Source organism: Pseudomonas sp. TSO6 (assembly GCF_056098905.1).
In genome coordinates this window covers 1-168624 of record NZ_JBLZWV010000047.1, presented here as the reverse complement: position 1 = coordinate 168624, position 168624 = coordinate 1, and the positions used below count along the sequence as shown (strand labels likewise).

The window sequence follows — 168624 nt, the reverse complement described above, 5'->3', positions numbered from 1 at the left end:
GGGTTGCCGGGGCTGCTTTGCAGCCCTTTCGCGACGCAAGGCCGCTCCCACAAGGGCCCAAGCAAACCTGCGGGCAATAAAAACCCGGCGCAAGCGCCGGGTTGCAAAAAAATCGCCGATCAACCTTTGTGTACGCGTTCGACCCTGCTTTCTTCCAGGGCCTTGCAGGCCTGCTGGATCATCTGCTCGGTAATTGGCACTTCGCGCCCCTTGCCGTCGATGATCGAACCGCATGCCTCGGGTGGCTTGGTGGTCTGAGGCTTCTGGTTGTCACTGCCATGCTGCAAGCTCATGCACTGTCTCCTCTTCAGGTTCAAGTTCAGGGTAGCCCTGCGCCGTGACTGGCCTGTGACAGCTTCTGTGTCACGGCAGCAACAGTGCAACAGAAACCCTGTGAAAGCTCCATCATCTGTTTAGATCGATGCGTTATAGCACCCTGCATGCATTCCCCCTGCCCGGATGAGTGGTAGTCTGCGGTTTCCCTGCCATCGTAGCCGCCGCCATGCCCGATTCGGTTTCCCCTCGCCAACGCCGAGCCTTGCGCCTGGCTTGGCAGTTCGTTCGTCCGTACCGTCGACAGGTGCTGCTGGCCTTGTTGGCCCTGGTGGTCACTGCCGCCATCACGCTGTCCATGGGGCAGGGCATCCGCCTGCTGGTAGACCAGGGCTTCATGACCCGCTCGGCGCACCAGCTCAACCAGACCATCGGCCTGTTCCTGCTGCTGGTGCTGGCCCTGGCGGTGGGCACCTTCAGCCGTTTCTACCTGGTGTCGTGGATTGGCGAGCGTTGCGTGGCCGATATCCGTCGTGCCGTGTTCGACCACCTGATCGGCCTGCACCCCGGCTTTTTCGAAGACAACCGCAGTTCCGAGATCCAGTCGCGGCTGACCGCCGACACCACCTTGCTGCAATCGGTCATCGGCTCATCGCTGTCGATGTTCCTGCGCAACGCGCTGATGGTCATTGGTGGTGTGGTGCTGTTGTTCATCACCAACCCCAAGCTCACCAGCATCGTGGTGGTCGCCTTGCCGCTGGTGCTGGCACCGATCCTGCTGTTTGGTCGCAGGGTTCGCAGCCTGTCGCGCCAGAGCCTGGACCGGGTGGCCGATGTGGGCAGCTACGTGGCCGAGACCCTGGGGCAGATCAAGACGGTACAGGCCTACAACCACCAGGCGCATGACCGCGAACGGTTCGCCGACACGGTCGAAGCCGCCTTTGGCGTGGCCCGCAAGCGGATTGCCCAGCGTGCCTGGCTGATTACCCTGGTGATCGTGCTGGTGCTGGGGGCAGTGGGGGTGATGCTGTGGGTCGGCGGCATGGATGTGATCGCCGGGCGTATCTCCGCAGGCGAACTGGCGGCGTTCGTGTTCTACAGCCTGATCGTCGGTAGCGCGTTCGGCACCCTCAGTGAGGTGATCGGCGAGCTGCAACGTGCTGCCGGTGCGGCCGAACGTATTGCCGAGCTGTTGGCGGCGCGCAGTGCGATCCTGCCACCCACTGTGGCGCAGGCGCTACCGCAGCAGCGGGCCAGCGGGCATATCGAGCTGCAGCAGTTGGTGTTCGCCTACCCGTCACGGCCTTCGGTGGCGGCTGTCGATGGCCTGAGCCTGGTCATCGAGCCCGGGCAGACCGTGGCCTTGGTGGGCCCCTCGGGGGCGGGCAAGTCGACCCTGTTCGATTTGTTGCTGCGCTTCTACGACCCGCAGCAAGGGCGCATCCTGCTCGATGGCCAGCCGGTTACCGAGCTGGACCCCGACCAGTTGCGCCGGCAGTTCGCCCTGGTGGCGCAAAACCCCTCACTGTTTCGCGGCACGGTGGAGGCCAATATCCGTTATGGGCGGCCCGATGCTACCCAGGCCGAAGTCGAAGCCGCAGCGCATGGCGCCCATGCCGACGAATTCATCCGGCAGCTGCCGCAAGGCTACCAGACGCCCTTGGGCGAGGGCGGCATCGGCCTGTCCGGCGGGCAACGCCAGCGCCTGGCGATCGCCCGGGCGTTGCTGGTGGATGCACCGATCCTGTTGCTGGACGAGGCCACCAGCGCGCTCGACGCGCAGAGCGAACACCTGATCCAGCAGGCGTTGCCCAGCCTGATGGCCGGGCGTACCACGCTGGTGATCGCCCATCGGCTGGCCACGGTGCAGCATGCCGAGCGCATTGCGGTCATCGACAAGGGCCGGGTGGTGGCGGTGGGTACCCACCGCCAGCTGGTCGAGGAAAGCCCGCTGTATGCGCGGCTGGCGGCCTTGCAATTCGCCAGCGGCTAATGCGTCGCGAGTTTGTAACAATTTTGTAGCAATTGCCTGAGAGTATCTGGCTCAACTGTTGCGTAAGTGCTCGACCTGGCTGCCATTGCTTGATGGCAGCTTTTTTTTGGCCTGCCAACAAGGACATGGAATGTCTTACCTGGTGTTGCGGATGCGCGCCATTCCTTTCCTTCCGGTTTCGAGATCCACGATGTTGCGTAAATCCCTCAGAGTGCAAATTCTCTCGCTGCTCGGCGGCAGCCTGGTGGCGATGCTGTTGATCGCCCTGGTGTGTTTCCAGTTTTTGTCGTCCAGCGTGCGCGGTTATGCCGAGCTGGTGGACGGGCCGCTGCGGGCTTCGCAATTGATTGATGAAGCCAACCTGCAGTTCAAGATCCAGGTGCAGGAATGGAAGAACGTGCTGTTGCGCGGGCGCCAGCCGGCTGAGATGGACAAGTACTGGCAGCAGTTTCAGGCCCGCGAACAGCAGGTGCAACAATTGCTCGGGCAACTGATCGACAGCAGCGACGCCAGGCTCAAGGCGCCGTTGCAGCAACTGCGTGACAGCCACCGGCAGTTGGGCCAGGCCTATGCGCAGGGCCGTCAGGCCTTCCTCGCCGCTGGTGGCGACCCGGTAGCCGGCGACTTGGCGGTGAAGGGGGTAGACCGCGCCGCCAGTGAGCAGATGAGCGAACTGGTGGAGCAACTGCGTGCCGATGCCCGCCAGCGTGCGGCCAGCATCAACGCCAGTGCCGAACGCACGGTATGGCTGGGCTTGCTGGTGATGCTGGCCTCGGCGGTACTGGTGGGCCTGCTCAGCCTTTGGCTGGTCAACCGCAGCCTGATCGAGCCGATCCGCCAGTTGATCGAGTACGTCGCGCAGCTTAGCCAGGGCCGTTTTGCCGCCCGCGTGGACAGCCGACGCGAGGACGAACTGGGGCGCCTGGCGCGGGCGGCCAACACCTTGCGCGACTTTCTCGCCGACACCGTCGGCCGGCTGAAGGACAATGCCCAGGAGCTGGAAGGTGCCAGTGGCCAGTTGCGCAGCATTGCCGGCGACATGGCCCGCGGCACCCATGACCAGTTCCAGCGCACCGACCAGGTGGCCACGGCCATGCACGAGATGTCTGCCACCGCCCAGGAAGTGGCCCGCCATGCCGCTGAAGCTGCCCGCGCAGCGGATGACGCCGACCACAGTGCCCAGGCGGGTGAGCAGGTGATGCAGCAGACCATCGATATCATTGGCGTGGTCAACCGCGAAATCGCCGGCACGGCGGCGGTAATCCGCGACCTGGAACACGACAGCACGCGCATCGGCAAAGTGCTGGAAGTGATCCGCGGTATTGCCGAGCAAACCAACCTGCTGGCGCTGAACGCGGCCATCGAAGCGGCCCGTGCCGGCGAGGCCGGGCGTGGCTTTGCGGTGGTGGCCGATGAGGTGCGCAGCCTGGCCCAGCGCACGGCAGCCTCGATTGCCGAGATCCACCAGATCATCGAAGCGGTGCAGTCAGGTGCGGTTGAAGCGGTCAAGGCCATCGAAAGCGGCCAGCAACGAAGCGAAGAGGGGGCCGAGCAGGTGCAGCAGGCCGGGCAGATGCTGCAGCGCATCACCCAGGCGGTAGAGGCGATCCGCGACATGAACCGGCAGATCGCCACGGCGGCAGAAGAACAGACCAGCGTGGCCGAAGACATCTCGCGCAACCTGATCGAAATCACCCGCATTGCCACGGCCAACCAAGAGTCGGTGCAGCACACCGAGCAGGCGGGGCACCGCCTGCATGGGTTGTCCGGGCAGCTGGGCGAAGTAACCTCGCGCCTGAGCGCCTGACACTTTTTCAGGGGCAACAAAAAGCCCGCGCAATGCGGGCTTTTTGAAAAGGATCTGGTCGGAGAGACAGGATTCGAACCTGCGGCCTTCTCGTCCCGAACGAGACGCGCTACCTGGCTGCGCTACACTCCGATGAACAAAATCCTACTGCATCCCGTTTTTGCCCACAAGCCCTTGTTGTTATAAGGGCCTTTGCCATAACAGGTGCTTGATCAGAGCTCTTTGACGGTGCGGATCTGGTCTTTGTTCAGGCGCGTGCGCTTACCGTCGAGTTGCTCGAATTCGTAGAAACCGGAGTCTTCGTCGAAGGATGGTTTATCCGTTGCCTGGATCTCCCGGCCATCGTTCAGGGTGATGACGGTAGGGGTCGAGCAGCCAGCGAGGGCGCCCAGGCCCAAGGCGAGCAGGAAGGCGGGTAGGGTCCGTTTGATCATCGTGTTTCTCCAAGTGCGATGGTGCTAGATGACATTTATGACGCAGGACATTAGTGCAAGTTCACTCCAAGTGCAGCATAGCGACAAATCTGTCTTCTTGATCCAGGGCAAGGCTGATGGCGCAACGCCGGGCAAAGGTACGCTGTGATATAACTGCGGCCATCTCATCCTGTTGTGACGGACCTCCATGAAAGCCAAGGCAGATACCCCCTTCGTGGCGCTGAACATCGCCGTGCTGACGGTCAGCGACACCCGCACCTTCGACACCGACACCTCTGGCCAGCTGTTCGTCGACCGCCTGAGCGCAGCGGGCCACCGCCTGGCCGAGCGCGTGCTGCTGAAAGACGACCTGTACAAGATCCGCGCCCAGGTCGCCACCTGGATCGCCGATGACAGCGTGCAAGTGGTGCTGATTACTGGTGGTACCGGTTTTACCGGCCGCGACAGCACGCCCGAAGCGGTGGCCTGCCTGCTGGACAAGCAGGTGGACGGTTTTGGTGAGCTGTTCCGGCAGATTTCCGTGGCCGACATCGGCACCTCCACCGTGCAGTCGCGCGCCCTGGCCGGGCTGGCCAACGGCACCTTGGTGTGCTGCCTGCCGGGCTCGACCAATGCGGTGCGCACCGGCTGGGACGGCATCCTGGCCGAGCAGCTCGATGCACGCCATCGCCCCTGCAACTTCGTTGCGCACCTGAAGCAGGCAGCGGCCTGTGACAGCCGTGGCTGAAGCTAGCCAGGCCCGGCCACTGATGCCGGTGGAGCAAGTCCTGGAGCAACTGCTGGCGCTGGCCGAAGCGGCGCCGATCCGTGACACCGAGAACCTGCCGTTGGCCGAGGCCGAGGGCCGCGTGCTGGCCACCGACCTGGTGGCCTCGCTCGACCTGCCGCCCTGGCCGAACAGTGCCATGGACGGCTATGCCTTGCGCAAGGCCGACTGGCAGGGCGAGCCACTGCCGGTCAGCCAGCGGATCTTCGCCGGCCATGCGCCGCAGCCCCTGCAACCGGGCACCTGCGCGCGCATCTTCACCGGGGCGCCAGTGCCTGAAGGTGCCGATTGCGTCGAGATGCAGGAAAACACCGAAGTGGCCGAAGACGGTCGGGTGCGCTTTCTCGAACCCTTGCATGCCGATCAGAACATCCGCCCTCAAGGCCAGGAGACCCGCAAGGGCGAGCAGGTGATGAGCGCCGGCACCCGGCTGGGGCCGATCGAACTGGGCCTGGCGGCGACCCTGGGCCACGGCCGACTGGACGTGGTGCGCAAAGTGCGGGTGGCGGTACTGTCCACGGGTGACGAACTGGTCGAGCCCGGTTTGCCGCTGGGGCCGGGGCAAATCTACAACAGCAACCGCCGGCTGCTGGTCAGCTGGTTGCAGCGGCTGGGCTGCGACGTGGTCGATGCAGGCATCCTGCCGGATGATTTGGCGCTTACCCGCGCCTGCCTGGCCTCGCTGGGCGAAGTTGATCTGATCTTGTCGACCGGCGGTGTTTCGGTGGGCGAGGCCGACTACCTGGGAGCGGCCCTGCGCGAAGCCGGCGAGCTGGCTTTGTGGAAGCTGGCAATCAAGCCGGGCAAGCCACTCACCTTCGGCCACTTTCAGGGCGTACCAGTGATCGGCCTGCCGGGTAACCCGGCCTCTACCCTGGTTACCTTTGGCCTGCTGACCCGGCCCTATCTGTTACGTCGCCAGGGCGTGGGCGATGTCACGCCGCTGCGCTTCGACATGCCGGCAGGCTTTGACTGGCCCAAGGCCGGCACGCGGCGCGAGTACCTGCGTGCACGCATCGAGCAGGGCCAGGTGCGTATCTACAAGAACCAGAGCTCCGGCGTGCTGCGCAGCGCGGCGTGGGCCGAGGGTTTGGTGGAAGTGCGAGAGGGCAGTACGCCGAAACAGGGCGACAGCGTGCCGTTCATTCCCTTCAGCGAGCTACTTGGCTGAGCGGCCCAGCCAGGCACTGCCCCGTGGCGCGGCCTCGGCCGGTGCTGCCTGGGCCAGGCGCATGTGCACGTTCTCCAGTTGCTGGGCGGCCACGCTCCAGTCGTGGCGCTGGCGGGCGAACTGGCGGCCGGCAGCGCTCAACTGGCTCATGCGCCAGGGCTGGTTGAGCAGTTGGGTGATCAACAGGGCCAGCTGGTCGCCGTCATCACTGCCCAGATAGTGCTCGCCGTTGTTTGCGGTCAGGCCCGATACGCCTTTGCCGGTGGTGATCACCGGTAGGCCTGCGGCCATGGCCTCCAGGATTTTTACCTTGGAGCCCCCGGCATAGCGCAGCGGCGCGAAGAACAGTGCCGAACGCTTTTGCAGCTCACGCAGGTCAGGGCGGTAGCCGAACCATTCGATGCGCGGGTCGTTCCAGTGCAGTTTCCAGCTGGCCGGCAGGGCATGCCCGGCTATTGCCAGGCGCACAGCCGGGTTGCTCATCCACACCTGCGGCATGATGTCTTCCAGCGCCCACTCGATGGCCTCAAGGTTGGCGCCATATTCGAAGTTGCCGACGAACAGCAGGCGCTGGCTGTGTAACGCGGGCTCCACGTGCTGGTAGAAGTCACAATCCACACCGTTGACCACCACATTCACCGGTCGCCCGCTGATCTGCGCGATCAGCTCGGCGTCGTGGGCGCTGACTGCCACCAGCTCGGTGGGCTGGCACAGCACCCGCTGTTCCCAGCGCCGGTAGCGCCAGCGGTCGAAGGCGTTGAGTGGGCGCAGCCACAGGGGCAGCCGGTCGTGGCAGGCACCGCCCATCACCGACTCGAGCGTGTGTTCGCTGAGCATGTAGGGCAACCCGCGAGCCTGCAGGGCCTTCTCGAACGGTTGAAAACTGTAGCTGTGCTCGATCTGGATCACGTCCCAGGTTTCGTCCAGCAATTGCTCGAAACGGTGCCGCAGGCAAGGGGACAGGCCGTTGATGATGGCCCGCATGGGGTAGTCGATGATGGGCGAAGCCAATAAGTTCAGCGGGCTGTGCAGCGGCCGGCGGGGCATTACGATCAGGCGCTCGAGCAGCGGCTCCAGGGCTTCGCGGGCTGTATCGCTGAGGGGGATTTTCGACTGCGCCAACAGGGTAATGCGGTGGCCCTGCTGTGCCAGTGCGCGCATCAGGTGGTATTGCCGGGTCTTGCTGCCGCTGGTGGTCGGCCAGGGTAGGTAGGGCAGTGTCCAGAGAATGCGCATGACCCGGAATCCTCGTGAAAGGCCGCGGATGAAAAGACGCGCCCATCGGCAGTGTGCTGAACACCACTGCCGGGGCGCGTCCATGGCTAGGGTTTCGAGCCCGGCAAACAGAAGTCAAAAGGCTGACTTCCCAGGTAGCTTTGTTTGCCTAGGTCAAAAACTTGTCAAAAGTTCATTTTCTGAGCATAGCGCGCATTGTCGGGTGTGGGAAAAAGACCACGTTGGCTTGGGTATTTTTTTGTCGGCATGCAACGATCGGTGAGCGGGCATGGTCGAGATCTGGGTCGGTCAACTTCACGGAGAAGCGCGATGCAAGGGCGCAAGGCAATGCTGATCCTGCACGGCAAGCAGGCGATGAATGAAGCGCTGCGCAGCGCCGTTTGCGACCTGCGCGATACCGGCTGGGTGCTGGATGTGCGTGTCACCTGGGAGGCGGGTGACGCGCAGCGCCTGGTCGGCGAGGCGCTGGCGGCGGGCTACAGCCATATCGTCGCAGGCGGTGGCGACGGCACTTTACGGGATGTGGCCGAGGCCATGGGCCTGGCAGATGCCGAGGCCAGTCTGGCGCTGTTGCCGCTGGGCACGGCCAACGATTTCGCCAAAGCCGCCGGCATACCCCTGGAGCCTGCCGAGGCACTGGCGCTGCTGAATACGCCGGCGCAGGCTATCGACCTGGGCCAGGCCGGCGACCAGTTGTTCCTCAACATGGCCACGGGTGGGTTTGGTAGCCAGGTCACCGCCAACACCTCCGAAGACCTGAAGAAGGTGCTGGGTGCCGCGGCCTACCTATTCACCGGGTTGTCGCGCTTCAGCGAGCTGCAGGCAGCCACGGTGGAACTGCAAGGGCCTGACTTCCAGTGGCAAGGGAGCCTGCTGGCGCTGGGGATCGGCAATGGTCGCCAGGCGGGCGGCGGGCAAGTGCTGTGCCCTGAGGCGGTGGTGAATGACGGCTTGCTTGACATTGCCATCCTGCCAGCGCCGCAAGAGGTAGTCGGGGCACTGCGCGACCTGTTGGCCGGTGACGGGCTTTTCGTCCGCGCCAGGTTGCCCTGGGTCGAGATCAAGAGCGCGCAGGGCCTGGACATCAACCTCGATGGCGAGCCGTTGCAGGCCGGCAACCTGCGCTTTCAGGCCAGGCCTGGCGCGTTGCAGCTGCACCTGCCGGCCGGATCGCCGCTGCTTAGTCATCCAGGCTGATGATTTTCTCGCGTACAGCGAACAGCACCAGGCCGGCCACGTCATGAATCTGCAGGCGCTTCATGATTTGCGAGCGGTGGGTTTCCACGGTCTTGATCGACAGGCCCAGGCCCGCAGCGATTTCCCGGGTGGACTTGCCGCGCACGATCAGGCGCAGGATTTCCAGTTGTCGCGCAGTGAGGTTATGCCGCTCGCCAGCCGCTTGGTTGCCCTGCCTGGTGTGCCGTAGGGCCTGGTTGATGACGGTGTGGGCAATGGCCGGGCTGAGGTAGCGCTCGCCGCTGCGCACTGCGCTCAGGGCCTGCTCCAGCTCGGTGGCGCTGGTGTCCTTGAGCAGGTAGCCGTGGGCGCCGCTTTCCAGGGCCCGCATGATCAGGTCAGGGTCGGTATGCATCGACAGGATCAGCACCTTGCATGTACTTGCGCTTGCCCGCAGTTGGGTGAGGGCGTCCAGGCCGCTGGTCGACCGCATGGAGATGTCCAGCAAGACGATGTCGGGCGCCAGCGCGCGCACCTGTTCGAGCAGTTGGCTGCCGTCGTCGGCTTCACCGATCACGTCATAGCCGGGGATGTCGCAGACCAGTGCGCGCACACCGGCGCGGATCAGCGAGTGGTCGTCAACCAGCAGCAGTCTACAGGTCATGGGTGGCCTTGCTCCCGGCGCGTTGCTGGGTACGCGCAGGCCACGGGAATACCGCTTCGATACGCGTACCCATGCCGAGCTGGCTGGTGATGTCGAGGCTACCCTGCAAGGCGGTGACCCGCTCCTGCATGCCAGCCAGGCCGCGCTGGCCTGCGTCGGCCGGGTGCCGTGCCGGGACGAAACCACGGCCATCGTCGTGGATCGACAACGCCAGCCCCTCGGGGGTGCGCTGCAGCTGAATGATCAGGTTATCTGCCTGGGCGTGGCGCAGCATGTTGGTCACAGCCTCCTGGGTAATGCGAAACACCGCCATGGCCACAGCTTCGTCGATGCCGCCCAGGCGCTGGTTGCACGCCAGGCTCCAGTGCACGCTGCTGCTGGCCAGGGTACGCACCAGGTGCGCGCGCAGGCTGGCTTCCAGGCCCAGGCTGGCCAATTGCCGAGGGTTGAGCAGGGCGGACACGTCGCGTACGTTGCCCAAGGTGTCATCCAGCGTACTGCGCAGGGTGTTGCAGTGGCCTTGCAGCTCGTCGGGCATGCGCCTTTGCAGCCACTGCAGTTGCAGCTTGGCGGCGGTGAGCAGTTGGCCGATGTCGTCGTGCAGTTCCCGGCCCAAGTGCTGGCGCTCGTCTTCCTGGACCTTGAGCATGCGCTCGGCCAGTTCTGCCGGGCGCAGGCTGATCGACCTGGCGCTCAGCCCCAGGGAGACGACGGTGCCCAGCGTAGCGACCAGTTGAAGCACCAGCAGGCTGGCCGGGGCTGCCTGGTTGGCCAGGTACAGCATCAGGTTGGCGCCCAGCGAGGCCACGCATAACGCGGCCGTCACCCAACGCAGCAGGGCAACGCGGGAGCAGCAACGCAAAGAAGTCTTCAAGCGTGGAAGCATAGGTAGGGAAGCCACTGAAGTATTGCTGATGGAGGCCTTGCACAATGCTGCTCAGAGGCTTTGGCGCAGTACTTTCGATATTTTTTCGAACACGTGATCGTTCAACCATTATTCAGGTTGCAAGCGTTTGTGGGGGCGCATATTACCACTTCGCACTGTATCGGTCGCGGCTGGGTAACGCCTTGAAACGCCTGCAAGTCGGGCATTCGCAGGTAGCAAAGTGCCACCCCCTGGATCGCGCATTACGCACTTGTCGTGCAACTAGTGCGGCAATGATTCAACGTGGCCCCCGAAAACTTGCAGAACTTTCCAAGTTCGCTCTCGGCGGGGCGTGATTAAACGTGCTTAGTTGCACTTTGTGTCAGGTTAATACCGTGGATTCCACCGGCCGGTGCCTATGCCTGCCGCCACTGTGGTGTGCGAATGCAGGCACACGCTGCCGTGCTCGTCGCAGGAAGCACAGGTTGGCGCAAACGGTTGCTTCACGACCTTGGCCAGGTCGCTCAGCAGCACCAGTTGCTCGCCGATGTCCAGGTTCAGCCGCCCGGTACGGGTATCGACCAGCTCCAGTTGCCAGGCCAGCAAGGTAAGGCAGGCCCCTAGCGCGGGCAGGGCTTCACGTTGCAGGCAGCCGCGGTGACAGGCGGGTGCAAGCAACTGATGCAGGGCATTGGTGTAATGGGCGACTTCACGCAGGCCCAGGCGTGTAGCCTGCCTGGCAAGGCTCTCGAGGGTGTTGTCCAGGCAGCGGCAGGCATCTGGATCATTGTCGATCAGTTCCAGATGCTGCAGGCACTCCTGGGCCTGGGTCAGCAATACCTGGGCATCCAGCAGATAACCTTGCAGGGCGTCTTCGAACGATAAGGCAGTGTCCATGATCAGGTCCCCGCGCGTAGGGCAGGCGCAGGGGGCGGGCACGCCGAAACGATAGCTAGCAAAAGCCTGACTCCATTCATGCATTGAGAATGGCGTCACATTAATGGCTAAAGGATATCGCGAACATCAGGTTGCACCCGATTGCAGGTAGGGGTTTCCCTGATATCGAGCTCAGGTGGGGAACTTTTGTCGCACTGCTGATTTGCCGTGTAATGCCCGCAGTAAAGCATGATGGTAAAGTGATATCAATTGCCTTCACGGCATTTTCCCGCAAGGGTCAAGGTGCGCGTGAAGCCGCCGATACAGGGTGGATGCTTACACTTTTTTGACTCAAGCCTGGGGGTTTTCCAATGGCTGGCATTCTCGACACAGTAGACCAACGCACGCAACTGGTGGGTGAGAACCGCCTGGAAATTCTGATGTTTCGCCTGGCCGGCCGGCAGTTGTTCGCGATCAACGTGTTCAAGGTGCAGGAAGTGCTGCAGATGCCCAAGCTGACCTTGATGCCCCAGCGCCACGCCTTCGTCTGTGGCGTGGTCAACCTCCGCGGCCAGACGTTGCCGGTGATCGACCTGTCCCAGGCAATCGGCATGCGCCCGCTGCAGCCTGGGCCGGACAGCACCATCATTGTCACTGAGTACAACCGTTCGGTGCAGGCCTTCCTGGTGGGCGGTGTTGACCGCATCGTCAACATGAACTGGGAGTCGATCATGCCGCCGCCTGCCAGCGCCGGGCGCCAGCACTACCTGACGGCCATCACCAAGGTCGATGAAAAGCTGGTGGAAGTGATCGACGTGGAGAAGGTGCTGGCTGAGATCGTGCCGTACAACGCCCGGGTCTCTGGCGATAAACTCGCCGACCCGGTGCTGGCCCGTGCCCGTGGCCGCGAGGTGTTGCTGGTGGACGATTCCAGCGTGGCCCTGGCGCAGTTGCGTGACACCCTGTCCCAGCTGGGCATGAAGCTGCATGTGGCCAGTGATGGCCTGAAGGCGTTGCGCATGCTCAAGGGTTGGGCCGATGCGGGCGAGGACGTGTGCGAAAAGCTGCTGATGGTGTTCACCGACGCCGAAATGCCGGAAATGGACGGCTACCGGCTGACCACCGAAATTCGCAGCGATGCCCGTCTGCGCCAGCTCTACGTCGTGCTGCACACCTCGCTGTCGGGCAGCTTCAACGAATCCATGGTGAAGAAGGTGGGTTGCGACAACTTCCTGTCCAAGTTCCAGCCTGATCGCCTGGTCGATGTGGTCAAGCAACGCCTGCTGCTGGATACCGCCACTGCGTGATCGCTGGGCCAGCCAGGTATAAGCTTGGCATTTGGCATGACGCGAGGCGGCAGGGATGTTTCTCAGTGAGTTGTATCGATACCCGGTGAAGTCGGGCCAGGCGCAAAGCCTGCAGGCATCGAGGGTGGGGTTGTTGGGGTTGCAGGGCGACCGGCGCTGGATGGTGGTCGAGGAAGAAAATGGACGCTTCCTGACCCAGCGGGCCTGGCCGCAACTTGGCCAGCTGCAGGCGTGCGATGACGACAACGGCCAGTTGTTGCTGCAGGCGCCTGGGCGGGTGCCGTTGCGGGTGCCTGTGCCCGCTGCCGATGATGCGCTGCGCGGCGTGACGATCTGGCGCGACACCCTGCGTGTGCCCGACGCTGGCGACGCAGCAGCGGCCTGGTTGAGCGCGTTGCTGGGCAAGGCCGTGCGGCTGGTGCATTGCCCGGAGCAGCGCGCGCGTTACCTGCCCAATGGCTATGGCTACAACAGTGACCGGGCGGCGTTTCCCGATGGCTTCCCCTTGCTGCTTATTGGGCAGGGCTCGCTGGACGAGCTCAACCGGCGTATTGGCCGGCCCATGGAAATGCTGCGCTTTCGACCGAACCTGGTGGTGCAAGGAGCAGAGCCGTTTGCCGAGGATGGCTGGAAGCGGATTCGCATTGGCAGCCTGGAATTTCGCGTGCTCAAGCCCAGTGTGCGGTGCATCTTCACAACAATTGATCCAGCAACCGGGGAGCGCAGTGCCGACCGCGAGCCGATGGTCACGCTCAAGACCTTTCGCGAGAAGGAGGGGGATGTGCTGTTCGGGCAGAACCTGGCGGTGGATGGCAGTGGGTGGCTTGAACTAGGAATGCAGGTGGAAGTTCTGGAGTGAATGTGCTGCCTGAACCGGCCCTATCGCCGGCAAGCCAGCTCCCACAGGTTCATCACAGGTTCGAAGACTTGTGCGCTACCTGTGGGAGCTGGCTTGCCGGCGATAGGGCCGGTTCAGGTTCAGCAGGCCTTACATGTCATCGAAATACCGCTCATGCCAATCCACCAGCGGCTGCGGCGAATTCAGCTTCTGCCCGTAGATCACCGAGTATGACAGCACGTTCTGCACATACTGGCGTGTTTCGTCGAACGGGATCGATTCTACCCACACATCGAAGCTCAGGTGCTTGGCGCCTTTCAGCCACTGCCGCACGCGGCCGGGCCCGGCGTTGTAGGCCGCCGAGGCCAGCACCCGGTTGCCGTTGAACTGGCTGTGCACTTGGCTCAGGTAGGCAGCGCCCAGCTGGATGTTCTTGTCCGGGTTCAGTACCTGTGCCGGTGATGCCAGCGGGATGCTGAACTTGCGCGCGGTCTCTTTGGCCGTGGCCGGCATCAGCTGCATCAGGCCGCTGGCGCCCACCGGCGAGCGCGCATCCTCCATGAATGCACTTTCCTGGCGGGTGATGGCGAATACCCAGCTCGAATGCAGGCCGCGGACCTTGGCTTCGCGCACCAGGGTGTCGCGGTGGGCCATCGGGAAGCGGATGTCCAGGTCGTCCCAGTATTGCGCCTGGCTGATGGTGCGGATGGCCGGGAAGTACCAGCGCAGGTCGTAGCCCAGGCGTGCCTGGGCAACCATTTCGTCGCGGGTGAAGTGGCGGCTGACGTGGTACCACTCGCGGCGGCCCTCGACGATCTGGCCACGGGCGTGGAATTCCAGTGCACGCTGGATGCCAGGCGTGTTGCGCACCTTCTTGACCAGTTGCGGGCTTAGCAGCAGCGGCTTGTTGTTCAGCTGGTATGGCGTCTGCGCCCGGTCGGCGGCGAGGAAGCCATAGAAATCGCGCTCACGTGCCACGGTCTTGTACAGCAGCGGGATCTGCGGGTTGTTCGGCTGGGCCAGCTCCAGGCTGCGTGCCTGCCAGTACTTCCAACGGCTGCTGCTGGCCAGGTCCTGGGGCAGGCGCTTGGTCAGCTCGTAGGCGTCTTCCCAGCGGCCCAGGCGCAGCAGCAGGCGCAGGCGCCATTCGCTGACGGTGTTATCGCGCAGTTCGGGGTCGTAGCGGGTCATCAGGTCGAGCGCGCGCGGGTCGTAGCGGCGGGCCAGGGTCAGGCCGATTTCGCGGGCGATGGCCACCTTCTCGTCGCGAGAGAAGTGCATACGCTGGGCGTAATCGTCGAGCAGTGCCATGGCCCGCTCCGGGTCCTGCCGGGCCAGGCGGCGCAGGCCGAGGCTGACGACATCGGACATGGCTTCGTTGACCGAGGTAAAGCGCGACGGCTGGTTGAGCAGCTCTGGCTTTTGCGCCACGTCGACCAGAAGGCGCCCCTGAGGGCCGAGGGTGGTCAAGGTCTTGACCAGGTTGTTGGCCAAAGCGTAGTTGCGCGTCTGGGCCGCCAGCTTGGTGCGTTCCCAGCGCTTGGCCTCGGTCAGCTGGCCTTCGGCCGCCCACATGCCGAACAGTGTGTCGCAGGCGGCAGGTTGCGACTTTCCGACGTTCCACAATTTGTCAGCTGTGGCATAGCCCTCGGCGCGCAGGCCATGGCTGAGCTGATACTGGCCGTTGAGGCAGTCCAGTTCGGTGAAATTGAGCTTGGGGTCGTAGTATTTGACGAAGGTGTCCCATTCGCCGCGTTCGGCCAGCCAGCGTAGCCAGCGCAGTTTCATCCAGTTGGCCTGGGGCAGGTCGCCATGCTTGGCGAGAAAGCCTTCGATCTCCTGGTTGCTGGCGCTTTTGAGGCGGGCGGTAAGCTCGTCGTAGGCCAGGTACGGTGTCAGCGGGTAGTCGCTCAGGGCTTGCGCATAGCGCAAGTACGGGCCTTTGTCGCCTTTGGCCAGCGCACGCTTGGCCTCGTCGTAGTACTGGCGTTGCTGGGTGAGGTCGGTGGCCTGCGCCGCGCAGGTGGCAGCGGTGAGCAGCAGGCATGATGCAATGTGTAACAGGCGGCTGCGCATGATACGTCCGGGCAGTAGAACCATGGGGAAGTGACGGCGGAGCCAGCACTGTTGGAAGCAATTGCCTTAGCTTAGCTGTTTGCCGGCGGCGGGTGAAAGCACTGTGCTTGTATCGGGATATTAACTTCGACCAGATGTCGCAAAGCGCTCGTAGGGTGGCCAAGCGGATGCCGTCGAGGGCCAAGTCAGGTAGAATGCGCGCCCGATTTATGGAGACCAACATGACCCTGCTCAAATTCAGCGATGTGTCCCTCGCATTCGGCGCCATGCCGCTGCTGGACAAAGTGTCCTGGCAGATCGCTCGTGGTGAGCGGGTGTGCATCATCGGCCGCAACGGTACTGGCAAATCCAGCATGCTGCGCCTGGTCAAGGGCGAACAGAAGGGCGACGACGGTGAAGTCTGGCGTGCCCCGGGCCTGAAGATCGGCGAGCTGCCGCAGGAACTGCCGGTGGCCGACGATCGCACGGTGTTCGATGTGGTGGCCGCAGGCCTGGATGGCGTCGGTGAGTTGCTGGCACAGTTCCATCACCTGAGCATGAATATCCAGAACGACGAAGACCTGGAAAAGCTCATGCACGTCCAGCACGAGCTGGAAGCCCGTGATGGCTGGCGCCTGCAGCAAGTGGTGGAAAGCACCCTCAGCCGCCTGCAGTTGCCGGCCGACAAGACCCTGGCCGAGCTGTCCGGTGGCTGGCGCCGCCGTGTGCTGCTGGCCCAGGCGCTGGTGTCCGAGCCCGACCTGCTGCTGCTCGACGAGCCTACCAACCACCTGGACATCGGTGCCATTGCCTGGCTCGAAGAGGCCCTGCGCAGCTTTAACGGCGCGGTCCTGTTCATCACCCACGACCGGTCCTTCCTGCAGAACCTGGCCACCCGCATCCTTGAACTGGACCGTGGCGGCCTGATCGACTGGAACGGTGACTACGCCAGCTTCCTGGTGCACAAGGAGGCCGCACTGGCCGCCGAAGAAACCGCCAACGCGCTGTTCGACAAGCGCCTGGCCCAGGAAGAAGTGTGGATCCGCCAAGGCATCAAGGCCCGCCGCACCCGTAACGAAGGCCGGGTGCGTGCGCTGAAAGCCTTGCGCGTGGAGCGTGGTGAGCGCCGCGAACGCCAGGGCAAGGCCAACATCCAGATCGAGTCGGCCGAAAAATCCGGCAAGCAGGTGATGGTGCTGGAAAACGTCAGCTTCCATCACGCCGGCGGGCCAATGCTGGTCAAGGACTTTTCCATGGTCCTGCAGCGCCAGGACCGTATCGGCCTGCTGGGCGCCAACGGCACCGGCAAGACCACCTTGCTCAAGCTGATGCTCGGCGGCCTGGAACCCACTTCGGGCAAGGTCGAGAGCGGCACCAAGCTGGAAGTGGCCTACTTCGACCAGATGCGCCACCAGCTCGAGCTGGAAAAGACCGTGATCGACAACCTGGCCGAAGGCCGTGACTTCATCGAGATCGACGGCCAGAACCGTCACGTGCTGAGCTATCTGGGCGACTTCCTGTTCAGCCCGCAGCGTGCCCGCACGCCGGTCAAGGCATTGTCGGGTGGCGAGCGTGCGCGCCTGTTGCTGGCCAAGCTGTTCAGCAAGCCGGCCAACCTGCTGGTGCTCGACGAACCGACCAACGACCTGGACGTTGAAACCCTCGAACTGCTCGAAGAAGTGCTGTCCAACTACAAGGGCACCGTGCTGATGGTCAGCCACGACCGGGCCTTCCTCGACAACGTCGTCACCAGTACCCTGGTGTTCGAAGGCGAGGGCAAGGTGCGTGAGTACGTCGGCGGCTACGAGGACTGGATTCGCCAGGGTGGCTCTCCGAAGCTGCTGGGCGTGACCGAGAGCAAAGGCGGCAAGTCGGCGCTCAACAGTGCAGTGGTGGAGAAAGTCGAGGACAAGCCCGCGCCAGTTGCTGCGCCGGTGGCGGAAGAAGCTTCGAAGAAGAAGCTCAGCTACAAGCTGCAGCGTGAGCTGGAGATGCTGCCAGGGCAGATCGACCAGGTTGAGCAGCGCATGGCTGAGGCTCAGGAAGAAGTGAATGCGGCTGGCTTCTACCAGCGGCCGATTACTGAAACTTCCGCAGTGCTGGCCAAGATCGAGAAGCTCCAAGGTGAGCTGGATGCGTTGGTAGAGCGCTGGGCCGAGCTGGAAGGCTGATCGGCGTCAGCCTGAACTGGCCCTATCGCCGGCAAGCCAGCTCCCACAGGTACACCACAGGTTTCAAGCCTTGTGGTATTCCACAGGTACACCACAGGTTTCAAGCCTTGTGGTATTCCACAGGTACACCACAGGTTTCAAGCCTTGTGGTATTCCACAGGTACACCACAGGTTTCAAGCCTTGCGGTGTCCCACAGGTACACCACAGGTTTCAAGCTTTGTGGTATCCCTGTGGGAGCTGGCTTGCCGGCGATAGGGCCGGTACAGGTTAAGTCATTCCTTCTTCTGCAACCGCACCGCCAGTACATCGCACGGTGCACCGTGCAGCACGTCATTGGCCGTGGAACCCAGCAGCAACGCCAGGCCATGGCGGCCATGGCTGCCGACCACGATCAGGTCGCACTTCTGGTCCTTGGCCAGTTGGTGGATTTCCTGGCGCGGTTGGCCGTAGGTCAGGTGCGAATCGCCGCGCTGGATGTCGGGGTATTTGTTGAACAGGCGGTCCATGCGCTCCTTGGCCTGGTCGAACTGTTGCTGTTGCAGTTGCGACAGGTCCATGGGTACGTCACCGCCGAATGCCATGGCCATCGGCTCGACGATGTGCACCAGCGAAACCTTGGCATTCGAAGGTTTGGCCAGCGCCATGGCACGCTTGATCACCGGGTCGCATTCTTCGGTCAGGTCGACGGCGACCAACAAATGTTCATATTGCATGAGCGGTACTCCTGGCAATCGCGATAGAAGAAGTATGGTCGCTTTCGGGCGGGTCTTCCGTGAAAAATGGCTAACCAGCTCATTTGCAACGCTTTATGGGAACTACTGATATGACGGTATTGCTGGTGGTGTCAATCCTTGCGCTGATTCTCAGCCCGCTTTCCTGGCTGCGCGGCTCGCGCAAGCAGAGCGAGCAGATGAAGCTGCGCCTGGAGGCACGGCGAATGGGGTTGGCCATGCAGCTGGCGCCGCAGCAATGGCCGCACTGGCTCGAAAAGGAGCCGCCAAGCCCTTGCCCGCAATACCACCGGGCACGGCGCCGTGGGCATGAAGACGCTTTCAGCTTCTGGCAGGTCAGCCCCGGGGTGTGGTGTAACCAGTGGCGCGAGCCCTGCGAAGACCCACGCTTCAGGGAGGCCTTGGCGCGCTTGCCGGCGAGTGCCTACAAGGTTGAAGCCGACGCACGAATGATCGCCCTGTACTGGACTGAACGGGGTGATACAGCTGTATTGCAAGATGTTGCCTACGTCCTCGAAACCCTGGCTTGAACCCCGGGGCCACCTCATACCTGTAGGAGCAGCCTTGTGCTGCGAAGAGGCCGATACGCCCGGAACACCTCTATCAGGCATACCGGCCTCTTCGCAGCACAAGGCTGCTCCTACAGATACGGCGTAGGCGTCCAGGGCTTTAAACGACAAAGCGGCGGCTTGGCAGAACCCTGAAGGGGTGGGGTGCCAAGTCGCCGCTTTGCGTTCTGCTGCGCAGAAAAGGCCAGGCAGGCCGGGTATTCACTCAAGCAAGTGCCAGTGTAGCCGCCTTGGGTTGCCGCGCAAGCCGAAAGATGCAGCACTGTTCAATTGAGCGTGGTCAATCGCTGACATGAATGGTCGGCGATCACTGTCATCATGTTTTGTACCCAGACGATACAAAGTGACCGGAAAGTCGCGTTTTCGCCATGCTCGTGAGCATTTGACAACGCCGATCTTTTCGGAGAATGTGTGCACACCCAAATCAAACGGTCGTATGAATTGAGCGTTTGTATGTCATAACGCCAAGCCATACTTCCGACTAGCGCGCTGACGGGTGTGCCTGGGGCAGGGCAGCTAGGCCTGCTTCTGCTGCAGCGATCGGCGTGTACAGTTCAGCTTCCATATCGTGGAGATCAGTTGATGATTTACGAAGGTAAAGCCATCACGGTTAAGGCTCTTGAAAGTGGCATCGTCGAGCTCAAGTTCGACCTCAAGGGTGAGTCCGTCAACAAGTTCAACCGCCTGACCCTGAACGAGCTTCGCCAGGCCGTCGACGCCATCCAGGCCGATGCTTCGGTCAAGGGCGTGATCGTCAGCAGTGGCAAGGACGTGTTCATCGTCGGCGCCGACATCACCGAGTTCGTCGACAACTTCAAGCTGCCCGAGGCCGAACTGGTCGCCGGCAACCTGGAAGCCAACCGAATCTTCAGCGCCTTCGAAGACCTCGAAGTGCCGACCGTTGCTGCCATCAACGGCATCGCCCTGGGCGGCGGCCTGGAAATGTGCCTGGCCGCCGACTACCGGGTCATGTCCAGCAGCGCCAAGATCGGCCTGCCGGAAGTCAAGCTGGGCATCTACCCCGGCTTTGGCGGCACCGTACGCCTGCCGCGCCTGATCGGTTCGGACAACGCTATCGAGTGGATCGCCTCCGGCAAGGAAAACCGTGCCGAAGACGCCCTGAAAGTGGGTGCCGTCGACGCCGTGGTCGCCCCAGAGTTGCTGCAGGCCGGTGCCTTGGACCTGATCAAGCGCGCCATCAGTGGCGAGCTGGACTACAAGGCCAAGCGCCAGCCCAAGCTGGAAAAGCTCAAGCTCAATGCCATCGAGCAGATGATGGCCTTCGAGACCGCCAAGGGCTTCGTTGCCGGCCAGGCCGGCCCGAACTACCCGGCCCCGGTCGAAGCCATCAAGACCATCCAGAAAGCCGCCAACTTCGGCCGCGACAAGGCCTTGGAAGTCGAAGCCGCAGGCTTTGCCAAGCTGGCCAAGACGTCGGTTGCCGAAAGCCTGATCGGTCTGTTCCTGAACGACCAGGAACTCAAGCGCAAGGCCAAGGCGCATGACGAGATCGCCCATGACGTGAAGCAGGCCGCCGTGCTCGGTGCCGGCATCATGGGTGGCGGCATCGCTTACCAGTCGGCGGTCAAAGGCACCCCGATCCTGATGAAGGACATTCGCGAGGAAGCCATTCAGCTGGGCCTGAACGAAGCCTCCAAGCTGCTCGGCAACCGCGTCGACAAGGGTCGCCTGACCCCGGCCAAGATGGCCGAGGCGCTCAACGCCATTCGCCCGACCCTGTCCTATGGCGATTTCGCCAATGTCGACATCGTCGTCGAAGCCGTGGTCGAGAACCCGAAAGTGAAGCAGGCCGTGCTGGCCGAGGTGGAAGGTCAGGTGAAAGAGGATGCGATCCTTGCGTCCAACACCTCGACCATTTCCATCAACCTGCTGGCAAAAGCGCTCAAGCGCCCGGAAAACTTCGTCGGCATGCACTTCTTCAACCCGGTGCACATGATGCCGCTGGTGGAAGTGATCCGTGGCGAGAAGTCCAGTGAAGTGGCGGTCGCCACCACCGTGGCCTACGCCAAGAAAATGGGCAAGAACCCGATCGTGGTCAACGATTGCCCGGGCTTTTTGGTCAACCGCGTGCTGTTCCCGTATTTTGGCGGCTTTGCCAAGCTGGTCAGTGCCGGTGTCGACTTCGTGCGCATCGACAAGGTCATGGAAAAATTCGGCTGGCCGATGGGCCCAGCCTACCTGATGGACGTGGTCGGCATCGACACCGGCCACCACGGGCGTGACGTGATGGCCGAAGGCTTCCCGGACCGCATGAAGGACGAGCGCCGCTCGGCCGTCGACGCGCTATACGAGGCGAACCGCCTGGGCCAGAAGAACGGCAAGGGCTTCTATGCCTACGAAACCGACAAGCGCGGCAAGCCGAAGAAAGTCTTCGACGCCGCCGTACTGGACGTGCTCAAGCCAATCGTGTTCGAACAGCGCGAAGTCACCGACGAAGACATCATCAACTGGATGATGGTCCCGCTGTGCCTGGAGACCGTGCGCTGCCTGGAAGACGGCATTGTCGAAACCGCCGCCGAAGCCGACATGGGCCTGGTGTATGGCATTGGTTTCCCTCCCTTCCGCGGTGGTGCGCTGCGTTACATCGACTCGATCGGTGTGGCCGAATTCGTCGCCCTGGCCGATCAGTACGCCGATCTGGGGCCGCTGTACCACCCGACTGCGAAGCTGCGTGAAATGGCCAAGAACGGCCAGCGCTTCTTCAACTGAGCGGTCAACGAGCTAGAGCGAGAGATTTGATATGAGCCTGAATCCAAGAGACGTGGTGATTGTCGACTTCGGTCGCACGCCAATGGGCCGCTCCAAGGGTGGCATGCACCGCAATACCCGCGCCGAGGACATGTCGGCGCACCTGATCAGCAAGCTGCTGGAGCGTAACGACAAGGTCGACCCGAAGGAAGTCGAGGACGTGATCTGGGGCTGCGTCAACCAGACCCTGGAGCAGGGGTGGAACATCGCCCGCATGGCGTCGCTGATGACCCCGATCCCGCACACTTCTGCAGCGCAGACCGTCAGCCGCCTGTGCGGCTCGTCGATGAGCGCACTGCACACCGCTGCCCAGGCGATCATGACCGGTAACGGCGATGTGTTCGTGATTGGCGGGGTGGAGCACATGGGCCACGTCAGCATGATGCACGGCGTCGACCCCAACCCGCACCTGTCCTTGCATGCTGCCAAGGCTTCCGGGATGATGGGCCTGACTGCGGAAATGCTCGGCAAGATGCACGGCATCACCCGTGAGCAGCAGGACCTGTTCGGCGTGCGTTCGCACCAGTTGGCCCACAAGGCCACGGTCGAAGGCAAGTTCAAGGACGAGATCATCCCGATGCAGGGCTATGACGAGAACGGCTTCCTGAAGGTGTTCGATTTCGACGAAACCATTCGCCCGGAAACCACCCTCGAAGGCCTGGCGTCGCTCAAGCCCGCGTTCAACCCGAAAGGCGGTACCGTCACTGCCGGTACCTCGTCGCAAATCACCGACGGCGCTTCGTGCATGATCGTCATGTCCGGCCAGCGTGCGATGGACCTGGGTATCCAGCCATTGGCGGTGATCCGTTCGATGGCGGTGGCCGGTGTCGATCCGGCGATCATGGGTTATGGCCCGGTGCCGTCGACCCAAAAAGCCCTCAAGCGCGCCGGGCTGACCATGGCCGACATCGACTTCATCGAGCTCAACGAAGCCTTTGCTGCACAGGCCTTGCCAGTGCTGAAAGACTTGAAAGTGCTCGACAAGATGGATGAGAAGGTTAACCTGCACGGCGGCGCCATTGCTTTGGGCCACCCGTTCGGTTGCTCCGGGGCACGTATTTCGGGCACCCTGCTCAACGTCATGAAGCAGAATGGCGGTACCCTGGGGGTGGCGACCATGTGCGTCGGCCTCGGCCAAGGTATCACCACTGTCTTTGAACGCGTCTGATCGCGTTGCGGGACAGCAACCGGGGCCTTGTGCCCCGGTTTTGTTTTTACAGGATTAATTCAAGAGGGTGGGCAACATGCAGATACAACCAGGCGTATATCGGCATTACAAAGGGCCTGAGTACCGTGTCTTCAGCGTTGCGCGGCATTCCGAGAACGAAGAGTGGATGGTGTTCTACCAATGCCTGTATGGTGATTACAGCTTCTGGGTGCGCCCCCTTTTGATGTTCCAGGAGTCTGTCGAGGTTGACGGCGAGCAGGTGCCACGCTTTGCTTTGGTCAAGGCCGAAGACGGCCTGCCTGGGTTGCTGGGCAAGTCGCACGAGTGATCACCCGAGCTTGACCTCACACTTTTGCCACTATATATAGCGGTGCCGCGTTTGGTACCTGACGCGTTTTTCATTTTCAGATTCAGGAATACTCCGATCCATGGGCAAATCGCTGGTCATTGTGGAATCCCCGGCCAAGGCCAAGACCATCAACAAGTATTTGGGCAACCAGTACGTGGTGAAGTCGAGTATCGGCCATATCCGAGACCTCCCCACCAGCGGTTCGGCCAGCGCAAGCAAAGAGCCAGCCGCCAAGCGTGGCAAGGCCGCGGGTGAGGCTCCGGCGCTGTCGCCGAAAGAAAAGGCCCGCCGCCAGCTGGTGGCACGCATGGGCGTCGACCCGGATCACGGCTGGAAGGCCAAGTACGAGATCCTGCCTGGCAAGGAAAAGGTGATCGAAGAGCTGCGCCGCCTGGCCAAGGATGCCGACACCATCTATCTCGCAACCGACTTGGACCGCGAGGGGGAAGCCATTGCCTGGCACCTGCGCGAAGCCATCGGCGGTGACGACACCCGCTACAAGCGCGTGGTTTTCAACGAAATTACCAAGAAGGCCATCCAGGAGGCTTTCTCGCAGCCAGGCGAGCTGGACATCGACCGGGTCAATGCCCAGCAGGCGCGGCGGTTCCTCGACCGTGTGGTCGGTTACATGGTTTCGCCGCTGCTGTGGGCCAAGATTGCCCGCGGCCTGTCCGCTGGCCGTGTGCAGTCGGTAGCGGTGAAACTGGTGGTGGAGCGCGAGCGTGAAATCCGCGCATTCATCCCGGAAGAGTATTGGGAGATCCACGCCGACCTCGGTACCGCCAAGAACGCAAAGGTGCGTTTCGAGGTGGCGCGCGAGAAGGGCGAGGCCTTCAAACCGCTGAACGAAGCCCAGGCCATGGCTGCGCTGGAGAAGCTCAAGGCTTCCAGCTACAGCGTGGTCAAGCGTGAAGACCGCCCGACCAGCAGCAAGCCATCGGCGCCGTTCATTACCTCCACCCTGCAGCAGGCGGCCAGTAACCGCCTGGGCTTCGGGGTGAAGAAGACCATGATGATGGCCCAGCGCTTGTATGAAGCCGGCTACATCACTTACATGCGTACAGACTCGACCAACCTGTCGGTCGACGCCCTGGACATGGCGCGCAACTATATCGAGCGCGAGTTCGGCAAACAGTACCTGCCGGATGCACCGCTGGTATACGGCAGCAAGGAAGGGGCCCAGGAGGCGCACGAAGCAATTCGTCCTTCCGATGTGAACACCCACCCGACCAAGCTCAGTGGCATGGAGCGCGACGCCGAGCGCCTGTACGAGCTGATCTGGCGCCAGTTCCTGGCCTGCCAGATGCCGCCGGCGCAGTACCTGTCCACCAGCGTCACCGTGGCTGCTGGCGACTTCGAACTGCGTGCCAAGGGCCGTATCCTCAAGTTCGACGGTTATACCCGTGTGTTGCCGCAGCAGAGCAAGCCGGGCGAAGACGACGTGCTGCCGGAGATGGTCCAGGGCGAAGCGCTGAAGCTGATTCAGATCGACCCGAGCCAGCACTTCACCAAGCCACCGGCGCGCTTCACTGAAGCCAGCCTGGTCAAGGAAATGGAAAAGCGCGGTATTGGTCGCCCGTCGACCTACGCGGCGATCATCTCGACCATCCAGGACCGTGGCTATGTGACGTTGCACAACCGCCGTTTCTATTCCGAGAAAATGGGCGACATCGTCACCGAGCGCCTGTCGGAAAGCTTCTCCAACCTGATGGACTACGGTTTTACCGCCGACATGGAGGAGAACCTCGACGACGTGGCCCAGGGCGAACGTGACTGGAAGAACGTGCTCGACGAGTTCTACGGCGACTTCAGCAAGAAGCTGCAGACTGCCGAGTCCAGCGAAGGGGGGATGCGCGCCAACCAGCCGACCATGACCAACATTCCGTGCAAGGAATGTGGCCGGCCGATGATGATTCGCACCGCGTCCACGGGTGTGTTCCTGGGTTGCTCGGGTTACACCTTGCCGCCAAAAGAGCGCTGCAAGGCCACCGTCAACCTGGTGCCGGGTGACGAGATTGCCGCTGACGACGAGGGTGAATCGGAATCCCGCGTGCTGCTGGGCAAGCACCGTTGCCCGATCTGCGCCACGGCGATGGACGCCTACCTGCTGGATGAGAAGCACAAGCTGCACATTTGCGGTAACAACCCGGATTGCGTTGGCTACGAGATCGAAGAGGGCAGCTACCGCATCAAGGGTTACGAAGGGCCGAGCCTGGAGTGCGACAAGTGTGGCAGCGAGATGCAGTTGAAGACCGGCCGTTTTGGCAAGTTCTTCGGCTGCACCAATCCAACCTGCAAGAACACCCGCAAGCTGCTCAAGAGTGGCGAGGCGGCACCACCGAAGATGGACAAGGTGGACATGCCGGAGCTCAAGTGCGAGAAGGTCGACGACACTTACGTGCTTCGTGACGGCGCTTCGGGGTTGTTCCTGGCCGCCAGCCAGTTCCCGAAAAACCGCGAAACCCGTGCGCCGCTGGTGATGGAAATCGTGCCGCACAAGCACGAAATCGATCCGAAGTACCACTTCCTGTGCGATGCGCCGCAGAAAGACCCGGATGGCCGCCCGGCGGTAATCCGCTACAGCCGCAAGACCAAGGAGCAGTACGTGCAGTCCGAGGTCGATGGCAAGCCGACCGGCTGGAAGGCGTTCTACGACGGCAATGCCTGGAAGGTTGAAGACAAGCGCTGATCTGACAGCGTTGTAATTGGGGCTGCTTTGCGCCCCTTCGCGGCACAAGGCCGCTCCTACAAGAGAACGCGATTCTTTGTAGGAGCGGCCTTGTGCTGCGAAGGGGCGCAAAGCGGCCCTAATCATTTATGATGCATGTATCCGCCTTGCAGCCTGATGGGAGGGCACAGAAATGGCCCAGGAAACCTACACCCGCACCAACCAGAAACTGTTCTTCGCCGGTCTCGCCCTCGAGTCCATGGCCAAGGCTGAACAAAGCCAGGCCATGAACGCCCAAGGCCTGGTTCAGGCTGAGCGCGAGTCGGCGCTGTTTCACCTGTATGGCGCGCTGCTGGGCCTATGCCATGAAATCGGAGTCTTCTACCGACTGCCGGTTGTCGCAACGGTCGAGCAGGCGCTGGCCGACGATGCGCTTAATGGCATCGCCATACCGGAAGTGGCCGAGTTGCTGGAATTGGCCCGCCAGCGCGAAACTTGGCTGGCGCAGATGCTGAGTGCTTATGCCGATTTGTTCCGACCACCGGTCGCCAGGAAAGCGCCAAAAACCGACGTCACCCAGCCATTGATCCAGGCCGTCAATCTCGATGAGCCCGAGCATCCTGCGCTGTCGCGTGCTGAGCTGGAAAGCTGGCGCAACAACCTCAAGGGCCTGGTGAGACGTTTCCGCGATGCGTTGAGTGAGTGCTGATAGCCGTTACGGCTGGTACAATATTCGCCTTTCGCGGAGAACTGCCTTTTATGTCTACGTCTTTTCTGGAAATTGTCGAGTTGCCTGATGGCCGCATCGAACTGCGTCGCGCCGAGGATGAGGGCTCCCTGGTAACCTTGGATTTCTCGGAAGACGCCAAGGCGTTCCTGCAGGGCCAGCATGTAGAAGTGGCCAAGGCCATGCTCAGCGTGGGTGTGCAGATGGCAGGTCGCCTTATGGATGGCGAGCTTGAGCGTGATGAAGGGCCGCGCGTGCTGCACTGAAGGTGCAGCAGGGCATCAGGTTTGTTCAAATGACAGGCAAAGCCTGAACATCAGCCGAGGCGGATGTTCAGGCTTTGTGCGTTTCCGACACTGGCAGCGCGCAGCAATTGCTGGCGTGCAGTGGCGTTGACGTTGCCCAGCCAGCTGACCACGGTGTGGCTGAGGCCCAGGCGCAAGGCTTCGCAGGCCAGTTGCAGCGGGGTTTGGTTGCCGCGAGGCTGCAGCAGCAGGATGCGTTCACGGTTGAGGCCTGCATCGCGCAGCCAGGCCTGGGTCAGGCTCGACGGCGGGGCGATCAGGGTCAGCCAGCGGGCCTCGTCCTCTTCGCTCAACTCGCGCAATACCGGTGCCAGCAGGCTTTGGCAGTGCCCGGGGGCGCCGCGCAGCGACAATTCGCTGAACAGTTCTGGCTGGTTGCTCTTGCGCGCCAGTTCGCTGGCTTTCAGGCCCGGTAGTACGGGCTGGGCGAGAAATGCTTCGAACAGGGGCAACTGGGCTTGCTCGGGTGCGTGAATGAACTGCTGCATGACGCCTCCTGGATCAGCGGCGAATGACGCCGACGCTCAAGCCCTCAATCACCAGTTCCTGATCTTTCAGGTCGACTTCGATGGGGGCGAATTCGGGGTTTTCGGCAAGCAGCCAGACTTTGCTGCCTTCACGCTTGAAGCGCTTGACGGTCACTTCGTCACCGATGCGGGCCACGACAATCTGACCGTTGCGGGCTTCGCGGCAGGTGTGTACTGCCAGCAGGTCGCCGTCGAAGATGCCGACGTCCTTCATGCTCATGCCGTGGACGCGCAACAAATAATCAGCCTGGGGGTGGAAGAAGGCAGGGTTGATATTGCAGGATTGCTCAATGTGCTGTTCGGCAAGGATCGGCGCGCCGGCAGCCACCCGGCCGATGATTGGCAGGCCGGTTTCTTCTGCCTTGGTTTCCAGGCCGGGGATGCGGATGCCGCGGGAGGCGCCCGGGGTCATCTCGATCGCACCCTTGCGGGCGAGGGCCTTGAGGTGCTCCTCGGCGGCGTTGGGCGACTTGAAGCCCAGCTCCTGAGCGATCTCGGCACGTGTCGGCGGGAAGCCGTTGTCTTCGAGGCAGCGCTTGATGAACGCGAGAATTTCGGCTTGGCGTGGCGTCAGTTTCAACATGGTGAGCGCTCTGTCTTTTTGTACAGTGACTGGGATTATATACAGTACTGGATGCGCTGCAAGCCAAATGGCGCAATAAACCTGAGCGGTGGCGCTTGCAGCCCGCAGCCTGGCGCTTTTAAATGGCGACCGCCCGGTCACCGAGCCTTGACAGAAGCAGGCCTGAAACGTATGTTTCAAACACCTGTTTGTCTGGCGGAGCACGCGGAGTAGTCATGGCCCAATCGGAAACCGTTGAACGCATTCTCGATGCTGCCGAGCAGCTGTTCGCGGAAAGGGGGTTCGCTGAGACCTCGTTGCGGCTGATCACCAGCAAGGCCGGGGTCAACCTGGCGGCGGTCAACTATCACTTCGGCTCCAAGAAGGCACTTATCCAGGCCGTGTTCTCGCGCTTCCTCGGGCCGTTCTGCGCCAGCCTCGAGCGCGAGCTGGAGCGGCGCCAGGCCAAACCGGAGCACAAGCCCAGCCTCGAAGAGCTGCTGGAGATGCTGGTGGAACAGGCGTTGGCCGTGCAGCCTCGCAGCAATAACGATCTGTCGATCTTCATGCGCCTGCTGGGCCTGGCCTTCAGCCAGAGCCAGGGCCACCTGCGGCGTTACCTGGAAGACATGTACGGCAAAGTGTTCCGCCGCTACATGCTGCTGGTCAACGAGGCCGCGCCTCGTATTCCGCCACTGGAACTGTTCTGGCGCGTGCACTTCATGCTGGGTGCCGCCGCCTTCAGCATGTCCGGCATCAAGGCCCTGCGGGCAATTGCCGAGACCGACTTTGGCATCAACACCTCGATCGAGCAGGTGATGCGCCTGATGGTACCGTTCCTGGCCGCAGGCATGCGTGCCGACAGCGGCGTCACCGACGAGGCCATGGCCACGGCGCAGCTGCGACCACGCAGCAAGACTACCGCGATCACCGCCAAGGCCTGAAGGCTGGGCGGGGCAGGGCGCTTCGGCTAAGCTAGCGCCCATGCCCGATCTCGACCTGCTGCACATTTCCCTCGCCGACCAATGCCTGTATGGTTTTGCCCGTGACCAGCTGCGCGTGCGCCTGTCGGTTTCCACGGCGCGCAACGGTGCCGGCGAGCGCAATGGCTCGGGATGCACGCCGCGTGGCCTGCACCAGGTGCGGGCGAAGATCGGCGCGGGCCTGCCGCTTGATGCGGTGCTGGTCGGGCGGCGCTGGACGGGTGAGGTGTGGTCGCCGGCGTTGCACGCGCAATACCCCGGCCGCGACTGGATCCTGACTCGCATCCTCTGGCTAAGCGGCTGCGAACCTGGCGTCAATCGCCTGGGCGCGGTCGACACCTTCCGCCGCTTTATCTACCTGCACGGCACCCCGGATACGGAACCCATGGGCGTAGCGCTGTCCCATGGCTGCATACGCCTGCGCAACACTGACTTGCTTGGCCTGTTCGACCGTATCGGGGTGCATTGCCCGGTGCAGGTCGCAGAGGCCGCATGCCCTGATTGGGCTTCTCTCGTTCTGCAATGAAGGATTACCTATGACCGTCAGCCTGCAAGGCTCCCTGATGGTGGATATCGCCGGTAAATGGCTGACCGCCGAAGACCGTCACTTGCTGCGCCAACCCGAAGTGGCCGGCCTGATCATCTTTGCCCGCAACATCGACAGCCCACGTCAGGTGCGTGAGCTGTGCGCGTCGATCCGTGCCACCCGCCCCGACCTGATTCTGGCGGTGGACCAGGAAGGTGGTCGCGTGCAGCGCCTGCGTCAGGGTTTCGTGCGCCTGCCGGCCATGCGTGCGCTGGCCGACAATGACAACGCCGAATACCTGGCGGAGCAGTGCGGTTGGCTGATGGCGACCGAGGTGCTGGCGGTTGGCCTGGACCTCAGCTTTGCCCCGGTGCTCGACCTGGACCACCAGCGTAGCGCCGTGGTCGGCAGCCGTGCCTTCGAGGGTGACCCGCTGCGTGCCACGCAACTGGCGGGGGCGTTCATTCGCGGTATGAACGCCGCAGGCATGGCTGCCTGTGGCAAGCACTTCCCGGGGCATGGCTGGGCCGAGGCTGACTCGCATGTGGCCATTCCCACCGATGAGCGCAGCCTTGAGCAATTGCGCCAGGCCGACCTGGTGCCATTTTCGCGCCTGAGCGGGCAACTGGCGGCGGTGATGCCGGCGCATGTCATCTACCCGCAGGTCGACAACCAGCCAGCCGGTTTCTCCCGGCGTTGGCTGCAGGACATCCTGCGCGGTGAACTGGGCTTTGACGGGGTGATCTTCAGTGATGACCTGTCGATGGCCGGTGCGCATGTGGTGGGTGATGCGGCCAGCCGTATCGAGGCGGCGTTGAGCGCCGGCTGTGACATGGGCCTGGTGTGCAATGACCGGGCGGCAGCAGAGCTGGCACTGAGTGCTGCGCAGCGCATGAAGGTCAAGCCATCGCCGCGGATTGCGCGGATGCGCGGGCAAGGGTTTGCTCGCACCGATTATCGCCAGCAGCCCCGCTGGCTGGAGGCGTTGGGGGCGTTGAAGGAAGCTCAGCTGGTCGATTGAGCATGAAGCGCCTGTCGTGAGGGTTTTGTTCGCTGCGAGATCGAGCGCCGCCCGCGCGGCGCATCGCGAGCTGCGCTCGCTCCTACGTTTGTTTCGGGCCAGTCAAGCCTGTGACAGGCGCGCGCGACCCCCTTGTCCATACGACGCAATACCGAGACATGCGCCAAAGCGTTCGCGCGCAAATCCCCAAGGAATGATTGGCCCGAAACAAACGTAGGAGCGAGCGCAGCTCGCGATGCGCCGCGCGGGCGGCGCTCGATCTTGCAGGCGAAATCTCCCTAAAGGCTTGCACTCCGAATCAATTACCGCCCGCGCTTGCCTGGCAATGGCGCAAACAGTGCCTCGATTTCTTCATCGCCCATGCGCCATTGCCCAGCCTGCCCGCCATCCAGCAAGCTGGCCGCCAGCGCCGCTTTTTCCTGCTGCAACAACTGGATCTTCTCTTCCACCGTACCCCGGGTTATCAGCTTGAACACGAACACCGGCTTGTCCTGGCCAATGCGGTAGGCGCGGTCGGTGGCCTGGTTTTCGCTGGCCGGGTTCCACCAGGGGTCGAAGTGGATCACCGTGTCCGCGGCCGTCAGGTTCAAGCCCACGCCACCGGCCTTGAGGCTGATCAGGAACACTTCGCTGTCACCCTGCTGGAACTGCTGCACAGGCGTGCGACGGTCCCGGGTATCACCGGTCAGCAGGCTGTAGCGGATGCTGCGTTTTTCCAGCTCCTGCTGGATCAGCGCCAGCATCGAGGTGAACTGCGAGAACAGCAGCACCCGGCGCCCTTCGCTTAACAGCTCTTCGAGCATTTCCAGCAGTGCGCCCAGCTTGCCCTTGTCAGCCTGGTTGCCTTTGCTTTCCACGCCCTTGACCAGCCGCAGGTCGCAGCACACCTGGCGCAGTTTGAGCAGCGCGTCGAGGATGACGATCTGGCTGCGCGCCGCGCCATTGCGGGCGATTTCGTCGCGGACTTTCTTGTCCATGGCCACCCGCACGGCCTCGTAGGTATCGCGCTGGGCGTCGCTGAGCTCGACCCAGTGCACCATCTCGGTCTTGGCCGGCAACTCGGTGGCCACCTGCTCCTTGGTGCGGCGCAGCAGGAACGGGCGGATGCGCGTGACCAGATGGCCCAGCCGCTCAGCGTCGCCATGGCGTTCGATCGGGGTGCGGTAGTCTTGGTTGAAGCGTTTGACATCGCCCAGCCAGCCGGGCATGAGGAAGTGGAAGATCGACCACAGCTCGCCCAGGTTGTTTTCCATCGGCGTGCCGGTCAGGCACAGGCGCTGGCCGGCCTGTAGCTCGCAGACGGCGAGGGCGGCCTTGCTGGTGCTGCTCTTGATGTTCTGTGCCTCGTCCAGTACCAGCACGTGCCAGGCCTGGGCGCGCAGGTGTTCGAGGTCGCGTGGCACCAGGGCATAGGTGGTCAGGACCAGGTCGTATTCATGCAGCTTGGCAAAATGCTTGCTGCGACCCGGCCCATGCAGTGCCAGCACGCGCAGGTCGGGGGCAAAGCGCTGGGCTTCGTCCAGCCAGTTGGGTATCAGGCTGGTGGGCATGACCGCCAGGGCTGGTGCTTCCAGGCGCCCGGACTCTTTCTCCAGCAGCAGGTGTGCCAGGGCCTGCAGGGTCTTGCCCAGGCCCATGTCGTCACCGAGGATGCCCCCGGTGCCCATCTCCCGCAGTGCCTGCAGCCAGTTCAGGCCCTGCTGCTGATAGGGGCGCAAGCTGGCCTGCAGCCCGGCGGGTGGGGCCACTTGCAGGTCGCGGGCATCACGCAGGCGGCGGCCCAGATCGCGCACGTGCTGGCCCCCTTCCCAGTGCAGGTGCAGGCCGTCGATGTCGTTCAGGCGCGCGGCGTCGGCGCGCTCCATGCGCAGCGCCGGGCCCGCAGTGTCTTCGTGCAGGTACAGCTCGCCCAAGGTGCCCATCACGGCCTTGATGCGGCCGTAGGGCAGGGCGACGCGCAACGCCGGTGCATCCAGGCGGCCGCGGTTCAGGTCGATCAGCAGGTGTTCATCGTCACTGCGCCGGGCCAGTTCGTTGGGGCGCAGCAGCTCCGGGCTGCTGCGTAGCAGTTGCAGCACGATTGGCAGCAAGCTGTGACGCTGGCCGTCGACCACGATGCCCAGCTCCAGGTCGAACCATTCATGGCCGGGCGCTTCGTCGATGGTGGCGTACCAGTCGTCCACCTCCTGCAGGTTGAAGGCGAAGTCACGGTGGACGTCTATGTTCCAGCCGGCTTGGCGCAGGCGTGGCAGGCCCTCACGGGCGAAGCGCAGCCAGGCTTCGTCGTCGGGCAGTTGGAACATTTCGCCGGCACTGTCGGGCAGCGCCTTGCTCTGCCGGGTAGCGGCCTTGAAGCCCAGGTCGCGTAACACTTTGCGCAGGGCCTGCTCGGCTTGCGGCTGGCGGCGGATGCGCTGGCTGGTATTGCCGACCAGGCGGGTCAACGGCTTTTCGTCAGTGCCGCTGGCGCGCAGGTCGTCGTAGTCGAATGCCAGTGCGGCACGGTGTTGCATTTGCCGCTGCATACGCCCGGTCTTGGGCATATAGGCGCTGAATTCGAGGCTGCCCAGCGTCAATCGCCCTCTTGGCGTGATGTCTTCGATGTGCTCGGTGCTCACGGCAGTGGGCGTGGGGACGTGACGGTTCAAGGCGTTCAATCGATGACTCAAGGGGATGACCAGATGCTCGGGCACGATGGGCGCGCGTGCAAGCTGGCTGGCAATGAAGGGGTCGAGGTCGTGGCGCAGCTTGCCGGTCAGATGCTGCTGCCGGTCAACATAGTGCATGGGCTCGATGGGCACCGCATGCAACTGCTCGTGACCATTGTGATACCAGGCGCCACGGTAGCTGCCATTGTCCAGCCTGACCCAGCGGAACTCGGCATGTAGCTCCGGCCCCGGGGCCAGTGGCGCCAAGTCGTCTTCAAACAGCAGGCGGCCCGTGGCCAGGGCATAGCTGTAGAGCTCACCGCCCGGTTTGCCTTCCAGTTGCACCGTGGCCGCCATCGTTTCGCGGCGGGCATCGATCAGGCGCAACAGCCGCGCATCGTCTTCTGTGACGTAGCGAGGCGTGTAGTAGAGCATTTCGGGCATCGATGTGATGCGGCCGATCTTCAGGGTGTCGTCTGCCTGGCGGGTACCTTTGATTGGCTCAAGCCGCCAGAGCCCGTGATCCACCTGAATGCGGTAATAGATTGCCGGGCCCTTGCGCGCTGGCCCTTGAGGCGTTGGCTGCGAGGGGGACTCAAGGGCTTCAACCCATAGGTTGAGGTCCGGTGGCAGCGACAGGGCGGATTGTTCATGGGGGGCTGTGGCGTCGGGGCCGTCCTGCAATTGCAGCAGCGCCGCAACGCAGTGTTTGCAGTTGAGCCCGACTGGGCAGCTGCATTTGCCAAATACCCGCAGGTCCCCATGGTTGACGACCAGGCGGATTATCTGCTGGTAGGTCTCACCTGCCGAGCCCTTGCAGATGGCCTCCACCGTTGCGCCATCCTGCGACAGGAGGCGTGCCCGCGCTTGCGCAGCATAGCTGCGGCCTCGTGCCAGCGTGCCGGCCTCGATGAAGTCGACCCAGCCCGGATAGGCCCTGAGTAGCTGCTGCGCATCGCCCTCGCTCACATCACTGCTCCATCATCTCCGGGTCCATCACCGGCATTTTCGGCGTGCCCGGTGGTGTCACCTTCAACAGCACCGCCAGGTGACCGCCGTCGAGGAAGGTCAGCTGGCCGCCCTTGACGTTGCTGTTGCTCTGCTTGAACTGCTCGCTTTGCAGGACGCTGCCGTTGCCGTCCAGCTGGTTGACCCAGAAGTTGGCCTCGACCGCGATAAAGCGGCCTTCAGCGATGCTCAGGTTGCCTTCGATGGGGAAGTGGCCGAACTGTTCGGTGCCTTCACCCAGGGCGATGCGGCTGGGTTCGCTGCCCACCTGCTGCTGCCAGGCCTTGTGCATCAATACGGTGTAGTCGGCAGTGGCTTCCAGGCGGGTGGCTTCGTCTTCCAGCGCCAGGCGGCGCTCGGCGTCCTTCGCCAGGCGTGGGGCGCCGGCGCTCCAGTCTTCCGGGGCAAACGGGCTGGTGAAGGCAGGCACGCTGTTCTGCCGCACCAGAATCATTTCTACCTGATACAGGCCTTCGGCGAAGGCGGCTGGCGCGAACAGCGCCAGCAGCAGGGTCAGGCAACGGATGGCACGCATGGATCTTCCTTAGGCAGGCTGTGGTGTCAGGCGCTCGAACAGCGCCTCCAGGGTATTGAAGCGTTCGTCGGGGCGTTCCATCGGCACCAGGAAGCGGAACTGGGTGGCGCCTTCGAACTTGTAGCGTTTGGGCTGGCCCTGGATCAGCTTGATCAGGGTCAGCGGGTCGACCGGGGTTTCGGCCTCGAACTCCAGCTTGCCGCCATTGGGGCCGGCATCGACTTTCTTGATGCCGAGCTTTTCTGCGTGCAGCTTGAGCGAGGTCAGGCGCATCAGGTTCTTGGTCGGCTCTGGCAGCAGGCCGAAGCGGTCGATCATTTCCACTTGCAGGTCTTTGAGGCCTTCTTCGTCGGCGGCCGAGGCAATGCGCTTGTACAGGATCAGCCGCGCATGCACGTCGGGCAGGTAGCTCTCGGGGATCAGCGCTGGCAGGCGCAGGTTGATCTCCGGGCCGCCGCCCAGCGGCTGCTCCAGATTTGGCTGGGTACCCTTGCGGATCGCCTTGACCGCGCGCTCGAGCATTTCCATGTACAGGGTGAAGCCCACCGCCTGGATCTGCCCGCTCTGGCCTTCGCCCAGCAGCTCGCCGGCACCGCGGATTTCCAGGTCGTTGGTGGCCAGCACGAAGCCGGCGCCCAGGTCCTGGGTGTTGGCTATGGCCTCCAGGCGTTTTTCGGCGTCGGCGCTGACCTTTTGCCGGGTTGGGGTGAGCAGGTAGGCGTAGGCCTGGTGGTGGCTACGGCCGACCCGGCCACGCAGCTGGTGCAGCTGGGCCAGGCCGAACTTGTCGGCGCGCTCGATGACGATGGTGTTGGCGCTGGGCACGTCGATGCCGGTTTCGATGATGGTCGACGCCACCAGCACGTTGAAGCGCTTGTGGTAGAAATCGCTCATCACCTGTTCCAGCTCGCGCTCGCGCATTTGCCCGTGGCCGATGCCGATACGTGCCTCGGGCACCAGTTCGGCAAGGTCGGCGGCGCATTTTTCGATGGTTTTCACATCGTTGTGCAGGTAGTACACCTGGCCACCGCGCAGCAGCTCACGCAGCAGCGCCTCCTTGACCGTGCTCTTGTTCTGCTCCATGACAAAGGTGCGCACCGACAGGCGGCGCGCCGGCGGCGTGGCGATGATCGACAGGTCCCGCATGCCAGCCACTGCCATGTTCAGCGTGCGCGGAATCGGCGTGGCGGTCAGGGTGAGGATGTCGACCTCGCTGCGCAGGGCCTTCAGCTGCTCCTTCTGGCGCACGCCAAAGCGGTGCTCTTCGTCGATGATGGCCAGGCCCAGGTCCTTGAAGCGCACATCGTCCTGCAGCAGCTTGTGGGTGCCGATGAGGATGTCGATCTTGCCTTCGGCCAGGTCGGCGGCGGCGGCGGCCACCTCTTTGGCCGACTTGAAGCGGCTCATCACCTCCACGGTCACCGGCCAGTCGGCAAAGCGGTCGCGGAAGCTGTTGTAGTGTTGCTGGGCGAGCAGGGTAGTGGGCACCAGCACCGCTACCTGGCGGCCACTGTGCACGGCGATGAACGCGGCGCGCATGGCCACTTCGGTTTTGCCGAAGCCGACGTCGCCGCACACCAGGCGGTCCATCGGCTTGGGCGCCAGCATGTCGGCCCGCACGGCCTCGATGGCGGTTTGCTGGTCCGGGGTTTCTTCGAACGGGAAGCCGGCGCTGAAGGTGGCGTAGTCGGCGGACGGGTCGGCAAACGCATAACCCTTGCGCGCGGCGCGGCGGGCATAGATGTCGAGCAGTTCGGCGGCCACGTCGCGCACCTGTTCGGCGGCCTTGCGCTTGGCTTTCTGCCAGGCCTCGGAGCCCAGCCGGTGCAACGGTGCCAGGGCATCGTCGCTGCCGGTGTAGCGGGCAATCAGGTGCAGGTTGGCCACCGGCACGTACAGCTTGGCGTTCTCGGCGTATTCCAGGGTGAGGAACTCGGCAGCCTGGCCGTCGATCTCCAGGGTGGCCAGGCCCAGGTAGCGGCCCACGCCATGGTCGATGTGCACCACTGGCGCGCCTTCGCGCAGCTCGGTGAGGTTCTTGATGACCGCGTCGTTGGCGGTTTCGCCGCGCTTGTCGCGGCGGCGGCGCTGCATCACTCTCTGGCCGAACAACGGGCTTTCCGCGACCAGGGCCAGGCCTGGGTCGTCCAGCACCAGGCCGTCGTCCAGCGGGGCGATGGTGATCGCCAGGCGCTCGCTGCCAGTGATGAAGTCGGCCCAGCCGTCGACGGTGTGCGGGCGCAGTTTCAGCCGTTCCAGCAACTCCAGCAGCACTTCGCGGCGGCCGGCCGACTCGGCGGTGAACAGCACGCGGCCGGGGAACTGGTCGAGGAAGCTGGCCAGTTCGGCCAGCGGCTGGTTGGCCTTCGCCTCGATGGCCAGGTTGGGCAGGGCGCGGGCCGGGAAGCGCTCGCGACCCACGCCCGGTTCGATGTCCTCGCTGCTGACCACCACCCGCGGCCATTGCTTGAGCCGGGCGAAGCAGTCTTCCACCGGCATGAATAGCTCGGCGGGCGGCAGCAGCGGGCGGCTGAGGTCGCCGCGGCGGTCTTCATAACGCCCGCGCACGTCGTTCCAGAAGTGTTCGGCGGCCTGTTCCACACCGGGCAGCGAAAACACCTGGGTGTCGGCTGGCAGGTAGTCGAACAGGGTGGAAGTTTCTTCGAAGAACAGCGGCAGGTAGTACTCGATGCCGGCAGGGATGATACCGCTGGCCAGGTCCTGGAAGATTGCGCTGCGGCGGAAGTCGACGTCGAAGCGTTCACGGAAGCGTGCCTTGAAGCGGGTCACTTCCTCTTTCTGCATCGGAAATTCGCGTGCCGGCAGCAGGCGCACCGAATCCACCTTGTCGATCGAGCGCTGGGTCTCGGGGTCGAAGGTGCGCAGTGTCTCGATCTCATCGTCGAACAAGTCGATGCGGTAGGGCAGCTTGCTGCCCATCGGGAACAGGTCGATTAGCGCGCCGCGCACGGCGAACTCGCCATGTTCATAGACGGTGTCGACGCAACGATAGCCACTGGCCTCCAGACGCGTGCGCATCTGCTCCACGTCGATGGTCTGGCCCACGTCCAGCACCAGGCTGCTGCCCAGCAGGAAGCGCGTGGGCGCCAGGCGGTGCAGGGCGGTGGTGACCGGCACCACCAGGATGCCGTGGCTCAGCTCCGGCAGGCGGTACAGGCTGGCGATGCGCTGGGAAATGATGTCCTGGTGTGGCGAGAACAGGTCGTAGGGCAGGGTTTCCCAGTCGGGGAACGGCAGCACTGGCAGGTCGGGGGCGAAGAAGCGCAGCTCCTGCTCCAGACGGTCGGCGGCCTGGCTGTCGGCGGTCAGCAGCAGGGTGAAGCGGCCAGCGTTGCTGGCAGCCTCGGCGATGGCAAGGCTGAGGGCGGCACCGGGCAGGTTACCCCAGGTTTGTTTGCCGGCCGTGGCCGACATGTGCGGTAGGCGCAGAACTGACACGGGAGATTGCACTCCAAGCGTTGCGGCAAAGACACCGATTGTACCGGTGAGCGTGCCGGCTGTCAGGCTCGAAAGGGCGTGAACGCTGGCTTGCATCGCTACGACAGGCGCTCATTGCCGGTTCCGCGTCGGGGCGTCATAATGTAGCCCCTTTTTTCTGTCCCTACATGTGGAAGGTTCCCGTGACTCAGAAGCCCGACCAGTGTCTTGGTGAGTGGATTGATCGTGAAGCTCTGGCTGAAGCGATGATCCCGCTTATCGGTCAGCTCTACCGCAACAATAACGTGGTGAGCTCGATTTATGGCCGTAGCCTGATCAACCGTTCGGTTATCTCGATCCTCAAGGCGCACCGCTTTGCGCGTCATCGTCAAGCCGACGAAACCGAACTGTCCGTCCACGAGACATTCCCCCTGCTCAAGGCCATGAGCGAGCTGAAACTGGGCGCCGCTTCGGTCGACCTGGGCAAGCTGGCCAACAAGTTCAAGCAGGAAGGCAATGGCCGCACTGCCGAGCAGTTCGTCCGTGAAGAGCTGGCCGACGTGGTTGGCCAGCAGAATGCTTCGGCGCGCAAAGGCACCGACGTTGTCCTGTACGGCTTCGGCCGCATCGGCCGCCTGCTGGCGCGCATCCTGATCGAGAAGACCGGTGGCGGCGACGGCCTGCGCCTGCGTGCGATCGTCGTGCGCAAAGGCGCCGAGAACGACCTGGTCAAGCGTGCCAGCCTGCTGCGTCGTGACTCGGTGCACGGCCCGTTCGATGGCACCATCACCATCGACGAAGCCAACAACACCATCACCGCCAACGGCAACCTGATCCAGGTTATCTACGCCAAGAGCCCGAGCGAAGTCGACTACACCCAGTACGGCATCGACAACGCGCTGATCGTCGACAACACCGGCGTATGGCGTGATGCCGACGGCCTGGGCCAGCACCTGGCCTGCCCGGGCGCTGCCCGCGTGATCCTCACCGCACCTGGCAAGGGCGCGCTGAAGAACATCGTGCACGGCATCAACCACGGTGACATCGCTGCTGATGACAAGATCATCTCGGCGGCCTCCTGCACCACCAATGCCATCGTGCCGGTGCTGAAGGCGGTCAACGACAAGTACGGCATCATCAACGGCCACGTCGAAACCGTTCACTCGTTCACCAACGACCAGAACCTGATCGACAACTTCCACAAGGGCAGCCGCCGTGGTCGTGCCGCGCCGCTGAACATGGTCATCACCGAAACCGGCGCCGCCACTGCTGCTGCCAAGGCGCTGCCAGTGCTGAAGGGCAAGCTGACCGGCAACGCCATTCGTGTGCCGACGCCAAACGTTTCGATGGCCATCCTGAACCTGAACCTGGAAAAGGCCACCAACCGCGACGAGATCAACGAGTACCTGCGCCAGACGGCCATGCACTCGGAACTGCACAAGCAGATCGACTACGTCAGCTCGCAGGAAGTGGTTTCGACCGACTTCGTTGGCTCGCGCCACGCCGGTGTGGTTGATGCTGAAGCCACCATCGCCAACGACAACCGCGTTGTCCTGTACGTCTGGTACGACAACGAATTCGGTTACAGCTGCCAGGTGGTTCGCGTGATGGAAGACATGGCCGGTGTGAACCCGCCAGCGTTTCCACGCTGATTCGCTTGTAAGGCAATGAAAAAACGGGAACCTTCGGGTTCCCGTTTTTTTTGCCTGATGAACTGATCGGGCATCTACTGTGTCTGTACTGGCCTCATCGCCGGCAAGCCAGCTCCCACAGGTACTGCACAGTCGTCAGCCTCAGCTCAGTACTTGTGGGAGCTGGCTTGCCGGCGATGAGGCCAGTGCAGGCAACCGAGAGCCCGAACCTTGCGCACAGCCTTACTGTTCATCCTCCTACTGCTCACCGCCTGCAACCAGGGCCCCACCCTGGAGCGCCTGGGCGGCCCGACCATGGGTAGCAGCTACAGCATCCAATACGTCCGCGAGCCCGGTGGTCCGGCGCCGGCCCAGGTGCAGGCGGCGGTCGAAACCATCCTTGGCGACATCGACCGGCACTATTCGACCTACCGTGGCGATTCCACCGTCAGCCGTTTCAACCAGTTGCCCGCCAACCAGTGCCTGGCCCTGCCGCCCGACATGCTTGAACTGGTTGCCCTTGGCCAGCAACTGGCCGAGCAGAGTGATGGCGCCTTTGACCTCACCGTTGAACCCTTGCTTGACCTGTGGGGCTTCGGCCCCCAGGCCCGCCACGAGCAGGTGCCCGACCCGCAAGCCCTGGCTCAGGTTCGTCAGCGCGTGGGCTACCGGCACTTGCATGTGCAAGGCCAGGCCCTGTGCAAGGACGCCCCGGTGCAGCTCGACTTCAACAGTATCGCCGCCGGCCATGCCGTGGACTTGATCGCCGCGCGCCTGCTTGCCATGGGTGTCGCCAGTTTTGTCGCCGAGGCCACTGGCGAACTCAAGGCGGTTGGCCGCAAACCCGACGGCAGCCCCTGGCGGATCGCCCTGGAATTGCCCCGCGAAGACCGTCAGATCGCCCGGCAGATCATTGCGGTCAATGGCCTTTCGGTCTCAACCTCGGGTGACTATCGGCACTATTTCGAGGAGAATGGCCGGCGCTATTCGCACACCTTCGATGCCCGTCTCGGGCGCCCTGTGCAGCACGACCTGGCCGCAGCCACCGTGCTGGATGTCTCGGCGTTGCAGGCCGACGGCTACTCGACACTGCTGCTGATCCTTGGCCCTGAGCGTGGCTGGGATTATGCCGTGGCGCATGGCCTGGCCGCGGTATTGGTGACTCGGGCCGAGGGTGGCTTCGTCTCTCGAGCTACGCCCGCATTCGAACGGGCAGTGAAAGGCGATTGAAAGCGCAGGCAGGGATGATTGCCGCCAGGGAATGGGTGAACCATATGTAGTGCGGGCAAAATTGGCCTACGACGCGACCAAGGGTTAATGTGCGCGGCGTTCACGCTTGATTAGACTGCACCCGAATTTTCTCATGACGCCCCGGCGGCATGATCGCGCCCCGCGAGCGACCGTGGCTTGCGGGCAGTTCTGAAGGAGTACGCATGGCTGTCTACAACTACGACGTAGTGGTGCTGGGTTCTGGCCCGGCCGGTGAAGGCGCGGCAATGAACGCCGCCAAAGCAGGGCGCAAGGTAGCGATGGTTGATGACCGTCGCCAAGTCGGTGGCAACTGCACGCACCTGGGTACCATCCCGTCCAAGGCACTGCGTCACTCGGTGCGGCAGATCATGCAGTTCAACACCAACCCGATGTTCCGGGCCATCGGTGAGCCCCGCTGGTTCTCGTTTCCGGACGTGCTGAAAAGCGCCGAGAAGGTGATTTCCAAGCAAGTGGCATCGCGCACCGGCTACTACGCCCGCAACCGTGTCGATGTGTTCTTCGGCACCGGCAGCTTCGCCGACGAGCAAACCGTTGAAGTGGTGTGCCCGAACGGTGTGGTGGAAAAGCTCAACGCCAAGCACATCATCATTGCCACCGGCTCGCGCCCGTACCGCCCGGCCGATATCGACTTCCACCACCCGCGCGTCTACGACAGCGACACCATCCTCAGCCTCAGCCACACCCCGCGCAAGCTGATCGTGTACGGCGCTGGCGTGATCGGTTGCGAATATGCGTCGATCTTCAGCGGCCTGGGCGTGCTGGTAGAGCTGGTGGACAACCGTGGCCAGTTGTTGAGCTTCCTGGATTCGGAAATTTCCCAGGCACTGAGCTACCACTTCAGCAACAACAACATCACCGTGCGCCACAACGAAGAGTATGAGCGCGTCGAAGGCCTGGACAACGGGGTGATCCTGCACCTGAAATCGGGCAAGAAGATCAAGGCCGACGCCTTGCTGTGGTGCAACGGCCGTACCGGCAACACCGACAAGCTGGGCCTGGAAAACATCGGCATCAAGGTCAACAGTCGTGGCCAGATCGAGGTTGACCAGGCTTACCGCACCACCGTGCCGAACATCTACGGCGCCGGTGACGTGATCGGCTGGCCGAGCCTGGCCAGTGCCGCCCATGACCAGGGCCGCTCTGCGGCTGGCAGCATCGTCGACAACGGCAGCTGGCGCTTCGTCAACGACGTACCGACCGGCATCTACACCATTCCGGAAATCAGCTCGATCGGCAAGAACGAGCAGGAACTGACCCAGGCCAAGGTGCCGTATGAAGTGGGCAAGGCCTTCTTCAAGGGCATGGCGCGTGCGCAGATCGCCGGCGAGCCGCAGGGCATGCTGAAGATCCTGTTCCACCGTGAAACCCTGGAAATCCTCGGCGTACACTGCTTCGGCTACCAGGCTTCGGAAATCGTCCACATTGGCCAGGCGATCATGAATCAGCCGGGTGAGCTGAACAACCTGAAGTACTTCGTCAACACCACGTTCAACTACCCGACCATGGCCGAAGCCTACCGGGTAGCTGCCTACGACGGCCTGAACCGGCTTTTTTGAGCGGCTCCGACCGGTGGCCTGAGCCGGTCGGAGAGACCGATTTCAACCCTACCCGAGGGTGGTCTTGGCCAAACCGGGAAAGTCTGTAATCAGGCTGTCCACGCCAAAGTCAGCGAGCCGGCGCATAAGCGCCGGTTCGTTGACCGTCCACACCGACACGTGCAAACCCTGGCCCTGTGCTTTCAGCAGGCGCTCGGGGGTGCACAGTGTCCAGTTCAATGCCAGCAGCTCGCAACCGTAGTTCTGTGCCACCTTCAGCGGGTCGAGCCAGGCGTACTCGGCGACCAGCCCGCGTTTCACGTCCGGCACCAGCTCCACGGCCGCGCCCAGCACTTCGCGTGAGCTGGAGGTGATGGTGACCTTGTCCAGCAGGCCGTATTGCTGGGCCAGTTCGCGAATCGCCAGCACGGTAGTGGCGGCGCGGGTGCGCGAAGCGCTTTTCACTTCCAGCTGCCAGTGCTCGAACGGGCATTTCTCGAACAGCTCTTCCAGTTTCGGGATAGGGCAGGGCTGCACGTGGCCCGGGCCGCCGTTGCGCGCATCGATCTTCACCAAGTCGGCGGCAGGGTGATCGACCACCTTGCCGCGTCGGCCGGTGGTGCGCTTGAGGGTTGGGTCGTGGATCACCATCAGCTCGTTGTCGGCCGACAGGTGCAGGTCCAGTTCGCAGCGGGTGACGCCGTGGGACAGGCACTGGCGGAAGCTGTGCAGGGTGTTCTCGGGCGCTTCGCCCTTGGCGCCGCGATGGCCGTAGATCAGGGTCACGTTCGTTCCTTCAAATCAGAGAAAAACAGGGTCATGAGGCGGGATCGTTCTGTTCCAGCTGCTGGCGCCGTTGTTGTTGCTGGCGCTGCAGGATGTAGCGAGCCAGCAGTTGGCGCTGGGCGTCGGTCATGTCGATGAATTCGGTGCCGACCTCGAAGCCGCCCTCGGGGCAGGGGTCGCAATGGGTGACCTTGCCGCGCAGCAGCAAGCCATGGGCGCGCGGCATCAGCACCATCTTCACCTTTACCCGGGTGCCCGGGGCAATCTGCGTCGCCTGCGCGAATTCGATACCGCCTTCGGAGAGGACCACCGGCAGCGGCTGGCCTACTTCGCCGAGCAGGGTCTGGGCAACGACTGCGCTGAGCAGGTCGAGGCGTTTGTTCTGTGCCCGCAGGAAGGCCGCGAGGGTGCGGTCCTTGTCGCTCAACTGACGCAGCAGGTGCTGCGACTCGAAGTCGGACAAGTGCAGCTCGCTGAGCAGGTTGAACAGCGGGGAATCATCTTGCAATACATCTGGCTCAAGGGCTTCGGCCGCGCTGAGGGGGCTGATTTGAAGTGCGATCCGATCTTCGATGCGGTAGTATTCGCGGCGATCTTCTTCGTCTAATGTCGTCATGGCGAACCCAAGGTAGCGGCGGTGGTCCGAGTGTAAAGCCGCCGTAGGCGCCTCGCCACAAGGACGTTCCCTTTCATCCGAACAAGCCCCGACATGTTCAGACCTCTTTTCGCATTCATAGGCACGCGTTATACCCGTGCCAAACGCCGTAATCACTTCGTCTCGTTCATTTCCCTGACCTCGATGATCGGCCTCGCCCTGGGCGTGGTGGTGATGATCGTGGTGCTGTCGGTTATGAACGGTTTCGACCACGAAATGCGCACCCGCGTGCTGGGCATGATCCCCCATGCCACGCTGGAGAGCGGCCAGCCCATTGCCGACTGGCCTGCCCTTGCCCAACAAGTAAAGCAGAATCCGCAGGTGGTGGCGGTTGCGCCGTTCACCCAGATGCAGGGCCTGCTGACTCATGATGGCAAGGTGCAGAAGGTGCTGCTCAACGGCATCGACCCGGCCCGCGAGCGTGAGGTGTCGATCATCGACAACTTTGTCCTGCAAGGCCGCCTCGACCAGCTGGCGCCGGGTGAGTGGGGCATCATGATCGGCGACAAGGCTGCGGCCAAGCTGGGTGTGGCCATCGGCGACAAACTCACCTTCGTCGCCCCCGAGGTCAGCGTGACGCCGGCGGGCATGTTCCCGCGCATGAAGCGCTTCACCGTGGTTGGCACCTTCCACGTGGGCGCGGGCGAGATCGACGGTTATCTGGGGCTGACCAACATCAGCGACCTTTCCCGCCTGCACCGCTGGAAGCCCGACCAGGTGCAGGGCCTGCGCCTGAAGTTCGACGACCTGTTCCAGGCGCCGCGCGTGGCCTGGAGCATCGCCCAGCAGCTGGGTGACCAGGAATTCTACAGCCGTGACTGGACCCGCACCCACGGCAACCTGTACCAGGCCATCCGCATGGAAAAGGCCATGATCGGCCTGCTGTTGCTGCTGATCGTGGCGGTGGCGGCGTTCAACATCATTTCCACCCTGGTGATGGTGGTCAATGACAAGCGCGGCGACATTGCCATCTTGCGCACGCTGGGCGCCACCCCCGGGCAGATCATGCTCATCTTCATGGTCCAGGGCACGGTGATCGGGGTGATCGGTACCCTGATCGGCGCCGTGGTCGGGATCGTTGCCGCGCTGAACGTGAGTGCGGCGATCGCCGGCATCGAGAAGCTGATCGGGCACAAGTTCCTGAACGCCGACGTGTACTTCATCGATTACCTGCCGTCGCAGATCCAGTCCCAGGACGTGTACATGGTCTGCGGTGCGGCGCTGGTCCTGAGTTTCTTCGCCACCCTGTACCCGGCCTGGCGTGCGGCCCGCACCCAGCCTGCAGAGGCGCTACGTTATGAGTGAGTCGTGCATGAGTGATAAAGCCGTTCTGAGTTGCCGCAACCTGGGCAAGTCTTACGACGAAGGCCCGGAATCGGTGAAGGTGCTGTCCGGGCTCAACCTTGAGCTGCATGCCGGTGAGCGGGTGGCCATTGTCGGTAGCTCCGGCTCGGGCAAGAGTACCTTGCTCAACCTGCTGGGCGGCCTTGATCGGCCGACCCAGGGCAGTGTCTGGCTGGCTGGCGAAGAGCTGTCGGCGCTGGGTGAACGTGCCCGTGGCCTGCTGCGCAACCGTGAGCTGGGCTTTGTCTATCAGTTTCACCACCTGTTGCCGGAATTCACCGCCATCGAGAACGTGTGCATGCCGCTGCTGATCGGCCGCACGCCCATCCCCGAGGCCCGGGAGCGTGCCGAAGCGCTGCTTAAGCGCGTGGGCCTGGGCCACCGCCTGAGCCACAAGCCGGCCGAGCTGTCCGGCGGTGAGCGCCAGCGTGTGGCGATTGCCCGGGCACTGGTCAACCGCCCCGGCCTGGTGATGCTCGATGAGCCTACCGGCAACCTCGACCACCATACCGCCCAAGGCATCCAGGAACTTATGCAGGAGCTGTCCAGTTCGTCGCGCACGGCGTTCCTGGTGGTGACCCACGACCTCAACCTGGCGCGTCAGATGGACCGTGTATTGAAGCTCGACGACGGCCACCTGGTGGCGATCTGATCGACTGCTCGGGGTGGCAGGTGCCGCCCCGTTTTCCTGTTTTCATTGGGTGATTTCGTACATGTTCAGACCCTTGCCCATCTTCATCGGCGCGCGCTACACCCGAGCCAAGCGCCGCAACCACTTCATCTCGTTCATCTCGATGACCTCGATGATCGGCCTGTCGCTGGGCGTGCTGGCGATGATCGTGGTGCTGTCGGTGATGAACGGCTTCCAGCGCGAAATGAGCTCGCGCATTCTCGGATTGGTACCGCATGCCGCCATCCTCGGCGTGCAGCCGCTGGACGACTGGCGCAAAGTGGCCGACGCAGCCTTGCAGAACCCGGCGGTGATGGCGGCTGCGCCGATTACCGAAATGGAGGGCATGCTGTCGTACAAGGGTGCGATGCAGCCGATCCAGGTGGGCGGTATCGACCCGGCCGAAGAGGGCAAGGTCTCGATCGTTGGCCAGCACATTGTCCAGGGCCGCCTGCAGGACCTGCAGCCGGGTGAGTTCGGTGTGGTAATCGGTGAATTGACCGCGCGGCGCTTCCGCCTGAACACCGGCGACAAACTGACCCTGATCGTGCCGGAAATCAGTAAGGAACCGGGTGGTATCACCCCGCGCATGCAGCGCCTGACGGTGGTTGGTATCTTCAAGGTCGGCGCCGAGCTGGATGGTTCGCAGGCCTATATCCACGTGGCTGATGCCGGCGAGATGCAACGCTGGGCACCGGGCCAGGTGCAGGGCGTGCGCCTGAAGCTGCATGACCTGTATGCGGCGCCGCAGGTGTCCAAGGCGATTGCAGCCGGGCTGGGTGATGCCTACCGCGCCGATGACTGGTCGCACACCCAGGGCAGCCTGTTCAGCGCCATGAAGATGGAAAAAACCATGATCGGGCTGCTGCTGATGATGATCATCGCCGTGGCGGCCTTCAATATCATTGCCACCTTGGTGATGGTGGTGAACGACAAGGGGCCGGACATTGCCATTCTGCGTACTTTGGGCGCCACGCCCGCGCAGATCATGGGCACGTTCATGGTCCAGGGCAGCCTGATTGGTGTGGTCGGGACGTTGATCGGCGGCGTGCTGGGCGTGATTGCGGCGTTCAATGTCAGCCAGATCGTGGGTTGGCTGGAGCGGGTGAGCGGGCAGCACATCTTTACGTCGGACGTGTACTTCGTCAGCAGCTTGCCGTCGCAATTGCAGTGGGGCGATGTGGTGATGATCTGCACGGCCGGGTTGGTGATGAGCTTCCTGGCGACCATTTACCCGGCTTACCGGGCGTCGCAGGTACAGCCGGCGATTGGCCTGGCGGTTTGAGGTAGGTTCGAGGGCCTCATCGCCGGCAAGCCAGCTCCCACAGGTACCGCGCAGGCTCTTGGCTTGATGCGTACCTGTGGGGGTCGGCGGGCAGCACAGCAGCCCCAGCTCCCACAGGTACCGCGCAGGCTCTTGGCTTGATGCGTACCTGTGGGGGTCGGCGGGCAGCACAGCAGCCCCAGCTCCCACAGGTACCGCGCAGGCTCCGGGCTTGATGCAGTCCTGTGGGAGCTGGCTTGCCGGCGATGGGCTGCGAAGCAGCCCCAATTTCACCGGTCCTGAGGGAACTCGATCACAAACCGTGTCCACCCATTTTCACATTCCGCCCGAATGCCCCCGCCATGGGCCTGCACGATTGACCGGGTAATCGCCAAGCCCAACCCAGCATGCTCGCTACTGCCTTCGCGCCGTGCCGGGTCCACACGGTAAAAGCGGTCGAACAACCGCGGCAAAGCAGCTGGCTCGATGGCCGGCCCGGTGTTGGCCACGCTGATTCTCGGCCCAGGCGCCAGCGTTACCCTTATCTGCCCTCCCGCCGGGGTAAAGCGCATGGCGTTATCCAGCAGGTTGGACAGCGCCCGGCGCAGCATATGCCGGTCACCGTGCAACACGGCCTCCCCCTTGCGCAGCATCTGCACATTGTTGTCTTCGGCCAGCGGCGCGTAGTACTCCAGCAGCGCATCCACCTCGTCATGCAACGCCAAAGGCGCTTGCCCCGGTACCAGCAGGCCGTGGTCGGCCTTGGCCAGGAACAACATGTCGTTGATCATCTGCGCCATCCACTGCAGTTCTTCCAGGTTGCCATGCAGCGCTTCGCGGTACTCCTCAAGGCTGCGCGGGCGGGTGAGGGTAACCTGGGTATGAGTTAGCAGATTGGACAGCGGCGTGCGCAGCTCATGGGCAATGTCGGCAGAAAATGCCGACAGGCGCTGGAAGGCATCGTCCAGGCGCTGCAGCATGGCGTTCATGCTGGTGGCCAGTTCGGCCAGCTCTTCGGGCATTTGCGCCACCGGCAGGCGAGTGGTGAGCGAGCGTGCCGACACGCTGGCGGCCACCTGGCCCATCTGCCGTAACGGGCGCAGGCCGCTGCGTACCGCCCAGGCACCGAGCAGCGCGGTGGCCAGCGCTGAAAGGCCGACAGTCAGCCAGATCAGGCGTTGCATGCCCTGCAGGAAATGCTGGTGGTGGGTAATGTCGAGGTACAGGGCCAGTTGTGGCGACTGCACGGCGCCCTGCGCCAGGTGCACCGCCAGGCTGCGGTAGTCGGTGCCTTGTGCATGCAGGGTGGCCAGCCCGGCGGGCAGCGGTGCCTGCGGTAGCCCGGTGCGGCTTTCGAACCAGGTGGTGCCGTCGCTGCCGCTGATGCGCAGCGCCAGGTCGGCCTGGTGGCTCAGCTCATCGTGCAGGGCGGGCAGCCGTGCCTGCAGCTCGGTTGGGGTGGTGATGCCAGCCAGTTGCGTACGGAACAGTGACAGGCGCGAGTCCAGCAGTTGCTGGTCGAGTTCGACGAAGTGCTGCTCGCTGGCCCGGTTGAACAACACGCCGGCGCCCAGCGAAACGGCGGCGGTGCAGGCGGCGAACAACAGGGCCAGACGGCTGCCGAGGGAAACCCTGCGCATCATTCCGTGCGCTCTTCGAGCACATAGCCCATGCCGCGTACGGTGTGGATCAGCTTGTTGGGGTGCGGGTCGTCGATTTTCAGGCGCAGGCGGCGGATCGCCACTTCGATCACGTTGGTGTCGCTGTCGAAATTCATGTCCCACACCTGCGAGGCGATCAGCGATTTTGGCAATACCTCGCCCTGGCGGCGCAGCAGCAGTTCGAGCAGGGCGAACTCCTTGGCGGTCAGGTCGATGCGCTGGCCGGCGCGCTCGGCGCGGCGGCGGATCAGGTCCAGGCGCAGGTCGGCCAGGTTCAGGGTGGTGTCCTGGCTGGGGCTGGTGCCACGGCGCAGCAGGCTGCGCACCCGGGCCAGCAGTTCGGAAAAGGCGAACGGCTTGACCAGGTAGTCGTCGGCGCCCAGCTCCAGGCCATGCACGCGGTCCTCGACGGCATCGCGGGCGGTGAGGAACAGTACTGGCGTATCCAGGCCGGCCTGGCGCACGGCCTGGAGGATCTGCCAGCCGTCACGGCCAGGCAACATTACGTCGAGGATCAGCAGGTCGTGGTCGCCGGTCAGGGCCAGGAACTGGCCGGTTTCGCCATCGGTGGCCAGCTCGGTGGCGAAGCCGGCCTCGCTCAAGCCCTGGCTCAGGTACTGGCCGGTGCGGGCTTGGTCTTCGACGATCAGCAGTTTCATGCACTGTCCATAATCTGAAAGTTTGTTCCTGCCCTGTGGAAGCGGGCGGTGTAGTGGCTGAAATGATACGTGACGAAGCGCAGGCACGCCCAAGCTGACAAAGTTGTAATCTCCCTGTCAGGTAGCTGCCAGTCGCCCGTGACTAGGGTGGCCTCATCCTGTTGTACATTTCCGGAGTCATCATGAAACGCCTGTTCATCGCCGCCCTTGCCCTGGCCAGCCTGCCGACCTTTGCCGGCGAGGCGCAAACTTTCGCCTTTGGCGAGCCGGCCCCGGCGAACAAAGCCACCCGCACGGTCAACGTGGTGCTCAAGGACATCGCCTTCGAGCCCAAAAATTTGCAGGTAAAAGCCGGCGAGACGGTGCGCTTCGTACTGGTCAACGAGGGTAAGCTGCCGCATGAATTCAACCTGGGTGACAAGGCCATGCATGCCGAGCACCAGAAGGAAATGGTCGCCATGCAAGGCAAGATGTTCACCGAGGCCATGAACCACGAAGGCATGGACCACGGCCAGATGATGGAACACGGCGGCGGCCATGGCCACGGTGGCGGCAACACGGTGCTGGTCATGCCAGGCCAGCGCGCCGAGCTGACCTGGGCCTTCCGCAAGTCGGCGCCTATAGAGTTTGCCTGCAACGTGCCAGGGCATTATCAGGCTGGCATGGTCGGGGCGTTGACCATCGAGTGACTTGCGCTCCAAGGCAGGGTGCAAAACCGGTAGACTAGGGGCAATTTCGAACCTCTAGGTCAGTTTCCATGCATCCTGCTGCCGAACACTCGCCGCTGGGCAAGTCCAGCGAATACATCGCCACCTACTCCCCGGAGCAGCTGTTCCCGATCCCGCGTACTGCCAAGTGGGCCGAGCTGGGCGTCACCGCGCAGACATTGCCCTGGCATGGCGTGGATTACTGGAACTGCTTCGAACTGAGCTGGCTGCTGCCGTCGGGCAAACCGGTGGTGGCGATCGGCGAGTTCGCCATCCCGGCCGACTCGCCGAACATCATCGAGTCCAAGTCGTTCAAGCTGTACCTCAACTCGCTGAACCAGACGGTGTTTGCCTCGCTGGGCGAATTGCAGGCCTGCCTGGAGAAAGACCTGTCTGCCGCGGCTGGCAAGCCGGTGGGGGTGAAGGTTCGTACCTTGGCTGAAGTCGAGGCCCAAGGCGTGGAAGCCTTGCCGGGGCTGTGCATCGATGCGCTGGACGTTGCCATCAGCAACTACGAGCAGCCGCAGCCAGAGCTGCTGCGCTGCAACCCGGAGCACGTGGTGGAAGAAACCTTGCACAGCCACCTGCTGAAGTCCAACTGCCCGGTAACCGGCCAGCCGGACTGGGGCAGTGTGGTGGTCGAGTACAAGGGCAGGGCGCTGGACCACGCCAGCTTGCTGACCTACCTGATCAGCTTCCGCCAGCATGCCGACTTCCATGAGCAGTGCGTCGAGCGCATTTACCTGGACTTGAAAAACCTGCTGCAGCCGGAGCACCTGACGGTGTATGCGCGGTATGTGCGCCGGGGTGGGCTGGATATCAACCCGTACCGTAGCACTGGGGCGATCAGCCCGGATAACAAGCGGCTGGTTCGGCAGTAAGGCTCAAGTACGTTGGGGGCGCTCTGCGCCCCTTTCGCGACACAAGGCCGCTCCCACAGGTTCAGCGCATGATCAGGGTTTTGCGCTGAACCTGTGGGAGCAGCCTGGTGCTGCGAATGGGCTGCCGAGCAGCCCCAGCTGTTTCAGATCCCCATGCTGTGCAGCGAGTTGGCAATGCTGCGCAGGGTGGCGGTGAGGTCGGGATGATCGGCCTCGAAGCGTTCGATTGCCAGGTTCACGCCATCCACCAGATTGTTGTCCGGCGTGGCTTCTTCAAGTTTCAGTTGCGCCTCGATCTGGCGTGCTTCTTCGTGCAACGCGGCCAGTTCGTCTTCCGAAAGCGGTACGTTGCGGTCCAGTTGCTCGCGCAAGCTGTTCAGGCGCTCTTGCAATTCGCGGGCAGGCATTGGTAGTTCTCCATCAAGGGCTTGGCAAACCATGGACCTCAGCGAAGCGGCAAAGGTTCTGGCCTGTCTTCAGCGTAATCCACCTGCCGCCGCTTTGCATGATCCGCGTCAAAGGTGCTGTATCAGGGTTTTTCACCTTTGCGCCGGCGCTGGGCGATGTCCTGCAGGCAGGTGTCCAGCGCTTCCAGGTGGTCGATTACCGAGTGCACGCCCAGGCCGAACAGTTCCAGCGTTGCCTTGCCACGGGCCACGTCCTGTTGCTGCGAGGTCATTGCTTGCCATTGCCGCGAGCTGCGGTCGCAGAACGGGCTGCAGGCGGCCAGGCCCACCGTCCACAAGCCTGCGTTAAGCCCGGACTGCAGCAGGCGCGGGTCGCCGCTGACCAGCACGCAGCCATCCAGGCGTTCGCTGTCCAGGGTCATCAGTGCCTGCCAACAGGCGTTGGGCGCCGGCCAGCGTACGCCGTTTACCGAATGCCCCGGCAGCCAGTCGGGCAGTACGTGTGCCAGGCGCTTGCTTTGGGTGGCGCTGAGGTCATCCAGCCAGATGCACGGCACCTGGTGCTGGCGCAGGCTGGCGAGGGTAGCCAGGGCGCCGGGTGCGGGCGAGGGGGCGCCACCATTGGCGGCCTGCACCAGGCAGCCGCGCAAGCCGAACAGCACAGCAGTGAAGGCGGGTGCAGCGTCCATGGCAACTTCCCCCAAATAGTCCGCAGGCTATTCGGTGATTGTTACCGCCCTGTGACATCGGCGCCCCTGCAACAGTTGTTCACAAAATATTGAGCAAACATGTGTAAAGCTGTTTATCAGGCCGCAAGCCTCTATACTGCCGCCTTACCAGCAGCGCGACCCGTTGCGTTTGCGGCCGAGAAATTCGATGGAGAGACATCTATGCGTAGGATCGGTGCCAGTGTGATCGAACGAGTCACCCAGGCCTGTGTCTGCGCCAGCATGCTGCTGGCGCCCGTGGCAGCCACCCAGGCAGCCACCGAGGAAGATCCCTGGGAAGCGGTCAACCGGCCGATCTTCCGCTTCAACGATACCCTCGACACCTATGCCCTCAAGCCATTGGCCAAGGGCTACCAGGCGGTCACTCCGCAGTTCCTTGAAGATGGCATCCACAACATCTTCCGCAACCTGGGTGATGTGACCAACCTGGCCAACGACGTGTTGCAGCTCAAGCCTCATGCTGCGGGGGTGGATACGGCGCGGCTGATCGTCAACACCACCTTCGGCCTGGGCGGTTTCTTCGACGTGGGCACCAAGATGGGCCTGCAGCGCAATGACGAAGACTTTGGCCAGACCCTGGGCTACTGGGGTGTGCCGAGCGGCCCGTACGTGGTCATCCCGCTGCTGGGGCCAAGCACGGTGCGTGACGGCGTTGCCAAGTACCCGGACAGCTACACCAAGCCTTACCGCTACATCGACCATGTGCCGACGCGCAATTCGATCTTTGCCCTGGACGTGATCGACACGCGTGCCGACCTGCTCTCTGCCGAGAAGCTGATACAGGGTGACAAGTACATCTTCATTCGTAACGCCTACCTGCAGAACCGCGAGTTCAAGGTCAAGGATGGCGAAGTCGAAGACGACTTCTGATCTATGAACAGGGGCCGCTTCAGGCCCCTTTTCAATGCATGGCCAGCACGCGCAACCCGAATTTCTGCTGGCCACCCGGCTGGTCGGCAATCCATACCACTTCGGTGCTGGCATGCAGCCCTTTGAGCGCCGGGTGGTCGGACTCGATCCGCACCTCAATATGATCCCCCACCTGGAAGCGTTGCGGTGCCTGCACCTGCATGCCGCCGCTGGACAAGTCCAGGCACACGGCTGCGATCACCTGGCCTTCATGCAGCAGGTTGACCGCGGTGTCGATGCGCATGCGGATGAAATCGCGTTTTTCGCTGTGGCTGGAGGGCGTGTTGGGCATGCTGCATCCTTCCCATCGGGGTGCGCTGGTCGACTTTCTTATAACTCCCGGTGATTTGCCCTGTAAAGAGCGGCGAGGTCGACCCTTGCATGCTTGAAACGCCTGCCGGATGGGAGTACCGTCTGCGCCTTACAAGGTACCTCTGAACAGTTGCCGGGCAGGTGTTCTTGTCCTACAACTCAAGTAGAGTGTGACCACAAAAAATTCCCGTAGCTGGCCGTCTGCTTTGCCGACACCGCTGCACCCACCCAAATCGGCGCCGTTCGCCCACATGCAGAAAACCAGTGCAACGCTGCTGATTATCGATGACGACGACGTGGTCCGTGCGAGCCTCGCCGCCTATCTTGAAGACAGTGGCTTCAGCGTCCTCCAGGCCGGTAATGGCCAGCAGGGGCTTCAGGTCTTCGAAGAACACCAGCCCGACCTCGTGATCTGCGATCTGCGCATGCCGCAGATGGGCGGCCTCGAACTGATCCGTCAGGTCAGCGAGCGTGCGCCGCAGTTGCCGGTGATCGTGGTGTCTGGTGCCGGTGTCATGAGCGATGCGGTGGAAGCCTTGCGCCTGGGCGCCGCCGACTACCTGATCAAGCCGCTGGAAGATCTGGCCGTCCTTGAGCATTCAGTGCGCCGCGCCCTCGACCGCTCGCGCCTGGTGCTGGAAAACCAACGCTACCGCGACAAGCTCGAAACGGCCAACCGCGAACTGGAAGCCAGCCTGCACCTGCTGCAGGAGGACCAGACCGCTGGTCGCCAGGTACAGATGAACATGCTGCCGGAAAGCCCCTGGGTAGCTGGCGAGTTCGCCTTCGAGCACCAGATCATCCCGTCGTTGTACCTGTCGGGTGATTTTGTCGATTACTTCCGCGTCGACGAGCGGCGTATTGCCTTCTACCTCGCTGATGTCTCCGGGCATGGCGCGTCGTCGGCCTTTGTCACCGTGCTGTTGAAATTCATGACCACGCGGCTCATGTTTGAGCTAAAGCGCAGCAGGATGCGCGAGTTCAAACCGTCCGAAGTGCTCAGCCACATCAACCGCGGCCTGATCAATAGCAAGCTGGGCAAGCACGTGACCATGGTTGGCGGGGTGATCGACGAAGAGGCTGGTCTGTTGACCTACGCCGTGGGTGGCCACTTGCCGCTGCCCGTGCTGCATACCCCCGGGCATACCCGTTACCTGGAAGGCCGTGGCCTGCCGGTGGGGCTCTTCGACGAGGCTACCTACCAGGACTTGGTGGTGGAGCTGCCACCTCAGTTCAGCCTCAGCCTGATGTCCGATGGCATTCTGGACCTTTTGCCGGGTGACACGCTCAAAGATAAAGAGGCTGCCTTGCCGGAGATCGTCAAGGCAGCAGGTGGCAGCCTGGATGGGCTGCGTCAACGATTCGGATTAGCTACGCTTGGGGATATGCCGGATGATATCGCCCTATTGGTGTTGAGCAGGAACCTTCAATGAGTACCGGTAGAATCCAGTTCGCCGAGCAGAGTGGTACCTTCGTACTGAAGTTCGTCGGTGAAGTGCGCCTGACCCTGTGTTCGGCGCTGGATGCGACGATCGAGAAGATATTCACGGCGTTGAACTTCTCGGCGATTGTCATCGACCTGACCGAAACCGAGAGTATCGACAGCACCACCTTGGGCCTGCTGGCCAAGCTGTCGATCCTGTCGCGGCAGAAGGTCGGCCTGTTGCCGACCGTGGTCACCACCAACCCGGATATTTCCCGGTTGTTGCAGTCGATGGGTTTCGATCAGGTGTTCAACATCGTCGATCGCCCGATTCCGTGCCCCGAGTGCCTGACCGACCTGCCGTCGCAGGACCAGAACGAAGACGTGGTGCGCTCCAAGGTACTGGAGGCGCACAAGATCCTCATGGGCCTGAACGACTCCAACCGCGAAGCTTTCCATGACCTGGTCAATGCGCTGGAGCGGACCTGATCGTTAACCTGTGCCGGCCCTTTCGCGGGTAAACCCGCTCCCACACGGATCTGCACGGGTCTGAAAGGCCCACGATTCCTGTGGGAGCGGGTTTACCCGCGAAGAGGCCAGCACAGGCTGAAGACCAGACTCAGCCAGTAAACTCGGTAGCCTCACCCCCACCCGCATCGAGCTGATACACCCGCATCGGCCGCCCCTGCTCATCAAAGAACACCTGCCCCAGCCCCGCACCGTTCCACAAGCGCTCCCCGGCCTTGCTGTGACTGGGCGTACGCGGCACCACTTCCATCTCCCGGCGCTTGGTAAACCAGTTCAGCGGCGAGCGCGGTGCATACAGCCAGCGGTTGAGCCGGTCGAGTACATCCAGCAGGCGCCGGGGGAACTCGTTCTTGATCCCGCTGCTGGTCACCTGCCACAAATGCGGGCTGCGCTGGCGGTGGCGGATCAGCACTTCATAGACGAACGAGTAGTGCACATCCCCGGACAACACCACGTAGTGCCCCGGCGTGCGCGAGTGGCGGAAGATGTTGAGGATGACCTGCGCCGCACCCCGGTGGGCCATCCAGTTTTCGGCATCCACCAAAAGCGGGTAGCCCAGCCCGCTGAACACCTTCTGCACAGTCTCGATCAGCTTCACGCCAAAAATTGGCGCAGGCGAGACAATCACCGCTGACGGGTGGTCGAGCAGCGCCTGCTGCAACTCGCTCAGGGCTTCCCAGTCGAGCAGGCCGGACGGCTTGGCCAGGTTGCTTTCGCTGCGCCAGCGGCGGGTACGGGTGTCCAGTACCAGCAAGGGAGGGTTTGTTGGCAAGCTGAATTGCCAGCCCTGAAAGCGCAGCAGTTCGCCGATCAGTTCATCGCGGGCCCGGCTGCACAAGGCCTGGCATTGCCTGACCAGGGGCTTGCAGCTGTCCGGATCGTTGCCCCAGGCCTGACAGAGCAGGTAGCCAAGCAGTGCGTTGCCAATGATCCGCCGCGAGAAGGGGTGGCCGTAGGCGGTTTCTTCCCACTGTGCCGAGAGGTTCCAGTCGTCGGTGATGTCGTGGTCGTCGAAGATCATCAGGCAGGGCAGGTGGGCCATCACCCGCGCCACCTGGCCAAGGTTCCCGGCAAACCCCTGGATAAGCGGCAGCTCCTGTCGATAACGGGCCTGGCGCTGGTCGGTCAGCCCGCTGGGCATCGCCATGTCCACCAACTGCCAAGGCACGGGTGACCACACCAGCAGGTACATGGCCATGACCTCGGCGAAGGTCACCAGGTGGTTGTCGGCGTTGCTGGACGAAAAGATCGGCTTGCGCTTGCCGCCAAAAAAACGCTCGCGCAAGGTGTCGTTGGTTTCCTGCGCCGGCAGCAGGTCGGCGCGGTGGTAGTAGCTGGCCGGGTGCTGGTACAGCGCCTGGCTGTCGGCAACCACTGCGCCATCCAGCTGCTCGTCGAACAGACCCAGGCGCTCTATCAGGCTATGGATAGCACGCAGCATCGGGCCGGCGACATCGTCGGCGTACACCTGGTCGCCGGTCATCAGCAGCACGGCCGGGCGATCTTCAGGCTGCTCGCAGGCCTGCAGCAGGCGGTCAGCGCACAGCAAGCCATCGGCAGCGGGGTGGTGCGGCTTGCGGCAAGAACCGTGCAGCAAGTGGTCGAGACGGTCGCGCAGCACCAGGCTCGGGCGCTGGGTGCCGGGGTAGAGCAGGTGCGGCGCCCAGCCCGCGATGCCCTGGCCGTTGATGAGCAGGTCGTAGTCGAGCTGCTGGTTGCAGGGCAGGGGGTTGGCGAAGTGGATTTCCAGCAGGTGAATGAAAGCGTGCTGGCCGACCGGGACGACCTGGCAATCCACCTTGGCCTCGCTTGCCGGGAAGATGAATTCGGGTTGCAGCGGTTGGGTAGCGACCAGCCAGATGGCCAGGCGCTGGGGTTCCAGGCGGCGCAGTACCGGGCCGGCAAGTACGAGAGGTAAGGGGGTAGAGGAGGTCATCGACAGCTCGGGTGGCTTATCGGGCCCCTTCGCGGGTAAACCCGCTCCCACAAGTACAGCGCCAATTTCAGGCCTGTGGGTATGCGTGTGGGAGCGGGTTTACCCGCGAAGAGGCCCTGGAATTCAATTCACAACTAAAGCTTGGCAAAACAAAAACGGGCGGAAAATGCTGAACACTTCCCGCCCGTCCGGCAAACCGGATATGTATCAGGCTTTTTCAGCCATCAACTTCTCCAGCTTCTCCTGGTCCCTCGCAAACTGGCGAATACCCTCGGCCAGCTTCTCGGTGCCCATGGCATCTTCGTTCATCGCCCAGCGGAACTGGCTTTCATTCAGCTGCTGCTTGGCCTCACCAGCATTGCCGGGCTTGAGCACGCGCGGCAGCTCCCCCTGGTCGTCGCTCAGCTGCTGCAGCAGTTCGGGGCTGATGGTCAGGCGGTCGCAGCCGGCCAGTTGTTCGATCTGGCCGATATTGCGGAAGCTGGCGCCCATGACCACGGTGTCGTAGCCATTGGCCTTGTAGTAGTTGTAAATGCGCGTCACCGATTGCACGCCAGGGTCCTCGGCGCCCACGTAATCCGTGCCGGTGCTCTTTTTGTACCAGTCGTAGATACGGCCTACGAACGGCGAAATCAGGAACACACCGGCATCGGCGCAGGCCTGGGCCTGGGCGAAGGAGAACAGCAGGGTGAGGTTGGTCTGGATGCCTTCCTTCTCCAGCTGCTCGGCAGCACGGATCCCTTCCCATGTGGAGGCCAGCTTGATCAGCACGCGGTCTTTGGAGACCCCGGCTGCGTCATACAGCCCGATCAGCTGGCGGGCTTTGTTCAGCAGCGCCGGCTCATCGAACGACAGGCGAGCATCCACCTCGGTGGAGATACGCCCCGGAATGACCTTGAGAATGCCTGAACCCACGGCTACCGCGAACTTGTCGCACGCCAGGTCGACATCGCCCTTGGCATCGGCCTTCACCTGCTTGAGCAGGTCGGCGTAGCCCGGGATGGCGGCGGCCTTTAGCAGCAGGGACGGGTTGGTGGTGGCATCGACCGGCTTCAGCCGGGTGATGGCGTCCAGGTCCCCGGTGTCGGCGACCACGGTGGTGAACTGCTTCAGTTGTTCCAGCTTGGAAGTCATGGGCGTGCTCTGTCCTGTGCATTTACTCGACATTACCCGAGCCCCGACAGCCGCTCAAGGGCCTGTAGAAGCGGGCTTGCCCACGAAGGGCCGTACGTAAGGTGAAGATTCGAGTGCCCGGCTGCCTTGAGGTTCCACATACTGCAATTCTCAAGCTCGCACGATCGTCTGTAGGAGCCGCCGGGTTGCGTGCACGGGTAGTATCACCGGCCTTGCAGCAATTCCACCGCCTGGTCAAACACTGCCAGCGGCTGCGCCGCCTTGTGAATGTCCGCCGACAGCAACTGACGGAAGCGCCGCGCCCCTTTGAACCCTTGGGCCAGCCCCAGAATATGCCGGGTAACGTGGTGCATCGCGCCACCGCTTTCCATATGCGCCACGATATATGGCCGCAACTGCGCCAACGCCTCGCTACGGCTGACCACCGGCGCATCGCTGCCAAACAGCTGCTGGTCGACCTCGGCCAGCAGGTAAGGGTTGTGATACGCCTCACGCCCCAGCATCACACCATCGAAGTTTTCAAGGTGTGCCTGGCATTCTGCCAGGGTCTTGATCCCGCCATTGAGCACGATCTCCAGGTCCGGGAAGTCCGCCTTCAGCTGCGCCGCGACGTCATAGCGCAGGGGCGGAACCTCGCGGTTTTCCTTCGGCGACAGCCCCTCCAGAATCGCGATACGCGCATGCACGGTAAAACTCCGGCACCCAGCCTCACGTACCTGTCCGACGAAATCGCACAGTTCGGCGTAGCTGTCGCGGCCATTGATGCCGATACGGTGCTTGACCGTCACCGGTGTCGACACCGCATCCCGCATGGCCTTCACGCAATCGGCCACCAGCGCCGGGTGGGCCATCAGGCAGGCACCGATCATGTTGTTCTGCACCCGGTCGCTCGGGCAGCCGACATTGAGGTTGACCTCGTCATAGCCCGCGTCCTCGGCCAGGCGTGCGCAGGCTGCCAGATCGGCGGGCACGCTGCCGCCCAGTTGCAGGGCCAGCGGGTGCTCGGAGGCATCGTGGCGCAGGAAACGGTGGGCGTCGTTGTGCAGCAGGGCACCGGTAGTGACCATTTCGCTGTAGAGCAAGGTTTGACTGGAGAGCAGGCGCAGGAAGAAGCGGCAGTGGCGGTCTGTCCAGTCCATCATGGGTGCTACGGAAAATTTTCGATTCATAAAGCCCCGAATCTAAAGGCCTTCAGCGGTTTTTCATGCTATCTTTCGTGTACATTTTGGGGCCGAAATGGCAGTTTCGGTACACCTGGTGTACACGCCGTGTGCATAAAAGGTATGCCTCGGGTACAGGTAAATGAACAGTGAGTGAACACGAGCCATGGCATCAATTTCGAAGCTTCCGAGCGGCAGCTGGCGCGCTCTGATCCGAGTCAAGGGGCACAAAGCGATCAGCGCCACGTTCTCGAGCGAAAAGCTTGCCAAGACATTCGCAAAGGAGAAGGAGCGTCAGCTTGAAGAGATCAAGGCCACCGGTAGGGCGGCAGCTCCGAAAGGCTCAACTGTGGGTCATTATATCGACGCGTACCTAGATTACATACAGCCCGGACGAACGCTTCAGCGGAGCGCGCTCTTCATCTATAAAGCGCTGAAAGAGCGTTTCGGAAAAATCGGGATTGAGCGGCTGTCCAAAAGTCACCTTGATACCTTCATCGAGGAGCGAAAAAAGCAGGGTGTCCAAGGGCAGACCATTGCCGGAGATCTGTCTCTGCTTTCCAGTGTGCTCCGCTACTGCTATGACGTGAAGCATCTGGATATCGACCCGGACATGGCTGACAAAGCTCGGAAAAGCCTGAAGTCTTCTCATAAGCTACGGATCAAAAGCCGAGAGGTTGAGTGCGTGCCGACGCAGTCAGAGATTGACGCTATCATCGGTGTGTTCGCTAAAAAGAAACGGCAAGTGATAGACATTCCTCAACTGATCAGATTCGCTTTGTACACATCAATGCGTCAGGCTGAAATATGTAGAATCCGCATAGAAGATCTAGATTGGGAAAATAAGACCGTCATCATTCGTGACAGGAAGCACCCGGATGAGAAGATCGGCAATGATGAAACTGTGCCTCTTCTTCCTTCGGCCTGGGGTATTGTAGAGTCGGTGTTGAATGAGAGGAAACGTGGGCCGATATTTCCATACAATCCGAAATCCGTTTCGGTGGCTTTTTCTCGAGCCCGAACTGAATCAGAGGTAACTCGGCCAGTAAGATTTCACGACTTGAGGCATAAAGCGATAACTGATTTCTTTGCTATCGGTTTGAATGTGCCTCAAGTTGCATTAATGAGCGGGCATAGGGATTGGCAAACACTGAAGCGTTATACTCATGTCAAAGCTACCGATGTCCACACTGCTTATAATGCTTTGAGTATTCAGCAGCAGGATGCCAAGAGTCTTAACGATAAGGTTACTTGGCTGATGGAACGCATGGAAGCAATGGCTGGAAAATAGAAACGAGCAAAAAAGGGGCCGGCTGGCCCCTTTATTCATTTGATGCAGCGCATCATAAAGTCATCATTTGGCCCATCGCACAATGAGCTAATGAACTCAGTTACCGACGCTTTGGAGTAGAGAAACGCATTTCCGAAACGAATCGGTTGTGGGCCCTTTCCATGCTTACGCCAATACTCCAGAGTTTCAAGCTTGACCTTCGCTAGCTCGCTAAGATCCTCGGCTGTGAAACAGTTGATGTCGTCTGCCATTTTTCTACGCAGTTCTTCTGCAATCATGACTGCCGTTTCCTATGCAAGCGATTCGTAATGTCGTTGGAAAACTGCAGTCATGTTTGCTTCGACGAAACGCTCAACATCAGTACGCTTGTAGTAAACCTTGCGATTAACGTAGACATAGGGCGTAAGAGCGTCCAAATGCTTGCCGCTAAATCGCCAGTAGCGAAGTGTCTCAGCGGAGATCCCCAAAATTGCGGCGGCTTGGTTCGCAGGGACGTAATCGCTCATCTTTTGCATGTGCATACAAATACCTTTTAAATTTCAGTGTTGCACCTTGCTGCACATCCTGGGGCCGCCGGTGTCAATTTATGCTGATCATTCGCCAGGTCGCTGTCAACAAAAAAATCGACGTGCAGTATTGACTTTTTGTCAACTTTGGAGTTCTCGGTAAAGCAGTGCTATACCGGAACTTCAGGAAAGGGCAGTAAAATCGGGCATTTCCTGCACTGCATTCAACAAAGCGTTTAACCAGAAATTTTTTCAACTTTTGAATCTCGGTCAAGCAGCGCTATACCGTAAACGTCGGGTTGCGGGCAAAAAGAAGCCCCAGCGTGGGGGCTGGGGCGGGGTGGGGCGGGGTGGGTCAGATGAGGTGGATGTCGCCGATTTCGTTTTGAGCGGGGAACCCGTTCGTGCCGGGCTTGTGCTTGATGCGTGCCAGCATGGGAATGTCAGCGGCTTTGGTGATGTCGCTGATTGTTGGGATCTCCAGCTTTGTGGCTTTTGCGATTTTGACCTTGATCGAGTAGGAGATCTTAATAGCGACTTCGTGGCTCCCGGTGCCGTAGAGACGGTGCCAGAGATGGCGGCCAGCGTGCTCGCCCGACATTACCTGCAGCTCGAGCAGGACGGTTTCGGCGCCGGCCTTGGTTTTGCCGATCTTCGCTGATCGGATTTTGATCATGGCGTCGTGTGTTGGCATTGGCTCTTTCGAGTCTGCCTTTTTGTTCACGATTGTCGTATCGACGGGCTTTCTAGTCTTCCGCTTCAAGCTGTTGATGTGGGATTTCGTGAAAAGCTGGCACGATCTCCATGCCGCCGCCTCTGGCGACTCGCCGGCGCGCGGGCGGTTTCGCGGGTATTGTGGGTCGCGGAAGTATTCAGCTCCGGCGTGCAGCGAGTTGTCGATTTCAAAAAGGCGCTTGGCGATTTCGTCTTCTGTCGATGATGTGATCATGCCGCCAACGATGCGGTTGAGCTCGTAAGAACGTCCGCGCGCGCCTGTTTGACCTGTGGCCTGGCGCGGCGCGCCGGGTTTGTATTCCGTTTCGATGCCGTAGTTCGACTGATGGAGCTTGTATTCGTCAATGTCGGCTGGCGCGCCAGGGTTGTAAAAGCTGATGGCGAATTGCTTTCTGTCGGGATGGGTTGTATAGACGTAATAGCACTGGCTCAGCGTCTTCCAGCATTGGTCTATGACTTTAAGTAGGCGCCCGCCCAAGAATTCATCCAAATGCTCCAATATTGCCGCTCGGATGGTGATGTGCTCAGCCGGGAAGTACGGTCGGGACGCAGCAATAACAATCCTAAAGCGGGGCGCCTCGAGCGTGTGGCTGTGGCTCGTGTAAATAAAGTGCTCTAAGCCAAGGTCGAGCAGGGCGTCCTCGGCCTCCTCGAGTGCGATCATGTCATCGTCATAGCCATGACCGAGTTTTTGGTCTACGTCAAAGATCACCAGAGACGAGCTGTGGATGCTTTCGTCGTTGCGAGTCGGAACGCGAAATGAAGCCGGGATGAAAGTCGAAGCGCGGGATTTGTCGATCAATACGAGCGGCGATTCGAAGTGCGTTTCGAAAAGTGACTTAAACGAAGCGGCTTCTCGTGGATTAACTGAGTTGGTTGATGCGGTCGACTGAGTAGCGTACTTGATGGCCATTTGCACATATCTCTCTTTGATCGAAGTTCTTTTGCTTCGATAAATCAAGTATTAAAAATGAGCGAAGGGCGGTGCAACACTTTTTTGATGTATACCTGAAAATAAATTGTTGGCTAGAGCTTAGGAGCGTTGAGATGAGCTTGCAAGGGCTTACCTTGGCCTATATATGTGTGCATGGGCTTGAGCTGGCGATGATGAGCTTGCACGAGCTTATCTAAGCAGTGCTTGCGGCTAAAAGCAGTGTTCCTTAGCCAGATGTCATAATGCCACCCCCGATGCTACCTACCTTCTTCTTTCTTATATATAAAGAATAGAGAGTGAGGGCATGGGGGGTGACCTAGGCGGGTCGATAATTACCCCCATCCTGGCTAAGAAGGACTTAAATAGATGAGTAATTTGCCATCATCTAAGGTATGTCGGAGAAAAATATTTAGTCAAATCTGAAAATAGGTGTTGCAAGCTGTCTCACTCAAGTTCAATACTTAACTCAAGACGCAAGAGAGACGTCTTAAAATGCAAGTGAGTCAGCAAAATGCAAAAGATCACCACATACGCAGTCAACGCCACTATCGTCGGCCACGAAACCATCAGCTCCGACGACGTAATGAAAACCGTCGAAACTCTTCGCTCTGACTATCCTAAGGTTTCCCGTGTTATCAACATTGATGGCAATGTAATCCCTGCGATCAAAGCAGCATTGAAAACCGCATCGGGCATCGCATCGGGCGAAAAGGGCGTCATTGCAAAAAACGTATACGACTTGTCGAAAGTCGAGCTTGCAGTATTGATCGCGTCAAACGACTCCAGCGATGAGGCGTTTGATCGCGCGGCTTACGAGATCTCCCGCGACGCCTTCACATCTGGTGGAATTGACGAAAAAGCAAAAGCCCTCGCTGACGCATCTGGCCGCAGCCACGAAGCGTGCTTAAAGCTGATCAATGCAAAGCTGTCTCGGAAAAGCGCTGAGCTCATCTCGCATCTCAAAGCGCTCAGGGACGAGGGCCAGGCTCCACGCGACGCCGCTGAAGTGCGTGACTACATCTTGGGCAGCGAGGGCGCGACTCTCCTAGCTCTCCCAACGGCTTATGGCAAAACCAGCCAAATCATCGAACCAGTTCTCGCCGCCGAAATGGAAGCGGGCAAAAAAGTCCTGGTCATCAGCCATAGGCGCTCAATCAACAAAAACATCGCAAACCTGCCTGGCATCGTTAGCTACGACGAATGCGACACCCCCGACGTCCTGCAAAACGCCAACGGCTTGAAAATCGTTGTCAACTCGCTCTCAGCTCACAAATTCAAAGACTTCATCAAATCAGCTGACGTAGTAGTCATTGACGAAGCGTCACAAGTCATAAGCCACGTGCTGGGCGGCGAAGTGAAGCACCGCGAAGCCGTGTGGAACGCTCTGAGGTTTGCCATCAAAGCGACCCCAAAGGTAATTCTCGCTGACGCTGATATCAACACCCGTTGCGTCGAGATGCTTGATGGCCGCCCATCGAAGCTCTTTAAGATCGCGCAGACCCACAGCGACATCACTGTCAAAACCTCGGATTCGAGCTCAGTGCGCGGCCTAGCGGTTAAGGCCGCTACCGAAGGCAAGAAAATCCTTGTCTCGTGTGACGTTGCACGGGAAGCCACAGCGTTGGGTAAATACCTCGAAAAAAAGACTAAGCGACCGGTTCTCGTTGTAACGGCGGATAACGCAAAGTGGACTCAACAGGCTGAGTTCATTGCAAATCCCAATTCCACTCGGCATGAGATCGTAATTTACTCGCCGGTGATCACAAGCGCCCTTTCGATCACGACCAGTCACTTTGACGAGCACTTTGGGCTGTTCGGAGGGCAGATCGTCCCGTCGGACGCGATTCAGATGCTTCGTCGCGACCGCACCGCCAAGGTGTTTACCGTAGGCCTCAAAAATCCGGACTACCGCAAATCTGAAATCGTGGACATTACTTTCAAAAAGGCCATGGTTGCGACAGAGGAGCTCCTGCGCGGTTTGACGATCAGCGCGGATGCCAAAGCTAAGATCCGCGAAGCGATTGCGGCTGACAACGCCCCATCCGCTTTTGATGCGCTTCGGTACGACCACTCCTCAAGTGAAGCTTGGCTCAAGGACAACATCTCTAACACCCTGCCAGCACTCCTCCTGATGCAAGGCTTCAACGTCGAAGTCCTAGAACAGGATGATGACATGTCCACGACTGGCTTCGTCGCTGATTGCCAGGGGCGCAAGGCTGTCAAAAAAGAGACCGTCGCTAAACTTCTGAGAGCCTCGCCGGCCAGGGCAGAGGTCGTCCAGGTGGTGCAAGACTCTGGATCTGAAGACGAGACCGAATACATGTCCGTGATTCGAGCCCGAGCGCAGGAAGTGATAGGTCGTGCACACTTAACTACTGAAGATGCGAAGCTGTGGGGCGAGGGGGAGGGCGAGTCCAAGATCAAGCTCTTCCGAAAAATCCACAGCGTTAACGAAGTTAGCCCCGAAGAAGAACTCTCAGTGTTCTCCAAAGTACTGCCGGCAATCGCGGAAATGTCCCTGACTAAGGGCTGGAGAGCAGACGACTCAGCAGCATTGTTCGACAGCCTCAACGCCATCCGCTCAAAGGTAATCGGCCTCGGCATCAACATGCCGCGCGCCAACACCACGAAAGCAAAACAAGCGGCGATCACCAACGTCTTGAAGTGCTTCGGTCTGAAGACCCGTAAAGTAGATGGCGGCAAGTCCGGTGACTACTACATCATCGACAACGACTCGCTCGCTCTGATGTCTAGCTACATCAAAACCAGCACTCCGCTTTAAGCATCCTCAGGGCCACGGACGGCCCTCTCTATATACTCAGGAATTTTTCTTTGTCAAAGATCGAATTATTTTGACCTGAGCTATTGCGCGCTCGAAAGCTCATTTTTAATATGTACATATAAGAGCAATAACAACAATAAGAGCCTTATAAAATGAATATGCCAGTTAAGTGCCCACCTGTTATCGATATGGCCGAAGTTGACGATCTGCGTAGAGCGCTCAACAAGGGTTACGATAACGTCGATCTCGAAACGCTCAAGCTCATCACTGAAATGTGCTTGACGGCACTCAGAAAAGTCCACTGGAATGAGTATAACGAGCAACGCTTTGGTCGTAAGCCTGTGACTGTAGACGAGGTGATTTTCCTACCTTCATTGCCACCGCACCCAAAACCTTTTCGCTCCTGGCCGGAAGTCCACATCGGCCTGTTCGGCGGGCTCAAAGATCTTGAGTACGAGCCGAAGTCGCACAAAGTAAGTTATATCGTCGAGCATACCTATCAGCCCGATTGGGTCGACGCGAGTAACGACCGAATCTTTTATGAAGCCAAGGGCATCATCCCAACTCAAGCCGATGCCGCAAAGTATCGCTCAGTAGCTGACTGCAATGATGTCCACTTCGTATTTATCCTACAAGAGCGAAACATTATCTGCCCATTCGCCAGGCCACGCAAAGACGGCTCGCGAATGACGCATGAAGAATGGGTCAAGAATCAGAAGTTTGACTACTGCTATCAGGGCGAAGAAGCGGAATTCCTGAAGTCAGCTCGTTACAAATACCTCGTCGAAAACTTCGGTAAAGGTCTCCCGCGCTTAGAAGAGACTTTGCGCACAACCAAGAAGAAATAGATGTTACAATAATCGCATAACTATAATAAGAAAACTGTTATGCGAAAGATCCTTGGTATCGATCCTGGCCTCTCCGGGGGCCTATCTATCATCGACGAGCAACTCAACTTCATTGCTTGTCTCCAAATGCCAACTATTAAGGTCGACTCCGGTAAGCGTCGGGTAGACCCGCGTCCGGTTTTTGACTTTATTGCGGAGCATAGGCCAGAGCTGGCGGTGATTGAACAGGTCGGCGCGCGGCCAGGCCAGGGCGTGACTTCGATGTTCAGCTTCGGTGATGCCTTCGGGGTTGTACGGGCTGTCGCAGAGTGCCTGTGCCCTGAAGTGCGGTACAGCAGGCCACAGGAGTGGCGTGGCTATCAGGGAATTTCCGGGCTTTCGAAAGAACAGATTGCTGAAGTGGCCTTTGAGATTTTCCAGACTGAGCAGATCTACGGCAAGGCCCGTGGTGGCAAGCGTGCTGTGCGTGATGGTATATCGGACTCCTTGATGATCGCCAAGTACGGCGTGCGCTTCCTGGAGTGACGTATGAGCCGGACGCGAATGCTCGATAAAAAGCTCCTAAAAGAGATCGTGAAGGGCGTTGAACGAACGTCGACGGTCGAGCTCGCTTGCGCCATTGCAAACATATCAGAGGCGGCATTTTACAAGTGGCAGGCGCGTGGCCGTGAGCTCGTTGAAGCACTGGAAAACGGTGATCAGATCGAGACGGCTGATGAGATCTACGTCGAGTTTGTGGAGTCGGTTGAGCGTGCTCGGTACATCTCCTGTCTACCTGCCGTGGACACCATCCAGAAAGCCATCAAGATGGGCGACGTCAAGGCTGCGGAAAAATTCCTATCCCGCCGCATGCCAGGTCAATTCGGCGACTACGAGCGCAAAGAAGTCACCATCAAGAGTGACATAAATACAGATGATGGCACCGGCATCGCTCTCATCCCTTCGATGTCGGGCGACAATGACTTAGACCAGCTCCTCCAACAACAGCAGTCAGAAGCCTTGTTGCTCGCAAAAACCAAAACCAACGAACTCTCATAACAATAATAAGAAGGGTAGAGTGATGATCAAGCAAAGAAGTTGGGGCGATTGTGGTGTTGTAGCACTGCTCAATGCATTCCAGGACTGTGATATTAAAAAATACAGCGGCCCAGGTGGCTACGAGGCAATGGTCTCAAATCTTAATGGCAGAGATTACGGCATCACTATTCAAGAGCTTTCCAGCATTATTTTGGAGCATGGTCTCATTCCTGTGCATATCCCGCTTGAGGGTTTCGCCAAAGAATCGGGAATAGCCAATGCAAAGACAAGCACTATCGACCCGAAAGATGGGCTGTTCGAGAACTGGTCTAAAGCTATTTATCAAGTTAAGACTAAATCTGGTCTTCTTCATTTTGTCTATTTTGATGGTCACAATATTTGGGATGGCTCTCAACATAGTCCTGTATATCCAAAGTTTAGCGATTACGAATCAATTATCGATGCTGTCTTCCTGATTCCTGGCGCTAAATACCACGGGCGCTTAGGCTCGATTATCGCGCGAGACGGTGAAAAACCCATCCTGACCCGTAGTGATGCAAAAGTTAACAATACTGAAGATTGATTTGTGATCAAAAGCAATCAGGCGTTTGTGCGCAACCCTCGTTTCTCTGAGCCAGAGAAGGGGGGTTGCATGAGTTCGGCTGGAAGTCTCAAGCACATCAGCAAAGCCGTTCGGAATGTCGTTTGGCAGCCAATTCCTGGTGCTCAAGGCGGCCTGAGTTCGCAAGGAATGCTGCTCATTACCGGTCAACCGCACAACCTGATTCGGGAAGTCCTGTTCCATGGCTCGCGGGGCAACGGAAAGTCAGAGTGCCTGTTGATGTCGTTTGCGCAGCACGTCGGCAAAGGCTGGGGCAGCTACTGGCGTGGCGTGATCCTGCGTCGTCAGTTTTCCTCCTTGAAAGACCTGATCGTCAAGAGCCACAGGCTTTTCCCCAAGATGTTTCCTGGCGCCACTTTCAACAAAAGCCTCCGCGAGTGGACGTTTCCGACAGGCGAAGTCCTGATCTTTGAGTACATCGAGAAGAAAGAGCAGTACGAAGCCAAGTTCCACGGCCAGGAATACAGCTTCATCGGCTGGGACGAGCTGACCACGTGGGCGACAGACGAAATTTACGAATCCATGATGTCGACGCTCCGGACGTCGTACCAGCCAACAAAGACCCAGCCGCTCATGCCACCCCTGCAAGTCAGGAGCACAACGAACCCTTGGGGGGCCGGGAAAAGGTGGGTGAAAGCCAGGTTCATCGACGGCAAAATCAGCGGCCAGATTGAGTACAAAAATGGTCGTCGGGACAAGTGCGCGATCTTCGGCACCGTCTTCGAAAACCCGCACCTCGACGATGAATACAAGGCCTGGCTGCGCACGATCAGCGACCCTGCGAAGCGTGCATCATGGCTGCTTGGGGATTGGGAAGCTGTCGACGACACCGCCATGTTTGCGGCCTTGTGGAAAAAAGACGTGTTGCTCATGCAGCCATTCACCATCCCCCCGCATTGGAAAGTCGAGCGATCCTTCGACTATGGGCAGTCGACTCCCTTCTGCTGTCTCTGGACTGCCGAAGCCAACGGGGAATCAGTGATGGTCAATGGACGGCAGTTCTGTCCGCCCAAGGGCTCGATCATCGTCGTAGGTGAGGACTACGGTACTCCACTGAACGCAGACGGTACTCAGCAAAAGCGCGACCTTGGCCTTTTTCTCAGTGCTGGCAACATCGGTAAGCGCCTAAAGGTCAGGGAGCTCAAGCTGCAGGAAACCATCCTGAAAAACCACTCCAAGGTCACTCCAGGCCCAGCCGATAATCAAATTTTTAACGGGAGCAAGGTTGATCAAGGCACTGCACCGACCGTGGCCAAGGATCTTGCCGCCGAGGGAATGACTTTTGTAAACAGCGACAAATCGCCGGGTTCCAGGGTTACGAGTGCGCAGCTCATGTTCAACCGGCTGCAGGCGACGATTGAGCAGGATCCCAGCAAGCCGCACATCTATTTCTTCACGAATTGCAGGTTTCTGACTTCTTCGATTCCTGAGCTTCAGCGTGATGAAGATCAGCTTGATAGCGTGGCTAAGTGCGGCGATGACCATGCCTGGGACGCGCTTGCATACCGTTTGACTTGGAAGCGACCAGTTACATCAGTGCAGCAAGGCGTGCGGTGAATACAGGGCTCTTTTCATTGTAGTACCACTTGATGACCTCCATGTTCTGCAGCTTCGTTCGGAATGTGATGGATTCGATGTGGTTTGATGAGAATACTGTATATGCGTGGTTCCGTTCTCTAATCAATTCAAAGGTGCATATTTTGGTGCCAAACTCTTCACGGACTTTCACGTGCCCCCACATTTTCTGCTCTCGTAAAAGCTCACGGTTGGTGCCAGTAATTATGTCTGATGGGTTGCCTGGGCATTTTTCGTAAACGTGTAAGGTGATGTGGTTTTCAACGGAAAAGTCGACCATGACTACGGTTGCAGAGTTGTACTTGTTTCCTGGTCGCCATAGCCTGCGAATTCTTCTAGCCAACTTATCTTCAAAGATGGCGCGAGATATCTTCTGATGCTTCTTGTCCCTCTCCCAATAAACTACGCGCATCCACCTATAGAGATCTTCATGAGTGCCAATTCCACGAGTAGCCATTTGATCACTCCAAATCATTGGTGGAGACAAACCTACAGCCCGTTTGCGGACTTGTAAAGTATGTGTTTACGCTTACGAAATTAGGGAAGTTTCAAAATCTACCAAGTTTCGTGTCAAGCACTATTTGATAAATGATAGAATATTTACATAACAATAAGAGGCATTAGCAAGATGTCCGTATCGACTCGCACCCTGAGGTGCCAAAAATTTTACGATGATCGCGAGCTGATCCGTGCCGTTCGCGGCGGGACGCAGGCGCTCAGGGCTGCTGGAACAAAGTATCTTCCCCGAGAACCGGGTGAGTCTCAGGACTCATACCGCAGGCGCCTGGACAGGTCTTTCCTAACTAACTACTGCGACCGGACGGCAAAAAACCTTGCGGCCAAGCCATTTACACGCCCTTTGGTTTTGAAAAGTGAGAAGTATCAAGACCTGGCAGATGAGTACCACAAAGCGGTTGATGGCAAAGGCACGAGCCTTAGCGGCCTGGCGTCCACCACATTCGAAGATGCTCTGTGGAATGGCTCAAGCTTCATTGCTGTTGACTGTGCTGTCCACGGCGGCAGGCCATACGCTTACCACCTTTCCGGTGACCACATCCTTGGCTATCGCCTGGACGAAGACGACCGTCTGACCGAGATCCGCATCCAAGAGAAGGCCGTGGTTGCGGATGGCGAATGGGCGGAGAAAGAGGTGTCTCGCGTCAGGGTGTTCAGGCGCGAAGGGGAGGTTGTGACTTGGTCGCTCTACGAAGAGGACGGCACAGCGGTTGCGCTCGACCAGGCGTTTGCGCTCAAAGAGATTCCCGTTGCGCCGGTGCACTCGTCAGCGGTCGTGGCCAGTGGTGAGCTTTTTGCGCCGCCACCACTGAAAGATCTGGCATTCATGAACGTGCAGCACTATCAGGAGAGTTCGGATCAGTCCAATATTTTGCGGATTGCCAGGGTGCCGGTGCTTTTTGCGTCGGGGGTTGCTGATGACGCTGCTATCGCGATTGGCTCGGAGTACGCGATCAAGGGCGATGCCGGGGCTGATCTAAAGTACGTCGAGCACAGCGGAGCAGCCATCGGAGCTGGCCGAGACTCGCTAAAAGACTTAGAGGCTAAGATGCAGTCTTATGGCAGTGACATGCTCGAAAATTCGGGAGCTGTCGAAACTGCCACTGGAAGGGCATTGCGAGCAGGGGAGACGAACAACAAGATCGCGATGATTGCTCTCAACCTGGCTTCGGCAGTAGAGCGTGTACTGGGGTGGATTGCTTACTTTAATAAGGTCGCGGAGCCGGATTTTAACGTCGACATCAACACTGAGTACGGCATCAATAGCGCGCCCGAAGAGCTCACTGCCCTGGCTAATGCGAGGACGATGGGTGACCTCTCGCAGGAAGATTACCTCCAGGAACTGAAGCGCCGGGGTCTGCTGAGGAACGACTTTAGTATTTCCGACAACCAAGATCGCTTGACAACGGAGTTAACTTAACCGCCAATTGACTTTTGTGCTGTTGAGACTTAGATTGCATTCGTCATTTATTTTCATCCAAGGATACTTATGTCCCGTCTCGCAGAATTCCGCGCCCTAGAACAGCAACTGGCAGCCCAGCTGGCAGAACTCGAAGCTCTCAAAAACGACGATAGCCTGAAAAAAGAGATTGAGTTCGAGCAAAAACTGCGTGACCTGCTTGGCGAGTACGGCTACAGCTTGCGCAACGTAATCGCTATCCTCGACCCCCAGGCTGCCACCCGCCGCGCCCCAGCTGCTGTTGAGAAAGCCGCTCGCAAGCCGCGCCAGGTTAAGGTCTACAAAAACCCGCACACCGGAGAAACGATTGAGACCAAAGGTGGCAATCACAAGATCCTGAAAGAGTGGAAGGTCAAGTGGGGCGCCGACGAAGTCGAATCTTGGTTGGCTAAGTAAGACTTTTTGAGCGCAAAACTAAGGGCCCCAGCGGGGCCCTTTTTTAGTTCCTGTGGTTCATGATTTCATTCGGAAATTGTGGCCGGTTGACATCAAAACTTTGTGTTTGTTAGTGTGTATGGCACAACGACATCAAGGAGTAGATGAATTGGCAATACTATATCGAACGGGCTGGATCATTTTGATGATCTTAGTCGTTGCGCCTGGCTTCATCATGGCCGGCCAAGTCGATGGCATCACATACACGGAAGCCACCGCTGTCGTGATGGAAAATATTCATTATTGGTTCTCCATTCCTTGGGAAATAGCCGCTGTTTTAAGTCCGGTTGTGGCATTTGTGGCTCAGTTATTTCCCGCATCGAGTGCAGTTGCAGTAATGGCCGGAGAGATGGTGTGGGAGCACCTTGGGGTGATTCTCACGTTCTTGTTCTTCGCGACAATCAAGCCGCCGTTTTACGCAAAAATCCAAAAGAAATATGAACTGCAGGGGCAGGCAGCATGAAGTCACGTACTTTCAAGCAAGCAGCATGCATCCTTGCGGCATTTTGGGTTTTGGTTGAGGTTTACTGGGGTTTTAGCAGAAGCCCTATTGATGACCGCTGGACTGGTGATGTCAGCTTGGTCAACGTGTTTACCCCGGCAAAGGTCGACGCGACGATGACCATGGATTTGATCGTGCCAGGGCATGTCATGAACCGTCGACCAGACGTTGATAAGCCTGGGGCCCGCTTCAGCTTTGACGGCTCGCAGTCCGATGTCATCCGTAAGCTAGGCGTTCCAGCTGCGTTTTTCGAGAACCCCGAAAGCTGGAAGTTCAGCCAAGGCTTCTGCGCGCTGAAATTTGAGAAGCATCGTGGTTCGGGCGCATCGTGGATCAACGGCCATGAGGATGTACGAAAAGTGGCGGTCATGGATTACGAGTCAAACACCGCTGACTGCTTCAACTTTGAGCTTGGCGTTGTCGACTTTGATCATATCGAGTTTATGATCGTCAAGCCGGGACAATCAATCACAAATCGCGAAAGCCTGAAGAACGTCGTTTTTGTTGAGCTGAAGCGCGACAGTCGCGTGAGTTTCATCCAGCGGATGATCATGCGAGCTCGTTTCTCGTCTTGGATCGATAAACCATCTCTTATAGATGCATAATAATAAGGCCCTGCGGGGCCTTTTCTTTTATCCTTGGTTTGCGAGCAGAAGCATTGCAGCACCAACGGCCATCATCAAAATTCCCACAACTATCTTTTTAACACCGCTGCGCATACCCACTCCAACAATAATGGCAAAGGGCTTTCTTATACCGGAGGGGTGGGTTGCCGTCAAACTTTGGGACGCTCAGTGATTCGCGGGGCTTCTTGCACGACTTCTGCAAAAATTACTCCTGGGCCTGACGTGATACGTATAAGAGTCTGCTCAAACGGCTTCGCGAGTCCAAAATCTTCTAGGCGCTCGATCAGCAGCCAAGATTCGTCAGCTGTTTCGAACTTATTCATGCCGGCCACGATTTGATTCGCCACGGCCACCAGATCGAAGTCCTGCAGTGCAACCATGGGGCGATTTCGCTCGTCAAGGTCGTGCGTAAGGGTAAAGACCTCGTCTTTTTTGATCAGCATCGCATCTCTCTTGGTCGTAACCCATCCTGCCGTGGTGGCCATTTGGAGTCAAACGGCTTTGAAGGGGTTGAGCTGCGTGATACGTTGAGTCCATGAGCCAGCCTTTGTTTGACCTCGATCTCAGCCGCGTCAGTCGTGAGCACTACATCACCGGGAAAGCGGCCATCAACTTCCCGTTCCCTGGGGTGACGACCGGGGGGTGGCATTTTCTGTCGTACTGGGATCGAGCAGCAGGCGTTGCAAAGGTCTCGCTGGCTGGGATTCATTACCCTGACACTGCAGAGTTTTTCGGGGATGTTGGGATCGTTGAGTTCGGCCAAGTGCTGGGGAGGCTTGGGTGGCCTGTCGATGGAGTGGTGGTTTACATCGCTGATCACTACCGTGCTGCGGCGGATATGATCGTCCGTTGGGCGTTGAGTGAGTCGCAGCACTGCAATGTCGAAATCGAGGACTGGTTTCCTGACGATGATGACAAGCAGCGATTCGTCGATCTTCTGCTGGCCGCCAGGCCAAAGCTGCAGGAGCTGGGGCGGCTTGAGAAAGTGGATTCCTGGTTGCGTGATCAGCTGGGGTTTCGCGGAGCCGACTGAATGCAGTATCGGCCATCGTCGTCGTAAATAAAGTAAACGCGGGTCGGCGACCACAGGTGCTTTTTGTGCACTAACGCTTCGTTCAGATTCGACGAATACCCTAGCTCGTCGACATTGATTATCTGAGCCAGCTCGCTGCTGCTGAAGTCATGCACGCAATCTTCGAAAAAGACTTCGGGCTCTCTTTTAGATAGAGCTGTACTCAAGAAGTCGCGCAGGGGCATTTCGATTGTGCCGCTGTAGAGCCAAGCGTTGTATTCCGGGGAGTTGAAGCTCATGACGACCTCTTTATTGCTGTCAACTCAGGTGTTATAGCGCAGGATGGAAGAGTCGTCAAAGCTAAGAGAAAAAGGCCCTGGCGGGCCTGATCTGATGGGGCGCATTATTTTTTGAAGACGTCGTAGTGACTGTAATCGACACCACTAAACACTTTATCAACTTCATGTCGTATCTCATCCGGATGAAGAGAGTCACCGTCTTCGTTTACGATGCTGATGTCTTTAAGTTCTACGTTATTGTCCAGTCCTTCGTAATCTGCATCTACTTCTTCATCAGAGCCATCAATAAAGCTGAAACCCTCCAAAAGCTTTATTGATGCGTCGCCAAGGGTTAACTTGATGTGAGCGAAGCCCCAGTGCTTTCTCTCAAGAAGTTCGCCCTCACCGCCGAATTCGAGGGTATCCCACTGCCCGTAGAGCTCGGTATCCTGGGTGCGAATCCAGGCGTCGTTGTTCAAGCTGGTTTTAAATTGTTCGAGAGTAAGAGATTTCATTTCGGCTACCTTAATGCTTTGCTTGGAGGTCTTGTACCTCACCACTGAAATCAATATCTCACTCTGTAGATTGACGCGCAATACCCTAGACAACAGTTAGACAAAATAATTATGTCCAGTATATGAGCTGGCTTGAGCTTGCTTGCGTTGAATTCAGCTTGTGAAAGCTTAGCTGAGCTTATATGTGTGTGCATTAGCGTGAGTTAGCGTTGATGCGCTTGCCGGAGCTTGTATAAGCAGTAGTTACGACTAAAAGCAGTCTTACTGAGCCAAATGGCAATGCCACCCCTATGCCCCATGCTCTCTCTTCTTCATATATAAAGAGAGGAAATGGAAGCATCGGCGGTGGTCGGGGCGGGTCGATAATGCCTCTCCTGGCTAAGAAGGGCTCAATAGATGAGTGATTGGTCAACATCCAGAACATAGGATGATTAACAGCCTCAGTTAATTTCGACTTGGAGAAAAACTATTTTCAGGTATGCATAAAATAGTTCTAGACATCGATAAATCTGCCTAGCTATTATTTACTTAATAAGAAAAAGAATGTCTAAAAGGCATCGGTAATGACGCTAATCACATCAGTCACATCTGCGACCGTCGACATCTGCGCCATCTATCTGGTCGGCGGATACTGCGGTCATCGAGACAACGGTACGCGCAGCTACACTCCGCCACTGCACATCTTTCGTGCCGGGTACAAAGAGCGCTTTGCAAAGCTCTGCGCAGCTGCCGAAAAATTCGAACCCTACGCACTCAGAGCACTAAGGCGACTGGTCGAATCAGAACTCCGGCGCGCCAAGTGGCTTAGGTTTGATGGCAAAGAGTACACGTTTGAGATCAAGTCATTTGATCCGACTGCTATTGGCTTCTTGATGCGTGAAGTGATGGCACAAGTTAACCCGCTATAACAACAATAAGAAAAGGGTGAGAACAATGAGCAAAATCCTGAAAGACTTTATCGTTAGCTGTGTCATCGAGTCTGACTATGTCGCCCTCAGCAGTCTCAAAGAGCAGGAGGGTGGTGTGCTCGACAGTATCTATCTGCCGATGTCGCGAGAGCTGCGCGCGGCTGAGCTGATGCTGGGCCGGCACACGCTGGAGTACGTCTACACAGATGCGCAACGCAAGACTCTGCTTGAGCTGACCAGGGTTTTTGGCACTGTCCAGGTGCTCAAAGGCGTCACCAATTTCTCGCTGCCAAACGACCTAGTGCTGGTTGATCACTTCCTGCTCAGCGGAGAATTCGACAGGAACTGCTGCTACGAGCTCCGAAATTTCGCGACAGCTGCTGCAAGGCAGGGGCAGACCGAGGTCGTTCGAGCAATCGTAGGGTGGATGCTCGAAAATCTGAGAAAGGCAGACCTGCCAGAGCTGATTTATGAAATCTACGAAGTAGATAATGATCCATGGATATTCCGCAAGATGTACGAAACTGGGTTGCTCGTGACAGTGCTAAACGCCGCACGCATTGGACGATTTGGCATCCTCCCTGCGCTGCTTAATGACTTAAATGAAATGCAAGAGCTGGAGAAGTTGGAAGTGCTCACCGCGATCTTTAGAAAGAGAACAAGGCGGGCGTAAAAATATTTCGAAGTCAACCCCTTTTGATCTTTTTGTTGTTATAATGGACATATAACAATAAGAAGATCCTCGGGGGATCCATGCAGTATTCGCAAAATCTGGTTGTATTCCAAGCCTTTGGCGACGAAGAAGGTAGCAATGAGCCAGGGGCTCAAGTACCTATCACAGAAACTCCTGAGTTCCAGGAAACTCTCCGTGCTGAGCTTGCCAAAGCACTGGCTGCCGAGACCGGTGGTTTGAAGTCAAAGAACGCAGAGATCTTGGCTGAGAAGAAGAAAGTCCAGGATCAACTGAACTCCATCTTGGCGCAGGCGGAAGACGAGGCTGACCAGGCTGCTCTGAAGTCCGGGAAGATGGACTTCCAGGCATTGCTGGATAAGCGAGTCAATGCCGCTAACGCCACTTGGCAAGAGCGCCTGCAAGCTGAGCAGAGCGAAAAGGAAGAGCTGCGCAAAGCAGTTGAAGCCGAGAAAGGGCGGTTGAAACAGTTCCAGATTAAACAGTTGATTGGTAACGAAGCTCTGAAGAATGAGTTCTTCCAGCCCTCTGCTATCGATGACCTGATCAACCTTGCTGGTGGTTCCTGGGAGTTGACTGATGCTGGCGAACTGGTTAGTCGAGATCAACACGGCAACGTCGCGATGGGCAAGGCGGGTCGCGCACTGACGCCAAAAGAGTGGATCGAGAGCTTGACTCAAACTCGCCCTCACTATTTTAAGACGATGCCGGGATCTGGCGGTAAACAGGGTACTGGTGGTGCTGGTAAATCAGTTAGTCGCGAAGAGTGGCAGAGCATGATCATGCTTGCAGACAGTAAGACTCAGGCCGAGTTGTTTGCAAAAAGAACCAAGGGCGAAATTGTAGTAAGCTAAAGAATATGGATGTGTAGGTAAGCGGTCAAAGCCAGCTGACTGTAAATCAGCCGCAATGTCTTCGAAGGTTCGAATCCTTCCGCATCCACCACATACATCACCTGGGGCTTAGCCAAGCCCCAACTCAACAGCTGGTCGGGCCAGCGACTGTTTTGCTCTGTGAGCGACAGATACCTCAGAAATACCAAATAAAAATAATAATAAATAGGTATATACATGTCTCAAAGTAATTCACTCGTTGTCCTGCGCGCCTTCGGTAATGATTTCGAAGCGCTCATTAACGAAACCATCCTGCCAGTCGCTATGTCCCGCCTGCGCGGCCAGCTCACGATGCCAAGGCTAATCTCGGTCGACAAAGCAGACGAATCGAAGAAAGTTGGTGAGCTGATTCGCGTCAACAAGCCCATCGAGTTTGGCAGCGCTGACGAGCACGGAACTGGCGCCTCTGTTGCGACTGACTTGAGTGTCGAAAAAGTTGAGTTGCGACTGAATCGCCATCCGTATAAAGAGTTCAAGATGTCGGACAGGGAGTTTACCGGTATGAAGCCGGGTGCAATTCCTGATGCACTTGCTGCCGCTGTTGACGTCCTTGCTCGCGAAGTAAACAAGGCGATCTTTGACATGTACACCGAAGTCCCGTACTTCTCTGGTGCCCTAGCTTCGACAAACGCTCGCGACAAAAAAGACCTGATCCAAGCCCGCAAAGCCCTGAACAATCGCAAGGTGCTCGGGGACAAAAACCTGGTGCTGACTTCGGACACCGAAGCCGATCTGCTCGGCATCTTTACTGTTGGCAACGAACAGCCGGCAGAGAAAGAGGGCATCATTGGTCGCCGCTTTGGTTTTGACGTATACAGCGACGTTCAAGCCCCGATGCACTTCGCAGGTACTGCATCTGCTAGCAATGGAATCAAGACCTCGGTCGCCGGCAGCGTCGGTTCGAACCTGCTGGTTCTGTCGGGTGCAGGCGCAAACGCAACGTTTGTTAAGGGTGACATCCTGACCGTCGCCGGCACTGACCAGGTGTTCGCTGTGACTGCTGACATTGTCGCTGATGAGGATGGTGCTGTTGCTGTAGCTGTCACTCCAGAAATCACCACGGCCATCGCCTCGGGCACCTCGGTAGCCGTAGTTGGCGATCACCCGGTCGACCTAGCTTTCAGTAAGTCTGCGTTCCTGATCGCTTTCCGCCAGCTGGAAACCCCGGCTAATGCCCCAGGCGTAACCATGGGCAGCATGACCGATCCAGAAACCGGCATCACCCTCCGCTTGCTTAGCTGGTACAACGCTTCGACCGAGTCGACCCACTGGAAACTGGAAACGCTGTTCGGCACTAAAGCCGTTGCTCCAGAGCGTGCTAGCAGACTCGGCGGGCACTGATAGAGCTGGCTCGCAAGAGCCGCAGGCGTAACCAAGCCCTCGTTTGCTGCGCACCAGCTGCGGGGGCTTTTCACTTTCAGGAGCTCAGAATGAGTGAAGTAACAGCAACAACGGAACGCAACGGAGCAATCCTGCCAATCGTTTCGCCTGGTGTATCTCGCGGCAAATCAGCACTGACCCAGGGCACTGCATTTACAAGTCAGGTAATCCAGGGCGAGGCGCTCTACATCTTTTGTCAGTCGCTAATCCACCTCGCCGAGGGCTCGACAGTGACCGACAACGACGCACCAATCGATGCCCGTGGCGGCTGCTATTTGAATGCAAACCGGGGTAAGCCGATCAGCGTGCGCCTGCTGGCTGGTGAAGAGCCGGCGACAGTTTGGATTCACGAAGTGAGATGAACCGATGAATCTACCCGGTCGTAATCTCTTATCGCTCACTGTCTATCACCTTCGGCGTGTTGTGCGTCTGGTGATTGGCGCGCCGACAACTCCGGAACCGGGCGAGGTGAAGCCAGGCGAAGGGGGCGGCACTGTCGTGGGAGGTGGTGGAGCGACTCCTGGTGATGACGTCGAAGTTACGCTGCCAGGGGGCGAGACCGGTTCCGGCGAAGTGGGCGATGGCGGCGAATGGGAAGTCGAGTTTCCGGATGTGCCGTACAACCCAGACGTGGGGCCCGGCGACGTCGAGGTGGTGACTAAGCCAAAGCCTGGCGAGTCGGTGATCGAAGACATCACGCCTAACCCAGATGGCACGACTACCGTTGGTGGCGGTGGCGCAAAACCAGGTGAAGACGTGGAAGTCACTTTCCCCGACGGCTCAGTGGGCACCGGCACTGCAGATGACAACGGAAACTGGGCAGTAACGTCGCCAACTCCACAACCGCCTGACCTAGATTCAGATGATCTGACAGTCATATCAAAACCGAATCCGTGGCAAGAATCTGTCTCAGGCGCCGACGCCATTTGGATGGAAATTGGAAGCTATAGTTTCGTTGAGTGTGATGAAGGCGGTAATTACATTGTTTTCGAAACTATAGTTGAGCTAGATCCTGTGCTGTTAGTTGAAACAATGAACCCGGACGGATACGAAACAACAGAGGGTGGGAGGTACATAATTTTTGGCTAAGATAGACGCTTTACCAGGATTTGCGGGCGGCAGCGACGCTGTGGCGCATGCTTCGAAATTAGGCACATCGCAAAAAATAAAAGTCAGCCAGCTCGTCGATACTCTGGGCCATATCCTCACTGCCGGTGACATCATGATCCGCCCGACTAAAGCATATTTAGATGCACTCCCATGCAAGGGGGTGACGTACAACTCGGCAGATTATCCAGCTCTTGCAGCAAAGCTGGGTGGTGATGGAATATTTAAAGTTCCAAACATTCCGAGTAACGTCAGCAATATCAGTTACTATATAAAGACATAAAGCCCCGGTTTGCCATCAACAACATTGCAGACAACTAAAACAAGAGAGCGCAATGACTACTCCAATTAAGATCAGCGAACTCCCAGCGTGGAGTGGCGACACCAGCATGTGTTTGCATGTGAGCAATTCCGGACAATCTCAAAAGCTGGCTATTTCGGATCTAGCTAGTTTCGGGAGTGGTGGGTCTGGCTTGGTGACAGGGGATATTGTGCTCAGGCCTAACGGAGTCTATCCGGGTTTGTTAAAAGCTGATGGTGCTGTTTACGATGTTAGCGAGTATCCAGGGCTGTTTGATGTGCTTGCTGAGCGGCTTGATAGTAAATATCAGATTTATGGTTTGGAGTATTTGTCGCGTATCACTCTGCAGGGCTTTGATACGTCTCTATCAGTAGTTGATGCTTGTTTCTTCGGCGAGAAAATTGCTGCAGTTTCTGCTGATGGTACTGCTGGTGTATTTAATCTCGATGGAAGCTTGGCATCCAATACTGTCGATTTAGGAACGGGCGGCAGTTCGCTTGATAAGTTCTACAAAGTCTTTGCTACGGCTAATGCAGTGTATTTTAAAAATAACTCTACAAGCCAGTTGTACGTTTTCGACAAGATAGCTGGAGCTATTGTTGATGTCGGAAATATGGTTGTGAGTCGTGACTATGTTCCAGTTTCTGTTTCGCTGACAGAAGACGTGCTTTTAACTACGCCGGGCTCAGGTCGATTGGATGTTAGTGTTTTTAATGTAGATCAGCTGGCATTTACTCAGCTTAATAAAGTCACGGAAGACCTTGGCATCGGCGCCCTGTTTATTAAGTGGGATGGTGAAGTCTGGACACAGAAAGAAACTGGGAGTCGTGACATTTGCAAGGTTCTTGATCTGTTGACGACTCCGAGGCTTGCTGACGAAGTAGTCTTAAATCCTGTGCCGGGCGTTGGAGTTACGGCATATACGGGCGCTTCAGACTACTTCTATTTTCAGATTGAGATGAACGGGGTCAACTGGAAACTCGACACCACAAACAACAGGTTCGAGGCTGTATCGCAATTTCACGAATCATCTGGATATACCCGACTCACGCCCTATTTGAACGCGGCTGTCAGAAGTGATACATCTCTCGACGATCCTGATGCAGTAGCGTTGTCTCTGATTTCGTATGACTTTTGTGAGAGCTGGCAGCAGTTACCTGATTTCAGCGGCAGCAGGATTGTAAGCCTGAGCGATACGTATGCTTTGCAAGCAGGGAAGATGACAACTGCAGGCGCCCCTGACGGCTCATCTGGCAATGTTCAACTGTGCCGACTGCAACTAAACGACAGTCAAAGATTCCGCCTGCCAAATCTAACTTCGAACATTACTGGCTTCAGCTATTACATCAAAGCCTGATGTATAATAAAAACAAATAAAGGGCGAATTTGATGGCAACCAATAAAAAGAAAATCTCTGATCTGCCTGTTTGGGGCGGTGACAAAGAGATGAAGCTGCATGTGCACAAGCCTGGTACGTCGCAGGGGGTGTCGATTGCTGAGATTCTTGCTGCGGTTCAAGTTCCTGTAGCTCAAGAGGGCGGGGCACTTCCGGCTGGTGCCGTCGTTCTCATGCCGGTTGGGACGTATGAGGACTACTTGGAGTGCAACGGTGCAGTCATACCTGACGCTTCTGCTCCTGAGCTTGCCCAAGTTTTGAAGACTGACGGGCAGGGCCAAAAGTATGCGGGCTACATTGCCGACTCAGAAGTTAGGTCTACTGCTGGCACATCTGTTGAGATTTCACATGCAGTACGACATAAGGGCTACACATTTTATAAAACGCCTACTGCCGGTAATTTGATTGTCGCGATTGACGGCGCTGGAAATGTCGTGTTTACGGGTACTACAGCTGCTTCGGGTGACTTATATGCTACAGAGAACGCCGTTTACTTTGTGAGTAGCAATAGTCTTTATTCGATTACAGTCGTAGACGGGGTGTTCAAGAGCCAATATACGGGTGTGTCAGCTTCGTCTTTTGGCGGGTTTGCAACTGTTAGCGAGACCGAGGATCTTTACATCCAAGCCACTGGTTTAGCTCGACTATTTGACCCCGTTGCGAAGACGTCGCGCGCGGTCAGTCACGCGAATGGGGCGTCTCTGTCTGGTACTTACACTGCTCTGATCGGGTGCGCTGGCGGACGAATATTTGCTACATCCACTATCAATACTGTGCCTGGGTTGTACGAATTTAAGTATGATCCAGTGACTGGCTTGCTGTCTGCTGATTTGATGATGGTCGCAAGTCCTGCGTTTAATATTTTGGTCGGCGCAGTTGAAAGTGACTGTATCTATTTCGGCACAAATGGAATTCAGTTCCGACTTGATGCAGCGAGCGGCAATATTAGTCGAGTCTATGCTCCGGTGTTTGCTTCTTACAGTGCCAGTATTTTCAAGTCGTATGCTCTGGATAATTTCGTGTTCTTCACAATGAATAGCGGAGCCAATTTGGCATATATGTCCTTTGATGGCGGTAGGAATTGGGTTGGCGCGCCAGGCTTTAACACTAAACTCTCGCTTGCATTCATCGATGAAAGTACGGGTGAGTTAGTGGTTGCTGGAAGTTCTGGATCTCAAGGTTCGATCAACGGCGGAACTGGCAATATTCAAAGAAACTTGCTGAAAATACTAGCAGCCGATCAGTTTGTTCTTCCGAAAATTAATACGATTGCTGACGGATACAGATACTATGTCAAAAAATAAAGTTCATTACTCTCGCAATGGTTTTGTTATTGGGGTCGGGGAGATTCCTGGTAGTGACAGCTTTGTCGAGGTTGATGGTGATGAGGTGTTGATTGCTTTGAACGCCGGTAAGAATGCGTCTGTGATTGATGGGCAGGTTGTGATTACTGAAAGTCGAGCGGCTAAGTGGTCGGAAATCCGAGCGGCGCGCGACTTGTTGCTTATCGAGTCTGACGTTGAAATTCTGAAGATCAATGACGTAGAGGCTATCAGTGGATATGTTGACGTTGAACGTCGGCAGAGCCTGGCTCAGTACAGACAAGATCTCCGAGATTTAACCACTCAACCAAACCCATTCGACATTACCTGGCCAACATCGAGTTCGATATGACAAAAGAAACAATCACGCTGAGCAAAGACGAAGATTATGTAATCGTTGATCCCGGCTCTAGAGCTCATGAGCACTTCGTGTCCATGGGGTATCAAGAAAAAGAGGCAGTGGTAGAGAAGGCTAAGCAGAAGAGGAAAGTTAAAGAGTCGACTGGTACTGCTGCTTGAGGGTGTTAATGCAAGCTTCGTTACTATAGATTTTAGTGATGCCAGTTGTAAGCTTGTCGCGTGAGTAACTATCGAGTGTGTTGGGAGCTATCTGGCTGACGACGTAATCGATGACTATTTTGAAAAATACATCTCCATGCTCCTGGCGCTCCTTATCAAAAGTTCCGGTTTTGATATAGAAGTGATAAGGGGCTGGGTTATTCATATGTTTAGGTCTTCTTCGAAACGATATTTCAGCATCTGAATTTCGTCGCCGAAGATTTGCCGTGCGGTTTCGCGGATAGCAAGCAATACTAGGGCTGGCTTGTCAGATGCTTTGAATTCCTCTTGATGCATCTCAGTGGCGGCGAAAATTACACGACGACAGACATCGTATCCAAACTTTTCCTGCTCTTTCGAAAATTCTTCGAATCGCATCCTCAAACTCCTTTTTGATAGTGATACAATTATCACAAGGCTATAATAATAACAAGAAGTGCTTATGTCAACGATCCAAGAAGTGACGACTGAAGTTGTCAAGTCTGCGCCGCCACTGGCTGTAACCGGCGCAATGATTATGGGTATTTCAGTCAGTGACTGGGCCGCAATTGTCACAATTGTTTACGCCTCACTCCAAATATTCTTTTTGCTTCGAAAGCAGCTAAAGAAAGAGCCTAAAAAGCCGGTGGCTACAGATGCTAAGTAAACGCTTAGTAACTGCATCCCTGGCTGCGACTGTTGCTATCGCTTCAGCTGTAGTGACGCATTTCGAGGGCTTGCGCACGAAAGCATATATGGATCCTGTGGGCATACCGACCGTGTGCTTCGGACACACCTCGACTGCCGCCCTTGGCCAGGTGAAAACCACATCTGAATGCCAGCAGCTGCTTGAAGCCGATCTCGCGGTTGCCCTCAAATCAGTCGACGACCTGGTCAAAGTACAGCTTCCGGTTGAGCGACGCGCGGCCTTGGTGTCGTTTGTTTACAACGTTGGCGCAGGTCAGTTGGCCGGTTCGACGTTGTTGAGGAAGCTTAATGCTGGAGACGTGGCTGGGGCATGCGCGGAGCTGGATCGGTGGGTTTTCGCCGGGGGCGTGAAGCTCAATGGCTTGGTGGCGCGCCGAGCTGAAGAGAGGCAGTTGTGCGAGGTAGGGCTATGAACAGGTATCTGGTAATCGCCTTATCCGCCTTGGCGGCTGTGCTCTTCGTTGTGTTCTCGGCACATGACCGGGAGCGCCTGGCGGATGAGCTGAAGGCCTCGCGCGCGGAGGTTACCAAGCTGCAGGCAGACGCTGAGTTTGCTGCTCAAACCTTGACAGCAAGGGACGCGCTAGACCGTAAATTTTTCCAGGAGATGTCAGATGCTAAACGCGAAAACGAAAGCCTGCGCGCTGATGTTGCTGCTGGTACTAAGCGGGTGCTCGTCAAAGCAACCTGTCCTAAGCCAGTGTCATCCACTGCCGGAGCCACCGGCCTGGATGATGAAGGCAGCGCCGAGCTTAACGCCGATGTTAGAGAGGATTATTTCCGCCTCAGAGAACAAATAGTTGAGACGGAAAATCAGCTTGCCGGGCTGCAGCATTACGTTCGACAGGTCGTGCAGGTCGTGAAGCAATGACGAAGAAAACGAATAGGCACGCTGACAAAACGATCAAGCATCAAATTCAGCTGCGTGGTCAGTACACGCGTATCGCTAAGCAAGCCGTGGCTCATCTAGCGGCACTAAAGGGCTTGATCAAAGCTGAGCTTGATGAAGCATCGGTAGCGAAAAACTGGAACGCGGCAGCAAAGCTTAGGAAGACCCTCTACAACCTGGACAAGCTCGTTGAGGCGCAGTACTCGGTAATGTCTGATGAGCTCATAGCCGAGCTATCTGACCTGTTTTACTACCAATCGGAGTGGACGGATAAGCTGCTCGGCGCTGACGTTGGCTACTCAGTGCTCACTGAAAACGCAGTGCGCGCGCTGATTGAGAGTGATCCGTTTGATGGCAAAATCCTATCAGAGTGGATTGCGGAGCAGAGGCTCGGGACACAGACCAAAGTCAAGCAGGCAGTCAGGGTAGGGGTGATGAATGGCTTGCCGGCTAAGGATATCGTCGATGCGTTGATGAATGATCCCGCCAGCCCTTTTGTAGGTACCCGTCGCAATGCTGAGATTCTCGTACGCACGGCTGCAGCTCATGTTTCGTCCCAGGCCGATATCCGGTCGTTTAAGCAAGCAGGGTATCAGTCGTATCAGCTGTCAGCTGTACTCGATACACGCACGACGAAGCTGTGTGGGGCGCTCGACGGGAAGATCTACAAGCTGTCCGATACGGGGCGCAAGGTGCCTCCTTTTCACCCTGGGTGCCGAACCACAATGATTGCGATCTTTGACGAAGATGAGCCTTTCGGTGATGACTACGAAACGTGGCTTGGCAAGCAGAGCGAATCAGCGCAGCGCAAGGTTCTTGGTGCAGTCAGGTACAAGATGTGGAAAGCCGGAGCGCCGCTGGAGAGCTTTGTAGATCTCGACAGTGACCACGTGATCCCACTGTCCAACCTCAAATCCTCTGACAGTTTCCCTGAGCCAAAAGAACTACGGCCCATCTCCTAGCGGCACATCGCCACCCCCGATGCTCATCTTCCTCTCTCTATATATAAAGAAAAGAAGAGGGTGAGGGCATTGGGGGTGACGGGCGCAGGGATTATCTACTTAACAGTACTGGATAAGAAAAACTATGACTAGCACAGCTTACGCAACACCAGTCGACTACTTTAATGAGTTCAGCGGCGATACCGTGCACGACGACAGTGGCATTCGTATCCCGCGCACGCTTGACCGCGCATCTCGACTCGTAGACACGTATGTTCGCTCGACGGGGATCGCAGTACCTCTGACCGATCCAGCGACCCTGCGCGACGTCAAGGGCTCTGTTCTCGATCTAGCACGCTACTTCGCCTGGCCAGACAAGCCGAGTGAAGAAGTCCGCGCGCGATACGAAGATGCCATCAAATTCTTGGAGCTAGTCAGCACAGGCAAGATCAAACTCGTGGTCGAAGGTCAGGAGGTCGTTAAATCTGGCTTTACTAACATCAGACTTTTCCGAGCGTAGTCGTGCTGCCACTGATCGCGAGAGCCCTAGTCGCAGGCAACCAAAGCAACGGCCCTGATTTCGAATTGTCGGTTGATACAGCCCAGCTCCGCGCGCTAGCAGACAAAGTAAAACGGCTAGGCCCTCAGAACCCCCACATCCACCAAGGCCTCACAACCATCGGCCAAAACTGGGTCAACAAAATAAAGGCCAACTTCCGCCATTCGATCAACCCATACGGCGAAGCCTGGGCCCCGATCCACCACCGCGAAGGCCAACCTTTGCTCGACACCGGCGCGCTAAGAAACAGTATCAAAGCCGAAGTGCGGGGGTTGCAAATAGTCCTCGGTACTAACATGAAATACGGTCAAACCCACAACGAGGGCTTGTCCGTTAAAAAGCGTCAATTCCTCCCCGATTCCGAACGAAAACTTCCAAACAAATGGCAACAAGAATATGAGAGAATACTTGTAGAACAAATAGAAAAGGCTCTCCAGTGAACATAACTTCACATCTCGAAAACGTCAAATCACTGCTCGAGAGTTTGCCATCAAAGCCGGTTATTAAACTTTTTTCGGGAACCTTCGCTGACACAGATCTAAAAAATCTCCAGCTTGACGGCCAGCGACCGTATATCTTGCTTGCCTGTGCTGGCGGCCCGATTCCCGAGAAGTCCAAGCGCGTAAAACTCGAAGTAGATGCTGTTTTTGGTGCGTTCGTTATCGGTAAGACTGATCCGAGCACACGCGGCGTTTCTCGTGTTGCATCTGACACAGCAGTCGAAATTGCGAGACTCATTGAAAAATATAGAGCGGGCCCGGACTCAAATACGAAGCTCCCTGAGTTACAATCTATAGAAGAGCTTTTCTCCGGCGAGAAGAGTGGCAACAACTATTCCGCATGGAGCGTCCTGTGGACTCAAAGAATAGTCCTGGGATAAACCGAACTACCTATAATAATAAGAGGCTACAAAATGTCCCTAGGCTTTAACGCACCTGATACCACAATCGGCTGGATCGCAAACGGCGGCTTACTCATTTCCAAACTCGATGCTAACGACCAACCTGTCGGGGGCTTTTTTACTGTCGGCCAAGCTTCGTCCGCAGTGCTCGCCCTGAGCTCTGACAAAGTGGAAATGCAGGACATGGTCTACGGCACCCTGGGCGTGGCCAAATCAAAGATCATTAAAAACACTGCTGAAGCCACGATTAACCTCAAGTCTTTTAGTCCGGAAGTTATGGAGCTTGCGCTCTTTGGTCAGGTTACCGAGGACATCGCGGAGACCGGCGCTACTGCGACTGCAAAGGCGTACAAAGGTCGCAGCATCATTGTCGATGGGATTATCGCTGCAGTCACGAGCATCAAGGTGGCCGGGGACGTCGACCCGCTGATCCTAGGCGCTGACTACGTCGTCTCGAACGGATCGATCTACTTCCCCGCCACCTCGAGCATCACTGACGGTGACACCGTTGATGTTGTGTACGACAAAGCCGCCGTGCGCCGAATCGAGGGCATGATCAACTCTGGCGTGAACGTGATGATTGTCTTCGATGGCGTGAACTTGGCCGAGAGCGACACGCCGGTCAAAGTCACGTATCACAAAGTTGCTCTGTCGCCAGCGGCGCAGCGTCAGCTCTTGTCGAGTGACTACGCCGACCAGGAAATTAAAGGAACTCTCCAGGTCTCCAAAGCCGTGACCGGCAGCGGACTCAGCAAAATGTTCAAAGAAGAGCACGTCGTAGCTGTTTGACAGCAAACGTTGAGACTGCAATTGCGCATTTCCGAGCCTGGCTTACCAGTAGTGGCCCCTCGGAATCTGGCAGCAGTGAACTGGCACTCACTGACGTAGTGACAATCGATATGACGATTGGATTCTGACCCCACGGCTTTACGGCCAGGAGCTAAAGAATCGCTGCGACTACTCTCATCTCAACACCATATAGGGGCCAGCGGCCCCTTTTTTTATTCGTCAGCAACGATTACGCCCATCTTTTTGCTAGCGACCATGATTTCATCAATGTCCAGCAGAAGGTCATTCAGCAGTTCCTGGTCACCAACAATCGTTTTGATCATCGCTATGGTATCAGTTGGGCAAGCGCCCTTCTTGCCACATGTTTTCAGCATATTTCTTGCAGTTCTGTAACCGATAGAAACCCGACCATTGTGGCCATAACTGGCGTATTTTTCGATCATTCCGATTCCGGCAGTACGATTTTCATTGTAGGTGTAGGCAACTTGCTGACCGGCCACGACAGCTTCATCAAACAGCCCCATGAATTGCCTTGGGGTCAGGCTCTTAGCTTTCTTCCAGGCTGGCATCAAAGCAGTCTGGTAAGCAGGTGTTCCGTTTACATAGGCGTTCTTGGCGTGAAGTGTTTCATGAAACATTGTTCCACTATCATTAATCCAGCGGGGGTCTGTTATGACGATAGCGGTGATCTTTTGTCGATTTTCGTTTCCTGGAATATTTTTTCCGCTGACTGTATAAGCCCGTACCCCGGACTCTGCAGTGAGTTTTGTGGAAATTCTTGTTAGCAGATAGTCAATCGTTTTAGTGGAAAGTCCAGCGTTCAAGAATGCTTCGCCATCGATCTGCTTTAAAAATCGCCCACGGTCATCTTTTATGAGATAAACAATAGAGGCGTCTCTGGGGAGTACGTACTCCACAGCGTTAAACAGCGAATGAGCCTGTGTGCCTGGTTTGTATATGTTGTCTGCTAGAGCAGTGGTAGCTGTTAGTGCTATCGTTAAACTGAGTGCGGCTCGTGTACGTCGCATTGACTCTTCCGTGAATTGGTTCAATTTTCTGATTGTATGATGGCGGCCCATTAAGTCAATACAAATGTTATTATGAGACATAAAAACAATAATAAAGGCTCGACATGTCTCTGCTTGATCTGGTAGTTCCATCCAAAAAAGTAACAATCACTCAAGCCGTAGGCGAGCGGCCCGAAGTAGTGCTCGAGGTATTCGGCCTGACGACTGAAGACATCATTCACCTAGTCGACAGTCACAGTAAAGTCCTCGCCGCGATTTTTCTCAGGAACGCTAAAGAAGAATTGAGGAGCCTGGAGACTTCCAAAGAGATCATGATGGAATTCCCGGGGTTCGGAGCTGCTTGCATTGCGGCTGGTTGCAAACAGCGGGAAGCAGCTGAGCATGTCCAAAATTTGCCAGTCTTGACGCAGGTTGAACTCCTCTCAACGGTATTCGCGCTGACATTTCCCGAAGGTCTAAAAAAAAGCCTGGAAAAGCTCGCTCCGACAATCGTACAGCTGCTGAAAAAATAGCGGATTACGAGGCCCAACGGAAAAAACAAGAGTCGAGCACAGACGAGACTCTTGATGACTTTGTTAACAGCTTGCTGAGCACCTGCGAGTTTCTGATCTCGCGCGGACACAATACTGCCGACCTAAATCCATATCGATACTCGATTCGGAAATTATTCAAAGTGGCGGTTATCCAAAAAGATAACTATCGCAGCGAGCTCGTCGGCACTCTGTTTGCTCAGCATCTAAGTCGCATCTCGTGTGTGTCCGGCGATGTTAAGCCGTTTAATGACTTGATGACTAAATTGGCCGGAGAATAAAAATAATATGGCTGCCAACGCTGTAATTAATCTGGTCTTAAAAGCCAAAGACCAGGCTTCAAGCGTACTGACAGGTACTGCTGCGAAAGTAACCGCTCTCGTTGCATCTTTCGCGGGTGCAGTTGCTATCAAAGAGACTGTCCATAATTTAACTGAGCTCGATTTTGCGGCTAAGAGACTGGGCATCTCGATGCAAGATCTGACGGCTGCACAGTATGCTGCTTTCAATGGTGCTAATGTTTCTCCTGACCAGCTAATTGATGCGCTTGATGAGGTGCGCATTAAAGTCGAGGAATTTAGCTCTATTGGCTCTGGTGGTGCAGTCGACTTTTTCGAAGTACTTAATGTCGACGTCGAAAAGTTTAACAAGCTGAACCCATTGGAGCAGTTAGAGAAAATATCTGAGAGCCTAAAGGGCATGTCAGATAATTCGGCGTTCACTTTTTTAGATCAAATAGGTTCTGATCCGCTTCGTAATTTACTGCCTGTATTACGTGACGGTGGAAGTGAATTTAAGCGCCTCATGGAAGAGGCCAAGCGCTTTAACTTAACCCTTAGCGATACTGAGACCATTTCTGTTTCGCAGCTGGGGAAAGCGTTCTCGCAGCTGGGGAATGTTGGTAGTACTGCTTTCAGTAAAGTGTTCGCAGGGCTGTCTCCACAGATTACAGCTGCCGTGCAACTAATCACGGAAGCCATTGTTGGCATATCTAATGATATTGATAAGCCGGTAAAAAGCATTGGTGATAAGTTTGCTGATGTTTTTGCTGGGATTCTTGGTGGGGTGGTGTTTGCGGGGAAGATAAAAGACACATTTGACGTTGTTTTTAGTTTTCTCGGTGAGGGCTTCTTATTTGTAGTAGAACTGTTCATCCGTGGTTTGACTACGATTGATGAAGGCTTCGTCAAAGCTGCGAATGGGATGACCAACATCTTCCGCGCCGGGTTCTCAGTAATAGTTGGGTTGTTCAATACGCAAGTTGTACAGCCGATCAAAAATTTTACAGATGCATTTAATATGACCGGCGCGTCTGAAAAAATGGATCGATTTCAAAAAAAGGTGCTTGCTCTCCAGGCTAGCTCTAGGAAGCCTATCGTAGTTGCGAAGCGTGAGCAGATCGAGCCAGTAATTGAGGCTGTGGAAGGTCTTAGGAAAAAGCTTCACGAAGTCGGCAAAGAAAACTTCAATATCTTAAATAGTGATGCAGACCAAAAGGCCGCAGATGAGCTTTTAAATAAGTTCAAGACGCAGATAGTCAAAAATGAAGACGCGACACAAAAAGAACTTGATGCTCGGAGAGATAAGTCAAGTCAAAAGAATATCGCGAAATTACAAACAAAAAACGTCGAAGCGGCAGCGAACATAGCGGCAACGCAAGCTAAGTTGCAAGCAGACCTGGCGAAGAAAGAAATTGATATAACTATCTCGAAGCTTGAGACGAAAAAGCAGATTGAGCTATCTGCTTTGCAAGAGCGTGCTCGCTTGGAAAATTTGTCGGCGGTGCAGGTCGCTGATGAAAAGTACCGGATCGAGATGGAAGCCGCGAAAAAGCTCAGCGAGCAAAAGAGGCGTTCGCTGGATCTGGACATCAAAGCGCTACAAGGCAGTCTCGCGGGTCAGCAAAAACTCTTGGGCGTCACGCAGAACTTAAACGACCGGCCCGGCATCTTAGCGACTATCAGCCAGATCGAAGCTGACATCACTAGCAAGCGCGCGGATCAAGCAACCATTGGCGCTGAGCTGATTAACCAATCGGCTTTGCTCAAAGCTGAGCGAGCTGCTGAGCTGGGCGTGATCAAGCAGCAACTACAACAAATTAAGGACGATGCACAGATCGAGCTCCTGGCCATCGGCGGTGATCAGTTCAGCGCTGACATCAAAAAGATCGAGTCGGATTTTAAAGACACGATCAAGAATATGGAAAGCCTCGGCGACGACTCGACGGCTATTCAAAAGCTGATCAGCGCCAAAAAAGCTCAGGCAGAAATGCAAGAGATCGAGCGCCAGTACGCGGCTCTGAAGACAAAGCTTGAGAAGCATCAGATCTCGCCAATGGAGTACCTGACCAAGGCGAATGAGCTGGAAGAGAGAGGGACAAAGGCTGCTGAAGTCACTGGTAACCCGGCAGACCTGGAAAGGGTGAAGGATACGGCGAAGGCTGCCAGGGCCGAGGTGTTTGATCTCTCCACGCTGACGGACACAGTGGCTGACAGCTTACAGGGTGACCTGGAGGGCCTGTTTACCGATTTCATCTCGGGCACGAAATCAGCAAAAGAGGCGTTCTCCGACTTCGCGCAGGGTGTGCTGACTGAAGTCTCTAAAATCATTGCAAAGCTGCTCATACAGTTGGCGATTCAGTCCATGCTCAACGCATACACAGGAGGCGCTAGCAGCGGTGCCAGCGGGCTGATGAGCATGATCGGGATGAAGCACAGCGGCGGGCTGATCGGCGGTGCTAGTGGAATGAGCCGGTACGCATCTATGAGCCTTTTTGCCGGGGCGCCGCGCTATCACACAGGCGGGGAGATCGGGCTCAAGCCTAACGAAATTCCGATCATCGCGATGCGTGGCGAAGAAATGCTCACTGAGTCTGATCCACGCCATCGGAAAAACTTGGGTAAAGGCCGCTCATCGACTGCAAACCAACAGCCCAGAATCAGCATTCACAACGTCCTTGATGCCCCATCACTAGCGAGTGCGATGGAGGGCCCCGAAGGCGAGCGAATGGTTATGAATCATATTAGGGCTAACAGGGGCGAGCTGAAAAACCTGTAAGCCTAATATGATAGAATGATTAAAAAGCTAATAAGAATAACAACATGGCTTTCATCCATTCTAGCTACAACTCTGGAGCTGACTACATGTCGGCTCTTGCTGTTTCTATTTTGCCATCAAATGGTTGGGTTGCTGTCAAAAACAGCGACAGCGAGATTGTATTCGAACTGCCGCACGGGCATGGTCACGTAGCATTTATAATTGCTGGTGATATTTGTGAGATACAAGCGTTCCAAGACTATGATCCTTCTGTTTCAGCCAAGATGCAGGCGGGCGGATATAGTACTGCGTACTCTCCGTTTTTACCGCGCGTGAGCGTTCCTGCGGGGGCTGTTGAGGGTTGGACTGTTGTGAGCTCTCGTCGGGTTGCTGCTGTCATCAAGAGTGGGGATGCCTGGTATTCGTTTTATGCCGGGCTAATGCTGCCGTTCGGGTCGAACAGGGTTTATTCGTTCCCTTGCTTTATTGGTGGGTCAGGGCAAATCGGTAATGCTACTTACGAGTCGGCATATCCTTTCTTTTCGGGTGGTGATAGCTATTGTCCAAAGGTTGTACTGCCGGACGGTGGCTGGCAAAAAGTTGGGGGGAACGCAGGAGGTACGTCTTCATTTTTCAGCTTCCCGTATTCGTATGCTTATTCGTACATCTGGCCGTTTGATGGCAAATTTCAAAGGCTGGGGAGTAAGCTTGATGGAACGGCGATGTTGTACCAGGCGTTAGTGTGTAGCTCAGGTCGTGTTGATGCAGCTGATGCGTTGAATGCAGATGATGGTAAGTGGCTGGGCTATTTGGATGGCGTGTATGCGGTTTCTCAGGGACGCGCTGCGGGTAGTGTGATAGAAGTTGATGGTGTTGATTATTTGATTGTGCCGAATGTTTCTAAAGCTTCTGAAACTTACGCTCTGAGGCTGTCATGAGATATTACACATCGGTTTACTCGTCCGCTGAAGACTTAGTCGCTATTATTAACCAACGGCTGAAAGCCGAGGGGTGGGTTGAGCATAAATATGCTGATATGCCCGATCCGCGCATTGGCAAGCAGTTGCATATATCAAAGGGTGGTTTGCATTTTGGTCTTAGGAGTCTTGGAGCTTATGATCCTTATGTTGATTACTACGCGGAGCGAGGGCATGGGCAGCGGGGCGTAATCATAAATTTAAAGACTGGATTCGATGGCGGTGTTGGATATTCTTCTCAGCCAGGTTTTCAGTTTTCGCCCAAGTGCTATTTAGAAAGTGGTGATAAGGGCGTTTGTCACATTTTCACTGCTGTTGATTATGTGCTGGTAGTGACTAATTTCTCGTCTGATCAGTATTCGTGCTTGGCTTTTGGGAAGCTGCCCGTTCTTGTTGGTGACACGGGAGGGCAGTTTGTGGCTTCAACGAATGCATACGAAGCCTCGGGTAGAGAGTCGATATTTTCTAACGCTAGTAATTTCTTTGGCGTATATATAAAGAATTCCGAGTTTACTGGGTTTGATCGCGGCGAGCGAGCTGTTGGGACGCTTTCGACTACTTCGCGTGGTGCTGTTTACGGTCTGCCGCACATGCATGCCGGAAACTCGTCGTTTGGTAGTGTTGGGTCGGTAGTTAGATCCTCTAGTTTGTCTGGTGGGTATAGCGGGCTTATACCGGTGGGTTTGTTTACTTCGCATGCTGGGATGTATTCGCCTTATAGTCAGTTCGCTGATCTCTTTTATGTGTCTCTTGATGTTTTAGAGCCAGGTCAGACGTATGAGATCGGTAGTTCTAAATTCATGGTTTTCCCGCAGTTTAAAAAAGAGTATCCGCTCAATCGTAATGCACCGCACTTTAACTTGGGTTTAGCGATCCTGCTGGATGAATGATGAATCAGATATCTAAAAGCTTTGGCGATTTTTTCTTTGATAATGTCTTTTTGACTCCGGCAGTGATTGAGGCTGGAGTAGTTGCGCCGTCAGATGTGTTCGAGTTTGAGCTTTGGCATTCTTTTACTGCGGATCAACTTCTTACCGGAGTGAACGAGTCGGGGGGGAATGGCCTCTTACTTGACGGAGCTAAATCTGGCGTGCTGCCAAGCTTCGCATCGACTGAGTACCAAGTTTTTCTGAGCCAAAGTGGGGGCGGGATAATCACCTATGAGGCTGGCTTCGACTTCGGCGCGCGTGGCGTTTTCCCGTTTCGTCTGTCGGCAACTATGGCGACTATTATTGCTGATGGAATTGACTGGTCTACCCAGCCGGAAATGAATGTCCAGTATCTGACAGAGGTAATTGAAAGTTTCGATGGTACTGAGCAGCGCATCGCACTGAGAGATCAGTCGCGAATTTCACTAACTTATCAGTATCTGCTTGATGATAGCGCGCTGACTGAGTTTGACGTTAAGTACGGTAACTTCGGTGGTCAATTATTAGTACCGATGTGGCCGCAGGCTTGTGAGCTGACACACGATGTTGATCCTGGTGATCGCACTATCAATGTTGAGTTGAATCGGTACGTCGAGTGCTCAAATACATTAATGCTGACGGACGGAGTAAATTCGGAATTCGTTGGTGTGGCGGGCGTCGGGGCAGGGCAGGTGGTCTTATCATTTTTGGCTCAGAGACACTTCAAGATGGGCTCTCGGGTTGTACCAGTTCGCATTGGCTACAGTTCAGATGAAAGCGGTGCTGATATAAAAACAGACTCTATAGCAAGCCATAGCATCACCTTTGAGCTAGCAGAGACCTCCTTTACCAAACCGGTTCCAGCCGATAATTTCGAGAGATACAAAGGAAAGTACGTAATACCATTTAGGCCAGATCGTTCGAATGACATCACTGTTCAGTATCAGCGTCTGCGTGAGCATTTCGATCCGACAATCGGCGCGCGGAGTATCTATGAGCGAAGCCCAGGCGCTGTTCGCATATTCAGTCATAGTTTCCGGTTCTTCACTGAACAGGAGAGACAATGCTTCGAAGATTTCGCAGAGCTTCAGAACGGCGCACAGGGTGAGTTTTGGATGCAGTCAGCGGCTGTTGCAATGGAAATTGTCGAAGATATTTACGACGAAACATACAAGCTGAAAATAAAGCCGGTCGGTTACAGCAGGCTTGATAAATCAAAATCATTCCCGCCAGCGATAGCTATTCATCTGTATAATGGAGCTACGATCAAGCGATCTCTAGTGAGTGCGAAGTCCATAAGCGGTTTTGAAGAGATAACTCTCGACGAGCCGCTCAGCGACATCAAAATCGAAGACGTAGAGTCGATCAAGCCTTTGTACTTGTGTCGATTCGAGTCTGACGACTTTAGATATATCTTCGACACGACGCAAGACAGCACAATAACAAAAACAATAAGACAAATCTTGCATGCTGACACTACAAAAGATTGAAGCCGCACTATCTCTTTCTCGTCCGATTGAACTCTATCTTTTCGAACACGGGGAGAGTAAGTACGCCTATACCAGCGGCAGCAAAGCCCACATGCACGTCGACGGCCTTATCTACGCTCCTTTGGCACTGCGGCGCGGCAAGCTCCAGCGTACTAATGAAGACTACAAGAACCGACTATCTGTAGAGCTTCCAGGTGATTCGCCTATCCCGCTACTCTTCCGTTCCTCACTCCCGTCAAATCACGTAACGCTAAAAATATTCCGAACTCAACGCGACGCTAAAACACAGTTCATAAATATCTTTGCGGGTGAAGTCGTGGGCGTGACTTGGAATAACTCTGTAGCAACCTTGGATTGCTGCCCAGCAACCGCATTGCTCAGAAGGCAGATCATGCGTACCGGATATCAAAGCCAGTGCAATCACCACCTTTACGATCAACGTTGTTCACTCGAAATCCAGGACTGGCAAGAAGAAACTACAGTTAAGTCAATCTCAAATAGCGGCTACACAATCGAACTAACTAACAAAGCCCAGGAAGCCGAATATTACAAAGCCGGTTTGCTGTCAAAAGATGGATCTGACTTCAGGCAAGTCAATTCTGTCGACGGTAATTTCTTTGAGCTTATGTCACCAATTGACGGCTTGGCTGTTGGTGATGTAGTCCAGGTTGCTAAGGGGTGTGATCGATCTGCAGCTTCATGTCAGTCTTTTGGTAACTTTGATCATTTCCTCGGTTTCCTAACTATCCCGACCGATAACCCTTTCCAAGCCTAATAACAATAATAAGAGATCGATATGATTTGGCTGATGGCTGTGACGCTTCTTCTTTCGTTCGTGATGATGGCGACGATGAAGACAAAAGTTCCTTCGCCTTCGGCTGCTGGCCTTGAAGACTTCAGCTTTCCGTCAGCCGCTGAACGACCTGTACAGATTCTCGCCGGCACTAGGCGGCTAAGCGGGCCAAATGTCGTCTGGTACGGGGATCTCCGGACGTCAAAGATCGTTAAAAAAGTGAAGGGGCTTTTCTCTACGACCAAAACGACCGTTGGATATCGATACTACATGGGCGTTCAGCTTGGTATTTGCCATGGCCCTGACGTGGTCTTGCGAGAAGTTAAGTTCGGTGACCAAGTGGCTTGGAGCGGTGAGTCAACGGGCGGTGCTATCTCGATCAACAAACCGAGCTTGTTCGGTGGCGACGAGGATGGTTCAGGTGGCGTGTCGGGCACCCTGCGTTTTTACGGCGGCTCACTGGTTCAGACCGCAAACGAGTACTTGGTGCGCCTGCTTGGCGTCGACGTTGTGTCGCCAATCCGTGGGGTCGCATATGCCGTTCTCGAAGGTATGTATATCGGCAACGCCTCGACACCGGAAGCTGTCAGTTTTCTCTGCTCGAGGTTCCCGAAGTCGCCATCTACTGCCCCTGAGTCCCAGCTCTACGAGCGCATCGGCCTGGACGCTAACCCCGCTTACTTCCTGCACGAGATCATAACTCACCCATCGTTTGGCGCGGACATCGCGTTTACTACCGTCGACGTCGACTCATTCGTCCAAGCCGCGAAAACCCTTCACGCCGAAGGCCTCGGCATCTCTTGCGTGATCGACTCCGCTCGCACAGCTGCAGACGTCATTGAAGACATAAAGAAAATCATTCAGGGCTCACTCAACACCGATCCATCCAGCGGCTCGCTGAAGCTCCGGCTTATTCGCAACGATTACAACCTTGATGCGGTGCCGGAAGTCGGGCCATGGAACATCAAGAACCTGTCGGACTTTAGCCGGGGCTCGCTTGACACTGCAGTCAACGAAGTCAAGCTCAAGTACGTTAGCGCCTCGGATGACTACAACGAGCGGACGGTGATCGCTCAAAACAACGGGCTGAGAATCCACAAAGGGGACTCTGACGGCCAGACGATTTCCATGCCCATGGTTTCCAACCGAGAAACCGCTGCAAAAATCGCGCAGCGGGAGATTTCTGCGATTTCTGTCCCGCTTGCGTCATGCGTTGCTGAGTGCCATCGATCCATGGCTGATGCCGAAGTCGGGGATGTTGTGATGCTCACGTGGCCAGCGCAAAAAATCGAAAAAATCGTCATGCGTGTCACTGCGGTCGACCTTGGCGCGCCAACCGACGGAGCTGTCCGGCTTACCTTGATTCAAGACGTTTTCGGGGTTTTTGAGAGTTTTTACACAGACGGAAACGAGGCGAAGTGGCAGAAACCATCGTTCGAGCCACAGGATGTGACGCGCTACGACATCATCGAAGCACCGACAATCCTGACACCGAACCAGACAACCCGCAGCATCCTGGTTGTCGCCGAAAAACCGGGTGCTGGCCTGGACTATCGTCTGCAGACAAAGGGGGCGAGCGAAGGCGACTGGATCGATGTCGGGCTCCAGCAGTTCACCCCGCTGTGCTTCTTGACCAGTCCTTTGACAGCAAACCGCTTTGTTGAAGATCAGGTTGAGCTGGGCGGGGAGGTTGGGGAGCTCGATGTTTACACCGCCGATGAGGTGAGGCGTGGGCTCGGGTTGTTGTTGGTTTCCAGTGTCGCTGGTTTGGAGTGGGTGTCGTATGAGGCGGTTTCTGCGCACGGATCAGAGTCGGCAACTGTCGGGAAGGTGAATCGAGGGCTCTTCAACACCAAGCCGCTTGCTCACCCGGTCGGCGCGCGGGTATGGGCTGTGAGCGAGGGTTTTGCTGTCACGCCCTGGCAGTACGCTTTAGGTGAGACTGTGGGTGTGAAGATGCTTGTCGGTACACAGACGGGCCGGCAGGAGTTTGGTGATGCTGCAGAGAGATCGTTTGTAGTCGGCGCGCGGAATGATCAGCCGTGGACGCCTGGGCGGGTTCGGGTTAACGGCCAAGAGGGTGGGTTCATCAGCGGGGCGGCGACGGTGACGTGGCGGAAGAGGGATGGAGCTGTACCGGCTGTCGTGTTTGGTGGGGATGATGTGAGCTATGGCGACGCATTGGCGAGGATTGTCGTGAAGTCTGGCGGGCGGGTAGTTAAAGAAGTGGGCGGCATAGCGGGTGAGGCCTGGACGTTTGATGACGAGCCGGCGCTGAACGGCGGGGCTTGGTTTAATAATTTGGAGTTCGAGGTTCTTTCTCAAAAAATGGGGTTCTCTGACGCGGCACCCTCGTTGATTACTGTTGCGCGTTGAACGTTATGACGCTTAACCCCAAACTTTTATTGTATGCTAAATTGCCAGCCTACTGGCGCGGGCTGCCAGTAGGATAATTAGTGCTGTCAAGGCCGTTTTTACTTAGCATCGACATAGGATGAGTAATGAGAAATAGAATATTTGCAATCGTTGGTGCTGCTGCTCTAATAAGCGGTTGTGGTGGGATCTCTGATGAAGACAGGAAGATTGCTGAGGATGCCTGTGTCGATTTGATCAAGGAGCAGTTCAGGGTTGTAACTTATGACAAGGAAAATGCTCCGAAGATTTTTGATACTTATACCAAAAAAGGTAAGATTGTCGTCCAAGTGGGATATAAAATGGTTGAGTATGGGGCGGAGTCAAAGCCGTACTCTACTCGGCTGTGCGTAGTAGATATCAAAAATGGGACTGTAACCTCACCAAGCCCATTGAATGATAGTGAGTGGTCGGAATAGTACGCGACTTTCTTTGGTTGTTTGAGTTTTAGTGTTAGGCCACTATTCGTCAATAGTGGCTTATTCTGTTCGGCGAGAAATCTAATCCATTGCAGATTTCGAGTCATGCAGTTTGTGCAGTAATCCAGCCGTGGTTGGTTTTGTAAATAACCCCAAGCTCTTCGGCTTTTTTAAATGTTTGACACGCTTTGAGATTACCAACCCTGTTTTCTAGGGCAAAGTCCTTAACTTTTATCTGGCTGTGCGCAGGCAGTTCTGTAGCCTTTTTCAGTAGCACGTCTAAGAGATTGTTGTTCGACATCAGTTCATGATTCTGTTCGGTCTTTGGCACTGATTCCATGATGGGGGACGGAATTGCCACATCTCCACCTTGAACGACCTCGACCTTCGTTTTCCTCGGCAGGATTGAGAGAATCAGAGCCGGCACGAGCTCAAGAGACAATGCAAAACCAGCGCATAGCAGGGCCACCAGAAGTGCTGGAGCCGTGGAAGCCTTGACCGGAGTCGCTTGGATTTCGGCGATTTCCCGTGAATTTGCTTTGATTCGCTCCATGGCCACCTGGCGCTGAGTGTCTGTCCGTTCGTGCGCAGCAGACTCGAGTTCTTGAGCTTTTGTAACCATCCCTCTATCTCTCAAGACTGCCGATTCCGCACTTGCCTTTTTTTCAGCCTCGTCCAGACTTTTAAGGAAATTCGAGTCTTTCTTAATCAGAGTTGTGAGCTGTTCAGTCCGCGCGCCGTTCAGTGCACCGTGTAGAGCCTTACTTGCGTTGATCGATCCAGCTAACCGATCGTACGTCGCCCAGCCAGACACGGCCCCAAGTGTTACAGAGCAAAACAGCAAGCCGGCAGCAGCAAGCCGTGATTGTTCGTTTAACAATCGCATAGCTACAGGCCATGCCAGATATTTAAAGACATCTAGCAAAACAGCGGCTGCTGCAAAAATGCACCTAAGATATGGGTCATCAATTAGACTGAAAACAGTGATGGCAACAGATATTGCTGTAACTGACGAGAGTGAAAAAGCCAGGCAGCCGAGTACCGTAGACAGTCTTTTGTCCATGCTTCTTTTTCCTGCTATTCTACTGTTTTATATCTGGTAAGGCGATAAAGCCCATTAGGGTGTAATACAGCTCATCTACATGATCGATAATATTGAAATCTGCAGAAAAGCTCTCTACTTCCATAAGCTCGGTATAGCCAAATACTGTACAAACTAAATAGAGCTCGTCCCCAATAATGACGAATCCATCAAATTCGGACTTGATAGCGAATCTCTTTCTTTTGTACACATATCTGACTTCATACATGCCATCACCGATAAACCTGAAGCCTTGAAGTTTAATCGGCGAGATTCCCATCACTTCCCAGGCCCAGGCAGCCATAGCTCGCACAGCGTCTCATGCAAATGCCTATCACTTGTAGCCACTACATTTGCTATCACGTACCTGTAGCCGTCCAGTATCGCTACGAGTTCGCCCCTCTCGACATGCAAATCCATGACGAAACCACAGGCTTCTGTAACTGTCCCGTCCTGCAGCGCCGACTTTCCAGCCACATGGCCATTGGCACAAAAGCGCGCATCGCGAAGCACACGAGTCACCGGCTTCGGAAAAAGCAACCGGAAGTAGTACTTTGTAATCGTGTACGGAATCAGCACGACGTACCACGCGACGTACGCCCAATACCTAACCCTTCCCGCAAAGCCCTCGAACATTCCTAACCCTCCAGGGTAGCGCGCCGCGCTAGCTCCAGGCCACGACGACACGACGCCAACACATTACTCACGCCCTGCGGACTCGTCCCAACCCGGCGCGCGGCTTCAGTTGTAGACAACCCCTCGACGAGCACCAGGCGCGCGGCTTCCTGACTTGCTCCGCCGCGCATGCGCAGCAGTTCTGCAAGCGCGCTGAATTGATCTTCTGTCACTCGTACCCCCTATAGCCCTTTGTGGGCGGGGGAATCTTAACGCGCAAGAAGGCGTTTGCCTCTAGCTGAAGCGACAGTACACCTTTAAGGGTTACATGTGCAACCTTCATGTGTGCAAAAAACCCTGGATGATCTCTTCTCGCATCTGTCCGACTTGGTACGCGCACTCGTCGTATTCGAAATCGACGATGTGATACGTGGCGCCAGCCAGGTCTTCGACGTAGAGCTCACCGCCGTGCTCCCATAGCGCCTGTATCCGTTTCGTGTGTATGTAGTCATCGCCGTCGGGGAGAGTGAAGACGTAACCGGCTACGCATCGGCCTGTCTCGTCCTCACCGCTAACAAACTTGGCGTTATGAAGGCTGTGGATCATCGTTATCTCGCTTTAGATGTCACGTGCACTCATATTAACAGAGTGAGAGCTTGCTCTTTAGTTTGATGTCATTTTAATGGTTAATAAGAAATTAGTATTTGGTCTTGCATTTGGGTTTGCTCATAAATAATATAGAACTAATTGCGGTGCCACATAATAAGAGTGAAAGACATGAGAGATTTGGTGAGGCCGACCGTAAGTCGAGATTTCGAGATCGAAAAAATTATTGATGCGTTGGCAGAAAGGTGCAGTCAAGATCTAGAAGATCTGGTGGCTGAAAGGTTCCCAAACCGGCCAAAAGCTACTTCTTCGGAGCTGCGCAAAGATCGGGCGATCTTGAGTACATTCACTATTAATGCTGATGGCTCGATACGGCTTCACAGGTTACTGTAAAAATTAAATGTTAGCGCGATAATTGAACACCCCCGCAGGCACTCCTGCGGGGGTTTTTTATTACATCTCTAGACCAGGTTCATCGCTCTCCGGGAAGCGCAGCGGCTGGCCGGGAACGTACTCAACACACAGCCGCGATGGCCTATTTCTGCGACCTTTGTACGTCAGGCCAAATCCGAACATGGCGTCCAGAGCTTCCAGGATTATTTTAATGTCTCTGTCGAGTCTCCAGTTGTTCGATTTGACTTTGATGTGCACTGGCTTTTTGGCTCTTGTTTCGTAAACGAGGTAGAAGAATCTGAGTCGCTCAGCTCTTTGATATTCATCTTGATCTCGTCTTGCAATTTCGATCTGAAGCTCTGAAAGGGTTTCTTGGTCATACGATATTCCCTCTTGCGTTATCAGTTTCTGCCACGTAAGGCGCGAGCGTTTGAGCTGTCTACCGGAGATGTGTTTGCCGTCAAATTCGTAGCTGATGCCTTTCGGTTGGCCTTCGTCGTTGAGCGTGAGGTGGATGTAGACTTTTTGCTTTCTCAGCGCGCGGACGAAGTCGAACATGTCGCCGTTGACTGCCTTGGTGGCTTCGATTGCGCCTGCGATCTTCGCGATCATCCGGTGTTTGTGGGGCAGTTCGCCGTCTCGGATTGATGCTTTGACTTCGGCGTGAGTGAGCGCGACGCCCCAAGTGTCTTTGGGTTTTGGGGCTTTGAGTAGGCCGAAGCGGTCTTCGATTTCCGACACCGAACTCAGGCTGATTGAGCGCTCGTTGCTGTCCTTGACCATTGAGAACGTTTCGTCCAGGCGTATGCGGTTTGCGACGATGTGGACGTGCTCGTGGTCTTTGTCTCGGTGCATCACTGCGATGTACTGATTCGTCTCGTCGAAGCCCAAATCGCTCATGTACTTCTGGACTGCTGAGCGCCACTGTGGGGCCGTCAGGGACTCTCCAGGGCGGAGGGATAGCATGGCGTGGAAGACGGGCTTGATCTGTTTGTCGGAGTCGATAGACATCCTGCGCATGGCTTCTACGCTGTCGAACTCTCGAACCATCTCCAAGACGCTTGTTTCGTCTCCAGCGAGGATGCCGGGCAGGGGATCGGCACTCACACAGTTCGAATCAATCGTTCGGATACCGGTGATCTCGTGGTCGTGCTTCGTGCAGCCTAAAATGTATCTGATTCGATTTTTGAAGGAGCCTGAGGACTTGGGGAAGATTTTGCCGATCATGCGACACCCCCGACATTGATGCGAGCGATGTGCTTCACCTTTTCGAGCAGCTCACTTCCCGGTCGTTCAGCATTGATCATCGACGCCAAGTTCATGAGCTCGCGGGCGATTTGGACAACGTCTCCACTGATTTTTGGTTTGATGTTGTTGCTGATCACGAAGTCTCGGATAAATGCTCCGGCAGCTTGGTATCCCGCTTGGGCCATCTTTGATTCAAGAATTTCAAGCTCAGACTTCGAAAGCCTGATTGTGATCCTGGATTCTTTGTTCTGTTTGACCTGCTCTTTCATGCGCTCACCTTTTTATTGTTTTTATCTGAGCTTTGCTCTAACGCAACACCCGAAGGGATGTGAGTAGCCTTATTGTCTGACATAGACACAACTGGCTAGCTACTGATCTAAGCTCATTATGCAAATGGAGCTTTTAGTGTTTCAACAAGAAAATGAAAATATTTTTGTGTATGCCCGAACTTTGCAAGCAGTGTGTGCGGTTTCGTAGTAGTTGAGTGCGGTTTCACAGTGTGTCAGAGTGAATTCACAGTAGGGGAGTGTGAGTTTCGCAAGGTGTGAGAGTGAATTCGCAGTAAGTGAGTGCGTATTTGCAGTGCGTTTTGCGAGCTCTGACTAATGGCTGCTGAAATCCCTCCATGAGAGGGATTCAGAGTTTTTCGAATTTCTTTTGACCAGAAAGTTTCTGGTCGTGAGCTACGGCATTGTGAGCTTTTTCACCATGGGGCTGCCATTCCGAACAATCTGGACGTCAACCGTTTTCCCTCGTCGTGCTCGTACAAATTCAGCGGCATCTGGAATTTGGTCAACGGTCAGATTATCTGCTTTAAGAATTACATCGCCAGGAAGAAAGTCCGCCTGGTAAGCAGCTGAACCGCGCACTATCGCAGTGATCACAACAGCCCTTTGAGTGCCCAGAGCTTGAGCTTCCGCAGCAGTGGGTGCGCGGAAATGGAGCCCTAACGGCTGATTTGTCTTGACGTAGTATGTTGCAGTCTGAAAATAGGTATCACGGCTCACTGGAACCACAGTCCATTGCTGCCCTGAAATCGTTCCATAAGAAGAACCGTAAGCGGTAGCAGACCCTCCGGAATTGTTGTACGCGGTCGCTTGGCTATAACTACTTACGGTTTGTTGCGTCGGAAGTGAAAACGGTACAGCTGTTGTATCCGTGCGCTGATAAACGGGCTGATAATAGACAACCAAGTCAGCACCAACCGTCTGACCTTGTTGAACAGCTTTTTGCTGGTTCGATAATTTGTCGCTGAACATACTGAAGCCAAGTGCTTCATAGCCATTTTCATAGTATGTCTGAACATCTTGGACGGGATTTGAACCGTACGCCACTACCGGTAAGGCCGGAGCGGGAGCTGTTCGATTAGCGGCGATATATTCCGAATCAGAAAGAGATTTGTAGCTGGTGGCGTACGGATTTGCGCAGCCAGCTAGAACCAGGAGCCCACTCATGAGCAGTACGTTTCTAATCACGCCAGTTACCTTTTGAAAATGCTTGGTCGACAGCAGGTGGAGCGTAGAACGTTGCCCAGCTCAATGACAAGAAAATCCCTGCCTTAGCTGTCAGCTGGAGGCCTGCATAGGTTGGGATCTATGGGTAGTGCCAGTCGATAGTGCCAGGGCTGGGCCAGCTTTTGATCAGCGTTGAGTCCAGTCGATCAGTCCAGCCAATCCCAACGTGGGTACACGAGCGGTAGATTCAGGTGAACAGAAATTGCACATGATATCCGTTTTGATCAATGAATACGGGCTTTGTACGACCAATCCATCATCGGTGCAACGCTGAAGCGGCGTGACGGCTCAGGGCGCGTGGTTTCTGGCTTTGGGGCTAATTCTAGGGGCATTCTGGTCTACGCATTTTGGTACCATTTTTCGGGGTTTTGAGCGCTTTTTGGTTGCGCACTGGTACGATGTACCAATGCCAATCACGCTTGTACCACCGAAAACCATGGCAACTATCAGAGCAAGGAAAAAGGCTGCTGGGACGGTGAGCTATACCGTCCAGATCTGCCTCAAGAAAAAGGTGTAGTAGTCTACCAAGAAGCCCAGACGTTCGCCCGGGAGCAACTAGCTCAGGTTTGAACAAAACGACGAGAAGGGCCGGAGGGGGCTGGCCACAAACTGGCTAAAGCATGACGAGACTATCGACATCCGCCGCTAAGCGACGCGGCACTACAGCAATGAGGTCGCTCGCCTTCAGTATCCCGGAAAGCTCTGGGCCCTGATGCCGATAGTTTCCCGTAGCGATGAGGCTAGGCGAGATCGCCTTCAATGATGATCAGTTCGCGGCAGTAGGCGCGAAGCGCGAACTGTTTTGCGGCGGTGTAATCAGGATCGCTATAACAGTTCTTGGCTTGCGCGTAGCTAGGGAACTCGACCACCAGCACGCGCTGGCTGGATTGGGCCTCGACCAATGTCCCAGGCTTCAGAACCTTGACCTTGGCATTGTACTTCTCACTGATGGGTGCCCACAGTCGGCCATATTCCTGCTGTGCATCGGCGTCGTTTACCTCGGCACCGAAAATGATCCAATAGCCCTTCACGATGATTCTCCATTTGCAGCGCTATCAAAATTCTTGCTCGCAGACGCTTCGAAGGTCTGGCCAGCGCGGGGATTCCACTGGACGCCCGAACGGCAGGTATGCCTGGCTTGAGCTGTTGATGCTCGTCGTAATCCTGCCGTGGATGAAAGAACAGCGGTTGCATATCGCCCAGCCGTGACAGCCGCTCGGCATACTGCAGCAGATAATCCTCCCGTTGCTGTTGGCTGACCTGGGCGGGCATCCACGCGGCAAAGGGGGGGAGCACGGTAAAACCGGTGTACGCCAGTATGCCGTTGTGAATGGGCCAGAGAATGTGGTGGAGATCACCGTCAATGCCGTTGGGTGCGTACAAGGTGCTTGCGGTACCTGTGGTGAGGCTGAGCATTGCGCATTTGCCCTTGAGGTGTCCGGTATCGTATTTGCGTCCGGTGGAATAGGCGAAACCGCGGCTCAAGACACGATCAACCCAGCCCTTGAGCATGGCTGGCATGGAAAACCACCACATCGGAAACTGAAAAATCACCAGCTCGGCCCATGCGACCTTGTCCTGCTCGGCCTTAACCTCGCTACATACCGTCGCAGTAACCTGAGCGTGCGCCTGCTCCGTGGCGGGGTCAAAAAAGTGCCCATCGACCCGCTCGGAGAAATCCTCTGCCTGCAGTACGGCGTTCCAGCCCATGGCATAAAGGTCACTTACCCGCACTTCATGGTTTAGCCGGGTAAGCGTATGCACCGCAGTCCGGGTCATGGCGCCATTGAAGGAGCAAGGTTCGGGATGGGCATGGATAATCAGAACGTTCACGTGTTGTACCCCTCGGGCCGGCAAGATTGCTGAGGTGATTGTGGTGAGATGGCCAACCCGGTACAAATCATCTCTCGTGACGGTATGAAAGAGAAAAACTACGCTATGCGAGCCGATACCCCGATGAAGGCCATTGTCTGTTTCGACGCTGTCATGCGCACGGGCAGTGCGGTACTGGCAGCTCAGCAACTGTTCGTCACGCCTGGGGCGGTGGGACAACAGATTCGCAAGCTGGAAGACTGGCTGGGTACCTCTCTGTTCGTGCGCAGCGTGCGCAGGCTACAGCCGACCGAACAAGCACTGCGCTATTGGGCGCAAGTCAAGCCAGCGCTTCAGCAGCTTGAACACGCCAATCTTGCGCTGCAGCGCAGCGGCGAATTCGACGTGCATCTGAGCCTGCCACCCGCGTTCGCGAACACTTGGTTTGCCCGCCGGATGCCTGATCTGACCCGTTCGTATCCAGAGTTGAAGCTTCACGTGAGCGCATCCGTGGCGCCTGTCGACTTTCAGTCGGGCACTTATGATCTGGCCGTACGCCATTTCGACGGCCAAGCCCTCGACCTCCAGGTGAAGTTGCTGCTGCGTGATGAAGCTCGCGTCTATTGCAGCCCTGAATACCGCGAGCGTCTGCAACTGTCCGTCATCGAGGACATGGTACGCGCGACAGTGCTCTATACCACCTCTCACGCCAATTGGTCGCGATGGTTAGGGCAAGTCGGAATGTCCTTCGACAGGTTGAAGAGCGACTTGCGTTTCGATCAGTCGGAAATGGCCATCGATGCTGCACGGCGCAGCCAGGGCATTGTGCTGACCAGCCCTTGGTTGGTGGAGGACGACGTGGCGCAGGGCAGTTTGGTACAGCTGTTCCCCCATGTCCTGCTGACTGGGAAAAACTATTACCTGGTCCATAGTAACGACCGGCCTTTGGGCGCGGCTGCTCGGCAGTTGTTTGAGTGGCTGGCTGCTGCTGCCACCCTTGGCCCGGCCTACTTCAGCGGTACATAGATATCCGTTTCCCACTGCTCCAGTGGCGTTTCCGGATACACGCTCAGGTATTGGAAGAACAACGGATGGTCGCGCAGTTCTTCACTGCTCGACGGCAACCAGTCCCGGTACAGCGGGTAGATGGTTTCGCCAATGTAGTCAGGCGAGCCGCTATGCCGAATCACGGCACAACGGCCCGCCGGTATAACCCGTTCATGCACACCGAACTCATTGGGCTGCACGGCCTCGTTCATCTCCCCACAAACGGCGAAGCGAAAGGCGTGGGGCGGGGTAGTATCGGGGTTGTCGTAGGGGATGCCGAAGGTGCGGCTGCTGGCCACCGGCGATTGGCCGCTGTTTATGCGCCATTGGCGAAAACGCGCAACGCTTTCACCGACCAGGCTGGGCGGCCCTCGGTGTTCGAGCGCGGCCACGCGGGTTTCGGCGAACTCCACTATACGGATCTGCATGGTGATACTCCTGCAAAGGCATGGAACAACGAATACCGCACTCCAGGCCTGCCAGTTCGGCGCCTTGGCGAACACGCTCGGCGCCATGCCGAACGCACGCTTGAACGCCCTGGAAAAGGCTTCGGGGCTTTCGAAGCCGGCGCCGAATGCGGCATCCAGAACGGGTGTTGCGGGCGAGGCGACCAGTTGGTGCGCCGCACGTCGAAGCCTCATCAGTTGCACATACCGTGAAACCGGAACGCCCATGTATGCCGTGAACTGCCGGTGAAAGTGAAACGCCGAAAAGTTGGCGATGCGGCTCAAGGCATTCACCGACAGGTCACCTTCGAGGTGGCTGTCGATGTAGGCAAGCACGGCTTCGAACCGTTTTGCATAGGCAGGGCTGTGCTGTGAGTCAGTCAACGAGCGAAGTCTCCGGAGGGTGCGGTGAGCGCTAGCATCCGTTGTTCAGGCATCGAGGTGCCTAGCCGTGATTGCTCTGTTGCGGATTATCCTGACGCCACCGTGGATGGCAGCGCCGTTGCATCGAACTCAGCGGTCAACTGATCTGCTCTTGCAATCAGACGGGATGAACGGAACGCACCAAGGGGCAGCAGAGTCGACGTGCAGATGTTTCTGCTTCTTGGGCAGGAACGGTGTATCAAGCGTGCCCAGGGCTATCGAAACCCAGTCGGCAAACTCACCTTCGGAGCGTGACCAGAACAAGGTCGAGCCGCACTCCACGCAAAATTCCCGCACCACCGTCGGCGAAGACGCATAGGTCTTGATACTGGTGGCGCCACGAAGGATGCGCAGCATGCTGCGCGGAACGCTGCCGTATGAAGCGAATGCTGCCCCGTGCCCTTTGCGGCACTGGCTGCAATGGCAGTGGCTCACAGCTTTTGGAGTGGTAAGCAGCAGGTAACTGACCGCTGCGCACAAGCAGCTTCCTTGGTATGACTCTTTCACTGGCGCTTCCGTGCAGGTGGAAAACGCCAGCGTAACCGCCCCGGCGTGATCAGTCGACCGTGGCACGCCTGCTTCGCTGTCAGCACGGTATCGATAACGAGCATGCAAAATTATTGTTGAGCCGGTGCATCCAGAACGGAACCCGATGGGTAGTTCTTATCAGGCAGTCGGTGATTGCCTGACCCATGACCCCCACGGAGTTCGCCCCATGATCATCAAGCCCGCTTTCTCCCTGCTCGCCGCCTGCCTTGTACTGGCATCTGCCCCCGCCCATGCCCAGTCGGGCGTCCCGGAGGCGGTCAAGGTTCCCGATGGCCACGCCATCATGCTGGAAACCGTCGGTGTCGGTGAGATCACCTACGAATGCCGCGACAAGGCCAATGCGCCAGGCCAGACAGAGTGGATGTTCGTCGGCCCCAAGGCGGTGCTCAATGATCGCAGCGGCAAACCTGTAGGTGACTATTTTGGTCCTCCGGCCACCTGGCAGGCCAAGGACGGTTCGAAAGTGACCGGCACCCAGCTTGCCGTCGCCCCGGCGGCCAAAGGCGATATCCCGTATCAACTGGTCAAGGCCAACCCTGCCGAGGGCAAGGGCGCGATGCAAGGGGTCAGCTACATCCAGCGCCTGGCGACTCGCGGTGGCGTAGCGCCTTCTGTGGACTGTACGGCGCAGAGCAAAGGCGCGCAGCAGAGGGTCAAGTACCAGGCGGACTACGTGTTCTGGTCCGCCAAGTGACGAGGGCTTGAGCGGCACGCCAGCGATTGATCATCTACGCTGCTGGACGTGCCCCAGGCCGCTAAGCCAGGGCACCGTCCAGGTTTCATGATGAAGGAACGCCCCATTTTGAATTCGCCCGTTGTTCCATTTGATTTCGAGGGCTGTCTTGCCGCTTGTGCCCAAGGAGACCGCCACGCCTTGCAGGCGCTGTATGAGCATGAGGGGGCACGTTTGCTGGGCGTCGCACGGCGCATCGTGCGCGATCAGGCGAGCGCGGAGGACATCGTTCACGATGCCTTTGTGCGTATCTGGACACGTGCTGCCAGCTATGACCCGTCGCGCGGTTCAGCCCGGGGCTGGGTGTACAGCATCACCCGTCACCTGGCGCTGAACTTCGTGCGTGACGGCCGCTGGGAAACCGACCTGGGCGAGCCTGGCATGATCGCGGCTGTAACCCTGGCCCCGGAGCTGGACGACCTGCAACTGTGGTCAGGCTCGGCGAAAATCTATCGCTGCCTTGAGCAACTGCAACCCGCTCCCCAGCGTTGCATCCTGCATGCGTATGTGGACGGTTGCAGCAATGCCGAAATCGCAACCCTGCTGGGTGCGCCGTTGGGCACCGTGAAGGCATGGATCAAGCGAAGCCTGAAGGCCCTGCGGGAGTGCATGACATGAAGCGAACCCCAGGTGATGGCAGCGCCGAGGACCTGGACGTCCTGGCAGCCGAGTATGTGCTGGGTACCTTGAGTGGCGAGCAGCGTGCTGCCATGCAGGACCGGTTGAAAACGGAGCCGGCCGTACGAGCTGCAGTTGATGCCTGGGAGGCCCGCCTGCTCGAACTGACCACGCAAGTTGAACCCGTCACGCCAAGCCACCGCTTGTGGGGCCGGATCGAGCGCAGCCTTGAAGAGGCTTACCCGCCAGTGCATCCACGCGCTGGCTGGTGGCAGCGGCTTGGACTCTGGCAGGGCTTGAGCGCTGCGGGGCTTGCAGCGAGCTTGCTTCTGGCCTTGGCGCTGTTGACCAAGGCACCGCCTGTGACCACCTACATGGTGGTGCTCGTGGCGCCGTCGGGCCAGGCCCCGGGTTGGGTAGTGCAAGCCAACGATGCCAGCATGATCGAACTGATCCCGCTTGGCGTGGACGATGTGCCCGAAGGCATGACCTTGCAGTTCTGGACCAAGGGCGAGCAGTGGCGCGCACCTGTTTCGCTGGGGTTGGTCAAACCGGGCGAACAGTACCGCGTGCCGCTGAGGCGCTTGCCTGCGCTTGAGCCGAACCAGTTGTTCGAGCTGACCCTTGAGAAAGCGGGGGGCTCTCCTACTGGTGCTCCAACAGGCCCGGTCAAGTTCATCGGCCGCGCAGTGAAAGTAATATGACGTAAGCGGGCCCCAGGCAATACTCATTCGCTTGGCTGACCGATGACTCCAGCTTTAAAGTCAACTCGGGGTCGATAGCATTTTCAGGGTGGGTTATGAGAATTGGCGAACTGGCGAAAATCAGCGGGTTGGCACCGTCACGCATCCGGTTCTACGAGGCAAGCGGCTTGATCAGATCTGTCGAGCGCAAAGCGAATGGCTACAGGGACTACGCGCCTGAGACCCAATGGGTGCTGGAGATCATCACCGGAGCGCAGGCGGCGGGGTTTTCATTGGAAGAAATACGGCAACTGATGCCGACGAATGCCAGCGGCTGGCAGCACGACCAGTTGCTCAGTGGACTCAAGCAAAAGGTTGAGGAAATTGGTGTTCTGCAGCACCGGCTAGCGCAGAACAAAGCGCAGCTTCTTCTCGTCATCCAAGGCATCGAGGGTAAGCCCGAAGGTATGGAGTGTGCGGAAAATGCGCAAATGCTGATCAATCGTTTGCGTGAAGAAGGGGTTGGCCAAGCCTCAGGCAAGCGTGCAGTGAAATCCGCGTCCCGGCGGGCGCCGTGACAGGGCTGGCAAGACAGCTGTCGGCCAGGATCAGGGTATACATGTCGATCAGGTAGCGAGCTTGCCAGGGGCTGGTGCGATGAACCTGAAAAAGCTGTTGACCTTAAAGTTTACTTTAATCTTAAGGTGGCCTCATCTTCAGTTGAGGACTGCCCATGAACGTATTCGACACCCTGATGCTTCCCAACGGTTCGACCATCAAGAACCGAATCGCCAAAGCCGCCATGGAAGAGAACATGGCGGACGCCGATCAGGCGCCTTCCGAAGCACTGATGCGCCTCTATCAAGCATGGGCCGACGGCGGGGCCGGTCTGATCATCACCGGTAACGTGATGGTCGACGGCCGCGCCATGACCGGACCGGGCGGCGTGGTGTTGCAGGACGATCAGCAACTGCACAAGTTCAAGCGCTGGGCGCGTGTGGGGCGATCCGGCGGTGCGCAGTTCTGGTTGCAGATCAATCACCCAGGCCGGCAGATGCAGGCCAACCTTGGGCAAAAAACCTGGGCACCTTCAGCCGTGCCGCTGGAGCTTGGCAAGATGTCCAAGCATTTTGTCACGCCGTATGCAATGACCCCTGGCGTGATCGAAGAGGTTATCCAGCGCTTTGCGAATACCGCACGCCTTGGCGAGCGCGCAGGGTTCACTGGCGTGGAAATCCACGCTGCCCATGGCTATTTACTGAGCCAGTTCCTGTCGCCGTTGACCAACCAGAGGACGGACGAGTGGGGTGGGGCTCTGGAAAACAGGGCACGCCTGTTGCTCGAAATCGTCAAGGCGGTCAGGGCTGTGGTTTCTGCGGATTTTGCAGTGGCGGTCAAGCTCAACTCGGCTGACTTCCAGCGCGGTGGCTTCACCGCCGATGACGCGAAAAGGGTAGTTGGGTGGCTCAACGACCTGGGCGTGGATATGGTGGAGTTGTCGGGAGGCAGTTACGAAGTACCGGCCATGCAAGGTGAAGCGCGCGATGGCCGTACCCTGGCTCGCGAAGCATATTTCGTCGAGTTCGCCCGTGAGATCCAGACCGTCGCCAGGATGCCGGTGATGGTCACCGGCGGTATACGTCGCCGCCCGGTGGCCGAAAGCGTCGTGCAGCGTGGTGTGGACATGGTGGGCATCGGAACCGCGTTGGCCATCGACCCGCATTTGCCTCGTGACTGGCTGCAGGGCAAGGAAAATGCCCCGCAATTGCCGCCGATCACCTGGAAAAACAAAGCCCTGGCAGCCTTGGCGAACATGGCAGTAGTGAAGTACCAGTTGCGCAAACTCAGCCGAGCTAAAAAGCCCGACCCGAGTGTTTCACCAGTACGCGCGCTGATCTTGCAACAGCTCTCCATGGCCGTTCGTACTCGCCAGTATCGGAGATGGATAGAAAAGGCTTCGCATAATGGGCTGGGAGACGCAGGGTGAGCATGCCCTGGAACACTCCCCGATGACCTCAGAATGCGACTGACCTGCGGTGCTCAGCAGTTGCCACCACCCTGCCGCGCTTGAGTACCATCAGCCGTGTCGGCAGGTCGAGAATGACATCGGCCACAGCCCGGCAATCCACCATCACCAGGTCGGCATCATTGCCCACCGCCAAACCGTGGCGTTTCAAGCCCAAGGCTTTGGCAGGGTTGGTCGTGAGCATCGACAACACGGTGGCCTGATCATCCGCGCCGCCCAAGTGGCACGCGGGAATGGCCAGTTGCGCAATGTGCAGCAGGTCGCCAGTGCCATACGGTGTGAATGCGTTGCGGATGTTGTTGGTGGCCAGGCAAACCGTGACACCGCCGTCGCGCAGTGCACGCACCGGTGTCAGGGTGCGTCTTACATTGTGACTGTCACCCCGAGCCCCCAGGTGCAGGTCGGTGGCGGGCAGGCACATCACGCTGATGTCGGCCTCACGTAGCAACGCAATCACCTGTGCCTGTCGCGCTGGCGAGGCGGCGGCCAGGCTGGTCAGATGCCCAACGCAGACCCGTCCTTGGTAGCCTTCGGCAATGGTTCGACGTGCCACGTACTCGATGGTCATGTGCTCGGCGTCATCGGCGAAGTCCTGGTGCAAGTCGATGTCTTTGCCGTAGCGCTTGGCCAAGTCAAAGACGAAATCAATGTGCTCCAGCGGCGACACGTCGTTGTAGGGAATGCCGCCCACCACATCGGCGCCCATCTCCATTGCCTGGGCCATCATGGCCTGCATGCCAGGCAGCTTGAGAATGCCTTCTTGCGGAAAGGCCACGACCTGGATGTCGATCGCCTCTCGGAACTGCTCGCGCAACTCCAGCACCACTTCGAGCCCGGTGAAGCCTTGGGCGGGGTCGAACTCGGCATGGGCACGTACATGCGTGGTACCGGCCTGAACCAGTGCACGCAGCACCTGGATCGAACGTTCGCGGATATCCTCACGGGTCAGTGTGGGCTTCAGTTCGGCGGTGACGGCGATCGCTTCCTTCAAGGTGCCGGAACGGTTGGCCTTGCGGTGCATCACGTTGGCTTTTTCCAGGTGCAGGTGGCCTTCGACAAACCCGGCAACAAGCACTTTGCCGCCGCCTTGGATTTCGTGCGCTGCGGTGGTGGCGATGTGTTGCGCGATCTCGGCGATTCTGCCTGCTTGCACGGCCACATCTACCAGTGGCTGGGTGTCGTCAATGCGTACATTGCGAAAGATAAGGTCCATCAACTTCAGTCCTCATATAGAGTGCTGCCGCGCTGCGAAGGCCGGGCTCAGTTATTCGAGCAACCATTGCCCATCACGCGGTACTCAAGCACATGCTCATTGCCTTGGGAGTCTTCGTACGTCATGCGAGCGGGTACCACCTCGCAGACATCAGGTACCTGGCTCATGGAAATGACGCGAGCGATATCGAGGTGCCGGGAGTAGCTGTATTGTTCAACCGGTGCCTGCTCGACCTGTTGCTCGACGTCGGTCGCCATCGCCACGTTGCACAGCCCGCCTAGTATCAATGCGAACAACGCTTTCAATTTTGATCACCTTCAGGTTGTGGCTCGGCCGCAACATTGCGGCCGAGCCCATGTGTTGCAGCCAGATCAGAACGGTTTGGTGGGCAGGTATTTGCCATCCAGGGTGATCACCGCGCGCGAGCCACCCTCGGGGTCTTCGACTTTCTGGATGTCCAGCTTGAAATTGATGGCACTGATGATGCCGTCGCCGAACTTTTCATGAACCAGCGCCTTCAAGGTGGTGCCGTACACCTGCAACATCTCGTAAAAGCGGTAGATGGTCGGGTCGGTCGGGACGCCATTTTGAATGCTGCCGCGCAGTGGCACGGTCTGCAGCATTGCGATGCCGTCCGCGTCGAGGCCGAGCTTGTCACCTACCACCTGGGCGGCGCTCGCCGGCAACGGGTGCTGGCCCAGCAGTGCTGCGGTGACGAACGCTTCGGACAAGCCGGTGCCTTCGGTGATCTGGGAGAACGACAGGTCTTTGCGGGCTTTGGCCAGAAGGATGACTTCGCTCAGGGCAAGGCGGGCGTTCTGGCTGATTTGCGATTGGATCATGGTGTTTCTCCTTGGTTGAAAAATACTTAGGCAACACGCTTGGGTTGATGGGAAACGGCGTGTACTTCGGGGTTGTGGGCGAGGGATACGAACGTGCCTGTACCGCCATCGAAGGCCTCGATCAGCCCGCTTTCGATGTCGTAGATCCAGCCATGCAATGTCACGCGGCCTTCTTCCAGGGCCAGGCGCACCGAGGGGTGGGTCTGGATGTTGGCAAGCTGGGCGATCACGTTTTCGCGCACCATGGCCTCGACCTTGGCCTGCGGGCCGAAATGGTTGCGGGCTTCGTTTACCACTCGTGCGGAATCGGCGTAGCGCAGCCAGCCGGCCACTGCGGGCATGTGGTCCAGGCATTTGCAGGTGGCGATGGCCGTCATGGCACCGCAATCGGAATGGCCGCAGATGACGATGTCGGAAACCTGCAGGGCCGCCACAGCGTATTCCACCGAGGCCGATACGCCTCCAGGCTCGGGGCCGTAGGACGGCACGATGTTGCCTGCATTGCGGATGACGAACAGGTCTCCGGGTTCACGCTGGGTGACCAGCTCCGGCACCAGGCGGCTGTCGGAGCATGAAATGAACAGGGCACGTGGGCTTTGCTGGCTGGCCAGGTCCTTGAACAGTTTGACGCGCTCGGGGTAGGCCTCTTTCTGAAACTTCAGAAACCCGTCGATGATGTCTTTCATGGTTGACTCCTTGAATGACGCGATGTGTTGAAGCAAAGGTTACGCAGCCATTTAAATAAGGTAAAAGTCTGATTTATGATCTAGTAGATCAGTTAATCTTATAGGTGCGTCCATGCTTGCCCGACACATCCAGTACTTCATCGCAGTGGCAAACCATCTCAGTTTCACCCGCGCCGCAGCGGCGCTGCATGTGTCTCAACCGGCCTTGTCGCAGCAGGTCCGGCAGCTGGAAGAGAGCCTCGGCACAACCTTGTTCGATCGCTCCGGCCGTACCACGCGGCTGACGGATGCCGGCGAGGTGTATCTGCGCTATGCCAAGCGGGCCGCGCAAGAACTGCAGGAGGCAAAACGAGCCATTGATGACCTCGGCGATCTGAGCCGCGGGTCACTTAGGGTGGGGGTAACGCCGACATTCACCAGCTATCTCGTGGGCCCGCTGGTTGAAGCGTTCCATGGCCGCTACCCGAACATCACGCTGGTGGTGCGAGAGATCGCCCAAGAGGCGATGGAAGAATTGTTGTTGGCCGACGAGGTTGATGTGGGCATAGCGTTCGACAACGGCCATCATCTGGACCTGGACGCCCAAGCGCTCCTGGTCGAAACCCTCGCGCTGGTGGTAGGCAAGCAGCATCCCCTCGCCACGACGGCCAGTATTGGCCTGGAGGCGTTGAACTCAGAATCGCTGATACTCTTGAGCGCCGAATTTGCCACGCGTGAGCAGATCGACAGCTATTGCCGCCAGCACAACATTCGGCCTCACGTACAAGTGGAAGCCAATACCATCAGTGCGCTTATCGAAGTGGTTAGCAGGACCAAGCTCTCGACCTTGTTGCCGGCCACTATTGCCCTAGCTCACTCGCAGTTGGTCGCTATCGAGCTTGACCAGCAGCGCTTGCAGCGCACTGCTGTTCTGATGCAACGAAAAGGGGTTTATCAAACGGCTGCAGCGAGAGCCTTTGTCGAACTGGCAATGAAAGTGGCCAAGCAACTTGAGGCGCCCGGCTGATCCGCCCGGTTGATGTAGAAGGGCGCGATTGGCTGTTATCGACCCCAAGCAGACATCCGGCTGCTTCTTCAACTGGGAACCTAATAACGGAAAGCCAACACTTCTCCTGCTGCGATGCGTGAGAAAACAACGTGAGGATCTGTTTGGCACCAGTATCTAAAGAAAAAAAGGAGAGGTTCATCCTCTCCAAAAACCTGCGTCACTGGGCTCTCAATTGGTAACACCAGTTTGGGCGCCTCCCATTGCTGTGCGAGAACACCAATTGGTTGGCCTGACGCGCAGATAATCCAGGTAGCTTCATCTCCACTGATGCTGGGCAGGTAGTGCATGGTCTGTATGGCTTCTAACGCTGTACGCAATGTTGCAGTCGGATCCAGCTTGACTGAGTTGGCATGGCTGATCAGATCGTCACCCGCGTGGACGCTGTCTCGATCAATGGCAAGTATCAGCATCATCACCCCCTGAGAAAATTGTATTCAGACTAAACAGCGTATGGGGCTGAACGGGGAGCTGTCCACAGTCTGCTTTTGGCCGTTTAGCGACCGTTGCTCAGACAAGCCATCCTTTTCCTTCCACACATGGAGGATATGTCATGAGCATCATTGCTACCCGCAGCCGTCAGCCCTGGAACAAAGGAAAATTGGTCGGGCAGAAACCCCCGCTAAGACTGAGAAATATCTGGTCTATCCGGGTAAGGCTTCACATTGCAGAAAGAACTCGGGATCTGGCTCTCTTCGATCTGGCCATCGACAGCAAGCTTCGAGCTTGCGACTTAACCAAGCTCCGCGTGCGCGACGTCGCCAACGACGAGCACGTATCATCACGAGCCATGGTCATGCAGCAGAAAACGCAGCGGCCTGTGCAGTTCGAGATTACTGAACAAACACGGTCTGCTGTCGCAGCCTGGATACGTCAGGCCAAGCTACGCAGCGAGGACTGCTTATTCCCTAGCAGACTGAATACCTCTGACCATCTATCCACTCGGCAGTACGCTCGTATAGTCAAAGGCTGGGTGAAAGCCATTGACCTTGATCCAGCCATGTACGGCACTCATACGATGAGACGTACGAAGGCATCACTGATCTATCGCAGGACGAAAAACCTGAGGGCGGTTCAACTGCTGCTCGGCCATACAAAGCTGGAGAGCACCGTTCGATATTTGGGTATTGAGGTCGATGACGCTCTGGAGATGGCGGAACAGACTGAGGTTTGACAATGCATAGCGACGGTCGAGATCAGACCGTCGCTAATCGACCCAAAGCGGCCGTTGGTTCAGATCGGCTAAAAGCCAAGAGTCGCCCTTTAGGCAGTATCTGCCGAAGGGGCGATTCAAAGCGTTCTGAAACGGGCGACTGGAGACTAGTTCTCGTAGCGCAGCGTAACGGCAAAGTTGCGGGGTTCGCCGTAGTAGTTGCCAGTGTCCTGGCTGAAAATCGCGGTGTAGTACTTCTCGTCAAAAACGTTGTTGAGGTTCAGTTGCACGCTGAGGTTCTGGTCAATCCGGAAGTTGGCGTTCAAGTCCACCAGATTGTAGGCGCTCTGGGTAATATCATTCAGGTACAGCTTGCTCTGATGGTAGAGGTTGGCGCCCACTCGCCATTGGTCGAACCCACCGGGCAGTTGATAGGTGGTGGCGGCCTTGAACAGTCGCTGTGGCGAGTTCTCGGTGCCATAGGTGTCGCCCTTGCTGGCGCCGGCCACGTATTTCGGATGGCTGTAGGTGTAGCCCATCGACGCGTTCCAACCGGGCATCAATTCACCTGAAACCTCTGCATCGAACCCGCGGTTGCGCACCTTGGCACCCTCGGTGTAGCACCGCGCATCGCGCGTCGGCCCGCACACGCGCCCGGCCTCGGGCACTACCTGTGGAAGGCCGGTCTGATCCACCTGGAACACTGCAACGGCGGTATTCAAACGTCCATCGAACAGCTCGCTCTTCACGCCAACCTCGTAGTTGCTGCCGGTAGTGGGCTCCAGCAACTTGTTGTCGACACTGTAGGTGCTTTGCATCTTGTAGATCTCGGTGTAGCTGGCGTAGACCGAGGTGTTGTCCGTGAGGTCGTAGACGATGCCGCCGTAGGGAATGACCTTGCGATCTTCCTTGAACCGGTCGGTTTCCCACGGGCCTCGGGTGTCATAGTCGACCCAGCTCAAGCGGCTGCCAAGAATGACGTGCAGATCATCCAGCGGATTGAGGCGCGTGGCGACATAGACCCCCTTGTCCTTGCGCACGTGCCGGCTGGGCGTCAGGCTGCCGACTATCTGCGGCTTGGGGAACGTGGAGGTGTCGAAGTCGAGGATGTCGACGGTGGGGTTCTCACTGGCCGAGCCGGTGACGTACTGCAGCCTGTCGCGCCGCATGTTGGTCCCTATCACCACTTCATGCTTGCGCCCCAGCAGGGTGAATGCGCCGTTGAGCGCCGCGTCGAGGTTGACCTGCTCGTCATCGTAACGGGCACTGTTCGGCCAATACTGCATCGTCGAATCCGTCTCGTAGGTGTGATAGCCAACCTGGGCAAGAAAGTCGGCGTTGGACCAGATCAGGTTGGTGGCGACGGTGAGGTTCCAGTCCTCGTTGAAGCGGTGCTTGATATCGGCGAAGACGTTGCGGTTGATCTTGTCCAGATAGGCCCACTTGCCGGCGAGCGACTTCGAGCGCGAGAAGTTGTACGAGCTGCCGTCCAGGTGGGTAGGCAAACCACCCCAGTCGTAGCCGTTGTTGTTGTCCTGCTGGAAGGACGCCCCCAGCGCGACCGTGGTCGCGTCACTCAGGTCGGCTTCGCCGATGGCGTAGAACAGCTGGTTGTCCTTGCCGGCGTAGTCCTGGTAGCTGTTTTTCGTGTTGTACATCAGCACCGTGCGGCCGCGCAGGGTGCCCTCTGCGTTCAGCGGGCCGCCGACATCGAGCTGGGTGCGGTAGTTGTCCCACGAGCCGGCGCCGATTTCCGCCTTGAGCTGGTATTCACGCGTGGGTCGCTTGCGCACCATGTTGATCGCCGCAGACGGGTTACCTGCGCCTTGCATCAGGCCGTTGGCGCCGCGGACAATCTCCACCCGGTCGTACATGGCCATGTTGTTCACCGACATGACGTCCATCGAGAAACTTTCGGTGACACTGCTCGGCAGGCCATCGAACTGCAGGTCGTCGACCTGGAACCCGCGTGAGTAGTACAGCGGGCGCTCTGTGCCAAACCCTTTGACCGTGCTGATGCCCGTCGCGGCCTTGGCAACGTCTTCCAGCGACTGCATGTTCTGGTCGTCCATCTGCTGGCGCGTGACGACACTGATGGACTGAGGCGTCTCTCGCGGCGAGAGCCCCAACCGGGTTGCGGTACTGGTGAGGCCAGTGGTGTAGGAGCCAGTCCCTTCGGTAGTCGCCCCCAGCCCAAGTGCATTCACATCGGTAGCGCCCAGCTCCAGCGCTGATGAATCCGCCGCTATCTTGCGCAAGGTCAGCGTCTTGTCATTTACGTACTCGTAGCCGTAACCACTGCCTCTGAGCAGTTGCTCGAGCGCCTCGTTGATCGTGTAGGCCCCACGCAGCCCAGCGCTGCGCATTCCGCTTATCTCGTCAGAATTGAAAATGATGCGCAGGCCGGCCTGGTCGGCCAGACGGGTTAGTGCGCTGTCCAGTGGCTGGGCAACAATGGTGAAGACCTGTGTGACAGCGGAGCTTTCTGAAGCCCTGGCCTGGGCCTCGACCGGTGCCAGGAGGCCGAACAAGGCGGCGAATGCCACCGCTTGGCGCAACGACTGTGCGCGGATACGTACGCAGATATGCAGCATGACAGCAACCTTTCCCTAGAGTTGGCTGCGCGACTTTTATGTGAATGATTCGCGCTTCGTCTTTACGACGAAGCGACCTACAGGACCTTGCCAAAGAATTTTCATTTTTTTTGCAAGGCGCTGCGCGGAAGAGAGAGGGTGCGGCGTCAGTCTTTCGGCCGCACCAGGGTGATCAACGGAAACCGGGTGATACGCAGGGGCTGCGTCTGCTCCAGCACGGCCAGGGCAGCCTGTGGATCATCCACCTCGAATATTCCGCTGATGCGCCGGGCCGCCAGCGTCTTATCGGTGAGGTACACAATGCCGGGGATGTACCGGTCGAGCTCGGCGAGCACGTCACCCAGCGGGCGCGCGTTGAAGATCAATTTGCCGCGTTGCCAGGTGGCGACATTCTGCACATCGACCGCCTTGCCCGGCTGCGGCGCCACACCGCGCCGATAGGCCGAGGATTGCCCGGCCGGAAGGCGCAAGCTCTGCCCGCCCGAACTGAGCTGCACGATGCCTTCGCTCACCTGCACGGTCACCTCGTCACCGCGCTGGTTTACATCAAATCGGGTGCCCACGGCCTGCACATCTCCTTGCGCCGCGTGCACGATGAAAGGCCGCGATGGGTCCTTGGCCACCTCGAATAGCGCCTCCCCTTGATACATCGTGATACCGCGTCGGTTTTGGCTGTAGTCCACCGACAACACGGTGTCTGCGTTCATCCAGACAACGCTGCCGTCCTGCAGGCGCACTTCCCGCCGCTCGCCAGCATCGGTCACCTGATCGGCATACAGGGCCGACCAAGGCCGTAGCAGCCCTGCACTGATCATCACCAGCGCCAGGCACGCGGCCAAGCCCACCGCCCACAAGGCGCGTGCGGGTCTGCGCCGCTTGCGCGGGCTTGGGGCGACGAACTGTTGGGCTTTCGGCGTGTGCGCAAATGCCCCCCACAACGCCTCGGACTTTCTGGCGGCCAGGGCATGGGCCTCGGAGCGCTGGCACCAGCGCTCATAGGCCAGGTGGTCGGCTGCAGTAGCCCGGCCGGACTGAAGATGCACCAGCATCTCGATGGCCTGGTCTTCCAGCTCGAAAGGATCAACGGTATCGGTCATGGGTTCTGCAAGCTGAGCAGCATGAGGAGGCGTCGGAGTCTGGGGGGTGGTGTCCGAATAATGCAAGCGGTTCATATCCACTCCTTCTTGCTCAAGGAGTCGCGACAATGACGTACCGCTTGCACGATGTACTTGCCTACAGTGCTCTCGGACACGCCGAGCCTGGTGGCGATCTGGGCATGCGTCAGCCCCTCGAGACGATTGAGCAGCAGCGCCAGGCGAGCGTTGGTGGGCAACTGGTCCATCGCGACATCGAGCTGCGCCAAGGCCTCATCGGTCATCAGCGCCGACTCGGGTGAAGGGCGTGGGTCGCAGACCTCCAGGGCTTGCGACTCGTCGGCATGCAAGGCATTGAACCGCCCCTCGCGCCGCATACGGTCGATGGCCAGGTTGCCGGCGATGCGAAACAGGAACGCGCGCGGCTCCTGGATCGGTTCGCCGGCAGGGAGGTTGACCAACCGCAGGTAGGTGTCTTGCGCTACATCGGCAGCCTGCTCGACGTTGCCCAGCCGCCGAGCCAGGAACGCCATCAGTTCCGCGTAGTGCTCATGGAAGTTGGTCAGCAACTCAGAGGTGCCAATGCGCGACATGCTCAGCCCTACGTCGGTAAACCGGCTCCGCCGGAGAGCGGCGAATACTACACTAACTGAGAAGCATTATTAAATGGGCTTCGAGTGGACTTGACAATGTCGAGCATATCGCTTGGCGAGGGTGACAGGCTGCTGATCAGGCGATGATCGGACCCCACTGCTGGACCCTGATCGCCATCAATGAAGGGCAGCTTTGGGTCGATAGCAGCCCTGACCGCTAACGCCCCATAGCGCAAATCCGGTGACGTTCCATGACCTGAATGCCCTGTTCTGTCAGCGTTTGGCGCACACCCACCTGGTAGCTTTCTATCGCGCCACGCAGCCAGATTTCAAACTTTTGGCTCGCGGGGGAACTTGGCCTTTTGGGTTTGAAGAGGGTGTAGTTCTGCGCGCTAACCAGGCCGAGTGGGTAGGGCACGATCAGCTCACCTGCGCGAATGGCAGGCATGGCCAGGAAGCTGTCGCCGATGGTCAGGCCACCCCCAGATGCCGCGACGGACAGGCACAGGGTGGTTTCGTTGAACATCGTCTGCTGGCGTCGTGCGCCGCCGGGGTCGAGCCGGGTCAGGGCGCACCATTCCTCCCAGATGTCGTAGTTGGCATCGATCAGGTACGGCGCATCGCAAGGCTTGCGGCCTTCGCCTAGGTAGGTCTGGGCGAAGTCGCGGGTGCAGACCAGCAGATCGATCCAGCGGCACAGCTCGGACGCTTCCAGCCCGCCACCGACCTTGGCGCCATGCATGCCATAGAAAATACGGAAGTCGAAATCTTCGTCGAGGCGGAAGGTCGCGTTTTTTTCTGCGGTGATCTCCACGGATATTCCAGGGTTGGCGACCAGGAACTTTCCGACCTGGCCGGCCAGCCAGCTCGAGGCGAAGTCACGGCATACCAGCACCCTCAGCTGTTCGCCCTGGCGTGCCCGGCGACTGATGGTGTCAGTGGTCAGCTGGATCAGCTCGAAGGCTTGTTGCAGGGCCACGAACAGCTCGCGACCGGCCGGTGTCAGGCGGATCACATTGCCGGTACGCATCAGCAGGGAGCAGCCCATGTCGCTCTCCAGTTGCGCAACCTGCTTGGACACTGCGGGGCGTGTGACATGCAGTTCTTGTGCGGCGCACGAAATGCTGTTGAGCCGGGCAACGGCCTCGAAGGCTCGTAGCGCGGTCAGGGACTGGTGCTTTCTCAAGGAGGTGGCTCCGTAACCTGAGGTGACGCAGGCAGAAATCTTGTCACTTGTCTGCATGGAAGCCCGACCCTAGCCTGACTGTCAATCTCAACACGCAAATCCGAGGCTCCATCATGCTCCTTCCGATCCGTTTTTCTTCCACTGGTCCCGCAGGCTGGCAACAATTGCCGAACCAAGCCCTTGAGCATGCCGAGCTCATCGAAGGCCGGCCGATGGGCCTTGACCATGCCTACTTCAGCCGTGGCGAACCGCCGGTGAAATCGGGTATCTGGCGCTGCGAGCCGTATACCGAGCGCTACGAAAGCTACCCGGCCGACGAGTTCATGGTGGTGCTGGAGGGCGAGGTCACGCTGGAGGCGGAAGGCTTCTGCGAAACCTATACCCAAGGTGACTCCTTCCTGGTGCCCAAGGGCTTTCGTGGCACCTGGCGCCAACCAGTGCCGATGCTCAAGTTCTACGTGATCGTCGGCTAGCCAGCCCAGGCCACGCCGCCACGCCTTCAACCCAACCCAGACCCCGAGCCTTGGGCCGGCATTGCCGCGCGAGGTGGGCGGGTCTGTCTCCAGCTATACGACGGTGGGGATCAGTACCATGTCGAATCCTGAGCAAACAGCGTTTTCCAGCCCGCACGACGAAGGGCGCTATGACTACATCATCGTGGGCGCCGGCGCCGCCGGCTGCGTGTTGGCCAATCGCCTTGGCGAAGACCCTGGTGTGCAGATACTGGTGATCGAAGCCGGTGGCAGTGACAACTCGGTCATCGTGTCGATGCCCGCCGCGCTTTCGATCCCAATGAACACCAAGCGCTTCAACTGGGGCATGAAGACCGAGCCGGAGCCTGGCCTGGATGGCCGACAGGTGAACCTGCCCCGTGGCAAGGGGCTGGGCGGCTCCTCGTCGATCAACGGGATGTGCTGGGTGCGCGGCAACCCGATGGATTACGAACTGTGGGAAGCGCTGGGGGCCGAGGGCTGGCGCTGGTCGAACGTGCTTCCTTACTTCCAGCGGCTGGAAAACGTCGAGGGCGGTGGGCTGCTACGCGGGACCCAGGGGCCGATGCGCATCAGCCGGGGGCTTCAGACCAACCCGCTCTACCAGGCCTTCGTCGAAGCCGGCAACGAGGCGGGGTACGCCGTCAGCGACAACATGAACAGTCGCCAGCACGAGGGCTTCGGCCCGATGGAGATGAACGTCGGCGACGGACGTCGCATGAGCGCTGCGCGTGCCTATCTGCGGCCAGCCATCGCCCGCGGCAATGTGCGTGTGATCAAGGGCGGCCTGGTCGACCGGGTGATGTTCGTAGGCCAGCGCGCCAGTGGCGTGGTGTTCTCGGTGGCCGGCAAGCCCGCCAGCGCCATGGCCACGCGGGAGGTGATTCTGTCGGCGGGCGCCATCATGTCCCCGGTGATCCTCAAGCGGTCAGGCATCGGCCCGGCGCAAGAGCTGGCGCAGCATGGCATCGCGGTGATCCACGACGCGCCTGAAGTGGGCGAGAACCTGATGGACCACATGGAACTCTACCTGCAAATGGAGTGCACCCAGCCGGTCAGCCTGTTCCCTACCCAGAGCCTGCTGGGCAAGGCCAGGATCGGGATCGAGTGGCTCGCCACCCGGCGCGGGCTCGGGGCGACCAACCACTTCGAGAGCGGCGGACATATTCGCAGCCGGGCGGGCATCGTTTATCCGGACATCCAGTTTCACTTTCTTCCGTTGGCCATCTCCTATGATGGGCAGACGCTTGCCAAAGGGCATGGTTTCCAGGTGCATGTGGGCACCAAGCGCTCCAAGAGCCGGGGTTGGGTCAGGCTGCGTGACGCCCTCCCGCAGAGCATGCCGCGGGTACGCTTCAATTACATGACCCATGCCGATGATTGGGCGGAGTTCAGGGCGTGCGTGCGCCTGACACGGGAGATCTTCGCCCAGCCGGCCTTCGCGCCCTATCGGGGCCGGGAACTGGCGCCAGGCGCGGCGGTGCAGGACGATGCCGCCATCGATGCGTTTCTCAAGCAGAAGCTTGAAAGCGCCTACCACCCTTGCGGTACCTGCCGCATGGGCAGCGACGCCGCCGCGGTGACCTTCCCGGATGGCCGGGTACGCGGGGTCGACGGGCTGCGTGTGGTGGACGCCTCGCTGATGCCGGCAGCCACCGCTGGCGACTTGCAGGCACCCACCCTGGTGCTGGCCGAGCGATTGTCCGACCTGATCCGAGGTCGTCACCTGCCGGAGGCGCAAGGGGCCGCGTTGTTGGCCGATCCGCAATGGGCCACCCGGCAGCGCGGGCCTGATATCTCCCGCGACTATGCCCGTGAACGCGACCGGTTGGCCGCCGCGCTGCTGGCCAATGCCAAGGGGCAACCGCTGCCGATGGGCGCCGGTTGAGTCAAGGCACCTGGCCCATTACCGCCATCGACCTGTAAGGGAGACCAACGAGCGCTCGATAAATGCAGCATCAATGATGCACCCCTGATCAATCTCACCCAGGAAAACAAGAAAATGAGAATGACATCCAATGGGCAAAGTGCCTCGGTGAGGCCCGCGATCGCGCGGGGCCGGTCCGATGGTGCGGAACGGCGCTCCGTAGATTTCGTGCCGGTGTCTGAGCGTCACGGCAGCGTGCGACATCTCGGTGCGGTGTGGATCGTTGCCAACATCAACCTGACCGCAATGGCGACCGGCGTCACGACACTGGCGCTGGGTGGCCCCCTGTTCTGGACGTTGGTCGCGACCGTGTGCGGCTCGCTGTTCGGCACGCTTTTCATGGCGCTGCATTCCTCGCAGGGGCCGCACTTGGGCCTTCCGCAGCTGGTTCAGTCCCGGGCGCAGTTCGGCTTCTTCGGCGCCGCGATCACGGTATGGGTCTTCGCCCTCGTCAACTACTTCAACTACAACGTCGCCGACGCGATCCTGGCGGGGTCAAGCCTGCATTTTCTACTGGGGATTCCAACCGCCTGGGGGTTCCCGATCGCAGTACTGTTCGCCGGCACCCTGGCGTTGTATGGCTACCGCTGGATCCACCGGGTCAACCGTTTCCTGGTCGTTCCGCTCGGTCTGACGATCGTGGTGCTGACCTTCGCCGCGGTGGCACGCAGCACGATTCCTGCGGGTGTGTTCGAGCCTGGCCCTGTCGAATGGCATGCCTTCGCCACCACCTTCGTCATCGTGGCGGGCTTCCAGCTTGGCTGGGCGCCCTACGTGTCCGACTACTCCCGCTACCTGGCCCCCAGCGTTTCCACGCGCTCGTCGTTCCTGTGGACCTACCTGCCGTCGGCGATCTCGGCGCTCTGGGTGATCGGCCTGGGCTCCTTGCTCGCGGCGGCCACGCCCGGCGCCACAGTCATCATGGCGATCGCGCACGGTGGCGATAGCCTGTTCCCAGGGGGCGGGCACCTTGCGGTCGCGCTGCTGTTCCTCGGCTTGCTGGTGGTGATGGCGCTCAATGCCTATGGCGGCAGCCTGACCCTGATCTCGATCGTCGACTGCTTCCGCCGGGTGCGGCCGTCGCTGGCCATGCGAGCTGTCACGATCGTTGCGATGACGCTGTCGGTATGGGTTGTCGCGGCAATGGTCGGAGAGGACCGGTTCAACGTGTTCTACGGAAACGTCCTGGTATTCCTTGCCTACCTGTTCACACCCTGGACGGCCATCAACCTGGTGGACTTCTACCTCGTGCGCAAGGGGTGCTACTCGATCCGCGAACTGTTCAACCCCGCAGGGATTTATGGGCGATGGGGATGGCAAGGCAATGTCGCCTACCTCGGCGCGCTGGTGGTGATGGTCCCGTTCTTCGTCACGGCGCCCTATACCGGATGGATCGCACGGCAAATGGGGGATATCGACCTCTCGATGTTTATAGGTCTGGTGGCTGCCAGCGCATTTTATCTTCTTACTTCTCGAACCCTTGATCTGGGCAACGAACGTCGCCTGGTGGAAAAGGAACAACAGGACAGCGAGCGATGAACATGAAAACAACCGGCTGGATTTGGGACGAACGCTTTACCACTCACGATACCCGGGCCTGGAGCCTGCCTTGGCAGGAGCCGATCGACCATCCCGAGAAGGGCGATACCAAGCGCCGCTTCGCAAGTCTGGTCACGCGCAGCGGCCTTGAGCAGCAGCTTGTTTCGCTGCCCTTCAGTCCGGCGTCGCAGGCCGACCTGCTGCGGGTGCACACGCCGGCGTATGTCGATCGGATCCTGAATCCGACCGGCCCGGCCTGGAGCGATGCGGGCGATGGTGAGACGCCTGTGGGGCCTGGTTCGGCGGACGTCGCCAGGCTCGCGGCAGGTGCTGTGATCGCGGCGTGCGAAGCGGTCGTGGCGGGTACCGTGAGCAACGCCTACGCACTCATTCGCCCGCCAGGGCACCATGCGGTTGCCGACCAGGGTATGGGTTATTGCATCTTCCACAACACCGCGGTCGGCATCCGCCATCTCCAGCACACTGGCGCGGTGGCACGTGTCGCGATCATCGATTGGGATGTTCATCACGGCAACGGGACCGAGACCCTGTTCTACGACGACCCGTCGGTGTTGACGATCTCCCTTCACCAGGACGGTCTCTACCCCATCGGGCGGGGGAAGGTTGACGACATCGGCGCAGGCGCAGGCATCGGCGCCAACCTCAACATCCCGCTTCCGGCAGGATCTGGGCGAGGTGCATACGTGGGCGCGTTCGAGCGTGTGGTCATCCCTGCGATCCGCCGCTTCCGGCCGGACCTCATCGTGATCGCGAGCGGCTTCGACTCGGCGGCAATGGACCCCTTCGGGCGCCAGCTGCTGCACTCTGAGGCCTATCGTGAGCTGACGACACTGGTGATGCGCCTGGCCGATGAGGTGTGCAAATCGCGGGTTGTGGCCGTGCACGAGGGCGGCTACGACCCGCTCATGGGGCCGTTCTGCGGGCTCGCCGTGGTCGAGACTCTTGCCGGGCGACGCACGGCCGTCGAGGACCCTTGGATCGGCACGGTCGTGAACCTGCCGGAGCAAGCCTTGTTGCCCCACCATGACGCGGCAATACGCGCGTGCGAGCCACTTCTGGCGGGAGTTCCGGCTGGTTGCGAACCTGCCCGATGAGACTGAGCGTAGGTGCCTGAAGTAGGATCAACGGATGTGTCATCACCCCTGCATGAGATCATGCAGGGGTGTTGTTCCATAGCGAGGTTCCCCTCCCCAAAATCAAAATGACGCGGCGTGGCATCAGACGTTGCAACGAGTTCGCCATCGACCCTGGCGAGCACGCCTGCGCCGATGATTTCGCTGACGCTCATGGCCGACCCTCGGGACATCGAGCCTGGCACTTGAAGCGCGATGCTCAGTGCGAACGGATGGACGCCTGGGTACGTATGCTGCGCCTGATGGACAAGCCTGAAGAGATAGCGGCCCTTGCCCGCGTCTATGAGCGCGAGATTCTGTACCGCGTGTTGCAAGGCCCGCATGGCTGGATGCTGCGGGAGATAGCCGCGCCGGATACAGCCCTGGCGAGGGTAAGCCAGGCTATTCAGTTCATACGCCGTGACTTTGCGCAGGCGATCAGAGTTGAAGAGCTTGCACAGCGGGCGGCCATGAGTGTTTCAGCGTTCCACCGGCACTTCAAAGCCGTCACCAACCTGAGCCCGTTGCAGTACCAAAAGCGCGTGCGCTTGCTTCAGGCCCGCACCCTCATGGTGGCCAATGCCAAAAGTGTGATGGCGGCGGCGTTCGAGGTTGGGTATGAGAGCCCCACGCACTTCAGCCGGGACTACGTGCGCCTGTTCGGCTTACCTCCGGCCAAGGACGCGGCACGCATCATGGAAGTGAGCAGGTCTCCAGGTCATTGACCAGTGGTGGATCAGGTGGATCCCGGACGCAGCTCTCACAAAAAGTGCGCTGTGACCGTCTGCTTTGGTCGAAAGCAGCCACACGTGGCTGCTTCCAATCCCGGTCAGTGCTGCGTGCTATCTACCGCAATGCTTTCGCCGGACACTTCCTGGTACCTGGCGCTGCGATTGGCAAGGGCGTAATGAATCAACCCGCCCAAACCAGCTCCGAAGAACCAGGAGAACTGCGACAGCGTCTCGAACGCCGGCACCAGTGCCAGCACGATGGCGATCAGTGCAGCGGGTATGAACGCCGCCACGGCGCGCAGGTTGATCCCGCCGCTGTAGTGATAGGCGCCCTCTGTGCTTTCGCTGTACAGCTGCGGCAGGTTCACCCGGCTGCGCCGTACCAGGTAGTAGTCGGTGACGATGATGCCGTACAGAGGGCCGAGCAGGGCGCCCAGGCCGCCGAGGAAATACACGATCACGGACGGGCTGTTGTACAAGTGCCAGGGCAGGATTACCACCGCGATCGCGGCGCTGAGCAAGCCTGCGCGGCGGAAGTTCAGCAGGTTCGGCGCCAGGTTGGCGAGCACGTAGGCCGGGGCGACGAAGTTGGCCATGATGTTCACTGCCACGGTGACGATCAGGAAGGCCAGGCAGGCCAGTACCAGGCCGGCGGTGTTGGGGATGGCGGCGACGATTTCGGTCGGGCCCTGCACCAGCTTGCCGTCGATGCTGAACTGCGCACCGGCGAGCACTACGGCGATCAGCGCGAAGCCGAGCATGTTCACCGGCAGGCCCCAGAAGTTGCCCACGCTGATGGTGCGCCGGTCCGGGCAGTTACGGGTAAAGTCGCAGAAATTGAGAATCATGGTGCCGTACAGCGAGACCCATAACGCGGCGGCGCCGAGCACTTTCAGCCACATTGTGGAGCCGGTTGGCGCGTTGCCGCTTGACCAGGCAATCGACAGGCCGCTGCGCCAGTACATCCAGCCCGCCAGGCAGGCGAAAGCCACCAGGATGATCGGCCCGGTGATGGACTCGAAGCGGCGCACCATCTCCATGCCGTAGGCGAAGATCGCCACCTGTACGCACCAGATGCCGAGGAAGGTGAGCCAGCCCAGGGTCGACAGGCCGAGGATCGAGTTCTGGTCGTAGGCCTTGAGGTCCGGTGCGATGGCGGTCAGCAGCACGCGCAGGACAACCGAGGCGAGGTAGGTCTGGATGCCGAACCAGGCGATGGCGATCACCGCGCGGATCAGTGCCGGGATCTGCGCCCCATGAATACCGAAGCTGATCCGGCACAGGACAGGGTAGGGCAGGCCGGTCTTCTGGCCCATGTAACCGGACAGGTTCATCAGGCCGTAGATCACCAGTGCGCCGAGCGCGAAGGCGCAGAGGATCTGCGCGCCGCTCATGCCCAGGGCGAACAGGCCGATGGCGAATGAATAGTTGGCGATGTTATGCACATCGTTGGTCCACAGCGCAAACAGGCTGTAGCGCCCCCAGGTGCGATTTGCCGCGCGGGTCGGTGCAAGGTCGGCACTATACAGGCGCGGGCTCAACGCCAGCGGGCTGCGCCCAGCCGTATCGACGGGGAGAGCATCGAGCTGGTCAACATCGGAACGTGAAATCGACGCCATCGGGACTCCATGATGGTTGTGTACTTTTATTTTTGGATTTGTATACAAACAATAATCATACCAACCCATGCGTATGGCCAGATCTAGGGTTCGAGCGCCTTCATCTGGCAAGTTCCATGGCGTGCGCTGCGCTTTTAAGTGGGAATTTTGTGCACATCTACTGTGCACAGTTGTTACCTCCAGCGCCCGGTCTGATCGCGTGGTATTCCGACAGCCTGGGCCGGTGCGTTGAACGTGTGGCTTTGCGGGTCATGTTCCGACTAAGCTGGCGGCAGGGTTCTTTGGGGGGCAATAGGATGTTGCATGTAACGCTTGGACTGGGTCTGTTACTCAGCGCTGCCTTGGTCGAAGCGGCTCCACTGCAGGTGCCCACACCGGCCGCACTCAGGAGCCAGCTTGAAAGCCTCAAGCCTGGCCAGTTTCTCTGGTACCCGCAGGTTTCGCCGGTGGGGCCGGTGACCGTAGTGGTCAGCCTTACCGAGCAACGTGCCTACGTTTATCGCAATGGCATTGCCATCGGCGTCAGTACCGTGAGCAGCGGCAAGCCAGGGCGGGAAACCCCCACCGGGGTATTCAGCATTCTGCAGAAGAAGGTCGAGCACAAGTCCAGCCTCTACAACAGCGCACCGATGCCCTACATGGAGCGCCTGACGTGGGACGGCATTGCCCTGCACGCAGGCCATCTACCGGGGTACCCCGCCTCGCATGGTTGCGTGCGCCTGCCGATGGACTTTGCCAAGAAGCTGTACGAAGTCACCGGTTTCAGTTCGACCACCGTTATCGTTTCCGATACCAGCAGTGCCCCGGTGGAGGTCTACCACCCCGGCGTGCTGGCGCCCACGGTCAGCGATGGCAAGGCCCAAGGCCCGCTGATGCTGAGCAACCAGCAGTTCTGGAACGACCCAGACCCCACGGCAGGGCCCCTGTCTATCCTGATCAGCCGCGCCGACTTGCGTGCCTACGTGTATCGCGGTGGCCAGTTGGTCGGCTCGGCGCCAGCACTTTCGCCTGAAGGCAGCCAGCATCGCAGTGGTATGGCGGTGTATTCCCTGCTGCAAAAACCATCCGCCCTGGCACTCGATGGCGCGCTACCCTTACGGTGGTCGGTGGTGGGCCTGAGCAACCCGGAGTACGGGAATACCCCCTATGAACAACTGGGGCAACTGAACATCAACCCGGAGTTTCGCCGTCACTTACGCACGGCGATGGACGTCGGCACGATGTTGGTGATCACCGACTGGGCGTCGACCCGGGAGACCCGCACCGAAGGAAAATTCACGGTGATCAGCACCGAAGGCAGTGAAGAATCTAAACCATTGGTCAAGAAGTGATCGGCTTTCCTGAGGTAATCAAGCAAAGTAGCCGCTTTTGGCTGCAAACAAGGCAAGAAAAGACAGGTTTTCAACAGGGTATTCAATGTCGATGTTCGAACCATTGCGGGGAGCCTTCCGGTTCTCAGCGGCCAGTATTGGCCTGTTTTTACTCAGCGCCTGGCATGCTGCCTACGCGCAACCCCTGCCTAGCGCTGCCGAGCTGCAGCAGTTGGCGCCTAACGCCAGCCTTTCGACCCTGGCCCTGGCACTCACCGCCTACGCGTGCGCCAGTCACAGCGACGCGGACAAGTTGCTGACGGTGATCGATTACTCCAAGGCTTCGCGTGACAAACGCCTGTGGGTGTTCAACCTGCGCGCCAGGAAGCTGTTGTTCGAGGAGTGGGTCGCCCATGGCAAGAACAGCGGCGCTGATGTGCCGACCACGTTTTCCAATGTGCCGAACAGCTACCAGTCCTCCATCGGCCTGTACGAGACGGGGCAGACCTACAGCGGCAAGCATGGCCGCTCGCTGCGCCTGCAGGGGCTTGAGCCGGGGTTTAACGATAACAGCATGTCGCGGGCGATCGTGATGCATGCCGCTGCGTATGCCGACCCCAAGGTCGTACCCGGCCTCGGGCGCCTGGGGCGCAGCCAGGGCTGCCCAGCCGTGCGGCCAGCAATTGCTGGCAAGCTGATCGAAACGCTGCAACGCGGCAGCTACGTGTTTGCCTATTATCCGCAGCAAAACTGGCTGAAAACATCGCGTTTTCTTAACGCCCAGAGCTGCCCGCTGGCCAATCAGTCGGTCGCCAGTAAATAGCGCCTTCGCTGCGTGCCTCGGGTCAGGTCAGGTCGCGCTTTTGACCTGCTGGCCATCAACCCGTCGCTTGCCGCATAGGCTGGTTGTGAAGTCAGTGATGATATTATGCGTGTCGCAGCGGGACAGTGGCGGCTGGCTAGCCGGAAGGTTGTCATTGTGCTGGCGCAAGTCATTGGCCGTGGAGGGTATTGATGGAGGTCTGTTACGACGCGGAACGGATGACGCTGAGTTGTGCTCAGTTATCAACAACTTTAGGCAGTAACGAAAGCGATATGTTGCTTGCCCTGATAGCAGGCATTACTGATAAAGAGGCGATAATTTCCCAGGTATGGGGTGGCCGGGGCTTGGTTGTCTCTGACAGCAGTTATTACAAGACAGTGCATGCGCTTCGTTCGAAGCTTGTTGATGTTGGTGTGCCTCGAGACAGTTTGAAAACATTGCCTAAGCGCGGTTTGATACTTCTGTGTGAAATCACCATGGTTTCCGCGGGCGCTGCAGTTGAACGGGACATGCCATTGCACCTCGAGCAAGTCTGGCCGCCAGCATCAACAGGCGCCAGTGAGCAACCCGTTGGCAATGACAGCAAGCAAACCGGCTCAAGTGAGGCTGCATCTGGCAAGGCGGAGCTCGCTGAAGAAAGGCAGACCTCTGTTATTGCCCCCCTTCCATTGCGTGACGGATGGATAAGAAGAAATAGCCATTTGTTTTTGCCGGTCCTCGCTTTTCTAGGTGCGTTGCTCCCTGTCATCTATGCCTACCTGATGTTTCACAAGCCGCCGGACTTGGAAGCCTGGAAGCGTGTATGGGAAGGGGAAGGAGCAACGCTGTACGCCGAGCAGAGTGAAAGTATGTCTAAGGATGATGTATTAACGGCGATGGCCGGGTTCGAGCCGGCGCTGGTATTGAAAGATAGCAATTATTATGTCCGCAAGCCTCTCAGTCAATTACTCATAAGCTGTGTAAAGCCTGAAAGCCACGGGGAGGCATTGTGCGTAAATTATCTGCGCGTTGGAAAAAAGTGATTGGCCTCACGTCACTTCTATCGGTAATAATCTTTGCAGGGTTGATAAGCAAGTATGTGATATCGGTATACAGGGATATTCCTCGGGCCCCGTGCAGTGCCTCCATTGACTTTGTCCACGTGGAAGAGGGGGAGGGGCTTTGGCGCGGCGTTGGAGATATGACGATCGACCCCAATGAAGGGGCGATTTATGTCTATTACCATGTGACAACCCCGCACGGTGTGAAATATTTGTACGACAGACGCTTCGAGTTGTCGATGACGCACCTGGATACCTCGCGGTATCTCTTCAAGACTCGTTCTATTTCAACATTCGATGGCGATACGGCGGGAAGTAATATTCCATTCATGGCCCGTGGTTTTCAAGGGGGCATCATGACCTTTAATGCGTTCTCGGATTTTGAGTACTATTTTAATGTGAATAACCTGGTGGTGGGGGTGTGCCACGTGCCGCGTTAGTGAATGTCGCGCGGCTTGGGCAGGTGCTCGTCCGTTGCCCGGGGGCTGAATTATCAGGGCAGGGTGGCGGTGCACAGGCGTTTGGTAAGAAAAAGTAAGGGCCAGGCGCCTGTTGAGATGGATAAGTAAGGCCAAGTAAGGTTGAAGTAAAGCCGGTCGCGTCATCGCGAGGTACTGTGCTGCTCAGGTTGAGCATGGTGCTCGATGGTCTGTACGTTCAAGTACTCATGGCAGCGCAGGTCTTGTTGGCGTTGCTGTGCGATGTGGCAAATTTCAGGTTTACAAGGCTTTCAGGTATGCATGGGCGAAGTGTTGTTGGCAAGCATGTAGAAGGGTATCCGTACAGGAAACACGCGCTGGGTATTCGTAGCGTGGGGGTAGCGCCTTTTTTATTGGGTGTATTCGCTGTGTTTGCAGTGTGTGACCTGTCTTTGGCTGAAGATACAAAGAGCTGTGAACAGCGCAGGGACGAGATTGCTCACGAAAGGGAACAGGCAATACGGTATGGGAATATATACCAGCAGAGAGGGTTGGAAGCTGCGTTGTCTCGGGTTCAGCGGTACTGCCGTGATGATGAGCCGAGCCAAAAAGAAGAACAATTGTCTCGCGCACTGAAAGACGTTCACCGCAGGGAGGACCAGCTGGAAGCTGCGATAGAGTCCGGGTCTGCCAGAATGATTGAAAGATACAAAAGAAAACTGGAGCAAGCGCAGGAGCGACTGCGTAGCGTTTCAGGGGAAGAAAAGTAGTTGCATTTTTTTAGTGAGCGATGATCACTGGGGCGTTTGATGAAGTCATTGATGTGTATGTGCCCGCTTTTATTTTCCTTTCTTGTTTCCGGTTGTACCGCGAGTGATTGGATTGAGGTGGCGGGCGGTGTCATGCAAGGGCGTGACGATTACATTAAATCCCAGCGTGCTGAGCGCTTGAAGCGTGCTAATAATGCTGCGATGCGTATGAAGGGGAGAAACGTTGTTGAGTAATGCAATTAAATGGCTCGCGGGTGAGTGTAGTGAAGCGAAGGGTTGACGACGCTAACACTACTTCGGGTATTTTCCATTCAGGTTTAATAATGCGCTATATATTTTCCTTGTCCATCTGTTGTTTTTTGGTTTTTTCCAGTCCTGCGATGGCGATGAATGATTTCTGGGCCGAAACCCTCATCTCCAGCACGAGCACTTCAACCACCTACTTGACCTCGCGAGATAAAAAGCTGATAGCAGCAACTCGAGATGATGCCAGCAGCTTTGTTGCGAGCGATGGCAATATCAAGGGGGTTTACCTTGAAGCTGCGATGGATGAATTTCGACAATCCCATCCGGACATAGCTATCAGTGACATCGCCTTGGCTCAATTCATACTGGCCTACGAGCAGGATTACCCTTGAAGAACACCCATGTTGCATAAACCGAAGACCGCAGCAGCGCACACTGCGGCCACAGGCAATCACACGCTGCGCGTCAGGCCGCCGTCTACCTTGATGTTCTGCCCGGTGATATAGGCAGCGCCTTCGCTGGCGAGAAACGCGATGGTGGCGGCGATTTCCTCGCTGGTGCCATAGCGTTTGAGCGGCACGCTGTCGCGGCGTTGTTCGGTGCCTGGCAAGCTGTCGATCCAGCCGGGGAGGACGTTGTTGATGCGCACGTTATCCCCGGCAAAATTGTCGGCGAAGATCTTGGTGAAGGCGGCCAGGCCCGAACGGAATACAGCAGAGGTCGGGAACAGCTCATTCGGCTCGAATGCCCAGGCGGTGGAAATGTTGATGATCACGCCACCCTTCTGGCGTTGCATGTAAGGCGTTACCAGGCGAGTAGGGCGAATGACATTCAGCAGGTAGGTGTCCATGCCCTTGTGCCAGTCTTCGTCACTGATTTCCAGGATCGGCGCGCGCGGACCATGGCCGGCGCTGTTGACCAGCACGTCGACGCGGCCCCACTTTTCCACCACGGCGTCGACCAGGCGTTTCAGGTCATCAACCGACTGGTTGCTGCCGGTTACGCCAATGCCGCCAAGCTCGGCAGCCAGTGCTTCGCCCTTGCCCGAAGAGGAAAGGATGCCAACCTTGAAGCCGTCAGCGGACAGGCGCCGTGCTGCTGCCGCGCCCATACCGCTGCCACCGGCCGTGATAATCGCAACTTTTTCTACTGACATACTGCCTCCAACGTGGACGGTTGATTGCTTAGGTGCAACCACCTTAGCAGTAGCCCCAGCGGTGAGGGAGGCAGCCAAACTTTACCGTAGCAGTAGATTAACTATTGTCAGCCTGTTGCTTGAGCCAGCGCTGCACAACGCCTAGCGACTCAGGCTGCTGCAGCTTGCGTGGCCACACCAGATAGAACGACTTATCGAGCTTGAGCTGCTGACCGAAGACCTGCACCAGCCTGCCCGCAACGATTTCATCGCTGACGAACGCCAGGCTGGCCAAAGCAATACCTTGACCACTGATGGCCGCGTCGATGGCCAATGAAGTCTGATTGAACCGCAGGTTTTTCGCAGTCGGTTGGGTGTGTTGCGGGAACACTGCCGCAAGGTACTGAGGCCAGAAATTATGGGCATCGTGGAGCATGATGAATTCTTGAAGCTGGGCAAAGCTGGCAGGGGCATGAGTGCCATCAAACAGCTTTGGGCTGGCCACGGCAACGATGCGCTGCTCCATCAGCAGTTCGCTGTTCAAACCCGCGCCGATTTCAGGCTTGCCATAGCGCACTGCGATGTCCACGCCATCGGTGCTGAAGTGCGACAGCCGATCTGTGGCCAGCACACGCAGATCAATGTCTGGGTAGCTTTGCGCAAAGCTGCCCAGCCTCGGAATAAGCCATTTAGAGGCAAAGGTAGGGGTAACGCTGACCGTCAGGTGCGACGTCTGCGGCCGGAGCAGGCGGGTTGCCTCATCGATCATCGCCAAGGCGCTGCGAATGCTGGTGCTGTAACCCAGGCCCGCATCGGTCAGCGCCAGGCCCCGGGGCAGGCGCTCGAACAGGCGAAGGTTCAGGTTCGCTTCCAGCCCGCGTATCTGTTGCGCGACTGCTGCCTGGGTTACACCCAGCTCCTCGGCAGCCAGGCGGAAGTTCAGGTGGCGGGCAACCACTTCAAACACGCGTAACGCGTTAAGCGGGGGCAATTCAGGGAAACCGTTTGGCATGACGAGGGCAATGGCCGGGCTGGGAAGATTCACCGCCGAGGCTACTCCCTGAGCACCTTTAAAGAAACCCGCGGCACCGTTGCCAATCCGGATCCTTGCACCCCAAACCCTCTGTTCGCTGCTGCACAAATTCAGGGTTCGGCTTGACTCGTGAAAATTTTCATGTAATTTTTCATGAAAAATAAATCTAAAAATTTCACGGCAGCCCAATCGATGAAGATGCACGAAGAGGTTGAAGCCCTCGCGATCCTTATTCACGACCTGCGCAAATTCAAGAACCTGACCCTGGGCGAGCTGGCCGAGCGCATCAACCGCTCGGTCGGCTTCCTTTCTCAGGTCGAACGCGGTGTTTCGCGCCCTACCGTGGCGGACCTCACTGCCCTCAGCGAAGCGCTCGGCGTATCCACCGCGTACTTCTACAACCTGAGCAAGCCCCGCAGCATTGGTTGGGTCACGCGCCCCCACGAGCGGCGCACGCTGTACCTGGAGTCGGGCATTACCGATGTGCTGGCTTCGCCCACCATCGCCGGTGCCTTTGCCATGCTCGACAGCCATCTGGAGCCAGGCGCCACCAGTGGCGAGGCGTACCTGAGTGACCGTTCCGAACAAGGTTGTTTCGTGCTTGAGGGTGAACTCACGGTATGGCTGGACGACGGCGAGGCCGTGACCCTGCAGGCCAACGACTGCTTCCAGGTGCAACCCCACGCGCAGTTCCGTTACGCCAACCTGACGGCAAAACCCACCCGCGTGCTCTGGGTCTTCAATTGAATTCGTTCACCTCACAAGGATAAGAAGATGAGTGTCATCTTTGCGGATCTGCTGGCCGAAGTGCGCTCGTTCCGAGCGGAGCACCCAGAAATTCGTTATGTCGACCTGATTGCGCTGGATATCCCCGGGCACTTCTACGGCAAGCGCTACCCCATGGACATGCTGGAAAAGGTTGCAGCGGGCGCGCCGCTGAAGCTGCCGCAGAACTGCGTGTTGTTGGGTACCCAGGGTGGCCTTTACCCGATTGGCGATTACTGCTTTGCCGACGGCGACCCGGATGCTGCCCGGCGCCTGGTGCCGGGTACCCTGAAGCCGGTGCGCTGGGAAAAGGAAGTGATTGCCCAGATGCTCATCACCTCCGACGGCACCGCCAAGCCTATCGAGTTCGAGCCCCGTGAAGTGCTGGCCCGCGTGATTCAGCGCCTGGCCAAACGCGGCATACGCCCGGTGGTGGCTTTCGAGCTGGAGTTCTACCTGTTCGACCGCAAGCTCGACAACGGCCTGCCACAGTACCCGCGGGACACGGCGACCGGGGACGAGGACGACCAGCCGAACATGCACATCGAGCGGCTTTCACGCTTCTCGTCGGTGCTGCACGAGATGGTCGATGGCGCCAACGAGCAGGGCGTGCCGGCAAACGTCATCACCGCAGAGCTGGGCCCTGGCCAGTTCGAGATCAACTTCTCCCACAGCGACGATGCCCTGAGCGCGGCGGACTGGTCGGCGCTGTTCTGCCGCAGTACCCGCGGTATCGCCATGAAGCACGGCTACCGTGCCAGCTTCATGAGCAAGCCGTACCTGGACGCGCCGGGCAGCGGCATGCATGTGCACGTCAGCCTGTATGACGCTGGCGGCAACAACATCCTGGCCGGCGCTGAACAGCGCAAGCTGCGCCATGCGGTGGCGGGGTGCCTGGAGCTGCTGCCGCACTGCATGCCGATCTTCGCCCCCAACCACAATGCTTACCGGCGCTACGGCGCCATGGTGAACGCGGCGAGCAAGGCCAGCTGGGGCTTCGAAGACCGTGATGCGTGCATTCGCATCCCCGAGTCCGACCCGCGCAACCTGCGCATCGAACACCGCATCGCCGGTGCCGATGCCAACCCGTACCTGGTGTTGGCGGCGATCCTGACCGGCATGGAGCATGGCCTGGACCGCGGCGTCGAGCCCATCGCCCCGCTGAACGAAAACCGTCAGAGCGGCATCGACTTCCCCAAGGATGCCCTCAGCGCCCTGGCCGCCATGCGTCACCACCCGGTGGTCAACGAAGGCTTGGGCAGTGAGTTCGTGATGGTCTATTGCGAAAACAAATACCAGGAGCAACTGGACTTCATGCGCCACATCGATGCCCGCGAATACCGCTGGTTCCTGTAGGTGCCGAAGTTCGCACTGCGACGCTGCACCCTCCCTTTCAACACAACGCGCAATATGGATTTGCCGGAGGAAGATATGCCACGTGTGCCCGTTATCGGCATTACCGCATGCACCAGCATGATCGAGCTGCATGCAACCCAGACCATCAGCGAGAAGTACGCACGCGCGGCAGCCAAGGCAGCGTGTGGGCTGCCCATCGTGATTCCCAGCCTCGGTGAACTGATGGACAGCGCCGATATTCTCGACGTGGTGGATGGGCTGATCTTCACCGGTTCGCCGTCCAACATCGAGCCGTTCCATTACAACGGCGCGGCCAGTGCAGCGGGCACTCATCACGACCCGCTGCGTGATGCCACCACGTTGCCGCTGATGCGTGCGGCCATCGCCGCCGGCGTGCCGGTGCTCGGCATTTGCCGTGGCTTCCAGGAAATGAACGTGGCACTGGGCGGCACCCTGCACCAGAAGGTCCACGAGACCGGTGTGTTCATGGACCACCGCGAAGGCAAGGGTGAGCCCATCGACAAACAGTATGGGCCGCGCCACACCATGCATGTAGAGCCCGGTGGCCTGCTCGACCGCATGGGCTTGCCGGCGGTCTTCGACGTCAATTCCATCCATGGCCAGGGCATCGATGTACTGGCCCCCGGGCTACGGGTGGAAGCGCTGGCACCCGATGGCCTGGTGGAAGCGATTTCGGTCGAGAACGGCAAGGGGTTTGCCCTGGCCGTGCAATGGCACCCCGAGTTTCAGGTCATGGACAACCCGCATTACCTGACCATCTTCCAGTCGTTTGGCAAGGCCTGCCGGCATCGCTCGGTATTGCGCCAGAGGCTGTTGCTGTCGGCCTGAACACCGACCGTTCCCAATTATAAAAGTACCCGCGCAGCCTGGCTGCGCAACTTGATGGAGTAGAAGTCAATGAGTGAAAAGAATTCGCAGACTCTTGCCTGGCAATCGATGAGCCGCGACCACCACCTGGCCCCGTTCAGCGATGTCAAACAACTGGCCGAGAAAGGCCCGCGCATCATCACCTCGGCCAAGGGCGTGTACCTGTGGGACAGCGAGGGCAACAAGATTCTTGATGGCATGGCGGGCCTGTGGTGCGTGGCGGTCGGCTACGGTCGCGATGAGCTGGCCGAGGTTGCCAGCCAGCAGATGAAGCAGCTGCCTTACTACAACCTGTTCTTCCAGACCGCGCACCCGCCTGCGCTGGAGCTGGCCAAGGCAATCGCCGATGTGGCGCCGCAAGGCATGAACCATGTGTTCTTCACCGGCTCCGGTTCCGAAGGCAACGACACCGTGCTGCGCATGGTGCGCCATTACTGGGCGCTGAAGGGCAAGAAGAACAAGAACGTCATCATTGGCCGCATCAACGGCTACCACGGCTCGACTGTGGCGGGGGCAGCATTGGGTGGCATGAGCGGCATGCACCAGCAGGGCGGGGTGATTCCGGATATCGTGCACATCCCGCAGCCATATTGGTTCGGCGAAGGCGGCGACATGACCGAGGCCGACTTCGGCGTGTGGGCGGCCGAGCAGTTGGAGAAGAAAATCCTCGAAGTTGGCGTGGACAATGTTGCCGCCTTCATCGCCGAGCCGATCCAGGGCGCCGGTGGTGTGATCATTCCACCGCAAACCTACTGGCCGAAGGTGAAGGAAATCCTGGCCAGGTACGACATCCTGTTCGTTGCTGACGAAGTGATTTGCGGTTTTGGCCGCACCGGTGAGTGGTTCGGTACCGACTACTACGACCTCAAGCCCGACCTGATGACCATTGCCAAGGGCTTGACCTCTGGTTACATCCCCATGGGCGGGGTGATCGTGCGTGACGAAGTGGCCAAGGTCATCAGCGAAGGCGGCGACTTCAACCACGGCTTCACCTATTCTGGCCACCCGGTGGCGGCTGCGGTGGGCCTGGAGAACCTGCGCATCCTGCGTGATGAGCAGATCATCCAGCAGGTGCACGATAAAACTGCGCCTTATCTGCAACAACGCCTGCGCGAACTGGCTGACCACCCGCTGGTAGGCGAAGTGCGCGGCCTGGGCATGCTCGGCGCAATCGAGCTGGTGAAAGACAAGGCCACCCGCGCCCGGTACGAAGGCAAAGGTGTCGGCATGATCTGCCGCCAGCACTGCTTCGACAACGGCCTGATCATGCGCGCCGTGGGCGACACCATGATCATCGCGCCGCCGCTGGTGATCAGCATCGAAGAGATCGACGAGCTGGTGGAAAAAGCCCGCAAGTGCCTGGACCTGACCTATGAGGCTGTTTGCTGAATACACCGGGGCTGCTGCGCAGCCTATCGCCGGCAAGCCAGCTCCCACAGGGACCGCGCTGTTCTTGAGACATGCGCTCTACCTGTGTGGGCTTTAGCCGTGAACACCGGCAAAGCCGGTGCCATACACCGGGTTGGATTCTTCGCGGGTGAACCCGCTCCCACAGGGCCAGCGCAATGCTTGAGGTTGGCACCGTACTTGTGGGAGCCCGGCTTGCCGGCGATGGGCTGCACAGCAGCCCCGGCAATCTGGAAGGCCCCAAAGTGCTGCGCCAACTTCAAGCCAGCGCTGTACCTGTGGGAGCTGGCTTGCCGGCGATGGGCCGCAAGGCGGCCCCAGATTGCTTGCCTCACAGGCAGCAAATCCTTCAAGCAATTTGCTTTGTGAGATGAATCATGTACTTTTCAGGGCATTATTTTCCCGTCCGAAAGTCGCGATTCAACTATGAAAGTGCACGAAGAAATCGAAGGCCTGGCAGTACTGATTCGCGACCTGCGCAAGTTCAAAGGCCTGACGCTGGGCGAGCTGGCGCAGCGTATCGGCCGTTCGGTGGGATTTCTGTCCCAGGTCGAACGGGGCGTGTCGCGCCCGACCGTGGCCGACCTCACAGCCATCAGCGAAGAGCTCGGCGTCTCGACCGCTTACTTTTACAAACTGGACAAGCCCCGCGAGCTCGACTGGGTCACCCGCCCTCACGAGCGGCGCACGCTTCACCTGGCCGGTGGCATCACCGATGTGCTGGCATCCCCTACGATAACGGGCGCCTTCTCCATGCTCGATAGCCACCTGGAACCGGGCGCCAGCAGTGGCGAGGAGTACCTGGACGACAGCTCGGAGCAGGGCTGCTTCGTGCTCGAAGGCGAGCTGACTGTGTGGCTGGGTGGCGGCGAGCCGGTTACGCTGCGCGCCAGTGACAGTTTTCAACTGCAACCCCACGCCAGTTTTCGCTACGCCAACCTCACCGACAAGCCCACCCGCGTGCTCTGGGTGTTCAGCTGAGAGGCGTTTGGATGCAGTTCACATAGGTAAGCTGTTGTCCCGCTCGACAAGAAACGACCCATCGCAGACTATCAGAAGCTTCCACAAGGATGCCCAGGAACGAATGCCATGGATTGCCTGCCGACGCTGTATACCGATCGCCTTGTACTCACGCCCCTGCGGCTGCAGGATGCACCTGCAATCCAGAAATTGTTCCCGCAATGGGAAGTTGTCCGCTACCTCGATCGTCGCGTCCCATGGCCATATCCGGAAGACGGTGCGCTGGTCTATGTGCGGGATATCGCCCTGCCTGCCATGGCTGCGGGCCGTGAATGGCACTGGATGATCCGCCTGCGCAACGAGGCTGAGTGCACCATTGGCAGTATCAGTTTGCATGAGCAGCCTGGAAACAACAGAGGCTTCTGGCTTGCGCCGCAGTGGTGGGGCATGGGCTACATGCGCGAAGCCTGCAGGGTCATCAACGCCTATTGGTTCGAGGCGTTGTCACGCCCGCTCATGCAGGTTCCCAAAGCCGTTGCCAACCATGCCTCGCGCAAGGTTTCAGAGCATGAAGGCATGCGTAGGGTGAGTACCCGTGATGGATATTTTGTTTCTGGGCCAATGCAGGTCGAGGTATGGGAGATGACACGCAGTGACTGGTTCGGCGGGTCGAAAACCGGGCACTAGCATGAGCATCCTGGTCACTCGACCAAGACAAGCCATGGCCAACGCTCCCGGTAGCTGGCGGCTTTCTCCCTGAACAAGCCTGGCCGTGGGTTCAGCTCGTTCATGTTCAGCAGATCATGCTGCAGGTCATCCAGGCCATGGGTGCTGTACAACGTGCCCGTGCACACATCAACCCCAAGGCAGGTCGAGCGGATCAGGTAGCGGTCGATGCCATCCGTGACCTTGAGCAATGGCGAGTAAGCACCGCCGAATTTCCCCTGGTACCACAGGTGGACGCGGGCCTGGTTGCGCACCTCCACGTTGACGCCCAAGTGCGCGCAGGCCTGCTGCACCCTGGTGATAACCTGGTCCTCTGCCTCCCAAGACACGTCGGCGTCGAAATAGGCGATGTCATAGTCCTTGATACCCCAGCCGGCAGGCAGCCCTGCGCGGTGGTTCCAGAAGGTCTGGAACAGGGCGCCTGCCACCAGCATGCAGTGGGGGATCTCCAGCCTTGCCATCAGCGCCAGGAGTGCCCGGTTTACCGGGTTCTCGCGGATGATCGCCAGTACCTGCTCGTCAGTCAGTGAATGCATGGGTACCGTCCTTGATGGTTGCATTGCAGGGGCTGAGCTTACCTGAATGGCGCCAGGGCCATCACTGGATGCCGTACAGTGCGCCGCTACACACGGGCGGGGTCAATACTTCCAGGTCACCGAAGCCGTCAGGTTGCGGGGCGCACCGTAGCTGGCGGTTGTCGCGTTGTTGTACAGCGACAGGAGGTATTTGCGGTCGGTGACGTTGTTCAGGTTCAGCGACGTGCTCCAGTTGCTGTCAATGTCGTAGCTGGTCATCAGGTCAACCAGACCGTAGGCGTTCTGGTGGATGGCGCTGTTGGTGTCGTTCTCGACGCCGGTCTGCCAGCTGACACGGGCGCCAACCTTCATCTGTGGCAGGGTCGGCAAGCGGTAAGTGACCATGCCGCGCAAGCTGTGGGCCGGCACATATTTGCGCGCACGCTCGCCGTTGTCATCGTCAATACGTACATAGGTGTAGCCGGCGAGCAGGTCGAGCCCTGGCGCCACTTCGCCGGACGCCTGCAGCTCTACGCCGTGGCTCTTGAAGTCGCCCGGAGTGTAAACCTCCTGAACCCCGTCGAATCCGGCATCCACGGCCACGTTGCGCTGCTCGGTCTTGAACAGCGCAGCGGTCAGGTGCAGGCGCTCGTCCATCACGCTGCCTTTTACGCCCACTTCCATGCTCTTGCCTTCCAGTGGGTCGAGCAACTTGCCGTCGGTACCGACCACGTTGTATTGCGGGTTGTAGATCTTGGTCCAGCTGCCGTAGATGCTCCATGCCTCGTTCAGGTCGTAGACCAGGCCGGTGTAGGGCGTGACCTTGCCATGGGCGCGCGTGGAGTGTTCTGAACCGTAGCTCTCACCCTTACCGTCGGCGCTGAGCATGCGTGCACCGGCTATCCAGTGCAGGTTATCGGTCAGGCTGAAGCGCGCACCGGCGAATACGCTTTTTTGCGTGTCCTGGAAGTTCTGCGCCAGGTCGTCACTGGTGACGCCAAACGAGGGCATAGGCGTATTGCCCGCCAGGATGCCCGAGAACGAAGTGTTGAAGAAACTGCCATGCTCCAGGTCTTCGTCGTACTCCTGGCCTTTTTGGTGCGTGCGGCCGTACGCGGCCCCGAAGGTCAGCTGGTGCTCGCGACCGAACAGGCTGAACGGGCCTTGCACCTTGGCCTCGCCCAGCAGCTGGTGAGCCTCGCTGCGGGTGTGGTTGGCATACGCGTCGGCAACATCACCAGAGACGCCACCTACATAAAGCATGTTGGTGTTCTGCTTTTCCTGCTGCCCGGTGGCCGTGAGCGTGGCGTTCCAGTCATTGCCGAAATCATGCTTCAGCTCGACGAAGGCCCGCTGGGTGTGCAGGTTCCAGTAGGTCCACGGCTGGCCGATGCTGTTGCTGCGCCCGCTGTAGTGGATGGCATTGCCGTCGTTGTCCACCAGTGGCAGGTTGCCCCAGGTGCTGCCGTTGGAATCACTGTTGTGCTGGGAGAAGCCCACAGTCACGGTGTCGGCGTCGGACACATCGAACGCCAGCAGGCCGGCAGCAGCGTTGCGCTCGTGGCTGTAGCGGTCCATCCATGAGTTGCCCTTGTCGTGGGAGTAGATGAAGCGGCCGCGCACATTGCCGCTGTCGGTCAGCGGGCCTGCAACATCGACGTCGATACGGCGGCTGTCCCACGAGCCGACGCTGGTGTCGACCTGCGCCTGGAAGGTATCTGTCGGGCGTTTACGCACGAAGTTGACCGTAGCCGACGGGTTGCCGGCACCGCTCATCAAGCCATTGGCGCCGTGCAACACGTCGATCTGCTCGTACTCGGCCAGGTCCTGATCACCTACCAGCGTGCTGCTTACGAAGGGCATGCCCGTACCGTCGTATTCGAAGGTATTGATGTCGAAACCGCGCGAAGTGAATTCGGTACGGTCGGTTTCGGTTTGCTCGACGGTTACCGACGGTGCTGCGCGCAGTGCGTCCTTGATACCGGTGATCTTGAAATCGTCCAGCGCCTGGCGGGTGATGGTTGTCACGCCCTGCGGGGTCTGCTTGTCGGTCAGGCCCAGTTTGGTGGTGCTGGATGAAGCCCTGCCTTCGTAGCCCTGGCTCACGCCATCCACCACTTCGCTCGTGCTGTCGATCTGGGTCGCGGGCAGGGTGAGGTTGTCGGCGGCATGAACGGCAGGCATGGCGCTGCATGCGCCGACCAGCAGGAGGCGGGCAGGGAGATGACGTTTCACGGGGAATTCCTGAGGCGGGAAGCTGGTAAAAAGGTTACAGATTTTGTGCGAATGAGAATCTACGTCAAATGAGAAGATATATTGATAAATAATGTTTCATGCTTCTTCACTCTCGCGCGGTTGGGCCTCAATGGATGGCACATGGGAGTGGCGACCCCGGACCTTGCGCCGTAGCTGTGGGAGCGGGTTCACCCGCGAAGAATGCGACGCGGTGTATGACATCGGGTTGCCTAACGCATACGCGTATAGCGGCAGCCGCCAGCAAACATAAAAGCGTTGAGTCTTCGCCCGAACCTGTAGGCGTGCCGCTGGTCGCTTTGGCTTCGCAAGCGGTAGATTCCATACTGGGATGTACGATAAATTTCGTAATGGCAGCGATGATGTATGACAATTGGGTTCAGAGAAGCGCAGAGATAGCTGCGCTTGAATCAGCGGGAGTACCCAGATCATGAAGATTCTGTTCGAAGGGGATAGCGGAAAAGCACTGTGCGAGCACTGCCAGGCAGTGGTGACCACTCGCTATGCCCGCCGGGATGTACCGTTCAGCGATGGCAAGGGTATGGCCAGGGACATATTGGTGGGCGTGTGTACCCGTTGCGATGGCGTGGTCGCGCTTCCACCGCAATCCACACCAGCCATTCACGAGGCGCGCAACCAGCAGCTCAAGTCTATCGAGGCACGTTTACCAGCGGTCTACCTGGATGTGCTGGATGCGGCTATGCATGCGGTCAGTCGCGAGGCGGGCGCCAATCTGCGCAAGTTGTTTCTTGCGTACTATTTTCAGCAACTGGCGCAGGTGCAGCAGGGTGGGCAATTGCAGGCTGCGCATCAAACATTCGTCCAGGCCCTGGATGAACAGCGAGAGCAGCGTGGGCTCGCGCGTTCCAGTGCTACTCGACGGTTGTCGATGAAGGTCAACCCGCACATGGCGCAGGACATGCTTGCGCTGCAACAACGAACAGGTGTGAACCAGACCGAGTTGTTGAAGGCTGTAATCGCTCTTATCCAGGCGGATGTACTGGAAGAGCGGGACGAGGAAGTGATTCTGGCCCTGCAGCGGCTGGCGCAGTTGGCTTTGTAGTCAGGGTTTGATTGCGATCAAGGCCCTGATGGATGACGCTCACATCGGCATGCGCAAAAAACCGCTGAGCTAGTCGCAAGCGGCGATGTTGCGCAGGCAACAGTGATCCGACAGCGTGTTTGACCACATGCAGTCAACATCGCCGACTAATTCCATTAACCCGTTGAAAGTAAAGCAATCCAGCCGTTGGCATGCTTGCTGCTCCTGCCTCCTTGAACCCCAAGGATTCTCAAGGAGCCTCCCCATGAGCCACGCCCCACTCAAGTTCGCCTACTGGGTCCCCAACGTCAGCGGTGGCCTGGTGGTCAGCACCATCGAGCAGCGCACCAGCTGGGACATCGACTACAACCGCAAGCTTGCGCAAATCGCTGAAAAAGCCGGCTTCGACTACGCCCTGTCGCAAATCCGCTTCACCGCCGGCTATGGTGCCGACAACCAGCATGAGTCGGTCACCATCAGCCACGCGCTGCTGGCTGCCACGGAAAAGCTCAAGGTCATCGCCGCCATCCTGCCAGGGCCGTGGAACCCGGCGCTGGCGGCCAAGCAGTTGGCCAGCATCGACCAGTTCACCAATGGCCGCATCGCCATCAACGTGGTCTCGGGCTGGTTCAAGGGCGAGTTCCACGCCATTGGTGAGCCGTGGCTGGACCACGACGAACGCTATCGCCGTTCCGAGGAGTTCATCCGCGCGCTCAAGGGCATCTGGACGCAGGACAACTTCACCTTCAACGGCGACTTCTATCGCTTCCGTAACTACAACCTCAAACCCAAGCCACTGCAGCAACCGCACCCCGAGATCTTCCAGGGCGGCAGTTCGCGTGCGGCGCGGGACATGGCCGCGCGGGTGTCGGACTGGTACTTCACCAACGGCAACAGCGTGGAAGGGATCAAGGCCCAGGTCGATGATATCCGCGCCAAGGCCGCAGCCAACGGCCACTCGGTCAAGGTGGGGGTGAATGCCTTCATCATTGCCCGCGACACCGAGGAAGAGGCGCGGGCGGTGTTGCAGGAGATCATCGACAAGGCCAACCCCGAGGCAGTGCGGGCGTTCGGCCACGAGGTAAAGCATGCCGGGGCAGCCAGCCCTGAGGGCGAGGGCAACTGGGCCAAATCCAGCTTCGAGGACCTGGTGCAGTACAACGATGGCTTCAAGACCAACCTGATCGGCACGCCTAAGCAAATTGCCGAGCGCATCGTTGCGCTGAAGGCAGTCGGGGTGGATTTGATCCTGTCCGGCTTCCTGCATTTCCAGGAGGAGGTGGCGTACTTTGGTGAGCACGTGTTGCCGCTGGTGCGTGAGCTGGAAGCCAAGCGCAGCGTAGACAAGGCAGTGGCCTGAGGCCTGTGCCGAATTACCGGGGGCGCTTTGCGCGCCTTCCCGGCCGGTGGCGCCTAGGCAAGGCTGCTCTCGCCGGGCATTAGCCTGGGGTAGTCATCGAAGCACCTGTACTGCTCTAAAATCCCGCATACCGTGCAGGGGTCGTAACACTTGGCGTCGGTTTCAGGATGCGCCTGGTCGTTCGCACGCAACCCCCTGGCGCCACAAGTGCCATGCTTGCAGGATGCCTTCGGACCAGCGTGCGCAGATGCGCGGCCGTGGGCAAGGAGGCCGTCGACGCCGCGCAACCGTGACGTGGCCGACGCGCCGCAGCAGAACACGCCGGATACCTGCCCCCACAACAATTCAGGCGGGGTCCGTGATGCCGAGGTCCGCTGTATGCCTGATGAACTGCTCCACCTGCCCGTGATCCAGCGCATTCTGGCCCGTGACAAGGACGCACCCGGTGCCTTGTTGCCTATCCTGCATGCCATCCAGCACGACATCGGTTTCATCCCCGATGCTGCTGTCCCCGAAATTGCCCATGCCCTGAACCTCAGCCTGGCTGAAGTGCGCGGGGTGATCAGCTTCTACCACGACTTTCGTACAGCGCCACCGGCGCGCCACACCTTGCGCCTGTGCCGCGCCGAGTCGTGCCAGAGCCGTGGCGCCGAGGCCCTGGCCGCGCAACTGCGCGATCAGCTGGCACTGGACGACCATGGCACCAGCGCCGACGGTGCCATCAGCCTGCGCCCGGTGTACTGCCTGGGGGCCTGCGCCTGCTCGCCGGCCCTGGAGCTGGACGGCCAGGTGCATGCGCGGCTTACCCCTGAGCGCCTGCGTGCATTGGTAAACGCTTGCCGGGAGGACGCCGCATGCTGAAACTCTACATCCCGTGCGATTCGGTGGCCCGTGCCGTGGGGGCCGACCAGGTTGCCGAGGCCTTGCAGCGCGAGGCCGAGCGCCGCCAGTTGCCGCTGGATATCCAGCGCACCAGCGCTCGCGGGCTGTACTGGCTGGAGCCGCTGATCGAGTGCGACAGTGCGCAAGGGCGCCTGGGCTTCGGCCCGGTTACCCCACAAGACGTGCCGGCATTGCTCGACGCCCTGGCCGGTGAGCCAGGTGGCCACTCGCTGGCGTTGGGGCTGGTCGAAGAAATCCCTTACCTGAAAACCCAGCAGCGGTTGCTGTTCGCCCGCGCCGGCATCTCCCGCCCGTTGTCGCTGGACGACTATCGCGCCCATGGTGGCTTCGCCGGCCTTGAAGCGGCCGTGGCCCTGAACGGTGCCGAAGTGGTCGCGGCCGTGCTCGACTCCGGCCTGCGTGGCCGTGGCGGTGCGGCGTTCCCGGCCGGCATCAAGTGGCGCACCGTGCGCGACGCCGGGGCTGGGCAGAAGTACGTGGTATGCAACGCCGACGAGGGCGACTCAGGCACGTTCGCCGACCGCATGCTGATGGAAGGCGACCCCTTCCTGCTGATCGAAGGCATGATCATTGCAGGCCTCGCCGTGGGGGCCGACAAGGGCTACATCTATGTGCGCTCGGAATACCCGGATGCCATTCGCGTGTTGGACCAGGCCTGTGCCATCGCGCGTGAGGCCGGCTACCTCGGCACTGACGTTGCCGGCAGCGGCCAGGCGTTCGACCTTGATGTGCGGGTGGGTGCCGGCGCCTATATCTGCGGCGAAGAAACTGCGCTGCTCGAGTCCATCGAAGGCAAGCGTGGCATCGTCCGCGCCAAGCCGCCACTGCCCGCGCTGCAAGGCCTGTTCGGCCTGCCCACGCTGGTGCACAACGTGCTCACCCTGGCTTCCGTGCCCATCATCCTGGCCAAGGGCGCAGCGTTCTATCGCGATTTCGGCATGGGCCGCTCGCTGGGCACCATGCCGTTCCAGCTGGCCGGCAATATCCGCCAGGGCGGCCTGGTGGAGCGTGCGTTCGGCCTGACCCTGCGCGAGCTGGTGGAGGGCTACGGCGGCGGTACGGCCAGTGGCCGGCCGCTGAAGGCTGCGCAGGTCGGCGGCCCGCTCGGCGCCTGGGTACCCCCCAGCCACTTCGACACCCCGCTGGACTATGAAGCCTTCGCCGCCATGGGCGCGATGCTCGGCCACGGCGGTGTGGTGGTGGCCGACGACACCCTGAACATGGCCAGCATGGCGCGCTTCGCCCTGCAGTTCTGCGCCGAAGAATCCTGCGGCAAGTGCACCCCATGCCGCATCGGCTCCACCCGTGGCATGGAGGTGGTCGACCGGTTGATCGCAACGACTGATTTCACCGAGCGCCACGACCAGGCCCTGTTGCTACGCGACCTCTGCGACACCATGCAGTACGGCTCGCTGTGCGCCATGGGCGGCATGACTGCCTACCCGGTGGCCAGCGCCCTCAAGTACTTCCCCGCCGATTTTGGGCTGACCACCACGGAGGCCGCGCAGTGATCAATTTCTTCGACCCCGCTTCTGATAAAAGTAGCGACTTCGGCACCCCGGCCCGTGACAGCGAAGTGCAGGTCAGCCTGAGCATCGATGGCCGCGCGATCAGCGTACCTGCCGGCACCTCGGTAATGCGCGCTGCGGCCATGCTCGGCACCAGCATCCCCAAACTGTGTGCCACCGACAGCCTCGAAGCCTTCGGCTCATGCCGCATGTGCATGGTGGAGATCGAAGGCATGCGCGGCTACCCGGCGTCCTGTACCACGCCGGTCAGCGAAGGCATGGTGGTGCGTACCGAAACGCCACGCCTGGCCGGCCTGCGCCGCAATGTGATGGAGTTGTACATTTCTGACCACCCGCTGGACTGCCTGACGTGCTCGGCCAACGGCAACTGCGAGCTGCAGACCGTGGCCGGCCAGGTGGGCCTGCGCGAGGTGCGCTACGGCTACGACGGCGCCAACCACCTGGCCGAGAAGAAGGATGTTTCCAACCCGTATTTTGACTACGAGCCCAGCAAATGCATCGTCTGCAGCCGCTGTGTGCGCGCCTGCGAAGATATCCAGGGCACCTTCGCCCTGACCATCACCGGCCGCGGTTTCGAGTCGCGGGTGGCGGCAGCGGGCGGCGATAACTTCCTCGCTTCCGAATGCGTGTCGTGCGGCGCCTGCGTACAGGCCTGCCCAACCGCGACGCTGACGGAAAAGAGCCTGGTGCAGCTTGGTCAGCCTGAGCGTTCGGTTATCACCACCTGCGCCTACTGCGGGGTCGGTTGTTCGTTCCGCGCCGAAATGAAAGGCGACCAGCTGGTGCGTATGGTCCCGGACAAGAACGGTGGCGCCAACCACGGCCACGCCTGCGTCAAGGGCCGCTTTGCCTGGGGCTATGCCACCCACCCGGATCGCATCACCAAGCCGATGATCCGCAAGCGCCTGGAGGACCCGTGGCAGGAAGTGAGCTGGGACGAAGCGGTAACCTACGCTGCTAGCGAGTTCCGCCGCATCCAGCTCAAGTACGGGCGCGATTCCATCGGTGGCATTACCTCCAGCCGCTGCACCAACGAAGAAGCCTATCTGGTGCAAAAACTGGTGCGTACGGCGTTTGGCAACAACAACGTCGATACCTGCGCGCGGGTGTGCCACTCGCCCACCGGCTATGGCCTCAAGCAGACCCTGGGTGAGTCGGCCGGCACGCAAAGCTTCGATTCGGTGATGCAGGCAGACGTGGTGCTGGTGATTGGCGCCAACCCCACCGACGCTCACCCGGTGTTCGGCTCGCAGCTCAAGCGCCGCCTGCGTCAGGGCGCGCGGCTGATCGTGATAGACCCACGGCGCATCGACCTGGTCGACTCGCCGCACGCCCGCGCCGAGCTGCACCTGCAACTGCGCCCTGGCACCAACGTGGCCATGCTCAACGCCCTGGCCCACGTGATCGTCACCGAGGGCCTGCTGGCCCAGCGTTTCATCGATGCCCGCTGCGAAACCGAAGACTTTGCCCGCTGGCGCGACTTCGTCAGCCAGGCAGACAACGCCCCCGAGGTGCTGGGCCCGGTCTGTGGCGTGCCCGCCGAGCAGATCCGCGCCGCGGCGCGCCTGTATGCCACCGGTGGCAACGCGGCCATCTACTACGGCCTGGGCGTGACCGAGCACAGCCAGGGCAGCACTGCGGTGATGGGTATCGCCAACCTGGCCATGGCCACCGGCAATATCGGCCGTGAAGGGGTAGGGGTGAACCCGCTGCGTGGGCAGAACAACGTGCAGGGTTCGTGCGACATGGGCTCGTTCCCCCACGAGCTGCCCGGCTATCGGCATATTTCCAACGAGGGCGTGCGCGCCGAGTTCGAGCGCGCCTGGGGCGTGACCTTGCAGCCTGACCCGGGCCTGCGCATCCCCAACATGTTCGAGGCAGCGCTGGACGGCAGCTTCAAGGCCCTTTACTGCCAGGGCGAGGATATCGCCCAGAGCGACCCCAACACCCAGCACGTCACGGCGGCCTTGCGCGCCATGGAATGTGTGGTGGTGCAGGACATCTTCCTCAACGAAACGGCCAAATTCGCCCATGTGTTCCTGCCGGGCAGCTCGTTCCTGGAAAAGGACGGTACCTTCACCAACGCCGAGCGGCGCATTTCGAGGGTGCGCAAGGTGATGGAGCCGCTGGCCGGCAAGGCTGACTGGGAAGGGACCGTAGCCCTGGCCAACGCCTTGGGCTACCCGATGAACTACCGCCACCCGTCCGAGATCATGGACGAGATTGCCCGCCTGACGCCGACCTTCCGCCGCGTCAGCTACGCCGAAATCGACCGCCATGGCAGCCTGCAGTGGCCGTGCAACGACGCCGCGCCGGATGGCACGCCGACCATGCATATCGACCAGTTCGTGCGTGGCAAGGGCCGCTTCATGCTCACCGGCTATGTGCCCACCGACGAAAAGGTCAACAACCGTTACCCGTTGCTGCTCACCACCGGGCGCATCCTCAGCCAGTACAACGTCGGTGCCCAGACCCGGCGTACCGGCAACGTTGCCTGGCATGACGCCGACCGCCTGGAAATCCACCCGACCGACGCCGAAAGCCGCGGTATCCAGGACGGTGACTGGGTGGGCATCGGCAGCCGCGCGGGGCAGACCGTGCTGCGTGCCAAGGTCAGTGCGCGGGTAGCGCCGGGGGTGGTGTACACCACGTTCCACTTCCCCGAGTCGGGGGCCAACGTGATCACCACGGACAACTCCGACTGGGCCACCAACTGCCCCGAATACAAGGTGACGGCAGTGGAGGTGGTGAAAGTGTTCCAGCCATCGGAGTGGCAAAAGCGCTATCAGGATTTCAGTGACGAACAGCGGCGCCTGCTGAAGGAACGCCGTACATCGGAGAAAGCCGAGGTGCGCCGATGAGCAGCGATAACCTGGTCAAGATGGCCAACCAGATTGCCCATTACTTCGACAGCGAGCCAAACCGGGCGCTGGCGGTGCAAGGGGTGCGCCAGCATTTGCAAAGCTTCTGGACGCCGGCCATGCGCCGGCAGCTGGCAGAATGGATCGAGGCCAATGCAGGAGAGGGGCTGGACCCGAAGGTGCTGGAGGCGATGCTGTAGCGGATTGGCGCGGTCCTACAGGGACCGCGCCGATTGTGGAACTTGCGTCAGCCGCGGGCTAGTTCGGCCTGGTAGGCGATGGCTTCTTCGCTCTTGAGCACCAGCACATCCCCCTCAAGCGCATCCAGTACCACCTCCGAAGTATTGCCAATCAACGCCCCGGAAATCCCCGTGCGGCACACCGTACCAATCACCGTCACCACCGCCTCGAGCTTCTTCTCGGTATGCGGAATCAGCACATCCGCCGGCCCTTCGGCCACATGCAGGCATTCTTCGCTGATGCCGTACTCGGCCTGGAACGCCTTGCACGCTTCGCGGTAGCGCTGTTCGATGGTCTCGCTCAGCTGGTAGGTCGGGTCGGAGGCCGACAGCATTGGCGACGGGTGGGCGCTGATGACATGCAGTTCGCCCTTGGCCAGTTTGGCAATCTCGAAGCCATGGTCGATGATGCTGGCATGCAGGCGGCGATGGTCTTCGTCCTGGTTGCCCACGTCCACCGCGGCCAGAATCTTGCCACCAGTCCACGGCCGTTCGCTCTTGACCATCAGCACGGTACACGGGCACTGGCGCAGCAGCTTCCAGTCACTGGGGGTGAGCAAGGCTTTTTTCAGCGGGTTGTCCGGGCGGTGTTCCTTGATCACCAGCTCGCAGCCCTCGGCCTGCTGTACATAGATGATGGTGTCGTGCAGGTTGTCGCGCCAGGCCTCCTCGTGGGTGACGTTGTCGTACCCGTCATCGTGCAACTGGCTACTCAGCAGGCTAAGCAGTGCAGTGTGGTCATGCTTTTTGTCGCACATCAGCAGGTGCAGGCGTGCGCCAGTGACGCCGGCAATCAGCTTGGCCCGGGTCAGCGCCCGGCTGTGGGCGTGCTCGGGGTCGAGGACGACGAGAATGCTGCGGACGGCTTGCATGGGCGTTAGCTCCCTTCAAAGGTGGCGACCAATGCCTGACTATAGACGGCGCGCCCCCCGTTGGCGCTTGATGTACATCAACAAGCATAGTCACTGGCGCCGCCCGCCGCCGCCGGTATAATCGCCGGCCCTGCCTGTTCTGTGTGGTTGCACGCTTATGTCTCTGATCCCCGAAATCGATGCCTTTCTTGGCTGCCCGACGCCAGACGCCTGGATCGAAGCGGCGCTCGCCGACCAGGAAACCCTGCTGATCGACCATAAGAACTGCGAATTCAAGGCCGCGAGCACGGCCTTGAGCCTGATGGCCAAGTACAACACCCACCTCGACCTGATCAACATGATGTCGCGCCTTGCCCGCGAGGAGCTGGTGCACCACGAACAGGTGCTGCGCCTGATGAAGCGCCGTGGCGTGCCACTGCGGCCGGTGTCGGCGGGCCGCTATGCCTCGGGGCTGCGCCGCCTGGTGCGCGCCCACGAGCCGGTCAAGCTGGTGGACACGCTGGTGGTGGGGGCGTTCATCGAGGCACGCAGTTGCGAGCGCTTTGCCGCGCTGGTGCCGCACCTGGACGAAGAATTGGGCCGCTTCTATCACGGCTTGCTGAAAAGCGAAGCGCGCCATTACCAGGGCTACCTGAAACTGGCGCACAACTACGGTGATGAGGCGGACATCGCCCGCCGGATTGAACTGGTGCGCGTTGCAGAAATGGAGCTGATCCAGTCTCCGGACCAGGAACTGCGCTTCCACAGCGGTATCCCGCAAGCGCTGGCCGCCTGATTCGCACCAGGCGGCCCAGGCTTCAGTTGCGCCGCCCCAGCAGCAGGCCCACCACCAGCCCCAGGCCGGCGGAAATGGCGACGGTCTGCCAAGGGTGGCCGCCGATGTAGTCCTGGGTGGCGTCCACCACCGGTTGCGCTTTGTCGCGCATAGTGCCAGCGGCCTGGCGTGCCTGTTTCAGTTTCAGGCTGACCTGCGCTCGCAGGGTTTCTGCTTCTTCGCCGACCAGGGCGGCGCTGTCGTTCAGCAGCTTTTCCGATTCTTCGATCAGCGATTGCAGTTCGCTGAATACCTGGTCCTTGATCTGATCGCTGTCCGCCAGTGTGGCGTTTTTACGGGCCATGAACTCGTCCTCGTTGATGGGGTGGTGTGAACAATGGATGCCGCTGCGTCGGGAAAGTTGCGGTGGCTTTCCGATGTTGCGTTGCCTGGGTGTAAGATAGCGGCCATTTTCAAACTTGCAGGTACCTTCATGAGTTTCAATCTGGCCAACATGAGCTTCGAGGAACGGGCGCAGATCGAGGCAGAGAAGGCGCGGCTGTTCGAGATGTGGCAGAGCAGCCTAGGCAAGGCCAAGGGCGATGCGGCCCGGCTTATCGCCGAAAAGCCCCGGCGCAAGGGTAAATGGGCCGAGTGGGTGCGCGCCGAATTGGAGGGCATGTCGCCGCCCGAATACGCCAGCATGGTGCGCAGCGAAGTCAACAAGCTGATGGCCGCCGCCAGCGCCAGCCGCTGAATACCCCTGGCGGGTGTTTACCAGGTCGCGCCTTTTGGCAGGTCCAGCTTGCCCTCGTCAGTAAAGCGCACGGTTCCCAGCAACCCGCCCGCCAGCTTGCCGCGCAGCTTGTAGGGCAAACCCTTCAGTGAGTCCACCGTGCCCAGCCCATAGGCCTGGCGCAGGAAGGAAAACGCCGTGATGCTCACCGGCACCACGATCACCGCTTCGTCATAGCGGCCAATGTGCCCCTGCTGGTCGCTGACCCCGGCGGCCAGCGGCTGGCCGTTCACTTCCAGGTTCAGGGCAATGCCGTTGTAGTCGATCGGCGACTCGTTAGGGTTTTGCACGCGCATTTTTACCGCCATGCGCAGTTCCAGTTCTTGGCCGGGCAGCGGCTCGATGCCGATCACGCTGATGTTGACCGGGTCGCGTGGCTGGAACAGTGCGCAGGCACCCAGGCCATACGCCATCAGCAGGACGAGAAACAGGCGGCTACAGCGGTGCAGGCGGGCAGTCATTGCGGGCGACCTTGCCAGAGTGAGCGAACCGCCAGTGTGGCAAATGCGCGTCGGCGTTGAAAGTCTCCTTGCAGATGAAAGATACTGTTTCTCATTAACGCCCGATAACTCATCCTGCTGGCAGTGCCCAAACCCATGCTGACGTCACCCGTGTCGGGCCTGCTGGCGACTTTCCAGGAGCACTACGACGACCTGCTGCAGTTCCTGACGCGGCGCATGAGCGACCGCCAGCGCGCAGCCGACGTGGCGCAGGAAACCTACCTGAAGCTGGTGAAAGTCGATGAACAGACGGTGCCGGTGCTGCACGCCCGCAGCTTCATCTTCCGCGTGGCCGGTAACCTGGCAATTGATGCCTTGCGCCGTGAGCAGCGCCTGGCTGCCAGCCATGACGACTGTGACGGGACCGGTGAACTGACCTGCCCGGCGCCAGCGCCTGAGGCGACGTTGCTGGCCCGTGAGCGCCTGCAAATCCTTGACGATGCGCTGCTGAAACTGCCCGACAATGCCCGCCAGGCGTTGTTGCTGAACCGCGTCGAAGGCCTGACCCAGGCGCAGATTGCACAGCGGCTGGGGGTTTCCGAGAGCATGGTGGCCAAATATATCGGCCAGGCCCTGCGTCATTGTCGCGACTGGCTCAAGCAGGCCGGTGTGGCGGCCTCCGTGGTGTTGCTGGTCGCCGCTGTGGCGGGTTGGCAGCAGGCACCGGTGTTGTTGGCGGACTACCACACCGCTGTGGGTGAACGGCAGGTGATTACCCTGGCGGACGGCACGCGGGTGACGCTGAACAGCGCCAGTGCGCTGAGTGTGGTGTTCAGTGAGCACGAACGCCGTGTGGTGCTGGCTGCCGGTGAGGCCTTGTTCGAGGCCACGGATGATCCGCGGCCGTTTGTGGTCGATACGGCAGGCGAGCGGGTGCAGGGTGGTGCCGCCACCTTCAGCGTGCGTCGCGATGGCCGCGTGGTGTTGGCACGCGGTGAAGCCAAGGTCGGCGAACATGAACTGGCGGTGGCGGCCGATGCCGGTGCGCAGATGGCCTGGCAGCGCGGCAAGCTGATCTTCAACGGCAAGCCGCTGGGTCAGGTGCTGATGGAGCTTGAGCGTTACCGGCATGGGCGCATCGTGCTGTCCGACAGCAAGCTGGCGGCGATGGAGGTGAGCGGGGTGTTTGACCTGGACGAGCCGGAGGCACTGCTGCGCACGCTTGAGCAGCGGTATGGGCTGAAGGTTACTTATCTGCCGTGGTTGGCTGTGGTTCATTGATCAGCCTGTGCCGGCCTCTTCGCAGCACAAGGCTGCTCCTATGTATGGACTCGCCCACATTGTCTAGCTGCTTTTGAACATAGGAACCCGGTTGCATCTATGTATCAGGCCTATTCGAGGAAGCTTTTCGCTTCTGGCCAACATCGTGGTGAGCTCGCAGTGTGCCGTTTACATTAAGGCCATTACGTCAGGCCTGTAGGAGCAGAGGCATCTGTCTGCGACGGTCTTACCTAGGGTCAATGTTCACTAGCAGGGGTTGGAGCGCTCAGCGCTCCGGTGGCATTGCTCGGTTAGTCAGAGGCTCATAGCAGCCTCCGGATTGTTGTTCGGTTTGCGTTGGTAGACCTGATTGCTCTGTAACAGAGCCCAGATAATGCGCAGATTTCGATTAGCCAGTCTGATCGCCGCCTCCTTGCGTCCAAGGCGGGATAGCCAGCGCAAGAGGCGGCGATCGTCTGGCTGATCGGAATCAGGTCTTAGCTGACTCAAGACAGCATGCGCGCCCTGGATCATCAGGCTGCGTATGTAGCCGTCACCTCGCTTGCTCATTCGGCCCAACCTGATTTTGTTTCCGCTACTGTGCTGGTCCGGCACGATACCGAAGAAGGCGGAATACATTCGGCCACTCGCGAAGCGGCTGGGTTCGGTCTGTTTTGCCACGATCGCCGTGGCGATGATTGGACCAACGCCACGAATGGTGATCAGCCGCTGTGCCACCTTATCTTGCTGGGCTGTCACTTCGAGCCGTCCACTCAGCGCCGCAATGCGTTCACCTAAAGACAGCCAGTCAGTCAGCAGCTCATCAAGCAACTCGCGCAATAAGTCGGGCAGAGGCAAGGAGGCATCCTCAAGCGCCCGCGGTACCTGCTGACTGATCGCGGCATCGCCTTGAGGCATGGATACGCCATGCTCAAGCAGCAGACCACGTATCTGATTGCCCAGCGCTGTATGCCGCTTGATGTTGCCGCGCCGGATGCGATGCAGTGCTTGAATAGCCAGCGCAGTGGTGCTCTTGATCGGTACGGAGGCAATGCTGGTATCGCGACCTGCACGCAGAATGGCATGGGCATCGTTACGGTCGTTCTTCGCGCCGCTGCGGTGTTCGGCGACGCGTTGCGCAGGCAGGATGCGAACCGGATTACCTTTGGTCTGCAGCAGCCTGGCCCAGGCTTGTGCGCCTGGACCGCACTCCATCAAGACAGCCACTGTCGTTGGCAGCCTGGTCAAGAAGTCATGGAATGCTTGACGGGATTTGATGCGCTCTTCGTAGATCACCCGACCAGTAGCGTCCTCGCCTGCCAACTGGAAGACCTGTTTGGCCAGGTCTACGCAGATGGTTGTGCAAAGTTCCACATCGGTGGAAGACAGGGAATCGTGCTTCGAACTATGCTTTTTCATGGTCTCGCCCTCGCTGCCGTTGGCTTCTTCGAACGCCACCGTGGCACTGTGATGCCTCGGCGGGGGCGAGTCCATCGATTACAGGCATGTGCGATTCCTGTAGGAGCAGCCTTGTGCTGCGAAGAGGCCGGCACAGAAATAAAAATATTTTCCATTTGGCACTGCAAGTTCCTGCAAGCCAGATCGTCGTAGTGGGACTGATCAGCAACCCATTCTCATTTACGACTTGTCAGGAAGCTCATTCGTGCCTCTGATGCTCAAGCCCTTTCACCGCAGTCGCGGTCCTCTTCACCATGCCCTGATGTCCTGTAGCGCCCTGGCCATGCTGGTCGGCCCGTTGCATGCGTCGGCCGCAACCACTGCCGAACAAACCCAGATGCAGGCTCGCCAGGTTCAGCTCGACCTACCAGCGCAGCCGCTGGACCAGGCCCTGACCACCTTTGCCGACCAGGCCGGCGTGCACTTGCTGTACACCACAGGGGATGCAGCAGGCTTTGCCAGCCCGGCCATGCACGGCAGCTACAGCGTCGAGCAGGCCCTGCAGCAGTTGCTGGCCGGCAGCGGCATGAGCTGGCACTTCAGTGACGCGCGCACCGTGACCCTGCGCAAGGCCCAGGCAGCGCCACAGGCGGTCAACCTCAAGCCGATCGAAGTCAGCGTGGCCTCGCGTACCAGCACCGCAATCAGCGAAATTCCCGGCACTGTGTGGGTAGTCGACCAGCAGCAGCTGCGCGAGCAGATCGACAGCGGCGTCAGCCTGAAAGAAGCCATCGGCAAGCTGGTACCCGGCCTCGACCTGGCGCCGGAAGGGCGTACCAACTATGGCCAGAACATGCGCGGGCGCAACGTGCTGGTGATGATCGACGGGGTCAGCCAGAACAGCTCGCGCGGCCTGTCGCGCCAGTTCGACAGCATTTCACCGTTCAACGTCGAGCGTGTCGAAGTGCTGTCTGGCGCCAGCGCCATCTACGGCGGTGGTGCCACTGGCGGCATCATCAACATCGTCACCAAGAAGGGCGAACCCGGCCCGGCGCGCTTCGAGACCCAGCTTGGCGCCAGCAGCGGGTTCAACAACAGCGATGACCTGGCCACCCGCTTCGCCCAGTCGATCAGCGGCGGCAACGAGCGGGTCAATGCCCGGCTGGGTATTTCCGGCGAGCAGAACGAAGCCTTCTACGACGGTGCCGGCGACCAGATCTTCATCGACAACACCCAGACCGACCTGCAATACAACCGCACAATCGACGTGCTCGGCACCCTGGGCTTGCAGCTGAACGACCAGCAGAGCCTCGACCTGCTGGCCCAGTACTACGATTCGGGCAACCACGGCAGCACGGGGATCTACTTTCCCAACCTCAACTACAATGCGTCATCCGACCTGGAAGACGCTGAGCTGCGCAGCGGCTATTCGTCCGACCTGGAGCCGCGTACCCGGCGCTTGTTGCTGAACGCCAATTACCACCACAGCGATGTGCTGGGCCAGGATTTCTACCTGCAGGCCTCGTACCGCAAGGAAGAGGACAACTTCTACCCGTTCCCGTACTACAACCGCGCCACGCCCACCGGCTCGCGCGGGGTGTACTTTGCTGCCTCGCAGCAGAACTTCGAGGTCACCAGCCTCAAGGGCCTGTTCGCCAAACAGTGGGACACGTTGAAGCTGACCTATGGCCTCGACCTGGATCGCGAGCGCTTCAATGCCGAGCAGACCACCTTCAACGCCCTGACCTCGTCCGAGTCGGGCGGCCTGGAGATGGAAAAGGACAGCAAGGCCGCGCGCTACCCCAGCTACCGGGTCGATGGCGTGTCGGTGTACGCCCAGCTGGACTGGCATGCCACCGACAACCTGACGTTCTCCGGCGGTGCCCGTCGCCAGCAGATGGACGTCGACGTCAGCGACTTCAAGGGCGTGCCGGGCGGCAGCAACGATTATCAGGTCAACCTGTTTAACGTAGGCGCCATCTACGACTTCAAGAACGGCCACCAGGTATGGAGCAACTATGGCGAAGGTTTCGACCTGCCAGACCCTGCCAAGTATTACGGCAAGCCGGGCCTGAGCGTGGCCGACAACCCGCTGGCCGGCATCAAGAGCCGCCAGGTGGAACTGGGCTGGCGCTATGCCGACCTGGACTGGGATGCCCAGGCGGCGCTGTACTACATCTGGTCGGACAAGATCATCAACGTCGATTCGCAAACGCTGACGATCAACGTGGAAGAGCAGAAGAGCCGCGACTTCGGCTTTGAAGGTGCGCTGACCCGGCACTTCCAGACGGGCTGGGAAGCGGGCGGTACCCTGCACCTGACCCGCTCCGAGGAAGAGGCTGCCGACGGCGGTTGGAAGAAGCGTGATGCCCGCTATGCATCCTTGTCCAAGGCCACTGCATTTGTTGGCTGGAAGGGCGATGGCCGCAGTGCGCGGCTGCAAGCCAACCATGCATTCAGCCTGAAGGACGATGCCGACCACGAGATCGACGGTTACACCACCTTCGACCTGCTGGGCAGCCAGGACACCGGCTTCGGCACCTTCAGTGCCGGCATCCAGAACCTGCTGGACAAGCAGTACAGCACGGTCTGGGGCCAACGCGCGACGCTGTTCTATTCGCCGACCTACGGCCCGGCGTACCTGTATGACTACCAAGGGCGCGGGCGTACCTACACCCTGACCTGGAGCATGGCTTACTAACCCTTCTCCAAAGCGTGCCCGGCCCTTGTAGGAGCGCATCAGGCGAACGCTGCGAGCAAATCCTCGGCAAACGCCTGTTGCGCTTCACCCGTCACCTGCGCCCGATGCCTGGCCAGGGTAAACGGCACCACAAAATCCAGCCCTGGGTTCAGCGCCCACAACAATCCCTCCGCCTCCCAGGCGTGGGCGCAATGGCAGGGCAGGTAGCCAATATGCCGCCCTGACAGAATGAACGTCAGCACGCTCTCGATCTGCTCCGCCACAGCCATGCTGTGCCGGCTCTGGAACGGCTCACCGCCTTTGAGAAACCGGTATGGATGGCGCACCTGGTCCATCTCCAGCAACCGCTCAAGTTCAACACCCGATTCGCCGAACAGCACATGCCCCTTGCCGCAATACAGCCGTTGCGGTTCCTCGAACAATGGCTGGTAATCAAAGGCCGCCTGGTTGCCGGAGAAGTAGCTGATGGCGTAATCCAGCCGCTGCTCCAGCAACAACCGCTCCAGCTCCGCCGGCGGTGCACTGATCAGCTCCAGCTGCACTGATTCCTCTCGTGTGCGGAATGCGGCAATGGCCGCCGCCAGTTTCAGGCTCACGGTTTTGTCCTGGTTTTCTGCCATGCCGATGCGCACGGTCCCCAGCAACCGCCCGGCAACACCGGTGGCCTGCTGGCGAAACTGCTCGATGTTCAGCAGCAGCCCGCGCGCTGCATCCAACAGCAACGCGCCTTTCTCCGTCAGGTGAAAGCCACCCTTGCCTCGGCTGCACAGGCGGTAGCCAAGGCGTGTTTCCAGCTGCGCCATGCGCTGGCTGATGGTGGGCTGGCTCAGGCCCAGCACGCCTTGCGCGGCGCTGAAGCCCCCGGCCTCGACTACAGTGACGAACAGCCGCAGCAGGTGCAGGTCGGGGTCGTGCACTTGTCCGAGCATTACATTGCTCCTGATGAATGTCAGCTTTGCAAACTTGCCATTCCTGCAATGTAACCCGGCTGGCATGCTCGCGGCATCCACCCATTTGCCGAGGTGTCCGTCATGCGTCGATCGTTGTGCCTGTTGTCCCTGGTTCTGGCCCTGCCGCTGCAGGCCGAAGAAAAGGTCGTCAACCTCTACAGCTGGGCCGACTACGTCGCCCCGCAAACCCTTCAGCGTTTCGAACAGGAAACCGGCTACAAAGTGCGGTATGACACCTTCGACACCACCGAAGTGCTGGAGACCAAGTTACTCACCGGTGGCAGTGGTTACGATGTGGTGGTGCCATCCTCGACCGTGCTGGCCCGGGCGCTGAAGGCCAATGCCCTGCAAGCGCTCGACCCCCAGGCCATGCCCGGCTATAGCAACCTCGACAAGGACCTGCTGGCCAAGCTCGCCGAGGCCGACCCCGGCAACCGCCATGCCGTGCCGTACACCTGGGGTACGCTGGGCCTTGGGGTGAATGTGGAGGCGGTGCGCCAGCGCTTGGGCGACGTGCCGCTGGACAGCCTCGACCTGCTGTTCAAGCCTGAATACGCCAGCCGGTTGAAGGACTGTGGCATCGCCATGCCCGATTCGCCGCAGGAAGTGATTGGCGTGGCCCTGAACTACCTCGGCAAGGACCCTTACAGCCAGGACAAGGATGACCTGGCCGCCGCGCAGCAGCTGCTGAGCCAGCTGCAACCCTCGATCAGCTACGTCGCCAATGGCCGGCAGATCAGCGACCTGGCCAACGGTAGCGTGTGCCTGGCGCTGACCTACAACGGCGATGCAGCGATGGCTGCCGACCAGGCCCGTCGTGCCAACAAGCCTTTTGAGCTGATCTACCGCATACCGCGCGAAGGCACGCTGGTGTGGCAGGACAACCTGGTCATCCCCAAGGACGCCCCGCACCCCGAAGCCGCGCGGGCGTTCATCGCCTTCATGCTCAAGCCCGAGTCGGTGGCTGCGCTGACCAACACACTGTTCTTTGCCAACGCCAACCAGGCTGCCACGCCGTTGGTGGACGAGGCGGTGCGTAACGACCCAGACATCTACCCGCCTGCCGAGGTGCGCCAGCGGCTGTTTGCCGACCGCAGCATGGCCCTGGCCGACCTGCGCCAGCGCAACCGCCTGTGGACGGCCTTCCGCAGCCGCCAGTGACTGATAACAACCAAGGAGCCCGACCGTGGAGCAAGCCGCAAGCAACGACCAGGCGATGACCCGCGACAGCCTGTATGGCACTGCCGCAGAAAGTACCTACGCCGGCATTACCAGTTTCTCCCGCCGCCGCTACAGCCGCGATTTGCGCGGTGTGGATGTGGTGGTCAGTGGAGTGCCGTTCGATACCGCCACCAGCAACCGCCCAGGGGCGCGTTTCGGCCCACGGGCGATTCGCGCCGCCTCGGTGCAACAGGCCTGGGCCCGGCACTGGCCGTGGGCGTTCGACCCGTTCGACCACCTGGCCGTGATCGACTATGGCGACTGCGCTTTCGACAGTGGCACGCCGCAGTCGGTGCCAGACAGTATCGAGGCCCATGCCGCGCATATCCTTGAAGCAGGCTGCGCCATGCTTACCCTGGGCGGCGACCACTTCATCAGCTACCCGCTGCTCAAGGCCCACGCCCGCCGGCATGGCCCGCTGGCGCTGATCCACTTCGATGCCCACAGCGACACCTGGCCGGACGAGGAGGGCAAGCGTATCGACCATGGCACCATGTTCTGGCATGCCGCCCGTGAGGGCTTGGTGGACCCTGCCTGCTCGGTGCAGATCGGCCTGCGCACCACCAATGACGACAGCCAGGGCTTTGCCATCCTTGACGCCCGCCAAGTGCACCGTCAGGGCACCGAGGCGGTGATTGCGGCGATTCGCCAGCGCGTGGGCGAGCGGCCGGTGTACCTGACCTTCGATATCGACTGCCTCGACCCGGCCTATGCGCCTGGCACCGGTACCCCGGTGTGTGGCGGGTTGAGCACGGTGCAGGCGCTGGAAATTCTGGGCGGGCTGCGGGGTATCAACTTGGTGGGCATGGACCTGGTGGAGGTGGCACCGGCATATGACCATGCTGACATCACGGCGCTGGCGGGGGCGACTTTGGCGATGGAGATGCTGTGCCTGTATGCGGCGCGGCACAAGGTAGACAAGGGCCAGTGATCCGGGGCCGCTTTGCGGCCCATTCGCAGCACAAGGCTGCTCCTACAGGGCCTTGCGTCGCAATGGACTGCAAAGCAGCCCCACGAGCACATACTGAAACATCAGGAATCATCTCCGCCCAAATTCACACTTTTGTCTCGAACCCCTCGCGCCTTAGGCTATCAAACCCACCAGGCGCGGCATTTTCGTACAGGAGGTGAAGCATGAACCCGACATTGCCCATCCTGGCCCTTGGCCTGGCCTTGTGCCTGCCTGCGCACGCTGCCCCGCAACAGCCTTTGCAGCTTGCCGCTGGCAACAACAACCCCTACAACAGCCCGATCCAGCGCGCCAACCCCAACAGCCGTCAGGGCAGCATGCCGGCAACGCCCCCGGTGCGCGGCCCGTCCACCGACCCGTACCAGCGCACGCCAAGCCTGGACAACCGCGGCATCGGCAACGGCGACAACCTGCGTCGGCAGCAACAAACCCCAAACCTGGAACCGACCCGGCCGCCCCGCGACAGCACGCGTGCGCCGTGAGCCCATACGAAAGGAATCCTGCATGCCCAGAGCAACCTGGCTAGCCACCCTGACTGCCGCTGCACTCATGCCCCTGCTGGCACAGGCGGCGGCAGAGCAACAGTTTCGCAGCGAAGAAGGCACGTTGACCGTCAGCACCCTGGCGGACGGCTTGCGCAACCCCTGGGCCCTGGCGTTTCTGCCGGGCGGCAAGGACATGCTGGTCACCGAGCGCGCTGGCAACCTGCGGGTGGTCAACGCTGAAGGCAAGGTCGGCCCGCCGATCAGCGGCGTGCCCAAGGTGTGGGCCGAGGGCCAGGGCGGCCTGCTGGATGTGGTGTTGTCGCCGGCGTTCGACAAGGACCATACCGTGTACCTGTCCTACGCCGAGGAGGGCAGTGACGGCAAGGCCGGCACCGCCGTCGGCCGTGGCCAGTTGTCCGAAGACCGCGCCCGGCTGGATAACTTCAGCGTGATCTTCCGCCAGCAACCCAAGCTGTCGGTGGGCAACCACTTCGGCTCGCGCCTGGTATTCGACCGCGACGGCTATCTGTTCATCGCCTTGGGCGAGAACAACCAGCGCCCCACGGCCCAGGACCTGGACAAGCTGCAAGGCAAGATCGTGCGCATCTTGCCCGATGGCGAAGTGCCCAAGGACAACCCCTTCGTCGGCAAGGACAACGTGCGGCCGGAGATCTGGTCGTTCGGCCACCGCAACCAACAAGGTGCCGCGCTCAACCCCTGGACCGGCAAGCTGTGGACCCACGAACACGGCCCGCGCGGTGGTGACGAAATCAACATCCCCGAGCCCGGCAAGAACTACGGCTGGCCGATTGCGACCCATGGCATCAACTACTCGCTGCTGCCGATCCCCGAGGCCAAGGGCAAGCATGTGGACGGCATGGTCGACCCGCACCATGTGTGGGAGAAGTCGCCAGGCATCAGCGGCATGGCGTTCTACGACAGCCCGACATTCAAGGCCTGGGACCACAACCTGTTCATTGGTGCACTGGCGACACAGGAGCTGATCCGTTTGCAGCTGAAGGGCGACAAGGTGGTGCATGAGGAGCGTTTGCTCGGTGACTTGAAGGCGCGTATCCGCGATGTGCGGGTTGGGCCGGATGGCTACATCTATGTGCTGACCGATGACAAGGACGGCGCACTACTCAAGGTAGGCCTGGCCGACGAAGCCTGACGCGGCCTCTTTGTGGGAGCGGCCTTGCGTCGCGAAAGGGCTGCAGAGC

167 protein-coding genes, 2 tRNA genes and 2 pseudogenes are annotated in these 168624 nt (G+C 58.9%); 109 read left to right on the top strand and 62 right to left on the bottom strand.

Translation table 11 applies throughout. From position 1 onward, the window contains the following. Positions 1-119 precede the first annotated feature (119 nt). Positions 120-293 carry a PA1571 family protein gene (locus ACN6NG_RS21185; protein ID WP_474316036.1) on the bottom strand — a complete coding sequence of 58 codons (174 nt, stop codon included), beginning with the start codon at positions 291-293 and terminating at the stop codon, positions 120-122. Between the two features lie 209 nt (positions 294-502). Here ACN6NG_RS21185 and ACN6NG_RS21180 point away from each other — a divergent pair, with 209 nt between their 5' ends. The 3 genes and pseudogenes from ACN6NG_RS21180 to ACN6NG_RS21170 all read left to right on the top strand — a co-directional run bounded on the left by ACN6NG_RS21180 (position 503) and on the right by ACN6NG_RS21170 (position 4073). Then, a complete protein-coding gene (locus tag ACN6NG_RS21180) occupies positions 503-2266 on the top strand; it encodes an ABC transporter transmembrane domain-containing protein (protein WP_197899412.1) in 1764 nt (587 codons plus the stop codon). Between the two features lie 130 nt (positions 2267-2396). After that, a pseudogene (locus tag ACN6NG_RS21175) lies at positions 2397-3140 on the top strand (methyl-accepting chemotaxis protein); the annotation flags it as partial. A 165-nt stretch (positions 3141-3305) separates the two neighbouring features. Continuing rightward, a complete protein-coding gene (locus ACN6NG_RS21170; RefSeq protein ID WP_373873692.1) occupies positions 3306-4073 on the top strand; it encodes a methyl-accepting chemotaxis protein in 768 nt (255 codons plus the stop codon). Positions 4074-4128: 55 nt separating this feature from the next. On the opposite strand, the gene ACN6NG_RS21165 is transcribed toward ACN6NG_RS21170, so the two are convergent. Both ACN6NG_RS21165 and ACN6NG_RS21160 read right to left on the bottom strand, forming a co-directional pair. After that, positions 4129-4205: transfer RNA gene (locus ACN6NG_RS21165), tRNA-Pro, on the bottom strand. An 80-nt stretch (positions 4206-4285) separates the two neighbouring features. After that, the gene (locus tag ACN6NG_RS21160; RefSeq protein WP_016485624.1) at positions 4286-4507 is read right to left on the bottom strand and encodes a YgdI/YgdR family lipoprotein; all 222 of its coding nucleotides are present in this window, start codon (positions 4505-4507) and stop codon (positions 4286-4288) included. Between the two features lie 187 nt (positions 4508-4694). On the opposite strand from ACN6NG_RS21160, the gene moaB reads away from it, so the two are divergent. Together moaB and ACN6NG_RS21150 are read left to right on the top strand one after the other, a co-directional pair. Beyond that, positions 4695-5234, top strand: a complete 540-nt coding sequence (gene moaB / locus ACN6NG_RS21155) for a molybdenum cofactor biosynthesis protein B (RefSeq protein WP_016500759.1) — start codon at positions 4695-4697, stop codon at positions 5232-5234. After that, the gene (locus ACN6NG_RS21150) at positions 5218-6444 is read left to right on the top strand and encodes a molybdopterin molybdotransferase MoeA (protein ID WP_474316033.1); all 1227 of its coding nucleotides are present in this window, start codon (positions 5218-5220) and stop codon (positions 6442-6444) included. Before moaB ends, ACN6NG_RS21150 begins: the two co-directional genes overlap by 17 nt. Here ACN6NG_RS21150 and ACN6NG_RS21145 read toward each other — a convergent pair. Next, on the bottom strand, positions 6433-7680 hold the full coding sequence (locus tag ACN6NG_RS21145) for a glycosyltransferase family 4 protein (protein ID WP_474316030.1): 1248 nt from the start codon (positions 7678-7680) through the stop codon (positions 6433-6435). The genes ACN6NG_RS21150 and ACN6NG_RS21145 overlap by 12 nt on opposite strands. Positions 7681-7989: 309 nt before the next feature. Here ACN6NG_RS21145 and yegS point away from each other — a divergent pair, with 309 nt between their 5' ends. Further along, positions 7990-8877, top strand: coding sequence for a lipid kinase YegS (gene yegS / locus ACN6NG_RS21140; RefSeq protein ID WP_063425162.1), 888 nt, complete (start codon positions 7990-7992; stop codon positions 8875-8877). On the opposite strand, the gene ACN6NG_RS21135 is transcribed toward yegS, so the two are convergent. The 3 genes from ACN6NG_RS21135 to ACN6NG_RS21125 form a co-directional block, all read right to left on the bottom strand. Next, a complete protein-coding gene (locus ACN6NG_RS21135) occupies positions 8861-9520 on the bottom strand; it encodes a response regulator (protein ID WP_474316026.1) in 660 nt (219 codons plus the stop codon). The genes yegS and ACN6NG_RS21135 overlap by 17 nt on opposite strands. Beyond that, positions 9510-10406 carry a sensor histidine kinase gene (locus ACN6NG_RS21130; RefSeq protein ID WP_474316023.1) on the bottom strand — a complete coding sequence of 299 codons (897 nt, stop codon included), beginning with the start codon at positions 10404-10406 and terminating at the stop codon, positions 9510-9512. Before ACN6NG_RS21130 ends, ACN6NG_RS21135 begins: the two co-directional genes overlap by 11 nt. A 366-nt stretch (positions 10407-10772) precedes the next feature. Next, entirely contained in the window at positions 10773-11282 is a 510-nt protein-coding gene (locus ACN6NG_RS21125; protein ID WP_474316020.1) for a histidine kinase, read from the bottom strand. 350 nt (positions 11283-11632) lie between these two features. On the opposite strand from ACN6NG_RS21125, the gene ACN6NG_RS21120 reads away from it, so the two are divergent. Both ACN6NG_RS21120 and ACN6NG_RS21115 read left to right on the top strand, forming a co-directional pair. Continuing rightward, complete coding sequence (locus ACN6NG_RS21120) at positions 11633-12568, top strand: chemotaxis protein CheV (RefSeq protein ID WP_145914580.1); 936 nt, start codon at positions 11633-11635, stop codon at positions 12566-12568. Positions 12569-12623: 55 nt separating this feature from the next. Then, positions 12624-13427: an MOSC domain-containing protein gene (locus ACN6NG_RS21115; protein WP_474316018.1), complete on the top strand. Its 804-nt coding sequence runs from the start codon at positions 12624-12626 to the stop codon at positions 13425-13427. Between the two features lie 129 nt (positions 13428-13556). Here ACN6NG_RS21115 and ACN6NG_RS21110 read toward each other — a convergent pair whose 3' ends face one another. Next, positions 13557-15482 (bottom strand): transglycosylase SLT domain-containing protein, encoded by a 1926-nt coding sequence (locus tag ACN6NG_RS21110; protein WP_474316016.1) that lies wholly within the window; start codon positions 15480-15482, stop codon positions 13557-13559. Between the two features lie 221 nt (positions 15483-15703). On the opposite strand from ACN6NG_RS21110, the gene ACN6NG_RS21105 reads away from it, so the two are divergent. Next, on the top strand, positions 15704-17632 hold the full coding sequence (locus ACN6NG_RS21105) for an ATP-binding cassette domain-containing protein (protein ID WP_016500749.1): 1929 nt from the start codon (positions 15704-15706) through the stop codon (positions 17630-17632). A gap of 273 nt (positions 17633-17905) precedes the next feature. Here ACN6NG_RS21105 and ACN6NG_RS21100 read toward each other — a convergent pair whose 3' ends face one another. Beyond that, the gene (locus ACN6NG_RS21100; RefSeq protein WP_063425172.1) at positions 17906-18346 is read right to left on the bottom strand and encodes a universal stress protein; all 441 of its coding nucleotides are present in this window, start codon (positions 18344-18346) and stop codon (positions 17906-17908) included. 110 nt (positions 18347-18456) lie between these two features. Between ACN6NG_RS21100 and ACN6NG_RS21095 the strand changes: the two genes are divergently transcribed. From ACN6NG_RS21095 to ACN6NG_RS21065, 7 genes are all read left to right on the top strand, one after another. Then, complete coding sequence (locus ACN6NG_RS21095; RefSeq protein WP_063425174.1) at positions 18457-18894, top strand: hypothetical protein; 438 nt, start codon at positions 18457-18459, stop codon at positions 18892-18894. 621 nt (positions 18895-19515) lie between these two features. Next, positions 19516-21663 (top strand): fatty acid oxidation complex subunit alpha FadB, encoded by a 2148-nt coding sequence (gene fadB / locus ACN6NG_RS21090; RefSeq protein WP_063425176.1) that lies wholly within the window; start codon positions 19516-19518, stop codon positions 21661-21663. Between the two features lie 31 nt (positions 21664-21694). Beyond that, complete coding sequence (gene fadA / locus ACN6NG_RS21085) at positions 21695-22870, top strand: acetyl-CoA C-acyltransferase FadA (protein WP_016500745.1); 1176 nt, start codon at positions 21695-21697, stop codon at positions 22868-22870. A gap of 76 nt (positions 22871-22946) precedes the next feature. After that, on the top strand, positions 22947-23198 hold the full coding sequence (locus ACN6NG_RS21080; protein WP_474316013.1) for a DUF1653 domain-containing protein: 252 nt from the start codon (positions 22947-22949) through the stop codon (positions 23196-23198). Positions 23199-23298: 100 nt separating this feature from the next. After that, positions 23299-25908 (top strand): type I DNA topoisomerase, encoded by a 2610-nt coding sequence (gene topA, locus ACN6NG_RS21075; RefSeq protein WP_474316011.1) that lies wholly within the window; start codon positions 23299-23301, stop codon positions 25906-25908. A gap of 172 nt (positions 25909-26080) precedes the next feature. Continuing rightward, positions 26081-26596: a DUF6586 family protein gene (locus ACN6NG_RS21070; protein ID WP_084967242.1), complete on the top strand. Its 516-nt coding sequence runs from the start codon at positions 26081-26083 to the stop codon at positions 26594-26596. A 50-nt stretch (positions 26597-26646) separates the two neighbouring features. Then, positions 26647-26880: a hypothetical protein gene (locus tag ACN6NG_RS21065; protein ID WP_004376430.1), complete on the top strand. Its 234-nt coding sequence runs from the start codon at positions 26647-26649 to the stop codon at positions 26878-26880. Positions 26881-26930: 50 nt separating this feature from the next. Here ACN6NG_RS21065 and sulA read toward each other — a convergent pair whose 3' ends face one another. Both sulA and lexA read right to left on the bottom strand, forming a co-directional pair. Beyond that, the gene (sulA, locus tag ACN6NG_RS21060) at positions 26931-27407 is read right to left on the bottom strand and encodes an SOS-induced cell division inhibitor SulA (protein WP_063425182.1); all 477 of its coding nucleotides are present in this window, start codon (positions 27405-27407) and stop codon (positions 26931-26933) included. Positions 27408-27420: 13 nt separating this feature from the next. Further along, positions 27421-28029: a transcriptional repressor LexA gene (gene lexA / locus ACN6NG_RS21055; protein WP_063425184.1), complete on the bottom strand. Its 609-nt coding sequence runs from the start codon at positions 28027-28029 to the stop codon at positions 27421-27423. A 215-nt stretch (positions 28030-28244) separates the two neighbouring features. Between lexA and ACN6NG_RS21050 the strand changes: the two genes are divergently transcribed. From ACN6NG_RS21050 to nagZ, 3 genes are read left to right on the top strand one after another with little or no spacing between them, the layout of a single operon-like run. After that, positions 28245-28952, top strand: coding sequence for a TetR/AcrR family transcriptional regulator (locus ACN6NG_RS21050; RefSeq protein WP_016500739.1), 708 nt, complete (start codon positions 28245-28247; stop codon positions 28950-28952). Positions 28953-28992: 40 nt separating this feature from the next. Then, entirely contained in the window at positions 28993-29517 is a 525-nt protein-coding gene (locus ACN6NG_RS21045; RefSeq protein WP_474316008.1) for a L,D-transpeptidase family protein, read from the top strand. 22 nt (positions 29518-29539) lie between these two features. Further along, entirely contained in the window at positions 29540-30538 is a 999-nt protein-coding gene (gene nagZ, locus ACN6NG_RS21040) for a beta-N-acetylhexosaminidase (RefSeq protein ID WP_474316044.1), read from the top strand. Positions 30539-30840: 302 nt separating this feature from the next. Here nagZ and ACN6NG_RS21035 read toward each other — a convergent pair whose 3' ends face one another. The 3 genes from ACN6NG_RS21035 to mfd are packed head-to-tail and all read right to left on the bottom strand — an operon-like array spanning position 30841 to position 38188. Beyond that, positions 30841-34155, bottom strand: a complete 3315-nt coding sequence (locus tag ACN6NG_RS21035) for a DEAD/DEAH box helicase (RefSeq protein WP_474316006.1) — start codon at positions 34153-34155, stop codon at positions 30841-30843. 1 nt (position 34156) lies between these two features. Further along, the gene (locus tag ACN6NG_RS21030; RefSeq protein WP_063425188.1) at positions 34157-34729 is read right to left on the bottom strand and encodes a CsiV family protein; all 573 of its coding nucleotides are present in this window, start codon (positions 34727-34729) and stop codon (positions 34157-34159) included. A 9-nt stretch (positions 34730-34738) separates the two neighbouring features. After that, positions 34739-38188, bottom strand: coding sequence for a transcription-repair coupling factor (gene mfd, locus ACN6NG_RS21025; protein WP_258655946.1), 3450 nt, complete (start codon positions 38186-38188; stop codon positions 34739-34741). A gap of 167 nt (positions 38189-38355) precedes the next feature. Here mfd and ACN6NG_RS21020 point away from each other — a divergent pair, with 167 nt between their 5' ends. The 3 genes from ACN6NG_RS21020 to sthA all read left to right on the top strand — a co-directional run bounded on the left by ACN6NG_RS21020 (position 38356) and on the right by sthA (position 42626). Next, complete coding sequence (locus tag ACN6NG_RS21020) at positions 38356-39819, top strand: glyceraldehyde-3-phosphate dehydrogenase (RefSeq protein WP_063425190.1); 1464 nt, start codon at positions 38356-38358, stop codon at positions 39817-39819. 210 nt (positions 39820-40029) lie between these two features. Then, positions 40030-41028 (top strand): FAD:protein FMN transferase, encoded by a 999-nt coding sequence (locus ACN6NG_RS21015; RefSeq protein WP_063425192.1) that lies wholly within the window; start codon positions 40030-40032, stop codon positions 41026-41028. 203 nt (positions 41029-41231) lie between these two features. Beyond that, entirely contained in the window at positions 41232-42626 is a 1395-nt protein-coding gene (gene sthA, locus ACN6NG_RS21010; protein ID WP_016500731.1) for a Si-specific NAD(P)(+) transhydrogenase, read from the top strand. A 48-nt stretch (positions 42627-42674) separates the two neighbouring features. Here sthA and ACN6NG_RS21005 read toward each other — a convergent pair whose 3' ends face one another. Together ACN6NG_RS21005 and ACN6NG_RS21000 are read right to left on the bottom strand one after the other, a co-directional pair. Beyond that, entirely contained in the window at positions 42675-43391 is a 717-nt protein-coding gene (locus ACN6NG_RS21005; protein WP_016500730.1) for a glycerophosphodiester phosphodiesterase, read from the bottom strand. A 31-nt stretch (positions 43392-43422) separates the two neighbouring features. Next, positions 43423-44007, bottom strand: coding sequence for a PilZ domain-containing protein (locus tag ACN6NG_RS21000; protein WP_132846168.1), 585 nt, complete (start codon positions 44005-44007; stop codon positions 43423-43425). 93 nt (positions 44008-44100) lie between these two features. Between ACN6NG_RS21000 and ACN6NG_RS20995 the strand changes: the two genes are divergently transcribed. The 3 genes from ACN6NG_RS20995 to ACN6NG_RS20985 all read left to right on the top strand — a co-directional run bounded on the left by ACN6NG_RS20995 (position 44101) and on the right by ACN6NG_RS20985 (position 47345). Continuing rightward, positions 44101-45351 (top strand): lipoprotein-releasing ABC transporter permease subunit, encoded by a 1251-nt coding sequence (locus ACN6NG_RS20995; protein WP_016500727.1) that lies wholly within the window; start codon positions 44101-44103, stop codon positions 45349-45351. 7 nt (positions 45352-45358) lie between these two features. Then, entirely contained in the window at positions 45359-46042 is a 684-nt protein-coding gene (gene lolD, locus ACN6NG_RS20990; RefSeq protein ID WP_169725112.1) for a lipoprotein-releasing ABC transporter ATP-binding protein LolD, read from the top strand. Between the two features lie 61 nt (positions 46043-46103). Beyond that, the gene (locus ACN6NG_RS20985) at positions 46104-47345 is read left to right on the top strand and encodes a lipoprotein-releasing ABC transporter permease subunit (protein ID WP_474316001.1); all 1242 of its coding nucleotides are present in this window, start codon (positions 46104-46106) and stop codon (positions 47343-47345) included. A gap of 269 nt (positions 47346-47614) precedes the next feature. On the opposite strand, the gene ACN6NG_RS20980 is transcribed toward ACN6NG_RS20985, so the two are convergent. Both ACN6NG_RS20980 and cinR read right to left on the bottom strand, forming a co-directional pair. After that, the gene (locus tag ACN6NG_RS20980; protein ID WP_474315999.1) at positions 47615-48967 is read right to left on the bottom strand and encodes a heavy metal sensor histidine kinase; all 1353 of its coding nucleotides are present in this window, start codon (positions 48965-48967) and stop codon (positions 47615-47617) included. Beyond that, on the bottom strand, positions 48964-49644 hold the full coding sequence (cinR, locus tag ACN6NG_RS20975) for a two-component system response regulator CinR (protein WP_016485658.1): 681 nt from the start codon (positions 49642-49644) through the stop codon (positions 48964-48966). Before cinR ends, ACN6NG_RS20980 begins: the two co-directional genes overlap by 4 nt. Positions 49645-49826: 182 nt before the next feature. Here cinR and ACN6NG_RS20970 point away from each other — a divergent pair, with 182 nt between their 5' ends. After that, entirely contained in the window at positions 49827-50333 is a 507-nt protein-coding gene (locus tag ACN6NG_RS20970) for a cupredoxin domain-containing protein (RefSeq protein ID WP_063425198.1), read from the top strand. A 68-nt stretch (positions 50334-50401) separates the two neighbouring features. Continuing rightward, positions 50402-51232: an NADPH-dependent 7-cyano-7-deazaguanine reductase QueF gene (gene queF, locus ACN6NG_RS20965; protein WP_049273492.1), complete on the top strand. Its 831-nt coding sequence runs from the start codon at positions 50402-50404 to the stop codon at positions 51230-51232. A 143-nt stretch (positions 51233-51375) separates the two neighbouring features. Here queF and ACN6NG_RS20960 read toward each other — a convergent pair whose 3' ends face one another. Both ACN6NG_RS20960 and ACN6NG_RS20955 read right to left on the bottom strand, forming a co-directional pair. Further along, on the bottom strand, positions 51376-51639 hold the full coding sequence (locus ACN6NG_RS20960; protein WP_019471256.1) for a DUF4404 family protein: 264 nt from the start codon (positions 51637-51639) through the stop codon (positions 51376-51378). A 122-nt stretch (positions 51640-51761) separates the two neighbouring features. Further along, positions 51762-52328, bottom strand: a complete 567-nt coding sequence (locus tag ACN6NG_RS20955; RefSeq protein WP_063425202.1) for a hypothetical protein — start codon at positions 52326-52328, stop codon at positions 51762-51764. Positions 52329-52529: 201 nt separating this feature from the next. On the opposite strand from ACN6NG_RS20955, the gene ACN6NG_RS20950 reads away from it, so the two are divergent. Next, entirely contained in the window at positions 52530-53237 is a 708-nt protein-coding gene (locus ACN6NG_RS20950; protein ID WP_063425204.1) for an MlaA family lipoprotein, read from the top strand. 31 nt (positions 53238-53268) lie between these two features. Here the strand turns inward: ACN6NG_RS20950 and ACN6NG_RS20945 are convergent, their stop codons facing one another. Continuing rightward, positions 53269-53568, bottom strand: coding sequence for a PilZ domain-containing protein (locus tag ACN6NG_RS20945; RefSeq protein WP_019471259.1), 300 nt, complete (start codon positions 53566-53568; stop codon positions 53269-53271). A gap of 271 nt (positions 53569-53839) precedes the next feature. Between ACN6NG_RS20945 and rssB the strand changes: the two genes are divergently transcribed. Both rssB and rssC read left to right on the top strand, forming a co-directional pair. After that, a complete protein-coding gene (gene rssB / locus ACN6NG_RS20940; RefSeq protein WP_016500716.1) occupies positions 53840-55021 on the top strand; it encodes a two-component system response regulator RssB in 1182 nt (393 codons plus the stop codon). Continuing rightward, complete coding sequence (rssC, locus tag ACN6NG_RS20935) at positions 55018-55500, top strand: anti-sigma factor antagonist RssC (RefSeq protein ID WP_013971741.1); 483 nt, start codon at positions 55018-55020, stop codon at positions 55498-55500. Before rssB ends, rssC begins: the two co-directional genes overlap by 4 nt. Before the next feature lie 130 nt (positions 55501-55630). Here the strand turns inward: rssC and ACN6NG_RS20930 are convergent, their stop codons facing one another. From ACN6NG_RS20930 to dusA, 3 genes are all read right to left on the bottom strand, one after another. Further along, a complete protein-coding gene (locus ACN6NG_RS20930; RefSeq protein ID WP_353456564.1) occupies positions 55631-57475 on the bottom strand; it encodes an alkaline phosphatase D family protein in 1845 nt (614 codons plus the stop codon). Positions 57476-57682: 207 nt separating this feature from the next. Next, on the bottom strand, positions 57683-58609 hold the full coding sequence (gene tal / locus ACN6NG_RS20925) for a transaldolase (RefSeq protein ID WP_197897718.1): 927 nt from the start codon (positions 58607-58609) through the stop codon (positions 57683-57685). Positions 58610-58812: 203 nt separating this feature from the next. Further along, a complete protein-coding gene (dusA, locus tag ACN6NG_RS20920; RefSeq protein WP_474315994.1) occupies positions 58813-59778 on the bottom strand; it encodes a tRNA dihydrouridine(20/20a) synthase DusA in 966 nt (321 codons plus the stop codon). A gap of 157 nt (positions 59779-59935) precedes the next feature. Between dusA and ACN6NG_RS20915 the strand changes: the two genes are divergently transcribed. After that, a complete protein-coding gene (locus tag ACN6NG_RS20915; RefSeq protein ID WP_474315992.1) occupies positions 59936-61060 on the top strand; it encodes a tyrosine-type recombinase/integrase in 1125 nt (374 codons plus the stop codon). Positions 61061-61095: 35 nt separating this feature from the next. On the opposite strand, the gene ACN6NG_RS20910 is transcribed toward ACN6NG_RS20915, so the two are convergent. The 3 genes from ACN6NG_RS20910 to ACN6NG_RS20900 form a co-directional block, all read right to left on the bottom strand. Then, entirely contained in the window at positions 61096-61338 is a 243-nt protein-coding gene (locus ACN6NG_RS20910) for a hypothetical protein (RefSeq protein WP_474315989.1), read from the bottom strand. 12 nt (positions 61339-61350) lie between these two features. After that, positions 61351-61575, bottom strand: a complete 225-nt coding sequence (locus ACN6NG_RS20905; protein ID WP_474315986.1) for a helix-turn-helix domain-containing protein — start codon at positions 61573-61575, stop codon at positions 61351-61353. Between the two features lie 346 nt (positions 61576-61921). After that, on the bottom strand, positions 61922-63214 hold the full coding sequence (locus ACN6NG_RS20900) for a hypothetical protein (RefSeq protein WP_474315983.1): 1293 nt from the start codon (positions 63212-63214) through the stop codon (positions 61922-61924). A gap of 532 nt (positions 63215-63746) precedes the next feature. On the opposite strand from ACN6NG_RS20900, the gene ACN6NG_RS20895 reads away from it, so the two are divergent. The 6 genes from ACN6NG_RS20895 to ACN6NG_RS20870 all read left to right on the top strand — a co-directional run bounded on the left by ACN6NG_RS20895 (position 63747) and on the right by ACN6NG_RS20870 (position 70061). Then, the gene (locus ACN6NG_RS20895; protein ID WP_474315980.1) at positions 63747-66017 is read left to right on the top strand and encodes a replication protein RepA; all 2271 of its coding nucleotides are present in this window, start codon (positions 63747-63749) and stop codon (positions 66015-66017) included. Positions 66018-66169: 152 nt separating this feature from the next. Continuing rightward, positions 66170-66865 (top strand): PDDEXK family nuclease, encoded by a 696-nt coding sequence (locus ACN6NG_RS20890; RefSeq protein ID WP_474315978.1) that lies wholly within the window; start codon positions 66170-66172, stop codon positions 66863-66865. A 39-nt stretch (positions 66866-66904) separates the two neighbouring features. Next, on the top strand, positions 66905-67390 hold the full coding sequence (locus ACN6NG_RS20885) for a crossover junction endodeoxyribonuclease RuvC (protein ID WP_474315975.1): 486 nt from the start codon (positions 66905-66907) through the stop codon (positions 67388-67390). A gap of 3 nt (positions 67391-67393) precedes the next feature. Beyond that, positions 67394-67903, top strand: coding sequence for a hypothetical protein (locus tag ACN6NG_RS20880; protein ID WP_474315973.1), 510 nt, complete (start codon positions 67394-67396; stop codon positions 67901-67903). A gap of 19 nt (positions 67904-67922) precedes the next feature. After that, entirely contained in the window at positions 67923-68465 is a 543-nt protein-coding gene (locus tag ACN6NG_RS20875; RefSeq protein WP_474315972.1) for a hypothetical protein, read from the top strand. Between the two features lie 69 nt (positions 68466-68534). Then, positions 68535-70061 carry a terminase large subunit domain-containing protein gene (locus ACN6NG_RS20870; RefSeq protein WP_474315971.1) on the top strand — a complete coding sequence of 509 codons (1527 nt, stop codon included), beginning with the start codon at positions 68535-68537 and terminating at the stop codon, positions 70059-70061. On the opposite strand, the gene ACN6NG_RS20865 is transcribed toward ACN6NG_RS20870, so the two are convergent. Then, complete coding sequence (locus tag ACN6NG_RS20865) at positions 70033-70536, bottom strand: hypothetical protein (RefSeq protein ID WP_474315968.1); 504 nt, start codon at positions 70534-70536, stop codon at positions 70033-70035. The two genes, ACN6NG_RS20870 and ACN6NG_RS20865, sit on opposite strands and share 29 nt — an antisense overlap. A 171-nt stretch (positions 70537-70707) precedes the next feature. Here ACN6NG_RS20865 and ACN6NG_RS20860 point away from each other — a divergent pair, with 171 nt between their 5' ends. The 4 genes from ACN6NG_RS20860 (at position 70708) to ACN6NG_RS20845 (ending at position 73596) form a co-directional block, all read left to right on the top strand. Beyond that, positions 70708-72015, top strand: coding sequence for a DUF4055 domain-containing protein (locus ACN6NG_RS20860; protein ID WP_474315965.1), 1308 nt, complete (start codon positions 70708-70710; stop codon positions 72013-72015). A gap of 69 nt (positions 72016-72084) precedes the next feature. Next, on the top strand, positions 72085-72450 hold the full coding sequence (locus ACN6NG_RS20855) for a histone-like nucleoid-structuring protein, MvaT/MvaU family (protein ID WP_474315963.1): 366 nt from the start codon (positions 72085-72087) through the stop codon (positions 72448-72450). Positions 72451-72634: 184 nt separating this feature from the next. Beyond that, positions 72635-72952, top strand: coding sequence for a hypothetical protein (locus ACN6NG_RS20850; RefSeq protein WP_474315960.1), 318 nt, complete (start codon positions 72635-72637; stop codon positions 72950-72952). After that, positions 72949-73596, top strand: coding sequence for a hypothetical protein (locus tag ACN6NG_RS20845; RefSeq protein WP_474315958.1), 648 nt, complete (start codon positions 72949-72951; stop codon positions 73594-73596). The genes ACN6NG_RS20850 and ACN6NG_RS20845 overlap by 4 nt, the downstream gene beginning before the upstream one ends. A gap of 170 nt (positions 73597-73766) precedes the next feature. Here the strand turns inward: ACN6NG_RS20845 and ACN6NG_RS20840 are convergent, their stop codons facing one another. Beyond that, on the bottom strand, positions 73767-74060 hold the full coding sequence (locus ACN6NG_RS20840; RefSeq protein WP_474315956.1) for a hypothetical protein: 294 nt from the start codon (positions 74058-74060) through the stop codon (positions 73767-73769). A 92-nt stretch (positions 74061-74152) separates the two neighbouring features. Here ACN6NG_RS20840 and ACN6NG_RS20835 point away from each other — a divergent pair, with 92 nt between their 5' ends. Continuing rightward, positions 74153-74650 (top strand): hypothetical protein, encoded by a 498-nt coding sequence (locus ACN6NG_RS20835; protein WP_474315953.1) that lies wholly within the window; start codon positions 74153-74155, stop codon positions 74648-74650. Here ACN6NG_RS20835 and ACN6NG_RS20830 read toward each other — a convergent pair. After that, a complete protein-coding gene (locus ACN6NG_RS20830; protein WP_474315951.1) occupies positions 74623-74928 on the bottom strand; it encodes a hypothetical protein in 306 nt (101 codons plus the stop codon). The genes ACN6NG_RS20835 and ACN6NG_RS20830 overlap by 28 nt on opposite strands. A gap of 104 nt (positions 74929-75032) precedes the next feature. Further along, complete coding sequence (locus tag ACN6NG_RS20825; protein WP_474315949.1) at positions 75033-75422, bottom strand: hypothetical protein; 390 nt, start codon at positions 75420-75422, stop codon at positions 75033-75035. A gap of 563 nt (positions 75423-75985) precedes the next feature. Between ACN6NG_RS20825 and ACN6NG_RS20820 the strand changes: the two genes are divergently transcribed. The 12 genes from ACN6NG_RS20820 (at position 75986) to ACN6NG_RS20765 (ending at position 83939) form a co-directional block, all read left to right on the top strand. Then, positions 75986-76330, top strand: a complete 345-nt coding sequence (locus tag ACN6NG_RS20820; protein WP_474315946.1) for a hypothetical protein — start codon at positions 75986-75988, stop codon at positions 76328-76330. A gap of 25 nt (positions 76331-76355) precedes the next feature. Then, on the top strand, positions 76356-77003 hold the full coding sequence (locus tag ACN6NG_RS20815) for a hypothetical protein (protein WP_474315944.1): 648 nt from the start codon (positions 76356-76358) through the stop codon (positions 77001-77003). A gap of 80 nt (positions 77004-77083) precedes the next feature. After that, entirely contained in the window at positions 77084-77875 is a 792-nt protein-coding gene (locus ACN6NG_RS20810) for a hypothetical protein (protein WP_474315941.1), read from the top strand. A 7-nt stretch (positions 77876-77882) separates the two neighbouring features. Beyond that, positions 77883-77966: transfer RNA gene (locus tag ACN6NG_RS20805), tRNA-Tyr, on the top strand. Positions 77967-78091: 125 nt separating this feature from the next. Beyond that, entirely contained in the window at positions 78092-79255 is a 1164-nt protein-coding gene (locus ACN6NG_RS20800; protein ID WP_474315938.1) for a major capsid protein, read from the top strand. An 89-nt stretch (positions 79256-79344) separates the two neighbouring features. Next, positions 79345-79656, top strand: coding sequence for a hypothetical protein (locus ACN6NG_RS20795; protein WP_474315936.1), 312 nt, complete (start codon positions 79345-79347; stop codon positions 79654-79656). Positions 79657-79660: 4 nt separating this feature from the next. Continuing rightward, on the top strand, positions 79661-80383 hold the full coding sequence (locus tag ACN6NG_RS20790) for an Ig-like domain-containing protein (protein ID WP_474315933.1): 723 nt from the start codon (positions 79661-79663) through the stop codon (positions 80381-80383). Continuing rightward, positions 80376-80684, top strand: coding sequence for a hypothetical protein (locus tag ACN6NG_RS20785; RefSeq protein WP_474315931.1), 309 nt, complete (start codon positions 80376-80378; stop codon positions 80682-80684). Before ACN6NG_RS20790 ends, ACN6NG_RS20785 begins: the two co-directional genes overlap by 8 nt. A 52-nt stretch (positions 80685-80736) precedes the next feature. After that, the gene (locus tag ACN6NG_RS20780) at positions 80737-82059 is read left to right on the top strand and encodes a hypothetical protein (RefSeq protein WP_474315929.1); all 1323 of its coding nucleotides are present in this window, start codon (positions 80737-80739) and stop codon (positions 82057-82059) included. 32 nt (positions 82060-82091) lie between these two features. Further along, positions 82092-83402 carry a hypothetical protein gene (locus tag ACN6NG_RS20775; protein ID WP_474315926.1) on the top strand — a complete coding sequence of 437 codons (1311 nt, stop codon included), beginning with the start codon at positions 82092-82094 and terminating at the stop codon, positions 83400-83402. Then, on the top strand, positions 83389-83772 hold the full coding sequence (locus ACN6NG_RS20770) for a phage tail assembly chaperone (protein ID WP_474315923.1): 384 nt from the start codon (positions 83389-83391) through the stop codon (positions 83770-83772). The genes ACN6NG_RS20775 and ACN6NG_RS20770 overlap by 14 nt, the downstream gene beginning before the upstream one ends. Further along, positions 83769-83939 carry a hypothetical protein gene (locus tag ACN6NG_RS20765; RefSeq protein ID WP_474315921.1) on the top strand — a complete coding sequence of 57 codons (171 nt, stop codon included), beginning with the start codon at positions 83769-83771 and terminating at the stop codon, positions 83937-83939. Before ACN6NG_RS20770 ends, ACN6NG_RS20765 begins: the two co-directional genes overlap by 4 nt. 201 nt (positions 83940-84140) lie before the next feature. Here ACN6NG_RS20765 and ACN6NG_RS20760 read toward each other — a convergent pair whose 3' ends face one another. Further along, a complete protein-coding gene (locus ACN6NG_RS20760) occupies positions 84141-84356 on the bottom strand; it encodes a hypothetical protein (protein WP_474315918.1) in 216 nt (71 codons plus the stop codon). Between the two features lie 64 nt (positions 84357-84420). Between ACN6NG_RS20760 and ACN6NG_RS20755 the strand changes: the two genes are divergently transcribed. The 8 genes from ACN6NG_RS20755 to ACN6NG_RS20720 all read left to right on the top strand — a co-directional run bounded on the left by ACN6NG_RS20755 (position 84421) and on the right by ACN6NG_RS20720 (position 88744). Next, a complete protein-coding gene (locus tag ACN6NG_RS20755; protein WP_474315917.1) occupies positions 84421-84624 on the top strand; it encodes a hypothetical protein in 204 nt (67 codons plus the stop codon). Beyond that, positions 84614-85078 carry a lysozyme gene (locus tag ACN6NG_RS20750; RefSeq protein ID WP_474315914.1) on the top strand — a complete coding sequence of 155 codons (465 nt, stop codon included), beginning with the start codon at positions 84614-84616 and terminating at the stop codon, positions 85076-85078. Before ACN6NG_RS20755 ends, ACN6NG_RS20750 begins: the two co-directional genes overlap by 11 nt. Next, on the top strand, positions 85075-85536 hold the full coding sequence (locus ACN6NG_RS20745) for a lysis protein (RefSeq protein WP_474315911.1): 462 nt from the start codon (positions 85075-85077) through the stop codon (positions 85534-85536). The genes ACN6NG_RS20750 and ACN6NG_RS20745 overlap by 4 nt, the downstream gene beginning before the upstream one ends. Continuing rightward, on the top strand, positions 85533-86516 hold the full coding sequence (locus tag ACN6NG_RS20740) for a minor capsid protein (RefSeq protein ID WP_474315909.1): 984 nt from the start codon (positions 85533-85535) through the stop codon (positions 86514-86516). Before ACN6NG_RS20745 ends, ACN6NG_RS20740 begins: the two co-directional genes overlap by 4 nt. A 124-nt stretch (positions 86517-86640) precedes the next feature. Beyond that, positions 86641-87015 carry a phage protein Gp36 family protein gene (locus ACN6NG_RS20735; RefSeq protein ID WP_474315907.1) on the top strand — a complete coding sequence of 125 codons (375 nt, stop codon included), beginning with the start codon at positions 86641-86643 and terminating at the stop codon, positions 87013-87015. Positions 87016-87017: 2 nt separating this feature from the next. Continuing rightward, on the top strand, positions 87018-87494 hold the full coding sequence (locus tag ACN6NG_RS20730) for a phage virion morphogenesis family protein (RefSeq protein WP_474315905.1): 477 nt from the start codon (positions 87018-87020) through the stop codon (positions 87492-87494). Then, positions 87491-87934, top strand: a complete 444-nt coding sequence (locus tag ACN6NG_RS20725; protein WP_474315903.1) for a hypothetical protein — start codon at positions 87491-87493, stop codon at positions 87932-87934. Before ACN6NG_RS20730 ends, ACN6NG_RS20725 begins: the two co-directional genes overlap by 4 nt. Before the next feature lie 33 nt (positions 87935-87967). Continuing rightward, a complete protein-coding gene (locus ACN6NG_RS20720; RefSeq protein ID WP_474315899.1) occupies positions 87968-88744 on the top strand; it encodes a phage tail tube protein in 777 nt (258 codons plus the stop codon). 212 nt (positions 88745-88956) lie between these two features. Here ACN6NG_RS20720 and ACN6NG_RS20715 read toward each other — a convergent pair whose 3' ends face one another. Beyond that, positions 88957-89772, bottom strand: a complete 816-nt coding sequence (locus ACN6NG_RS20715) for a hypothetical protein (RefSeq protein WP_474315896.1) — start codon at positions 89770-89772, stop codon at positions 88957-88959. A 104-nt stretch (positions 89773-89876) separates the two neighbouring features. On the opposite strand from ACN6NG_RS20715, the gene ACN6NG_RS20710 reads away from it, so the two are divergent. The 8 genes from ACN6NG_RS20710 (at position 89877) to ACN6NG_RS20675 (ending at position 100337) form a co-directional block, all read left to right on the top strand. Further along, complete coding sequence (locus tag ACN6NG_RS20710) at positions 89877-90284, top strand: phage pre-tape measure protein (protein ID WP_474315893.1); 408 nt, start codon at positions 89877-89879, stop codon at positions 90282-90284. Positions 90285-90590: 306 nt separating this feature from the next. Beyond that, positions 90591-93359 (top strand): phage tail tape measure protein, encoded by a 2769-nt coding sequence (locus ACN6NG_RS20705; protein WP_474315890.1) that lies wholly within the window; start codon positions 90591-90593, stop codon positions 93357-93359. Positions 93360-93403: 44 nt separating this feature from the next. Next, positions 93404-94276, top strand: coding sequence for a hypothetical protein (locus ACN6NG_RS20700; RefSeq protein ID WP_474315887.1), 873 nt, complete (start codon positions 93404-93406; stop codon positions 94274-94276). After that, a complete protein-coding gene (locus ACN6NG_RS20695) occupies positions 94273-95205 on the top strand; it encodes a hypothetical protein (protein ID WP_474315884.1) in 933 nt (310 codons plus the stop codon). Before ACN6NG_RS20700 ends, ACN6NG_RS20695 begins: the two co-directional genes overlap by 4 nt. After that, on the top strand, positions 95205-96713 hold the full coding sequence (locus tag ACN6NG_RS20690; RefSeq protein WP_474315883.1) for a hypothetical protein: 1509 nt from the start codon (positions 95205-95207) through the stop codon (positions 96711-96713). Before ACN6NG_RS20695 ends, ACN6NG_RS20690 begins: the two co-directional genes overlap by 1 nt. Next, positions 96691-97488, top strand: coding sequence for a phage BR0599 family protein (locus ACN6NG_RS20685; protein ID WP_474315880.1), 798 nt, complete (start codon positions 96691-96693; stop codon positions 97486-97488). The genes ACN6NG_RS20690 and ACN6NG_RS20685 overlap by 23 nt, the downstream gene beginning before the upstream one ends. A gap of 21 nt (positions 97489-97509) precedes the next feature. Next, positions 97510-99882: a phage tail protein gene (locus tag ACN6NG_RS20680; protein WP_474315877.1), complete on the top strand. Its 2373-nt coding sequence runs from the start codon at positions 97510-97512 to the stop codon at positions 99880-99882. 125 nt (positions 99883-100007) lie between these two features. Beyond that, positions 100008-100337, top strand: a complete 330-nt coding sequence (locus tag ACN6NG_RS20675; RefSeq protein WP_474315874.1) for a hypothetical protein — start codon at positions 100008-100010, stop codon at positions 100335-100337. A 103-nt stretch (positions 100338-100440) separates the two neighbouring features. Here the strand turns inward: ACN6NG_RS20675 and ACN6NG_RS20670 are convergent, their stop codons facing one another. The 8 genes from ACN6NG_RS20670 to ACN6NG_RS20635 form a co-directional block, all read right to left on the bottom strand. Then, positions 100441-101400, bottom strand: a complete 960-nt coding sequence (locus ACN6NG_RS20670) for a hypothetical protein (protein WP_474315871.1) — start codon at positions 101398-101400, stop codon at positions 100441-100443. A gap of 19 nt (positions 101401-101419) precedes the next feature. Continuing rightward, positions 101420-101722, bottom strand: coding sequence for a hypothetical protein (locus ACN6NG_RS20665; RefSeq protein ID WP_474315868.1), 303 nt, complete (start codon positions 101720-101722; stop codon positions 101420-101422). A 650-nt stretch (positions 101723-102372) separates the two neighbouring features. Beyond that, positions 102373-102639: a hypothetical protein gene (locus ACN6NG_RS20660; RefSeq protein ID WP_474315865.1), complete on the bottom strand. Its 267-nt coding sequence runs from the start codon at positions 102637-102639 to the stop codon at positions 102373-102375. A 453-nt stretch (positions 102640-103092) separates the two neighbouring features. Further along, entirely contained in the window at positions 103093-104259 is a 1167-nt protein-coding gene (locus ACN6NG_RS20655; protein ID WP_474315864.1) for a relaxase/mobilization nuclease domain-containing protein, read from the bottom strand. Further along, a complete protein-coding gene (locus ACN6NG_RS20650) occupies positions 104256-104549 on the bottom strand; it encodes a plasmid mobilization protein (protein WP_474315862.1) in 294 nt (97 codons plus the stop codon). Before ACN6NG_RS20650 ends, ACN6NG_RS20655 begins: the two co-directional genes overlap by 4 nt. A gap of 414 nt (positions 104550-104963) precedes the next feature. Next, complete coding sequence (locus ACN6NG_RS20645) at positions 104964-105734, bottom strand: PDZ domain-containing protein (protein ID WP_474315860.1); 771 nt, start codon at positions 105732-105734, stop codon at positions 104964-104966. 800 nt (positions 105735-106534) lie between these two features. Continuing rightward, entirely contained in the window at positions 106535-106825 is a 291-nt protein-coding gene (locus ACN6NG_RS20640; RefSeq protein ID WP_016500711.1) for a DUF1330 domain-containing protein, read from the bottom strand. Next, on the bottom strand, positions 106737-107627 hold the full coding sequence (locus ACN6NG_RS20635) for an NAD(P)H-dependent oxidoreductase (RefSeq protein WP_474315857.1): 891 nt from the start codon (positions 107625-107627) through the stop codon (positions 106737-106739). The genes ACN6NG_RS20640 and ACN6NG_RS20635 overlap by 89 nt, the downstream gene beginning before the upstream one ends. A 48-nt stretch (positions 107628-107675) precedes the next feature. Between ACN6NG_RS20635 and ACN6NG_RS20630 the strand changes: the two genes are divergently transcribed. Further along, on the top strand, positions 107676-108632 hold the full coding sequence (locus ACN6NG_RS20630) for a LysR substrate-binding domain-containing protein (protein ID WP_016500709.1): 957 nt from the start codon (positions 107676-107678) through the stop codon (positions 108630-108632). Here ACN6NG_RS20630 and ACN6NG_RS20625 read toward each other — a convergent pair. Then, positions 108614-109483, bottom strand: a complete 870-nt coding sequence (locus ACN6NG_RS20625; protein ID WP_474315855.1) for an AraC family transcriptional regulator — start codon at positions 109481-109483, stop codon at positions 108614-108616. The two genes, ACN6NG_RS20630 and ACN6NG_RS20625, sit on opposite strands and share 19 nt — an antisense overlap. Positions 109484-109612: 129 nt before the next feature. Further along, the gene (locus tag ACN6NG_RS20620) at positions 109613-110029 is read right to left on the bottom strand and encodes a GFA family protein (RefSeq protein ID WP_132846198.1); all 417 of its coding nucleotides are present in this window, start codon (positions 110027-110029) and stop codon (positions 109613-109615) included. A gap of 208 nt (positions 110030-110237) precedes the next feature. On the opposite strand from ACN6NG_RS20620, the gene ACN6NG_RS20615 reads away from it, so the two are divergent. The 5 genes from ACN6NG_RS20615 to ACN6NG_RS20595 all read left to right on the top strand — a co-directional run bounded on the left by ACN6NG_RS20615 (position 110238) and on the right by ACN6NG_RS20595 (position 114092). Beyond that, positions 110238-110765 carry a DUF3455 domain-containing protein gene (locus ACN6NG_RS20615; RefSeq protein ID WP_474315852.1) on the top strand — a complete coding sequence of 176 codons (528 nt, stop codon included), beginning with the start codon at positions 110238-110240 and terminating at the stop codon, positions 110763-110765. A 108-nt stretch (positions 110766-110873) separates the two neighbouring features. Next, complete coding sequence (locus ACN6NG_RS20610) at positions 110874-111422, top strand: sigma-70 family RNA polymerase sigma factor (protein WP_174369955.1); 549 nt, start codon at positions 110874-110876, stop codon at positions 111420-111422. Beyond that, on the top strand, positions 111419-112126 hold the full coding sequence (locus tag ACN6NG_RS20605; protein WP_474315849.1) for an anti-sigma factor: 708 nt from the start codon (positions 111419-111421) through the stop codon (positions 112124-112126). Before ACN6NG_RS20610 ends, ACN6NG_RS20605 begins: the two co-directional genes overlap by 4 nt. A gap of 95 nt (positions 112127-112221) precedes the next feature. Further along, positions 112222-112683: a MerR family transcriptional regulator gene (locus tag ACN6NG_RS20600; protein ID WP_474315846.1), complete on the top strand. Its 462-nt coding sequence runs from the start codon at positions 112222-112224 to the stop codon at positions 112681-112683. A 155-nt stretch (positions 112684-112838) separates the two neighbouring features. Next, entirely contained in the window at positions 112839-114092 is a 1254-nt protein-coding gene (locus ACN6NG_RS20595; protein ID WP_474315844.1) for an NADH:flavin oxidoreductase/NADH oxidase family protein, read from the top strand. A 28-nt stretch (positions 114093-114120) separates the two neighbouring features. Here the strand turns inward: ACN6NG_RS20595 and ACN6NG_RS20590 are convergent, their stop codons facing one another. The 4 genes from ACN6NG_RS20590 to ACN6NG_RS20575 all read right to left on the bottom strand — a co-directional run bounded on the left by ACN6NG_RS20590 (position 114121) and on the right by ACN6NG_RS20575 (position 116872). Then, complete coding sequence (locus ACN6NG_RS20590) at positions 114121-115344, bottom strand: amidohydrolase family protein (RefSeq protein WP_474315842.1); 1224 nt, start codon at positions 115342-115344, stop codon at positions 114121-114123. A gap of 47 nt (positions 115345-115391) precedes the next feature. Further along, positions 115392-115649, bottom strand: a complete 258-nt coding sequence (locus tag ACN6NG_RS20585; RefSeq protein WP_049273517.1) for a DUF2790 domain-containing protein — start codon at positions 115647-115649, stop codon at positions 115392-115394. 66 nt (positions 115650-115715) lie between these two features. Then, positions 115716-116186, bottom strand: coding sequence for a cyanase (cynS, locus tag ACN6NG_RS20580; RefSeq protein WP_049273519.1), 471 nt, complete (start codon positions 116184-116186; stop codon positions 115716-115718). A gap of 26 nt (positions 116187-116212) precedes the next feature. Next, entirely contained in the window at positions 116213-116872 is a 660-nt protein-coding gene (locus tag ACN6NG_RS20575; protein WP_016500698.1) for a carbonic anhydrase, read from the bottom strand. Positions 116873-116984: 112 nt separating this feature from the next. Between ACN6NG_RS20575 and cynR the strand changes: the two genes are divergently transcribed. Next, positions 116985-117878, top strand: coding sequence for a transcriptional regulator CynR (gene cynR, locus ACN6NG_RS20570; RefSeq protein ID WP_474315838.1), 894 nt, complete (start codon positions 116985-116987; stop codon positions 117876-117878). Between the two features lie 80 nt (positions 117879-117958). On the opposite strand, the gene ACN6NG_RS20565 is transcribed toward cynR, so the two are convergent. After that, entirely contained in the window at positions 117959-118330 is a 372-nt protein-coding gene (locus ACN6NG_RS20565; protein WP_063425231.1) for a hypothetical protein, read from the bottom strand. A gap of 140 nt (positions 118331-118470) precedes the next feature. Here ACN6NG_RS20565 and ACN6NG_RS20560 point away from each other — a divergent pair, with 140 nt between their 5' ends. Beyond that, positions 118471-119091: a tyrosine-type recombinase/integrase gene (locus ACN6NG_RS20560; protein ID WP_474315834.1), complete on the top strand. Its 621-nt coding sequence runs from the start codon at positions 118471-118473 to the stop codon at positions 119089-119091. 146 nt (positions 119092-119237) lie between these two features. Here the strand turns inward: ACN6NG_RS20560 and ACN6NG_RS20555 are convergent, their stop codons facing one another. From ACN6NG_RS20555 to ACN6NG_RS20540, 4 genes are all read right to left on the bottom strand, one after another. Further along, complete coding sequence (locus tag ACN6NG_RS20555; RefSeq protein ID WP_353457498.1) at positions 119238-121664, bottom strand: TonB-dependent siderophore receptor; 2427 nt, start codon at positions 121662-121664, stop codon at positions 119238-119240. A 146-nt stretch (positions 121665-121810) separates the two neighbouring features. Then, positions 121811-122836 carry a FecR family protein gene (locus tag ACN6NG_RS20550; RefSeq protein ID WP_474315832.1) on the bottom strand — a complete coding sequence of 342 codons (1026 nt, stop codon included), beginning with the start codon at positions 122834-122836 and terminating at the stop codon, positions 121811-121813. Then, positions 122833-123351 (bottom strand): sigma-70 family RNA polymerase sigma factor, encoded by a 519-nt coding sequence (locus ACN6NG_RS20545; protein ID WP_049273522.1) that lies wholly within the window; start codon positions 123349-123351, stop codon positions 122833-122835. Before ACN6NG_RS20545 ends, ACN6NG_RS20550 begins: the two co-directional genes overlap by 4 nt. Positions 123352-123568: 217 nt before the next feature. Next, the gene (locus ACN6NG_RS20540) at positions 123569-124537 is read right to left on the bottom strand and encodes a LysR family transcriptional regulator (protein WP_081238017.1); all 969 of its coding nucleotides are present in this window, start codon (positions 124535-124537) and stop codon (positions 123569-123571) included. A 164-nt stretch (positions 124538-124701) separates the two neighbouring features. Here ACN6NG_RS20540 and ACN6NG_RS20535 point away from each other — a divergent pair, with 164 nt between their 5' ends. The 5 genes and pseudogenes from ACN6NG_RS20535 to ACN6NG_RS20515 all read left to right on the top strand — a co-directional run. Next, positions 124702-125010, top strand: coding sequence for a cupin domain-containing protein (locus tag ACN6NG_RS20535; RefSeq protein ID WP_229609244.1), 309 nt, complete (start codon positions 124702-124704; stop codon positions 125008-125010). 118 nt (positions 125011-125128) lie between these two features. Then, on the top strand, positions 125129-126916 hold the full coding sequence (locus ACN6NG_RS20530) for a choline dehydrogenase (protein ID WP_063425241.1): 1788 nt from the start codon (positions 125129-125131) through the stop codon (positions 126914-126916). A 114-nt stretch (positions 126917-127030) separates the two neighbouring features. Further along, positions 127031-128494 carry a purine-cytosine permease family protein gene (locus ACN6NG_RS20525; RefSeq protein ID WP_081238019.1) on the top strand — a complete coding sequence of 488 codons (1464 nt, stop codon included), beginning with the start codon at positions 127031-127033 and terminating at the stop codon, positions 128492-128494. Next, entirely contained in the window at positions 128491-129609 is a 1119-nt protein-coding gene (locus ACN6NG_RS20520; RefSeq protein ID WP_063425245.1) for a class II histone deacetylase, read from the top strand. Before ACN6NG_RS20525 ends, ACN6NG_RS20520 begins: the two co-directional genes overlap by 4 nt. A 245-nt stretch (positions 129610-129854) precedes the next feature. Next, positions 129855-130352 (top strand): annotated as a pseudogene (locus tag ACN6NG_RS20515) (AraC family transcriptional regulator); the annotation flags it as partial. A 104-nt stretch (positions 130353-130456) separates the two neighbouring features. Here ACN6NG_RS20515 and ACN6NG_RS20510 read toward each other — a convergent pair. Beyond that, positions 130457-132046 (bottom strand): NCS1 family nucleobase:cation symporter-1, encoded by a 1590-nt coding sequence (locus ACN6NG_RS20510; RefSeq protein ID WP_474315827.1) that lies wholly within the window; start codon positions 132044-132046, stop codon positions 130457-130459. Positions 132047-132273: 227 nt separating this feature from the next. On the opposite strand from ACN6NG_RS20510, the gene ACN6NG_RS20505 reads away from it, so the two are divergent. From ACN6NG_RS20505 to ACN6NG_RS20480, 6 genes are all read left to right on the top strand, one after another. After that, a complete protein-coding gene (locus tag ACN6NG_RS20505; protein WP_063425249.1) occupies positions 132274-133308 on the top strand; it encodes a L,D-transpeptidase in 1035 nt (344 codons plus the stop codon). 85 nt (positions 133309-133393) lie between these two features. Next, the gene (locus ACN6NG_RS20500; RefSeq protein WP_474315825.1) at positions 133394-134110 is read left to right on the top strand and encodes a murein L,D-transpeptidase catalytic domain family protein; all 717 of its coding nucleotides are present in this window, start codon (positions 133394-133396) and stop codon (positions 134108-134110) included. A 191-nt stretch (positions 134111-134301) separates the two neighbouring features. Further along, positions 134302-135132, top strand: a complete 831-nt coding sequence (locus ACN6NG_RS20495; RefSeq protein WP_474315822.1) for a winged helix-turn-helix domain-containing protein — start codon at positions 134302-134304, stop codon at positions 135130-135132. 158 nt (positions 135133-135290) lie between these two features. Continuing rightward, positions 135291-135590 carry a hypothetical protein gene (locus ACN6NG_RS20490; RefSeq protein ID WP_240979203.1) on the top strand — a complete coding sequence of 100 codons (300 nt, stop codon included), beginning with the start codon at positions 135291-135293 and terminating at the stop codon, positions 135588-135590. Between the two features lie 194 nt (positions 135591-135784). After that, on the top strand, positions 135785-136339 hold the full coding sequence (locus ACN6NG_RS20485) for a DUF1090 family protein (RefSeq protein WP_474315820.1): 555 nt from the start codon (positions 135785-135787) through the stop codon (positions 136337-136339). A gap of 323 nt (positions 136340-136662) precedes the next feature. Next, positions 136663-136977 (top strand): DUF2388 domain-containing protein, encoded by a 315-nt coding sequence (locus ACN6NG_RS20480; RefSeq protein ID WP_063425257.1) that lies wholly within the window; start codon positions 136663-136665, stop codon positions 136975-136977. 59 nt (positions 136978-137036) lie between these two features. Here ACN6NG_RS20480 and ACN6NG_RS20475 read toward each other — a convergent pair whose 3' ends face one another. Together ACN6NG_RS20475 and ACN6NG_RS20470 are read right to left on the bottom strand one after the other, a co-directional pair. Next, entirely contained in the window at positions 137037-137741 is a 705-nt protein-coding gene (locus tag ACN6NG_RS20475; RefSeq protein WP_063425259.1) for an SDR family oxidoreductase, read from the bottom strand. Between the two features lie 97 nt (positions 137742-137838). Further along, the gene (locus ACN6NG_RS20470) at positions 137839-138732 is read right to left on the bottom strand and encodes a LysR substrate-binding domain-containing protein (protein WP_197897727.1); all 894 of its coding nucleotides are present in this window, start codon (positions 138730-138732) and stop codon (positions 137839-137841) included. 213 nt (positions 138733-138945) lie between these two features. On the opposite strand from ACN6NG_RS20470, the gene ACN6NG_RS20465 reads away from it, so the two are divergent. From ACN6NG_RS20465 to ACN6NG_RS20440, 6 genes are all read left to right on the top strand, one after another. Beyond that, the gene (locus ACN6NG_RS20465; protein ID WP_063425263.1) at positions 138946-139500 is read left to right on the top strand and encodes a helix-turn-helix domain-containing protein; all 555 of its coding nucleotides are present in this window, start codon (positions 138946-138948) and stop codon (positions 139498-139500) included. A 27-nt stretch (positions 139501-139527) separates the two neighbouring features. Continuing rightward, entirely contained in the window at positions 139528-140874 is a 1347-nt protein-coding gene (locus ACN6NG_RS20460; protein ID WP_063425265.1) for a glutamine synthetase family protein, read from the top strand. Positions 140875-140949: 75 nt separating this feature from the next. Next, entirely contained in the window at positions 140950-141723 is a 774-nt protein-coding gene (locus ACN6NG_RS20455; protein ID WP_016500676.1) for a gamma-glutamyl-gamma-aminobutyrate hydrolase family protein, read from the top strand. A gap of 69 nt (positions 141724-141792) precedes the next feature. Continuing rightward, complete coding sequence (locus tag ACN6NG_RS20450; RefSeq protein ID WP_063425267.1) at positions 141793-143151, top strand: aspartate aminotransferase family protein; 1359 nt, start codon at positions 141793-141795, stop codon at positions 143149-143151. Between the two features lie 444 nt (positions 143152-143595). Beyond that, entirely contained in the window at positions 143596-144150 is a 555-nt protein-coding gene (locus tag ACN6NG_RS20445; RefSeq protein ID WP_016485777.1) for a helix-turn-helix domain-containing protein, read from the top strand. A 108-nt stretch (positions 144151-144258) separates the two neighbouring features. Beyond that, entirely contained in the window at positions 144259-144816 is a 558-nt protein-coding gene (locus ACN6NG_RS20440; protein ID WP_063425271.1) for a GNAT family N-acetyltransferase, read from the top strand. A gap of 14 nt (positions 144817-144830) precedes the next feature. Here ACN6NG_RS20440 and ACN6NG_RS20435 read toward each other — a convergent pair whose 3' ends face one another. Together ACN6NG_RS20435 and ACN6NG_RS20430 are read right to left on the bottom strand one after the other, a co-directional pair. Next, positions 144831-145391: a nucleotidyltransferase family protein gene (locus ACN6NG_RS20435; protein ID WP_474315813.1), complete on the bottom strand. Its 561-nt coding sequence runs from the start codon at positions 145389-145391 to the stop codon at positions 144831-144833. Between the two features lie 102 nt (positions 145392-145493). Next, entirely contained in the window at positions 145494-147554 is a 2061-nt protein-coding gene (locus ACN6NG_RS20430; RefSeq protein ID WP_474316042.1) for a TonB-dependent siderophore receptor, read from the bottom strand. 499 nt (positions 147555-148053) lie between these two features. Between ACN6NG_RS20430 and ACN6NG_RS20425 the strand changes: the two genes are divergently transcribed. The 6 genes from ACN6NG_RS20425 to ACN6NG_RS20400 all read left to right on the top strand — a co-directional run bounded on the left by ACN6NG_RS20425 (position 148054) and on the right by ACN6NG_RS20400 (position 155518). Beyond that, on the top strand, positions 148054-148686 hold the full coding sequence (locus tag ACN6NG_RS20425; RefSeq protein ID WP_474315811.1) for a hypothetical protein: 633 nt from the start codon (positions 148054-148056) through the stop codon (positions 148684-148686). Positions 148687-148930: 244 nt separating this feature from the next. Further along, entirely contained in the window at positions 148931-150025 is a 1095-nt protein-coding gene (gene sfnG / locus ACN6NG_RS20420; protein ID WP_063425275.1) for a dimethylsulfone monooxygenase SfnG, read from the top strand. Positions 150026-150403: 378 nt separating this feature from the next. After that, positions 150404-150886 (top strand): formate dehydrogenase subunit gamma, encoded by a 483-nt coding sequence (locus ACN6NG_RS20415; RefSeq protein ID WP_063425365.1) that lies wholly within the window; start codon positions 150404-150406, stop codon positions 150884-150886. Further along, complete coding sequence (locus ACN6NG_RS20410; RefSeq protein WP_474315807.1) at positions 150880-152439, top strand: formate dehydrogenase beta subunit; 1560 nt, start codon at positions 150880-150882, stop codon at positions 152437-152439. The genes ACN6NG_RS20415 and ACN6NG_RS20410 overlap by 7 nt, the downstream gene beginning before the upstream one ends. After that, a complete protein-coding gene (gene fdhF / locus ACN6NG_RS20405; protein ID WP_059396107.1) occupies positions 152436-155318 on the top strand; it encodes a formate dehydrogenase subunit alpha in 2883 nt (960 codons plus the stop codon). Before ACN6NG_RS20410 ends, fdhF begins: the two co-directional genes overlap by 4 nt. Beyond that, the gene (locus tag ACN6NG_RS20400) at positions 155315-155518 is read left to right on the top strand and encodes a formate dehydrogenase subunit delta (protein ID WP_061203833.1); all 204 of its coding nucleotides are present in this window, start codon (positions 155315-155317) and stop codon (positions 155516-155518) included. Before fdhF ends, ACN6NG_RS20400 begins: the two co-directional genes overlap by 4 nt. A gap of 47 nt (positions 155519-155565) precedes the next feature. On the opposite strand, the gene ACN6NG_RS20395 is transcribed toward ACN6NG_RS20400, so the two are convergent. Then, positions 155566-156429: a universal stress protein gene (locus tag ACN6NG_RS20395; protein ID WP_474315803.1), complete on the bottom strand. Its 864-nt coding sequence runs from the start codon at positions 156427-156429 to the stop codon at positions 155566-155568. Positions 156430-156586: 157 nt separating this feature from the next. On the opposite strand from ACN6NG_RS20395, the gene ACN6NG_RS20390 reads away from it, so the two are divergent. Continuing rightward, entirely contained in the window at positions 156587-157204 is a 618-nt protein-coding gene (locus ACN6NG_RS20390; RefSeq protein ID WP_061203835.1) for a MiaE family protein, read from the top strand. A gap of 22 nt (positions 157205-157226) precedes the next feature. Here ACN6NG_RS20390 and ACN6NG_RS20385 read toward each other — a convergent pair whose 3' ends face one another. Further along, complete coding sequence (locus ACN6NG_RS20385) at positions 157227-157547, bottom strand: ElaB/YgaM/YqjD family protein (RefSeq protein WP_016500661.1); 321 nt, start codon at positions 157545-157547, stop codon at positions 157227-157229. Positions 157548-157676: 129 nt separating this feature from the next. Between ACN6NG_RS20385 and ACN6NG_RS20380 the strand changes: the two genes are divergently transcribed. Then, positions 157677-157940, top strand: a complete 264-nt coding sequence (locus ACN6NG_RS20380; protein WP_049273556.1) for a hypothetical protein — start codon at positions 157677-157679, stop codon at positions 157938-157940. Between the two features lie 17 nt (positions 157941-157957). Here the strand turns inward: ACN6NG_RS20380 and ACN6NG_RS20375 are convergent, their stop codons facing one another. Further along, positions 157958-158440 (bottom strand): LEA/WHy family protein, encoded by a 483-nt coding sequence (locus ACN6NG_RS20375; protein WP_016500659.1) that lies wholly within the window; start codon positions 158438-158440, stop codon positions 157958-157960. A 135-nt stretch (positions 158441-158575) separates the two neighbouring features. Here ACN6NG_RS20375 and ACN6NG_RS20370 point away from each other — a divergent pair, with 135 nt between their 5' ends. Next, complete coding sequence (locus tag ACN6NG_RS20370; protein WP_474315798.1) at positions 158576-159700, top strand: sigma-70 family RNA polymerase sigma factor; 1125 nt, start codon at positions 158576-158578, stop codon at positions 159698-159700. Between the two features lie 294 nt (positions 159701-159994). Here the strand turns inward: ACN6NG_RS20370 and ACN6NG_RS20365 are convergent, their stop codons facing one another. After that, positions 159995-161053: an IS110 family RNA-guided transposase gene (locus ACN6NG_RS20365; RefSeq protein ID WP_474313327.1), complete on the bottom strand. Its 1059-nt coding sequence runs from the start codon at positions 161051-161053 to the stop codon at positions 159995-159997. 298 nt (positions 161054-161351) lie between these two features. On the opposite strand from ACN6NG_RS20365, the gene ACN6NG_RS20360 reads away from it, so the two are divergent. Continuing rightward, positions 161352-163778, top strand: a complete 2427-nt coding sequence (locus ACN6NG_RS20360; protein WP_474316039.1) for a TonB-dependent receptor — start codon at positions 161352-161354, stop codon at positions 163776-163778. Positions 163779-163816: 38 nt separating this feature from the next. Here the strand turns inward: ACN6NG_RS20360 and ACN6NG_RS20355 are convergent, their stop codons facing one another. Then, entirely contained in the window at positions 163817-164707 is an 891-nt protein-coding gene (locus ACN6NG_RS20355; RefSeq protein ID WP_059396110.1) for a LysR family transcriptional regulator, read from the bottom strand. Between the two features lie 102 nt (positions 164708-164809). On the opposite strand from ACN6NG_RS20355, the gene ACN6NG_RS20350 reads away from it, so the two are divergent. From ACN6NG_RS20350 to ACN6NG_RS20335, 4 genes are all read left to right on the top strand, one after another. Further along, positions 164810-165889: a polyamine ABC transporter substrate-binding protein gene (locus tag ACN6NG_RS20350; RefSeq protein WP_063425290.1), complete on the top strand. Its 1080-nt coding sequence runs from the start codon at positions 164810-164812 to the stop codon at positions 165887-165889. Positions 165890-165914: 25 nt separating this feature from the next. Beyond that, positions 165915-166880, top strand: coding sequence for an agmatinase (gene speB, locus ACN6NG_RS20345; RefSeq protein WP_051100703.1), 966 nt, complete (start codon positions 165915-165917; stop codon positions 166878-166880). Between the two features lie 203 nt (positions 166881-167083). Beyond that, the gene (locus ACN6NG_RS20340) at positions 167084-167401 is read left to right on the top strand and encodes a hypothetical protein (protein WP_132846243.1); all 318 of its coding nucleotides are present in this window, start codon (positions 167084-167086) and stop codon (positions 167399-167401) included. A gap of 22 nt (positions 167402-167423) precedes the next feature. Beyond that, a complete protein-coding gene (locus ACN6NG_RS20335) occupies positions 167424-168575 on the top strand; it encodes a PQQ-dependent sugar dehydrogenase (RefSeq protein ID WP_474315792.1) in 1152 nt (383 codons plus the stop codon). Positions 168576-168624 lie beyond the last annotated feature (49 nt).

What these genes read in the sequence shown, in the direction of transcription:
- ACN6NG_RS21185 (WP_474316036.1), bottom strand. Translation starts at nt 293, where the DNA reads ATGAGCTTGCAGCATGGCAGTGACAACCAGAAGCCTCAGACCACCAAG.
- ACN6NG_RS21180 (WP_197899412.1), top strand. Translation starts at nt 503, where the DNA reads ATGCCCGATTCGGTTTCCCCTCGCCAACGCCGAGCCTTGCGCCTGGCT.
- ACN6NG_RS21170 (WP_373873692.1), top strand. Translation starts at nt 3,306, where the DNA reads ATGGCCCGCGGCACCCATGACCAGTTCCAGCGCACCGACCAGGTGGCC.
- ACN6NG_RS21160 (WP_016485624.1), bottom strand. Translation starts at nt 4,507, where the DNA reads ATGATCAAACGGACCCTACCCGCCTTCCTGCTCGCCTTGGGCCTGGGC.
- moaB (WP_016500759.1), top strand. Translation starts at nt 4,695, where the DNA reads ATGAAAGCCAAGGCAGATACCCCCTTCGTGGCGCTGAACATCGCCGTG.
- ACN6NG_RS21145 (WP_474316030.1), bottom strand. Translation starts at nt 7,680, where the DNA reads ATGCGCATTCTCTGGACACTGCCCTACCTACCCTGGCCGACCACCAGC.
- yegS (WP_063425162.1), top strand. Translation starts at nt 7,990, where the DNA reads ATGCAAGGGCGCAAGGCAATGCTGATCCTGCACGGCAAGCAGGCGATG.
- ACN6NG_RS21135 (WP_474316026.1), bottom strand. Translation starts at nt 9,520, where the DNA reads ATGACCTGTAGACTGCTGCTGGTTGACGACCACTCGCTGATCCGCGCC.
- ACN6NG_RS21130 (WP_474316023.1), bottom strand. Translation starts at nt 10,406, where the DNA reads ATGCTTCCACGCTTGAAGACTTCTTTGCGTTGCTGCTCCCGCGTTGCC.
- ACN6NG_RS21125 (WP_474316020.1), bottom strand. Translation starts at nt 11,282, where the DNA reads ATGGACACTGCCTTATCGTTCGAAGACGCCCTGCAAGGTTATCTGCTG.
- ACN6NG_RS21120 (WP_145914580.1), top strand. Translation starts at nt 11,633, where the DNA reads ATGGCTGGCATTCTCGACACAGTAGACCAACGCACGCAACTGGTGGGT.
- ACN6NG_RS21115 (WP_474316018.1), top strand. Translation starts at nt 12,624, where the DNA reads ATGTTTCTCAGTGAGTTGTATCGATACCCGGTGAAGTCGGGCCAGGCG.
- ACN6NG_RS21110 (WP_474316016.1), bottom strand. Translation starts at nt 15,482, where the DNA reads ATGCGCAGCCGCCTGTTACACATTGCATCATGCCTGCTGCTCACCGCT.
- ACN6NG_RS21105 (WP_016500749.1), top strand. Translation starts at nt 15,704, where the DNA reads ATGACCCTGCTCAAATTCAGCGATGTGTCCCTCGCATTCGGCGCCATG.
- ACN6NG_RS21100 (WP_063425172.1), bottom strand. Translation starts at nt 18,346, where the DNA reads ATGCAATATGAACATTTGTTGGTCGCCGTCGACCTGACCGAAGAATGC.
- ACN6NG_RS21095 (WP_063425174.1), top strand. Translation starts at nt 18,457, where the DNA reads ATGACGGTATTGCTGGTGGTGTCAATCCTTGCGCTGATTCTCAGCCCG.
- fadB (WP_063425176.1), top strand. Translation starts at nt 19,516, where the DNA reads ATGATTTACGAAGGTAAAGCCATCACGGTTAAGGCTCTTGAAAGTGGC.
- fadA (WP_016500745.1), top strand. Translation starts at nt 21,695, where the DNA reads ATGAGCCTGAATCCAAGAGACGTGGTGATTGTCGACTTCGGTCGCACG.
- ACN6NG_RS21080 (WP_474316013.1), top strand. Translation starts at nt 22,947, where the DNA reads ATGCAGATACAACCAGGCGTATATCGGCATTACAAAGGGCCTGAGTAC.
- topA (WP_474316011.1), top strand. Translation starts at nt 23,299, where the DNA reads ATGGGCAAATCGCTGGTCATTGTGGAATCCCCGGCCAAGGCCAAGACC.
- ACN6NG_RS21070 (WP_084967242.1), top strand. Translation starts at nt 26,081, where the DNA reads ATGGCCCAGGAAACCTACACCCGCACCAACCAGAAACTGTTCTTCGCC.
- ACN6NG_RS21065 (WP_004376430.1), top strand. Translation starts at nt 26,647, where the DNA reads ATGTCTACGTCTTTTCTGGAAATTGTCGAGTTGCCTGATGGCCGCATC.
- sulA (WP_063425182.1), bottom strand. Translation starts at nt 27,407, where the DNA reads ATGCAGCAGTTCATTCACGCACCCGAGCAAGCCCAGTTGCCCCTGTTC.
- lexA (WP_063425184.1), bottom strand. Translation starts at nt 28,029, where the DNA reads ATGTTGAAACTGACGCCACGCCAAGCCGAAATTCTCGCGTTCATCAAG.
- ACN6NG_RS21050 (WP_016500739.1), top strand. Translation starts at nt 28,245, where the DNA reads ATGGCCCAATCGGAAACCGTTGAACGCATTCTCGATGCTGCCGAGCAG.
- ACN6NG_RS21045 (WP_474316008.1), top strand. Translation starts at nt 28,993, where the DNA reads ATGCCCGATCTCGACCTGCTGCACATTTCCCTCGCCGACCAATGCCTG.
- ACN6NG_RS21030 (WP_063425188.1), bottom strand. Translation starts at nt 34,729, where the DNA reads ATGCGTGCCATCCGTTGCCTGACCCTGCTGCTGGCGCTGTTCGCGCCA.
- ACN6NG_RS21020 (WP_063425190.1), top strand. Translation starts at nt 38,356, where the DNA reads ATGTGGAAGGTTCCCGTGACTCAGAAGCCCGACCAGTGTCTTGGTGAG.
- sthA (WP_016500731.1), top strand. Translation starts at nt 41,232, where the DNA reads ATGGCTGTCTACAACTACGACGTAGTGGTGCTGGGTTCTGGCCCGGCC.
- ACN6NG_RS21000 (WP_132846168.1), bottom strand. Translation starts at nt 44,007, where the DNA reads ATGACGACATTAGACGAAGAAGATCGCCGCGAATACTACCGCATCGAA.
- ACN6NG_RS20995 (WP_016500727.1), top strand. Translation starts at nt 44,101, where the DNA reads ATGTTCAGACCTCTTTTCGCATTCATAGGCACGCGTTATACCCGTGCC.
- lolD (WP_169725112.1), top strand. Translation starts at nt 45,359, where the DNA reads ATGAGTGATAAAGCCGTTCTGAGTTGCCGCAACCTGGGCAAGTCTTAC.
- ACN6NG_RS20985 (WP_474316001.1), top strand. Translation starts at nt 46,104, where the DNA reads ATGTTCAGACCCTTGCCCATCTTCATCGGCGCGCGCTACACCCGAGCC.
- ACN6NG_RS20980 (WP_474315999.1), bottom strand. Translation starts at nt 48,967, where the DNA reads ATGATGCGCAGGGTTTCCCTCGGCAGCCGTCTGGCCCTGTTGTTCGCC.
- cinR (WP_016485658.1), bottom strand. Translation starts at nt 49,644, where the DNA reads ATGAAACTGCTGATCGTCGAAGACCAAGCCCGCACCGGCCAGTACCTG.
- ACN6NG_RS20970 (WP_063425198.1), top strand. Translation starts at nt 49,827, where the DNA reads ATGAAACGCCTGTTCATCGCCGCCCTTGCCCTGGCCAGCCTGCCGACC.
- queF (WP_049273492.1), top strand. Translation starts at nt 50,402, where the DNA reads ATGCATCCTGCTGCCGAACACTCGCCGCTGGGCAAGTCCAGCGAATAC.
- ACN6NG_RS20960 (WP_019471256.1), bottom strand. Translation starts at nt 51,639, where the DNA reads ATGCCTGCCCGCGAATTGCAAGAGCGCCTGAACAGCTTGCGCGAGCAA.
- ACN6NG_RS20955 (WP_063425202.1), bottom strand. Translation starts at nt 52,328, where the DNA reads ATGGACGCTGCACCCGCCTTCACTGCTGTGCTGTTCGGCTTGCGCGGC.
- ACN6NG_RS20950 (WP_063425204.1), top strand. Translation starts at nt 52,530, where the DNA reads ATGCGTAGGATCGGTGCCAGTGTGATCGAACGAGTCACCCAGGCCTGT.
- ACN6NG_RS20945 (WP_019471259.1), bottom strand. Translation starts at nt 53,568, where the DNA reads ATGCCCAACACGCCCTCCAGCCACAGCGAAAAACGCGATTTCATCCGC.
- rssB (WP_016500716.1), top strand. Translation starts at nt 53,840, where the DNA reads ATGCAGAAAACCAGTGCAACGCTGCTGATTATCGATGACGACGACGTG.
- rssC (WP_013971741.1), top strand. Translation starts at nt 55,018, where the DNA reads ATGAGTACCGGTAGAATCCAGTTCGCCGAGCAGAGTGGTACCTTCGTA.
- ACN6NG_RS20930 (WP_353456564.1), bottom strand. Translation starts at nt 57,475, where the DNA reads ATGACCTCCTCTACCCCCTTACCTCTCGTACTTGCCGGCCCGGTACTG.
- tal (WP_197897718.1), bottom strand. Translation starts at nt 58,609, where the DNA reads ATGACTTCCAAGCTGGAACAACTGAAGCAGTTCACCACCGTGGTCGCC.
- dusA (WP_474315994.1), bottom strand. Translation starts at nt 59,778, where the DNA reads ATGAATCGAAAATTTTCCGTAGCACCCATGATGGACTGGACAGACCGC.
- ACN6NG_RS20915 (WP_474315992.1), top strand. Translation starts at nt 59,936, where the DNA reads ATGGCATCAATTTCGAAGCTTCCGAGCGGCAGCTGGCGCGCTCTGATC.
- ACN6NG_RS20910 (WP_474315989.1), bottom strand. Translation starts at nt 61,338, where the DNA reads ATGATTGCAGAAGAACTGCGTAGAAAAATGGCAGACGACATCAACTGT.
- ACN6NG_RS20905 (WP_474315986.1), bottom strand. Translation starts at nt 61,575, where the DNA reads ATGCAAAAGATGAGCGATTACGTCCCTGCGAACCAAGCCGCCGCAATT.
- ACN6NG_RS20900 (WP_474315983.1), bottom strand. Translation starts at nt 63,214, where the DNA reads ATGGCCATCAAGTACGCTACTCAGTCGACCGCATCAACCAACTCAGTT.
- ACN6NG_RS20895 (WP_474315980.1), top strand. Translation starts at nt 63,747, where the DNA reads ATGCAAAAGATCACCACATACGCAGTCAACGCCACTATCGTCGGCCAC.
- ACN6NG_RS20890 (WP_474315978.1), top strand. Translation starts at nt 66,170, where the DNA reads ATGAATATGCCAGTTAAGTGCCCACCTGTTATCGATATGGCCGAAGTT.
- ACN6NG_RS20885 (WP_474315975.1), top strand. Translation starts at nt 66,905, where the DNA reads ATGCGAAAGATCCTTGGTATCGATCCTGGCCTCTCCGGGGGCCTATCT.
- ACN6NG_RS20880 (WP_474315973.1), top strand. Translation starts at nt 67,394, where the DNA reads ATGAGCCGGACGCGAATGCTCGATAAAAAGCTCCTAAAAGAGATCGTG.
- ACN6NG_RS20870 (WP_474315971.1), top strand. Translation starts at nt 68,535, where the DNA reads ATGAGTTCGGCTGGAAGTCTCAAGCACATCAGCAAAGCCGTTCGGAAT.
- ACN6NG_RS20865 (WP_474315968.1), bottom strand. Translation starts at nt 70,536, where the DNA reads ATGGCTACTCGTGGAATTGGCACTCATGAAGATCTCTATAGGTGGATG.
- ACN6NG_RS20860 (WP_474315965.1), top strand. Translation starts at nt 70,708, where the DNA reads ATGTCCGTATCGACTCGCACCCTGAGGTGCCAAAAATTTTACGATGAT.
- ACN6NG_RS20855 (WP_474315963.1), top strand. Translation starts at nt 72,085, where the DNA reads ATGTCCCGTCTCGCAGAATTCCGCGCCCTAGAACAGCAACTGGCAGCC.
- ACN6NG_RS20850 (WP_474315960.1), top strand. Translation starts at nt 72,635, where the DNA reads ATGATCTTAGTCGTTGCGCCTGGCTTCATCATGGCCGGCCAAGTCGAT.
- ACN6NG_RS20845 (WP_474315958.1), top strand. Translation starts at nt 72,949, where the DNA reads ATGAAGTCACGTACTTTCAAGCAAGCAGCATGCATCCTTGCGGCATTT.
- ACN6NG_RS20840 (WP_474315956.1), bottom strand. Translation starts at nt 74,060, where the DNA reads ATGCTGATCAAAAAAGACGAGGTCTTTACCCTTACGCACGACCTTGAC.
- ACN6NG_RS20835 (WP_474315953.1), top strand. Translation starts at nt 74,153, where the DNA reads ATGAGCCAGCCTTTGTTTGACCTCGATCTCAGCCGCGTCAGTCGTGAG.
- ACN6NG_RS20830 (WP_474315951.1), bottom strand. Translation starts at nt 74,928, where the DNA reads ATGAGCTTCAACTCCCCGGAATACAACGCTTGGCTCTACAGCGGCACA.
- ACN6NG_RS20825 (WP_474315949.1), bottom strand. Translation starts at nt 75,422, where the DNA reads ATGAAATCTCTTACTCTCGAACAATTTAAAACCAGCTTGAACAACGAC.
- ACN6NG_RS20820 (WP_474315946.1), top strand. Translation starts at nt 75,986, where the DNA reads ATGACGCTAATCACATCAGTCACATCTGCGACCGTCGACATCTGCGCC.
- ACN6NG_RS20815 (WP_474315944.1), top strand. Translation starts at nt 76,356, where the DNA reads ATGAGCAAAATCCTGAAAGACTTTATCGTTAGCTGTGTCATCGAGTCT.
- ACN6NG_RS20810 (WP_474315941.1), top strand. Translation starts at nt 77,084, where the DNA reads ATGCAGTATTCGCAAAATCTGGTTGTATTCCAAGCCTTTGGCGACGAA.
- ACN6NG_RS20800 (WP_474315938.1), top strand. Translation starts at nt 78,092, where the DNA reads ATGTCTCAAAGTAATTCACTCGTTGTCCTGCGCGCCTTCGGTAATGAT.
- ACN6NG_RS20795 (WP_474315936.1), top strand. Translation starts at nt 79,345, where the DNA reads ATGAGTGAAGTAACAGCAACAACGGAACGCAACGGAGCAATCCTGCCA.
- ACN6NG_RS20790 (WP_474315933.1), top strand. Translation starts at nt 79,661, where the DNA reads ATGAATCTACCCGGTCGTAATCTCTTATCGCTCACTGTCTATCACCTT.
- ACN6NG_RS20780 (WP_474315929.1), top strand. Translation starts at nt 80,737, where the DNA reads ATGACTACTCCAATTAAGATCAGCGAACTCCCAGCGTGGAGTGGCGAC.
- ACN6NG_RS20775 (WP_474315926.1), top strand. Translation starts at nt 82,092, where the DNA reads ATGGCAACCAATAAAAAGAAAATCTCTGATCTGCCTGTTTGGGGCGGT.
- ACN6NG_RS20770 (WP_474315923.1), top strand. Translation starts at nt 83,389, where the DNA reads ATGTCAAAAAATAAAGTTCATTACTCTCGCAATGGTTTTGTTATTGGG.
- ACN6NG_RS20765 (WP_474315921.1), top strand. Translation starts at nt 83,769, where the DNA reads ATGACAAAAGAAACAATCACGCTGAGCAAAGACGAAGATTATGTAATC.
- ACN6NG_RS20760 (WP_474315918.1), bottom strand. Translation starts at nt 84,356, where the DNA reads ATGCGATTCGAAGAATTTTCGAAAGAGCAGGAAAAGTTTGGATACGAT.
- ACN6NG_RS20755 (WP_474315917.1), top strand. Translation starts at nt 84,421, where the DNA reads ATGTCAACGATCCAAGAAGTGACGACTGAAGTTGTCAAGTCTGCGCCG.
- ACN6NG_RS20750 (WP_474315914.1), top strand. Translation starts at nt 84,614, where the DNA reads ATGCTAAGTAAACGCTTAGTAACTGCATCCCTGGCTGCGACTGTTGCT.
- ACN6NG_RS20745 (WP_474315911.1), top strand. Translation starts at nt 85,075, where the DNA reads ATGAACAGGTATCTGGTAATCGCCTTATCCGCCTTGGCGGCTGTGCTC.
- ACN6NG_RS20740 (WP_474315909.1), top strand. Translation starts at nt 85,533, where the DNA reads ATGACGAAGAAAACGAATAGGCACGCTGACAAAACGATCAAGCATCAA.
- ACN6NG_RS20735 (WP_474315907.1), top strand. Translation starts at nt 86,641, where the DNA reads ATGACTAGCACAGCTTACGCAACACCAGTCGACTACTTTAATGAGTTC.
- ACN6NG_RS20720 (WP_474315899.1), top strand. Translation starts at nt 87,968, where the DNA reads ATGTCCCTAGGCTTTAACGCACCTGATACCACAATCGGCTGGATCGCA.
- ACN6NG_RS20715 (WP_474315896.1), bottom strand. Translation starts at nt 89,772, where the DNA reads ATGCGACGTACACGAGCCGCACTCAGTTTAACGATAGCACTAACAGCT.
- ACN6NG_RS20710 (WP_474315893.1), top strand. Translation starts at nt 89,877, where the DNA reads ATGTCTCTGCTTGATCTGGTAGTTCCATCCAAAAAAGTAACAATCACT.
- ACN6NG_RS20705 (WP_474315890.1), top strand. Translation starts at nt 90,591, where the DNA reads ATGGCTGCCAACGCTGTAATTAATCTGGTCTTAAAAGCCAAAGACCAG.
- ACN6NG_RS20700 (WP_474315887.1), top strand. Translation starts at nt 93,404, where the DNA reads ATGGCTTTCATCCATTCTAGCTACAACTCTGGAGCTGACTACATGTCG.
- ACN6NG_RS20695 (WP_474315884.1), top strand. Translation starts at nt 94,273, where the DNA reads ATGAGATATTACACATCGGTTTACTCGTCCGCTGAAGACTTAGTCGCT.
- ACN6NG_RS20690 (WP_474315883.1), top strand. Translation starts at nt 95,205, where the DNA reads ATGAATCAGATATCTAAAAGCTTTGGCGATTTTTTCTTTGATAATGTC.
- ACN6NG_RS20685 (WP_474315880.1), top strand. Translation starts at nt 96,691, where the DNA reads ATGCTGACACTACAAAAGATTGAAGCCGCACTATCTCTTTCTCGTCCG.
- ACN6NG_RS20680 (WP_474315877.1), top strand. Translation starts at nt 97,510, where the DNA reads ATGATTTGGCTGATGGCTGTGACGCTTCTTCTTTCGTTCGTGATGATG.
- ACN6NG_RS20675 (WP_474315874.1), top strand. Translation starts at nt 100,008, where the DNA reads ATGAGAAATAGAATATTTGCAATCGTTGGTGCTGCTGCTCTAATAAGC.
- ACN6NG_RS20670 (WP_474315871.1), bottom strand. Translation starts at nt 101,400, where the DNA reads ATGGACAAAAGACTGTCTACGGTACTCGGCTGCCTGGCTTTTTCACTC.
- ACN6NG_RS20665 (WP_474315868.1), bottom strand. Translation starts at nt 101,722, where the DNA reads ATGGCTGCCTGGGCCTGGGAAGTGATGGGAATCTCGCCGATTAAACTT.
- ACN6NG_RS20660 (WP_474315865.1), bottom strand. Translation starts at nt 102,639, where the DNA reads ATGATCCACAGCCTTCATAACGCCAAGTTTGTTAGCGGTGAGGACGAG.
- ACN6NG_RS20655 (WP_474315864.1), bottom strand. Translation starts at nt 104,259, where the DNA reads ATGATCGGCAAAATCTTCCCCAAGTCCTCAGGCTCCTTCAAAAATCGA.
- ACN6NG_RS20650 (WP_474315862.1), bottom strand. Translation starts at nt 104,549, where the DNA reads ATGAAAGAGCAGGTCAAACAGAACAAAGAATCCAGGATCACAATCAGG.
- ACN6NG_RS20645 (WP_474315860.1), bottom strand. Translation starts at nt 105,734, where the DNA reads ATGAGTGGGCTCCTGGTTCTAGCTGGCTGCGCAAATCCGTACGCCACC.
- ACN6NG_RS20630 (WP_016500709.1), top strand. Translation starts at nt 107,676, where the DNA reads ATGGCCAACCCGGTACAAATCATCTCTCGTGACGGTATGAAAGAGAAA.
- ACN6NG_RS20615 (WP_474315852.1), top strand. Translation starts at nt 110,238, where the DNA reads ATGATCATCAAGCCCGCTTTCTCCCTGCTCGCCGCCTGCCTTGTACTG.
- ACN6NG_RS20605 (WP_474315849.1), top strand. Translation starts at nt 111,419, where the DNA reads ATGAAGCGAACCCCAGGTGATGGCAGCGCCGAGGACCTGGACGTCCTG.
- ACN6NG_RS20600 (WP_474315846.1), top strand. Translation starts at nt 112,222, where the DNA reads ATGAGAATTGGCGAACTGGCGAAAATCAGCGGGTTGGCACCGTCACGC.
- ACN6NG_RS20595 (WP_474315844.1), top strand. Translation starts at nt 112,839, where the DNA reads ATGAACGTATTCGACACCCTGATGCTTCCCAACGGTTCGACCATCAAG.
- ACN6NG_RS20590 (WP_474315842.1), bottom strand. Translation starts at nt 115,344, where the DNA reads ATGGACCTTATCTTTCGCAATGTACGCATTGACGACACCCAGCCACTG.
- cynS (WP_049273519.1), bottom strand. Translation starts at nt 116,186, where the DNA reads ATGATCCAATCGCAAATCAGCCAGAACGCCCGCCTTGCCCTGAGCGAA.
- ACN6NG_RS20575 (WP_016500698.1), bottom strand. Translation starts at nt 116,872, where the DNA reads ATGAAAGACATCATCGACGGGTTTCTGAAGTTTCAGAAAGAGGCCTAC.
- cynR (WP_474315838.1), top strand. Translation starts at nt 116,985, where the DNA reads ATGCTTGCCCGACACATCCAGTACTTCATCGCAGTGGCAAACCATCTC.
- ACN6NG_RS20565 (WP_063425231.1), bottom strand. Translation starts at nt 118,330, where the DNA reads ATGCTGATACTTGCCATTGATCGAGACAGCGTCCACGCGGGTGACGAT.
- ACN6NG_RS20560 (WP_474315834.1), top strand. Translation starts at nt 118,471, where the DNA reads ATGAGCATCATTGCTACCCGCAGCCGTCAGCCCTGGAACAAAGGAAAA.
- ACN6NG_RS20555 (WP_353457498.1), bottom strand. Translation starts at nt 121,664, where the DNA reads ATGCTGCATATCTGCGTACGTATCCGCGCACAGTCGTTGCGCCAAGCG.
- ACN6NG_RS20550 (WP_474315832.1), bottom strand. Translation starts at nt 122,836, where the DNA reads ATGAACCGCTTGCATTATTCGGACACCACCCCCCAGACTCCGACGCCT.
- ACN6NG_RS20545 (WP_049273522.1), bottom strand. Translation starts at nt 123,351, where the DNA reads ATGTCGCGCATTGGCACCTCTGAGTTGCTGACCAACTTCCATGAGCAC.
- ACN6NG_RS20530 (WP_063425241.1), top strand. Translation starts at nt 125,129, where the DNA reads ATGTCGAATCCTGAGCAAACAGCGTTTTCCAGCCCGCACGACGAAGGG.
- ACN6NG_RS20525 (WP_081238019.1), top strand. Translation starts at nt 127,031, where the DNA reads ATGAGAATGACATCCAATGGGCAAAGTGCCTCGGTGAGGCCCGCGATC.
- ACN6NG_RS20520 (WP_063425245.1), top strand. Translation starts at nt 128,491, where the DNA reads ATGAACATGAAAACAACCGGCTGGATTTGGGACGAACGCTTTACCACT.
- ACN6NG_RS20510 (WP_474315827.1), bottom strand. Translation starts at nt 132,046, where the DNA reads ATGGGTTGGTATGATTATTGTTTGTATACAAATCCAAAAATAAAAGTA.
- ACN6NG_RS20505 (WP_063425249.1), top strand. Translation starts at nt 132,274, where the DNA reads ATGTTGCATGTAACGCTTGGACTGGGTCTGTTACTCAGCGCTGCCTTG.
- ACN6NG_RS20500 (WP_474315825.1), top strand. Translation starts at nt 133,394, where the DNA reads ATGTCGATGTTCGAACCATTGCGGGGAGCCTTCCGGTTCTCAGCGGCC.
- ACN6NG_RS20495 (WP_474315822.1), top strand. Translation starts at nt 134,302, where the DNA reads ATGGAGGTCTGTTACGACGCGGAACGGATGACGCTGAGTTGTGCTCAG.
- ACN6NG_RS20490 (WP_240979203.1), top strand. Translation starts at nt 135,291, where the DNA reads ATGACGATCGACCCCAATGAAGGGGCGATTTATGTCTATTACCATGTG.
- ACN6NG_RS20485 (WP_474315820.1), top strand. Translation starts at nt 135,785, where the DNA reads ATGGTGCTCGATGGTCTGTACGTTCAAGTACTCATGGCAGCGCAGGTC.
- ACN6NG_RS20480 (WP_063425257.1), top strand. Translation starts at nt 136,663, where the DNA reads ATGCGCTATATATTTTCCTTGTCCATCTGTTGTTTTTTGGTTTTTTCC.
- ACN6NG_RS20475 (WP_063425259.1), bottom strand. Translation starts at nt 137,741, where the DNA reads ATGTCAGTAGAAAAAGTTGCGATTATCACGGCCGGTGGCAGCGGTATG.
- ACN6NG_RS20470 (WP_197897727.1), bottom strand. Translation starts at nt 138,732, where the DNA reads ATGCCAAACGGTTTCCCTGAATTGCCCCCGCTTAACGCGTTACGCGTG.
- ACN6NG_RS20465 (WP_063425263.1), top strand. Translation starts at nt 138,946, where the DNA reads ATGAAGATGCACGAAGAGGTTGAAGCCCTCGCGATCCTTATTCACGAC.
- ACN6NG_RS20460 (WP_063425265.1), top strand. Translation starts at nt 139,528, where the DNA reads ATGAGTGTCATCTTTGCGGATCTGCTGGCCGAAGTGCGCTCGTTCCGA.
- ACN6NG_RS20455 (WP_016500676.1), top strand. Translation starts at nt 140,950, where the DNA reads ATGCCACGTGTGCCCGTTATCGGCATTACCGCATGCACCAGCATGATC.
- ACN6NG_RS20450 (WP_063425267.1), top strand. Translation starts at nt 141,793, where the DNA reads ATGAGTGAAAAGAATTCGCAGACTCTTGCCTGGCAATCGATGAGCCGC.
- ACN6NG_RS20445 (WP_016485777.1), top strand. Translation starts at nt 143,596, where the DNA reads ATGAAAGTGCACGAAGAAATCGAAGGCCTGGCAGTACTGATTCGCGAC.
- ACN6NG_RS20440 (WP_063425271.1), top strand. Translation starts at nt 144,259, where the DNA reads ATGGATTGCCTGCCGACGCTGTATACCGATCGCCTTGTACTCACGCCC.
- ACN6NG_RS20435 (WP_474315813.1), bottom strand. Translation starts at nt 145,391, where the DNA reads ATGCATTCACTGACTGACGAGCAGGTACTGGCGATCATCCGCGAGAAC.
- ACN6NG_RS20430 (WP_474316042.1), bottom strand. Translation starts at nt 147,554, where the DNA reads ATGCCTGCCGTTCATGCCGCCGACAACCTCACCCTGCCCGCGACCCAG.
- ACN6NG_RS20425 (WP_474315811.1), top strand. Translation starts at nt 148,054, where the DNA reads ATGAAGATTCTGTTCGAAGGGGATAGCGGAAAAGCACTGTGCGAGCAC.
- sfnG (WP_063425275.1), top strand. Translation starts at nt 148,931, where the DNA reads ATGAGCCACGCCCCACTCAAGTTCGCCTACTGGGTCCCCAACGTCAGC.
- ACN6NG_RS20415 (WP_063425365.1), top strand. Translation starts at nt 150,404, where the DNA reads ATGCCTGATGAACTGCTCCACCTGCCCGTGATCCAGCGCATTCTGGCC.
- ACN6NG_RS20410 (WP_474315807.1), top strand. Translation starts at nt 150,880, where the DNA reads ATGCTGAAACTCTACATCCCGTGCGATTCGGTGGCCCGTGCCGTGGGG.
- ACN6NG_RS20400 (WP_061203833.1), top strand. Translation starts at nt 155,315, where the DNA reads ATGAGCAGCGATAACCTGGTCAAGATGGCCAACCAGATTGCCCATTAC.
- ACN6NG_RS20395 (WP_474315803.1), bottom strand. Translation starts at nt 156,429, where the DNA reads ATGCAAGCCGTCCGCAGCATTCTCGTCGTCCTCGACCCCGAGCACGCC.
- ACN6NG_RS20390 (WP_061203835.1), top strand. Translation starts at nt 156,587, where the DNA reads ATGTCTCTGATCCCCGAAATCGATGCCTTTCTTGGCTGCCCGACGCCA.
- ACN6NG_RS20385 (WP_016500661.1), bottom strand. Translation starts at nt 157,547, where the DNA reads ATGGCCCGTAAAAACGCCACACTGGCGGACAGCGATCAGATCAAGGAC.
- ACN6NG_RS20380 (WP_049273556.1), top strand. Translation starts at nt 157,677, where the DNA reads ATGAGTTTCAATCTGGCCAACATGAGCTTCGAGGAACGGGCGCAGATC.
- ACN6NG_RS20375 (WP_016500659.1), bottom strand. Translation starts at nt 158,440, where the DNA reads ATGACTGCCCGCCTGCACCGCTGTAGCCGCCTGTTTCTCGTCCTGCTG.
- ACN6NG_RS20370 (WP_474315798.1), top strand. Translation starts at nt 158,576, where the DNA reads ATGCTGACGTCACCCGTGTCGGGCCTGCTGGCGACTTTCCAGGAGCAC.
- ACN6NG_RS20360 (WP_474316039.1), top strand. Translation starts at nt 161,352, where the DNA reads ATGCTCAAGCCCTTTCACCGCAGTCGCGGTCCTCTTCACCATGCCCTG.
- ACN6NG_RS20355 (WP_059396110.1), bottom strand. Translation starts at nt 164,707, where the DNA reads ATGCTCGGACAAGTGCACGACCCCGACCTGCACCTGCTGCGGCTGTTC.
- ACN6NG_RS20350 (WP_063425290.1), top strand. Translation starts at nt 164,810, where the DNA reads ATGCGTCGATCGTTGTGCCTGTTGTCCCTGGTTCTGGCCCTGCCGCTG.
- ACN6NG_RS20340 (WP_132846243.1), top strand. Translation starts at nt 167,084, where the DNA reads ATGAACCCGACATTGCCCATCCTGGCCCTTGGCCTGGCCTTGTGCCTG.
- ACN6NG_RS20335 (WP_474315792.1), top strand. Translation starts at nt 167,424, where the DNA reads ATGCCCAGAGCAACCTGGCTAGCCACCCTGACTGCCGCTGCACTCATG.